Below are 190,958 nucleotides of genomic sequence, written 5' to 3'. Positions count from 1 at the left end.
TTATAGAAGTAAATTCCCGCTACTTGCAGCAAGGCTGGCTGAAGCGGAAGGCTTGTTCAGAAGTTATAACTACGAAGTGGCTTTAGAGCAAGCTGCTAGTGCATTAGAAGAAGTTGAACCTGGGGCATTGAAACGAATAGAGGAGAACCAACTGTTGGTTAAATAATTTTTGTCTATGGGGCTGATTTATGGAAAGGAAATTTCCTAAAGTCAGCCTTCGATTTTTGTTTTATGAGAGATAAAGGCAGCACTTCATTACTATAGGGGAGGATATTATGATTTATCTAGATAATAGTGCAACAACGAAACCACATCCAGAAGTATTAAAAAGCTTTCAACAAGTATCTTCTAGTTTTTTTGCTAATCCTTCTTCCATTCATCAACTTGGAGGGGAAACAGAAAAGCTTCTATATACATCGAAACAACAAGCTGCAACGCTATTAAATGTCCATGAGGATGAAATTATCTTTACCTCTGGTGGAACGGAAGGGAATAATATTGCAATAAAGGGTATTGCCTTACAACATCAGGCCAGAGGAAAGCACATTATTACAACAGAAATTGAACACCCTTCTGTATATGAGGCTTGTAAAAGTTTAGAGTCATTAGGATTTGATGTTACCTATTTGCCTGTCAGCCAAGATGGCGTCATTTCAGTATCTGATGTTGAGCAAGCAATTAGACCTGATACGATACTAATTAGTATTATGCATGTAAATAATGAAATTGGATCTATACAACCAATTGAAGAAATTGGTCAGATTGCCAAAAAGCATCCGAAACTTCTATTTCATGTTGACTATGTTCAAGGATTAGGAAAGGTGCCACTAGTTTTAGCGGATAGTGGAATTGACCTTTGTACCATGTCTGGTCATAAAATTCATGGATTAAAAGGGACTGGGATTTTATACCGACGTAGAGGTATAAAACTATTCCCGTTATTTCATGGTGGTGATCAAGAATATAAGATACGTTCTGGAACAGAGAATCTTGCAGGTGCAGTGGCATTTGTTAAAGCATTACGATTAATCAAAGAGCGTGAACGATTAGAAATAAGTACGCTTCAACAATTACATCAACAATTGCGACAAGAGTTACAAAAAATAGATGAGATATTAATTAACACACCCAAGGACTCTGCTCCTCATATAATGAACTTTTCAATACCGGGACTAAAACCAGAGGTAATGATTCATACTTTAGGAAAGCAAGGAATATTTATTTCAACGAAGTCCGCATGTTCATCTAAGGATTTGGATGAAAGTAGAATTATTAAAGCTTGTGGTTATTCCCAGGATAGATCAAAATCTGCCTTACGTGTCAGCCTATCCTACGATAATACACAAGAAGAAATTAACGCATTAGTCGTGCAACTAAAAGAAGCATTAACCCAATTAAAAGAAGTAATGGAGTAGATAAATATGCAATATGATCATATATTAATTCGTTATGGAGAATTAGCACTAAAAGGAAAAACCGTAAAAAGTTTGTGGAAAAACTTCAACAAAATATACGACATAAACTAACTGAGTTTCCGGAAGTAAAAGTTAAAAGAACACAAGGTAGAATGTTCGTATTATTAGAGGGTCATGACCCATACCCGATAATCGAAAAGGTAAAAAATATATTTGGAATTCACAGTTTAAGTCTAGCTATTAAGGTTGAAAATGACCTGGAAGCTATAAAAGAAGCAGCATTATATGCCTTAACCAATTCAGAAAATATTAAGACGTTTAAAGTATCCGTCAAACGTATTAATAAGCAGTTTGCCATTCGATCACAAGAATTAAATCAAATATTAGGTGGACATCTACTTAGTAATACGGATGCATACACTGTTGATGTGCATCAACCTGATATGGAAGTAAAGGTTGAAATTCGACAGGAAGCAACCTATATTACTTCAAGTATTATACGTGGGGCTGGTGGACTTCCAGTCGGTACTTCAGGTAAGACGTTATTACTTTTATCTGGGGGTATTGATAGCCCAGTTGCTGGTTATTTGGCAATGAAACGTGGTGTGGAAATTGAAGCTATTCACTTTGAATCACCACCTTTTACAAGTGAACGAGCAAAACAAAAAGTAATCGATCTTGCCGAAAAACTAACTCGCTTCGGTCCGAGTATAAAAATTCATATAGTTCCTTTTACAAAGCTTCAACAACGAATATTCCAAGAAACTCCGGATGGCTATGGAATGACTGTTATGAGACGGATGATGTTACGGATCAGTGAGAGAGTTTGCCAAAAGGAAGATATTCTTTCCTTAACGACAGGTGAAAACCTTGGACAAGTTGCTAGTCAAACGATGACAAGTATGAACACGATTAATGAGGTTACGAACTATCCGATTATTAGACCATTAATCACAATGGATAAAGATGAAATCATAGAAATATCAAAAGCAATTGATACATTTGATATATCTATTAGACCCTATGAAGATTGTTGCACTATATTTGTTCCAAAAGCACCTAAAACAAAGCCAAAACGTGACCGCGTAAATTATTACGAGTCAAAATTTGATTATGAAGAACTTATTCAGGAAGCAATAGATGGAATAGAAGTCATTAGAGTCTCTGATCAAAAGAAGGCAGAAGACGTATTTGAAGGTTTGTTTTAAAGTTCGTCTTCGTTAATTCCAACACTTTCCAATAAAAAATACGAATGAATCACCTCCAAATAACACAATATAAGCGTACCAAGGAGGTGAAATACCATGGCAAACAACAATAGCAACAATTCAAATCAATTACTAGTACCTGGTGCAGAACAAGCACTAGAACAAATGAAGTATGAAATTGCTCAAGAATTTGGTGTTCAACTTGGTGCGGATACAACTTCTCGTGCTAACGGTTCTGTTGGTGGAGAAATCACTAAGCGTTTAGTACAAATGGCTGAACAGCAGTTCGGCGGAATTAATGGTTAATAACAACTAAATAGCATAAATGGCTAAGGGCTATTCTTCTATCGAGAATAGCCCTTTTATCATGTGATTGAATCCTGAAAAATTCAATCACAGACTATATGCATAAGTTTGGAAAGAAGTGGCAAACTATCTTTATCTTATATTAACGGGGATTTTGTGAAAAATTCGGAACATCTTTTTGGGAAATAAATAGGTACATGACATGGAGATGGGAGTATGGCTTGGATTATTATCCTGATAACATTAGTTATCATTCTTTTTATTCTTTTATGGTTCCGACTAAAAATTAAGATTCACTATTGTTTCCAAAAGAATAATCACCATTTACTGATTTCTGTTTACTATACAAAGTTACGACTGCTTCATCGAAAGATTGATTTAAATGGTGATGATACAGAAGAGTTTTCATTTATATTGGAATTCCTACAGGAAGTAACTGAAGATAAACTAACTGGATTTAAAGATATGGTTAAAAATATACTGGGGCAACTAAAACTGGCTAAAAACATGGTTACGATAATGCTTAAAAAGATTACTTTCCAGGAATTAAATTGGAATACACATATTGGTACTGGTGATGCTAGTACTACGGGGTTAGTGACTGGTGGAGTTTGGATGATTAAGGGGGGGCTGCTAGGATTTGTCTCAGAGTTATCGAATGTTGATTGTAAACCGAACTTAGCTATTACCCCACATTTCCAGCAAAAAGGACTATTTTCACAAGTTGATTGCATTGTAACGATTCGATTAGGAAAAGCTATATTTACAACTATGCGTGTTATACGAATTGCCAATATTTTTCCTGCTTCTAAATGGCAAATCGATTCATGAAGAAGTAGAAGTTTGCCTAATTATTACATATGCGTTGTTCGCAAAGTTAAGGAGGATAAAGATGGAAGAACATCCTATTCAAGGTCTGATGACGACAGCAATGGAAAACTTAAAGGATATGATAGAAGTTAATACGATTATTGGGGATCCAGTAGAATCACCTGATGGAAGTGTTATTATTCCGGTATCGAAAGTTGGATTTGGTTTTGCTGCAGGTGGTAGTGAGTTTATGCCTAGTGGCGGTTCACAAGGGAGTAGTGAAGGGGGATCGAGTAGTGAGGCTGTTTTCCCATTTGGGGGTGGAAGCGGTGGAGGAGTTTCAATAACCCCTGTTGCGTTTCTCATTGTAAGTCCTAAAGGGATTAAAATGGTACATTTGGACGAGAACACCCATATCTATGAGAAAATTATTGATTTTGCTCCGAAAGCGGTTGAGAAGATACAGCAATTACTGAAAGAAAGTAATATGGGTAAAGACAAAAAGGGTCATAACTCCAAAGATAAAGAAAAAGAACAGGGAAAAGAAAAGGATAAAGAACCAGAAAAGAAGGACAAAGGTAACGAGAGTAATAAGGAAGGTAAAAAGGAAAAGGAAAGTAAAAATTCAGATGAAGAAAACTCGGATTCAGAGGACTCTCCTTCCATATACGATATATAATATAGCTTTTCTTGGTAATCTACATTCTAATTAATTATAATGTAACTATAGTAATGGTACAGGAGGGATATTATGGTAAATGTAACATTCAAACAAAAACCAGTTACGTTGATAGGTTCAGAATTGAAAGTCGGAGATCAGGCGCCAGATTTTAAAGCTTTAGATAACGACCTAGAGGAAAAGATGTTATCAGATTATAAAGGTAAAATTAAACTCATTAGTGTCGTACCATCCATAGATACTGGTGTATGCTCCATTCAAACCAACCGTTTTAATGAAGAAGCGAAAAAATTAGATAATGTTCAGGTACTAACGATTAGTATGGACTTACCATTCGCACAGAAGCGATGGAGAGAAGTTAATCAAGTGGAAGACTTAAATATGCTCTCCGATCATCGCGATGCTGACTTTGGTGAAAAGTATGGCGTATTAATTAAGGAGCTTCGATTATTAGCTCGTTCCATATTCGTAGTCGATTCTAATGATAAAATTACATATGTAGAATATGTGAGCGAGGTTTCAGACCATCCTGACTATGACAAGGCTTTAGAGGCAGCGAAGAATGCTCAATAAAAATAAGTCTCCCTATATTGGGAGGCTTTTTACTATGTCATATATCAACTGACCTTTGGATGAATAAAAAGTTAAGTTGAGATTTTATCGAAATTATAACTTTTCTGCAAATCTTCTGTCTAAATCAATTCTTTTGTATAGGATTATAAGTATCTGTTACAATATAACGGGTCTAGATGGAACGGAGGATTATGATGGAAAGAACAAAAGTTGAACTATTATTTGAATGGATTGATGAAACAACAGAAGTCATTGAACAACATTTGAACGAACCTTATTTGGATAGTTTGGTAATAGCGTTGGAAACATTATTTTACCAGGGTGCTGAAGAATCAATGGATGATATTTTATCTCATAAATTGAATTCGGCTTTAGATCGTGTGAATTTAGAGGAATATCAATCAGAAGATATCCGTAAAGCTATTCAATTTGCTGTACTTAAAGGAATGAAGGATAACACACAGCAACAACACTTAATAACTCCAGAAGCAATAGCGCTTATTGTAGGATATCTAGCTCAAAAATTAATGGGTAATCAGAAAAATATCCGTATTTTTGATCCTGCTTCTGGCACTGGTAATCTGTTGACTACCGTCATTTCACAATTAAATGAAGGAGTCGCTGCTTATGCTAGTGAGGTAGATCCTACATTAATTCAGCTAGCTCTAGTAAATGCTAACTTACAAAAGACAACGATAGAATTCTTCCATCAAGACAGTCTACGTCCATTTTTATTGGATCCAGTAGATTTAATTGTCTCAGACTTTCCAGTTGGATACTATCCTGACGACATACGTGCAGCAAATTTCGAATTGAAATCAGATGAAGGTCATTCTTTTGCTCATCATCTATTCTTAGAGCAAAGTATGAATTATACGAACTCTGGTGGGTATTTATTATTACTTGTGCCAAATTTTATATTTGATAGTGAAGGTTCGGACAAGCTACATACGTATATTCAAAAAAATGCTCACATCGTGGGAGTAGTACAATTACCAGAGAGTGCATTTAAATCAGAGAAAAATTCAAAATGTATTTTAATCCTACAGAAGAAGGGGAAAAATACAGAAGGACCAAAACAACCATTGTTAGTACAACTTCCATCTTTAAAGAATACAAGTGCTATGGAAGATATCTTAGGAAAGATGAACAATTGGTTTCAAGAATATCATATCAACAGGAGTGAACAACCATGAGTAACGTCTTAGCCATTAACGCTGGTAGCTCATCATTAAAATTTCAATTAATTAAAATGCCACAAGAAGAAGTATCAGCAAAGGGGCTTGTCGAAAGAATTGGATTACCAGAAGCAGTATTTACATTTGAAGTAAATGGAAACAAGGATAAAACTGTAACGGATATTCCAAACCATGAGGTAGCAGTAAAATTACTGTTGGAGAAGTTAACTACTTCTGGTGTAATAAAATCACTTGATGAGATTGATGCTGTAGGTCACCGTGTTGTACATGGTGGAGAGAAATTTAATGACTCAGTATTAGTAACAGAACAAGTTATTAAAGATATTGAAGAAATTTCTGAATTAGCACCATTGCATAATCCGGCTAACTTAACAGGAATTAGAGCATTCAAAGAAGTATTACCAAATGTTCCTATGGTTACAGTGTTTGATACTGCATTCCATCAAACAATGGCTCCAAGTGCATATCTGTATAGCTTACCATACGAGTATTATGAAAAGTACGGTATACGTAAATATGGTTTCCATGGAACCTCTCACAAATATGTATCACAACGTGCAGCAGAGTTAATGGATAAGCCTTTAGAGGACTTGCGTTTAATTTCTTGTCATCTAGGTAATGGGGCAAGTATTGCAGCTATTAAAGGTGGTAAATCTATTGATACTTCAATGGGATTCACTCCGCTTGCAGGTGTTACTATGGGTACTCGCTCAGGTAATATCGACCCAGCATTAATACCATATATTATGGATAAAACGGGTAAAACTGCAGAAGAAGTAGTAAATGTTCTAAATAAAGAGAGTGGAATGCTTGCACTTTCAGGTTTTTCAAGCGATCTTCGTGACATTCAGGAACAATCTGCTACAAATGAGCGTGCAGAGCTCGCTCTTGATGTATTTGCAGGGAGAATCCATAAATATATTGGATCTTATGCAGCAAGAATGTCTGGTGTGGATGCGGTAATATTTACTGCTGGTGTAGGGGAAAATAGTGACACGATTCGTGCTAAAGTGTTAAATGGATTAGAGTTTATGGGAATCTATTGGGACCAATCACTAAACCACGCAGCAAGAGGAGTAGAACAATTTATCAGTTATCCACATTCACCTGTAAAAGTTATCGTTATCCCTACCAATGAAGAAGTAATGATTGCAAGGGATACAGTACGATTAACCAAATAATGTAAAAGGTTTTGGTAGCTAATACCAAAACCTTTTTTATGTTAATGCACCCTCAGACTATCTAACAACTAAAACATCACATGTTGCATACCTCGTTATACTTTCAGAAACACTTCCGATTAAAAACCGCTCTATTGTGTTCATTCCGGTTGCACCACAAATAATTAGATCTGCTTGAAATTCCATTGCAATATCTCGGGCTATTTTAACTTTTGGTGAACCGTATTCCAGACAACGGGAGATGTTCTGAATTCCAGCTTCTTGCGCTTCGGCAACGTAAGTATCCAGAAGATATTCTGCATATTCTTCGGTTTGTTCAGAAATTGTGCTGTCAAAGGATTCCGCAAAAGCAAAGGCTCGAAAATTCACGACATGGGCAATGATAAGGTGTGCATAATTGCGTTTAACAATATCGATTGCCTTTTGAAATGCCTTTTTAGAAGCTTCAGAGCCATCAATAGCTACGACGATATTTCTGTATTCAAAACGCATGTTAATCTCCCCTTCCTGTCTTTATTATATCGTAAAAGCGCTTACAATTGGTAAATGTAAACATGCTTTTAATGTCAATTTTAGTACAAACTATAAATGGAGGTGAGATACATGGCCAAAAAGAAGCAACAGAATAAGTTGTTCGAAGATCCAAGTGGAGTCTCTGCTGTAAAGAACCAATTATTTGAAAGTTATCAGAGTGGTGTTGTTGAAGACCAGCTGCATAATAATAAAGGGATATGGACTTTTAACAACAGAAAGGCTTAAGAATAACATCTCCAGACAATCTACTCTAAAAAAGGGTAGATTGTTTCTATTTTTTTCTGTATGATGTAGATAGTATGTATTTTTAGTTTTCTTATACAATGTAAGTGCTTACATAATGATAGGGGATGGTGTTCATATGAAGATAGGGATTCCAAAAGAGATTAAAAATAATGAGAATAGGGTAGCCATTACACCGGGTGGTGTATTAACCCTAAAAAATGCAGGACACGACGTATTTGTCGAAACAAATGCAGGACTTGGTTCAGGGTTTACCGATGAACAATATGCAGAGGCAGGGGCTGTTATTGTAGAAACAGCAAAAGAAGCATGGAAACAGGAAATGGTAATGAAAGTAAAAGAACCGTTACCGGAAGAGTATGATTATTTTTATGAGGGACAAATCCTGTTCACGTATCTTCACCTAGCGGCAGAAGCCGAATTGACTCGTGCCATGTTAGAACGAAAAGTAGTTGGGATCGCTTATGAAACGGTTCAGCTACCAAATGGTTCCCTTCCACTATTAACTCCGATGAGTGAAGTGGCAGGCCGAATGGCAGCACAAATAGGTGCTCAATTCTTGGAAAAGTCTAAAGGCGGTAAAGGAATATTACTTGCCGGAATTCCAGGAGTTAAGCGGGCGAATGTTACCGTTATTGGTGGTGGAGTAGTCGGCGCAAATGCTGCTAAGATAGCTGTTGGACTTGGTGCAAATGTGAGTATTTTGGACTTGAATCCAGAAAGACTGCGTTATTTAGACGATATCTTTGGCACTTCTATTAATACGATGATGTCAAATCCAATGAATATTGCTGAATGTGTCGCACAGTCTGATTTAGTAATAGGGGCCGTATTAATACCAGGAGCAAAAGCTCCAAAGCTCGTTACAGAGGAAATGGTGAAACAAATGTCCGAGGGTTCTGTCATCGTTGATGTAGCAATTGATCAAGGTGGTATATTTGAGACGAGCGATCGAATAACAACTCATGATAATCCAACCTTTACCAAGCATGGAGTGCTTCATTATTCTGTAGCGAATATGCCTGGCGGTGTTCCAAGAACGTCCACTATAGGTTTAACAAATGTAACAGTACCATATGCACTACAGATTGCAAATAAAGGCTATCGTGAGGCGTGTTTAGGAAATGCAGCCCTATTAAAAGGATTGAATACAATGAATGGCTTTGTAACTTATGAAGCAGTTGCAGTTGCTCACGGATTAGAATATAAAAATGCTGAAAAGTCTTTAGGATAAAAAAAGAGGGTCACTTTAATAGTGGCCCTTCGTTTGCTTTTATATTTATTCTACGATTTGTAATTCCTTTGGAAATTTCGTTAATACCTCGGCGCCATTTTCAGTCATGAATATCATGTCCTCGATACGAACGCCAGTTACATTAGGTACATAGATTCCAGGTTCAATCGTATATGACATTCCTGTTTGTAATGGTAAGGTATTATTTCCATGTAAGGATGGATACTCATGTGTTTCTAAACCTAAACCATGGCCTATTCGATGATTGAAGTATTTCCCGTAACCATTAGCCTCAATATGTTCCCGTGCAGCCTTGTCGATATTCCCAACTGCATTGCCTAATTTGGATGCCTCTACTGCTTTTAATTGTGCTTCTAGTACAGTTTGATAAATCTTTGTTTGCTCTTCGTTTACAGTTTGAAATGCTACTGTTCTTGTGATATCAGAACAATATCCTTTATAGATGACTCCTAAATCAAATAAAACCATATCACCTTTTTTAAGTTTAGCTGTTCCTGGTGTTCCATGTGGTGAAGCGGTTTTTTGCCCGAACAAGGTCATAGTTGAAAATGACATGGACTGAACACCTTGTTTTTTCAGTTCATATTCGATTTTTGCGATTACTTCCATTTCAGTAATACCTTCTTTTAAGGCATTGATTCCGATCTGAACACCATAATCAGCAAGTTCTGCAGCTTTCTTCAGTAATTCATATTCTTCTTTGCTTTTAATAACCCGTAATGTAGCAAGGATTTCTTGAACATTTTTTACTTTTGTTTCTGGAAGAATGCGTTGAATACTATTGTATCTGCTTAAAGTAAGGCTCTCCTCTTCTACTCCAAGAGTAGAGGGGATTTTCCCTTCATTATTTAGGAAAGATAGAAATAATTCCCATGGATCTTCATGATCATGATAATCAATCATGGAAAAATTCCAACCAGCTGCTCGTGCATCCTCTGCCTCCATTGCTGGTAATATCATAATTGGATCCTGTTTTAAACTAATATACACTGCGACAACACGTTCGTGTGGATCAGTGTAATAATTACTTAAGTAGTACACATTTGCTGGAGAAGTCACTAGTATACTATCCAATTCATTGTTATGTAGTTTCTTTAGTAAAGCGTCTAATCTTGTAGACATTTATATCACCTCATTTATTACTAACCATTATAAACCTTATAAAAAATGAAATACAACTAAGACAATTTTTTGAAACCAATTTTCATTCTAATCGTAGTAATTAGTAGTCATTACAAAATTTAAATAATTAGGAGGCTAATCATGTTTAAATTTTTTAAGAGAATGAAAACAATTGTCAGTTCAGAGCTAAATTCCATGCTTGATAAAGCTGAGGACCCTGTGAAAATGCTCGACCAGTTTCTTCGTGACATGGGCGAAGATATCCGAGAGGCAGAAGCGGCAGTAGCAAAGCAAATCGCAAATGAAAAGATATTAATGCGAAAAGCTCAGGATGCTCAAGCAATGGTTGAGAAAAGACAGGCTCAGGCTGAAAAAGCTGTTCAGGCTGGGGAAGACGACTTAGCTAAGCGGGCATTGCAAGAAAAGAACGAATATGAAAATCAGGCTGCCTTACTTAACCAATCCTATGAGCAGGCGAAAAACGATTCACAAGTTTTAAAGAGTAAATTGGATGAAATGAAACGAGAATATCAAGAAATGGTACTAAAGAAAGATTCTCTTAAAGCACGTGCTGAATCGGCAAAAACACGTACAAAAATCAATCGAAGCATGTCCTCAATTGGTGGAGATGAATCAAGACAAGGCTTTGCTAGAATGGAAGAAAAAGTACTCCGATTTGAGGCAGAAGCTGAAACTAGTGAGGATTTATCTACCCAGAGCAGAACTTTAGATGATGAATTTAAAAAGCTGGATACAGCGGTAGAGGATGAACTAGCTGAATTGAAAAAGGCAATGGGAAAAGAATAATTCAAAAGAGGCGGCATTAAAAATGCTGTCTTTTATTTTTTTGTTGAAGGAATACTAACTTGTATGTCGAATCTATACTGTAGCAAAAGATTAGAAAGGATGATTTTGATGAAGCTTTCCTATCATGGACATTCTGTTGTCAAGATTGAAACAGGGAATCACATTATTTTAATTGACCCATTTATTACAGGTAATCCAGTATGTGATTTAGAGGTTGAACAAGTGAAGGCAGATTACATACTCCTAACTCATGGTCATAATGATCATGTCGGAGATACTGTAGAAATAGCTAAAAGGAACGATGCTCTAGTTATCGCGCCTAACGAACTTGCTGACTACCTTGGTACCAAAGGTGTTCGGGTACATAATATGCATATTGGGGGTTCACGACAATTTGAATTTGGTAAAGTGAAATTTACCCAAGCTTTTCATGGGTCTTCCTTTACAGAAGAGGATGGCACAATGATTTATACGGGAATGCCAGCAGGGATTTTAATCATGGCCAATGGAAAAACCATTTATCATTTAGGAGACACAGCATTGTTTAGCGACCTGAAAATGTATGGTGAGTTGAATGATATCGATATCGCATTTATTCCAATAGGTGATAATTTTACCATGGGGCCAGAAGATGCATTGATTGCAGCAGATTGGGTCAAGGCTAAAACGGTCGTACCGATTCATTATAATACCTTCCCGTTAATCGAACAAAATCCAGCAGAGTTTGCTCGAAATGTACAAACTGGAAAAGGATTAGTAATGGAAGTTGGGAGCGAAATAAACCTATAATAACGTAGTTTGGAAGCTAGACAGTAGAAAGTTATTACTTTAAAAAAGGCCGTTCAATAGCTGTTCGGTCTTTTTCGTTTGTGAGTTATAGGGCTAATGTATTGGTAATATATACTTATTTATCAGAAAGAAAATGCTATAATAGATATCAATCAAACTCTGTGAAAAAAATAAAAGTGGTGTAAATAAGATGAAAAAGTATCTATCCTCTAATCAAGGGTTTACTTTGGTTGAACTACTTGCTGTCCTTGCAATTGTGACGATCGTTTTTTCGTTAGCCTACAGTGTGTTATATACAGTGATTAATTTTAATGAAAAAAATAGTGCTGAGATTTTATTAGAGCAAGAAGCAAATGTCATTATCAATGATATCAAGAATCGTCATCATGGTGATGATATATACCAGCTATGCTATGATCAACTCCTGTTGAATCCTGATTTGACCATGCAATTAAAGGTGAATTCTACTATAGTGAACGCACAACAGCCATGCACTTCCGATTTAGATCCTGAAGAAGATCTTCAAGTTGAGCTTAATTTAGTTGATTCTGCTCACAATTCTCTAACTTTGGAGACAGCGGTAGAGGGGAGGACATCGGAGTTAATCGTACTACAACGTCAATCTGATAGTAGTTTTTATTCCTTTTTACGAGCGAATAATGTTTATATTTATACTTCTGAATTTATTTTTCAAGGTAATCAAGTGAACGGATCGAATGCCTCTATTGTCATTCTAGGAGACATGATAACGGAACATTTAAACGGTGGAGCTCTCAATCAAGTTTCTACTATCTATATTGATGGCGATGTCCGTTTAAGTGGTGGAAGTGCAGGGATAGGGTCTGCGTCAGCTCCCGGCGAAATAGTGGTTAATGGCGATTTATCGCTCTGGGAAGGAAGACGTGAGATTTTTGGAGATGTATATGTAAATGGTAATTTACGATTAAAGGATGCCGTAATTAATGGGAATATCTATGTCAATGGTGACGTAGAGCTAGGTTGGACTCCTACATTAAATGGCAATTCGAAGATATATTATACGGGTACTCTATCGCATCCAGACAACTACCGAGAAGGTATATTGAGGAATGTAGTCCAGCAGGAACAAGTTGCTGTACAATCGATTCCCAATAATAGAATCCCTAATCTTCGTGATGATAGTTGGTTTATGGAGAATGGTTATACCAATACCATTACTAGTGATCAAAATATGAAGATATTCGGAAACAACATTAATTTAGATAGTCATTATAATAGTACAGCCGATAAGTACGTCGATTCATTTACTAATTTCATTATCGTTAGCAAGGGGGACATTAGTATAGGAGGGAAAAGTTGGATAAACAAATTCTCTGGATTAGTGATTGCTCCGAATGGAAAGGTTACATTCAATGGCTCCTCTTTTGAGGGTATTGTTATTGCTAGGGATGGTTTTCATGTAAAGAGTGGAGGAACTAAAGTAAATTACCTCCATATTGATGAATATATTAAAGGTTTGAGTGAGTTTCCTCTTGTACAGTAGTGAAGGTATAGGAGGGGATTTATAATGGTCCCCATCCGAAAGAAGTACCCACTTATCAGCGTGATTCTCAATAGCGGGAGTGAGATTAGATGTTCCACAACAAAAACGGGTTTACACTAGTAGAATTGTTAGCTTCCATTGCTATATTAACGCTTGTTATCGGAGCTTTTATACCGATATTTATTAATATTGCTCAATGGAATAATAAATCAGAGGACAATCTGATTGGGGCTAATTTAATAGCAGAAGTTGCCTACAATTTAGAAAGTAATGCAGAAGGTTTTTCAAATATCGAGATTGCCAGCTGTAACGATACTTATTCTTTCGTTGATTATGGTGATTCATATGAGATGAACGGTAGAGAATATGATGTAAATCTACATGTATGTCAAGAGGAAAAAGTAAGTCTTTATCGAACAAAGATCCAAATTTATTCACAGGATAATACCCTTGTAGGTGAGTCGTATACATATATACGGAAATAGATGAAATGTTTCTTTGTGGAAAATGTGTAAAGTGATTCTTATATTTTTACAATTCTAAATTTCTGGAAGAATGGAGGGGTATTTATGAGAATTTGGAATAATGAAAAGGGCGCTGCTTTAGTAATGACTGTAATGGTTATCACTCTCATCCTTCTATTTGTCATGGCTTTATTTTTCCAAATTACTAATACGACTAAACAAATTCAGAAGGGAAAAAGTATCACGGTAGCTGAACAGATAGCAGCTATGGGGGTAGACTATTATCAGACTTATGTAAAAGAGAACTTACCTACTATTTATGAAGCAGAAGATGAGGTAAGGTTGCCCGATATAAGGGTGGGAGAGAAATTTAATCTTGATGATTCCGGCAACTATAAGTTTTGGTTTGCGGATCATTCCCTAAACAGAACCTCGGAGTCGGAGATGAATATTACGTTTACCAGTATTGGAGAAGCAAATGGTGAAGTAGAAGAAATAGAATCATCGATAATGATACAAATAGAAAGTGGTGAGTAATATGCCCGCACGGAAAAGGTTGGGAGATCTCTTACAAGAGGCTGGATTGGTCACAGAAGAGCAAGTAAATGAAACCATTGCAAATAAGAAACCAAATCAAAAATTGGGCGATGCATTATTAGAACGCGGTTATATTACAGAAAAGCAGTTAATTGAAGTTCTTGAGTTTCAATTGGGAATTCCACAAGTATCGCTTTATCAATACCCAATAGAAAAAGAAATACTAGGATATGTCTCAAAGGAAGTTGCGCAGCGTAATCTGATTATGCCACTTAAGATTCAAGGAAGCTCGCTTGTTATCGCAATGAAAGACCCGATGGATTATTATGTAATCGATGATCTAGAGCTATCTACGGGTTTCAAAATATCGCCAGTGATAGCTACAAAAGACGATATTTTACATGCAATCAACAGATACTATTTTAGGGATGAGAGTGGCATTTCAATTGGAATCGCTCATGATGGTGATGAAGCTCCAATAATAAAATTATTAGATCAATTACTGCAAGCTGCGATCCAATTGCGGGCGAGTGATATACATATCGATCCACATGAATCAGATGTTTATGTACGTTATCGTATTGATGGTCGGTTGCATACCGAAACGATTTTATCCAAACAGATTCAAAGTCCATTAGTGGCTAGAATTAAAATCCTTGCTAATTTGAACATTACGCAAACACGTTTACCACAAGATGGCCGAATAAAAATGACGGTTAATACAACTCCTGTTGATTTGCGCATTTCCTGTCTCCCGACAGTTTTTGGGGAGAAAGTAGTTATTCGTGTTCTTGATTTACAGAACGCTCTAATGGATCTAAGTGAATTGAATTTTTCTAAGGAAAATCATCAGAAATATCGAAAGTTAATTACTCAGCCATCAGGGCTAGTACTCTTAACTGGACCAACTGGTTCCGGGAAAACGTCAACTTTATATGCCTCCATAAACCTGTTGAATAAAGAGCATGTCAATATCATTACAGTTGAAGATCCAGTAGAGATTCAATTAAAGGGTATTAACCAGGTCCAAGTAAATAGTTCTATCGGACTCACATTTGCAGATGGATTACGCTCTATTTTAAGACAGGATCCAAATATTATTATGGTAGGAGAAATACGGGATCAAGAGACAGCTGAGATTGCGATAAGAGCATCTTTAACTGGTCATTTAGTATTTAGTACGTTGCATACCAATAGTGCGTTGGATACTGTACCACGGTTGATTGATATGGGTGTAGAGCCGTATCTAGTAGTTTCTTCATTAAATGGAGTCGTAGCACAACGGCTAGTCAGAAGGATTTGTCGAGATTGTAAAACGGAAAGACCAGTTACAGAAATGGAAAGGAATATTTTTACCAAAAACGGAATTCAGGCAGAACAAGTTTCATATGGAAGAGGCTGTGGGAGTTGCCATCAGCAAGGTTATCGTGGTCGAATTGCTGTTCATGAAGTTGTAATAATGGATGAGACCATCAAAGGTATGCTTTTGAATCACGCCTCCATAAAAGAGTTACGGGACTATTTAAGTAACCAAGGAGCATCCTTCTTAATTCAAGATGGCCTTATGAAGGTTAGGGAAGGGTTAACAACGATGGAAGAAATTATGCAGATTTCGATAGGGTATTAAGGGGGATTAACATGAAGGAACAATTTGAAAGCTGGTTAAGGGAAGCCTATGATATGAACGCTTCCGATGTTCATCTAACCATAGGAAAAGCCCCTATTTTTCGTGTGAATGGTAAATTGATAGAACAAAATAAAGAAAAAATAATGCCATCTATGACGAAGACAATCGTCCAAGAGATATTACCAGAGGAATTATGGAAGGAATTGGAGCTTAAGCGGGAAATCGATTTTTCTTATGGCATTAGCGGTGTTTCACGTTTCCGCATTAATACCTATTTTCAGCGTGGGGAATTGTCACTTGCTATTCGAATCATACCAACTAGAGTTCCTTCTATAGACGAGCTGAAACTACCACAAATAGCGAAGAAGCTTGTTACTTATCATCAGGGACTTATATTAGTTACCGGCCCGACCGGAAGTGGGAAGAGTACTACATTAGCAGCGATGGTAAATCACATGAATCAAACGATAGAAAAACATATTATTACCCTAGAAGATCCAATTGAGTACATGCATTCGCATAATCAATCCATCATAGATCAACGAGAGGTCGGTTTTGATACGAACAGTTTTGCGGGTGGACTACGTGCAAGTTTGAGACAGGATCCAGATGTGATTCTAGTAGGTGAAATGCGTGATTTAGAGACAATTTCTACAGCTATTACAGCGGCAGAGACAGGTCATTTAGTATTAGGGACACTCCATACAAAAGATGCTGTGTCTACGATTGAGAGGATAATTGATGTTTTTCCTCCCGAGCAACAAGAACAGATACGTATTCAACTATCCTCCATATTAAAAGCAGTAATCTCTCAGCGCTTATTAGTAACAAAGGATCAATCTGGTAGGTGTGTTGCAACGGAAGTGTTAATTAATAACTCAGCGGTTAAGAATTTAATTAGAAATGAAAAATTACATCAGGTTCAAAGTGTTCTTCAGACGTCTAAAGAGCAGGGAATGCATACATTAGAAATGGATTTGAGAAGGTTAATACAAGAAAATATCATCAGTTCAGAAACCGCAGCTCCTTTTTTAATTGATAGGAATATATAGGGGGTATTTTAAAGTTATATAGGATATTACGTTAATAGGAGAAAGGGGGGGAGCCATGAACTTTCAATATGTTGCCAAAAATAGTATAGGTGAACGAGTGAAGGGGAAAATTGAAGCAGATAACAAAGAGTCTGCGCTTCAAGAGTTAGAACGAGAAAAACTGTTTGTTATTGAGATAGAGGAAACATCTGTTTGGAATAAAGATATCGTATTTGCAAAACGTGTCCATAATAAAGAATTTGTATTATTTTTAAGACAATATGCCACACTTATACATGCGGGAATTCCGATCTCAGACTCAACCAAAACAATGGCAAAACAAACTGATAACCATACATTGAAGTTAGCACTAACCGATATAGATAAACAATTGGATAGAGGTGAACCTTTGTCCAGAGCAATATCGAAACATCCCAAGCTTTTTCCTTCCCTGCTGGTTAACATGATAAAAGCTGGTGAGGCAAGCGGTAAACTGGATGAAATATTGAATGAGATGGCTGATTACTTTGAAAAAGAATATCGGAATAGACAGCGCATTGTTTCAGCAATGATGTATCCCAGCATAGTGGGAATTATTACTTTGTTTTTAAGTATATTCTTACTAGTTTTCATTGTGCCTCAATTTGTAGGAATGTTTCATTCTTTTGGGGAGAATATTCCTCCATTTACTCAATTTATTTTAAATCTAAGTCAGATTGTCGGACGATACTGGTGGATGCTAGTACTTCTATTAGTAGGTTTAATACTTATATATAGGATTCTGCTGAAAAATGAATCGTTTGCCTATCGAATGGACAAGTTAAAAATGAAACTGCCATTCCTAGGTGTCCTTGTTCATAAAGGTGCTCTGGTCCGGTTCATGACAACCCTAAGTACTTTAGTAAATAGCTCTGTGCCGATTTTGCAATCTGTCGAAATTACCGAGGAGGTTGTGGAAAATAGAGTATTAAAAAATGTCTTAGTAAAGGTTCGAAAATCGCTTGAAGTCGGAGAATCTATGACAACTCCTATGAAATCACATTGGGCATTTCCTGCCTTAGTTATCCAAATGATTCAGATTGGAGAGAAAACGGGAACATTGGACCAGATGCTCATGAAGGCAGCTTCTTTTTATGAGGAAGAAGTAGAACAACTATCTACTAGGATTAAAACGTTAATAGAACCATTCATGATCATTATTTTGACAGTTATTGTGGGAAGTATAATTGCAGCAGTAGTTGTACCGATGTTCTCATTATTTGAAAATATCCGATAAAAATTATGATAGATTATATTGGAAACATCTATTATAATAATCATAGGACTTATGTAGGAGGCTAGGAATAATTACCTGTATTTGGGCACTTGGGTAGTTAGGAGCCAGTAGTGCAACCGACCAACTATGTTTATAAAATAATATAGTAAAGGTGGGAGTTGAATGCTTAAACGTATTCAAAAAAATCAAAAGGGTTTTACTCTAGTAGAATTACTAGCTGTAATTGTAATTCTAGGTATTATCTTGGCTATTGCAATACCAGCGATAGGGAATGTAATTGAGAAATCAGAAAACGATGCACATGATGCGAACGTTGAATTATTTGAAAATGCCGCAAGACTTGCACATGTAAGTGGCGTAGCAATAGATGCAAGTGTTCAAGGTTATACACTAAGCACATTAGAAAGTAATGGTTTCCTAGAGGAAATACCTGAAGATCCAAAAGCGGATGGTGCTAAATATAGTGGAAATTCATTTGTTAAAGTAAATGAAGGTGCAAATGGAAAAGTAACATTCACGTATTCAAGATAGTTCTATTTTGATATATAATTGATATATTAAACGCCCATGCATAACAATAATTTGCAGGGCGTTTTCTTAAAATTACATAGGGAGAAAGTAAATGGGGATTTTTATCGTGTTATTTTTTATATTAGGCTTGATTTTTGGCTCGTTTTTTAATGTAGTCGGTATACGTGTACCACAAAAGAAACCCTTTATCCATGATCGTTCAGAATGTCCGCACTGTCACCATAAATTGGCATGGTATGAACTCATCCCGGTATTCTCTTATATGATACAGCTAGGGAGATGTAGAAACTGTAAACAGAAAATATCTTTCATTTATCCAATGATGGAATTACTAACAGGAGTACTGTTTGCTTTAAGTTTTATCCATATTGGTTTAAAAATAGAATTATTAGTAGCATTACTTTTAATATCTCTATTAATTATTATTTTTGTTTCCGATCTGAAGTATATGCTTATACCAAATAAAGTCTTGGTATTCTTTTTGCCACTTTTTATCATCCTAAGAATAATCGAGCCATTAGAACCTTGGTGGTCTCCGATTGCTGGTGCTATTACTGGTTTTGTTATTATCGCTCTAATCATTCTCGTTAGTCGAGGGGGAATGGGGGCTGGGGATATGAAGCTATTTTTTGTATTAGGAATTGTATTAGGAATAAAAAACGTACTGATAGCTTTTTTCCTATCTTGTTTAATTGGGGCATTAATTGGTATGCTGTTACTTTTATTTAAGCGAATTGACCGAAAACAACCAGTACCCTTTGGTCCATATATTGTCATTGGAACGTTATTGACTTATTTCTACGGTGATGTACTGTTGAACTGGTACCTTTCGAATATAATCTAGGTAGGTGGTAGCATGGGACTACTAAAGAATGGCAGAGTTAATATAGTTATCACAAATCACGTGCTTAGGTATTCCTATCATAAGCATGCTACACTGGAAAGTTTGGTAGATAAGGGAGAAGTAGATTTACCTCCTGGTACGATAAAGGATGGCGTAATTGAAAATAAAGAACTGTTATCGAAAGTACTAACAAAATTAATCAAAAAGAAAAGATGGAAAAAGAAAGAGTTATTTTTCTGTTTACCAGATGATTCTGTTGTGATTCGGGAAATTACCATCCCGATGTCGCTTACACATGAAGAAGCTATAAGCTATCTACATCATCAACTAGGAACTAGCTTTCATCTTCCTTTTGCTAATCCAGCGATAACGATTGAGTTTTTAGAGGAGAATGAACAGGAACGAGAGATACTATTATATGCCTATCCAAAAGATAAAATTGTAGCGTTTGAAGAAGTATTTCGAGAAGTTGGTTTAAAACCACTAGTTGCTGATTTAACTTCTCTATCTGTTTATCGATATTATTATAAACGATATCGACAAGAGAATGACCACGTTTTACATATTCAGTGGAATTGGAACGCTTTGATTGTCACGGTGTTTCATCATCATAAGGCAATCTTTACAAGATACTTAAAGTTAAACTTAAATGGTTATCCATATGATTTGAGCAAGAAAGAAATAGAAGAAGCAATTGGTCAAAATACGATTGAAATCAATCGTTTAATTGATTTTTACCAATACTCCATTTCAAATGGACAGGCAAACATCAGTCTAGTATTATTATCTGGCGATTTTCCATACTTAGATGAAGTAAAGAAAAAATTGAAGGAAAGCCTTATTCCTGAGGTGTTTACTTTTTCAGATAGTGATGAAGAACTGAGGTATCTAGATGTTTTTGGCCTCGCATTGAAACAAGAAGCGTAAAAGGGGAGCAATAGATGAATGTAGAAATTAATTTTCTTGAGAAGAAGAAAAAAAGAAATGTTGCCCCATATTTAATTACCTTTTTAAGCATCCTATTTCTTTCTCTTGTTGTTGGAGCTACTTTCTTTCAAGGAAAATTAATAAGTAATGAGATTGCTGATAACACCAAAGAATTTACGCAGTTAGAAGCATCTGTTTCAGATTACCAGGGGAACTTAGCTGACCAACGAAACTTGGCACATTTACAAAAAACAGTTGATAAGCTTTTACAAAATTCTTTTCCTACTGTATCGATATACCAGGATGTCTTAAAGTTATTAGAAAATGAGGACCAACTACTATATTATCAACAAAATACTCAGCAACAATTCGTGTTAGAGACCAAATTTACCAATCTCGATTCGGTAACCGTATTTATTTCTGAATTACTAGAATTGACCTATGTTACAGATGTGCATTTAGATGGTGTTCATCTGGTAGAGAAAGGTTATGAAGCTAACCTAACCGTTACATTTGATGAAACAGCAGTGAAAAAGGAGCTTAGCTCAAATGAATAAGCAAAAGTATGCATGGATTTTAGTCGGGATAATTATTTTATCTGCTGGACTTTATGTTTTATTGTACTTCTCTACGATCCAACCGAAGATAGCGGAGAATAAACAACTGGAAAAGGAGATCTCCATGTATTCAGCAGCTATCGAACAATTAACGAATGAGAAAAGCAATGATCAACATACGGAAGAAATAACGAAGCTAATGTCTAGTATTCCAACGGAAAAAGAACCAAATATGGTATTACAAAGTATAAATAAGTTGGCAAGAAAAGCAAAGGTTACGGTAACTTCTCTTGCCTCTACTCAGTTAGGAGAGGAAAATCTTGCGGGTCCATTAAATGAAGCGATATACACGGTTGAAATTAATGGGTCTAATCTTAAACAAATCAATACTTTTCTGGGTTCTATTGCGGAGAGTGAACGGTTGATGACCGTGGATACACTTGAAATTAACCAACACGGTACAAGTGTTACAGCAATCATGAACATTACAACCTATTATTACAACCATTAGAAATCCAGTGTTTTTTACGACATCTCCTGTTATAAAATTTGTTAATGGGAGGTGTTTTTATATCGGAACAACAAGTTCTGTTTGTCCCTTCTTCGACATAAACTGGATACAAAAAGGAGGGAACTATTTTGAGGCATTATGCTTTTCTTCGATTATTGTTAGCAGGTTTCTTTTTGTATTTTGCCTGGCCATTAATTCCTCAAGCCAGTTCACGGCTAGAATTCATCTTCTGGGGGGCATGGCTAGCATTTTTAATTATCGTAATTGGAGCTAATTTAGCTACTTTGTTAAAGATGTCTGACCCGCCGATAATGGAACAGGAGCTTGATAAAATTAGACAAACAGATGGTTAAACATTGAGCCTTATGCGATTCATCTGTATAATATAGTTACAAAAGGTGACTAGTACAGTTGGAAAGTCGGTGATCCGAATGGCTACAAAACATGAACAAATTATACAACATATCATCTCATTGCCGGTAGGAAGTAAAATTTCAGTAAGGCAAATAGCCAAAGATTTAAATGTAAGTGAAGGAACAGCCTATCGTGCAATAAAAGAAGCGGAGAACATAGGTCTTGTAAGTACAATTGAACGAGTTGGCACAATAAGAATTGAACGTAAGAAGAAAGAGAACTTTGAAAGACTCACGTTTGCTGAAGTGATTAATATCGTGGATGGACAAGTACTCGGTGGACGTGAGGGATTACATAAGACATTAAATAAATTTGTTATTGGAGCAATGCAGTTAGATGCTATGATGCGTTATACAGAAGCAGGTTCCCTATTAATAGTTGGTAACCGTGTAAAAGCGCATGAATTAGCTCTTAGTGAAGGTGCTGCTGTATTAATTACAGGTGGATTCGATACAGATGATTATATTAAAAGACTTGCAGACGAATTACAGCTACCAATCATCTCTACAAGCTATGACACGTTTACTGTTGCGGCAATGATAAACCGAGCTATATATGATCAACTTATAAAAAAAGAGATCGTATTTGTAGGGGATATTTGTACCCCTTTTGAGCAAGCTCATTATTTGAAGTTAAGTAATAGGATAGCAGATTGGTATAAAGTAAATGAACAGTCTACGCATTCAAGGTTTCCTGTGTTAGATGATAAGAACCGTGTCATTGGGATGGTAACGTCAAAGGATATTATTGGAAAAGAAATGGACTTTCCAATAGACAAAGTAATGACAAAAAATCCTATTGTTGTGCAATCCAAAACCTCTCTTGCATCTGTTGCTCATATGATGGTGTGGGAAGGTATTGAGGTTGTTCCAGTCGTAAATGAATCTTCTGTTTTAAAAGGAATAGTATCTAGGCAGGATGTATTAAAGGCATTACAACAAATTCAACGTCAGCCACAAGTTGGTGAAACGATTGATGACATTATTAAAAATAATGTAGAAGCAGTTCAAGATGATAAATCTGCGTATCACGCTAAGGTTATTCCACAAATGACGAATCAGCTCGGGACTCTATCCCACGGAGTATTTACATCACTTGTTACCGAAGCAAGTAGTCGGTTACTCCTCCATTTGAAAAAAGGGGACTTGGTAGTAGAGAATATTACAGTGTTTTTCATCAAACCAGTTCCAATTGATGCTAATTTAATTATAAAGCCAAAAATCATTGAAACAGGCCGCATCTATGCCAAGATTGATGTAGAAGTATTTCATGATAAAAAGCTGGTTGGAAAAGCATTACTCATGGCTCAAATTATTGATCGATAGTGGATAATAAAAGCTGACTAGATAGAGACTAGTCAGCTGGATTTAATCGTTTCCATTCATTACGATAATGTTTAGTTTCTTTTAGGCCTCTAATAAGCTGTAGAAAACCAAGGCTGATTAGAACCAACCCAATGAAGAGAGAAATCTGTGTTTGATAGAACACGTATTGGTTAATGGAAAAGGCAACAACAAACAAGCCAAGACAGATTTTAGATTTTGCATTAAAATAACGTTGTGTTAAACCATCCTTTGTTTTTAAAATCGCTACTTTATAATATAGGTACAAAACAATGGATAGGACAATTACCATTGGAAAAATTATCATCATATGTATCTACTCCTAAGATTTTATTCCTACTATAATTCCAATACATATTGTAGCACTATTTTCTAGATTTTAGCTAGTTATTAAGAATTGAAATTACGATGAACAGTAAGGAGAACGATGATGTCTATTCAAGCAATCCAACAAACCATAGAAACATATAATACGATTATTATTCACCGACATGTTCGTCCCGACCCGGATGCACTAGGTTCTCAAGCGGGTTTAGGAGAAATGATTAAAGCATCCTACCCAGATAAGTTGGTTTATGTCGTAGGAGAAGACGATCCTTCTTTGACTTTTTTAGTAGAGATGGATAAGATTGAGGACTCTACATTTAAAGATGCCTTAATTATTATTTGTGATACCGCTAATACAGGACGTATTGACGATGAACGTTATAAGTTAGGTTCCAAAATTATTAAGATTGATCATCACCCAGATGTGGATCAATATGGCGATATTAGCTGGGTTGATACATCCGCTAGTTCAACGAGTGAGATGATATATGAGTTTTTTTTACAAGCAGATGGATTAGTAATGAATGATGAAGCGGCGAGATTATTATATGGAGGAATTGTTGGTGACACCGGAAGATTTCTATTTCCAAGTACAACAAAAAAGACCCTTCAGTACGCAGCAGAATTGGTCACATATAATTTTGACAGAACAGAACTATATGATGGTATATATAATGTTAAAGACAATATTGCTAGGATGCGCGGCTATATATTACAAAACTTTACATTAGATAAAAATGGTCTTAGTGTCATGAAGCTAACGAAAGATATCTTACAACAATTTAATGTAGGGGTATTGGAAACTGGTCAGTTAGTAGGAACACTAGGTGAAATTGAAGGAATTCTAGCCTGGGTTTTCTTCATTGAAGAAGATGATCAGATACGCGTACGCTTACGATCTAAAGGACCAATTATCAATGAAGTAGCCGCAAAGTATAATGGTGGTGGACATCCACTAGCCTCAGGTGCTTCTGTATATTCATGGCAAGAGGCAGAACAAGTCGTAAACGATTTGAAATTCGTACTTTCTGAGTACCGAAAATAATTGAACTGGTGGGTTCTTTCTATGTAATCCATCTACAAAAAAATAGTGCTGATTTCGTTCGAGAAATCAGCACTTATTAACTGCTTTTACTTTTGGTCACTGGAATAAACCAGCATCCAGATGAGGTTTCATCATAATATACGTCAAGTCCATATTTTTCGATATCACGTTTGATTAAGCGAATTAACTCTTTTGACTCTGCATAAGCAGTACGACCGCTTTGTAGCTGTTTAATTTTACGATCACGCACACGTCTTTCATTCATAATTAACATGAGAACCTTCTCCTTTCTCAAAATGAATGGAAATTCACCTATATCCTTAATATTACGCTAAATGCAAAAAATTCCTACCTATTTTTTACGGATTCGTAAATTGTTCACATATTGCTTTAAAAAAACTCACCCTTAACTATATGAAGATGAAAGGGTGAGGGTGAATGTCCTTGAATATTAATTTGAAATTTTGGCTATCACTACAATTCGTACTGTCGGTGCAACGAGAATTAATCGTTCAATATCAAAGCTATAGGTGAAATCATCCACCACATATGTTTTATTTTCAATAGAGGAAAAAATTAAGGAATCACTATCTGCAATAGATTTAATGTCTTTTCCAATAATATCCTTGATCTGCTCTTTTACTAATCCTTCTAATTGTGTTTGGAGTAAAGAATCGATATTTAAATCCTTAGCATTTAGAATTTGTAGTTGGATTCCTTCGATTGTAATCGGTTGTCTTGATTTTTCATCCAGACTTTCATTATCTTTCATCAACACCTCTATTCTGCTATTTGCATCCGTAAGATCATTTTGCAATTCACTGTTTTCTTTTATTAAACGTTCATACATCGTACCGTACATAAATAAAACAACCCAATAGGATATAAGACCACCGAAAAACACACCGACCAAAAAACGCTGCCAACCAGGTTTTTTATGATATCTAGGAACATGCATCAAGTAATCTCCTCCTGAATAAGCCAGCTAATGATAATCATTGCAGCTTTTGCTCCACCCATTGCAGATAGAATTAATAGTCCCTGTTTCAAGACTTCTACAGAGGGTCCATCTAGGAATCCCTTTTGAAGATTTTCGATAGCGTCAAATGTCCCTCCAATAGCGGCGACAATACCCCAAATACCAAGCTTTCTTGCGATTCGATTCATTGCAGTGAATGGTGCTTCTCCGGTTGCAAATGCCCCAATTCCACCAATTAGCGCGCCACCTAAAATTACTCCTAATGCTATAAAGAAGCATTGTATAAATTGTGCAAAAAAGCGTTCTTCCATAGTAGTAACCCCTTAATCATCGAAAGTTGTGAATTGAAATAGTTAAAGCCGGTTTACCCTTATCATATTTAGAGCGAAATCCCTTTGGGAAAGAAGTATTGCTTTGTTCATTGTATGATGGGAATGGACTAGTTATGTTTGTTGATATACAGAAGAGATTGAAATTGGCTATAATAGGTATAGAGAAAGTTGAGGCGGGATAGTATGTCATTTACACATTTACAAATTAAAACGGGCTATAGCTTTTTTAACAGTACGATTACAGTTGATAAATTAATAGAGCAGGCCCGAAAGCTAAAATTCGATGCTTTAAGTATCACAGACGAAAATGTGTTACATGGAGTTATACCGTTTTATAAGGCTTGTTTAGCTAACGGCATTAAACCAATTATAGGAATGACCATTAATATAATTTTAGAGGATAGTTCTATTGAGAAAATAATTGTACTGGCGAGGGATAATATCGGTTATAAAAATCTTATAAGATTGAGTACCGATATCGCACGTGGACAAAAAAATGGAATAGAGAAAGATATACTCTCCAATTATACAAACCATGTTATATTAATACTCCCAATTCATACACATAAATTGGAGCAGATTATTTTAAAATCCGCATACGAAGAATTGCACCTTTATTTATCAGAGTATCGATCTCTAGTTGGAAGTGATGATTTTTATCTTGGAGTAGCCAATTATGGAGCTGAGCATGATGGGTTTCTTATACGAGAGGTAAGGGCTTATCATGAAGTGTATCGGACTAAGGTTGTTGCACTTAATGAAGTCTGTTACATACAGGAAAAAGACGCGAATGCTTTTGAATGCTTGCAGGCAATGAAACTAGGACATGAATGGTCTGCAAAGAATCGAACGCCGATCCATAAGAATCGGCATCTACGAACGAGTATTGAAATGAAACAATTATTTGGGGAATGGCCTGAAGTTCTCCAAAACACGCAGGAGATTAAAGCAAAATGTAATGTGAGTTTTGATTTTAATAAACGTATGATTCCTGCATATCCTGTACCGGACGGGCTATCAGCACATGAGTATTTGGAGAAACTATGTTGGGACAAGATTACGGAACGCTATTCGGTGATGACAGAAAAAATTTCAACACGACTGCGTCGGGAACTCTCCATCATACAAGATATGAAATTCAGTGACTATTTTCTAATTGTTTGGGATTTCATTCACTTCGCCAAAGAACAAAATATTATGGTTGGACCAGGTCGTGGTTCCTCAGCTGGTTCTCTAGTTGCGTATTCACTAGGCATTACAGATGTCGATCCAATGAAATATGACTTGCTTTTTGAACGTTTTCTAAATCCAGAACGAGTCTCGATGCCGGATATTGATATTGATTTTTCTGATGTGAGAAGAGATGAAGTCATTTCATATGTTCGTGAAAAATATGGGGAAGGTCATGTTGCGCAAATTATAACCTTTGGAACGTTTGCTGCTCGTTCATTAATTCGTGAACTTGGTAAAACCATGAATATTAATCAACAGGATATTTACTTTATCTTGAAACAAATACCAAATCAATCAGGAACCTTACGAAGTATCTTTAACTCCTCAAGTGAATTAACAAATTATGTGCAACAATCCGAGAGCCTGATTGAACTATTTAGAGTGGCAAATATTCTAGAAGGTTTACCGAGACATACTTCCACCCATGCGGCAGGAGTTGTCATTAGCGAGGAACAACTTAAGGAACATGTTCCGTTAACAATCGGCACCTCGGAAACAGCTCTTACACAGTATCCGATGGCAGATTTAGAGTCTTTGGGACTCTTAAAGATAGATTTTCTGGGATTGCGGAACCTTACTCTAATAGAAAAAATCGTCCAATCCATTCGATATAATGAGCGAAAAGATTTTGATCTATCACAAATTCCTGAACAGGATACGGAGACATTTAATCTTTTGAAACAGGGAAACACAAACGGAGTTTTTCAATTAGAGTCTGACGGGATGAAACAAGTTTTAACGCGTTTGATGCCGAATAGTTTTGAGGACATAGTTGCCGTAAATGCATTATATCGACCAGGACCGATGGACTTTATTCCAACCTATATAGATAGAAAACATGGTAGAAAAAAAACAACCTATCCACACCCGGATTTAGAGCCAATTTTAAAAAATACCTATGGAGTTCTAATCTATCAAGAACAAATTATGCAAATCGCTCACCGAATTGCTGGCTTTTCACTCGGTCAAGCAGATGTTTTAAGAAGGGCTGTTAGTAAAAAGAAACAAGAGGTTTTGCAACAACAGCGTGAGGCATTTATAGCCGGATGCTTGAAAAACGGTTATGAAAGGGAAATAGGGGAAGAGATTTTTGCTTGGATAGTAAAATTCGCCAACTATGGATTTCCAAAGAGCCATGCTGTTGCATACAGTAAAATATCCTATCAACTAGCCTATTTAAAAGCTCATTTTCCAAAACAATTCTATGCTGAGTTGTTGACGTCAATTGGGGGACAACATGATAAGATTCAACTGTATATAAAAGAGATGAAAACGCTTGGTATTGAGATTGGCATACCTTCCATAAATAGGAGCTATGGAAGATTTACTGCAGAAAAGGATTGTATCCGGATTGGTTTGCAATCCATTAAAGGTGTTGGAAATCAAGCAGTCCAAGAAATTATTCGAGCAAGAAAGCAGTCTCCATTTAAAAATCTATATGATTTTTGTCTACGGGTAACACCAAAGTTGGTGAATAGAGCAACAACAGAATCATTAATTTTGGCAGGCGCATTTGATGAAATCAATACTAATCGAGCAAGCTTACTAGCATCCATAGATCAGGCAATGGAGTCTGGTGAACTTTTTAGGGAATTCACGGATCAATCGAATCTGTTTGGAGAACAACTAGAGCTTGAACCAACTTATGTTGAGATTGAGGATTTTAGCCAAATCAAGAAATTATCCGATGAAAAGGAATTATTGGGGATATATGTCTCTAGTCACCCTTTAATAGAATATAGAGAAAATTTACGTGGTAATGGTTTTGTTTCTCTTCAGCATTCTCAGCTGCTAGTCAATAAAAAGATTTTACGGAGTGCGGTCATCATCCAAGGGATAAGAACAATCCGTACCAAACGTGGTGAACCAATGGCATTTTTGATGGTAAGTGATGAAACGGATGATATGGAAGCTGTTGTGTTTCCCGAGCTATACCGAAACTCAAGTCGTTATATAAAAGAAGAGATGCTAGTGGATATTACTGGGAAAGTTGAGAGTCGAAATGGTAAAAAGCAGTGGATACTATCTTCTATCGAACCATTTAATCCAGAAAACATAAAAACATCGACAAATTCGAGGGTGTTTATTAAAACTACAGAGCAAACTAGTAAGGAAGCATTACCGATAATAAGGGAGATTGCGGTTCAAAATCCAGGTACGACACCAATTATTGTCTATCATGCAGTCCAGAAAAAGACCTATCAATTAGCTAAGGAATACTTCATTGAGGTTAACAAAGCTAGCTTAAAGGCATTAGGTGATTTTTTTGGAGAATCGAATGTCGTATTTGAAAAATCTCATTAAACCGAAACTTTACAGAGTACATCATTTTGTTATAATGGAATAGTTAAGTGGTCAGACCACTTTGACTGCTAACGGCAAAAAGGAGCGAAATAGAAGTGAATTTAAGAGACGAAGCATTGCATATGCATAAAGTGAATAAAGGGAAGCTAGAAACGGTGGCTAAGGTACCAGTTAGAAACGCTAGGGACCTGAGTTTAGCATACTCACCAGGTGTAGCAGAACCGTGTAAAGAAATTCATGACCGGAAGGAAACGGTTTATGATTATACCATGAAAGGTAATATGGTTGCGGTAGTCAGTGATGGATCTGCGGTTTTAGGTCTAGGGAATATAGGTCCCGAGGCAGCACTGCCTGTAATGGAAGGGAAAGCTGTTTTGTTTAAAACTTTTGCCGGAGTAGATTCTTTTCCTATTTGTTTAGATACTCATAATGTCGATGAAATCGTTCAAACGGTTAAACTTATGGAACCAACATTTGGTGGGGTGAATTTAGAGGATATCGCTGCCCCTAATTGTTTTATTATTGAAGAACGTTTGAAAAAAGAAACCAATATTCCAATATTCCATGATGATCAACATGGAACAGCAATTGTTACAGTTGCTGGGTTAATTAATGCATTAAAAATAGTTGGTAAATCTTTTTCAGAGATAAAAGTAGTAGCTAATGGTGCCGGTGCTGCTGGAATAGCAATTATTAAATTGCTCTATCATTTCGGAGTGCGGGATATGATTATGTGCGATTCTCGTGGCGCAATTTTTGAGGGGCGTTCATACGGCATGAATGATATCAAAGACACTGTTGCAAAATTTACTAATCTTGATAAAAAAGAAGGTACTTTGGAAGAAATGATTGAAGGGGCAGACGTCTTTATCGGTGTATCTGTAGGTGGAGCATTAACGGAAGATATGGTTATGAAGATGAATACTGATCCTATTATTTTTGCTATGGCAAACCCAGATCCTGAGATATTACCAGAAGCAGCAAAAAAAGCAGGAGCAAAAGTAATTGGTACAGGAAGATCTGATTTCCCTAATCAGGTAAATAATGTACTTGCTTTCCCTGGTATTTTCCGCGGTGCTTTAGATGTTCGTGCAACTCGTATTAATGAGAAAATGAAGGTTGCAGCGGCAGAGGCAATTGCTTCTTTAATTACGGAAGAAGAGTTAACAGATGATTACGTAATTCCCGCTCCTTTTGATCCAAGGGTAGCTCCGTTAGTAGCATCTGAAGTAGCGAAAGCGGCAATGGAATCCGGTGTTGCGCGTATTCAAGTCGATCCAGAAGAGGTTGCTGAAAAAACAAGGAAATTAGCGAAGATATAGCAATAGCAGTATACAATTTATTCATGGGTTAGATGACATGAAGAAGGAGTGAATCATGGCGTGTCCATGTCACCGAAGCAAAAAGTATACCAGGGTGTACTAGAGGAAATTAGGAACTATATTGAATCGGAAGATCTGAGACCAGGAGACAAACTCCCGTCGGAGAGGGAGTTATCGGACAAGCTACAGGCAGGAAGGTCCTCTGTTCGAGAAGCCCTTAGAGCTATGGAATTAATTGGGGTAGTTGAGACAAGACATGGGGGAGGAACTTTTTTAAGTAAATATAGACCATACCAAACAGTAAAATTACTTTCCACGTTTATATTAAATCAGTCTACTGAAAGTGAACTGGTAATGGTGAAGTATTTATTGGAAAAAGAAGTAGCAAAGCTCGTTTCCCATTCTATCGATGAGTCGAAGATAGAACAATTACAAGAAATAGTCAATCAACCGGAAATCAGTATGAAAGAAAAGCATTACCAATTCTTTAGTTTTTTATTTGAGCTAACTGATAATCAGCTTTTTAGTAGAATTTGGGGATTAATTGATGATTATTCCAAGCAATTTACCGTTCAATATTCAGAGGTTTTTTATCAAAAATTAATTCAATTGTTAAGCTTACAAGATAACAAATCCATAGAGGATTTATTTGAGAAAGAAATGTACTGATATTTTTATTTTATATTTTTTATATTTTTTATATTCCTTCGACGGTTAACGACACATTTTTTGATAGACTTGCTGTATAGTAATAAAATCAGGTCCTAGTTTAGCATGATATAGATGCAAAGAAACTAGTTTATAACGGGGAAAGTTAATGAAAGGGGGGCTATGCTTGTCAATTAAAGGTCTATTTAATAAAAAGAAGAAATATGCTTCTATTCCCAATGAAGAGTCAAAGGTAGACATTCCTGAAGGTTTAATGAAGAAATGTGATAATTGCTATAAAATTTTCTATCGTAAGGAAATGAACAAAAATCTAAATGTATGTCCAAACTGTGGGCATCATCATCAATTAAACTCTTGGGAAAGAATTACTAGCTTATTCGATGAGAACACCTTCATAGAATGGGACAAGAACATGACAACATCCAATCCTCTTGGATTTCCGGAATATGAGGATAAGCTTGAAAAAGACCGTACTAAAACTGGTTTAAATGAAGCTGTTGTTACTGGTAAAGGAATGATTGATGGGCAAGATACAGCATTTGCTGTAATGGATGCTAGATTCAGAATGGGAAGTATGGGTTCTGTAGTTGGTGAAAAGATTGCTAGAGCAATCGAAAATGCTAGAGAGGAATCTTTACCATTTATCATCTTTACGGCATCAGGTGGTGCCAGAATGCAAGAAGGGGTATTGAGTTTGATGCAAATGTCAAAAACCTCTGTGGCGATAAGTCGCTTCTCTAAAGATGGAGGATTGATGATTTCTGTCATGACTCATCCTACTACTGGTGGTGTATCTGCTAGTTTTGCTTCACTAGGTGACTATAACTTTGCTGAACCAGGAGCATTAATAGGGTTTGCAGGAAGAAGAATTATTGAGCAAACCATTCGTGAAAAATTACCAGAAGACTTTCAAACGGCAGAGTTTTTATTAAAACATGGTCAGCTTGATCAAGTTATACATCGTCATCAACTTAAAGATACATTAGGAAAACTGTTGAAGATGCATGCGAAGGAGGGTACTCCTAAATGAAGCAAATACTAGAGTTTGAAAAACCAATTGTCCATTTAAAGGAAAAAATCGCTGAGTTGAAAAAGCTTACGAGTGAGAGCGATATTGACCTATCCGAAGAAATAGCGACAATGGAGAGGCGTCTAGCAAAACTTGAAGACGATATCTATGGTAACTTGAAGCCCTGGCAGCGAGTGCAAATGGCCCGACACCAAGATCGACCAACAACATTAGATTATATAGCAGAATTGTTTACTGATTTTATTGAATTTCATGGAGATCGTTACTATGGGGATGATGAGGCCATAGTTACGGGTATCGCTTATTATAAAGAGCTACCCGTAACCGTTATAGGACATCAAAGAGGGAAAGACACGAAAGAAAATATACGTAGAAACTTTGGTATGCCTCATCCAGAAGGTTATCGAAAAGCGTTAAGACATATGAAACAAGCGGAAAAGTTCAACAGACCTATTATATGCTTCATTGATACAAAAGGAGCATACCCAGGCAAAGCAGCAGAAGAAAGAGGCCAAAGTGAAGCGATTGCTCGGAATCTCATGGAGATGGCTGGTCTCACTGTTCCAATCATCTGTGTAGTAATAGGTGAGGGTGGTAGTGGTGGTGCCCTCGCTCTAGGTGTAGGTGATCGTATTCATATGCTGGAAAACTCTACTTATTCGGTAATTTCTCCTGAGGGAGCCGCATCTATTTTATGGAAAGATGCCTCACTTGCCCAAAAAGCAGCTGAGTCCATGAAAATAACGTCCTATGATTTGCAGGAACTTGGCATAGTTGACGATATTATACCAGAGCCAAAAGGCGGCGCTCACCGGGATGTGAAACAACAGGCAATATTTATTGATCGTGTCATTCATAAATCGCTTGATGAACTTATAAATTTATCTGTTGATGTATTATTAGAGCGAAGATGGGAAAAATATAAACAAATTGGTGAATATCAGGAACATTAGAAAAGGCTGTCTCATAATGGGAGTTCCCCAATATGAGACGACCTTTTTTATTGTTGTCGAAGAGTATAACCTTTTTGCAGCTGTGTTCTACTTATTGGATCTAGTGGAAACAATAAGTAGAACACATTCAGTTAAACAGGTCTTTTTCAGTGTTTTTAATTGATATTTTGGGCTTTTAGGCTTATCTTTATTGAAGAGAATAACTCAACTTAAACAGCTTTTTCTTAAGTAACCACGCTTAAACGTAGTAAATGAAAATATCAAGTACATACTACTAATGAAAATGTAAATAGAGGTGGAGTAAAATGAAAAGACTTGGAGTTTTAACAAGTGGTGGAGATGCACCAGGAATGAATGCAGCAATTCGTGCAGTAGTTCGTAAGTGTATTTATCATGATGTTGAAATATATGGTATTAAAAATGGCTATCAAGGTCTAATCGAAGGAAATATTGAGAAGATGGATGTTGGTTCAGTAGGAGACATTATTCAACGTGGTGGAACTAAGCTTTATACTGCAAGAAGTGAGGAATTTAAGACAGAAGCTGGTAGACAAAAAGGGATTGAGCAGTTAAAAAGTTTGGTATTGAAGGTTTAATTGTAATTGGTGGTGACGGTAGTTTCCGTGGTGCCCAAAAGCTTACAGAAAAAGGATTTCCTTGTATTGGTGTCCCTGGTACGATTGATAATGATATAGCGGGTACAGACTTTACAATTGGCTTTGACACAGCTTTAAATACGATTATTGAAGCAATTGATAAAATCCGTGATACGGCTACATCACATGAACGTACGTATGTTGTAGAGGTTATGGGAAGAGACGCTGGTGACCTTGCGTTATGGGCTGGATTAGCTGATGGAGCAGAAAGTATTCTTATTCCTGAAAAAACGGACAGCATTGAGGATGTTATATCGAGATTACAACGCGGCGTTGAACGCGGCAAAAAACATAGTATTATTATCGTAGCAGAAGGTGTTGGAAGTGCAATGGAATTTAGCGAGAAAATCCAAAATGCTACGAATCTAGAAACACGTGTTACAGTACTAGGACATATCCAACGTGGTGGATCGCCAACTGCTAATGACCGTGTATTGGCTAGTCGCTTAGGTGCAAAAGCAGTGGAATTGCTTCTAGCAGGAAAAGCTGGTCGAATGGTTGGGATTCAAAATAACAAACTAGTGGACCATGATATTGCTGACATTTTAAATCAAAAACACGTTATTGATGAGGAAATGTATCAATTATCAAAAGAATTATCGATTTAATTTAGGAGGATATTTAACATGAGAAAAACAAAAATCGTTTGTACTATCGGCCCGGCTTCTGAAGCGGTTGAAACATTAGAAAAATTAATTGAGGCTGGAATGAATGTTGCTCGCTTAAACTTCTCACATGGAGATTTTGAGGAACATGGTGCACGCATTAAAAATATTCGAAAAGCATCTGAAAAAACTGGTAAGACAGTTGCTATTCTTTTAGATACAAAAGGACCAGAAATTCGTACTGGTATTTTTAAGGATGGTCAGGCTGAACTAGTTCAAGGAAATACCGTATATATTTCAATGAACGAAGTGGAAGGTACAAGTGAACGCTTCTCTATTACATACCCTGGTCTGATCGAAGATGTTCATGTTGGATCTCGAATTTTATTGGATGACGGTCTTATTGAATTAGAAGTAGTCGGTATCGATCAAGAAAAGAAAGAGTTAAAGACAGTTGCTTTAAACTCAGGACTTATAAAAAATAAAAAAGGTGTAAACGTTCCGAATGTCTCAGTAAACTTACCAGGTATCACAGAGAAGGATGCAAAGGATATCGAATTTGGTATTGAACAAGGAATTGATTTTATTGCTGCTTCCTTCGTACGCAGACCATCTGATATCTTAGAAATTAGAGAATTACTTGAGAAACATGATGCGGAACATATTCATATCATTCCTAAGATTGAAAACCAAGAAGGTGTTGACAATATTGATAGCATCTTAGAAATTAGTGATGGTTTGATGGTTGCACGTGGGGATTTAGGTGTTGAGATCCCTGCTGAAGATGTACCACTAGTTCAGAAAATGTTAATTCGAAAATGTAATACTGCAGGTAAGCCAGTTATTACAGCTACACAAATGTTGGATTCGATGCAAAGAAATCCTAGACCAACAAGAGCAGAAGCTTCTGACGTTGCTAATGCTATATTTGATGGTACAGATGCTATCATGCTTTCAGGAGAAACGGCTGCAGGGAACTACCCTGTAGAATCTGTGCAGACGATGAATAATATTGCAGTAAAAGCAGAAACAGCGTTGGATCATAAAGCAATTCTAAAAAATCGTAGCCAGTCCGTGGATATGACGATAACAGATGCAATTAGCCAATCTGTAACACATACAGCTACAAATCTTTCCGTTAGTGCTATCATTACACCAACAGAAAGTGGACATACGGCCCGTATGATTTCGAAGTATAGACCAATGGCACCGATTGTAGCCGTTACTTATAATGATCGAGTTAATCGTCAATTATCATTAGTCTGGGGAGTGCACGCTATAACAGGTCAAAAAGCAGGTTCTACGGATGAAATGTTAGATGTCGCTATTGAACTTGGCTTAGAATCAAAATTACTTAAGCGTGGTGACCGCGTAGTTATAACAGCTGGTGTACCAGTTGGAGAAACAGGTACTACAAATCTAATGAAAGTTCATATCATTGGTGATGTTATTGCTAAAGGTCAAGGCATTGGTAAGAAAAGCGCATATGGAAGAGCGGTAGTAGTGAAGAACGCAGAAGAAGCAATAAGTAAAGTTAAAGATGGTGACATCATTGTAACGTACGGAACTGATCGTGACATGATGACTGCAATTGAAAAGTCAGCAGGTATTGTAACTCGTGAGGGCGGGTTAACTTCGCACGCTGCTGTGGTTGGTTTAAGTTTAGGTATACCTGTAATTGTAGGCGTTGATAATGCTTTTGAATTAATCAAAGATGGCGAAGATATTACAATTGACGGTACGAAAGGTGATATTTACAAAGGTCATGCTGGAGTACTATAATTCGTAAAGAAGGGATTTTTTGTCCCTTCTTTTTTTGTAAGGATTTTTTGTGCCATAATAACTAATGCCATTCAAATGTTAGTTTTTCTTATAATGCTTTATATTATTGCTTCTAGGTTGATGTATTCAAATCAACAATCTAAATATACACGCAGAAAGGAAGATATGTATGAGAGGCTTATTCATTGCATTTTTAATACTTTCAGCTGCTGAAATTGGTGTAATAGTGTGGGCAGGGGGAATTATTGGTCCATGGTGGGTTGCGCTCTTAATTCTATTTACTGGATTTTTAGGCGTTGCGATTGCCAAAAAAGAAGGAGTTGAAACATGGCAACGTGCACAACGTTTATTACAAAGTGGCCAAGTTCCAACTCAAGAAATACTAGATGGAATCAGTATACTGATAGGTGGGATTTTGTTATTCTCACCAGGTTTTATAACAGACATCACTGGATTTTTTCTAGTGCTCCCATTTACTAGAAAGTTCCTAAGGTATTTTATCCTGATTGGGATAAAGAAATTAATAGACCATAATAAGATTATTTATAGAAGGTGGTAGAATTAACCTTTTATAAAATGGTACAATTTTTTGATTATTTCAGACTGGAAAAGTACATAAACTAGAATCAGAATACCAGGTGCAAATAAAACCCCTGCGATACCCCCAAATCTGAATGGTAACAATAAAATGATTAAACTGATCAATGGATTAATGCCAATGCTAGCTGATAAAATTTTCGGTTCGATTAATTGTCGTACAATAACGACGGACATATATAATATACTTAATCCGATTGTTAAGGAATAATTTCCAGTAATAAACGTATATAGTATCCATGGAAAGAAGATAAGACCTGTTCCAAAAACTGGTAAAAAATCTACGAGTGCAACTAGCGCTGAAATCGTAAGTGCATGTTCTATTCCTAATATTAATAGTCCAATAAAAATAATACCAGCTGATATGAATATCAAGATAAATTGAGCCTTAATATATCCTGAAAATGCCTTTTTGATACCTTTTTGAATCTCATGGATAAAACGTTGAACATTCTCAGGAAGGATGGCTTTAAATTTATCTGTAAGATTTGGCCAGTCGTTTACCATCATGAAAGTTGCTAGCACGATAAATATGACTATTGTTATCGAACCAGGAAACATTCCAACTACTTCGGGAAGTTGAATGATAGTGGATTGGATGAAGCTAGTTCCACTATTGGCCAAATTCTCAAGAAAGTTTTTTACGTTTTCCTGAATAGTTTCTTGATGTGAAGGATCTAGAGATTGGAAATAAGATGTAATGGATTGATAGAACGGAAGGATATGCTCATTAAAAATACCTTCCATTAGTCGTATGAATGAATAGTAATAGTGTGGGAGCTTGTCCATTAAAATACCAGTACCTCGAATGATCTCACTAATCAAAATAAAAAGGATACCGAAAAATACGAGAAATATAGCTATTATTACCATGAAAGTAGCGAATGTTCTCGGGACTTTCCATTTTTCCACAACGTACGTCACAGCAGGATTGAGAAGAGCAGCCAGAAGAAAAGCAATCAGAAATGGATAGATATATCCAATGGTATATTTAATAAGTAAAAATAAGATTACTGATAAAAACAGCAATAGAAGTACTCTAATAGTTGGATGAAGTAATTGCTTGTACATATGAATAACCCCATTTATTAAAAATCTCTCTATAAACTATATGTAATCCTAAGAAAGATTATTAATGTTCAGGATATATTAGTTGGCGAAATGGAGTTGATTCTAAAATAGTCCATTTAAATATAAAAATTATGGAAATTAAACGGTTTCATTTCACATTATCTTAAGAATACTTTATAATTAGTTTGGGGATGACAATATCCGATTAAATCACTTGGTAATTGTCGAAATTATTTTAACATTATTATATGCTTAATGTTAGAACATTATAGAAAAAGGAGAGGGTTTCACTATGACAGCAACGAAAGGTCTTGAAGGGGTAGTGGCTACACAGTCATCAATTAGTTCTATCATTGACGATCAACTAACATATGTTGGCTATCGAATTGATGATTTAGCAGAGAATTCAAGTTTCGAAGAAGTAGTATTTCTATTATGGAATCTAAGATTACCAAATAAATTAGAATTAGATGCCTTTAAGAAAGAGCTGGCAGAAAATATGGAAGTTCCTGAAGCGGTCATTGATCAATTACGTAGCTATGATCTGTCTAAGGTACATCCAATGGCGGCATTAAGAACCTCTATTTCTCTATTAGGACTATACGATGAAGAACAAGATATCATGGAGGAAGAAGCAAATAGACGGAAAGCTATTCGTCTTCAAGCTAAGATATCTACTATTGTTGCAGCATTCTCGCGTATTAGACAAGGGAAAGAACCTGTTAAACCTCTTAAAGATGTAAGTTATGCAGAAAACTTCTTATACATGTTAAACGGTAAAAAGCCAACTGAAATTGAAATTGAAGCTATTGACAAAGCATTAATATTACATGCGGACCATGAGCTAAACGCTTCTACTTTTACAGCTAGAGTTTGTGTGGCAACGTTATCAGATATCTATTCAGGTATTACTGCTGCAATAGGTGCACTAAAGGGGCCACTTCATGGTGGTGCAAATGAGCGTGTCATGAAGATGCTTAGTGAAATTGGTACAGAAGACAATGCACTTCCATATGTAAAGGAAAAATTAGCAAACAAAGAGAAAATTATGGGTATGGGGCATCGCGTGTATCGTAATGGGGACCCAAGAGCAAAACATCTGAAGAAAATGTCTCAAGAGTTAACGACTCTTACTGGTCAAGAAAAATGGTACAATATGTCCGTACAAATTGAAGATTATATTAAAAATGAAAAAGGTCTACCTGCAAACGTTGATTTCTATTCTGCTTCTGTTTATCATAGTTTAGGTATCGATCATGACTTATTTACCCCTATTTTTGCAATGAGTCGTGTTTCTGGATGGATTGCTCACATTCTTGAGCAATATGCAAATAATAGATTAATTCGTCCGCGTGCAGATTATGTAGGACCTAACACACAAGAATACGTAATGTTAGAGAATCGCTAAACGTAATTGTTTTACTAGATTAATAGCCGGACGACCGGCTATTAATCGATATTAGAAGGATGTAAGATTTTAGCTAAGAAGTAGAAATTTAAGAATTAGGGAAAGCCAAACTTTAGCAAACGCTTTGAATAAGCGAATGCGAGTTTAAATCATAAGCTACAAGAATCTAGGAGGAATTTTGTTATGACACAAGGTGAAAAAATCGTTGTTGAGAATGGTAAAATGAATGTTCCGAACAACCCAATCATTCCATTTATCGAAGGGGATGGAACAGGTCCAGATATTTGGGCAGCTGCTAGTCGTGTGTTAGAAGCAGCAGTTGAAAAAGCATATAATGGCACTAAAAAAATTGAATGGCTAGAAGTATATGCTGGTCAAAAAGCGTTTGATAAAACCGGTGAATGGTTACCACAAGATACACTAGACAAAATTGATGAATATAAAATCGCAATCAAAGGACCTCTTACAACTCCAATTGGTGGGGGAATTCGTTCTCTAAACGTAGCTTTACGTCAAGAACTTGATCTATTCACTTGTCTGCGTCCAGTTCGTTACTTTGAAGGAGTTCCTTCTCCAGTAAAACGTCCAGAAGATGTAGATATGGTTATTTTCCGTGAAAATACGGAGGATATTTATGCTGGTATTGAATGGCAAAAAGGTTCTGATGAAGTGAAAAAGGTGATTGAATTCCTTAAAAATGAAATGGGAGTACATAAGATTCGCTTCCCAGAAACTTCTGGTATTGGAATTAAGCCGGTATCTGAAGAGGGTACAAAACGACTTGTTCGCTCAGCTATCGAATATGCAATTAATGAAAACCGTAAGAGTGTTACACTAGTTCATAAAGGGAATATCATGAAATTTACAGAAGGTGCTTTCAAAGGTTGGGGATATGAAGTTGCTGAGGAAGAATTTGGTGATAAAGTATTCACTTGGGCACAATATGATCGTATTGCTGAGACAGACGGTAAGGATGCAGCAAATAAAGCTCAAGATGAAGCTATTTCATCTGGAAAAATCATCGTAAAAGATGCTATCGCTGATATTTTCTTACAACAAATTCTAACACGCCCTAATGAGTTCGATGTTGTTGCGACGATGAACTTAAATGGAGATTATATCTCTGATGCATTAGCTGCACAAGTTGGTGGAATTGGTATTGCGCCAGGTGCGAATATCAACTATAATACTGGGCATGCTATTTTTGAAGCTACACATGGTACAGCACCTAAATATGCTGGCTTAGATAAAGTTAATCCATCATCTGTCATTCTTTCTGGTGTATTAATGCTTGAGCACCTTGGATGGAGAGAAGCAGGAGATTTAATTACAAAAGCAATGGATAAAACAATTGCTTCTAAGGTTGTCACATATGACTTCGCACGTCTAATGGATGGCGCAACTGAAGTGAAGTGTTCTGAGTTTGCTGATGAGCTAATTAAGAATATGGATTAATTTTCAGGGGGGCATACAAATGGGAAACACTCGTAAAAAAATATCCGTTATTGGATCTGGGTTTACAGGAGCAACAACAGCTTTTATGATTGCTCAAAAAGAACTTGGAGATGTTGTGTTGGTGGATATTCCAAATATGGAAAACTCCACAAAAGGTAAGGCGTTAGATATGCTTGAGTCCAGCCCGGTACAAGGATTTGATGCAACTATTCTAGGTACAGCTAACTATGAAGATACGAAAGATTCGGACCTAGTTATTATTACTGCAGGTATCGCTAGAAAGCCTGGGATGAGTCGAGATGACCTTGTTAACACGAATGCCAAGATTATGAAGGCAGTTGCAAAAGAAGTTGTTACATATTCTCCTAATTCAATAATATTAGTTTTGACTAATCCTGTTGATGCCATGACATATACGGTATTTAAAGAATCTGGATTCCCGAAAGAACGTGTTATTGGTCAATCGGGGGTATTAGATACGGCGCGTTTCTGTACATTTGTAGCCCAAGAATTAAACTTATCTGTAAAGGATATCACTGGTTTTGTGTTAGGTGGCCATGGAGATGACATGGTTCCTCTCATCCGTTATTCCTATGCAGGTGGTATACCTTTAGAAAAGTTAATACCTAAGGAACGACTAGATGCTATTGTTCAACGAACACGCACAGGTGGAGGAGAAATCGTTAACTTATTAGGAAACGGTAGTGCATACTATGCACCTGCTGCATCATTAACTGTGATGGCAGAAGCTATTTTAAAAGACCAACGCCGTGTGATACCTGCCATATCGTATCTAGATGGTGAATATGGATACTATGATATTTACCTCGGCGTACCAACTATTTTAGGTGGTAAAGGTATTGAACAAATTATTGAACTTGATTTAACAGAAGAAGAAAAAGCAGCATTAGACAAGTCTGCAGAATCTGTAAAGAGTGTGTTAAAAGTACTAGAATAAACTTTAAGAGCTCCATCTACACGTGTAGTTGGAGCTTTTATCTTTGCTCGTTAAGTCCTAGCAAATTAAGTTAGTATAATACCTCTTGACTGCAATTGCTTCATAGGTTAACATAAATGTAACTAATATGTTAGGAGGGGTGTTAATCGTGAGACTTCGTTTCCCTACTTTAAACGAGTAATTGCATACGTTTAAAGTCTCTGTCTGTGAGACAGGATTATGGGAATAGTCTGTTCACTTTTAACAATCTACACTGCCTATATCGGATGTTGTAAAAGGAAGACGTGATTATTGGTGTCTTCTTTTTTTGTGTAGAGAAAACTATTTGCTATTCGAATCCATTCTGATCAAACTTTGGATAATTGATTATTCCCCAATCCACCCTTACAGACAGTAATTGAGTCTTAAGGGGAGGTTGCAATGATGATGCTACTATTTTATTGATACTGGCTGGAATTTCAAATCCAAGCTAGTATCGATCCTGGCTATCGATACGGAGATATAATTCGGGAGGTAGCAAATGGGAAAAGTAATAATGGAACTAAAAGAAATAAACATCGGTTTTGAAGGTAGAGATATCTTAAATATTGATTACTTAACGGTAACGCAATTCGATAGGATAGGGATTGTAGGCAAGAATGGTGTGGGAAAAAGTACGTTACTAAAGTTATTGTCGGGTATTATTCAGCCTGAACGCGGGACCTGTAAACAATATATCCAACCAGCATACTTTGAGCAATTAACTCCACCCTCTACCCATTTAGAAGCTGATGGTGAAATTTTATCTAGAATTGGTGTATCTTCACTAAAGAAAGAACAACACAAACTTAGTGGGGGCGAAGAAACAAAACTCAAACTTGTACAGATTTTTTCGCGATTTCATGAGGCTATATTGCTGGATGAACCAACGACGCATTTAGATCAAACTGGGAAGGATTTTTTAATAGAGCAACTTGACTATTTTTATGGGGCTCTCATCCTAGTCAGTCATGACAGAGACTTGTTAGATAGATTGGTTTCTGAGATTTGGGAAATTGCAGATGGGAAAGTAACGGTTTATAAAGGCAATTATTCAGATTACCAACAAGCTAAGCAACTGGAAATTCAACAACATATAGATGCATATGAGGCGTTTTCTAAGGAGCGTTCACGACTTGAAAGAGCAGCCCAGGTTAAAATGGAGAAAGCGGATCGGTTATTTCGAAATGGGGGTAAATTTAAACAAAAAGCAAAGGAAAAACCTAGCCGGTTAGGAAAGACAAAATCCAAGGCAACAAGTCAGAAGAGTTTACATCGTGCTTCAAAATCAATTGAGAACCGAATATCAAAGCTTTCAGAGGTGGAAATGTATAAGAAAGAACAGCCAATTGTCTTCCAACAATCTAAAGCAGTCGAACTTCATAATCGATATCCAATTATGGCTGACAGATTAACCATACGTTTACAGGATACAATACTCTTAGAGGATGTGAGCTTCCAAATTCCATTAGGAGCAAAAGTAGTAATCACAGGTCCGAATGGTTCTGGAAAGAGTACCTTACTACGATATTTATTATCACAACAGTCAGGTATTACGGTATCACCCAAAGCTAAAATAGGATACTTTGAACAATTGAGTTACCGCCTTATCACAGAAGAAAGTGTACTCTCCTTTCTGAAAAATAGAACAACACATGAGGAAGGATTTTTAAGGACGGTATTGTCTAAGATGCACTTTACAGGTTCCGACCTTCAAAAAAAGGTAAATGTATTAAGCGGTGGAGAAGTTATTCGATTACAACTATGTTATTTATTCTTAGGAGAATATAATATTCTCTTATTAGATGAACCAACGAATTTTCTTGATGTCCAAACGATGGAGGCATTAGAGGAATTTATCCTCGGATATAATGGAACAATACTGTTGGTAACGCATGATGCTACAATGGTCGATCGTATAGCAGATGTTCATTTTCAGCTTAATCCAATGTCTCGTTCCATATCAAAGTTGAAGTAATTCCATTTTCTTTTACTAAGCATTTTTGATGATATAAACTTGTAATTATTGTAAAGATTTATTTACAATGTCTTTCTATTATTTAATTTATGGGCAATTCATTGTAAGATTATGATAGGTAACCTAACTAGTAGAGTATACAGAAATGGGGAATGGATAGCATGAATGAGAAGGTTCTAATTGTAGATGACGAGACATCCATTGTAACATTATTAAAATTTAATTTAGAGAAGGCTGGATTTATCACAGACGTATCTTACGATGGATTAGATGCTAGTTCGTAAAGCGGTAAAGTAATAACTATGTATTTTATTATTCTTGATTTGATGCTACCAGAGATGGACGGAATAGAAGTTTGTAAGCATTTGAGGCGTAACCAAATAGATACCCCTGTTCTCATGCTTACAGCAAGAGATGAGGAATTTGATAAAGTCTTAGGGCTAGAGATCGGTGCAGATGACTATTTAACAAAGCCGTTTAGTCCGAAAGAAGTTATTGCAAGGATTAAAGCAATACTGAGAAGAACTCAACAAGCAGTACCATCTAATCAACTTAAACAAATTAAGGTTGGCGACTTAACCATTTATCCAGAGCGATATGAAGCTGAAAAAGATAGTCAAGTATTAACCTTTACTCGTAAAGAATTTGAATTATTATATTATCTAGCAACACATAAGGATAAAGTGTTATCTAGAGATCAGTTATTAAGTGCTGTATGGGACTACGACTTTGTGGGGGATACTAGAATTGTAGATGTGCACGTTAGCCATCTTCGAGAAAAAATAGAACCTAATACAAAGAAACCGATTTATATTAAGACAATTCGTGGACTCGGTTATAAGATGGAGGATCCAGTGTGAGGCTTGACTCATTCCAACCAATGATACGTTATGCATTAATTATTTTGGGTATCGTCATTCTGACAGGGATTGTTATTGCTCAGTTTATGAGTAATTATTTCGTATTGTTTTTAGTTCTATTAACTGAATATATTATTTTAATGATGATGTTGCATTATGTTTACGATAAATATGTAAAGCCAATTAAAAAAGCTACTAGTACGTTAGATGAATTAGTAAAAGGCAATTTTAGTGCTAGGATGCATCATCCTGTGACCGGGAGTATGGCAGACTTACTCATGAAAATAAATAAGCTTGCTCGTAGTCTTAGCGAGCTTTCCCTTAATGAAAAAATACAAGCTGAACAGCTAACCACTGTAATCGAAAATATACAAAGTGGCCTCGTATTGATTGATGAAAGAGGTTATATTCATCTAGTCAATAAGAACTTCTTATCCATTTTTGGTGGTACTGAACAAGATTACATTGGTTATCTGTACTATGACATCTTGGATAATGAAAAGATTCATAAAATGATTCAACAGACTTTTCTATATGAGGAAAATATTAAAGATTCTATCGTCATTGAAAACGATACAAGGCAATACTTTGAGATTATAGGAGCACCTATTTTTGATAACAGAAATTTGTTAAAAGGTGCAGTTCTAGTTCTTTATGATATAACAGAGATGAAGAAACTGGAAACGATGCGGAAGGACTTTGTAGCAAATGTTTCCCATGAATTAAAAACGCCAATAACATCTATTCGTGGATTCTCTGAGACATTATTAGATGATGATTTAAATGATAAGGAAACGGCTAAACACTTCTTAAGTATTATCAATGAAGAAAGTAAAAGGTTACAAGCATTGATAGCAGACTTATTAACTTTATCCAAGCTAGAAAAAGATGATTCACGTCTAGAATTATCAGAGATTCAGATGAAAAAAATTGTGGATGAAGTCATCCCGGTCCTAAAACAGAAGGCGATTCACCACGGTGTTAGGCTGACAATTGATATGGATCAGGATATTAGTTTCTATGCTGACCGAAATGGTATTAAGCAAATACTCATTAATCTACTAGGTAATTCTATTGATTATACACCAAGAGATGGTGAGGTAATTCTACTAGCAGAGCAACAAAATGATTCGATTCGCCTAATGGTACGGGACACAGGTATCGGAATACCGCAAGAGGCATTACCACGTATATTTGAGCGTTTTTATCGAGTAGATAAGGCTAGAAGTAGAAATACAGGTGGAACAGGTCTCGGGTTAGCTATCGTCAAACATATTGTGGAACTTCATAAAGGGAAGATTGAAATTCAAAGTACTGTCAATGTAGGTACTACGATAAACATTTATCTTCCATTAATAAAGAAAACACTCTCCAATCATTGAGAGTGTTTTCTTTTATACGCCATTTTTTACGGAAGGAGTTGGAAATGGTAAAATAGATATAAAGCATAGGACTCTAAGGAGGAAATAGAATCGTGGTAAATAAATTGGTTTTAATAGATGGAAATAGTATTACATATCGTGCATTTTTGCCCTTCATTATTGAATAATGATAAGGGAGTGTATACGAATGCTGTATATGGGTTTACAACAATGCTTCTTCGTATTCTCGAAGAACAGAAGCCAACTCATATACTTGTTGCGTTCGATGCAGGGAAAACAACGTTTAGACATCAAACATTTAAAGAATATAAGGGTGGTCGACAGAAGACACCATCCGAGTTATCCGAGCAATTTCCATTAGTGAAGGAATTGCTTAATGCCTTTAATATTCCCCATTATCAATTGGACCAATATGAAGCAGATGATATTATTGGAACTTTAGCCAAACAAGGGAAAGAAAAAGAATTTGAAGTAGCGGTTATTTCAGGTGACAAAGATATGCTTCAACTAGTATCTGAAAAAATAACTGTGAATGTAACGAAAAAGGGTATTAGCGAAGTGGAGGAATATACTCCTGAATACTTATTAGAAAAAATGGAGGTTAAACCAGAACAAATCATTGATTTAAAGGCATTGATGGGGGATAGCTCTGACAATATTCCAGGTGTACCAGGAGTGGGACAAAAAACAGCAACCAAACTGTTAAAGGAATACCAAACACTTGAAAATTTGTACGATAACCTTGATCACGTAAATGGAAAAAAACTATTGGAAAATTTAACTAACCATAAAGAAGATGCTTTTATGAGTAGGGAACTAGCAACGATTAACTGTGACTCTCCTATTGAAGTGAAATTAGAGGATTTATCCTATAAAGGCTATACTAGTCAAGATGTAGCGGCAATTTTCAAGGATTTGGGATTTCAGTCGTTACTAGAACGAGTTGGTGCTGACGAAGTGATAGAAGAGACGAAGCAGGAACTTGAAGATATAAGGTATACAATAGTAGATAGTGTTCATTCCGATATGTTTAATGGAGAAGTAGCGTTAGTTGTGGAGATGCTTACTGATAGTTATCATACAGCACCTATTGAGGGGATTGGTCTTGTCAATAAAGATAATGCCTATTTCATACCTACAGAGGTAGCGTTAGCCTCAGAGGAATTTAAAGCATGGGCAGAAGATCCAAAGGCAACCAAAGTAGTATTTGATGTGAAGCAATCCGTGGTATCACTTTTAAAAAAGGGTATTCATTTGAAGGGATTACGCTTTGATATTCTATTAGCCTCTTACTTACTAGACCCATCCGAAAATAATCATGATATACCAGCAATTGCTCACAGGTTTGGGTTCCATTCGGTCCTAAATGATGAAGAGGTATATGGGAAAGGTGCCAAAATGAAGGTGCCTGAAAAGGAAATTCTTGCAGAACATATCGTTCGTAAAGCATCCGTACTAAAAGATTTAGAGGATAAAATGGAGGCCGAACTTCGCCAACATGAACTGTATTCTCTTCTAGATGATTTAGAGATACCACTAGCATTAATCTTGGCGGAAATGGAACATACAGGAGTAGTTGTTGATGTCAAACGGTTAGAAGATATGGGAACAGAACTAAAAACACGTTTAGAGGAAGTGGAACAAGAAATTTATGAATTGGCAGGAGAAAAATTCAATATCAACTCACCGAAGCAGTTAGGTCCTATACTGTTCGAAAAGTTGGGCTTACGTGTTATTAAGAAAACCAAAACAGGTTATTCTACTGCAGCGGATGTTTTAGAACAGTTAGAAAATGATCACGAGATAATCCGTAAGATTCTTTTATATAGACAACTTGGAAAGCTGCAATCGACCTATATCGAAGGGCTGTTAAAGGTTGTAGATAAGGAAACAAGCAAAATCCATACTCGGTACAATCAAGCGTTGACGCAAACTGGCCGCCTAAGCTCGATTGATCCGAACCTGCAGAATATCCCGATACGGATTGAAGAAGGGCGTAAAATTAGACAAGCGTTTGTCCCGTCTGAAAAAGATTGGATTATGTTTGCTGCTGACTATTCACAAATAGAGTTACGGGTATTAGCTCATATTGCCGATGATGAAAAATTAATTTCTGCCTTTCAAAAGGGAGAGGATATTCATACGCAGACTGCAATGGATGTGTTTCATGTGGACAAAGAGCAAGTCACTTCCGATATGCGAAGACAAGCAAAAGCGGTTAACTTTGGAATCGTTTATGGTATTAGTGATTTTGGTTTATCACAAAACTTAGGAATTACTCGGAAGGAAGCCAAACAATTCATAGAGCGATATTTCGATAGTTATCCAGGTGTAAAAGCGTATATGGATGATATTGTCCAAGAAGCCAAACATAAAGGCTATGTAACAACATTAATGAATCGCCGCCGATATTTGCCGGAAATCACAAGTAGAAACTTTAATTTAAGAAGTTTTGCTGAAAGAACGGCTATGAATACACCGATTCAAGGTACCGCAGCAGATATCATTAAAAAAGCGATGATAGACTTACGGGAAAAACTAAAAGAAGAAAATATGCAAGCACGTATGCTATTACAAGTACATGATGAATTAATCCTAGAGGCACCAAAAGAAGAGCTAGAGAAACTAAAAGAATTAGTTCCAGCTATGATGGAAAATACAGTTGAATTAAAGGTTCCATTAAAGGCAGAGTATGCTTACGGTGATAGCTGGTATGATGCAAAATAAGGAGAATTAGAAATGCCTGAATTACCAGAAGTTGAAACGATACGTAAAACACTGAAACGATTCGTATTAAATCGGACCATTAACGATGTAAACGTATATTGGGGAAATATAATAAAAAAACCAGATGATACGGAGCATTTCAAGCAGCTTTTGATAGGTCAAACAATCCATGATATTAAACGAAAAGGAAAATTCCTTTTATTTGAATTAGATGATTACACACTCATCTCTCACTTAAGAATGGAAGGTAAATATAGTGTGCATTACAAAGATGAACCGGTGAAAAAACATACACATGTTATCTTCTCTTTTACTACTGATGAAGAGTTACGATATAACGATGTTCGTAAATTTGGAACCATGCACATTGTAAACAAGGGAGAGGAGCTGATTCAAAAGCCTTTGGATCAGCTCGGCCCGGATCCCTTTGATAAAGAGTTTACATTAGACTATTTTTATAAACGGCTTAAAACGACAAACAGATCCATTAAGGCTGTATTATTAGATCAAACGGTTGTTGCCGGTCTAGGTAATATATATGTAGATGAGACGTTATTTAAAGCACGTATCCATCCATTGAAAAAGTCTAATAAACTAACCAAAAAGGAAGTACAAGAGATTCGAAAGCAAGCAATATTGACTCTTGAGGAAGCGGTAGAACAAGGTGGGACAACGATAAGGTCCTATGTTAACAGCCAAGGAGAAATGGGGATGTTTCAACAAGAGTTAGCAGTTTATGGCCAGGAGAATGAGGCGTGTCCAAATTGTGGAAGTCCTATTACCAAAATGAAGGTTGGTGGCCGTGGTACTCATATCTGTTTAAATTGTCAAAGGTTCTAAAGGAGAATAATGATGACGTTGGTAATTGGATTAACAGGTAGTATTGCTAGTGGGAAAAGTACAGTTTCATCCATGTTCATCGATATGAACATTCCTGTTATTGATGCAGATAAGATCTCACGTGAGGTTGTAGAACCTGGTGAAGATGCGTACTTATCGATTGTTAAAGAGTTTGGAAAGGATATTCTATTTTCAGATGGAAATATTGATCGAAAAAAGCTAGGTGGGATCATTTTTTCGGATGAAGAAAAGCGTAAAGTGCTAAATGGAATTGTCCACCCAGCTGTTCGGAAGAGAATGATGGAACAAAAGGATCAGCATGTTCATAACGGAGAAAGGATAATCGTTATGGACATTCCACTATTATTCGAAAGTAAACTTACACATATGGTTGATAAAATTTTAGTGGTATATGTAGAAGAGACGGTTCAATTGAAGCGGTTAATGAACCGAGATCACTCCACAAAGGATGAGGCTCTACAGCGAATTCATTCACAAATACCGATAAAGGAAAAAGTTACCCTAGCTGATGCAGTTATTGATAATAATGGTACTCGTGAAAAGACATTCGAACAATTAAAAGAAATTCTTCATCAATGGAGCAAATAAATATTCATCAATCATAAAAAAGAACTTATAAGGATATATCTCCTTTTTAAGTTCTTTTTTATGATTAATGCTTTCATTTTGAGTTGAATGTGTTATACTATATATGAAAAATATATAATTAGTATATCATAATCAGGAGGACTTATCATGAGTAAAACTCGCGTTGCAATTAGTGGATTCGGGCGTATAGGGAGAATGGTTTTTAGGCAAGCAATAACCGATCCTAGCCTTGAGCTTGTAGCAATTAATGCTAGTTATCCAACAGAAACCTTAGCCCACCTAGTTAAATATGATAGTGTTCACGGCACTTTTAACCATGAAGTGAAAGCGCTTCAGGACGCATTAGAAATTGATGGTCAACGTATTGAATTAGTTAATTATCGAGAGCCAGATAAATTACCATGGTCAAGACTTGATATTGATATTGTTATTGATGCTACTGGTAAGTTCAAAACGAAAGAATCTGCAGGTTTACATTTGGTCGCTGGAGCAAAGAAAGTAGTTATTACAGCACCAGGCAAGCAAGTAGATAAAACAATTGTAATGGGCGTAAACCATGATATGTATGACCCAGAAAACGATGATGTTATTTCTAATGCATCTTGTACAACGAACTGTTTAGCTCCGGTTGTGAAAGTATTGGATGAAAATTTTAAGATTGTGAACGGTTTAATGACAACCGTTCATGCATTTACAAATGATCAAAAAAATTTAGATAATCCGCATAAGGATTTGCGTCGTGCTAGAGGGTGTACTCAGTCGATTATTCCGACGTCAACAGGAGCAGCTAAAGCTTTAGGTGAAGTAATGCCTCATTTGAAAGGTAGACTACACGGGATGGCATTACGTGTGCCTACTCCAAATGTCTCTTTAGTTGATTTAGTTGTGGATGTGGAAGAGTCCGTCACTGCAGATATTGTAAACAATACCTTTAAAGCAGTATCCAATGGCGAACTTTCTGGAATTATTCAGTATAGTGATGAGCCATTGGTTTCCGTTGATTACACAACTTCAGAGTACTCTGCTATTGTGGATGGATTATCCACAATGGTTATGAGTGACAATAAGATAAAAGTACTAGCCTGGTATGATAATGAGTGGGGCTATTCTGCTAGAGTGGTAGACTTAGTGAAGTATGTTGGAAGTTTTCTTGAAGTAAAGAAAGTAACCCATTCTTAGTGAGCATTTCTTGCAACATGTGAGTTGTTTAAAGTCCATTACAGATACTAATCTAAATAAAAAATAGTAGTCGTATAAAATGAAAGAGTTGAGTTTCTTCAAGGGCTCAACTCTTTTTGTGTCACAAATTTTTACTAGGGTAATTCTTTAAAACATGTTAAAATGAATAGAGTTATTGTAACGGACCAACCGAAACTGGGAGTGTAAACGAATGTCTTTTGGAAAAAAATTATCACGGTTCTTTTATAATCATGCTGAAACGGCTGAGAAGCACTGGGATCAAGAGCTGAATACACATTATTATAAAACAACTAAGGACAAGGGTCTTAGTAAGCTAGAAGAGATAATAAAAGGGTCTAAAAACTTTAGATTAAATTCTATCTCAGAGGAACGTGGTGAGATTAGTTTCCAAGTGATCAAGGGAAGAAAGGCCTTTGTAATCGCTACTGTAATTATGGTACGACCGTATCAGACTGCGATAGATTTTACAGTGACTAGTGAAGGAATACTTCCTTTCGATTTTGGATATAGTGCCAAATTAATTAAACAACTATACGAAAAAATAAATAAAGAATTAACGTTGATTGATAAAAATTAGAATGAATTGCTAGATGAATGGGGTTAATTAAATGAGATGCTCGAATTGCCAAAATAAAAACACGAAAGTCTTAGATTCAAGACCGATTGAAGAAGGTCGCTCTATCCGTAGAAGGCGTGAATGTGAAAAATGTGGCTATCGGTTTACTACCTTTGAACGAATTGAAGAGGTTCCATTAATTGTCGTGAAAAAAGGTGGAACGAGACAAGAATTCAGTCGTGAAAAGCTTGTACGTGGGTTAATTAAAGCATGTGAAAAAAGACCTGTATCTATTGAACAGATTGACTCTATTGCTTTTGATGTGGAAAAGGAATTACGCAATACAGGAGCAGCTGAGATTGATAGTAAAGAAGTAGGGGAAATGGTCATGGAAAGATTATCCAAGGTGGATGACGTGGCCTATGTCCGATTTGCCTCTGTTTATCGTCAATTCAAAGATATTAATGTTTTTCTCGATGAATTGAAAGAATTAATCCAGGTGGACAAAAAAACTAACATTGACAGTACAAGATTATTGAAAGAGGGGTTAAGATGAATTATATTGGAAAATTATTACCAATTGATGGTTATTCGATTGATTTGCAAGGTAATTTGCCTGTAGATTATTCAAAATCATTAACCCATCTTTATCAGCCATTATTAGGGATGAAGGCAGTAATGTTATACCAAACCTTACTGAACGAAATAGATTTACAGGGTACATCTGTTCAAACCCACCATACATTAATGAATTATTTAAATATATCGTTGGTTGAAATATATGAAGCAAGATTAAAGCTTGAGGGTATTGGTCTTTTAAAAACCTTTGAGGAGCGTAACAATGACCAGACCGTTTACCGTTATCTGTTACAATGCCCCTTTGCACCCAGTGACTTTTTTAAAGATGCTATGCTCTCTCAACTTTTATTCCATCACATAGGAAATGAAAAATTCACCCTTTTAAAAAACCATTATTATGGACTAGTAAAGCACCCAAGTGGCCAAAATATTACGGCTTCTTTCGGTGATGTTTTCGATACCATTCATCCTGATTTTGGTACTATGCAAAATATAAACCGTATTCCGGAAAATGGTGGGCCCCAGTTAGAATCAGTTGATTTTTCATGGGTTGAACAAATGCTTAAGTCTCGAATGATCCCATATAAGCGAGTTTTAACAACCGATAATAAACGAATTATTAATCAAATGATGCAATTATATGGACTTGCTGAATATGAAATAGAAAAGTGTATTCTTTGGGCATTAACAGATGAGAATAAATTAGATATTGAAGAGTTTAAAGAAGCATGTCATGATTTATTTAAAACCTCTCGCAGTGACTCAACCGTTCAACTAGTACCTAAAGTGGAACGTCTAGCGGAAAGAGAGACTGTGCAAAATGAGCTGGAAACACAACAACCTTTATCAAAAGAGGAAATGCTTATCCACGAATTAGAAACGATTTCACCAAAGCAACTATTAGAGGACTTGTCTAGTGGTAACCATGCTTCCGAACAAGATTTAAAGGTGATTCGTGAAATTATGACTACACAAGGGTTGCCTTCACCAGTAATGAATGTGTTAATCCATTATGTATTGTTACAAACAAATATGAAATTATCTAAAGCATATTTAGAGAAGATTGCAAGCCACTGGTCACGTGCTAACTTGAAAACGGCAAGAGAAGCTATGATGTTCGCAAAAAGAGAAAAAGAACAGTATCAGCTAGCTACTGCCAAAAAACAGCAGCAGCAACAAAACTATCGTCCGTATAAGAAGCAAGGAACAAGTACAGAAGTTGTGCCAGAATGGTTTAAAGAACGAAAGCTCAAGTCAAAGGAAACGAACAGAGAAAACACGAAAGATTTGGAACATGAAAAAGAGGAGATTGCTGCTATTTTAAGTAAATACAGCTCCAAAAAATAGTCATGTGCAAGGATGATTGATATGAAACCAGTACAATCCAGCTTACAAAAATGGATGCAGCAAAACGGAAACTTTCAAGAAAACTATCAAAAAATAAAAAAAGACGTATTGAGTGATCCAGAGATTAAGGAATTTTTATCCTTACATCCTGAATTAACTGACCGTGTAATTGAAAAAAATTTAATAAAACTGTATGAATATAAAACACAATCGAAGCAATGTGAGAATTGTTTAGGTTACGATTCATGTAAAAATATGTTACAGGGGTATTCGCCGATACTCAGAGTTGAAAATAATGAGATTCATTTATCCTACGAAAAATGCCATAGTAGACTAATATTTGAAAAGCAACAAGAACAACAAAAACTTATTGAAAGTCTGTATATGCCTAGAGAAATTCTTGAGGCGACAATGGAGGGAATCGATTTAGATCCTAATCGTAGTATGGCAATAAAAGAAATGGATCAATTTATGAGTGAGTTACAAAATGGTATTCCTCGTAAAGGAATTTACTTTTATGGTCCTTTTGGTGTTGGAAAGACCTATTTTCTAGGTGCTATTGCCAATGAATTAAAAAAATATAATATCTCTTCTATGCTCATCTATATGCCAGAATTTGTACGTGAGATTAAGTCTTCTATTAAGGATGATTCCATAAATGAGAAAATAGATTATTTTAAAAAGGCAGATGTTCTCATGTTAGATGATATTGGAGCTGAGACTCACTCAGCTTGGTTCCGCGATGAAGTGCTTGGAACTATTTTACAATATCGTATGATGGAAAGATTACCAGTTTTCTTTACATCAAATTACAGTATGGAACAATTGGAAGACCAATTAGCGAAATCAACACGTGGTGACATTGAAACAGTTAAAGCAGGTAGAATAATGGAAAGAATAAAACAAGTAAGCAAAGAAGTTCCTATCTTTGCTAAGAATAGAAGAGAAGAATAAAAAAGCCAGTAGTGGTTTTTTTAGCAGATAGGAAAGTAAAATAATCCTTCTCGCCTCCATAAGAAAAACTAGCACATTCGCAATGAACGAGCGAATGTGCTAGTTTTTTCTTATGTTACCCTTCTAATGTCCTTGATAGCCTTCCTTATCATTTACTAAAGTTACTAGTTTTAATGGTTTTATCATTTTTTTAAAAGTATGTCCATATAATGTAACAGTTTGGTTTTGGATAAGGGTGATGAGGCTAAATGGAGATTTATTTTTCTTCGAATAAAGAAGTAATCAGTTTTTGTGAGCAATTATTTCATTATAACAAAAAGATTGAGCTCCACTGGAAAACAAATGAAGAATGGGGGAATGAATTAAAAATTGAATATGTACAACAATCGGACAATGAATTAGTGGATTCAGTTGTTAAATCCATGGTGGATGTGTTTGTGACACATCGCTTATCAACAATGATAAAGGAAATAACGGAAGATTATTATTATTATTCTGATTTAGATGAGATTGAAAAGATCTCAGAATTAACACAATGGCTACTTGCTGGTGAAGATGAAGAAAGTGTACAAGTACGAAATCAAAAGGATGACCCAATGCAACTACTATACTCCCTGATGGTTACAAATGTAAAAAATACGTCGCCGATTCATTTTGATTCAATCATTAATTTTCGATTGAAAGTTTTTAAGGATTATTTGATTCAAATTGTAGGCTTAGCTATTGATGAGTATAAACGAGAGGAAGAACACCAGGAATTCGTTAATATGTTACGAGAATATATTGCAAAAAAAGAACCAAGCTATAATATTGTTCATATTCTTCAAGGAAGTAGTTTTAGTTTTTATAAGGCAAATGGTAAACCATTTTCTAGAATGGAATTACGGATGCTTATGCAGAGAGAACCATTATACATAGTAGGTCTAGATGAGGACGAATTAAATCTAGCGCCATTAGTAGCAATGTCTCCTAAACAGATTAAAATATATGGAGACCATCCATCAGAACCGAAGACATTAACTGTGATTAACGTGTTCCAGGAAAGGGTTGATTTTGAACCAGCTCATAAATTTCCTTTTCCCGTTTATTTAAAAAATCGATAACAGGACTTGATTATCCTTAAAACTAGCGCTATAATGTGATTTATATTTAATATTTACATCTGTAAGGATAAGGACAAGGTCATTTGTTAACCTGTTATGATTAGAGAGGGAAGCCATAGGCTGGAAGCTTCCTCATACAGCCAAATGATTACCACCTTTGAACTCTACTATCGAACTGTAAGTAAATAGTAGCGTATATCTGCGTTAAAGATTTAAAGCCGTATTTAATTACGGGAATTAGGGTGGAACCACGTGACCAACGCTCGTCCCTTTGCCATAGTGCAAGGGGAGGGGCGTTTTTTAATTTCAGAAAAATGGATAAGGAGTGTTAATCATGTCAGAAATCACTATTGTTTTCCCAGATGGAGCAAGTAAGGAGTTTCCTCAAGGCACAACTGGTGAAGATATCGCAGCATCTATTTCACCAGGCTTAAAGAAACAAGCTTTAGCAATAAAATTAGATGGTATACCTTATGATTTAAAGCGTGAACTAAATCAAGGTGGAAAAATCGAGATTATTACCTATAGAAATCAAGAAGGGGTAGAAATTGCTCGACATTCAACTGCACACTTAATGGCACAAGCAATCAAACGCTTATATAAAGATGTGAAGTTTGGAGTTGGTCCGGTCATTGAGGAAGGATTTTATTATGACTTTGATATGGAGGAAAAAATAACTCCAGAAGATTTACCTAAAATTGAAAAAGAAATGAAGCGAATTGTCGATGAAAATCTAGCAATAGAACGTGTGGAAGTGTCACGTGAGGAAGCTAAGAAAATGTTCACTGAAATTGGTGATGAATTAAAGCTTGAGTTAATTGATGCCATTCCGGAAGATGAGCAAGTGACGATTTATAAACAAGGTGAATTCTTTGATCTTTGCCGTGGAGTACACGTTCCATCAACTAGTAAATTAAAAGCATTTAAATTACTAAGCATATCTGGAGCATACTGGCGTGGTGATAGCAATAATAAACAGTTACAACGTATTTATGGTACAGCTTTTGAAAAGCCTGCACAGGTTGAGGAATATCTACAAATCTTGGAAGAACGTAAAGAACGTGACCATCGTAAATTAGGTAAGGAATTAGGGATATTTACCATTAATCAAAAGGTTGGTCAAGGTTTACCGCTATGGTTACCAAAAGGGGCAACAATTCGCCGCCAAATCGAACGTTATATTGTTGACTTAGAAGAGCGTCTAGGCTATGACCATGTATATACCCCGGTGCTAGCTAATGTTGATCTATACAAAACTAGTGGACACTGGGACCACTATCAGGAAGATATGTTCCCTACGATGCAAATGGATAACGAAGAATTGGTTCTACGTCCAATGAACTGTCCACACCATATGATGGTTTTCAAAAATCAATTATGGAGTTATCGTAATTTGCCGGTTCGTATTGCCGAGCTTGGAACGATGCACCGTTACGAAATGTCTGGCGCATTAGCTGGTTTACAACGTGTTCGTGCCATGACACTAAACGATGCACATATTTTTGCTCGTCCTGATCAGTTGAAGGAAGAGTTTATCCGTGTAGTAGAATTAATCCAACATGTATATAAAGACTTTGGTATCGATAATTACTATTTCCGTTTATCCTATCGTGATCCAGAGGATAAAGAGAAGTATATTGATAACGATGAGATGTGGGAAAAAACACAAGGTGTTCTAAAAGAAACAATGGAAGATATGAACTTAGAATATGTGGAAGCGGAAGGCGAAGCAGCATTCTATGGTCCAAAGTTAGATGTTCAGGTTAAGACAGCATTAGGTAAGGATGAAACATTGTCTACTGTTCAGATTGACGTCTTATTACCAGAGCGCTTTGAACTTTCTTACATTGGGGAGGATGGTAAAGAACATCGTCCAGTAGTATTACACCGTGGTGTTGTATCTACAATGGAACGTTTCGTAGCTTTCCTTCTAGAAGAATATAAAGGTGCTTTCCCTACTTGGTTAGCTCCAGTACAAGCGAAGATTATTCCTGTATCACCACAGGTTCATCTAGACTATGCGAAGAAGGTGGCAGAAAAGCTACGATACCAAGGTGTCCGTGTAGAGGTCGATGAGCGTGATGAAAAGATTGGTTATAAGATTCGTGAAGCACAAACAGAAAAGATTCCATTTGCATTAGTTGTTGGGGATAAGGAAATGGAAGAGGATGCTGTAAATGTAAGAAGATATGGAGAGCAAAACTCAGAAACTTTATCCTATGTTGCATTTGAGAGCCTTATTAAAGAAGAAATTGAAAAGAGAGTATTACGCAAAAAGAAATAAACTATTATTCCTGTAGACTTTCCTTATTAGGATAAGTAGTGTATACTAGATAAAGAAAGCAAGGGTTGACAATTTATTCAGGTTTATGATAATCTATAAAAGTTGAATTAAATTGAATGATCTGATGACAAGTAGAGGCACCCGCTTCTCACCTGTTCAACGCGAACTGCAGTTGACTGGTTAACATCTTTTTTAGAATGACTAAAAGACATGTGGGTGCATTGATGTGCCCACATTTTTTGTTTGACTTTAAAAAAACTTGTCAGGTAATGGATCAGGACCCTATAAAACTATGGAGGTGGCTGGCTATTAGCAAAGATATGAACGTTAATGAAAAGATTCGTGCGAAAGAAGTACGATTAATTGATTCAAACGGTGACCAACTTGGAGTGAAATCACGACAAGAAGCATTAGAGCTTGCTCAAAAGCAAAACTTAGATTTAGTTTTAGTGGCTCCAACTGCAAAACCACCAGTTGCAAGAATCATGAACTACGGTAAATTCCGTTATGAGCAACAAAAGAAGGAAAAAGAAGCTCGTAAAAATCAAAAAATTATTAACGTTAAAGAAGTGCGCTTTACTCCGGGAATTGGTGCTCATGACTTTGAAACAAAGTTAAAAAATGCACGTAAATTCTTAGAAAAAGGCGATAAAGTAAAAGCTGCAGTTCGTTTTCGCGGACGTGCTATTACCCATAAGGAGCTTGGTCAAGAGGTATTAGATCGTTTTGCAGAAGCTGTAAAAGATATTGCAACGATTGAGTCTAAGCCTAAGATGGAAGGCCGAAATATGTTCATGATGCTTGCTCCTATCAATGAGAATAAATAAACATTTAAGCATTCGAGGAGGAAATCAACATGCCAAAAATGAAAACCCACAAAGGGTCAGCTAAACGCTTTAAGAAAACTGGTTCTGGAAAAGTAAAAAGATCACATGCATTCACAAGCCACATGTTTGCACATAAATCTCAGAAACAAAAACGTAAATTACGTAAAGGTACACTAGTTTCTTCTGGTGACTACAAGCGTATCAAAGCAATGCTTCCTAAATAAGAAGTATCGCTTCTAGTAATAATATCTACTTTTTCAAAACAAAATTTTGACATACAATGTATCGTATTAGGAGGGAATTACTATGCCACGTGTTAAAGGTGGAACAGTTACGCGCGCTCGTCGTAAACGCGTACTTAAATTAGCTAAAGGTTATTATGGTTCGAAGAGAACGTTATTTAAAACAGCAAAACAACAAGTAATGAAGTCAGGTCAATATGCTTACCGTGACCGTAAAAACAGAAAGCGTGAATTCCGTAAGCTTTGGATCGCACGTATTAACGCTGCTGCACGTATTAACGATCTTTCATACAACAAATTAATGCACGGTCTAAAACTTGCTGGTATCGAAATTAACCGTAAAATGTTATCTGATCTTGCAATCAATGATGCGCAAGCATTTGCTCAATTAGCTGAAAAAGCTAAGACTGCATTAAACAACTAATAGAAGGCAATGAGGGAAAATCCCCTCTGCCTTTTTTTGTTTTATGCAAATAATTTATGGTTATAAAAATGCATGAGGAGAGAATAAATCCAATCAAGGAGTGGCACGGAAGTAATACTGCAGTCAGAGTTAAGCATACAATTGGAAATCGTCGTATTAGTACCAGAAATAACGTATAATCATACATATATGCTAAAGGAAATATAATAGACAGGAGAAAAAATTATGGAAGTAATCTATTACATAGCATTTGCAAATTTACTTGGTTTTGTATTGATGGGGATGGATAAGAAAAGAGCTAAAATTAAAGAGCGACGTATACCAGAGAGAACATTATGGGGGATAGCTGTCCTAGGTGGATCTGTTGGATCATTTATCGGAATGAGGTATTTCCGCCATAAAACAAAACACACTTCCTTTACTGTTGGTATGCCAGCACTTATTATACTTCATATCATCATATTAAGTTATTTTTCCATGTCATAATAGCTCGTCTCTTGTCATATACATGTACCAATAGTTCGTGCTTTACCTAAATCTTTCTTACATGCTAAAGAAGGAGGCAACTTATGGAGCTATTTGGGAATTATGTGATGGCTATTGTGCAAACGGGAGGACTATTTGCTCCTTTACTATTTATAACGGTACATTTACTTCGTCCTTTATTCTTTTTACCAGTAGTATTCCTCTGTGTATCAGGAGGAATTCTTTTTGGGGTGTTTTATGGAACGATTTACTCCTTAATAGGAATAACATTGTCTAGTATTATTTTTTATATTGTCATTCAATGGATGCCAAAAACCTCGTCTAGATTGATTCGTATGAAAAAGAAGTTAATTGGCAAACATACGGAATTAACCACAACTCAAATTACACTGTTACGTCTTATTCCTTTTATTCATTTCCATTTGTTATCGTTGTGTTTAATTGAGATAACATCAGGATTTAAAGACTATACCAAATCGTCACTTGTAACGAATATCCCACTCGCGCTTCTATACACGTCTGTAGGTGGGTGGTTATCAAGTTTATCTCCAATGCATATTCTCTTATCGTTAACTGCACTACTCCTTCTGATTTATGCATTAAGAAAAAAGGAAATTATTATCAAATGGGAAGATTTCTTTCAAACGAGTACACAACAATAGAAAGCATAAGGGACGTTCTCCCTTATGCTTTTATTTTGGAAGGTTATGCCATTGAACGAACTCTAAGCATAATAAAATGTATTTAATTGAGGGCTTTTGTCATATCCATCATACTTTGAAATCCAATTTTCTCGTAGGTACTTCTTGCTGTTGAACTAGACCACAATCTAGCTCGGCTGGCTCCTTTTTGTTTTAGCCATAAACAAATCTCATCCACTAGTATTGATGCTAACCTGTTTTGACGATGCTCCTTATTCGTATAAACAGATATAATCCAGCCAAAAAGACTTTGTTCCATAGCTAGTGGGTAAGGATACTCTGTTCTAATAAGACCTCCCGCACAAGCAACAATATTATTGCTACTATCTAGTGCGACTCTAAACATCAGATTTCCAAGTGTATGTTCTTTTATAAATAGGTTTTTTACTTCTTCTAACCTCTGATAATCTGGTTGAGGAACTCCATCCACTTCTCCCATTTCAGTAGCCATTTTGTACCAAAAATCTGCCATAATAATAATTTCTGCTTTGGTTATATATCGTGTTTTGTACATTCTTTAATTCTCCCAATTACCTTTGTTCATTCAAAAAGAGTGAATTCATACTGGTAAACTTAGTCTATAGCAACTAACCTTTTTAAAAAGTCGATTTTCTTCAAATCTTTATGATTGTTATTATTTGCTCGATAACTGTCCTTGGATGAAGCCTCGTAAACAGATAAATATTGTTTCGGGTTTAATAGAAAAAAGTTAGTGCTTTCTTTTTGGTGTAATTCTAATTCTTCTAGTGAGACCCCAGCGAATTCAGGTAATGTGTCTATAATTCCAAACTCAACTGATGCCCTTTCTTTAGAAAATTCATGTTCATGAAGATCAATTAAGGTATATCCCATAGAAGTCATAATGGTCATAATATCATCCCAGTGATAGATAGCTAGTTCAGCTGGTACATCCCAGCCTCGTTTATCTCCAGGGACGTGAATGTCTAAGTCTTTAGACTCCCAACTTTTTCCAGTTACTACTTCAAGACCGACTGAACCCATTAATAATGGAACAATTCCAATGTTATTCAAATTTTTTGCAATCTTAATAAACTCATCAAATTTGTTATGTTTCATTTCTATCTCCAATATTATTATACGTTTACTATAATGTTAATCCTTATGATTATTTCAGTACAAGCTTATAAGCTAAAACTTTCATGATTACATGATTGTTGTTAGTTGCTCAACAACAATTTATCAATTGGATGTTTCCAGCTTATCTTTGCATGTGGATAACGTATCAATAGTTCTTTTTCTAAAAAATATATATCATCTCTAGTTAGACCCTGCAGTTCCAGTGAGTCAACCACTGTCACGTGTATATCCACAATTTCAAAAGACTCTTCTGTAGTCCCAACGTATTTTTCACCTTCAAATTGACATCCTTTGTAAACAAAACGAATATTCTTTTTACTGTTATTCTGTTCATCTAAATAATAAAATCCTCTTGATTCTTTAGCATTCTCTAACAGTCTTTGTGGATTGCGAAAGTATTGTATAATAGAATAGATTAGTAATATAATTGCAGCCACTAACAAAAATCGAAACATATACACTATCATTACCATCGTCTCCCTGGTATTAGGTTATTATTAAGCTATACGTAATGGGAGTAAACAAGGTTTCATATTTTATGTTAAAAAGATGTGACAAACTAAAAAAGATAAAAATACTATCTTGGGAATAGAAAAGAGGGAATATAATGGAATGGGATACACTTTTTAAAATGCAAAAAGAATTAGATTCATACATTGAATCCAATCACAACTTAGCTAATCACGACTTATTTGATGACAAATACTTAGCGTTATTAGTGGAAATAGGGGAATTAGCAAATGAAACGAGATGCTTTAAGTTCTGGAGCAATAAAAAAGAAGTGAAAATGAAATTATTCTAGAGGAATATGTAGACGGTATTCATTTTATCTTATCACTAGGTATTGTAAAAGGACTAAAATATCATAATAAGTCTGTTATGAAATCCACTCAGTCGGAAACAGAGCTATTTAATTTAGTTTTTGAGAACTGTGTTCGGTTTAAAAATGAGCCATCTCAGCCAAACTATACTCTGTTATTTGAAAGCTACTTAACGCTTGGTTTAAAGCTTGGCTTCACCGAACAGGATGTTTTCAATGCTTATATGAAGAAAAATGAAGTGAACTATGAGCGTCAGAAAAGTGGGTATTAATATCCAAAATTTTCATTTCGCTGTATACTAAATTAATAATGTGATATTGGAGGAATACATAATGACAAAATTAGATGAAACATTGTCCATGCTAAAAGATTTAACGGAAGCAAAAGGTATTTCGGGTAATGAAAAAGAAGCTAGAGACGTCATGGAAAAGTACATTCGTCCGCATGCTGATGAGGTATTCACTGATAATATCGGGAGTTTAATTGCTAAGAAAGTTGGGGACGTAAACGGTCCAAAGATCATGGTTGCGGGCCATTTAGATGAAATTGGATTTATGGTAACTAGAATTGATAGTAAAGGTTTTGTCTATTTCCAAACGATTGGTGGCTGGTGGAGCCAAGTTATGCTCTCACAACGTGTAACGATTGTTACTAATAAGGGGGATGTAACCGGTGTTATTGGTTCTAAACCACCGCATATCTTATCTGCTGCTGAACGTAAAAAGCCAGTTGAAATTAAGGATATGTTCATTGATATTGGAGCAACTAGTAAAGAGGAAGCTGCGGAATTTGGAGTAAAGCCTGGTGATTCAGTCGTTCCATATTTTGAATTTACACCAATGAAAAATGAAAAATTACTTCTAGCAAAAGCTTGGGATAACCGTATTGGATGTGCGATAGCCATTGAAGTATTAAAGCAGCTGAAGGGTGAAAATCATCCAAATATCGTTTATGGTGTAGGTACTGTTCAAGAAGAAGTTGGATTACGTGGTGCGAAGACAGCTGCACATGCCATTCAACCTGATATCGGCTTTGGTGTCGATGTTGGTATTGCTGGTGATACACCTGGTATTAAAGAGCAAGATGCGGATAGTAAGATTGGTGACGGACCACAGCTAGTTCTTTATGATGCATCTATGATCTCTCACAAAGGTGTACGTGACCTAGTTATTCAAACGGCTGAAGAGAATAATATTCCATTCCAGTATGCTTCTATAGCTGGTGGTGGAACTGATTCTGGCTCTATTCATTTAACAGCTAATGGCGTACCTTCATTATCCATTACAATTGCTACACGCTATATTCATTCTCATGCAGCAATCTTGCATCGTGATGATTTTGAGAATGCTGTGAAGTTAATTGTGGCAGTCATTAAAAAGTTAGATCGAGAAACAGTTAACCAAATATTTTTAGCATAGGATAGGTATACGGACACAGTAAATTCAATGGAATTTACTGTGTTTTTTCTATGTTCTTCCTCAAGGAAGATATCCTTACTTACATAATTTATTATTTTAGTCTGAATATTGTGGTAAAATAATATCAACTATAGTAATGGTTTGTTGGGGGTGAAAAGTTGAGTAGAACAGATTTCATTGGAGCTGTTTTTCTGATATCAGGCGTTTTATTATTGGGCCTTGTACATGTAGCTATAGCCATCTATGTTCCAAGTATGGCTGGGTGGAGTGAGCCACCAGGAAAGTTTAATCAAGCAAGAGAAGACATTATGATAAACTTCCCTTACTTCTTAAGTATCGGATTAATCTTAGGCGGGATTATATTATTTTTTATGAATAAAGTAACCCAATTTTATCATTTTATGTTTAGGGATGAGGAATAGTTAACTTTAGGTGGAAGAATGAATTTTCGAGCGTTTAAATAATGACAGTAGTTAAATCATAATAGGAAATAGGGGATAGAAAATGCGTAAGTGGCTATTATCTGGCTTATTAATGGTTATAATATCTTCGATTTTGGTATGGTTAACCGGTCAATACGAGATACTTGTGTTTGTTAATTTAATAATGGGCATTATAAGCATGGCGATTGCATTTTATATACACATAGGATTAAGTTGGTATTATCGGCTAAATGAGATAAGAAAGAATCATGAACAAGCAGAGTATAACCGGAATAATATACTTAAATATAAATTTCTATTGTTTGGCTTACCTAACCTTGTGATCGGTGGTATAGTAAATAACGCTTTTGATATATGGACATAGTATTAGGAGAACTAATTCTCAAAAATCGAAATAGAAAAAGGAGCATAGATCGAATCTATACTCCTTTGCTTTATGCCAAGTAATTATTCATTACCTTTTTCACATAGTTCTGTGTTTCTGTAAAAGGTGGTATTCCTTGGTGTTTATCAACATTACCAGGTCCAGCGTTATAAGCAGCTAATGCAAGCTCAAGATTCCCATTGTAACGATTAAGCATTTCACGTAAATATTTCGTTCCACCTTCAACATTTTGCTGTGCGTCATAAGGATTCATAACCCCAAGTCCCCGAGCGGTACCAGGCATTAATTGCATTAAGCCTTGTGCACCTGCACTACTTTTAGCATATTGATTATAGTTTGATTCTGTTTTGATAACGGAATGAATCAATTTTTCATCAATATTATATTTTTTTGATGCCTCTGCAATAATGGAATTATAATCACTAGAAAATCCCTGTACACCACTAGTGGTTGGTTGGTACGAGTATGGTACTTGGTTTAATAGTGATGGTGTAATCGATTGTTGACGTGTTTGTACACTAGTATCTTCTAACTTACTATCTAGTATTTGTTTAAATGCAAGGTCGACAATAGGGGAGTAGCTTGATAGTGAGCTATTACCTGAACTTAAAATCGACATGGCTTGGTATTGCATGAGCATTTGTACTTGTCTAATATCCATTGTCATATCGCTCCTCTACCATATTATTTTACTATATTTCCAGATAAATGCTAGATAGAAATTATTTCCTTACCAGATTTTTGTAATAGTTCTTGATAAAATTTATCTTCTCCAATGTTTATCACGCGATCACAAAGCTCTTTAATTTCATCCATATCGTGGGAGGTATAGATAATCATTCTATTTTTCTCCTTGGCCTGACTTCTTAGATAAGAGCCGATTTCCTTTTTGGATTTTAAATCAATACCTACAGTAGGTTCATCAAGCAGTAGTACTTCTGGGTCATGGATAAGGGTAATAGCAATATTTAGCTTTCGTTTCATACCACCAGATAATGCCTTCACCGGCTCATCCCACTTATGGAGATTCATCTCTACACATAAGTTTCGAAGCTCGTTTAGGCTTTTTGATTTAAATGATAGCCTTTCGAAAAATTGCATATTTTCCTTAACGGTTAATTCCTCCCAAATGGCGATATCCTGTGGAACATATCCAATCGATTTACGTATCGTATTTCGGTCCTTATCAAACGATAGATGATGTAAGGTAATGGTACCACCACTAGGTTTATCAATGGTTGCTAATAGTCGTAGTAAAGTTGATTTTCCTGCCCCGTTCTCGCCAACGAGACCAATTATTTCCCCAGTCCTGACTGTAAAGGAAAGATCCTGGAGAACGCATTTTTTGTCATAGTTTTTTGTCACCGAATCAATTTTAAGCAATGTTGGTAGTCTCCTTTCGAACGAGGTATAGGATTACAAGAACAATACTAATAACATTCCATAAGATTGTTATTTCCCCATTTATAAATGCATGTATAGGATTTAATAAGGTAACGATTCCCTGTTCAGGAACTATCCCTTGAATAGGTATCACAGCACCACTAATGATCCCTAATATTAATGTGAGCATGAAGGTAAAACTATAATAAGAACCGACTTTTCGGAAGCACTGTGCAATACTAAAGGAGAGTAAGCAAAGCATTATTCGAAAGCTTACCAGTTCGAATAGGAATGAAATAGAAATAGTCTCATTCATAAAAATGACAAAGATTCCTATGCTTAATAAATCAAATAGAAGAAAAAGTACTAGATAAAGCAGTAGTAATTTCACGTATAAATTCATTTGAGAAAACTTAAAAAATGAATATCGTATTGCAACAGACATCTGTCGTTCCCGGATTACCCAGTCCGTTAAGAAAAGTGTACTGAGTAAGCTTAGGATAGCCCATATTTCCCATGTACTCCATGTAAATATAGAAGGCTCCTCAGAAACTAGCTCTATTTCTGAATAGGTAAAAGCAGTATTTAATAGATTCTCATCCACCTGAACTTCCTTGCTTTTTTTATTAATTTCGTCCCATGACCAGGTTGTTTCACTACCATATTTTGCTGCCATATTCTGAATGAAGTGTGCAGCTTTGGAACGTCCGCTTTCTTCCTGGACAAGAGAAACAATCATTTCTTTAACTGGTGAATAGGCTAATGATAGATCCGTTCGATAACTTGAAATAACGTCATTTCTTTTTCCGTCTAGAATAGCTTTCTCATAACCTTCGTGAATGACAAAAACACTATCCAACTCATGTTTTTCCAGTTCGCTTATTGCTATTTCTTCTGATAGTGTCATGGCATGCACGAGTGGTGAATTCTGAATGGACTTCAGCAATTGGTCAGCTAGGATGGAATCATCCTCTATTACGACTCCAATTGGTATTTTAGAATCATCTTGAATAGTGGACACAGTAGTAATAAATAAATAGGTTCCCACAGCAGGGAGGATAAGCCAAAACAACATACTATAGCGTTTTTTCTTCCATAATAGAAGGCGTGTAAATAATATGTCTTTCATGATTTCACACGCTCCTTTATCGACGTGATTCCTATGATTCCAAAGAGTGCTATACCTAAAGATAACAGCATAGGTACAAGGTCCACATACATTCGTTTATTTAGCAAGATTTCCTCTAGCCATGAAAAAGTATGGTTGGAAAATATTAATGGTAAATATTCCTGAACATAAATGGGTAAATACATATCAGGAATAAGAGATCCACTACTAAGTAATAGGATACCTGTTAGAATGACTTGAATAAGTAAACGAATTTTTGGGGATTGAAAAAGCGTCTCAATAATTGCTAAAACAAGTAAATATATCGATATATATAGTCCTATTAATAACATCAATCTCCCATAATTACCTTGTTGCATGTCTAGGTTCAAGATATGTATAAGTCCTATAAATAAAAGTAGACTTAGAATAAATATCGATAGACTCGTTACGATAATTCGTGCAAGTACTTGTTGGAGTTCTGTAACTCCGTAAAGCTTCATTCTAATTTGAATATCATTTGACTGCTCTTTAAATAGCAAAAGGTAAAGCATAAATCCCCATACCGTAAGAATAAAAAAGCTGGCAGCCAACGTAAAATATTCTTTTGGTGAGGTAGTAGCATTATTGGTTAATACGTTTTGGTCTAGGACATTATCCTTTCCGATTGCATATAAGAGAAACTCGTTAAATTGTTGTTGTACAATTTGGTTCCGTAGCTTTGTTTCCAGGTCTAACTGTTTTGCGTAATAATTGATTGTTAGGATATTCGCTTGAGAAGAGCTAATATGCCTTGCTGCACTATCGATTAGTTCTTTTACAAAGTAACTCTCCATTGGATGCTCTGGATGGCCAACAACGGTTACTACTACTGATTCACCATCATATAATTTATTCGTAAATTCATTTGGAAATAGAATATATGCCAACAAATCATCTTTTGCCATCTTGTCCCTTGCTTCTTCCTGGGATAATTGGGTCATATGTATAAAGTCACCTAACTGTGAAGATTCTTCTAGTAGGTTGATTACCATTTCAGTTTCCTTAGATTGGTCTAAATCAACTAGTCCAATTTGAAGGGGTTCTTCTTCTAAACTAGTAGTATAGGAGACCAAAATATAGGCAATTAGACCAATTAGAATAAAAGGAAAAAGTAAAAGAAGAGGAAGTGTGCGCCACTTCCTCCTAAGTTGCAAGAGATTATTTTTGGTGAATAGCGATACGAATTTAAAAGATTGCATTTCCTTCACCTTCACTTATATTGTCTAACAACTTAAATATTAATTAGTATCCAAACCCAACGATTCCCATTAACCATTCTTCAACTTGTGGTGCTACAGATTCGAAGTAAATCATCATCTCATCTAATGTCATGCTACCCAAGTCTTTAATCTCATCCTCTTTCGGTAATGTAACAGAATCTATTACTTTTGATTCTTTATTCACATTTAATATAACAGCGTCTTCTTCGATATCATCAGCTGATACTGTGAATTTATGTTCGGAGTTCATTTTGTCTTTATCGTATTTAGCATTTCCAGTCCATAGTAGGTTCAATGTATATCCTGTTTCATCTACAAATGAAATAGTACGATCAAAGTCTTTTTTATCATCTTTTGTAGTTTCAGTAGATTCATAGCTTAACTCTAAATCTTCCACAGTAAGTGTTATTTTGTCATTCACTTTTCCATCGTCATTGGATAGGTCTCCGCTAATCGTAACAAACGAATCAACATCTTGTTCAACTACCCCTAGATTATAATCGAAAGTGATATTTGTTTTATCATTGTTTAATTCTCCATCAAGATAAAACGTAACTAAGTCATCTTCTGATGGTCCCATTTCAATGGAAAAGTCGCGTTTTACAATAATATCATCTTCCACCCAAATAGTAGAAGTTAATCCATCAGGGATAACGACATCGTCTAAGCCCTCTATCATATCATCAATAGCTGTCTCAAATTCTTCCTTTAGATTAGGCATAATTGGGTTATCACCTAAAACTAGTGGACCAGTACCCTGAGTTTCAACATACTTGACAAGAATATCTTTAAACTTGTCATCTTTAGCCATTTTGTTCAACGTATCAGCTAATATATCTTTTATTTCTTTTTCAGTTAGCTTAAACGTGATTTTTTCAGTTTTTATATTGTCACTACCGATTTTAACAGTTTCGTCGGTAGACTTGAAAGCTTCTTCCGGAAGAGCATCGTAAATGAATTTTACGTATTCATCTTCAAGATATTTTTGGTCTTCTTTAGAAATGACATTACCTTCAAAAAGCATATTGAAATCGATTTTTTCTTCACCAGTAAATGACATTGGATCAAGCTGACTCATAATGCTTCCAAAGTCATCGCCTTTAACTTGTAGTACTTCGTTTAAGAATGGTAATCCAACCATCATTTCTTCTGAAGTAAGGTACAAGTTAATGTCTTCTACGCTAAAATTACCAAAGCTACCCTTAATATCAGCTGCAGCAATTTTTTCTTTGCGATCTAGGCTACTCGTAACAGTAATGGTTGAATTATTGATAATCTGTTCCGGTGTTATCGGACCTGTTTCCCCTGAGAACGGTATATTTACTTCAGCTGAGAACTCATATACATCTTCAATTGGTTTTTCTAAAGATTTTTCTGACCAATCTAATTCGGAACTGTAGCGGTCTTCAAATTGACCCTTAAGCATTTCTATAGTGCTTTTCTCAGAAAGAAAGTAACTTGCTTTTGGAGTATTATTATCAATCAGAACAAATGCAGCTACACTTCCACCGATTAGTAGGACTGCAGCTGCAATGATAATAGCCAGTACCTTGTTAAATCCTTTCTTTTTAAGCTTTACTTCTTGATTGTTTTCTTCCATTTGTATTCCCCTTTCAAAAAGAACAACTCTTGATAAAAATAATAACATCTTCATTGTATAACACCTGGGCATAAAAGAGTCAATAAATTTTCCAAATGATAAAAATTGTACAAAATGATACGAAATACCTAGGTAGGAAACTGGACTTTTTTACCAATAGTACTTTATGCTTAGTGTTATTTCTGATATGCTAGCAAAATTTACAATTAATTAATACATATGAAACGATTTAGGTATAATTACTTATTTTACAAAAAATAAAAAGAAGGCATCATCGAGATGCCTTCTTCCATAAACTATTTGGCTGCCTGCTTTACACCTTGCTCCAATGCTTCAATCATTTCTTGCTTTTCCTGTTCGTCAGATTGATTCCAAATCAATTCAAATAATACACCAAGCCCAGGAAGCATCTTCTCTTCACCAGACTGAATAGCATCTACTATCGTTGCTTCCAGCTGATTTTGATCATTTGTCGCAATATTGGATATGATTGCATTGCGTAAATTAAGATTCAATTACATCACCCCTTAATTGGATTAAACTATCGATAGTTTGACCAGATTAAGCTTAAATATGTATGATGGAATTAGAATATAAGATAGGAATGAACAAAATGTTGACATCTGTTAAAAACGATAAGGTTAAAGGCTGGAAAAAACTACATAATCGAAGAGATCGAATGAAATCAAACACCTTTTTAATTGAAGGGTTTCATCTAATAGAAGAAGCGATAGCTAGTAACTGGCAAATTGAAGAAATTATCATAAAAGAAAATGTTACTGTTCCAGAATGGGTGACCTCACTCCCAGTGGTTGAAGTATCGGAAAATGTTTTTCAACATATTTCACAAACGAAGACACCTCAGGGAATTGCTGCAGTTGTCCATTTCAAACAGTTTAATGATATTACAGGGGATTATGTCCTGTTATTAGACCGGATTCAAGATCCAGGAAACTTGGGCACCATTATCCGTACTGCCGATGCTGCTGGATTTGACGCTGTTATTCTTGGTGAAGGGACAGTTGACGTATATAATGATAAAGTTATTCGCTCTACACAAGGATCGATTTTTCATATACCTGTCATCCAAGATAATCTAATAGAACGAATAGATGATTTAAAAAATGATGGCTATCGGATATGGGCTAGTGCACTAACCAATTCTAAGGACTATCATAGTATAAAGGCAACCTCAAAAATAGCACTGATTATGGGAAATGAAGGTGCTGGAATACAAGAGCAATTATTAAACATGGCAGATGAGATGATTAAGATCCCGATATATGGTAAGGCGGAGTCCTTGAATGTAAGTATTGCTGCAGGTATACTGATGTACCATATTAAAGGTTAGTTCTTGCAATTAGGAGAGGAAATGTCTATAATTTATTCTATATGTAAATAGCAAAAAGCAATGAAAGAGCGATTAACGGGTAAAAGACATGGTAACCAGGGAAAAAATGCCTTGACTGGAAGCATTTTTACAATGGACTTGTTAATCTTTCACTCTGGAGCTGGCACTTGGACCTAATGATTTAGTAAAGGTGTTCCGGATCGTATCCGTTATTAGAACTTGAGTTGGGCATACATGTGCCAACAAGGGTGGTACCGCGAATTAAAGCCTCGTCCCTTTCTAAGGGATTTGAGGCTTTTTTTAATGGTAAAAATTATGTTTTATATAGGAGGTAATAGCCAATGAAAGAGGAATTACAAGCCATACAGCAAGAAGCACTGGCGAAAGTGGAAGAAGTAAATGATTTAAAAGAATTACAAGCTACTAAAGTAAACTACTTAGGGAAAAAGGGTTCACTAACACAAGTGTTACGTGGAATGGGTAAATTATCACCTGAGGAAAGGCCTGTTATAGGTGAAATTGCTAACCAAGTTCGTGAAACTATAACGAATGCAATTGAGGAAAAAAATACGATTCTTGAAAATGCTGCACTAGAAGAAAAACTTCAGGCAGAAGCAATCGATGTAACATTACCTGGTCGTCCTGTAAAAGTTGGTGGGCCACATTTACTTACAAAAGTAATTGAAGAAATCGAAGACTTATTTATCGGAATGGGTTATGAGGTAAGAGAAGGTCCTGAAGTAGAAACGGATTATTTCAACTTCGAAGCATTAAATTTACCAAAGGATCACCCTGCACGAGATATGCAGGATTCATTTTATCTTACCAATGAGCTTCTACTCCGTACTCATACGTCACCAGTGCAAGCTCGTACGATGCAAGAGTTTAAGGGTGAAAAAGGATTTAAAATGATTTGCCCAGGTAAGGTATATCGTCGTGATACGGATGATGCAACACATTCACATCAATTCACTCAAATTGAAGGACTGTATGTCGATAAAGATGTTAAAATGAGTGATTTAAAAGGTGTGCTGAATGTATTTGCTAAGAAAATGTTTGGTGAAGACCGTAGAATTCGTCTCCGTCCTAGTTTCTTCCCATTTACAGAACCATCTGTTGAAATGGATATTTCTTGTAAAGTGTGTGACGGTAAAGGATGTTCTGTATGTAAAGGTACAGGATGGATTGAAATTTTAGGAGCTGGAATGGTTCATCCGAACGTATTAGAAATGGGTGGATATGATCCGAAAGAATATTCAGGTTTCGCGTTTGGAATGGGACCAGAGCGTATCGCAATGTTGAAATATGGTGTAAACGATATTCGTCAATTTTATTTAAATGACAGTCGATTCCTAAAACAATTCCATCAGGCGTAAGGAGGTTTACTAATGTTAGTTTCATTAAATTGGTTAAAAGAATATGTAGATATAGATGGTATCAGCCCAGAGGAACTTGCTGAGAAAGTTACAAAGTCTGGTATTGAAGTAGATAATGTAGAATATATTGCGGAAGAAAGTTCCAATGTCGTTATTGGTCATGTGAAGTCTTGCGAAAAGCATCCCAATGCAGATAAGTTAAATCTTTGCCAAGTGGATGTTGGTGAGGAAACATTACAAATAATCTGTGGTGCACCGAATGTTCGGCAAGGACAAAAAGTTGCTGTTGCAAAACCAGGAGCAGTATTACCGGGGAACTTCAAAATTAAACGTGCAAAATTACGTGGTGTCGAATCAAATGGTATGATATGTTCTTTATCAGAGCTTGGATTTAGTGAGAAACATATACCTAAAGAGTTTGCAGAAGGTATTTTTGTGTTTCCAGAGGATGCTCCAGTAGGTGAAAATGTTCAGCCTATATTAAATGCAACAGATGCTATTTTAGAATTTGATTTAACTCCTAACCGTGCAGATTGCTTGAGTATGTTGGGAGTGGCATATGAAGTTGGGGCGCTTTTAGATAAACCGGTTAAACTACCTAGCGAAGAGATTAAAGCGAGTAATGAAAAGGCTGAAGATTATATCTCCGTAAAAGTAGAATCGGAAGAATTAAATCCTTATTATGGTGCATTTGTTATTAAGGATGTTGAAATCAAACCATCACCACTATGGATGCAGAACTATTTATTAGCGGCTGGAATCCGCCCGATTAATAACGTAGTGGATATAACAAATTATGTATTGCTAGAGTATGGTCAACCACTGCATGCCTTTGATTATGACCGTCTGAACTCGAAGGAAATTGTCGTTCGTACTGCTAAACAAGATGAAAAGATTGTTACATTAGATGATGTGGAACGGACACTAACAGCAGAAAATCTGGTCATTACCAATGGTCAAGTGCCAGTTGCACTTGCTGGTGTGATGGGTGGCGCGAATTCGGAAGTTACGAGTAAGACAAAGAATATCCTGTTAGAAGCTGCTTTCTTTAACTCTATTTCGGTACGTAAAACTGTTAAAGCTACAGGGCTACGTAGTGAATCCAGTACGCGTTTTGAAAAAGGGATTGATCCAAACCGTGTCAAACGGGCTGGTTTACGAGCATGTCACCTGTTAGAGCAGTATGCTGCTGGTACGGTATTAGACGGTGTCGTGGAATTTGATGTATTAGACCGTACGGAAAAGAAAGTGGAAATGGATACGAAAACAATTAATGCTCGTCTTGGAACTGAAATTGACTCAGACGAAATTGCAACAATTCTAGAGCGACTACAATTTGATTATGAACGTAACGATGAAAACTTCGTCGTATCTGCACCAACTCGTCGTGGAGACATTACTATATTTGAAGATATGCTTGAAGAGGTTGCTCGAATTTACGGTTATGATAATCTACCGTATACATTACCAACGGGAGCTGGTACTGCTGGTGGATTAACGAAGAATCAAACGTTAAGAAGAGCAGTTAAGAATTATTTAGAAGGCGTAGGGTTAATGGAAACAAGAACCTATTCACTGACTAGTGAAGCATACATCCAAAAGCTAGTGAGTCAGGAGATTAAGGATTTAAATCCACAACCAATTAGCCTAGCAATGCCAATGAGTGAGGATCATAAATATTTACGTTTAAGTATCCTACCAGAACTATTGAAAACCCTAAGCTATAACCTAGCTAGAAATCAAGCTAATTTAGCATATTATGAGATTGGTTCTATCTTCATTACCGATGAAAAGGAATTAACAAAGCAACCACATGAACAACTACGTCTTTCAGGCGCAGTGACTGGTAAGTGGTTAGAACATTTATGGCAGCAGGAAAACAAGAAGGTGGACTTCTATGTTGTAAAAGGAATTGTAGAAGGCTTATTCGAACACCTTGAATTACCATTAGCAGTGGAACAAGCGCAATTACCAGATATGCATCCAGGACGTACTGCATCCTTATTACTACACGATAAAGTAATTGGGTTCATTGGGCAATTACATCCTTTATTGGAAAAAGAAATGGACTTAAAAGAAACATATGTGTTCGACATTAATATGGAAGCAGTATTAGAAGCACATGAACATGTTCCTAGCTATACACAAATACCTAGATATCCTTCTGTAACAAGAGATATTGCATTTATTTTAGATGAGAAAGTAAATGCTGGTGATGTGAAGGCAACGATTGAAGAAATCGGTGCACCTCTTGTGAAACAGGTTCAAGTGTTTGACCTGTACAAGGGTGAGAACCTACCTGAGGGGAAAAAATCTGTAGCATATAGCCTGCTTTACCAAGATCCGGAAAAAACATTAGTGGATGAAGAAGTAGAAAAATCCTACCAATCCATCATCGAAGCAGTAAATGAAAAGCATCAGGCATATGTAAGATCTTAATACTTTATGTTAGACCACTTAGTCCACAAGTTGACTAAGTGGTCTATTTTTACTGTGGAAATAATCAAAATAAAAAATGAAAATTATGGTAAAATGGTAAGATGTGAAATATTCTAACTTTTAGTAGATGCTTGCGTTAATGAGTGTAAATTTTGATTGAGAAGGGTGTTTACCAGATGGAGAACCGTAACTTCCCTTATATTATCGCCATCGCAGCTGTGTCTGGCGGAGGGAAAACTACTATAGCAACGAAGCTAGCAGACAAATTGGACAAATCCAAAGTGCTATATTTTGATGATTATGAGTTTGATGGACCTAGCGATATTATGGATTGGGTGGATAATGGAACGAATTATGATGATTGGGATTTAACTCCGCTTGTTACCGATTTGAAGTTACTAATTACTGAAAAACTAAATTACATTGTGTTAGATTATCCGATGGCATATAAAAATTCGCATATTAGTAATTTTATTGATTTGGCAGTATTTATTGATACCCCATTAGATATTGCCCTAGCTCGAAGAATACATAGAGATTATCAACAGGAATCCAGTGAAAAAATTCTTGATGAATTAACTTTTTATCTAACTCATGGAAGAAGAGGTTATCTGGAGATGCTACGTACCATAAAATCTGCTAGTGATGAAGTAGTAGATGGGTCCAAGTCCATAGCAGAAATAACCGACAATATAGCTGAACTGATACTACAGAAAGTGGAGAATAACAATGTTAAACATAGAACTTACTAGATTTAGGGTACGTAAAGAGAAATCACAGATCGTGGATGAATGGATATCGTTTTTGAATAAACATATGAAAGACGTTCTCCTTACATTAGAGGATGAGAAAATGTATGTAGAAACGATTTTCCGCGAAACGCTTATTGGGGAAGAGTATCTATACTGGTATTCCATTCAAGGGGTTGGTGGACAGGAAGTGGAAGACTCAGAGAGTTGGATTGATAAAAAACACCTGGAATACTGGGATCAATGTATTGATCCGGAATTTAGACCTGTTGATCTAAAAACTGAGGTTGTAATGATACCTGAGAAAGTTAAGAATACAATGTTTTAATAGTAGTAAGGGGGAAAACGATAGAATGGGAAGTGAAAAAGAATTTCGTTTTACTAGCAGAATGCAAAGTATCATGCAGAATACTGAAAAATATGCTCGGATGAATGAGGATAAGGTTGTTGTTCCCTTGCACCTTTTGAAGGCTTGCTTGTGGGAAAGAGGTGGTGCAATGGGGGAGTTATCCCTAAAATGTCATCTCAATGTCAATAAGATAGAAGTTATTCAAGTAGTTCCCGAGAATGATAGATTACTTCCCAATAAGTACTTTTCGCTACCAATTACAGAAGAGGTTGAACTTGTATTTGATATAGCGATTCGAACTATGAAACGATATAATCAGCTATTTCTTAATGAGGGACATGTATTAAAGGCTTTAATTACTACAAAAGTATTAGATAATTATGTGTCAGAAAAATCCAAAGAGGCCATTTTAAAACTTGGAACAACTGCTAGGGATATGATTACTCATATAGGGAATTATGTATTTCCTAAAATTGATATTAATGGCATTCGTAAAGTTACGCTAAAGGATAAAGATGGGCTAATCCAATTTGTTCGAGAAAATTTTTCGCCTGATTGGGCAAAAACAATAAGTGCTGCCTTCCTTCTTCATGAACCATCTATATTTGTTGCGCTAGATGAGCGTGGTAACTACATTGGATTTGCAGCATATGACATTTATCAAAATAAAAGGGGATATTTTGGACCAATGGGTGTATTACCAGATAATCGTATTTCTGGTGTAGGTTATTCTCTTCTGCATCATTGTCTGTGTGAAATGAAGGAAATTGGATATGAATATGCCGTTATTGGTGGTGCTGGTCCAATTGAATTTTATGAAAAAGCATGTCATGCTGTAGTCATTCCAGCACCGTTATACAAAAGGGGAGATAATAATGATCAAAATTTCAATGATGAAACAAGATGAACTAGAAGTTGTTGCTAATTTTTTGGCCCGGATAAATAGTATCGCAGAGTCTCACATTGGTTTTTGCGGGACAGATAATAAGGAAATCGCGGAATACATCGTGGAAGAAATCCCATTTACGGAGTGTTTTTTTACTGCTTATGTTGATAGCGAATTAGTAGGTGTAATTGGATATGATCCAGATTATGATAGTGGTGATGCGGAGATCTGGGGACCTTTCATAGAGAGAGGGAATGAACATATTAAAAAAGAGTTATGGAATGCTATGACTGAACATATGCCAAAAGAGATTCATACCTTTCATTTATTTCCAAATAAGCAAAACAAGCTCGTGTGTGAATTAGCTGACAACCAGATGTTTGAAAGAAAAAATGATCAGGCTATACTAGTCTTCCATCGCGATAATAGTCAGTTAGTACAAAATGCTTCAATAGACGAACTATCACAAGTGTACTTTGCAGAAATGGAAGCACTACATGATTCTACTTTTCCCAATACGTATTATAGTGGAAAACAAATTTTAGAAAGATTAGATGAACATAATAAGGTTTTTATCATAACAGATGATAAAAAGCTTTGTGGATATATTTATGTTGAAGCTGAACCAGAACATGGAGAAGCAAGTATTGAGTTTTTTGGAGTAGCCGAGGGAATGAGAGGAAGGGGTATTGGTAGAGAATTATTGGCAAGTGCTTTAAAATGGTTATTTTTATTTGACACCATTGAGTCTATTAGCCTATGTGTAGACTCTAGTAATGCCCGCGCTATTCACCTCTATGAGAAAGTCGGATTTGTGCTTCAGCATGATATGCATTATTTTATGAAGAGAATCTAGCCAATTACTAGAAAAAGAGGTGTCTACTTTGTCACATAAGTTGGCAGCAGGAATCATTGTATTAGACGGAGATCAGATTTTATTAGTCAAGGACGACAAAGGTTGGGGCTTACCGAAAGGTGGTACGGAACAAGGGGAAACCTTTAAACAATCTGCTATGCGAGAAGGAGTAGAAGAAACCGGTTATGAAATCGAGGCGAAAGAAGTTGCCTTTGTAACGGAATTTACGTCTAAGAAACACGGAAGTTATTTACAAGTTTATTATACTGGCGATATTATTGGGCAAACTCATCAAGAATTAGATCAAGAAATAGTTGCGGTAGAATTCATTCCGATCCAAAGATTAAGAGAGTATATAACGTTCCATCCATGGATTCTTTCGCTTGAAAGATGGTTGGAAAAAAGGGAACTAGGCTATCACTTTTATGACTTAGATGAAATTGGATATAGGATATAAATAATATATGAAATCTATAAAAACACTAGTAAAAAAGCCAATTCTTTTGAAGAAATGGCTTTCTTTCACCTTCTAAGTGCTATCAGTAGAAATTACAAACTGTGAATTAGCTGAATCATAAATACTGTCTAGCTTTCTGAGTGTTAGCAAAGTGTACTTTAGCGCAGCTATTTAATATACCTTCCCCCTTCTCACGGATTATTCTTGCAATCGTCTGATCCACCTTTTTGGAAGCACCTTTTGGAATCTCAATTCCAAGTTGTTCAGAAAGTTTATCCATCTCTTTCACAAAGCTTGCTCTAGCTATAATTGAGCCTGTCGCAACAGCAATAGAATAGCTTTCAGCTTTTGTCATGAAATAAGTCTTATCCGGGAGTATCCCATTTTCTGAAGTGATGTGACGTTTGTAGACGCCGGGTTCACAAAATTGATCAATTAATATTCCTTCATAATTTAAGTCACCAATTTTTCTAAGTAACTTTTCAATTGCATGGTGATGAAGCATTGCTTTCATTTTTCCTTGGGACCAGCCTTTTTTTTGGAGAGCGTTATATTTTGGGTTATGTAAGACTAATAATGAATAAGGAATCTTCAGCTGTACTATTTCCTTTGCTAATTTAACGATAGTCGGGTCTGTTAGGTTCTTTGAGTCCTTTACGCCTAATTCTTTCAATAAGGCAATTTGGGATGAGTCAACATACGCACAAGCCACGGTAATTGGGCCGAAGTAATCACCTGTTCCAGCCTCATCGGAACCAATGTGAGAAGCTGCAAATAGGCTTGTAGGCGGTGTGTATAACGTAGGAGAGCTTACCTTATTAACTTTAGCGGCACTTTCTTGCTCATTGGCCTCACTAACCCACTTTACAATCTCAGCTTGTGGATTGCTCCCTTGAAATAACACTTTACCTGACTTATATGCAGTAATAACAGCATTCTCTGCTTTAGAACGGAAAATAGCGCCTTGTGGAGTTGCTGTTAATGAATTATGATAATATTGTTTCATTTTTTCAATTGTTTCCTTTGTAAATACATATACATTTTGTGACACACTACTCATCCTTTCCATATAAATAGAACTATAACAAAGTATCTAGAAGAAAGAAATGTTAAAAAAGTGGGTGGAACAGTTTCCCAATTGTCAGTCTTCATGTTAAGATAAAGAATAGAAAAATGCTAGAATCGTTTGATATTAATAGGAGGGTAACCCAGTGACCCATAAACAAGATAAAACCCGGGTAACCGTTGAAATTCGAAATAGATCATATAACATTGTTGGCGATGAGGATGCAAGCCATGTAAAACTTGTAGCAAGTTTAGTCGATCAAAAAATGAGAGAAATTCATGAAATGAACCCCTCGTTAGATACTGCAAGTTTAGCGGTTTTAACCGCAATAAATACCATGAATGATTACTTATTACTTAAAGAAGATTATGCTACGTTGATAGGTTCAATAAAAAAGAAAGAGGATAACTAACTAATGCTAGATTTTATACTTATTATATTATTACTATTTGGTTCCCTAATTGGTCTGAAAAGGGGACTTATATTACAAGCGGTACATTTAGTTGGATTTATCGTTGCTTTTATTGTTGCGGCTGTATTTTACGATAATCTTTCTGTAAAACTTGCTTTATGGATACCGTATCCTGAATTAGCAGATGATAGTTTATGGGCAGATTTTCTACAGGCTATGCCTTTGGAAAACGCATTTTATAATGCAATATCCTTTGCAATCATCTTTTTCGTTGTGAAATTTGGTCTTCAAATCATTGCCTCGATGATTGATGTCATCGCGTCATTACCAATCTTGAATTCTATTAATAAACTATTAGGTGCAGTATTAGGATTTTTGGAGATATATTTAATTCTTTTTGTTCTTTTATATATTGTTGCATTAACACCAATTGGTATGATTCAAGAATATGTTAATAATTCCAATGTTGCCTTGTTTATTGTTGAGAATACACCATATTTCTCCGAAAAGATTAAAGATCTGTGGTTTACACATGTCGTAACGATTATTAATTCATAATCAGTAGGCTAATTCATAATACTAGGATTATCATTGTATGGTCGGTACAATACAGATATATCCTAATATGAATTAGTCTATTTTTACGTAGGCAAAGTAATGCATCGTATTTGTACGTTTTATATCCTAAAAGATTACACAATACACCCAATAAAGGAAGAGAACTTTTATCTTATTAATATATAAGTAGGTGATAGAGATGAGCATAAATAAAAAAGATGTTATCAATTTATTAGAAACGATGGCAATATACTTGGAACTAAAAGGAGAGAACCCCTTTAAAATTTCTGCATTCCGTAAAGCAGCACAAGCACTGGAAAAAGATGAACGGTCACTTTCGGATATTGAAGATTTTACAGCAATTAAAGGTATTGGCAAGGGAACGAGCACTATTATTCTAGAGTATATTGAAAATGGAAAATCGGAGGTACTAGAACAGCTTCAGAAAGAGGTTCCTGAAGGATTAATACCACTTCTTCATGTACCTGGTCTAGGTGGTAAAAAACTGGCGAAATTATATCAAGAATTGAACGTTACCGATGCTAATAGCCTGAAGGAGGCTATTGAATCTGGTAAGGTAGAGAGCTTGGCTGGTTTTGGTAAAAAATCAGCAGAAAAGATATTACTAGCGCTAAATGAGGTGGGAAAACGTCCAGAACGTTTACCAATTGCCTTTATGCTACCGATAGCTGAAAAAATTGAGGAATATTTACAAGATATTAAAGTAATTCAGCGTTTTTCAAGAGCGGGTTCAATAAGAAGAATGAAAGAAACCATCAAGGACCTAGATTTTATTATAGCAACCGACCAACCTGCTGAAGTTCGCGAAGCATTGATTAGCATCCCCAATGTAAAAGAGGTAATCGCAAAAGGGGATACCAAAGTATCTGTAACACTTGATGATGTATATGACGTCAATGTTGATTTTCGTTTAGTTACCGATCAGGAATTTGTAACAACCCTCCACCATTTTACAGGCTCAAAAGACCATAATGTTGCCATGCGTCAGCTTGCTAAGTCCAGAGGGGAAAAAATTAATGAATATGGTATTGAAGTCGAGGCAACAGACGAGATTTTGACTTTTACATCGGAAGCAGACTTTTTTAATCATTTTGGCCTGCAATTCATCCCGCCTGAAGTCAGAGAAGACACTGGAGAGGTTAAAGCATTTAAAGAACGAATAGATCTGGTAGAGATTACTGATATTCGTGGCGACCTCCATATGCATACGACATGGAGTGATGGCGCCCAAACACTGGAGGAAATGGTTAATAAGGCGAGAGGATACGGCTATGATTATATAGCGATAACGGATCATTCCAAGTACCTCCGTGTTGCAAACGGATTAGATGAAGACCGACTACGCAAACAACGAGAAGAGATTCTGAAACTAAACGAGAAGTATCATGACATTCATATATTTGCAGGAGTAGAGATGGACATACTTCCAGATGGAAGTTTAGACTTCTCTGATGAATTTCTGAAAGAAATGGATTATGTAATAGCTGCAATTCATTCCAGCTTTAGTCAGACAGAAGATCAAATTATGAAGCGATTGTTTACAGCGCTAGAAAATCCCTATGTCTCACTTATTGCACACCCTACTGGCAGACTTATTGGGAAAAGAAATGGTTATAAGGTTAATATGGAAAAACTAATAGAACGAGCGAAAGAAACCAATACGGCATTGGAAATTAACGCGAATCCGAACAGATTAGATATATCTGCTGAGTGGGCAAGAGCAGCAAAAGATGCAGGGGTTAAAATAGCTGTAAATACAGACGCACATAGCTATCCTATGTTGGAACATATGAAATACGGTGTTAGTGTTGCAAGAAAAGGATGGCTTTCCAAAGAGTCTGTCTTAAACACTTGGCCAAAAGAGAAACTTATTGAATACTTTAATCGTAATAAATGATGGACTGACATCGTGTAAAGGAGCAAGTCAATGAACGAACGTATATTAAGGGTATTAGATTTTCAAAAGGTAATTGATCGATTAATCCAACATGCTGGGACGAGTTTAGGAAAAGATTTAGCATCGAAACTAAAACCTTCTACAAATTTGGAAGAAGTTAATCAATTGCAAGAAGAAACAGATGAAGCAGCACTCGTAATTAGACTCAACGTTCCTGTTCCGCTTGGTGGTATATTTGATATCCGAGAGAGTTTGAAACGGGCAGTAATCGGTGGTGTATTGAGTACTTCTGAGTGTTTAGATATTGCCAATACTATATACGGAGGTCGCCAGGTTAAGGACTTCGTTGAAGGATTGGATGAGGAATTACCTATTTTAAAGGGATTAGTGGAAAGTATTACACCATTAAGGGATTTAGAACTTGAGATTAAAAGTTGTATTGACGACCATGGCCATGTAATGGATAGTGCTACCGAGAAACTTCGAGGTATTCGCTCTTCCATTAGAACTCATGAAAGTAGAGTTCGCGAAAAGCTTGAAAGCTACACAAGAACGAAGAGTAACATGCTTTCTGATGCCATTATTACGATTAGAAATGATCGCTATGTTATTCCTGTAAAACATGAATATCGAGGGGCAATTGGTGGAATTGTTCATGATCAGTCGGCTTCCGGTCAAACATTGTTTATGGAACCTAAAGCTGTAGTGGACCTAAATAACCAATTGCAAGAACTTTATGCTAGAGAAAAACAAGAAATTGAGAGAATTCTGCGTGAACTAAGCCATCGCATTGCAGAGGATGAGGGATTTCTTTCCGAGAATATTCGTATTCTAGCTTCTATCGATTTTATTTTTGCAAGAGCAAACTTAGGTCGTGCCATGAAAGCAGCTAGGCCAGCGATGAATGACCAGGGAATTATTAAAATGCAACAAGCACGTCATCCACTAATTAACATAGAAGATGTAGTAGCAAACGATATAGAAATTGGTAGAGATTATACTACTATTGTTATTACTGGTCCAAATACTGGTGGTAAAACTGTTACATTAAAGATGGTTGGTTTGTGTACCTTAATGGCTCAATCTGGTTTGCAGGTGCCTGCGTTAGACGGCTGTGAAATGGCTGTATTTGAACATGTGTTTGCTGACATTGGTGATGAACAGTCTATTGAACAGAATTTAAGTACATTCTCGTCCCACATGACGAATATTGTAGATATTCTAAAGCATGTTGATGATCGGACATTAGTGTTATTTGATGAATTAGGTGCCGGTACAGATCCACAAGAAGGTGCCGCACTAGCAATGGCAATTTTAGATGAGGTTGTATCTAGAAGGGCTAGAGTAATTGCAACAACCCATTATCCCGAGCTAAAAGCATATGGTTATAACCGGGAAGATGTCATCAATGCGTCGATGGAATTTGATGTTCAGACATTGCAACCAACGTACCGATTATTAATTGGAGTTCCAGGTAGGAGTAATGCCTTCGATATATCCAAAAGACTTGGATTAGATGAATTTATTATTGATCGTGCAAAAAGTCACGTTGGAATCGATTCTAAAAATGTTGAGAATATGATTGCTGCACTTGAAAAGTCGAAAGTTCAAGCAGAAAAAGAATACGAAGAGGCGCACAAAATATTATTAGAAAGTGAAGAGCTTCGTAAAGAAATGGAAGAAGAATGGCAGCGATTCGAAGACAAACGGGAAGCGCTTTATAAAAAAGCAGAAGAAAAAGCTGAAAAAGCAATTAGTAAAGCAAGAGAAGAAGCCGAAATTATTGTTAGCGAAATTAGAAAGATGAAAACCGATGCAAAGATGAAGGAACATGAATGGATCGAAGCGAAGAAATTATTTGACGATGCACAGCCAAACCTTTCATCCAAGCCAAAAGAGTCTAAACGTAATACGACTTCAAAAGAAGAACTAAGTCCTGGTGATGAAATAAAATTACTTACGGTTAATCAAAACGGAACAGTAATTGAAAAGGTCAATGAAAAAGAATATCTTGTACAAGTAGGGATTATGAAGGTGAAAGTGAAGCGAAACGATCTTCAACTAATTGGAAAGCCAAAACAAACCTTCCAGAAACCTTTGGCAACTGTAAAAGGGTCAAATTATCATGTGCCACTTGAATTGGACCTAAGGGGAGAGCGGTTTGAGGATGCCCTTCTAAAATTAGAAAAATATGTGGATGACGCTGTATTAGCTGGTTATCCGAAGGTATTTATCATCCATGGCAAAGGTACAGGTGCCCTACGAAAAGGAGTCCAGGACTTTGTTAAGAAGCATCCAAGCATTGCATCTTCTAGACAGGGAGCTGCTGGTGAAGGTGGAAGTGGAGTTACTGTATTAGAGTTACGCTAGTAAAGAGGGGGGGAACCGGATGAATAGTTTTTGGGAAAATGTATTTGTAGATACAGCTGCTGTTTATAGTGTTGTTATCTTATGTACATTCGTGTTTTTAGCTGTATTTGAACTGGTGACAAAATATAAAAACTGGGAAGAAATTAAAAAAGGAAATTTAGCTGTAGCGATGGCAACAGGTGGGAAGATATTTGGGATAGCTAATATATTCAGATTTTCGATAGAGCATAATGATGCACTACTCACGAGCATAGCTTGGGGAACAGTAGGGTTTATTTTACTATTACTTGGATATTTTATTTTTGAATTTCTTACACCATCCATTCGGGTGGATGAGGAGATTGGCAAGGGAAATAAGGCAGTAGGTCTTATATCCATGATAATTTCTATTGGACTATCGTTCGTCATAGGTGCAAGCATTATTTAACTATTCGGTTAAGGGAGAATACTCATGGAAACATTAGCGAAAGTATGTATTGGTGTAGCAGTTGCATTCGTTTTAGTTGGGATATTATACCTTGTATTTGATCTCGATTTTAGCATCTTTTAAAAAAAATTCAGGAAATATAAAAATAAAATTTCAAAAAATACTAATAAGTCGGTATAATGGTAATAAGTAATAATAAAAGGAGGCAAGTTTATGAGGGAGGCAAGACGCTGGCATCAGCAATACCCAAAGGAAATACCGACTTCTCTTTCTTATGATGAAAAGCCCTTGCATGATTTTTTAGCAGATGCAGCTTTTCAATACAAAGAAAAGAAAGCGCTTTATTTTATGGGGAAAGAATTGTCGTATGCCGAGGTTTATGATCAGGCAAAGAAATTTGCAAATTATCTTCAGGGGTTAGGCATAGAAAAAGGTGACCGGGTAGCGATTATGCTCCCGAATACTCCTCAGTCAGTCATAGGTTATTATGGGGCATTAATGGCAGGTGCAATTGTAGTACAAACCAATCCTCTATATACAGAAAGGGAGTTGGAGTACCAATTAAATGACTCTGGTACAAAGGTTATTGTCTGTTTGGATATCTTAGTGCCAAGAGTTACAAATGTAAAAAACAGTACAACTGTCGAGCACATGATTGTTACAGGTATAAAAGATTACTTACCATTCCCAAAGAATTTAATCTATCCATTTATTCAAAAGAAGCAATATAACATGGTTGTTAAAGTAGAAGAATCATCCGATACTCATCTTTGGACTTCGATAATGAGTAAAGCTGAAGCGAACTATCAAGAAGTTGAAGTAGATCCAATAGAAGATATTGCATTGTTACAATATACCGGTGGAACAACTGGCTTTCCGAAAGGGGTAATGTTGTCCCATCGAAATCTAGTAGCAAATGCGAAGATGTGTGATGCATGGATTTATAAGATGAAAAAGGGTGAAGAAGTTATATTAGGAGTATTACCATTCTTTCATGTTTACGGCATGACTGCAGTGATGAATATTTCAGTCCTTAATGCTGCTAAAATGATTCTTTTACCTAAATTTGATGCAACAGATGTATTGAAAACCATTCATAAAATAAGACCTACAATTTTTCCAGGTGCCCCAACTATTTATATTGGCTTATTAAATCATCCAGATCTAAATAAATATGATTTATCATCTGTTGAAGCATGTATTAGTGGTTCAGCACCTTTACCTGTAGAAGTACAAGAGAAGTTTGAGGCAGTTACTGGCGGTAAACTTGTAGAAGGATATGGATTAACCGAGTCATCCCCAGTGACACATGCTAATTTAATTTATGGAAATCGAATAAGCGGAAGTATAGGTCTTCCATGGCCAGATACCGATGCCAAGATTTTAGATATGGAAACTTTTGAAGAAGTAGAAATAGGTGAGGTTGGAGAGCTAGCTGTGAAGGGTCCGCAAGTAATGAAAGGCTACTGGAATAAGCCAGAGGATACTGAAAACACCTTAAAAGACGGCTGGTTAATGACTGGTGATCTAGGCTATATGGATGAAAATGGTTACTTCTATATAGTAGACCGCAAAAAAGACATGATTATTGCAGGTGGTTATAATATTTATCCTCGTGAAGTAGAGGAAGTATTATACGAGCATGATGCTGTGCAAGAAGCAGTAGTCGCAGGAATACCAGATCCATACCGTGGAGAAACTGTAAAAGCTTATGTGGTATTAAAGGAAGGTTATAAGGTAACAGAGGATGAATTAAATAAATATTGCCGCGAAAACCTTGCAGCCTATAAAGTGCCAAGGATTTACGAATTCCGTGATGAATTACCGAAAACAGCTGTAGGTAAAATCCTTAGAAGAAAGTTAGTGGATGAGGAGAAAAGTAAGCAAAAAGAAGAAGTAACCACATCTGGAGTTTAATATCATTTTCTAGCAGTTAGGAAAGTTACGTATTTTCCAACACCGCATAGAAAAACTAGCACTTTCGCAAAAGGATGAGCGAATGCGAGTTTTTCTAGCCTGTAAAGTATACAAGCATTTGTTGACAGAATTGAATTTGACCTTTACAATAATTAATGAATGATGATTCATTCATTAATTATTGCCCGGTTAATTCTATATCTCTGGGAAATAGGTAAAGATTAGTATGAATGCGTATGTATGCTTGAAGGAGAAAAGTAATGAAGAATAACAATAAACCGAAATATAATTTAATTATCGAAGCGGCCGTTGATGTTATTGCAGAGAATGGTTACCATGCTTCACAAGTTTCTAAAATTGCAAAAAAAGCAGGTGTCGCTGACGGTACAATCTATCTTTATTTTAAAAATAAGGAAGATATACTAGTATCGGTTTTTGAAGAGAAGATGGGTCATTTCATTGAACATATTGCCACGGCAATTAAAGAAAAAGAAAATGCAAGCGAGAAGTTGCTTACGTTAATTGAAATGCATTTTGGACAGTTAGCAGCCAACCATCATTTGGCCATTGTAACACAGTTGGAGCTAAGGCAATCCAATCTCTCATTGCGCCAACAAATCAATCGGATATTAAAACCTTACTTAGCAGTTATAGACGAAACTGTGAAAGAGGGAATTCAACAAAATCTGTTCCGAAGTGATATTAATGTTCCATTAATGAGGCAAATGATCTTTGGGGCACTTGATGAGACAGTGACGAACTGGGTAATGAATGAGGAGAAATATGATCTAGTAGGCCTTGCTCCGGCTGTACATGAATTAATTACGAAAGGTATTAGGGCTTCATAATATACATATTTTAGTAAACCTTTATTACCATCTACTTTTAAAAAGGGGTGTTAAACTTTGGGAGATATTTTATATGAATTAAATGGGCAAGTAGCGACTCTTACGATACAGAGTCCTCCTGCCAATGCTTTGTCTAGTAATCTATTGATTGCGCTTTCTGAAAGACTAGATGTAATAGAGAAGGAAAACAAGGCAAAAGTAATCATCTTAAAAGGTGAGGGGAGATTCTTTTCAGCAGGTGCAGATATTAAAGAATTTACCTCCTTACAGGAAGCTTCTGATTACCAAGCATTATCTGAATATGGTCAAAAGTTATTTGATCGTATAGAGAGATTTTCAATTCCAGTAATTGCGGCGATCCATGGAGCAGCACTTGGCGGAGGAATGGAGCTGGCAATGGCATGCCACATTCGAATTGCTTCAGAGAATGCTAAGCTTGGACTTCCAGAAATTACGTTAGGTATTATCCCGGGATTCGCTGGAACACAAAGATTACCACAATATGTAGGGACTGCGAAGGCATATGAGATGATTCTATCTGGGGAACCTATTACAGCTAAAGAGGCATATTCATTCGGCTTGGTTAATCAAATCACAAACGAAGATGACGTCTTTGATGTTGCTTATTCTTTAGCCACTAAGATAGCCGCAAAGAGTAAAACAACTATCAATCGCATTATGCAGTTAATTCCTTATGCAAAAGTAGAGAGCTTTACAGCAGGAGTACAGGCAGAAGCAAAGTCATTTGGTGAGATTTTTGGCTCAGAGGATGCAAAAGAAGGCATTCAAGCTTTCATAGAAAAGCGTAAACCTAATTTTAAGTTGTAGTAAATGAAAATTCTTAGCATATAGTTTAAGTTGGAAAATTTTAAAAATAATAAGCAAGTATGGAATTCGACTAACCATTTCGATTTCCAAGTAAATAATAGATAAATAGCTTAATAGTTTACTAGAGGAGGAACACATTATGAACATTTATGTATTGTTAAAAAAGACATTTGATACAGAAGAAAAAATTGCTGTATCTAATGGACGTATTGAAGACGATGGTGCAGAATTCATCATTAATCCATATGATGAATATGCCGTTGAAGAAGCCATTAAACAACGAGATGAACATGGCGGAGAAGTCACAGTTATTACGATTGGTGATGAAGATTCTGAAAAACAATTACGAACTGCGCTAGCAATGGGTGCTGATAAAGCAGTCTTAATTAATACAGAAGATGATTTAGAGGATGGAGACCAATTTACAACAACGAAAATTTTGGAAGCGTTTTTCGAAGATAAAGACGTGGACTTAATTCTAGCTGGAAATGTTGCAATTGATGAGGCGAGTGGTCAAGTTGGTCCTAGACTTGCAGAACGCTTAGGAATTAATTATGTTACGACAATCACTAGACTAGAAATAGATGGAAATACTGCCAAGATTGATAAGGATGTTGAAGGTGATGTAGAAAAGATTGAAACAACATTACCATTACTAGTTACTTGTCAGCAAGGGTTAAATGAACCAAGATATCCTTCTCTGCCAGGCATTATGAAGGCAAAGAAAAAGCCACTGGAAGAGTTAGAGATTGACGATCTTGATTTAGATGAAGATGATTTGGAACCAAAAACGAAAACGGTTGATATATTCCTACCACCTCAAAAAGAAGCTGGAAGAGTGTTAGAAGGAGAAGTATCCGATCAAGTGAAAGAGTTAGTTTCACTACTAAGAAATGAAGCAAAAGTACTTTAATGGAATGACAGAAAGGAGAAATAATGATGAGTGAAAAAATACTAGTAATTGGTGAATCTAGAGATGGTGTCCTACGTAATGTAACTTTCGAAGCAATTGCTGCTGCAAAGAAGATTAGTTCTGATACTGAAGTTGTTGGCGTACTACTTGGATCAGAAAATTTAGCAGATCAAGCACAGGAAATGATTTATTATGGAGCAAATCGCGTTATTACGGTAATTCATGAAAAATTAGCTTCCTATACATCTGAAGGATATGGTCAAGCTGTGCTTTCCGTGATTGAGGATGAAAGTCCTTATGGAATCGTTATGGGCCATACTGCTATTGGTAAAGATTTAACACCTAAAATTGCAAGTAAATTAGAAATTGGATTAATATCGGATGCTATAGAAATTAATCTAGATGGAGATCAGGTTGTATTTACTCGACCTATCTATTCTGGTAAAGCATTTGAGAAAAAGGTTATTACAGATGGAATTGTTTTTGCTACGATTCGTCCAAATAATATTCCGTCATTAGATCGTGATGAGTCTCGTTCAGGGGAAATTCAAGAAAAGTCTGTTGACATTGCGGACTTGCGTACAGTCATAAAGGAAGTACTACGAAAAGCTACTGATGGTGTTGATTTGTCAGAAGCTAAAGTGGTTGTTGCAGGTGGTCGTGGTGTTAAAAGTGCAGATGGCTTTAAACCATTATATGAATTAGCGGAGGTTCTAGGTGGTGCAGTTGGGGCTTCACGTGGCGCATGTGATGCAGATTACTGTGATTATTCTCTACAAATTGGTCAAACCGGTAAAGTAGTTACACCAGACCTGTATATTGCTGTCGGTATCTCAGGTGCAATCCAACACCTAGCGGGAATGTCTAACTCAAAAGTAATTGTAGCAATTAATAAAGATCCAGAAGCAAATATTTTCAATGTAGCAGACTATGGAATTGTCGGAGACCTATTTGAAGTAATTCCTATGCTAATTGAAGAAGTGAAAGCGTTAAAAGCTTAATTTAATCAAATCTTGCTATTTATATAGTTTCTAGATAAGAAGCGGCTCGAATACACATAAAGCTCTTAGAAGGATTACGGTTGATGATATGATTGTATTCATAAAGATTCATCCACCTCCTTGGAAGCAGCGGTGATTCGGGCCGTGTACTGTTATCCTTAGACAAAAACAGATGTAATCTGGATAATAACGAAGAGATTAAGCAAACTGTTAGTAAGGATTAACCATTAGTGTTATACTCAGTTTGAAATATAGTATCAAGAGGAGGAAATAGGATGGCAATTAAAAACGTATCAGACCAAAGCTTTGCAGCAGAAACTGCAGAAGGTCTTGTTCTAGCTGATTTCTGGGCACCATGGTGTGGTCCATGTAAAATGATTGCTCCAGTTCTTGAAGAAGTAGATAGCGAAATGTCAGATAAAGTACAAATCGTTAAACTAGACGTAGACGAAAATCAAGAAACTGCAAGTAAATTTGGTGTGATGAGTATCCCTACATTATTATTATTTAAAGATGGCAATGTGGTGGATCAAGTAATCGGTTTCCAACCGAAAGAAGCACTAGTTGAATTAATCAATAAGCATGCTTAATTTGATATAATATCAAGAGCATACAGACAATCCCTTGTTGCAAGCTGTAACAGGGGATTGTTTGTAGTTGGACTTGACCATAGTAAGGAATGACGATTATGAATGAGAAGATTCAGGAAAAATTAGCTGTCTTACCTGCTAAGCCTGGTTGTTATTTGATGAAAGATAAGCACGGCACCATTATTTATGTTGGTAAATCAAAGCTCTTAAAAAATAGAGTTCGTTCTTATTTTACAGGTGCACATGATCATAAGACACAGCGACTCGTTCAAGAGATAGTTGATTTCGAATATATTATTACCTCCTCTGAAATCGAAGCGCTCATTTTAGAGATGAATCTAATAAAAAAGTACGACCCAAAAATATAATGTCATGCTAAAGGATGATAAATCCTATCCCTATTTAAAGATTACGTCAGAACGTCATCCTAGGTTGTTAATTACTAGGAAGGTAAAGCGAGATAAGGCCAAGTATTTTGGCCCCTATCCAAACGTAATTGCAGCTAGAGAAACCAAAAAGCTACTTGACCGGTTGTATCCATTAAGAAAATGTAACAATCCTCCGGGAAGACCATGTTTATACTACCATATGAATCAATGTTTAGCATGTAGTGAGAAAGCACCTTCTGAAGCATTTTATAGAGACATTGTTCAGAATATCACATCATTCCTACAAGGTGGCTATAAGGACATTAAGACTAGTCTTATAGAGAAGATGCAAGAGGCTAGTGAACAGTTGAATTTTGAACGGGCAAAAGAACTCCGTGACCAAATTCAACACATTGAATTAGTAATGGAACAACAGAAAATGACGTTGAATGATCGGGTTGACCGTGACGTTTTCGGCTATAGCTATGATAAAGGCTGGATGTGCGTCCAAGTTTTCTTCATTAGACAGGGAAAACTTATCGAAAGAGATATTTCGGTTTTTCCTTTTTTTGATGATGCAGAGGATACCTTTATCAGTTTTATTGGTAGATTTTATCTACATGAACATCATCCAAAGCCAAAGCAAATCTTTGTGCCAATTGGTATTGAAACAGAAATATTGCAACAACTTTTAGAAGTGGACGTCCATACTCCATATCGCGGACGGAAAAAAGAGTTAGTAGAGCTTGCCATGGAGAATGCAAAAGCACAACTATCAGAGAAATTCTCACTCATTGAGAGGGATGAAGAGAGAACCGTACTTGCAGTAGAAAAATTAGGTATTGCGATAAATATTGAAACTCCATATCGTATTGAAGCATTCGATAATTCCAATATTCAAGGTACTGATCCGGTTTCTGCAATGGTAGTTTTTGTTGATGGTAAACCTAGTAAGAAAGATTATCGCAAATATAAAATTCGAGATGTCGAAGGACCTGATGATTATGAGACAATGAGAGAGGTAATTAGGAGAAGGTATACACGAGTATTGAAGGAATCGTTACCACTACCTGACTTAATCATTGTTGATGGCGGGAAAGGACAAATGAGTGCAGCTCTAGATGTACTGGAAAATGAGTTAGGATTAGATATTCCGTTATGTGGCCTTGCGAAAGATGACAAGCATAGAACAAGTGAATTGTTATATGGATTTCCGCCAGAAGTTGTACCGCTATCAAGACAATCACAAGAGTTTTACCTGATTCAGCGAATTCAAGATGAGGTGCACCGTTTTGCAATTACATTTCATCGACAACTGCGTGGGAAAAATCTATTTCAATCGGAACTCGACAAGATACCCGGGGTCGGGGAGAAGAGAAGAAAATTATTACTAACACATTTTAAATCCATTCAAGATATTCGCCAAGCACAGGTTCCAGATATAACAAAATTAGGAATCCCACACAACACTGCCGAGGAAATTATTACCTATTTAAATACTGAACAAGAAAAAGAGGATAGTTCTGAATAGCCTTTATGATATAGGGGCTACCCGAACGTATCCTCTTTATAATTGAGTGGAAATAGAAATTAAAAAAGAGTTCATTATTCTACTAACACGATTGTAAATTCCACCTGATGTATCTTTGAACGAACTTCTTCTACGCACTCACAGTCAACTCCCTTAAGAATCGACATTGCTTCCGCAAGAAAACCAGCCTCTAGCCTAAACTCGGCTTCAATTGGCATAGCTAGGCGCTGTACGACTGAGTCTGCTAGCAGATGAAACTCTAGTTTCTTATTTTTTTCCTTGAATAATTCCAAGCGTCCCCAACCAACTTTTTCAAAGAAGTAAATAACATCTCCTATAGCCTGTATATTAAATTTACGGGCCATGCTTCTTCCCATGAAATATAATAAAGCCTCTGCTTCTGATCCAAATAGGTCTGGGAGACTAATGTACCTTAGTAAATCGTATCCAGCTCCAGTTGATTGAATTTTATCGAGTAATTCAATTGGAAGCTTTTCCTGTTTTTTTCCCATTATTCGATTCCTTCCTGTATGTAAAGTCACCTAGTAACATTATAAGTATATAGTTATTATCCATTCATTTTATTTTTTGTGCAAGGTCTTAATCGAAATGTAAGCGATTTAAATTCTTATCAAAAAGTGGGATACCTTTTCTTGACGCTATTAGGAGTTAGTCGTACAATAAACTTGTTGCTATTTCTACATTTTAGGCAAAAATCTATATACTTTTTTTGTGTAAAATGTCAGACTATTTACTTAATCATCAGAAGAACTAAGGGGGGTATCACATGGCGGAAAATAGGGAGTTTTTTTACAGGAGATTGCACTCTTTACTAGGTGTAGTTCCTATCGGGTTATTTTTGATTAACCACTTAGTAGTTAATCACTTTGCTGTATATGGGGAAGAAAGCTTTAATAAAGCAGCAAGCTTTATGCATAATCTCCCGTTCGTACTAGCACTTGAAATTTTTGTTATTTACTTACCACTTTTATTCCATGCAATCTTAGGGGTTTATATCGTGTTTACGGCAAAGAACAATGTTAAAAGATATAACTTCGTACGTAACTGGTTGTTCTTCCTACAGCGGTTTACAGGAATTGTTACATTAGTATTTATTGCATGGCATGTGTTTGAAACTCGTGTACAAGTAGCACTAGGTGCAGACCTAGATTACGGATTAATGGAAGGAATCTTAACTAGCCCAGTAATGTTCTGGTTCTATGTTATTGGTGTTCTTTCTGCAGTGTTCCATTTTGCTAACGGTTTATGGGGATTCTTAGTATCTTGGGGATTTGCACAATCACCGAGATCACAGAAAATCGTTACATATGCTACTTTACTAATTTTCCTAGTAGTTAGCTATATTGGAATAAGAACGTTAATTGCGTTCGCTTATGGAGTATAAGGAAAGAGAGAAGGAGTGAGTTTTTATGAGTAACCGTAAAATCGCTGTAGTTGGCGGAGGACTAGCTGGTTTGATGGCGACAATTAAAGCTGCTGAAGCTGGTGTAAGCGTTGACTTATTTTCAATAGTTCCAGTAAAACGTTCTCACTCTGTATGTGCCCAAGGTGGTATTAATGGTGCCGTGAACACAAAAGGGGAAGGGGACTCTCCTTGGCTTCACTTTGATGATACCGTTTATGGTGGAGACTTCTTGGCAAACCAACCACCAGTAAAAGCAATGTGTGAAGCAGCACCAGGAATTATCAATATGCTTGACCGTATGGGGGTTATGTTTAACCGTACACCAGAAGGTCTTCTTGATTTCCGTCGTTTTGGTGGTACACAACACCACCGTACTGCTTTTGCTGGGGCAACTACAGGTCAGCAATTATTATATGCATTAGATGAACAAGTTCGTCGTTATGAAGTAGAGGGTTTAGTAACAAAGTATGAAGGATGGGAATTCCTTGGCGCGGTTATCGATGATGAAGGTGTCGGTCGCGGGATTGTAGCCCAAAACATGAAGTCCCATGAAATTAAGTCATTCCCATCAGATGCAACGATTATGGCTACTGGTGGTCCTGGAATTATCTTCGGTAAATCTACTAACTCGATGATTAATACTGGATCTGCTGCAAGTATTTTATACCAACAAGGTGCAAAATATGCTAACGGAGAATTTATCCAAATTCACCCAACTGCAATTCCTGGAGACGATAAGCTTCGTCTTATGAGTGAGTCTGCACGTGGTGAAGGTGGACGTGTTTGGACTTATAAAGATGGGGAACCATGGTACTTCTTAGAGGAAAAATACCCTGCATATGGAAACCTAGTTCCACGTGATATCGCAACTCGTGAAATTTTTGATGTGTGTGTGAACCAAAAGCTTGGAATCAATGGGGAGAACATGGTTTATTTAGACCTATCACATAAAGACCCGAAAGAGCTAGATATTAAACTTGGTGGAATCATAGAAATCTATGAAAAATTCGTTGGGGAAGACCCACGAAAAGTACCAATGAAAATTTTCCCAGCTGTACACTACTCAATGGGTGGACTATGGGTTGATTATAATCAAATGACAAGCATCCCAGGTATTTTCGCCGCTGGTGAATGTGATTATTCACAGCACGGTGCGAATCGTCTAGGAGCAAACTCATTACTATCCGCTATTTACGGAGGTATGGTTGCTGGACCGAAGGCAATTGAGTATGTTGACGGCCTATCTAAACATGTCGAAGACCTCGATTCTAGTCTATTCGAGAATCGAGTAAAAGAAGAAGAAGAGAAATTCGAAGCGCTTATGAATATGAGCGGTGAAGAAAACGCATACCAAATTCACCAAGAATTAGGGGAATGGATGACGGATAATGTTACTGTAGTACGTGAAAATGCGAAACTACTAAAAACAGATGAAAAAATTCAAGAATTACTAGAACGCTTTGAAAACATTAATATAAACGATACTTCTCGTTGGAATAACCAAGGTGTTATGTTTACACGTCAGCTTAAGAATATGCTTCACTTAGCACGTGTTATTACAATTGGTGCTTATAACCGTAATGAAAGCCGTGGGGCACATTATAAGCCGGAATTCCCAGAACGTAATGACGAAGAATGGTTAAAAACAACAATTGCTGAATTTGATGCGAAAGAAAATGCACCTGTATTCTCATATGAAGAAGTAGATGTATCATTAATTCCGCCGCGTAAACGTGATTACACGAAAAAGCACTAAGACGGGAGACGAAATAGCGAAGGGAGTTAACGGAAATGGCTGAACAGAAGACTGTTACTTTTATTATCACGCGTCAAGATAGCCCAGATTCTACTCCATATGATGAGACATTTAATGTACCATATCGTAAAAACATGAATGTTATCTCTGGGTTAATGGAAATTCGTAAAAATCCCGTAAATGCAAAAGGGGAAAAATCAACACCAGTTGCATGGGATATGAACTGTTTAGAAGAAGTTTGTGGTGCTTGCTCGATGGTCATAAATGGTGTGCCAAGACAATCATGTGCAGCGCTAGTAGATGAATTGGAACAACCAATTCGCTTAGAACCAATGTCTACTTTCCCGGTTGTACGTGATTTAGTCATCGATCGTGAGCGTATGTTTGATGCGCTAAAACAAGTAAAAGCATGGATCCCAATCGATGGTTCTTATGATTTAGGGCCTGGTCCACGTATGCCAGAGAAAAAACGTCAATGGGCATACGAACTATCGAAGTGTATGACTTGTGGTGTTTGTCTGGAAGCTTGTCCTAATGTGAATGACAAATCTAACTTCATTGGACCTGCTCCAATCTCACAAGCTCGTTTATTCAACGCTCATCCTACAGGTGAAATGAATGCGAGTGAAAGATTAGAAGGATTAATGGAAGAAGGCGGACTTGTTGGTTGCGGTAATGCCCAAAACTGTGTTCAAGTTTGTCCGAAAGGTATTCCATTAACAACATCAATCGCTGCTATGAACCGTGCTGCTACCATTCAATCATTTAAGAACTTCTTTGGAAGTGACAACGCACATTAATATTTTGAATGACAACGAGACCCTTACGAAAATGTAGTAAGGGTCTTTTTGCATCTTAGACAAGGGGGGAGAAATCATGAGAAAAATCTCATATATCGAGGATTTTGAGAGCTGGAGAAAAGAATTTTCTTTTTCCATTCCAATCCGGATTCGTTTTTCGGAAACCGATATGTTCGGTCATGTGAACAATGTAAGCCCATTTATCTATTTTGAGGAAGCGCGAATTGAATATTTAAAATCAGTAGGAATTTTTAGTGATAAGATGCAGACAGAGGGGATTCCTATTGTTGCTGATTTACAATGTGATTATCTAAAACAATTGTTTTTCCAAGACAGTCTACGGATGTATGTCAAAGCAGTTCATGTTGGTAAGACATCGTTTGATATTCATTATATGGGTGTTAACCAGAACGATGAGGTTTGTATAACGGGTCGTGGTAGAATCGTCTATATTAATCCTCGTTCAGGGAAGCCACTAGCGCTAGGGGAGGCTATTACGGAGAAATTAATGAAGGTGTCACTGAATTAATCCTGTACATCAATCGTACTTGAATAGCAACCAAGAAAATTCATTTGTAGAGAACTAATTTGCTAAAATTTTAAACCGACTTCCGGTAAGGAAAGTCGGTTTTTTCTAGAGCTTTAATTCTCCCATGCGGATTAGCTCTACAACTGCCTGCGAACGCCCCTTGACTCCTAATTTTTGCATAGCATTTGAAATATGGTTACGGACAGTTTTTTCAGATATAAACAATTCCTGGGCAATTTCTTTAGTTGTTTTGTCCTGAACTAAGAGCTCGAATACTTCTTTTTCACGTTTGGTTAATAATTGCTTCGGTTTGTACTCGTTGTCCTTCAAATGTTAACCCCTCCTTGCTGTCATAGAGCTGCAGTTTGAAGGGTAAATTATTTAGTCACTAATAGCTTATGTGATGGATAATAAACGGTGCGCACATTTCATTGAAGTAAAAAATATAATTATAATACACTATTTTATCGTGGATTTTTACGTGTTTAAAAATAAAACATAAGTTTTTCGAGCTTTTATGATAAAATATGACTATATTCATAGGAAGTTCGGGAGGTAACGTATTGGAAAATAATATTTCAGTAGAAATGCTAGCACAATTAGAAAAAAAACTACCGTCATATATCTGGGGCAATTAAACAGAACGGACGAAAAATATTAAATAATTATCCCATCACAAATCCGCAATTTATCGCTCTTCAATGGTTAAGAGAAGAAGGGGATTTAACGATAGGTGAATTATCAGCTAAAAATGGATTAGCTTTTAGTACAACTACCGATTTAGTGGATCGAATGGAAAAGAATGATTTAGTTGAAAGAGTTAGGGATACAAATGACCGAAGAGTCGTACGTATCCATGTATTAGAAAAGGGACATAGAATTATTGAAGAGGTAATCCAAAAGAGACAACAATACCTTGGAGAGGTTCTGGAGAACTTCACAGGAGAGCAAACGGAAACACTAATTGATTTACTTAACTTATTACACGACCAAATGAAAATAGTAAATGAAAAATAACAACTTAGAAGAGGCTGATTTTCTTGAATAAACCAATTGGTGTCATCGACTCGGGTGTCGGTGGTTTAACAGTAGTACATGAACTAATGAGGCAGTTGCCTAGAGAAAAGTTAATTTATTTAGGTGATACCCTACGTTGTCCTTATGGACCAAGAACTCCAGAGGAAATAAGAAAATTCACCTGGGATATGGTAGACTTTCTCCTAACAAAGGATATTAAGATGCTTGTAATTGCATGTAATACAGCGACAGCGTATACACTTAGTGAATTACAAGATAAGCTATCTATTCCAGTAGTTGGGGTAATTCAACCAGGGGCAAGAGCTGCAATCAAGTCTACCTTGAATGATTATGTAGGAATCATAGGGACAGAGGGAACAGTTCGAAGTAATGCATATTGTGATGCACTTAATATGCTAAAACCGAATATGCATCTTACATCCTTAGCTTGTCCAGCATTTGTGCCAATGGTTGAGCAGGGAATTCTGTCAGGAGAATTTGCCCTTTCAACAGTAAAAAAAGAACTACAAGCCCTAAAGGACTTTGCCGAAATGGACACTTTAATTTTAGGGTGTACACATTACCCATTACTAAAAGACGTCATTCAGGAAGTTGTAGGCCCTGAGGTAACGCTTATTTCTTCAAGTGAAGAAACTGCAAGAGAAACTAGTACTATCCTAGAAGTAAATCAACTGTTGAATGATGGGCTTGAAATTTCGCGTCACCAATTCTATACTACTGGTGATGAAAAACAGTTTACATCTTTGACGCGAAAAATATTTAATAGTTCAATAGAAAACTTAAAAACTGTTTCGATTGAAAGAGTTGTTATATAAAAATTCAATTGTTATATTGCCAGTCATACTCGTCTTTAGGGATGTGTTATGACTGGTAGTTTTTTTCTGAAATAAAAATCAGAAGGTCTAAAGTGAAGGGGAGGCTCGTATACATAGTAGTACAAACCATCGTAGGAGGGAATGACATGAGAAAGCGAATATTGCTAGTGCTTTTCGCAACAATTAGTATGGTAGTACTGTTAACTGGATGCTTCCAAGGTGAACAATCTCTAAAGGATATGGATCCACCACAAAATGCAGAGGCTGTGGGTGGACAAGATAACCCAGAATCAAATTCGGAGAAAGAGTCAAGTGAGGGGGCTGAAGAGGAAGCTCAAAAAGTTGAGCGTCAATTATTCTTACTAGATGCTAATGGTATGGTTGCACCGCAATCGTTAGAACTTCCTGTACCAGAATCAATGGAAGTAGCGCAACAAATTTTAGAATACCTTGTCAAAGATGGCCCTGTAACATCTCTATTACCAAACGGATTCCAAGCAGTACTGCCAAGTGGAACGGAGGTTCTAGGTGTTAGTATTGAGGAGGGAACGATTACAGTAGACCTTTCCGAAGAATTTAACGAATATACTGCAGAAGAAGAAAAAGGAATCATTGAGGCTATGACCTTTACATTAACACAGTTTGATAGTGTTGACCGTGTTAAACTACGCGTAAATGGTAAGGACCTATCTGCGATGCCAGTGGACGGTACACCAATTGGAGAAGGTTATACGAGAGCGAATGGAATTAACATCATGGACTCAGATACAGTAGATTTAATCAATAGTAAAGCTGTAACGATGTATTACCCTACAGAACATGATGAAAATCAATACTTTGTTCCAGTGACACAGTATGTTGAAGTGGAAGATGGAAATGTTCACGAAGCTATCGTTAATGCATTAATTGACGGACCAGCATATGAAACTAATTTAATGCATGTTTTCAATGATAGTACGATGTTACTTGACGAACCGAAATTAAATAGTGGTGTACTAGATTTAGTTTTTAGTCAAGATGTATTAAAGGATAGGGAAAATGGTGTCATTGCTGATGAAGTGATGGAAACCTTGGTACGATCGTTAACAGAAAATGCCGAAATAGAAGCGGTCAATGTTCAAGTAGAAAATGTAGAACAAATTGCAAATGAAAGTGGAGAAGTATATTCAGAACCTGTAACGAGGGAAGCATTTATCCCATCAGAAAAGCTATAAAATTTGTGCAGAGGAGCTATAATTATGGCTTCTCTGTTTCTTTATGTATCAGTTCTTGACATAAAACATTGAATAACGTGAATCTATCCAGTAAAATATGATAAGCTAAATCAGAGGTAAGGAGGAAAAAATATGAGAAATGATCAACGTAACATAAATAACTTAAGACCTATTACTATTACTACCAATTTTATTAAACATCCAGAAGGCTCTGTCTTTATTGAAGTAGGAGATACAAAGGTGATATGTAACGCTACAATAGAAGATAGAGTTCCTCCTTTTATGCGTGGACAAGGCAAAGGTTGGATTACAGCTGAATATGCCATGTTACCACGTGCTACACAGGATCGAAACATCCGTGAATCTTCAAAAGGGAAGGTTTCAGGAAGAACGATGGAGATACAACGCTTAATTGGACGTGCTCTCAGATCCGTTGTTGATTTAGAAAATGTTGGTGAAAGAACAGTCTGGATTGATTGTGATGTCATTCAAGCAGATGGTGGAACTAGAACGGCTTCTATAACGGGAGCTTATATTGCTATGGTGCTTGCTTTTGGAAAATTAATAGAGAATAAAGCATTAAAGAAAATGCCAGTGACAGATTTCTTAGCAGCAACTTCTGTTGGGATTCTTCCAGACGGTACAGAAATTTTAGATTTAAACTATGAAGAAGATTCGAAAGCAAATGTGGATATGAATATTGTCATGACGGGTTCAGGTGAATTTGTAGAAATACAAGGTACTGGTGAAGAAGCAACATTTTCGATGAACCAATTACATACATTATTGAAGCTTGCAGAAGAGGGCCTAATGGAAATATTTGAAAAACAAAAGGATGCTATTGGAGACCTCGCAGCAAGAATTGGAGAAACCGTTATTAAAGGTGATCAAAAATGAAAGAAGTAATCATTGCAACAAAGAATGCCGGAAAAGCGAAGGAATTCAAAGAGCTTTTCCAGCGATATAATATAAATGCTGTTTCATTGTTAGAACTGGAACAAGACTTACCTGATATTGAAGAAACAGGTTCAACTTTCGAGGAGAATGCTGCTCTTAAATCTGAGGGGATTTCTACTATTCTCAATATCCCAGTTATAGCAGATGACTCTGGGTTGGTTATTGATGAGTTAGATGGTAGACCAGGTATCTTTTCTGCACGATATGCAGGTGAACCGAAGGATGATAAGCGAAATATACAAAAGGTATTAGAAGAGTTAAAAAATGTTTCACCAGAAAAACGTACAGCGCGTTTTGTTTGTGTGCTATCTGTATCTTTACCTGGTGCGCCTTCCATTTTTACAAAAGGCTATTGTGAAGGAACCGTTACGACAGAAGAGAGAGGTCGTAATGGATTTGGTTATGATCCTATATTTATTCCAAAAGGGTATAATAAAACATTAGCAGAGTTGGAACCTGAGGAAAAGAATAAGATTAGTCATCGTAAAAATGCAATGGACCAATTAGAAGATTGGATTAAGAAGCAAAGCTAGTGGAGTGAAATTCATGACAAAGGTAGTTATTATGAGCGATAGCCACGGTTTAACGAGAGAGATTGAAGCGATAAAGACTCGTGAACAAGCTGATTACGTATTTCACTGTGGTGATTCAGAACTCAATGAGAGTGCTAAAGAACTAGATGGAGTCCTAACTGTCGCAGGTAACTGTGACTTTTATGGAGATTTTCCTAACGAACAACGAAAAGAAATTGACGGGTTAACATTCTTTGTTGTTCATGGACATTTACATAATGTGAAAATGAATTTAATGAATCTTTCTTATCGAGCGGAAGAGATTGGAGCAGATATCGTTTGCTTCGGTCATTCTCATATTGCTGGTGCAGAAAAGATTAGTAATAGACTATTTTTGAATCCCGGTAGTATTAGGCTTCCAAGAATGAGAGCAGAGAAAACATATGCTGTTTTGAAATGGGAGACCCAAGAAGAAATAGAGGTTAATTATTACATGGTTACTGGAGAGTTAGTTAAAGAACTCTCTTTTAAAACCTCATTAGAATAGGACGTTGAAGGGTGATAAGATGCACCCTTCTCATCCTTTTAAATTTTTACAATATTACTAATTTAAAATTGGGTGTTGACTTTATTAGCTAAACTGCCTATAATAATTCTTGTGGCAAAAACGAGCCAATACTTAATGGATACAGTTATAATAAAGCATGAATATAGTTAATATCATCATGCGGGTGTAGTTTAATGGTAAAACTCCAGCCTTCCAAGCTGATGTCGAGGGTTCGATTCCCTTCACCCGCTCCATACATATGTCCCAGTAGCTCAGCAGGATAGAGCAACAGCCTTCTAAGCTGTGGGTCGGGAGTTCGAATCTCTCCTGGGACGTCTTCTGAACCCCTTGTAAACACTAAGTTTGTGAGGGTTTTTATTTTTTGGTGTCTTTCCTGATTGTTCTAGGACACCAATTCAACCCTTTTTATATAATTCATCAAAGAGTGAGTAGATGCGGTTTTCTCAGCTTCATGTATTACGTGATCATAAGCTGATTTTCGCTTTAAATAAACCCTAAGAAATAGGATGTGTATTCCTGCTTCTTAGGGTTTTTGTTAGAAACATCAGTGGGGATTTTTCCCCTCTCAAAGATTAAACGCCTTCGCCAATAATTCGATTCCCTTCATTCGATTAGCTGCACCCGGGAAATTTGGGATAACGGTTACCTCGTCCACTTGATAGTAAGCTTTTAATTTAATCAATTCCTCTTTCACATATTGGGCATCACCGATGATAGCCTTTTTTCTTGTACGATCAATTTTCTTCTTCTCGAATGAACTGTATTCTTGTTTTTTCGCTGTTTCCACGGATGGAAAAAATAGTGGGTTCTTTGCAGTTTCAAGTGATACCATCCAATTGTCAAAAGAAAGGGCAAATTCTTCCGCCTCTTCCTTCGTTTCAGCAATAATGGTGAAAACAGCAATGGCTGAATTTGGTCTTTTTTGAATTAAAGACGGTCGAAAATTCTTCTTATAGTCAGCAATTACTTCTACCCCGTTACCCAACGGCTTCACAAAATGTGCATAGGTTAAGGATAATCCATGTTCGGAAGCTATTTTGGTGCTTTGACCTCCTGCACCAAGCATCCAAATCTCTGGTTTCGTCAGTGTAATAGGCGTAGCGATCAGATTATGAAAACGATGTTCGCTAGTAGTATCATCTACTAAATACTTCAAGATATCTTTTACTAACTGTTCATAGGATAATCTTTCATTTTTTTCTTCATTTAAAACCTGATTGACTAGCCTACCACCAGGAGAATTGCCAATTCCTAGATCAATGCGATTAGGATGGATAGCTTCCAGCATACGAAAGTTCTCTGCTACTTTATATGGACTGTAGTGGGGGAGCATGACTCCGCCTGAACCAATGCGAATATGATTAGTGAGACTTGCTAAATACATCATGAGCATTTCTGGAGCACTACTGGCAATTGAAAAGGCATAATGTTGTTCTGGTACCCAGTATCGGTTATATCCCAATTGATCAGCAAGCTTTGCTAAATCAGCAGTTTGAAGCAATGCGTCTCGTGCGCTATTTCCTTCATCAATTAGTGAATAATCTAGTATATTTAATGGAATCATGATGTAACTCCTTTTTATTAAGGTTATATGTCATTTTCATATATTTTGGTTGTGAAGGCAAATGAATGACAACATCCATTCCACAACGTGTCTTTTTTTTTGAAGCACATTTTTTGCTCTAATCCTTTGTATTCTAATACAATATAGGTGAATATAATACTAACGGGAGGAATTTATGATGGCAAAAGTAGCTTTTCTTCTAGCGAATGGATTTGAAGATTCCGAAATGAAAAATCCTTATGAGGCGGTAAAAGAAGCTGGACATGAGGCAATTATTGTTGGATTAGAAAAAGGTGCGGAGTGTAAAGGGAAGAAAGGCACCGTTTCATACACAGCGGACCTTGGAGCATCTGAAGTAAAGGCTGCGGATTTTGATGCGGTTGTAATTCCTGGTGGAGGAGCACCGGAAGCATTACGTGTTAATGATGATGTTGTTCGTTTTGTAAAAGAAGTTAATGACGCAGGTAAATTAATTGCTGGAATTTGTCATGGTCCACAGGTGATGATTAGTGCGGACATTCTAAAAGGAAAAGAAGCTACAAGCTTTATTGGAATTCGCGATGATGTGAAGTTAGCAGGCGCTCATTACCACGACAAAGAAGTAGTGGTTAGTGAAAACATAGTGACATCACGTACACCTTTAGATGAACCAGCATTTATTCGTGAGATTCTAGCAAAATTAGCTTAAAATAGACTAATATAGAGGGACGGACACCTGGGTTTAACCAGTGTCCGTCCCTCTTTTATTGTTCACATTTATTACGCTTATATTGAAACTCAAACAAATTGATAATCAAAAGTTTTAACTTCTATCCTCCAATTTTATTTGCGGATAACAACGTCCGTACCAATTGGAACTCTATTTGCTAAATCCAGCACATCAGGATTAAACATACGTATGCATCCTAGTGAAACATTCTTTCCGATAGAAGAAGGGTCATTTGTACCGTGTATACCATAATGAGGTTTGGACAAGCCCATCCAAAATGCTCCATAAGGTCCACCTGGGTTGGCTTGTTTATTAATAATTTTATAAGATCCAAATGGTGTGGGGGTAACCATTTTTCCAACTGCAATAGGGTAAGTTTTGATAAGAATACTACCATCAAACAGCTTTAGTTCATGCCTGGTGGTGGAAACATTGATCCATAGAACCAAGTAATTCAACTCCATTTTTTACATAGTTTATGTGGTAATGGAGGCAAATGTTCATTTGGGGCTTGAACGTTAGCCTGTCGACTAATCCTGACGAAGGAACAGTCTACAGGTTTATTTTGATTGAGTTTGCTTGGGCTAATCATTGAATCGTTACGAATGAGGATAATTATACAAACGAATGCTGTACCGAATACATACTATGAAAATAGGAGGTGAAGGATAATGCCATTTAGGGACTATCAAATCACGAGCCCATATGGATATCGTACAGATCCATTTACAGGGCAACGGAGCTTTCACGATGGTATTGATTTAGTGAAAGGGCACCGCTCCCCGATAGAAGCCTTTGTTGGTGGCAAAGTACTATATGCAGGAACTGGAGTTTCCGGAACTGGAGTAGGTGGTTATGGAAACGTAGTTGTTATTCAGGATAAAAATCGACGAGCACATGTGTATGCTCATTTGGATAGTGTGTCTGTAAAGAAAGGACAGACAGTACAACGAGGAACTATAATTGGTAGACAAGGAGCTACCGGAACAAGAGTAACTGGTTCACATTTACACTATGAAGTACGTCGAAAATCTAGTCCATCTCTTGGTTGGGTAAATGATCCACAAGCACGAACCTTTAATCCGACAAAGTATGTAACTAATTATTTTCCAGTAGAACAAGTAGATGGGGGCAATGTTTATGTGGTTAAGGCGGGAGACACCCTAAGTAAGATAGCTTTGGCTCATAAGACAACTGTAGATGCGCTGGTAAAACTCAATAATATAAAAGATAAGAATAAAATCGTAGTTGGTCAACGAATTAAGTTATCAGGACAAACGCTCTATCTGCCGAAGACCGCATCTAGTTGGCGAGTATATCCAACTAATGTTGCCCCAGTTAAGGGTAATGAGAAAGGCTTTCTAAATCCAAAGAAGTTTGGTGGATTGCAATATACAGTTCTAGCTAAGCCGCAGGCAAATGTTGTAACGATCCAGACTTCGGATTTTGGTAAAGTAAATATATATGTACATCCATCTACTGGTGCTGTAATTAAATAGGGATGGTTTGGATGGCAATTGTTACTTGCGTAATTAAATACTGTGAGATAAAATGAGAAACAATGAATCACAGATTGATTCCTATTACGCTGGATTTAAAGAAACCTATTGGATTAGGTTTCTTTTTATACGCTCGGATTATTTGCGGATAATTTGAATTTGACTTTATCTCGTCGTAAAGACTAGTTTAATAAAGGAGGGAAGAAATGCAACGTGATGATGAAAATTTAGTGCTTTTTCCAAAATGGGAAATGGTGTTAAAAGAAGAAAGCTTACAAGCGATACAAGAAAAAAGGTATGAAGATGCATTGAATAAGATCGATGAGCTTCTTCGTTATAATGTCCTCGATCATGAGGTAATAGTGGGAAGACTTATGTGCTTAATGGAATTAGGTAGATATCAAGAAGCGGAGGATATGTGTGAAGAAGTTATCCGTGATAAGGAAGATGAGTATTACTTTCATTATGTGCATCTTTATATAACGATACTATTTCAGTCGAATAAATTTGATTTAGTCACAGAAAGAATTGAAGAGGAACTTGAATCTGACAAGCTTCCGACAGTATTAAGAGAACAATTTCTACAACTTCATGCTCTCAGTGATAAGATGGAATCGGATATTGTGGAAAAGAAAACCTCTATCTATATACAGGATTTATTAGAAGCGGTAGCCCGTACTCAACATCAAAAACAATGGCAACTTATCTCGACGCTCCGGACATTAAAGATTGTACCTGATGAGAACATCATTGGTTTATTAAAAAAGGAAGAAGTACATCCCGTTAATAAGACCGGGATTTTTATTTGGTTAAAGGAATTGGACTATAAAAATAAGGTTATAGTTCAGAAATTTGGTCAAAGCTTAGATGTAATACCAAAGGAGACTCCTGAAATGGAGTCAAGCCTTATTTATTTAAAAACAATGCAGTATATAAATGAAGTAGAACATCAAAATCCAACCCTCTACCAGTTCTTAACTCAACTGTTTACTCGTTATTTGTACGTTCAATACCCACTGTTGACATCGGATGAGGACGCTGAAGTAATCGCAAGAAGTTTAACGGTAATTGGTCAGCAAATGATGGGTGACTTTCAAGATGATTCTTTTCAACCAGATGCAACAATATTGGAATATATAGAACAAATCATAAACTGGGAACAACTATACTTATCTATCATAGAAGAGTAGGAGAAACTTTAGCTTATTTCTTGAAAGGGTAAGTAATTATGATATAATAAGATGGTTGCAAATTTTAAAAAGTAGTTATGAATACTTAGTAAATCTAATTAATGAATTTAAGTAGTTAATGGAAATAATAGATTTTGGAGGGAAACATATGTCAGTAAAATGGGAAAAAAAGAAGGTAACGAAGGTGTATTAACATTTGAAGTTACACCAGAAGAATTTGAAGTTGCTTTAGATAAAGCCTTCACGAAAGTGGTAAAAACGGTTCAAGTTCCAGGGTTCCGTAAAGGTAAAATGCCTCGCCCAATCTTTGAAAAACGATTTGGTGTAGAAGCATTGTACCAAGATGCAATCGATATTGTATTACCTGAAGCTTATGTAAAAGCTATCGATGAAGCTGGAATCGATCCTATCGATCAACCAAGCATTGACCTTGAAGATATCGAAAGAGGTAAACCAGTTGTATTCACTGCTGAAGTTACGGTTAAGCCAGAAGTTAAGCTTGGTGAGTACAAAGGTCTTGAAGTAGAGGAAATAGATGTTACGGTAACAGATGAGGATGTTGATGCTGAATTACAACAACTAAGAGAGCGTCATGCTGAGCTAGTTGTTAAAGAAGAAGGAACTGTTGAAGAAGGCGATACTGCTGTAATCGACTTCGAAGGTTTCCTTGGTGATGTTGCATTTGAAGGTGGAAAAGGTGAGAACCATTCTCTAGAAATCGGTTCTGGCCAATTTATTCCAGGTTTTGAAGAGCAATTAGTAGGTAAAGAAGTTGGGGTGGAAACAGAAATTAAGGTTACTTTCCCAGAGGATTATCATGCAGAAGACTTAGCAGGTAAAGAGGCAACATTTAAAGTTACAGTTCATGAAATCAAGTCTAAAGAACTTCCTGAACTTGATGATGAATTCGCTAAAGATGTGGATGATGAAGTAGAAACGCTTGAAGAATTAAAAACGAAAAAACGTGAAGAGCTTGAAGCAGAAAAGAAACAAAGTGCTGATAATGCAAAACGTGAAGATTTAATTAACAAAGCGTCTGACAATGCTGAGGTTGAAATTCCTGAGGTAATGGTTGATACGGAATTAGACCGTATGATGCGTGAATTTGAACAACGCTTACAAATGCAAGGCATGACACTTGATCTATACTATCAATTCTCTGGTCAAGACGAGACTGCGTTGAAAGATCAAATGCGCGAAGATGCTGGTAAGCGTGTAAAAACAAACCTTACTTTAGAAGCTATTATTAAAGCAGAAAATCTTGAAGTTACTGAGGAAGATGTTACTGCTGAACTAGATAATATGGCAGCTATGTACGGTGTAGATACTGAGCAATTAACTCAAATGCTTGGCGGTAATACGGACGCTATTAAAGAAGATTTATTATTCCGTAAAGCAATTGACTTTTTAGTAGATAACAGCAAAACTGCTGCGTAAAGAATACTGAATAAACAACTTAGAGCAAGGTGCGAATATTCGTACCTTGTTTTTTTACGAATAGTAGATATCCCACAACGAGAATAATATCCTACATTCTTATGCAAGATGAAGAACCACGAGCTGTATAAAAACCTATTTATCTATCAAAGACCTTTTCCTTCGTAATTTTATCTGTATTTTAGTATGATTAAGTAGCTATATTGATGAATCATTGTCAATTTTATTGGGCATAGTGACATATACTAAACTAAATTAATAATTTTTTAACGAAACAGATTGCTTAAGAATGGGATGCAAAATATATTATGCTCTCTAAATGGCTTATGCATGGGGGATAGAGTATATTATTTTGTTTTCAAAACAGCATCTGATATGATAACTATTATAACTTAGCGTTTTTCGTTATCTGATTGAAACTTTAGGGGTGAAAATTAAATGTTCAAATTTAATGATGAAAAAGGACAACTAAAATGTTCTTTTTGTGGAAAAAGTCAAGAACAAGTACGTAAACTAGTTGCTGGTCCTGGTGTATATATATGTGATGAATGTATTGAATTATGTACTGAAATTGTAGAAGAAGAACTTGGTACAGAAGAAGAAATGGAATTTAAAGAAGTTCCTAAGCCAAGAGAAATATGTGAAATCCTTGATGATTATGTCATTGGACAAGAGAAAGCGAAGAAGAACCTTTCTGTTGCAGTTTATAATCACTATAAGCGTATTAATTCACCAAAGAGCAGTGATGATGTAGAACTTTCAAAAAGCAATATTGCGATGATAGGGCCAACAGGAAGTGGTAAAACGTTATTAGCACAAACATTAGCCAGAATTCTAAATGTACCATTTGCAATGGCTGATGCGACATCTCTAACAGAAGCAGGTTATGTTGGGGAGGATGTTGAAAACATTCTTTTAAAATTAATCCAGGCTGCTGACTACGATATCGAAAAAGCAGAAAAAGGAATTATTTATATTGATGAAATAGACAAGGTTGCACGTAAATCAGAAAATCCATCCATTACAAGAGATGTATCTGGTGAAGGTGTACAGCAAGCTCTTTTAAAAATCCTTGAAGGTACAGTTGCTAGTGTTCCGCCACAAGGTGGTCGTAAGCACCCACATCAAGAGTTCATTCAGATTGATACAACGAATATATTGTTCATCTGTGGTGGTGCATTTGACGGGATTGAACAGGTAATTAAAAGAAGACTTGGTAAAAAAGTAATTGGTTTTGGTTCAAATGAAAAGCAAGAAGAGCTAGATAAAGGTCAATTACTTGCTAAAGTATTACCAGAGGACTTACATCGATATGGTTTAATTCCAGAATTTATTGGAAGACTTCCGGTTATTGGAAGCCTTGAACCATTAGATGAAGAGGCATTGGTAGAGATTTTGACGAAGCCAAAAAATGCACTTGTTAAACAATACCAAAAGCTATTCCAGATAGATAATGTCGAACTGGAATTTGAAGAAGATGCGCTAACGGAAATTGCGAAGAAGGCAATAGAACGAAATACTGGTGCTCGAGGCTTACGTTCTATTATCGAATCAATTATGCTTGATGTTATGTTTGAGCTTCCATCAAGAGAAGATATTGCAAGATGTGTTATCACGAAAGATACGGTTCTTAATGATAACGGTAGTCCAAAGTTGTATTTTAAAGATGGAACAGTAACAGAGGAAATCACCAAGTTACCAAAAGAAAGTGCCTAAAGAAAACTAAGTAAATGAGGCTGACTAGGCTTTCTCCAACCAGATATTTATCTGATGTGGATCTAAAGAACCTAGTTAGCCCTTTTCTATATATACTTGAAAAAGAATTAGTTTTCTTTATGCAGGGTAAACTACCAGTAATAATCCGGATTAAAATGCCTTTCTATTTTACAAAGCAATAACACTTCTATAAAATTTAAGGGTATATACATATTAGTTTGAAAAAGAATTACGGAGGTACATACATATGACAAATGATTCAAAACAAGTTCCCCTCCTCCCATTACGTGGTTTATTAATGTTTCCAACGATGGTACTCCATCTGGATGTAGGAAGAGATAAATCTGTTGCTGCATTGGAAAAAGCAATGGTTGACGATCAAATAATCTTCTTAGCAGCTCAGAAGAAGGAAAGTGTTGAAGAACCCAAGCCGGAAGAAATCTATCGAGTTGGTACATTAGCGAAAATTAAACAAATGTTGAAGCTTCCTAATGGAACATTTCGGGTTCTTGTAGAAGGGTTGCATCGAGCTGAGATTATTCGATTTGTTGATGAGGATAATGAATTTATTGTTGAGGTACAGGAATTACATGATATACCTGGTGACAGTCTTGAAGAAGAGGCTTTAATGCGCAGTATTCTTAAGCAATTTGAACAATATGTAAAAGTCTCTCGAAAAATCACAAAAGAAACGCTTATGTCGGTTACAGATATTGAGGAACCTGGAAGAATGGCGGATATTATTACTTCCCATCTTTCCCTTAAGATGCGAGAAAAACAAGAAATACTTGAAATATTGAATACACAAAAAAGGCTAAAGCATTTAATAAATTTAATTTCAAATGAAAAGAAAGTGTTAGACCTCGAGAGAAAAATTGGACAACGTGTAAAATCCTCTATGGAAAAGACACAAAAGGAATATTATTTACGTGAACAGCTAAAAGCGATACAAAAGGAGCTAGGCGATAAGGATGGGAAATCTGGAGAGGTAAGCGATCTACGAGAAAAGATTGAAAAATCCAATATGCCAGAACGTATTTTAGAGGTTGCACTAAAGGAATTAGGTCGATACGAAAAAGTACCGCAATCATCTGCGGAAAGCTCTGTCATACGAAATTACTTGGAATGGCTTATTACATTACCTTGGACAGAAATGTCACAGGATACAATCGAAATCAACCATGCCCAAGAGATTCTTGACAAAGACCATTATGGGCTTGGAAAAGTGAAGGAGCGTATTTTGGAGTACTTAGCAGTACAGAAACTAACAAACTCCATTAAAGGTCCGATTTTATGTTTAGTTGGCCCTCCAGGTGTCGGTAAAACCTCATTAGCGAGGTCTATAGCAAAATCAGTCAATCGACATTTTGTCCGGATATCATTAGGTGGTGTCCGTGATGAAGCTGAAATAAGAGGCCATCGCAGAACTTATATCGGGGCAATGCCTGGAAGAATTATTCAAGGTATGAAAAAAGCGAAGACCATCAATCCAGTTTTCTTGCTTGATGAGATTGATAAGATGTCCAACGATTTCCGTGGAGATCCGTCATCTGCAATGCTTGAGGTACTAGATCCAGAACAAAATAATAGCTTTAGTGACCATTTTATTGAAGAGCCTTACGACTTATCAAATGTCTTATTTATTGCAACAGCAAACTATGTAAATAACATTCCAGGACCGTTACTGGACCGTATGGAGTTAATTTCACTATCCGGCTATACAGAGATTGAAAAGCTCCATATAGCGAAGGAGCACCTTGTACAGAAACAATTAAAAGAAAATGGTTTAAAGAAAAGTAATTTACAAATTCGAGACGAAGCTTTACTAAAGTTAATTCGTCTCTATACAAGGGAAGCTGGCGTGCGTACGCTTGAGAGACAAATTGCGAAAATATGTAGAAAAGCTGCGAAATTAATTGTTTCTGATGAGAAAAAACGAGTTGTCGTAACAGAAAAGAGTTTAGAGGAGTTGCTAGGAAAACCAATCTTCCGTTATGGCCAAATGGAAAAAGAAGATCAGATTGGTGCAGCAACTGGTCTAGCTTATACGAGTGTTGGTGGGGATACACTGTCGATAGAAGTGTCTCATTATCCTGGTAAAGGTAAACTCACATTAACGGGTAAACTCGGTGATGTGATGCGTGAATCTGCCCAAGCAGCTTTTAGTTACATTCGCTCTAGAGCAGAGGAACTCGGTATTGAGCCAGATTTTCATGAAAAATATGATATTCATATCCATGTTCCTGAAGGTGCTACGCCAAAAGACGGACCATCAGCTGGGATCACAATGGCAACTGCACTTGTTTCCGCCTTATCGGAACGAGCAGTGAAAAAAGAAGTAGCAATGACAGGGGAAATAACATTACGCGGAAGAGTTCTACCAATTGGTGGATTAAAAGAGAAGTCCTTAAGTGCTCACCGTGCAGGTATTACGACGATTATTTTTCCTGAAGATAATAAAAAAGATTTAGATGATATACCTGAAAGTGTCCGCAATGAACTAACCTTTATACCAGTTAATCATCTGGACCAGGTATTGAAGCATGCCCTATTGGAGGAGAAACATGAAAGTAACAAACGCAGAAATAGTAATTAGTGCAGTAAGTCAAAAACAATATCCCAATGACCAATTACCTGAAATTGCCTTAGCAGGTCGTTCCAACGTGGGGAAATCATCTTTCATTAACAAATTAATTAATCGTAAAAATTTAGCTCGAACATCTTCAAAACCAGGTAAAACGCAAACATTAAATTTTTATCGAATTAATGATGCATTTTATTTTGTTGACGTCCCAGGTTATGGCTATGCAAAAGTATCGAAAACCGAACGAGAAAAATGGGGCAAAATGATGGAGGAATACTTTCAGACGAGACAAACATTGAAGGCTGTACTCCTTATTACTGATATTCGACATGAACCGACAAGGGATGACATTCAAATGTATGAATTTCTGAAGCATTTTGAACTACCTGTTGTCGTAATCGCAACAAAGTTAGATAAGATTCCTAAAGGAAAACGAGCACAGCATATCAAACGAACAATAAACACACTACAAATGGACAAAGGAGACCTAATCTTACCATTCTCATCTGAAACAGGAGAAGGTAAAGACGAAGCATGGGGCATTCTTAAAAAGTACTTGTAAGGGGCATAGTTCACAGGTCCCTTGTCCCACTGTCCAATTTAAATAAGCCATCATCGACTAGGATGGGTTATCGAAGCACTGAGGAGAGAAAATACTCCCAGTGCTTTTTTGATTCCCGGAGGACAAGCATTTTTGGGACAGGGGACCTGTCCACTTGTCCCATCGCCCAAATTATTGAGTATCTGTTAGGATCAGATAGTATTTATAAGGATTTTTTAGTTATTTTTACGATATAGCTTCATTTCCTTCTGTAGCTCGATTTATCAGACTATTCGTAATTAGTTGTCCTTTGGATTACTTGTTATACTTTTAAGGTAGAAGTGACTAGGGGACGCTCTATTCATTTCAAATAAATCATGAAAGGGTTTTATTATCTTATGAGAAAACTGAAAATTATACTTTTTTTCGCTTTATTTTCGTTAGTTCTTGCTGCTTGTGGAAGTGATTCAGATGAAGCTAACGAGACAACCTCAGATAGCAAACACAGTACAGATTCCGAATATAATCTGGTTGAGGACGGTAAACTTATTTTTGCGGCTTCTGGTGAATTCAAACCGTTTAGCTATATGGAAGGTAATAAGATGGTAGGATATGATATTGCCGTTGCAGAAGCAATTGCTGAGCATTTAGGGTTAGAACCCGTTCAACAAAAGGCAAAGTTTTCGGGTATTGTAACAGGAGTTAATGAAGGTCGTTATGATATTGCAGTGGCAAGCCATACAATAACGGAAGAACGATTAGAAAAGGTCAATTTCACTGCACCCTATTATTACTCTGGCCCTGTAATCTATACAAGGAAAGATAGTGATATATCGTCAGTAGAAGATCTTCAAGGAAAAGAAATTTCTGTATCTAGGGGATCTACATATGTTGAAATAGCAAAGGAATATACGGATAACATTCCTCAGGTCGATAGTGATGTAGTTGCTTTGCAATCACTTGCCTCTGGGCATCATGATGCCGTGATAACGGATGACATTACAGGTCAAACAGCCATTCAAAATGGACTTGAGATAGAAAATAAAGGACAACTTGGAATTAGTGAACAAGGAATAGCGGTCAATAAAGAAAATGAAAAACTATTAGAAGCAATTAATGAAGCACTTCAAGAGCTTAAAGAAAGTGGAGAATTGGCGAAGTTGTCTGAAGAGTGGATAGGTGTCGATGTTACACAAGAACCAGAGGAGCTAGAGTAGTTTGGGAATGAATTGCATAAGGAGTTGGAACACTTGCCGCAGTTTTTAGACAAGATAATAGATAGCGTGTCACATTTTTGGAGTGCGTTTACTAGTAGTTATGATTTATTTTTGGAAGGGCTATGGTTAACATTAAAGTTATCTGCTGCCTCATTATTAATCGCATTTGTCATTGGTTTGTTTTTTGCGATATTAAAAATATCAAAGTTTAAACCATTGGAATGGATAGCGGATGCGTACATTTGGATTATCCGTGGTACACCATTAATTGTACAAATTTTTGTATTATATTATGGTTTGGTTGAATTTATTATTATTCCCCCATTCTGGGCGGGAGTGATTGGTTTAGCCATTCATAGTGGCGCATACATTGCGGAAATAATTCGAGGTGCTATTCAGTCGATTGATAAGGGACAAATGGAAGCCGGTAGTTCCCTTGGCATGACGAAGTTTCAAACGATGAGAAGAATTATTCTACCACAGGCATTTCGTAGAGCTGTACCATCACTAGGAAATCAGTTTATTATTGGTATCAAAGACTCTTCTTTAGTTTCCTTTATAGGGGCCCAGGAGTTATTTGGCGTATCAAGCTCGCTTGGTTCTAACTCATTTGATTTTCTGACCTTCTATATAGTTGTCGCAGTATATTACCTCGTGATTGTATTGGTTTTAACCGCGGTCGTGAATGTTATTGAAAAAAGGATGGCCAAGAGTGATTAGGGAGGAGTTATGTTGACGAACAAAGAAATATTAAGAGTGGCGAAATTAAATAAATCATTTGGAGATTTGCATGTATTAAAGGATATTGATTTAGCTGTGGATGAAAGTGATGTAGTAGTATTAATTGGTGCTAGTGGATCAGGGAAAAGCACATTACTTCGTTGCTTGAATTTTTTGGAGTTTAAAGATAATGGTGCTATATATCTTGAAGATGAAAAAATTGAGAAAGAAACCCATAACTTAAATCAAGTAAGACAACGTATTGGTATGGTATTTCAGCATTTTAATCTATTCCCACATAAAACTGTTCTGGAAAATATCATCGAGGCACCTATTCATGTAAAAAAATACCTAAGAAACAAGCAATTAAAGAAGGGAAAGCCTTACTGGACAAAGTCGGACTTAGTGACAAATATGATGTATATCCATCGACATTGTCTGGAGGTCAAAAACAACGTGTAGCTATAGCGAGATCTTTAGCGATGAAACCTGATGTTATGTTGTTTGATGAGCCAACTTCAGCACTCGATCCGGAATTAGTTGGCGAAGTACTGGCAACCATGAAAGAATTGGCAGAAGAAGGGATGACAATGGTGGTTGTAACGCATGAAATGGGGTTTGCCAAAGAAGTAGCCGATTGGGTTGTGTATATGCATGATGGCAAAATTGTCGAGTACGGTCATCCAGAAGAGATTTTTGATCAGCCCAAGGAAAAACGAACCAAAGAGTTTTTAGGCTCTATCTTATAGAAAAGAGACTTTCTAGGGAATAATAACCCTAGAAAGTCTCTTTATTTTTTCTTTAATAAGAATATCCCTAATCCGATTAAAACAATCGGCCAGTATAGATTAATAAAATGAACTATATCATAAAACCAACCAAACCAGCTAGGCATATTGATGGAAAAGATCAGAACACATGAGAATATGATTAAAATTAGTCCAGGAATTAGACCTTGCTTTGTTTTTAAATACCGTACCAAAAAGGCGATTCCTACAATTAACGGATACATTGCCCAGTGATCAATCCAAAAGCTATAATGTCTCGTTCCATGAAAATGAAGACCTAATCCAAGAATAATTGTCCCATTAAATAAATGATTATAGTCCTTCGATTGAAATCCATAAACTAAGAGTGCTAAACCGATAATTATTAATATGGTTGGCCAGGAATAGAAGTCCGTAAAGATTGGTAGTTTTAGCTGTCTAAATAGAAAGTAGGCTCCAATTCCAATTAAAATATAGGCAGTTAATGTGTTTTTATTTTTCAGGTTAATCACCCCGTTAAAATATGTAAATACTCTCTGTTACTCTAAAAGTTGATTTCTTGCTTCTTATAGAACGGTGTGTTAGAGTACATCTGAGTTTATCTATCTTATCATAGCATATTGTTTCGAAATCTGTTCACAAAAGAGAAAAATTGGACGCATGAACTATGTTATAATAAGGAAAGTATTAGAGAATAATGTTCAATACATTTGAACCTCTAGATTGTTGGAGGAGAGATAAAGTGCATATATTAAAAGTTGGCTTAAATTACAAAACAGCCCCTGTTGAAATCAGAGAAAAGCTTACTTTCTCAGAAGACTCTCTTCGGGATGCTATGAACGAATTGAAAAGTCGTAAGAGCATACTAGAGAATGTTATCGTTTCAACTTGTAACCGTACGGAAATCTATGCAGTAGTAGACCAGGCTCATACTGGTCGATATTATATAAAGCAATTTCTTGCTGATTGGTTTGGAATCAATAAGGAAGAATTTTCATCTTATTTACGAATAATGGAAGATGACGGGGCTTTAGAACACTTGTTTAAAGTGTCGGCTGGACTGGATTCAATGGTCTTAGGGGAAACACAAATCCTTGGACAAGTGAAAGATGCATTCCTATCATCCCAAGAAATACAAGCAACTGGCACCATTTTTAACGAATTGTTTAAGCAGGCTATTACCTTTGCTAAACGTGCACAAGCTGTTACCGGAATTGGAGAAAATGCCGTCTCCGTTAGCTATGCTGCAGTAGAACTAGCAAAGAAAATATTTGGTTCATTAGAGAATAAGCATGTTGTGATTGTTGGCGCGGGAAAAATGGGAGAGCTTGCAGTGAAAAATCTGCAAGGATCTGGTGCATCAAACATTACGGTCGTTAACCGAACCTTTGAAAAGGCAGAGGCATTAGCGGCGAAGTTTGACGCGAAAGCAGATCAATTGGATCAGCTGGAGAACGTTTTATCTCATACTGATATTTTAATTAGTTCAACAGGGTCAGATTCTTTTGTTCTTACAAAGGAAATACTAGAACCCATTCAAAAGAAACGAAAAGGTAAAGCATTGTTCTTAGTTGATATTGCAGTTCCTAGAGATTTGGATCCAGAAATTGGTAAATTAGATAATGTGTTTTTATATGATATTGATGATCTACAACATATTGTCGATGAAAATCTTGAAGCACGAAAAAAAGCTGCTGAACAAATCGAAATTCTATTGGAGAAAGAGATTCTATCTTTCAAGGAATGGATGAGAACTTTAGGAGTAGTTCCAGTTATTTCAGCATTACGAAACAAAGCACTCGCTATTCAATCGGAAACGATGCAAAGTATCGAAAGAAAAATGCCAGATTTAACGGAACGTGAAAAAAAAGTACTGAATAAACATACGAAAAGTATAATAAACCAATTATTAAAAGAACCTATTACTCAGGCAAAAGAGTTGGCTGGTACCGATAAATCAGCCGAAGCTTTGCAATTATTTGTAGATATTTTTGGTATCGAAGAAGAGGTAAAAGCTGAATTTGCTAAACAAGCCCAAAAAAATGAAGTAATACTACAGTCTTTACAAAATGAAATACCAATCATTAAGAACTTAGCAACGAATTAATATCATAAAGGACTAATCATATGGTCGATGTACGTTGGGTCTATGAAGGAATATTATTTATATATGTATTAAGTCTAATTGGTTATTTTATTGATTTTGTACAGCACAACCGGAAGGCGAATAGGTTTGCCTTCTGGTTACTTTGTATGGTTTGGGTCTTACAAACCATTTTTTTGTTTCAACAATTGATAACGGAAAAACTATTCCCGATAGCTACATTAACGGATAGCCTTTTTTTCTATGCTTGGGTATTAGTAACCTTTGCTATGATAATGAATCTTTTGTTTAACATGTATTTTATTGTGTTTTTTATTAATCTCTTTGGATTTTTTATTTTATTAATGCATATATCCTTGGTTGCAAAAACACAAGTGATTCAGAGTGGGATTAGACTTGTTGATGAAATATTAATTGCCCATATTTCCTTGGCAATTATTTCATACGGTTTTTTTACTATTTCATTTCTTTTTTCTTTAATTTATATCGTTCAATATCATCTTTTAAAAGAAAAAAAAGCGTTAAAATGGATTTGGAGATTAGGCGATTTAGAAAGATTAGAGAATTATATTTTTCGAATGATTACCATTGGTATACCACTATTGTTTATTGGAATAATTTTAGGGTTCGTTTGGGCCTATACGGAGGTAGTAGAATTTTATTGGGTAGATTTAAAGACGATTGGTTCGATTCTTTTGCTCCTCGTCTATGTCGTTTATCTACTACTAAGAATTTCAGGACGATTTTTCGGTAAATCCTTAGCAGTTTATAATACCTTTGCATTTGTAGTTCTAATCTTTAATTTCTTTATCTTTACTAGATTGTCAAACTTTCATGTTTAATATAGGAGGATCACGAAATGCGTAAAATAATTGTTGGATCTAGACAAAGTAATTTAGCATTAACTCAAACCAATTGGGTTATTAATGAATTAAAAAAAGCTGGGGTACCAAACGAATTTGAAGTAAAGAAAATCGTAACAAAAGGGGATCGCATCTTAGATGTAACCTTATCTAAAGTAGGCGGAAAGGGATTGTTTGTTAAGGAAATTGAGCAAGCCCTATATGATAAAGAAATTGATTTTGCGGTACATAGTATGAAAGATATGCCCGCAGTACTACCTGAAGGGTTAATTATTTCATCTGTACCTGTTCGGGAGGATCACCGGGATGCGTTAATATCAAAGAATAATGTCTTATTAGCTGATTTACCTCAGAGTGCGATAGTTGGAACAAGTAGTTTACGACGTGCTTCACAGATTTTAGCAGCTAGACCTGACATTGAAATTAAATGGATTCGCGGAAATATTGAAACTCGTATTCGAAAGCTTCAGGAAGAAGACTATGATGCAATTATTCTTGCTGTGTCTGGTTTGAAGCGAGTTGGTTTAAGTGAGGACCTGATAACAGAATATTTAGATCCAGAAGTTTGTGTTCCAGCGGTAGGTCAAGGTGCACTTGCAATTGAAAGTCGTGAAGATGATGAAGAAGTGCGTGCCTTACTGCAAAACATTAATGATGCATATACGACAAAAACGGTTACAGCAGAGAGAACCTATCTTAACCTGCTAGAGGGAGGCTGCCAAATCCCAATCGGTGGGTATGCCCACCTTGAAGGGGAAGAAGTAGTCCTAACGGCTCTAGTTGGTACATCTGATGGAAAAACACTCTTAAAAGAGGTAGTTCGTGGTATAGATCCTGTCCAAGTTGGTAAGGAGGCCGCAACAAAGCTATTAGAACAAGGTGCAAAAGAAATTATCGAGCAAGTTAAAGAGGAGCTTGATAAGTAATGCATCTTCCATTGTCTGGAAAGAATGTTTTGGTTACAAGGGAAGCTAGCCAAGCGAAATATTTCTCAGATAAAATTCTAGAGTATGGTGGTCATGTATACGAGGTTCCTTTGTTAAAGATTACTTGTAGAAACGATACCAATAACCAAGCAATATTTAACAATTTAATACAGTTCGAATGGATATTTTTTACAAGTGTTAATGGGGTTCAATGTTTCTTTTCCCTTTTAGAACAAAATCACTTGGACGTGCCGAAAATTAAGTTTGCGGCTGTCGGTCATAAAACGGAGGATGCACTCCAGCAATACGGATATACTGCAGAATTGGTACCAGCTATCTATGATGGTGAAAATTTAGTAGATGAATTCTTGCGAAAATATAATGACATTGGACAAGTGTTATTGGTGCAAGGAAGCCGATCTAGAGATGTAATTGAACGTGGCCTTCATGAAAGAGGGATATCTTATCAATCTATTGTGGTTTACGAGACCCGATACAACGATGATATTGGTGCTGAGTTGAAAGAAGTATTATCTACTACAGAATTAGATTTTATAACCTTTACTAGCCCTTCCACTGTTGAAGCATTTAAAAGACTTTATGCAGAAGAAGTTTCCCAAGCTATAACCATTGTATGTATAGGGAATACAACAGAAAGACGAGCCATCGAGTTAGGATTTAAGAATACGATATCGCCAAAAGTTTATACCGTTGAGAGTATGGTAGAAATCATGTGTAATCAGTTAAAGGAGAGATAATAATCATGGAGTTTCATACAGAGTTTAAACGTCATCGTCGATTACGTAGTTCAAATGCAATGAGAGCAATGGTTAGAGAAAATCATCTAAGAGTGGAAGATTTTATCTATCCCATGTTTGTTCTAGAAGGAAATAATTCAAAAAATGAAGTTTCATCTATGCCAGGAGTATTCCAAGTAACACTTGATTTACTATTAGATGAGGTGAAAGAAGTAGTTGACTTGGGGATTAAATCTATCATCTTATTTGGTGTACCAAATGAAAAAGATGATGTAGGTAGTGGAGCTTACCATGACCATGGTATTGTCCAAGAGGCGACAAGATTAATCAAACAAAACTATCCAGAGATTTTAATTGTAGCAGACACTTGTTTATGTGAGTATACCGATCACGGTCATTGCGGTGTAATTCTTAATCAGGATGTTGACAATGATGAGTCTTTAAAATTACTAGCCCGTACGGCAGTTTCTCAAGCAGAGGCAGGAGCAGATATCATTGCACCATCTAATATGATGGATGGATTTGTAAAAGTCATTAGACAAGCTCTAGATGAAGCCGGTTTTACGAACATTCCTATTATGTCCTATGCTGTGAAGTATGCTTCCGCATTTTATGGTCCATTCCGTGATGCTGCAGATAGTACACCACAGTTTGGGGATCGTAAAACCTATCAAATGGACCCAGCTAACCGACTAGAAGCACTACGAGAAGCGGAGTCTGATGTGGCAGAAGGAGCAGATTTCTTAATTGTTAAACCTGCACTTTCTTATTTAGATATCGTTCGTGATGTGCGAAATAACTTTAATCTGCCTGTTGTAGCTTACAACGTAAGTGGTGAATATTCCATGGTTAAAGCGGCTGCATTAAATGGATGGATTGATGAAAAACAGCTTGTGCTGGAAAAACTAACATCGATGAAACGAGCAGGAGCGGATTTAATCATCTCCTATTTTGCTAAAGATGTGGCTAAATGGTTAAAAGAATCAAACTAATAAAATGAGGTGAAAAAGTTGAGTCGTTTTAAACAGTCAATTGATGCCTATAAAGAAGCGGTTGATTTAATGCCAGGGGGTGTTAACTCACCAGTTCGTGCCTTTAAATCGGTAGGTATGGATCCAATTTTTATGGAAAGTGGAAAAGGATCTAAGATAAAAGATATCGATGGTAATGAATATATCGATTATGTGTTAAGTTGGGGACCGCTAATTCTAGGACATTCTGATGAGAGAGTCGTTAGTAAGCTTCACGAAATCATTGAAAAGGGTACTAGTTTTGGTGCACCTACTCTGTTAGAAAATAAGCTAGCGAAATTAGTAATTGAACGTGTTCCGTCTATCGAAGTAGTAAGAATGGTTAATTCTGGCACGGAAGCTACAATGAGTGCTTTAAGGCTTGCTCGTGGATACACTGGAAGAGATTTAATTTTAAAATTTGAAGGTAGTTACCATGGCCATGGGGATTCATTGTTAATTAAGGCTGGTTCAGGTGTTGCTACGTTAGGATTACCTGATAGCCCTGGTGTCCCCAAATCAATTGCTCAGAACACCATTACAGTCGCGTATAATGATCAAGAAGGTGTCCGCACTGCATTTGAAAAATATGGTGACAACATTGCAGCTGTTATAGCGGAACCGGTTTGTGGAAATATGGGTGTAGTGCCACCAGTTGACAATTTCCTAACGTTTTTACGTGAGATAACAGAGAAACATGGCTCATTATTGATATTTGATGAGGTTATGACTGGTTTCCGAGTGGGATACAACTGTGCACAAGGATATTATGGTGTCACTCCTGACCTTACTTGTTTAGGAAAGGTAATTGGTGGTGGACTTCCTGTAGGAGCTTATGGTGGTAAGCGTGAGATTATGCAACAGGTTGCACCTGCTGGGCCAATCTATCAGGCTGGTACGCTTTCTGGTAACCCATTAGCAATGACAGCTGGATTCGAAACATTAAATGCATTAACGGAAGAATCATATAAAGAAATGAATAAGAAAGTAGATATGCTTGTTGAAGGATATAAGAAGGCAGCAGAGGATTATGATATACCGTTGCAAATCAATAGAGCTGGATCGATGGTTGGTGTGTTCTTTGCCGAAAAACCAGTGACTAGTTTTGCTGTAGCATCAACCTCTAATTTGGAGCACTTTAATCAGTACTACCGAGTGATGATAGAGGAAGGTGTATTTTTACCTCCATCACAATTCGAAGGGCTCTTCTTATCAACCGCTCATACGGAAGAAGATATTGAGCTTACAATTCAAGCTGCTAGAAAAGCATTCTCAACACTTAAATAAATGGAAGAAGACTACAGGAGTAAGCCTGCAGTCTTCTTTTTTTAGGCTATAAAATAATAGCATATCCAGAGGTCTTGACTCATATAGATAATTAAGAGATAAGAGCATATGTTATGTATGTTTGAAGGGAGGAAAAGCTACTTGGTTAACGAACAATCTGTTTTTCGCTTTGATTTAAATGAGTCACTTTATTTTGAAAAAGGTCAAGAAGTAGATGAAATCATGGGAATCTCCCTAGAACCAGAGATTTCAATACAGGAATTAAACGATTATATTTCCATTAGAGGAGTAGTAGAATTACAAGGATCGTACCAAAAGGCTGAACATACTGGTGAAGAGGAAGAGGATAGCTATTATGATGGGTATGATTCAAAACGGTATATGGAAAGGGTTTTTGATACAGAACATGGCGCAGCAGAATTTATGCACCGTTTCCCAGTTGAAATCACGGTTCCCTCTAATCGAGTAAATAATCTAGATGATGTTTCTGTCATGATTGCGGAATTTGATTATGAACTTCCGGAGTCAAATCATTTATATTTACGATCTACGATTGAAATCCATGGCATTAATAGCCATGTACAAGAGGCAACAAGTGAAGACAAATTGGAAGAAGAGAGCATCCATGAGAGTACAGAATTGATGGAAAGGGATATGGAGGAGTCCTTTGAATTTGAAGTGCAGCAAGAAGACGAATCTTCCAGTTACATAGAGGATTCGCCAGAACAACTTCCTACATTATCTGAACAAGAAAGCCAGGATGAATCCGAATCAGGGCGATGGAAATTTACGAAAGAAAAAACCCAGACCTTTGATGAATTCTTCCAAACGAAAGAAGAACCACAAGTAAGTTCAGAAGAAGTGGAAGAATCCTCGTCTTCTTTTATGGAGGAATATGTAGATATCAGCTTGGAGGAAAGTGACGATAGTCGGGAAGAAAAAGCAGACTTAACGTATCTAGCGGATATATTCCGCACAGAAGAAGAGGAATTTACGAAGGTAAAGGTACGAATTGTCCAGGAAAAAGATACGCTAGAAGCGCTTGCGGAAAAATATGAAACGTCAACTATGTTGATTCGTAATCAAAATAGATTGGAAGATGATGACCTCACTGAAGGACAGTTACTTTATATACCAACAAAAAAGTAAATGAACTATTCATTTAACCCCTTGTCATCCTGCAAGGGGTATAATAATGAAGTAAACAATAGGTGGTGATATCCTTGGAGAAAATTCGACGTATACTTGAAACATATCGTGTCTATCCGATTGACATAGATAAAATTACCGAACGATTATACCGAATCAAGGGGAATAACCAGTCTTATGCATTGAAAAAAAGTGGTCTAAAGGAAGAAAAAGTGCCATTTTGGTTAGATATTTATCGAACAGCAGAACAACAGAAAATTGTAAATATCTTACCACTATACTTAAATAAATCAGGTAACTTATTTACGAAAGATGGCAATGATATTTATTATTTATCACCTTGGATTGACTCTGGTCATCGAACACATGCCATTGAAAAAATATACCAAAATATCGGTTATATCCATGCGAAAACTAGAAAGGTTACGGAAATAACAGAGGAGATTCGCCAAACTTCAAGGGAAAACTTTTTAGTCTTTAAGCGACAGTCTTCCGAATTGAGGAAGAGGTTAATGAGCCATGTGGAACAATTTGAATCCCAACACTTTATGTCCCCGGTAGAATTATTAGTATGTACTCAATATCGTGATTTGGTGCACGTATTTTATGGATTAGATAAGCGCTTAAATCAATACATCGATTCCTTAGAAGAAATGAATGATTGGAAACTTGCACTTTGTCATGGAAGATTAAAAGATTCCCATGTTCTCCATGGGAACCAGTTATACGTTATTAATTGGGAGCAAGCGTCCTACCAACACCCGGTACTCGACTTAACTCGATTGTTGAAGAGTAGAACATTGCATTATGACTCCGATAAAAGACTCTTATTAGATAAGTTTAAGTTCTATTTGGAAGAAAACAAGTTAGATATTCCTGACCTAGCCTTGCTTTCTATTTATTTGCTTGACCCATCAGAATATTTGAGAACAATTGATGAGTATGTCGAACGTAATTCAGATCTCAGTATGATTGACCATGTCATCAAACTACAACGCTATCATAGACAATTATTGTTTGGTATACAGTTCTCAGAATATATGGAACAGGAATTTGAAATGGTTGCTTTCGATGAGAGTGGAAGTGAGACTTAAATCCACTTCAAATAGAAGGCAATAAAAATTCCAGCGAAGAGTAGAGTAAGTAGGACATCAAAGGTAGTAGGAATAAATATGGTCCGAAGTAACTGGAAGATAAGCAATGGTAATGTAACTTGTTCTGCGATATATAAACATTTTTTCGCCCACGGAGGTAAACGATATCGATAATACCTTGCCATTTAATCACCTCTTTAGTGTTTCGTTGTTACCAAGTCATGCCTTGTATAATACACTATATGTATAAACCAAGCTCATCCGTGCAATAATCCATATAATAGTTGCTTTTAGAAAAGAAATTCGCTAAAATAAGAAAATAATCATATAGTAAGCAATTGATAGGGAAGAGTACAGAATAGTTGCCTACAAGAGAGGAAAACATTTGGTGGGAGTTTTCTAGGTGAGCGTTTTGGAAGGTCGCCCTTGATGCAGCGACTCTGAAAGTTATAGTAGGAGTATGCCGGTTTATGACCGATATCAAGTAATGAGTGTACAGGTATATTAAAGTTTACCTGTAAACAAAGGTGGTACCACGGAAATAATACCCTTTTCGTCCTTTATCTAGGATGAAAAGGGTTTTTTATTTGTTTTGACTTTAGCTTGGTTGTCATCATAAATACAATCATTACGTAAAAAAGTCAGATTCTAAAAGGAGGCTAATTAAATGCAAGAAAACAACAACAATAATCTACCACCGAAATACGATCATCAAACAGTAGAACAAGACCGCTACAAATTTTGGCTAGATGGAAAGTACTTTGAAGCAACAGGTGACCCCGACAAGGAACCATTCTCCATCGTTATTCCACCTCCAAACGTAACTGGAAGATTACACCTAGGTCATGCTTGGGATACAACGATGCAGGATACCATTTCTCGTATGAAACGTATGCAAGGATACGATGTTTTATGGTTACCAGGTATGGACCATGCTGGTATCGCTACTCAAGCTAAGGTTGAAGCAAGACTAAAAGAAGAAGGCACAAACCGTTATGAGCTAGGCCGTGAAAAATTCTTAGAGAAAGCTTGGGATTGGAAGGAAGAATATGCATCCTTTATCCGTTCTCAATGGGAAAAACTTGGGCTTGGTTTAGATTATTCAAGGGAACGTTTTACACTGGATGAAGGATTATCCGACGCTGTAAAGGAGGTTTTTGTAAAATTATATGAAAAAGGTTTAATCTACCGCGGTAAATATATTATTAACTGGGATCCAATGACGAAAACAGCACTATCGGATATTGAGGTTATCTATAAAGAAGTAAATGGTAACTTCTATCATATGAAATATCCAATTAAAGATAGTGATGAAACAATCGAGATTGCCACTACTAGACCGGAAACCATGCTTGGTGATACGGCGGTTGCCGTACATCCAAAGGATGAACGCTATCAGCATTTAATTGGTAAAACAGTAGTACTTCCTATCGTAGGTCGTGAAATTCAGATTGTTGCTGATGACTATGTAGATATGGAGTTCGGATCTGGTGCTGTAAAAATAACACCGGCTCATGACCCGAATGATTTTGAAATTGGGAATCGTCATCATTTAGAACGTGTTCTTGTTATGAATGAAGATGGAACGATGAACGAAAATGCTGGTAAGTATGAAGGAATGGATCGTTTTGAATGTCGTAAACAAATTGTAAAAGACCTTCAAGAAATGGGAGTTCTGTTTAAGATTGAAGAGCATGTCCATCAAGTCGGTCATTCAGAGCGAAGTGGAGCAGTTGTTGAGCCTTATCTATCCACCCAATGGTTTGTTAAAATGCAGCCTCTAGCTGATGCAGTTCTAGAATTACAAGACACAGAAGATAGAGTAAACTTTGTACCAGAACGGTTTGAAAGAACGTATTTGAACTGGATGGAAAACATTCGTGACTGGTGTATTAGCCGTCAATTATGGTGGGGCCACCGTATTCCAGCTTGGTACCATAAAGAAACCGGGGAGGTATATGTTGGCAAAGATGCTCCCACAGACATCGACAATTGGGAACAGGACGAAGATGTTTTAGACACATGGTTCTCTAGTGCATTATGGCCATTCTCTACAATGGGTTGGCCAAATGAAGACGCGGAAGATTTTAAACGATATTTCCCAACTAGTGTATTAATCACAGGTTATGACATTATCTTCTTCTGGGTTGCTCGTATGGTGTTCCAATCAAAAGAATTTACTGGAAAAAGACCTTTTAAAGATGTACTACTTCATGGGCTTATCCGAGACTCTGAAGGTCGTAAGTTTAGTAAGTCTCTTGGAAACGGTGTTGATCCAATGGATGTTATTGAGAAGTATGGTGCGGATTCACTCCGTTACTTCTTATTAACTGGAACATCACCAGGCCAGGATATGCGTTTCTACTGGGAAAAGGTAGAATCTACTTGGAATTTTGCCAATAAAATATGGAATGCTTCAAGATTCTCATTAATGAACTTAGAAGGATTTACGTATGAGGATATTGATTTAACTGGGGAACTATCTCTAGCGGATAAGTGGATTCTAACTCGTTTAAATGAAACGATAGAGCAGGTAACAAGAAATACGGATAAGTATGAATTTGGTGAAGCGGGTCGTCATCTTCATAATTTTATCTGGGATGAATTATGTGATTGGTATATTGAAATGGCCAAACTTCCATTGTATGGGGAAGATGAAAAAGCCAAGAAAACGACCCAATCCGTGTTAGCTTATGTTTTAGACCAAACTATGCGTCTATTACATCCATTTATGCCGTTTATTACAGAAGAAATCTGGCAAAAGCTACCTCATCAAGGGGAATCGATAACTGTTGCTGATTGGCCAAAAGTAAGGGATGACTTCCATGATGAGAAAGCATCAGAAGAAATGAAACGTTTAGTGTCGATTATTAAGTCTGTACGTAATATTCGTGCAGAGGTCGATACTCCGATGTCTAAACAAATTAGTCTATTAATTCAAGCGAAGGAAGAGGCTATCGTTGCTGAACTTGAACATAATCGAGGGTATTTAGAACGTTTCTGTAACCCGAGCGAGTTAATCATTTCCACAAAAGTTAATGCACCGGAAAAAGCAATGACTGCTGTGATAACTGGAGCAGAAATATTCTTACCACTAGAGGGGTTAATTGATTTTGATAAAGAAATTGCCCGTCTAGAAAAAGAATTAGAGAAGTGGAATAAAGAAGTAGAACGCGTTCAGAAGAAGCTTTCAAACCAAGGGTTTATAGCAAAAGCACCTGAAGTAGTTGTCGAGGAAGAAAAGAAAAAACAGCAGGATTACTTGGAAAAACAAGCAGCAGTTAAAGCGAGACTAGATGAATTAAAGGCATAGTAAAAATAATGGATCAGGACTCTTATTTAAGTGTCCTGATCCATTTTTGTTTTGATGTGTGTGATATACTTTTCCAATATATTGACAGAACTAACGGCACTTAGCGTTCTCGAACCAACCACATCTTCTATTTCATTAAATAATAATTCTCCATTATGACCAATCAAAAAATCGATTCCAACCATTCCGAAATCAAAATGGTCGATAATTTTTTGGATTAGTGTTTCTTCAGAGCGGTTTAGTAAATATAAAGAAGCTGTTCCACCTAACTTGAAATTTGCTCGGAAATCGGAGTTGCTTTCTCTTAATACCGCACCAATAATTTCCTTTCCGACAACAAACACACGTAAATCCTTTCCCAGCTTTACATTTGTGTTTTGTAAGACAACTTGATAAATTTGATTTTCAAGTCGAAATGAATTCCATTGCTGCTCACTTTCGATGTAATATACTTGTGAGCCGCCTCTTCCCATTACATCTTTCAGGACGAATGGAAAGGGCAGTGGTGGATGTTCCATAAAATTAACGCCATTCATAAATAATGTATCCACCATCGGTATACCTAACTTCATTACTTCTATATATGTCTTTGCTTTATTGTTACAAATTTCCGAGATACGAGAAGAATTAAAAACTTGCATGCCAAGCTCTTCTAATTGTTTATTTAATAAGGGTTCAACCGTACGAACGATAGAAAAATTAGGTAATTTAACTGACTTTCCTTCTAGTAAAACACAAGGTTGATTACGAATGATCCCTACCGATAAACTTTCACGTAATATAAGTTCAAGTTGTAAGTGTTGTTTTGATGCCTCTTCAATAAACCATTCAATATAGGAGTTATTTTCAATTGCATCTTTCTTACTATAAATAAGCCATCCTGTTGTCATATTGTGCTCACCTTGTTTAAGACATACTCCATAATTGCATCTGCAGCATTTATTCCAGTGCAATTAAGTAGGTTTCGAATATGGGCGTTGGAATTAATCTCACAAATAACATATTGATCATTGTCTCCAAACAGTAAATCTACACCACTGAAATCTGCACCTAATGCCTGGGAAGCGGCAATAGCAATTTTTTTAGCATTTTCTGACGGTCTAAATGCTTCTGTTGTACCTCCTGCTGTAACGTTAGCTCGAAAGTCATTATTTGCAGTACGCTTCATGGCTGCAATAACCTTGTCTCCCACTACTTGTAGTCTAATGTCTTTTCCTTTACTTGTAGAAACAAATTCTTGGAACATAAACGGTTTCCCATAAAGCTCTTGTACTTTTGATTTTAGTTCCTCCATTGTGGATATTAGGTAAACTTGTTCACCAAATGAACCAAATGCTTCCTTGATAATTAAAGGTAATCCAAGATGTTGAACTATTTGATCAAAATCTGGTAAATATTTTTCCTCCCGATTATAAAAAACCTTTGGTGCGATAATGGTCTGGGGGATAGGGAGTTTATGGTTTGCCAATACTTGGTATGTTGCAATTTTGTCATCACTAGTTTCAATAACCTCTGCTCGATTAAATACAGGTATCCCTAGTAACTCTAGTTGTTTAGCTAAGTAGATGTCTTTGTCTGTAAAGACTACATAATCTGGTAGTGTTTGAGTATTAATAATACCTAATTGATGGTGACCTAATGAAACAAGTAGTTCATTATTTTTCATAATAATTGCTTCTGAATTAAATTTATTTGCAGATTGCTGAAGCATCTCCGCATAGTCTAAAAATTTACTTCCTGGTAAGTTTCCATTATAAATAATCCAACCAAGTTTATTCAATTTACAGCATTCCTTTCTCATATGCTATACTGATTTCGAATGATAGAAAAGATGGTGATAATATGTTCCAAAGCATGGATGAAGTGAATCATTTTTTTATGCAAAGAAGGAACTTAGGTATTAACCCTGGTCTTGACCGAATGAAACGATTGTTAGATTCACAAAATAATCCACATTTAATGATAAAGACGGTACATATAGCCGGGACGAACGGAAAAGGATCCACACTCACTTTTTTAAAAGACGCACTTATTCATCATGAGTACCGTGTTGGTGTATTTTCTTCTCCTAGTTTAACAGGATTGACAGGCCATATTAGGATAAATGATAATCCAATAAGTGACCAAGAATTCATGAAATTGCTCTATCAGCTTCTTCCTGTTATAAAGAAGCTTGATTCGGAAGAAATGGCACCTACAGAATTTGAAATCATAACGGCAATTTGCTTTATGTATTTTAAGGATCATGTTGACATCGCCATAATAGAAGCCGGTATGGGTGGTAGGGAGGATTCGACAAACTGCATCCAACCTATTCTGTCCATTATAACAAATATCGCTATGGATCATGCTAGTTTTTTAGGAGATACGTTGGGGGAAATTGCCTATCAAAAAGCTGGGATCATTAAAGAGAATACCCCTGTAATTGTTGGTGTTATGGATGAGGTTAGTCTAGCAATTGTAGAAAATGAGGCCCTGAAACACAATGCTCCACTGTATCAGTTACAGCATCATTTTACATATCGATTAACTGATCGGAATGACAACTTTCAGCGATTCAATTGGCAATTTGAAGAAAGTTCTTATCCGATTGAAATCAAAATGCAAGGTGAGCACCAGGTAGTAAATGTATCGAATGCAATAATGGCTCTGAAAGTTCTAGAATGGAAAGGGTTCAGGTTAAATTGGGATCAGGTTATGTTAGCTTTGAAAGAATCAAAGTTAAATGGGAGATTTGAAAAAATACATGATCAACCAATTATCGTATTAGATGGTGCACATAACCCGAATGGAATGGAAGCTTTTTTACGTACAGTAGAAAACCAATATAAGGATTTTCGAAAACATTTAATCTTTGCTGGCTTTCGTGATAAAGAGTTAGCTAGTATGATTGAAATGGCTTCACCATTATTTGATTCCGTTACAATCACTACTTTTGACCATCCAAGGGCGGAGGATCCTGAGAATCTACTTCATTCCCTACAGTCTTCCACTCTAAAAATGGCGGATTGGAAGAATATTATCACGACTATGTACAATCACGATACAACGGAGGACGAAGCATACTTCTTTGCGGGTTCTCTTCACTTTATTGGTTATGTACGTGATTATATATTTTCCCTAACGATGTAAGGTTATTGTAAATTATGTAGAAATAAATAGTTTTGGACTTGACAAGATTCATCTTACTTTTCAGATTAGGTGTGATAGATTTAGTTTAACTAATCTAGCAAAGTGGGGGAGCAAATCATGACAGCCAAAAGACAAGTAGTAGTGAGAATAGATGGAAATACATCCAACAGTAGTCTTAATAGAGATAAATTCACGAATAAAACAGATGCTCGAAGTCATAATGAAATGGCGGCTGCAGAAGAATCTGGTGAAAACGATATTCATACTTTCGCTAGAGAATATGACTCTACTTTAGCCATAACGAAATCTGGCAAAAAGAGTCAAACGAATTTTGATATATTTAAACCAATTATTATAGCAATTGTTTCAGCCGTGACAATCGGATCCATTATGGGGTTTGTCATGCTAAAAATTATCGTGAACTTTGACAATGATTTAAATGGAACACCCGCAGTTCTTGTTCCAACAGATGGTGAGAAGAAGAAGGATAATGGTGCAGCAACCGATAATGCAAATAAGGGGACGTACATACTCGAGTCCATGTCTGCCTTTGTACTGCAAGGTGGAGTATTTTCCTCATTAGAGAATGCAGAAGCGGAGTCTTCAAAGTTTATTGAAAACGGGTATAACCCAGTAATATGGGAGAAAGATAGTCAATTCTTCCTCCTTGTTCATCTTGGATTGACAAAGGAGGACTTACAGGACGACACTTCAACTTTAATGACCAACGGTATAGAAGCTTATGCGAAGGAATGGCAGATAGTTGAGAAGGAAGTAGAGGTATCGAAAGAAGAATATGAATGGCTTGCATCCTTCCAAGATAATTGGAATATTTCGCTAGGTGAAGGAAAAGTCGATAAAACAAAATGGAACAATCTTTTAGAACAAGCTCCATCGAATTCAACTATACTGACTAATCTTACAACGTCAGTGAAGGATCAACTAGATGCACTAGATACGAGAGATCATAACCAGATTTTATTAGCTTTGTGGCAATCATTCCATAATACTCTTAGCAATTAGAAAATAGTGGAATAGGTAAATATTAAGAATAAACAGTATCGAAAAACATATTTTCGAGTACTGTTTATTCTTTTTTCGTTTCATTTCCTCCTCTGAAATTAACGTGATTCTTATTTGTAAGAATCCCTCTTGTACGCTATTCTAGCGTAGATAACGAAAGGAGGAATTGGAAGTGAATACAACATCTTTGATGATAAAAGATGTACCGAAAGAAGATCGTCCTAGAGAGAGGCTCCTAAGCTTAGGAGCAAGTCATCTTTCCAATCAAGAATTAATTGCCATCTTATTAGGGAGTGGTACGAAGGATGAATCGGTGATGGCATTAGCGAATCGAGTGTTAATGCATTTCGAAGGATTAAAATTACTAAAGGATGCAACTATTGAGGAGTTAACTGCAATTAAAGGTGTCGGTGTTGCGAAAGGGGTCTTGATTCTATCTGCGCTAGAGATTGGAAAAAGGCTTAGTCAATATAAACCGGCGGAGCGCTACGTCATTCGCTCACCGGAGGACGGAGCTGACTATCTCATGGAAGAATTACGGAATTTAAATCAGGAACACTTCGTTGTTATTTTTCTCAATACAAAGAATCAAATCATCCATCGTCAAACCATTTTCATTGGGAGCCTCAATGCCTCCATAGTGCACCCAAGAGAAGTGTATCGCGAAGCTGTAAAACGTTCTGCCGCCTCGATAATCGTCGCGCATAATCACCCTTCCGGAGATCCCACTCCTTCTCAAGAAGATATCCATGTAACTAGAAGATTAGCCGAATCTGGTAAGATGATTGGTATAGAATTACTAGACCACCTCGTAATTGGCGATCGGAAGTTTGTATCTCTTAAGGAAAAAGGCTATTTATAGCACTATCAATTTTTATCATTTTTCGTATAATTGAATAGATGGGAATGAAGCGCCATTTTCTAGTTAATGAAATTGGCGCTTATTAGGATTGGAATCCAGTAACTAACATCTGTGTATATCTATTCTATAATTCAATTTTAATATTTGGATTATATTATGGAAACACCACATAAAATATTAGAGATACGTCAAGCTAGACATACATATATAAAGATATAATACTGGAGAGGGAGATTCTATTGGGTATTTTTGGCTTTTCACAAGATTTAGGGATTGATTTAGGAACGGCTAACACACTAGTTTTTATAAAAGGAAAAGGTGTCGTATTACGCGAACCATCAGTTGTTGCAAAAAATGTAGAAACTGGACAAATAGAAGCAGTTGGAAACTCTGCAAAAAATATGATTGGTAGAAGTCCAGGAAGTATTTCTGTAATAAGACCAATGAAGGACGGCGTTATTTCTGATTTTGAAACTACTGCTGTCATGATGCAATACTATATAAAACGTGCATTACGAAATCGATCAGCTTTTGCTAAGAAACCTAATGTGATGATTTGTGTACCGTCTGGAATTACGATGGTGGAAGAGAGAGCTGTTATCGATGCTTCAAAGCAAGCCGGAGCAAAAGAGGCCTTTCCTATAGCTGAACCGTTCGCAGCAGCAATTGGGGCTGGACTTCCTGTCTGGGAGCCTACCGGAAGTATGATAGTCGATATAGGTGGGGGAACTACAGAGGTTGCAGTTATTTCCCTAGGTGGTATTGTTACGAGTAGGTCTATCCGTAATGCAGGTGATAATATGGACGGGGCAATCATGAATCATATACGAAAAAATTATAACCTTATGATTGGTGAAAGAACCGCAGAACAAGTAAAATTAGAAATTGGATCGGCAAGTATAGAAAATATGGTAGAAAAAGAAATGGATATTCGTGGAAGAGATTTACTTACAGGACTACCGAAAACGATCACGATTGGTAGCAAGGAAATTTCAGAAGCGCTTCAGGATACTGTAGATGCTATAGTGGAAGCTGTAAAAACAACATTGGAAAATACGCCACCAGAATTAGCGGCAGACATTATGGATCGAGGAATTGTGCTATCTGGTGGAGGGTCATTATTACAAAATCTGGATAAAGTACTAAGTGAAGAAACCAAAATGCCAGCATTTGTTACCGATAATCCATTAGACAGTGTTGTAATAGGAACTGGAAAATCCTTAGAGTATATCCAGCATTTCAAAGCGCAACCCAATGTGTCTACTCGTCCTACAGTAGAATAAGTAGGTGTTTATATGTCAATGTTTCGAAAAAAGAGATTATTTACGATACTAATTGGAATTATCATTTTAGTTGCACTTATAGGGTTTTCCTTAAAAGATAGAGCAAATCTTTCTACAGGAGAGCAGTTTGTTAGTGACGTTATTGGAATGGCACAAAATGTGATTTCTATTCCGATAAAATATGTAACGAATATATTTAGTAATGTCGATGATATTCGTAACACATATGATGAAAATCAAGTTCTTAGAGAAAAACTAGCAGAATATAAAGGTTTGATTTACGAAGTACAGGAGATTAAAGAGGAAAATGAAGAGCTAAGATCTTTAGTGGATAAAGCAGATTCGCTTCGTGCTTATAATCCAATCCATGCCACGGTTACTGCTAGATCACCGGAAAGATGGATAGAGCAAGTAACCATTAATAAAGGGGAACTTGCGGGAGTGAAAGAAAACATGGCAGTTATAACTGCCGATGGTATGGTAGGGAAAATTCAAAGTGCCTCACAATTAACTTCCACAGTACAGCTTTTAACAGGCTTTGATGAATTTAATCGTATATCAGCAACAATCTCCAGGGATGAGGGCAATGATATTTTTGGGTTAATCGAAGAATATGATAAAGAAACTGATTCCCTGTTGTTTAAAATCATCGAAGAATCAGATAAAGAATTAAAAGAAGGAGAACTGGTTGTTTCATCTGGAATGGGTGGAATATTTCCTGCTGGTCTTCCTATCGGTACCGTGAAAGAAGTTATCCCTGATCAGTATGGATTGACGAGAACTGCGCTAGTAGAACCAGCGGCAAATATGTATGAAATCAACCATGTCGTTGTGGTGGAACGGTTAATAGATGGAGAAGAGGGGGAGGAGGAATGAGACATATATTCCTACCCCTTATTCTGCTATTGTTGGTTGTAATGGAAGGTGTTGCATTAGATATATTGCCAAGCGGTCTTATCGACAGCGACTTAATGATTACCCCGCATTGGGTGTTAATGTTTCTTGTGTTAGTTGCTATATTCTACGATCGTAGGAATTCGTATCATTCGATAATCTATGCCATGATTTTTGGACTATTGATTGATATCGCCTATACAGGAATATTGGGAGTATATATGTTTACGTATGGTGTTGTCATATACATCATCCATGAACTTCGAAATATGTTGCATAGTAATATTTATTCGGTGCTATTGTTTGGTATAATAAGCATAATCATTTCTGATTTAATCATTAATTTAATATACTATGTAGTAGGTATAATGGATGCTGCATGGATGGACTATGCAATGTATCGCTTGTTGCCGTCTATACTAGCGAATTCTATTTTCTTGCTTATCTTATATCCGTTGCTAGCAAAGCAACTAGAAAAATGGAAGAACAGTGGAATCAAATGAAGTATCAACCTATAACCCTATACGCATAAAATTGAAGCAATATTTGAGGTGAAGTCATTGCAAGACACAAAAACAAAAAATTATGTAACGATAAAGGGCACTAGAGATGGGCTTACACTATTCATTGATGACCGTTGTTCATTCGAAGATGCGTGTAGGGAGCTAGAAGAAAAGTTGTCCGTTAATCATCCTCATAAGGACGAACAAGTTGTAAACGTAACCGTCAACCTAGGGAACCGTTATTTATATAAAGATCAAGAGGAAAGCTTAGAACGAATTATCACCGAAGACAAACGATTTAAGGTGCAATCATTTGATTCAAATGTCATCCTTAGAAATGAAGCAATAGCGATGCTTGAAGATACAGATATTAAAGTAGTGAATCGTATTGTTCGTTCCGGACAGGTGTTGGAGATTAAAGGTGACTTATTATTAATCGGGGATGTGAATCCAGGTGGAAAGGTAGTTTCCACTGGTAATATTTATATAATGGGGAGTTTACATGGTATTGCTCATGCAGGGGTTAATGGAGATCAAAATGCAATTATTACTGCTTCCTATATGAATCCGAGTCAACTCCGAATAGCTGATTATATTAGTCGTGCTCCGGATTACGAATCAGATGGTGTGTATATGGAATGTGGTCTTATCGATTCAGAAAAAGATAAAATTATTATTGATAGATTACAAGTTTTAGCACATAAACGTAAAAGTTTAAGTGGATTCGAAAGGAGAATAAGCAATGGGTGAGGCAATCGTTATAACATCTGGTAAGGGTGGAGTGGGAAAAACTACTACCACAGCTAACCTTGGGACTGCATTAGCATTAATGGATAAAAAAGTATGTTTAATTGACACGGATATTGGTCTTCGGAATCTAGATGTTGTCATGGGGCTAGAAAACCGTATTGTATATGATATTGTTGATGTCATACAAGGTAGGTGTAAATTGAAACAAGCCTTGATTAAGGATAAGCGATTTGATTACCTTGCCTTATTACCTGCTGCGCAAACAAGTGATAAATCCGCTGTAACACCTGACGGTATGCGTGAAATTATCAGCGAGCTAAAAACGGAATATGATTATATTATTATCGACTGCCCTGCTGGAATTGAACAGGGATATCAAAATGCGGTTGCAGGAGCAGATAAGGCAATTGTGGTGACAACTCCAGAAAAGTCAAGTGTTCGTGACGCCGACCGAATCATCGGTTTATTGGAAAAAGAAGACATGGATCCCCCAAGTCTTATCATTAACCGGATTAGAAAGCATATGATGAAAAATGGCGATATGCTTGATATTGATGAGATCGTTCAAATTTTATCAATTGACCTTATTGGTATTGTGTTAGATGATGATGAGGTTATTAAAGCTTCTAATCATGGTGAACCAGTTGCTTTTCAGCCAAACACGAAAGCTTCCATTGCATATCGCAATATAGCAAGAAGAATTTTAGGTGAATCTGTGCCTTTGCAATCTTTAGAAGATGAAACTGGTATGTTTAAAAAGGTTAAGAAATTCTTTGGTATCCGTAGTTAATTTATGTCAATCCATAATATTAGTTCTATCAAGAGTTCTAAAGTCATCATTGATTTTAGAGCTCTTTTTTGCTTTCAACAATGATGGTGCCATTTCGGCTATACACGGAATCTAAATTTAGGAAAATAGGTGTTGGGTATGATAGTAACTCCATTGGGTCCAATTAAATTGTATGTAAATGAGAAAGAAATAAAGTATAGGGCGGTACATTATATTTTGGATGATAGATGCCGTGATTTGAATGGTAGATATTTAATACATTATGAATATAAAAAAGAATATAAGAAACAAAAGATTAAGTGCTGTCTACCTTCTTTTGTGACAGAGGGAGATATTGAATCTGACGAAAGATTAGAAGCCATTTCTTTTTATGATCATTTTACAAAAGTCACAATCGGAATTGAAGCTTCATTTGGTATGGATGAGGAGTACGGTTATGATTATAGTGGCAGCTATTTAAGCAATGGGATAGAGTATGAAACAAATTCCAAGACCAAAAGTCAGACACTGCTATTTGCTGTAAGTTGGATTAGACCTTATACAGAAGAAAATGACCATCAAACTACCACTGGGGCAGATCCATATAGTATGAATTCAAAAATAGTAAATAAATTCCGTCAAGTTGATGAAAGAGCTATGCTAATGTGGCATGATATTCTTCTTATACTCAATGTTGAATTGGAGGAGAGGTTTTCTAGTTTTAGAAGTATTGCTTTGAATTATTTTGAAAGTCCTGTGAAATTTATGATTTCAACTCTACCGGAAGAATCTCATAAACACGATGAAATACTAAAAGTAACCAACAGGATAATCGAAAATAATATGTTATCTGACATAGAGAATCGATTGATGACCTATAAAATAGTTTTAGAAGAATATAGGAGCCGTTAGTTAACTTCATTTTGGAAGTAGAATCATATCTTGTCCCATATGCTCATACACTTAATTAAAAGATGAATGAGGGAATGAGGACTAATGAAGAACGATATTAGGAATGTTCGAAAATCAATTAATGAACGAAAAAGACAACGGGGCGTACCCACTAAATCTAGCCAAAGGGTCAGTACCATTATGCCTTCCTTGCCGCAGGATGAAGAAAAACATGGTTTCTATCCTGATTTTATTGATAGTTCTGCTTCCAATCATACTCGCAGTAATGCGATCACAGGAATCATTCTAAAGGGGATACTATCTGTCATGTTGTTTTTTGGTGCGGCCATCATTTGGGACAATGATGCAGAGATATTTCATAAACCGAAACAATGGGCTAACACTGTTCTAACCGAAGAATTCCCTTTTGCAAGTGCTTATAAGTGGTATAAAGATGCTTTTGGAACACCATTAGCCTTGTCACCAAATTCGAAATCAGACGAGGTGGAGGAAGTTGCTTTAGCACTTCCGGTCACAGGTAATGTCATTGAGACTTTTCAAGCAAATGGAACAGGAATCATGATTGCTCCTAATGCTGATACACCAGTTTCAGCACTAAGGGATGGTGTTGTGATTTTTACAGGAAAGAAACCTGTTACGAATAAGACCGTTATTATCCAACATGATGATGGTACAACAACTACTTACGGGAATTTAAGTTCTATTGATGTCCATTTATATCAAATAATTGAGTCTCACCAACGAATCGGGGAATTTACTCCTTCTGAAGAGGATGAGACTGTGTACTTTGCAATTGAAAAGAATGATAAATACTTAGATCCTATCCAGGTGATTGAAGTTGATGAAAATCAATAACTTGATTCCCCCACTTAGAATTCATCCAATCTTACTAGTATTTATTATTATTTCCATTTTGACAGGTACATTTGTTGAAATGTTTATTATTCTTGCTATTGTGTTATTTCATGAATTAGGGCATTACACAGCTGCTATATATTTTAAATGGAGAATTAGACAGGTAATGTTGTGGGTGTTTGGAGGGGTAATGGATACAGATGAACAGGGGAGTAGACCCATTCGTGAGGAGTTTATCGTAACGATAGCAGGGCCTTTTCAACATGTAGTCATTTTTATATTGATGGCTTTGGCTTCTAGCCTATCATTATTATCGAACTCCTTAATAGAGATGATTCTATTCTATAATACAACGATACTTGTGTTTAATTTATTGCCTATTTGGCCTCTGGACGGTGGTAAGCTGTTATTTTTTTTGTTTACAAAACAATTCACGTTCCAGAAAGCTTATCATTCGATCCTAATTTGGTCAGTTCTATTATGTGTATTAGCTCTACTTGCTCAGGTATTATTATTTCCTTTTACATTAAGTGCTTTTTTACTCATGTTGTTTCTCCTTGTAGAAAACCATTCGGAGTGGAAAAAACGTCATTACGTTTTTATTCGTTTTCTCCTAGGTCGATTTACAGGTAAGCATAGAAATAAAGCAGTAAAACCCATCTTGGTACCTGCTCAATATAAATTGATGGATGTCTTTTCTTATTTTAGTAGGGATGTAAGACACTCAATTTGTATTCAATTGCCTAATGATAAGCAAGTAGTAATCGATGAAAGTGAATGTTTAAGAAGTTACTTCTATGATAAAAATTATGATAAAACCATTGGAGAAATAGTTACATATACACCAATTTAGAAAGAAGCTTGACAAATAGTTGCGTATCATGATAACATTTGTATGTTATTCATCGTAGCACCCGTGCTACAACCGCACAGAACAGGTTTCTGTAAAAACTTTAAAGAGTTTACCTGTATGGCGAGTCTGAGTTAATTAAGGAGGTGCAGTTATGTACGCAATTATCGAAACAGGTGGTAAGCAAGTCAAAGTTGAAGAAGGCCAAGTAGTTTACGTGGAAAAAGTTACAGCAGACGTTAACGAAACTGTTACATTTGACAAAGTTCTTTTCGTAGGTGGGGAAAACGTTAAAGTTGGTTCTCCTTATGTTGAAGGTGCTACTGTTACGGCTAAAGTTGAAAAACATGGTCGTCAAAAGAAAGTTACAGTTTTCAAGTTCAAAGCTAAGAAAAACTACCACAAAAAGCAAGGTCATCGTCAGCCTTACACAAAACTAGTTATTGAAAAAATCAATAATTAAGGAATTAATCCATGATAAATGTAACTGTATACCGAGATAATAATCAAATAAAGTCCTTTGAATTATCTGGACATGCAGAAAGTGGACCTTATGGATATGACTTAGTTTGTGCTGGAGTATCAGCCGTTTCGTTTGGTGCTGTAAATGCAGTATTGAAACTGACTGATATTGATCTAGCAATCGAACAAGGAAGTGAAGGTGGTTATCTTCGAGTTACCATTCCAGATTCTGTTAACCCAGAATTGATGGAAAGGGCACAGATCCTGTTCGAAGGAATGATTGTTTCTCTTGAAACTATTGAACGTGATTATAAAAAGTTTATTACGATACAAAGTAAATAGGAGGTGCTCTAATGCTACGTCTAGATTTACAGTTCTTCGCATCGAAAAAGGGTGTAGGTAGTACAAAGAACGGTCGTGACTCTGAGTCCAAACGTCTTGGTGCTAAACGTGCTGATGGTCAATTCGTAACTGGTGGATCTATTCTTTACCGTCAACGCGGTACAAAAATCTATCCAGGTGAAAACGTAGGCCGCGGTGGAGATGACACACTTTATGCAAAAATCGACGGTGTTGTAAAATTCGAACGCTATGGTCGTGACCGCAAAAAGGTTAGTGTTTACCCTGTTGCTCAAGAAGCATAATATTACTTATAAAACTCCAATCATGTAGGTGGTTGGAGTTTTTTTGTTAAAGAATTTAATCAAAAAATGAAGTCATCCTAGTTTTTTGCTATAATTCTACATAATGGGAGAGGGTATTGTGGAATCTAAGGATGTTATTCAATTATTACGATTACAAAGACATGATTTAATGAATGATTTACAAATCGTACATGGATATTTGAGTATGGGGAAAACAGAAAAAGTAACGAAAAAAGTTAATGAAATCATAGAAGCATTTAATCGTGAGAGGAAATTGATGAACAGCAATTGCCCTGAATTTACACTTTTTTTAATTCAAGCAAAATGGCTTTATAATAACATACAAATTACATACGATATACATACAGAAAAAAGTGAATTGCAGGCATTCGATGTAAGTCTGACAATCATTGGAAATGCTATCTTAGAAGCTATCTCTACTGAGGAGTTTGCGGTTGTAGAAGTAGAATTATTACTAAAAGATAATCATACGGCCGTCGAAGTAGAGTTTACTTTGGAAGAAACATATTTTCAAGAAAGCTTATTTAGGAAGAAGATGTCTAAAGAATTAAATGAAGTATTGATTAAGGTTCAGGAACTGGGTTCAAAGATTATATATACTTTAACAATTCCTGCCTGATAGAAGAGGTGAATTACTATGTTTGTCGATCAAGTCAGTGTCTATGTGAAAGCTGGAGATGGTGGAAATGGTCTAGTTGCTTATCGTAGAGAAAAATATGTGCCATTAGGTGGCCCGGCGGGTGGAGACGGTGGTAATGGTGGAGACGTTATCTTTAAAGTGGATGAGGGCTTAAATACTTTAATGGATTTTCGTTATAATCGTCATTTCAAAGCGAAGCGTGGCGAAAATGGTATGAGTAAGAACCAACATGGAAAAAATGCCGATCCACTAATTGTTTCTGTACCACCTGGTACGACTGTTATGGATGAGGATACAGATCAGGTTATCGCTGATTTAACGATACATGGTCAAGAAGCTGTTATTGTTAAAGGTGGAAGAGGAGGAAGAGGGAATTCACGATTTGCAACCCCTCGTAATCCAGCACCCGATTTTGCAGAGAATGGTGAACCGGGTGAGGAAAAGAATATTAAGGTAGAATTGAAATTAATTGCTGACGTTGGACTAGTTGGATTTCCAAGTGTAGGTAAATCTACCTTGTTATCGGTCGTAAGTGCAGCAAAACCCAAAATTGCTGATTATCATTTTACGACATTAGTACCGAATCTTGGTGTAGTAGATGTTGGGGATGGAAGAAGCTTTGTACTTGCTGATTTACCGGGTTTAATTGAAGGGGCTCATGAAGGTGTTGGTTTAGGACATCAATTTTTACGTCACGTAGAGCGTACAAGGGTTATTATCCATGTCATTGATATGGCTGGTACGGAAGGAAGAAACCCGTTCGATGATTATCAAAAGATCAACAATGAGCTGAGAGAGTATGACGAAAGATTAATGACGAGACCTCAAATTATTGCAGCTAATAAGATGGATATGCCTGATGCTGAGGAAAACTTAGAAAAATTTAAAGAGCAAATTGGGAATGGAGTTCCCATATATCCAATTTCTGCCTTAACAAAGGGAGGTTTAAGGGATATCCTCTATGCTGTTGCAGATCAGCTAGAAAAGATACCGAAATATTCGACTGAGGTTGAGGAAACAGAAGAGACAGTAGTTTACCGTTATCAAAAGGAAGAAAGTGGTTTCGAGATTAACAGAGATGATGACGGTGCATTTGTAGTTTCAGGTCCACGGATAGAAAAACTATTTAAAATGACAGACTTTAACCGTGAAGAAGCAATTCGACGTTTTGCGCGCCAAATGCGTTCTATGGGTGTCGATGAAGAGCTTCGTAATCGTGGAGCGAAAGACGGAGATACCATTCGTATCTCACAATTTGAATTTGAATTTGTAGATTAAGACCCAGTCGTTCTCCAAGTTGGAGAGCGACTTTTTAGTATGTTAGGAGAATCATCCAAACGGTTAGTTTTTCTAATCTTCCCCAATTATGTTCAACATTTATATTTCAATTGCATATCTTGATATAGAGTGATTAGCCCAGAATACAGAAGTGAAAGGAGTTCGATTTTAATTGAAGATTCATATAGTGCAAAAAGGGGATACATTATGGGAACTTTCCAAGAAATATGGAGTAGATTATGAGGAACTACTGGCAGCCAATTCACACTTTTCTAGTCCGGATATGGTGATGCCAGGTATGAAAATCCGCATTCCAACTACTGCTAAGGCAGTAAAAAAAGAAGCGCCAATCATGAATGTACAAAAAGAAGCACCTATCATGAATGCAAAAGAACAACCAAAGGTGGAACAACCATATAAAGATATCTCGCCAAAACCTCTACCAGTAATAAAAGAAGACGATAAAAAGCCAATCATGGAGGTTAAACCCGAAATGCCGTTACCACAAATGCCACAAATGCCACAGTTGCCGCAAATGACCTTACCTCAAATCACACAAGCACCAACACTTGATCAAGAGTTTACGACAAACATGATGATTAATATTCATGAGACAAATATTATGGAAGAATCATCAGAAGAAAGCTCCCACGAAAAGGAGAAGCCAACGATGCAAAAGCCAATTCAACAACAACCAGTGCATCAACCAATATTCCACCAGCCTATGTATCAACCACTTCATATGATACCATGTTATCCAGTACATTCCGTACATCCTTGCTGTGCTGGACACTTCCCGATGCCGATGCATCCTATTCCGGTGATGCCCCCACAAATGGTGCAACCGTCTCAAATGATGCCGATGCAAGAAAATGATTGTGGTTGTGGTGGTGGATCTAACTATGATGTACCACAAATGGGTGGAATGCAACCATTTAATAGTGGTCCAATGATGGGAATGCAAGGGGACCAGATGGGAATGTCACAGATGCAGCCAATGATGGGAATGCAAGGGGACCAGATGGGAATACCGCAAATGCAGCCAACGATGATGTTTCCTATGATGGAAGGGTTTCAAACTAATAATTTTCCTACTCCTCCTGGCTTCGGTGAATTAAGAAATGAAACAGAGGAAGAATCATCTGATTGAGAAATTATTTAGGTAGAGACGATCATCGATTTAATCGTCTCTCTTCTTTTTTGTACTGGGAGGGAAACTTAGAAGCCAAGAAAATCCATCAAATAAAAAGAAATGTTTACTATATAGAGACTGAATCCGGATCGAAATATATACTAAAAGGACATTCCAATGCACAAAATGTCAAGCAGCAATGGGAATTTTTTGATCGTGTTCACTCAAGTAAAATTATTTCTTTTGTACGATTTCCTAATGGTAAAAGGGAAATTACAACGGGAACAAATTATAGTTGGACGCTTTCACCATTTGTAATCGGCAGAAAATTAAACTATGAATCAGAAAATGATCGGAAGAAAGCTGTTGAAACAATTAAGTTCTTTCATGAACAGGCTAACCAGGTTTTTGTTAAAAATATGGTTAGAAAGCAATTGTTTTATCAGCGTTGGATGAATCGGATGGAGAGGTTTAAGGCAACCAAAGAGATTTTTGAAAAATACGGATATAGCTATATATACGATGAAGTAATGCTCATGATGAAAAAATATTTGGATGTTGTATCCGATTATCCATGGTATCATGATCAAATCGCTGCAGAACGGAATGGTAGTTGGGTTCATGGGGATATAGCTTCACACAACTTTATCCAAAATGAATCGACATATTTAATCGATTTTGATTTATTGCAATGTACTGTACAAATGTATGATTATATACAATTGGGTCAGCGATTTCTACCTTCCATTGAATGGGACTTAGATACGTTAGTTTCTTATAATATGGTCGAGGACCAAAATTTAGAACGGTATTTATATTCTGTTTTTGTACCGAGCGATTTATTAAGGGAATGGATGCATTTTTTAATGAAAAAGCGGACCATTAGTATCGAGGATTACTTACAGAAAATGGAGATTGAATGGAGCCAACGAAAGAAATTTCTTCATCAAGTAAGGAAAACAATAAAATGATTTTACTATTGGAAAAGGATAAATTATCCTGTTGTAAATAACCTCTCTTTTAACAAACTAGTTGTAAGGGAGGTTATTCTAATGCGTGGAAAGATACTAATGGGTGCATTTCTTCTGTTTCTCACTGCAGGCTGTGGTAACGAAAGAGAGGAAGGCCAAAGTGAAACGAATAATAATCAATATCAACCAATTAATTATGAAACACCAGAAGAACAAACCAATCGTACTAGAACTGAGGATAAAACAATAGGTGAACTAGGTGGTTATCCACAGAGTGATCAGGAGTTTGTAAATGAAGGTGATAAAAATCTCCATTCTAAAAATGAAGACCGCTATTCCAATGAAAGAACTATGCTGATTTCGGAATATTTAGCGGAGAGAAAAGAGATTGTTCAAGCTCAAGTAGCAGAGACAGATGAACGAATAATTGTAGCTGTAATTACACCTGATAATGAATATTATCCTAATTTAAATGAGGTAATTGAAGAAGAAGTCAAAAGAGTTGTACCGGACAAGCAAATCGTTGTTTACACCCAAGCAATATGGTGGGATAGAATGAGAAATTTAAATAGTAGTCCAAATGATATGGATGAAAAAATGCGTCGTAACATGGATGACTTTTTTGGTAATGAATAGAATTTTGTTCTTCAATGAAATCCGGGCTATGGTAAATGTTGGATAACTAGCTCGGATTTTTTGTTTGTAAATAACAAGTTAGAACGATGAAATTAGAGCATTCATTCGCTTATCTGTACCCCTTCTGTTAGTTTGTGATAGAATAGGAAAAGGATTCACAGTGGGGAGTAGATAAGATGATTTCATTTATTCGAGGCAAACTAGTTTCGATACAAGACGAATTTGTAATTGTCGATGTACATGGGGTTGGATATGAGGTAATTTGCCCAAACCCGTATGTTTTTCAAGATGAATTAAATAAGGAATTTTCCATACATACATATTTTCACGTTCGAGAAGATGCACAAATCTTATTTGGATTCAAAAACGAGGATCAAAAGTTTCTGTTTACAAGGCTTTTATCTGTTTCTGGGATTGGTCCAAAAGGGGCGCTTGCGATATTGGCAGGAGTGAACATACCTGATTTCGTTGCGGCTGTTGAAAGAGAAGACGATAAATTTCTTACTAGCTTTCCGGGAGTGGGGAAAAAGACCGCTCGCCAAATCATCCTAGATTTAAAAGGGAAACTTGTGGAGAACTTTACAATTGCTACTGTACCAAGTGAGGATAGAACACCAAGTGAAGCTTCCACAATACAGCTAAATGAAGCAATTGAGGCATTGAAAGCTTTAGGGTATGCTGACAAAGAAGTTAGAGGGATACTACCTCAGCTTCGGAAAGAAATTAGTGGAACGGCTAATACAGATGAGATTATACGTAAGGCATTAAGTTTATTAATGAAAAAATAATGAGGGGGCAATATTATGGATGAGCGAATGGTAACAGGAGAATTACACCCTGAAGAATCTTCAGTTGAGCTTAGTCTTCGCCCCACTACATTAAATCAGTACATTGGTCAGGACAAAGTAAAAGAAAATTTAACAATCTTTATTCAAGCAGCTAAAATGCGAAATGAAGCGTTAGATCACGTTCTATTGTATGGACCTCCTGGACTCGGTAAAACCACACTTGCTGCCATAATTGCAAATGAAATGGGAGTCCAGTTTAGGTCTACTTCAGGTCCGGCCATTGACAGGGCAGGAGACTTAGCAGCCATACTTACTTCTTTAGAAGTCGGGGATGTCCTCTTTATAGACGAAGTCCATCGTTTACCGCGTTCGGTAGAGGAAGTACTATATTCCGCTATGGAAGATTTCTTTATTGATATTGTCATTGGGACAGGACCTAGTGCTCGCTCGGTCCGGATTGACTTACCTCCCTTTACGCTTGTCGGTGCTACAACAAGGGCAGGATTGTTATCAGCACCATTACGAGATCGTTTTGGGGTACTAGCGAGGCTAGAATATTATGAAACGAAGGATTTATGTGCCATTGTAGAACGTACTGCTGAAATTTTTAATACGGAAATAGCCAAAGAAGCGGCAGTAGAGGTAGCAAGACGTTCAAGAGGGACACCACGTATAGCGAACCGTTTATTACGAAGAATTCGTGATATCTCACAAGTGAAAGGTGAGAAGACGATAAGTTTGGAAACCACTGAAAAAGCTTTAGAGATGTTACAAGTAGATGATGCTGGATTAGACCATATCGATCATAAATTAATAAAGGGAATCATATCTGGATTTCAAGGTGGTCCAGTAGGTTTGGATACCATTGCAGCAACCATTGGCGAAGAAGCTCAAACCATTGAGGATGTATATGAACCATATTTATTACAGATTGGTTTTATCCAGCGAACACCAAGAGGTAGGGTGGTAACGCAAAAAGCATATGAACATTTTGGCATAAAGGTGAATGATGAGACATGAATTTAGGTAAAATGTTTATTATTATTGGAGTTATTTTCCTTGTTATCGGCATAATTTGGACCTTTATTGGGCGTTTGCCAGGGGATTTATCGTTTAAGAAGGGGAATGTTACGTTTTATTTTCCAATCATGACATCCATTGTAATAAGCATTATTTTATCACTTGTTTTTTTCATCCTAGGGAAATTTCGTTAAATTAGTTAAAGGAGTTACTTCATGAATATAGAGGATTTTGATTTTTATTTACCAGAAACCTTAATTGCACAAACACCATTGAAAGAGCGTTCAGCTTCAAGGTTAATGGTGCTAAACAGAGATACGAAAGAAATAGAACATAAGCATTTTCCAAATATTAAAGACTACTTGAAGCCAGGTGATTGTTTAGTCTTGAATGACACGAGAGTACTTCCAGCTAGATTGTATGGTATGAAAGAAGATACGGGTGCAAATATCGAAGTTCTTCTCCTTAAGCAACTAGAAGGAGATTCTTGGGAAGTGCTAGCTAAGCCTGCGAAAAGAATTAAAGAGGGCAGTAAAATCACTTTTGGTGATGGTAAACTTACAGCAACTTGCACTGGTGCTTTAGAGCACGGTGGGCGCATTCTAAAATTTGATTATGATGGAATCTTTTATGAAGTATTAGAGGAATTAGGTGAGATGCCTTTACCTCCATATATAAAGGAACAATTACCTGAAAGGGAACGGTACCAAACCGTTTATGCAAAAGAAAAAGGCTCGGCTGCAGCACCAACAGCAGGATTACATTTTACAGAAGAGCTACTGGAAGAATTAAAGGCTATGGGTGTGACTATTGCCTTTATAACCCTACATGTAGGACTAGGAACGTTTCGACCTGTCAGTGTTGACAACATCGATGAACACAAAATGCACTCTGAATTTTACATGATGTCAAAGGAAACAGCTGACACCTTAACAAAGGTAAAGGAAGAAGGAGGAAGAATTATTTCGGTTGGGACTACTTCCACACGAACACTAGAAACTATTGCTCGTGACAACAATGGAAAATTAGTGGAAGCGAGTGGATGGACCGATATATTCATTTATCCTGGTTTTACATTTCAAGCAGTGGATGGATTAATTACGAATTTTCATCTACCAAAATCTACTTTAATTATGTTAGTTAGTGCATTTGCAGATCAAAAGTTCATATTAAAAGCTTATCATGAAGCAGTTGAAGAAAAATATCGTTTCTTTAGTTTTGGAGATGCGATGATAATTATTTAGAAGAGGAAAGATAACATGACATTACCTATACGCTATGAATTAATCAAGACAGATAAACAAACAGGAGCAAGACTCGGACGAGTTCATACTCCTCATGGTTCGTTTGATACACCAACATTTATGCCTGTTGGTACACTTGCAACGGTTAAAACAATGAGTCCTGAGGATTTACAATCCATGGATGCTAAAATAATACTATCCAATACTTACCATTTATGGTTGAGACCTGGTGAAGATATTATTAGAGAAGCAGGTGGATTGCATAAGTTTATGAACTGGGATGGTGCAATACTAACCGATTCCGGTGGTTTCCAAGTGTTTAGTTTAAGTGACATGCGGGAAATTACCGAGGAAGGGGTTCATTTTCGTAATCATCTAAACGGAGATAAGCTATTCCTATCTCCTGAAAAAGCAATGCAAATCCAAAATGCTTTGGGCTCTGATATTATGATGGCGTTTGATGAATGCCCTCCGTATCCTGCTACACATGAATATATGAAAAAATCTGTGGAAAGGACATCTAGATGGGCAGAAAGATGTTTACTAGCACATGAACGCCCAGATGTCCAAGGGTTATTTGGTATAATCCAAGGAGGCGAATATGAAGACTTACGAAAATTAAGTGCACAGGATTTAGTTTCACTGGATCTACCTGGCTATGCGGTAGGAGGGCTATCTGTTGGTGAGCCAAAAGACGTGATGAACCGTGTTCTCGAATTCACCACACCATTAATGCCTACCAATAAACCAAGATATTTAATGGGTGTAGGATCACCAGATTCACTAATTGATGGAGCCATCCGAGGGATTGATATGTTTGATTGTGTGTTACCAACTAGAATTGCACGAAATGGTACCTGTATGACATCCAACGGAAGACTTGTCGTTAGGAATGCCAAATATGCTCGTGATTTTGGTCCAATTGATGAGAATTGTGATTGTCATGTATGCCGTAATTATTCACGTGCATATATTAGACACTTAATAAGATGTAACGAAACATTCGGTTTCAGACTTACTACTTATCATAACCTCTATTTTCTGTTAAAATTAATGGAGCAAGTACGACAAGCTATTCGCGAAGATCGACTTGGAGACTTCAAAGAAGAATTCTTTGAGCAATATGGGTTGAATAAGCCCGATGCCAAGAATTTTTAAATTACGTCTAGGAAATCTTGATTTTCTAAACGATATACCGTGAAAGGGGGGACAATAATGGAACAGTTTGCCACATTATTACCGTTAATAGCAATGTTTGTTATTTTCTATTTCTTGCTAATTCGTCCACAGCAAAAACGTCAAAAACAAGTAAGACAAATGCAGTCTGAACTTAAAAAAGGTGATACAGTTGTGACGATTGGTGGATTTCATGGTGTCATTCATGCAATTGATGAAAGCACTGTTGTCATCCAAGCTGGAGATGGTTCAAAACTTACATATGATCGTTCAGCGATTCGTGAAGTGAAAACAGTTTAAAAAAAACGAGACTTACCGTTTCTGGTTAAGTCTCGTTTTTATTTATGATTCTTGGTTAGACGCAATATTTACTCCGACAACACCACCAAATAATGCAGCTAATATATAGAATAGATGATGTACGGACTGTTCCATTGAAAAACCTACTTGATATCCTAAGTATTGTACAAGAAAGGTAAATATAGTAAATCCTAAACCTGTAATCGCCCCCGTCATCCAACCCTTTTCTTTTCCTTTTGCACCTGCGACGGCACCACCAATAAATAATGATAATAATCCTATTACGAGTGTAACCCAATCTAAAGCTGGTTCATTAAAACTAGAAAAACGTAATAGTAAAGCCAATCCCATACTAGATACTAATATTAATCCAAGTACAACAATCCAGCCATAAAGCAAAGCAGTAAATTGTAGACTACGCATGAAAATCCTCCTCACCAATATCCTTTACTAGTAATCATATTCTTGTCCTATAAAAAGTAGACGAGTTTTTTAAAAATTGTCACCGAATCCATCTCTGTAAAAATGGAATCTGTTCCAACTCCTCTTTTGTTATGAATTTGAGCAGGAAAAGTAGAATGATATAAGCAACAGTTAACACGATAAATGATAAACCTAATAGAAGCAGGTTAGGGTCATATCGGATATAAAAATCATATAATAGCTTTCCTATCCCCCATGTTGCAAGGATTAACGTAATCATTTTCATGATGTCTTTGATTGGGATATAGAAATTGATTTCTTTTCGAAGTGCTGCTAGATGTAATAGCGTTATAAGAATGACTCCTACTGACATAGCGATTGCAACCCCCATAATCCCAAAGCTTTCATTGGATGCTAAAATAAATAGAACAACAAATTTAACAATTGCACCTATAAGACTATTCCACATAGCAGGCTTAGCGAGATCCAATGCTTGTAGTGCTGCTTGTAATGGGGATTGAATATAAAGTAAAATATAAAATGGCGCCATAAATATGAGAATATGACTTGCATTTGCCGTGCCATACATAAAGGACAAAATCGGAACAGCAAAAATTGTTAATACGATGGTAGCAATTGCTCCGGAAGCAAAAGAAATTCGAATTGCTTGATGTATTCGATAATGAATAAGCGTTTTATTAGACATTGCGTCTGCTTCTGAGATATTCGGAACTAATGCAATAGACAGGGATTGTGTGATAAATGTTGGTAAAAATAGTAATGGGAGTACAAATCCAGTTAGTTCTCCGTACTGTCTCGTAGCCGCAATATTAGATATTCCTGCTAATGCTAAGCTTTGTGCTACGATAATCGGTTCTAGAAAGTAAGAAAACGAACTAATCATTTTACTACCAGTACTAGGTAAAGCAATGGAAAACAACTCTTTTACGGTTTGTTTACTAGTTTTTAAATAAGAGAAAAAGCGGTGCCTTATGCGGATCGTTTTTTTACTCTTAAATTGATAAATCATATATAGTAATGATACAAATTCACCCAGAATAACGCTAAACATTGCCCCAGCAGCTGCATACTCGATTCCGTGTGGCAATAGTAAGTGGACAAATAAAGCTACACAACTGATTCGCACTAGCTGTTCTATTACTTGAGAATAGCTTTGCGGCTTCATGTTCTGTTTCCCTTGGAAATATCCTCTTAGTACGGAGGAGATAGCTACAATGGGAATGATAGGGCTAATCGCAAGTAATGGGAGGAGTGTTCTATCATCTTTTAATAAGGTCTCGGCAACAAATGGTGCTGTCAAAATCATAATAATTGTAAAGAAAATACTGGAAATCGATGTAATTATAATAGATACTACTAATATACGTTTTATTTTGGCATGATCGTTTTGGGCATCAGCTTCAGCAACTCGCTTGGAAATGGCAACTGGTAGGCCTAACTGTGTCAACGTCATGACAAGGAAAAAAGTCGGAAGTGCCATCATGTACAAACCGACACCTTCTTCACCCATTAGCCTTGCAACGACTAATCGGTTAATAAACCCTAAAAATCTTGTGATCATGCCTGCTAATATAAGTATTAATGTGCCTTGAAGAAAAGTTTGTTTAGACAACATCGACGACCTGCCTTCTCAAAAAATAAAATTTCATATACAATGATATATATGCAATTGGAGTGGCCAAGCATGACAACTTGTCTGATGAATTAATAACTTTCTTATAGAGGTGAAGGTTTTGGAGATTAGAAAAACGGTAGATTCATGGAAAAAAGAGTTGAAACCTGCTTTAGAGAGTAAAGTTAGTGAGTTTCAACTAATGGGTTATTCTCGTGCGACGGAAGAGGATATATGGAATTGCCTTATGAAGAAAGTATGGAAGGGTAATCCAGAAAAAAGGTTACATGAGGTTATCCAAGATGTACTTCACCTTAGTTCAAATATTTATATGAGCTATCTAACGGTCGATGCATATCAAGATGATGATTTAATGGCTTCCATTGCAGCGCTGACCGGGAAGAAATAATATCCCTAGATGATGTACATACTTGGATTGGATAGAGATTAAGGGAGGAACTATTTATTATGAAAAATAAAGGACGGATAACATCCTTTTTCCTAATTGTGATTATAATGGGACTAATAATTGGATTATTTACACCTAAGGTTGCGAAGGATATCAATCTTGGACTCGATTTGCAGGGCGGATTTGAGGTTCTGTATAAGGTTGAACCAATCGATAAAGATCAGGAGGTAAATAGAGAGTTATTAGAATTTACGGTTCGGATGTTAAATGATCGGGTTAACAAACTTGGTATTAGTGAATCAGTAATCAATATAGAGGGTGAGGACCGAATACGTGTTCAGTTAGCTGGGGTTGAGGATCAAAACCAAGCTCGCGAAATGCTAGCGACTTCAGCAAGACTCACCTTTAGAGATGTGAATGATACCGTTCTTTTAGATGGCACAGATGTAAAAGAAGGTAGTGCGAAACAAGATTTCCATCCAGAGAACAACACACCAATTGTCACCTTACAATTAAAGGACGGAAAGAAGTTTGGGCAAATTACAAGTGATTTAGCTCAAAAACCTGAAGGTGAAAATCGCTTAGTCATTTGGATGGATTTCCAAGAAGGGGATTCTTATCAGGCGGAAGTGGACAAAGAGGAACCGAAATTTGTTTCTGATCCTGGGGTTAGGAATGTAATTAATAGTACGGATGTTATGATAGAAGGAAGTTTTACTGTTGAGGAAGCGCAGTTTTTAGCTGATATTATTAATTCGGGTTCTTTACCAGTTAATATGGAAGAAATCTTCTCTACGTCAGTTGGAGCGCAATTTGGTGAACAAGCATTAAAAGAAACAGTGTTTGCTGGTGTGATTGGTATAGGAGCAATCTTCTTGTTCATGATTATTTTCTATCGATTCCCTGGAATTATCTCAGTCATCTCCTTATCTGTTTATATATTTGTCGTTCTGCTAATCTTTGAATTACTTAACGGTGTACTAACACTTCCAGGTATTGCAGCTTTAATACTTGGCGTCGGTATGGCAGTAGATGCGAATGTTATTACATTTGAACGTATTAAAGAAGAGTTAAGAGAAGGAAAATCGTTAAACGCAGCCTTTAAAACTGGTACGGGTAATTCCTTTAGAGCAATATTTGATGCAAACATAACAACTATCTTAGCTGCAGTAGTTCTATTTATATTTGGTACAAGCTCTGTTAAAGGTTTCGCTACATTATTAATCATTAGTATATTTGTGAGCTTTGTTACAGCAGTATATGGTACAAAATGGTTGCTTCAACTATGGATTAAAGCTAAATTCTTAAGAAACAACCCAAGTTGGTTTGGTGTGAAAAAATCAGAAGTTAAAGATATTAAGGATAACGCTGAACTACCTGCTAAATTCTTAGGTAGAGAATGGAATATCGTTGATCATAGTAAGAAGTTCTTTATGTTAACCTCTATATTATTAGTTATTGGCGTGATTTCCCTTGTCGCATTTAAGTTGAATCCTGGAATTGATTTTACTAGTGGATCAAGAGTTCAAATTGCAAGTGAAGATACGTTAAATACAGAGGAAATAAAAGAGGACCTAGAAAAGTTAGGTCTAGAAGCGAAATCTGTGGTTCTTTCCGGTGAAAATAATGAAATAGCAGTAATTCGATATGAAGAAATCATTGAAGAAGACCAGATAAATGAATTAAAAGCCTTCTACAAAGATGAGTATGGCATTGATCCGAGCGTAAGTGTTGTATCACCAATTGTTGGACAAGAACTTGTTAAAAATGCAATCTACGCACTCGCCATCGCTTCTATTGGTATGATTATTTATGTGGCCTTTCGATTTGAGTTTTACTTTGCGGTTATGGCTATTCTGACCTTGATACACGATGTGTTCATTATGTTAATGGTCTTTAGTATCTTTAGGATTGAGTTTGACGTCACCATCGTGGCGGCAATCTTAACAATCATTGGTTATGCGATAAACTCTACTATCGTAACATTTGACCGTATTCGTGAAAATGCGGAACAATCTAAACGGGCTATTAAGTCCATGAAGGAACTTTCCAGCATTGTGAATAAGAGTATTGTTCAGACTATGACTAGAACAATGAATACGAACATTACAACATTAATTGCTATACTGGCATTTCTATTCTTGGGTTCTGAATCCATTCGTGGCTTTGGTATTGCATTAATGGTCGGTATTTTAGCTGGTACTTATTCTTCCTTATTCCTAGCTACCCAATTATGGTTAGTCTGGCGTAGTAAGAATATTAAAGATAAACCAGTTGATTTCCGCAAGAAAAAACGGGTGGAAGGACCTCAAGTCTAAATCACTAAATCCCCATGTCATTAGACATGGGGATTATTTCATTGTAATGGTACAAAATAAACGTAACCATTTGTTAAAGGAGCGAGGTATCCCTTGAAGGCACAGACTTATGTAATAATTGCAATTATATTTATGATATTAGTTGCTGTTTTTGCCGTTACAAACGTAAACCCAGTTATGGTGACGTATTTCTTTTGGGAAATAGAATCGCCATTAATTCTAGTTATTCTCTTTTCAGTATTAATGGGGGGAGTTATAACGGCAGCCGTTGGAATGATAAGAATGTTTAAGATGCAGCGGGAAATCAAGCAATTACAAAAAGAAAATACGAAACTGAAAAAAGAGATGGATATAGTAGATTTACATGGTCCTGAAGATGAAAGCATTGAAGCGAGCTCTGATTTGGAAAATACATAAAACAAATTAAGTAATTGCTACCCCTGGTGTAATTTGTGTATAATAGATTAGTCAGGGGTGAAATTATGTTACAAAGTAAGTCTAATTGGAATTTTTTAAAACTACAGGAACATACAACGCTTATAGAAGATGAAGAAGTAAAATTATCCCCCGTGATAAAAGAACTTTTAATACAACGAGGCATCAAAACTAGTGAAGAGATACAAAAATTCCTATCCCCCTCGCTAGAAGATTTAATTAATCCTGAACAACTAGCATCTATGGATATAGCAAGAGATAGGGTTATACGAGCAATCCAAAATCGAGAAAAGATTCTGGTCTTTGGTGATTATGATGCTGATGGAGTAACTTCTACAACAATACTAATAAAGGCTTTACAAGAGCTAGGAGCCGAATGTGACTTTTATATCCCGAATCGTTTTACGGAGGGGTATGGTCCAAATGAAGCAGCTTTTCGCAGAGCATATGATGATGGATTTCAATTAATCATAACAGTAGATACAGGAATTGCTTCCGTACATGAGGCAAAGGTCGCAAAAGAGATCGGCCTAGATTTAATCATTACGGACCACCATGAACCTCAAGACGAACTACCAGAGGCTCTAGCAATCATACATCCGAAATGCTCTCCAGATTACTCCTTTAAAGAATTAGCAGGTGCTGGTGTAGCTTTCAAATTTGCTCAGGCGCTCTTAGGATATTTTCCAGAGCAATTTCTGGACTTAGTCGTAATCGGTACTATCGCTGACTTAGTTCCGTTGGTTGGTGAGAACCGAATTCTAGCATACTACGGTTTGCGAAAATTATCCGTTACTAGAAGAGAAGGGCTACTTGCTTTGAAGAAGCAATGTAAACTGGAAGGAAATGTTACAGAAGAGGATATTGGATTCCTAATTGGTCCTCGATTAAATGCTGTTGGGAGACTGCAAGACGCTGATCTTGCTGTACAACTCCTAATGTCAGATGATCGGGAAGAGGCGGAACAACTTGCCGAAATGGTCCAACAACTAAATGTTGAACGACAACAAATTGTAGCTTCTATTGTGAAAGAGGTAGAGGAACAAGTAGAAATTGATGAAAAAAAGGTGTTATAGTAGTTGCAAAGCAAGGCTGGAATGAGGGTGTTCTTGGGATTGTTGCTTCCAGGTTAGTTAGGAAGTACGATCGACCAGCAATTGTACTAGCAATCAATGAAGAGAACGGAACCGCAAAAGGCTCAGCTAGAAGTATACCGGCATTTGATTTATTTCAAAGCTGTATGAGCTTTAAAGAAGTATTCACCCATTTTGGTGGACATGCTCAAGCAGCAGGGATGACCTTACCACTTGAAAATGTGGAAATACTAGAAGATAAACTGGATCATATCATTGGTCAAGAACTTACGAAAGAAGATTTTAAACAGGAAATTCAAATAAGCAAATCATTAAAACTATCGGATATTAGTGAAGCCCTTATTGATGAAATTAGTCAATTGGCACCATTTGGAATGAAAAATCCGAAACCTAAATTTCATATTGCTTATCGACCTAATGATGTTCGCCAACTAGGGAATCAAAAAAAACATCTAAAGCTATTATTTAAAGATCAACAATACTCATTAGAAGGTATCGGATTTGGTATGGGAGAGTTGTACTCTTTTATCTCTCCTCAGGCTACAGTGGCCATAGTAGGTGAATTAAGTATTAATGAGTGGAATGGTATGAGAAAGCCTCAAATTGTTATCGAGGATTTGAAAATTGACCACTGGCAATTATTTGACCATCGTGGAAAAAAACATACGGACGTAACCAACTATCTTCATCAATTTAAGAAGCATATGATATTGTATGATGACAAGAATGGTGCCACCAATACATTCCCAGAACAGGTAAGAAAAGTAACATATCGAGAAGCGATGAACGTACAAGAAGAGATAGAAGTTATTTATCTATTTGATCTCCCTCCAGATATAGAAGAGTTTAAAATGGTGATTCAAAAGACTAAACCTGTCAGTATTCATGCTTGTTTCTATACGGAGAACAGTGCCTATATGTCTTCTCTACCAACAAGAGATGATTTTAAATTATTGTACTCGTTAATTTGGAAAAGAAAAGAATTAGACATTAGGAAAGAACTACATGCGATATTGAACGCAAGAGGGTGGACAGAAGACAAAGTACGCTTTATGTTAGAAGTGTTTTCTGAATTAGAATTTGTTACTATAAATGATAGCATCATTCATGTAAATAATACGCCCCAGAAAAAAGACTTGATGGAGGCTAGTATTTATCAACATAAGTTAAAGCAGATTGAAATTGAAAAGACACTCTACTATGCAACATATGATGAACTTGTAAAATGGTTTCAAGAGTGTATGGGATTGTTGGATAAACCTAAGGAGGAAGTTACCCATGGATTATAAAAAATATATAAAAATAGTACCAAATTGGCCAAAAGAAGGTATCGAATTTAAAGATATTACACCATTAATGGATAATGGAAAAGCCTTCAAATCAGCGGTAGATGAAATAGTTGAATTCGCAAAAGAAAAAAATATTGATCTTGTAGTCGGACCAGAAGCAAGAGGATTTATTGTTGGATGTCCAGTTTCCTATGCACTTGAAGTAGGATTTGCACCTGTAAGAAAAGAGGGTAAGCTACCACGTGAAGTGATTAAAGTGGATTATGGTCTTGAATACGGTGAGAATGTATTGACTATTCATAAGGATGCTATTAAACCAGGTCAACGTGTTCTTATTACAGATGATTTATTAGCAACAGGTGGTACAATCGAAGCTACTATAAAACTGGTAGAAGAGCTAGGCGGTATTGTAGTTGGTTGTGCCTTCTTAATTGAGTTAACATATTTAGACGGTCTTGAAAAGCTTAAAGGCTATGATGTACTTACATTAATGAAATATTAAGAGGATATTAGGTCTGATGGTGAAATTCCGCCTCAGACCTATTCTAATAAGGTAATGAATAATAAGTTAAGATATAGATCTAAAAATGAAGAATTTTCGTCATAATATGAGGAAATTCTTGGTTTTTAGAACTTTTCCTTTACATTTAGCTTATTTTTTCTGATACTAGTAAGAAAAGTATCTTCTACAATTAAAGGTGATATAATGGCGAAAAATGAAAATATAACAATCGATAATTTAATAGAAAAGGCTCGTAGCTATCTTTCAGAAGAGGATATCCATTTCATTATTCGAGCTTATCAATATGCTGAAAAGGCTCATGAAGGTCAATTCCGCAAATCTGGTGAAGCATATATTATTCATCCGATTCAAGTTGCAGGGATCCTAGTAGATCTGAAGATGGATCCTGAAACAATTGCGGGTGGTTTTTTACATGATGTTGTAGAGGATACCGATATAACACTTGAAATGATAGAGGAAGAATTTAATAAAGAGGTTGCCATGCTTGTTGATGGAGTGACAAAGCTAGGTAAAATTAAATATAAGTCAAAAGAAGCACAACAAGCAGAAAATCACCGTAAAATGTTTGTTGCAATGGCAAAGGATATCCGTGTCATTTTAATTAAATTGGCGGATAGACTGCATAATATGCGAACTTTAAAACATTTACCTCCAGAAAAGCAACGTATCAAAGCAAATGAAACACTGGAAATATTTGCACCTTTAGCTCATCGTCTAGGAATCTCAACTATCAAATGGGAACTCGAGGACACTGCTTTACGGTATTTAAATCCTCAACAATATTATCGTATTGTACAGCTAATGAAACAAAAACGTGATCAGCGTGTATCGTATATTGATGAGGTTATTCAAGAGGTTTCTGATCAATTAGAAGAGTTGAATATTGAAGCGGAAATATCTGGTAGACCTAAACATCTTTATAGTATTTACCAAAAGATGGTGAAGCAAAACAAGCAATTCAATGAGATATATGACTTACTAGCAGTGAGAGTGTTAGTAAATAGTATTAAAGACTGTTATGCGGTTCTTGGTATTATACACACCTGTTGGAAGCCAATGCCAGGTAGATTTAAAGATTATATCGCCATGCCTAAACAAAATCTATACCAGTCTCTTCATACTACCGTCATTGGACCAAAAGGGGATCCATTAGAGGTTCAAATCCGTACGAAGGAAATGCATGAGATTGCTGAATATGGTATCGCAGCTCATTGGGCTTACAAAGAAGGAAAACAGATTAATAACGATAAAAAGACCTTTGAGGAGAAATTATCCTGGTTTAGAGAAATATTAGAATGGCAAAACGAAACACATGATGCGGAAGAATTCGTAGAGTCTCTTAAAATTGACTTATTTTCTGATATGGTTTATGTATTTACACCAAAAGGAGATGTTATTGAACTTCCTTCTGGATCTATACCACTTGACTTTGCCTATCGTATCCATACAGAAATCGGAAACCAAACAATTGGTGCCAAGATTAATGGCAAGATGGAACCGTTAGATTATCAATTAAAAAATGGGGACATCATCGAGGTACTTACTTCAAAACATTCCTATGGTCCATCACAGGATTGGTTGAAGATAACGCAGACCTCTCAAGCAAAGAATAAAATAAGACAATTTTTTAAGAAACAGCGTCGTGATGAAAATATTATTAAAGGGAAAGACTTGGTTGAAAAAGAAATTCGAGCTCTTGGTATCGATCCAAAAGAAGCTTTGACAGAGGAAAACTTAAAGCGTGTTTATGAACGGTTTAATTTTACTTCTGATGAAGACTTATATGCTGCTGTTGGTTATCAAGGAATAACAGCAGCACTAGTAGCTACCAGATTAACCGATAAAATTCGATTGACTCGTCAAAAAGAACAAGACCTTGCCCAAACATTAGAGGGAGCTAAAAGCGAATTTAAAGAAACGAAAAAGTATAAGAAGGACTCTGGCGTTATTGTTGAAGGTGTAGAGAATTTACTTGTACGACTTTCAAAATGCTGTAACCCTGTCCCAGGGGATGAAATAATTGGGTACATCACAAAAGGCCGCGGTGTTTCCGTCCATCGCAGTGATTGTCCAAATGTGCAAACAGAAGAAGCAAAGGAACGGCATTTACATGTGGAATGGGAAGAAGATCAAACACAGAAACATTACCATGTAGATTTAGAGATATCAGGATACGATCGTAGGGGCTTATTGAATGAAGTCCTTCAAGCTGTCAATGAAACAAAAACCAATATTACACATGTTAATGGTAGGTCAGATCGTAATAAAATGGCCATTATACAGCTCACTATTCTGATTCATAATACAAACCATTTACGAAAAATAGTCGATCGTATTAAACAAATTAAAGACGTCTATGCAGTAACACGTACGATTCACTAGCCCCATTACATGATGGGGCTTTTTACATAAATTTCAGATAAAAGGAGATATAGCGATGAGAGCTGTTATTCAGCGTGCTAAGGACGCTAAAGTTACCGTTAAAGAAAAGCTAGTCGGAGAGATAGAAAACGGATTTGTGGTGCTTTTAGGTGTCACGCATGACGACACGATAGAGGACGCCAAGTATCTAGTGAATAAAATCAGCCATTTGCGAGTATTTGAAGATGATAATGACAAGATGAATTTATCGTTGAAGGATGTTAATGGTGCTATTCTGTCAATCTCACAATTCACATTATATGGAGATACTCGAAAAGGGAGAAGACCAAATTTCATGCAAGCTGCTAGACCAGAGCAAGCAAACACGCTTTATGAGCAATTTAATGCCTTGCTTCGTGAAGAAGGATTGAAGGTCGAATCAGGGGAATTTGGTGCCATGATGAATGTTAGCCTTACTAATGTAGGACCAGTGACGTTAATTATAGATAGCAAAGAAAAATAGGAGGGGAATTCCTCCTATTTTTTATTGGGCAAAATATCGCTGTATTCCATTCACAATACCAGAAACCATTTTCTTTTGATACGCATTTGTGGCTAAAAGTTGATCAATTTCAGGATTTGAAATAAAACCTAACTCAATTAAAACTCCTGGCATTAGATTTTGGCGAATAACTTGAAAGTCACCGAAACCTACCCCTCGATCACGATCCACTGTTTCTTTAATAACCTCTTGCTGAATATATCTTGCTAAAGGCTCATACTGTTCATGGTAATAATAAGTGTTAATTCCAGTGGCATTCGGAATGTTAGGTATACTATTATAGTGTAAGCTGATAAACGCATCAGCACTCATTGTATTGGACACAGTTGCTCTACTTGATAAGGAAACAAAGGTTTCTTGATCACGAGTCAAGATCACGTTAGCTCCTAATGTAGTTAATTCCTGTGCTAATATCTCTGCAGTTTTATAGGTAATATCCTTTTCTAATGCATCACTTGCACTTATAGCACCTGAATCATTACCACCATGACCAGGATCAATGACAATAGTTTTTCCTTTTAATCCTTCCGTATCTGACTTGGCTTTCTCTTTTAAGAGGTCTTTATAAATATACCCTTCTATATCATTTAATTTTATTTTGTACCAGTCATCTACTTCATCCATAACTTGTATTTCATCCCCTTCACTCGCGAAGTGGATGATATCGTTTTCCGTAGAGGGACCACTTCTAATATGTGTTTTATCTATCGGAACGGTAAGAATTAGAGATTGACTTGCTCCTGCTTCTGCTGAAACGTTATCCACTTCCATGCTTACAAATTCGCTGGATACCCAGCCAGATTCCCTATCAAGCTGGATCTCTACCCAACCATCTGCCTGATCACGGATAGCATAGGTTTCATCTTTATGAACTTGTCCCACTTTTTCATATGTAATACCAGGACCACTTCTAAGGTTTACATTGTTTTCTTTTATAATTGCTTCCTTGGTACTAGCAACAATGGTTGAGTTCATGGTTAAAAGTATTAAGCACAGGAAGACGGTTAATAATTTAGAATATCGCAAATGTATGCCTCCAATTTTCATTAAATCGTTAAGTACTTTTCTATTCTAATAAAAAATGTAGAAATAGGCAAAACTAGTCTTATGAAAATGAAGGAGGCTGGACAAGATGCGAATGAATGAGAAACAATGGGGGTCCCATAATAATCGAGATATTTTCGGTGTCAATTTACATCGGTTTATTGAGATGGAGGAATCTTCTGGTCACATGGAGATTGCACAAGAGTTAGGTATTTCTTTAGGAGAAGTGAAAGCTTTAAAGAAAAAGATTAATCGTACTTGACAATCTATCCTTAAAACATTATGATATTATTCATTCAAGTAATATGTCCGATAATGAAAACTCCGATGAAGGAAAAAGTAACTAGCAATGTTCATGAATAGAGACAAAATGCCCTAGGCTGAAAGCATTTTGACATGACTTCTAGTGAAAGACATTCCTAAGGATCTATATTGAACGATCAAACTAGTAAATATAGACGTTTTGCAGGCGTTAACTGTGTAAAGAGGATGCAGTATTGCATCAACTAGGGTGGCAACGCGGGTAACTCTCGTCCCTTTTTTAGGGGACGGGAGTTTTTTGTATGCGGAGGAAATTGTGCCCGCGATGATAAAACATAGTCCCAGTACATGGGAATATGTACCCGATTAACTAGAATATAGTCCTTGATAACCAGTGAAATTTACCTGTTCGTATACACACGAAACTAAGGAAGATTAAATCGGATATTTCTAATACATATGGGAAATTTTTAAGGAGGATAAACAATGAATATTAAAGCGCCTAGGGGTACAGTAGATATCCTGCCAAAGGATGCAAAAAAATGGCAATATGTTGAAAATAAAATTAAAGGAATTTGTGATAATTTTCATTATGACGAAATTAGAACACCTTTATTTGAACATACTGAAGTGTTTTCGCGAGGTGTAGGAGACTCAACGGATATCGTACAAAAAGAAATGTATACATTTGAAGATCGTGGAGGTAGAAGCTTGACCTTACGACCGGAGGGAACGGCTTCTGTTACCCGTGCTTTTGTTGAAAATAAATTATATGGTGAACCTAATCAGCCGGTAAAACTATTTTATTTTGCATCGATGTTTCGTTACGAACGCCCACAGCAGGGAAGAATGCGTCAACTAAATCAATTTGGAGTAGAGGTGCTTGGTAGTTCTGATCCTGCAGTAGATGCAGAGGTGATTGATTTAGCGATGACTGTATACAAAAATTGGGTTTAACATCCTTAAAACTAGTTATCAATTCATTAGGCGATACAGAAAGTAGAAAAGACCATCGAGAAGCGCTAATTAATCACTTCACACCACATAAAGACGAACTGTGTAAGGATTGTCAGTTACGTCTCGAACAAAATCCGATGAGGGTTCTTGATTGTAAAGTGGACAGAGATCATCCTTCTATGAACACGGCACCATCTATTTTAGATTATCTTAATGACGAATCAAAACAATACTTTGAAGATGTGAAGAGTTATCTAGATTTGATGGGCATCCAGTATGAAGTAGATCCTAGGCTTGTAAGAGGTCTAGATTATTATAATCATACTGCATTTGAAATTATGAGTGAGGCAGAAGGATTTGGCGCCATTACAACACTTGCTGGTGGTGGTAGGTATAATGGCCTTGTGGAACAACTAGGTGGTCCAGCAACTCCTGGTATTGGTTTCGGTATGGGGATAGAACGGTTATTAATGGCTCTAGACGCAGAGAATATAACCATCCCGGTAGAAGACGAGTTAGATTGTTTCCTAGTTTCCGTTGGGGAGGAAACAAAGAAGGAAGCAGTACGTTTGATTCATGAACTTCGCCAAAACGGAATCCAAGTTGATCAAGATTATCAAGGACGTAAAATAAAGGCTCAGTTTAAAGCAGCTGATCGTTACAAAGCGAAATATGTATTAATCTTAGGTGAAGATGAATTACAAAAACAGGTTATTAACGTGAAAGAGATGGCAACTGGTGAACAGTTAGAAATATCTCTTGAACAATTAGTAACAACATTGCAGGATAAGCTACTAGGAGGAAAATAGGATGAGTGAAAGAGTACTTGCAGGAACAATTTTAGAATCAGATGTTGATAAAGTTATAATGCTGAAAGGTTGGGTACAAAAACGAAGAGATTTAGGTGGTCTAATCTTTATTGATCTTCGTGATAAATCAGGGGTTGTTCAAGTTGTATTCAATCCTGACCATCAGGAAGCCCTTACTATCGCAGAATCAGTTCGTAGTGAATATGTTATCCAGGTGAAAGGCCAGGTTGTTTTACGTGATGAAAGTACGATTAATCCACTAATGTCCACTGGAACAATTGAAGTCATGGCTACCGAGGTACAAGTACTTAATAAATCTAAAACCCCTCCATTTTTAATCCAAGATGAAACGGACGTTGCGGAGGATCTTCGACTAAAATACCGTTATATAGATTTACGCCGAGGAGCACTACAAGAAACATTTAAAAAACGTCATCAAATTACACAGGTTGTTCGTAATTACTTGAATGATGAAGGATTTCTTGAAATGGAAACTCCAATCCTAACCAAAAGTACGCCAGAGGGAGCTCGTGATTACTTAGTCCCAAGTAGAGTTCATCCGGGTGAGTTTTATGCATTACCACAATCCCCTCAATTATTTAAACAGTTAATCATGATGAGTGGATTCGAAAGATATTATCAAATAGCTCGTTGTTTCCGTGATGAGGATTTACGTGCAGATCGTCAGCCAGAATTTACTCAAATTGATATTGAGACTTCATTTATGAGTAGCGATGATATTATGGCGATGACAGAGCACATGATGAAAAAGGTTATGAAAGAAGTAAATGATGTCGATATTGAACTACCATTACAGCGTATGCCATACCAAGAAGCAATGGATCGCTTTGGTTCTGATAAGCCAGATACTCGTTTTGAACTGGAATTAATTCATGTAGCTGATTTACTAGCTAATTCAGACTTTAAAGTATTCCAAGGAGCAATCGAGAGTGGTGGAAATGTTGCGCTTCTAAATGTAAAAGGAGAAGCAGCCAACTTCTCTCGTAAGGATATTGATAAACTTACAGAGTTTGTGAAAGTTTATGGTGCTAAGGGCTTAGCATGGCTAAAGGTAGAAGGCGAAGAATTGAAAGGACCTATTGCGAAGTTTATCTCTGATGACGAAAAGCAAGGTTTAATGGAGAAGGCAGAAGCTTCAGATGGTGATTTATTATTGTTTGTAGCGGACAAAAGTTCTGTAGTTTATGACAGCTTAGGTGCACTACGATTAAAGCTAGGGAAAGAACTAGGTCTTATCGATGAAAGTAAATTCAACTTCTTATGGGTGACGGATTGGCCATTACTAGAATATGACGAAGAACTAGGTCGTTATTTCGCAGCACACCATCCATTCACAATGCCTTTTGAAGAAGACTTTGAAAAGCTTAGAACAGATCCAAGTAGTGTACGTGCTAATGCTTATGATCTTGTCTTAAACGGCTATGAACTTGGTGGTGGGTCGATTCGTATCTATAAACGTGAAGTACAGAATGAAATGTTTAAAGTCCTCGGGTTTACCGAAGAAGAAGCAAAAGAACAATTTGGATTTTTATTAGAGGCACTTGAATATGGAGCACCGCCACACGGTGGTATTGCTCTAGGATTAGACCGAATCGTTATGTTATTAACTGGTAGAAGTAATTTACGTGATACGATTCTATTCCCTAAAACAGCTTCAGCTTCTGACTTACTTACAAACGCACCAAGTCCGGTAAGTGAATCACAGCTAACTGAATTATCTATTCAGTTACATGAAAAATTATGATGAGTAAATTCAACTGTTTATAAATCGTAATAATTGTAACGAATACTTCATATAAAGAGATGTTGAACGCAGGGGTATGCGTGTGTTAAGATAAATTTACAAACGTAATGCATTACGAATTAAATCAATCCTAATATGTTAGTCTATAAAATATGTTTTGACCGAACAGTATGAAAAAGGGAGCCTGTCTGTTTTTGTGTGGCATACACGCCTCTAGTAAGAGGACGTATAAAATGCAAAATAAGGCACCCACCTGTGTGACGCGGGGATCAAAACTTTGCTATAGACGGCATGATTGGGATTGATGTCATACATAGAAAATTAGTGGTTAGATTCTCGTGGAATCTAACCACTTTTTTATCAATAGGATGGAAACCCAAAATACTATCTGTCTTCATAAGTAAGCTATACTAATCTAGTTATCTTTCCTTGAAATAATTTCCAATATTTTCAGAATTGTTATATAATCCAAAGAAAAGAATGGAGAGATTTGGATGAGTGATTGTTTCATATGTAATAAACATACTGGCGAAGTGGTGACGTATTTGAGAGAAGGGAGATAGTTTTTTGAGCTTAAAAGATGAGAAACACATAAGGTTAGAGAAATCTGATAAAACTTACTTATCTAAAGGGGCTATGTTGCTGCTCTATCCTTGTTACCGTATGCAATATTAAAGTCGCTTTGGGCGTGGGGTGCAACGGTGGGACTTACAACTAAACAAGCTGCACAAGGTATAGCTGGGTTTGGTGATATCTTAAAGGAAGAATCTTCCTTTTTGTATGCATTACATAGCTTAGGAATAGATTTTACAGCTATCTTGGCTATACTGGCATCCTTATTTGCTTTAACTCTCATGACTTCGTGGGGGGAGAAATTACCCAAATGGTTTCTAATCATAACAGGATGGTCCGTAGGGTTGTTTTTATGGGGAGTAATTGTGTTTACGGCGACCTTGTCGTTCCAACATCGGATGAAAAATAAACAAACTCAATGATGATCATTTTATTAGCATTAATATACATAAGTTTCTAGCTTCTGGGGCGTCTTAACAATAAATCGTCATTTTAAAGTATTATTGGGTTACATTAATAAACGGTCAATAATCTAAGTTGTAATAAAATATAATATTTTATTTTTGAAGAAATAGAAAATAGCAATAAGTAGGGAGAGTTTTTATTGTCAAAGGGATTGCTTCACCATATTGAAATATATGTATCAGATATAAAAAGGACAGTAGATTTTTGGGGGTGGTTCCTTGAAGAATTAGGATACACTTCTTTTCAAGCATGGGAAAGTGGACAAAGTTGGAAAATAGATGACACCTACATAGTTTTTGTACAAGTAGAAGATAGATATTTAGATATTCCCTACCATAGATGTCGAGTAGGTCTTAATCATCTAGCGTTTCATGCAAGCTCACGTCAACATGTAGACAAAATGACGGATGAATTAATAGAAAAGGGAATAAACATTCTCTATCCAAAAATGCATCCTTACGCAGGTGGAGATAATCATTACGCTGTGTACTTTGAAGATCCAGATAGAATTAAAGTTGAACTAGTCGCTCCTGAGTAAAGATTAAAGTACCTGTAGGGTAGGGTGAGTCAGTTCCGAAAGGTGATCATTAAGATTGGTCACTTTTTTTGTTTCCTTTTAGTAAAAATTGAAGTTATTAAGGGAATTAGTCAGCATCATTCAGAACAAGTTTATTCCTAAATTAATTTTTCTACATCTCTAGGCTGACATTATTTACACCTTTAGTCTAATAGATTTCATGCTAAATGGGTGTTAGAATCGTCCGTAAATAGTAGTCCATAAGTTGTTAGAAGGAAGTTGAAAACGAATGAATAAATACCTTGATCGAATTTCGCTAGATTTGGTAGAAGTAAATCTAGAAAATTATTGGCCCAGCTTTAGATTGGTTGCATTCGCTTTATATGATAATCGCCATGTATATTTATATAATCATCCTAAATTCAAAAGTAATCAACAGAATACATATCAAATATTAAAAAGGAATCATCAATTTAATGGCTGTACATTAATATTGTATGAAGAATATCCAACAGCAATAGTGGACATGGAATTGTATGACAACTATGAATTATTATTTTCCATCGTAACACATGAATTGTTTCATGGGTTTCAGTATGTTAAAGGTGAAAGTAGATTTCCAGATGAAATGATGGGAATTACCTATCCTTTATCAGAAGAAAATGTGGAGTTACGGAATCGGGAAAGGGTTATTCTTTACGATGCTTTATTAGAAGGTGATTTATTTAAAAAGATACAATATCTTCGTACTTTTGTTACCTTAAGAGAAAGAAGAGCAGCCAATATTAATGACTATCTGACATATGAAAATTTAATTGAAACAATTGAAGGACCTGCTTGGTATGTTGAACTAAAGGCTTACTCCGAGAAAAGCACATTAGAATACGAGTCAATTGTAAAAAAATATGGAAAGGATCTAATAGATAAATTTGACTCTACTTTAGATTTACGGAAGAGTTGTTATAGTTCAGGTATGGTAATGTGTTTATTACTGGATGATTTTTTACCAGATTGGAAGGAAAGTTTTTGGGACAACAAAGAAACACTATATGATTTAATAAAACATGTCTCTGATAACTATGAAACAATACATAATGTGGAAATAACCGCTGAAACAGAGGATATAATTAATTTTGTTAGGCAACAAAGGAAATATTCATTTGAAAACTTTGAGCAGCAAAAAGGGATTAATCTATTTATTGAAGGTGAAATAGAGGCTGTATCATTTGACCCGATGAATATTGTTCCACTTGAGGATAGGCTGCTACACAAGAACTTTATTAAAGTAAGGATTAACAATATAGACTATCTTTTTCAACAACCTGTAATAGCCCATTGTATTGAGGGAGTTCGAAATATTACTAGATTACATTTAATTTTACAAGAAAATCCTATTGAAAATATTGATTCACTTACAGTTGATGGTATAGGAGAAATAAAAGGAAGGTATAAGAAGCAGGAAAACGGAATACGTTTATTTGTCAATTAGTGTAAGATAATAGTTAAACTATAAACTGCATCCCAACGATAGTAATATTCTAATAATTGGGATGCAGCATACACCCAGTTTTTCTTATGTGTTCAAACGTTTTTTCTGAAATATTATAGACTACTCAATTCGATTTGAACTGTTTTTTAATTTCAATATTAATTTTAATTAGAACCTTGTGCAATTTGCTCTAAATTACCATTCTTGTCCATTCGAAACGCTGGTGCCTTGAAAGAACCTTGATCCTCAAGAACGGTCATTTTTCTAGCACGCTCCATAATTTGTACAAACACCTGATAATCTTCTTGAATTGTAGCAAGTTGCTGCTCGGTTTCAGATAATTGTTTCTCAAGCTTCATTACCTGTTCTTTTAACATGGCATTTTCGCGCTGTGTTTGGTCAAGTGTAGCTTTTGATTGATTAGAAGCATAGTAATCTTTTTTTAATTGATTTAAAAACTGAATTACGGTTTCAAATGTAATAGTAGATTGTGTATTCATAGCCGGACTATGAGGTATGTTACTACTTTCACTATGAGTCTCTTCTACAGGCACGGATTCATAGTTTGGTTGAAACGTAATAACAGGTTGTCTATTAACTTTTTTCGCCTTTTCGATTGCACGTTTCTTTTCTTTTCGTTGTCTTTTAGCTAAATCAATTGCATTAATATATTTTTTGCGAATTTCGGCATTCCACCTAAATCCACACGCTGCTGAAGTGCGATTCAATTTATCGCCAACTTCCTCAAATGCATTTAATTGTGTACTTCCCTCACGGATATGTCGTAATACAGTTTCAGCTAATAATAAATCGTCTTCATGGGACCAAGCATCCTGTCTTACTTTCGTCATGAATGTTTCATCTCCTTTTTCGATACCTACTCTAATTCAATTAAGAACAATAGATTTTAACTAGTAATTTAGCTACTAAAAAGTAAGTTCGTTAGATAAAAAGTTTTGAACAGACTTTTTAGGTCTTGTTTTCTTTTCATTAGTTTAGACGGGAGATGATTTTTTTATACGTTTTAGCATGAAAAAACTAGGTATTCATCATAAATACCTAGTTTAGTATGGCTTTTATTTTATAGATAGGAAGCATTACATTCTTTCTGAGCCTGCATTAGAAACCCAAGAAAACAAGCGAATATCGTTTTTTAATGATTCTTTTTTTCTTTTAGTATTTTCTCATACACTTGCTTCATAGCTTGTTCGAATTTACCTGTATTTTTTGGATAATAATATTGCTTGTTTTTAAGACTATCTGGTAAATATTGCTGGTAAACCCATGCTCCCGGATAATCATGCGGGTATTTATAGTCTACCCCTCTTCCAAGACTCTTTGCCCCTTGATAATGGGCATCTTTTAAATGGTTTGGAATTTCACCACTCTTACCACTACGAATATCTGCAAGAGCTGCATCGAGTGCTTGATAGGCGGTATTAGACTTCGGTGAAAGGCACAATTCAACGATAGCAACTGCAAGAGGTATACGTGCTTCTGGGAAACCAATACGTTCTGCTGCTTGAACTGCTGCAATAGCTCGCGGTCCTGCTTGAGGATTCGCTAGTCCAATGTCTTCATAAGCTATCACAATCATTCGTCTCGCAATAGAATCTAAATCTCCTGCCTCAATTAATCTACCTAAATAATGTAAGGCAGCATCAACATCACTACCACGAATGGATTTTTGGAAGGCTGACAAAACATCATAATGTGCATCGCCATCTCGATCATGTGAGAAACTCTTCCGCTGCATACATTCTTCTGCAATGGATAAATCGATAATAATCTCGTCCTGGTCATTCATTGGTGTTGATGCGACTGCAAGTTCTAAACCATTTAGAGCAGAGCGCAAGTCTCCACCAGAACTACGTGAAAAATGCTCTAAAGCGTCCTCTGAAACCGTAATTGATTGGTTTCCATAACCGTTTTTTTCATCCGTAAGGGCACGCTTAATCGCAATTTTTACGTCACTAGGTGTTAACGCATGTAATTCAAACAAATGACATCGACTTCGAATTGCGGGATTAATGGCATGATAGGGATTGCTAGTCGTACATCCTATTAATGTAATCAGATTACTTTCTAAATGTGGTAAAAGGAAATCCTGTTTTGCTTTATCTAATCGATGTACTTCATCTAGGATTAGTACCATGGATCCAGACATTTTCGCTTCTTCTACAACAATCTCCATATCTTTCTTCTTATCTACGACAGCATTCAATAATCGTACTTGTAGATGAAGACTTTTAGCTAGAGCGTTGGCCATAGAGGTTTTCCCAGTACCTGGAGGACCATATAGAATCATGGATGCGAGTCGTTCTGCTTGTACCATTCGCTTTAAAATCTTTCCTTCTCCTACTAAATGTTCTTGCCCGATTATTTCATTAATATGATTTGGTCGCATTCGATAGGCAAGTGGTTTGTGATTCATTTTCATCGTCCTTTTATATGATAAATAATTGTTTTGGTATACTTAGACTAAGCTTGAATCGAAAAAAATGCAAGAAGTGTAAACTTCATGCTATAATATCAAGTATTTTAAAGTTTACATGGATAATGGTATAGTTAACTATAGAAAAAATGTTCGAATATAGAGGAGTATTAAATTTATGAAGGTTTCCACAAAAGGTCGTTATGGCTTAACCATTATGATTGAGTTAGCACGTAGTTTTGGGGAAGGACCAGTCCCCTTAAAAACAATAGCAAGAGAGAATGATTTATCAGAGCACTATTTAGAGCAGCTGGCTGCACCACTTCGTAATGCAGGTTTAATTAAGAGTGTTCGTGGTGCTTATGGGGGATATATGCTGCCGAAGGAACCCAGAGATATTAGTGCTGGTGACATTATTCGGGTTCTAGAAGGACCAATTGTTTTAGTTGAAGGTATTGAGGACGAAGAGCCTGCAAAACAAGCGCTTTGGAAGCGTGTTACAAAAGCGGTGAAGGAAGTACTAGATACGACAACCTTAGAAGACTTAGTGAACTATGAAAAAGAAGATCCATTAGAGGGGTATATGTTTTATATCTAATTGACCGAAGACTAAAGAAAGGAAGAAACGTAGAATGGAACATATTTATTTAGACCATGCAGCAACGACACCCATGCATCCAAAAGTGATTGAGACGATGGTTCCAATATATGAGAAGGTGTTTGGTAACCCATCAAGTGTGCATGCCTATGGAAGAAAGGCGCGTCAATTACTAGATGAATCTAGAAGAGTTATTGCCGGAAGTATACAAGCAAACGAAAAAGAAATTATATTCACGAGTGGTGGTACGGAAGCTGATAACCTTGCATTAATCGGTACAGCCCTTGCGAATAAACATAAAGGTAAGCATATTATTACATCTGTAGTAGAGCATCATGCTACACTACATGCTGCCGAATATCTTGAAAAAGAAGGTTTTGACGTTACCTATCTTCCAGTAAACCTGGAAGGTAAAGTTTCGATTGAAGACTTAAAAAAAGCATTAACGGATGAAACAATACTAGTTTCCGTTATGTATGCAAATAATGAAACTGGAATTATACAACCGGTCAAAGAAATTGGCGAGGTACTACGTGAGCATCAAGCATATTTTCATACCGACGCTGTTCAGGCGTTTGGTTCTATTGAAATCAACGTACGTGATCTGGGTGTAGATTTATTATCTGTTTCTGCACATAAGATTAACGGTCCAAAAGGAATAGGATTTTTATTTGCACGAGAAGGAATTAAAATGAATGCCCTACAATTTGGGGGAGAGCAGGAGCGGAAACGTCGTCCTGGAACAGAGAATGTAGTTGGAGTGGTTGGATTTAAAACTGCCGTAGAAATTATGCAAGAAGAAAGAGAAACTCGCAACAGACAGTATGAAGGATATAAACAAAGCTTTCTGGAAGTGTTGAGGGAACAACAGATTTCGTTTGAAGTCAATGGAGATATTCAAAGCACAATCCCGTCTGTTGTTAATATTAGCTTCCCAGGAACAAATGTGGAAAAACTATTAGCGAATTTCGATTTAGCTGGAGTAGCAGCTTCTAGTGGAAGTGCTTGTACCGCTGGTTCGGTTGAGCCATCACATGTATTATCAGCTATTTACGGTGAGAATAATCCATGTACAACAAACTCCATTCGTTTTAGCTTTGGTGCTGCAAATACAGAAGAAAATGTGGTAGAAGCAGCAAATCGTATCGCAAAAATAATAAAGCGTTTAGTAAAGTAAGGTGGATAAAATGAAGGAAAATAAAGATATACGTGTTGTAGTAGGAATGAGTGGAGGTGTTGACTCATCTGTCGCTGCACTTTTATTAAAAGAACAAGGGTATGATGTTGTCGGTATCTTCATGAAGAATTGGGATGATACGGATGAATTTGGTGTATGTACAGCAACGGAAGATTTTGATGATGTTGTCCGAGTGTGTAACCAATTAGATATACCATATTACTCTGTGAATTTTGAGAAACAATATTGGGATAAAGTGTTTACTTATTTCTTAGATGAATATAAAGCAGGAAGAACACCAAATCCAGATGTTATGTGTAATAAGGAAATAAAATTCAAAGCGTTCTTAGATTATGCAATGGATTTAGGAGCGGATTATCTTGCAACAGGACATTATGCACAAGTTCGCGAAAATAATGGTAAATATGAGATGCTTCGTGGTGTTGATTCCAATAAGGATCAAACCTATTTCTTGAATCAATTAACAAGTGACATATTAGAGAAAGTTATGTTCCCACTTGGCCATATGCCAAAATCTAAAGTGCGAGAAATTGCAAAAGAACATGGCCTTGCAACTGCTACGAAGAAGGACAGTACAGGTATTTGCTTTATTGGAGAACGCAATTTCAAAGAGTTCTTAAGTGAATATTTGCCAGCACAGCCAGGTGAAATGCAAACATTAAATGGTGAAGTAAAAGGGAAGCATGATGGATTAATGTATTATACAATTGGTCAGCGTCAAGGGCTTGGTATTGGTGGAGCTGGAGATCCTTGGTTTGTGGTAGGTAAGAATTTAAAAGAAAATATTCTTTATGTTGAACAAGGGTATAGTAATGAAACACTATATTCTGAAGAACTAATTGCAACTGATTTAAATTGGATTAATCCTCAGGATATAACGGAATCTTTCACATGTACAGCTAAATTCAGATATCGTCAAGATGATAGTGGTGTAACAGTCAAACTACAAGACGATGGTACGGTGAGAGTGATATTTGATGAAAGACAAAGAGCAATCACTCCTGGCCAAGCAGTTGTTTTTTATGATGGTGACGTGTGTCTAGGTGGTGGAACGATTGATAAAGTCTTGAAGCAAAACAACAAGTTAGATTACGTTGGATAGGGAAATGCCTGAAAGAAGGAGTAATAGGATGAATAAAATAGCGAATGCAGTGGAGTTAATGAAAGAGAATAAATATGAAGAAGCTGCTAATCTATTTAATGAATATATAGAGGAAAATCCTAATGATCCAATAGGATTTGTGAATTTTGGGAATTTATTATTACACCTTGGTGACGCGGAACATGCGATAAATTTCTTCCAGAAAGCTATCTCTCTAGATAGTAAAACGGCCACTGCATATTATGGCTTAGGGAATGTCTATTATGAGCAGGAAGATTATCCGAAAGCTCAACAAAATTTCCTAGAAGCTATTAAGAACGGATTGGAAGAAGCGGATGTATTCTTTATGTTGGGAATGTCCCATCAAAATCAGCAACAGTTTAAACTAGCACTTCCATATTTATTACGTGCAAAAGAATTAATGCCTGAGGATGAGGATGTTGTATTCCAATATGGACTTGCTTTAGCGCAAAATGAGCAATTGACAGATGCCAAGGAAATATTTGAGTTGGTGCTGACGTTAAACAAGGAACATAGTGATGCCCTATATAATCTAGGTGTTATTAGCCTGTTTGAAGAGAACGTGTCTCAGGCACTGGATTATTTCGTTCAAGCACTAGATTATAATCCGACTCATGTATTAGCAGCTAACGGGAAGAAAGTCGCGGAAGAAGCATTACAATAACTAGGTTTGTCGATAGAGAGGTAATGGTAATGGAGAATGTTATGAATATAGGAAATGAAGAATATGTAAAAGGTGAACTTCTCTATACTATTTTTCGTAATGATGTTGAGTATTTTTCCATTGCTAAAATAAAAGTTACGGATACGAATCTAGAAATTGAGGAAAAAGAACTTGTAGTAAAAGGTTATTTCTCTAATCTACAGGAAGGAACCGTTTATATCTTCTATGGACGACTTGAGAGACACCCAAAGTATGGACAACAGTATAATGTCTCCACTTATCAATCCTTTATCCCAGATACAAAGGATGGATTGATTGCCTACTTATCTAGTGATATGTTTTATGGAATTGGCAAGAAAACAGCAAAAAAAGTAGTGGATCATTTGGGTGACTCTCTAGTATCTAAAATCTTAAATAATCCTGACGTGTTAGATTCTGTACCTGGATTAAAGAAAGAATCTGCTGTTACGATAGCGAAAACATTACAAGAGAACCAAGGTTTTGAGCATGTTGTAGTTTATCTATCCAAATATAATATAGGCTTAAAGATGTCTCAAAAAGTTTATGAAAAATACAAGGATGAGTCGATCAATATTTTGGAGGAAGATCCCTATCAATTCGTATTCGATATTGATGGTTTTGGGTTCCAAACAGCGGATGAAATTGCGAGAAAGAACGGTATTTCCTTATCCAGCCCTAACCGAATTGGGGCTGGCTGTATTTTTATCCTGCAAAGAAGCGTTCAGGATGGCCACGTATTTTTACCAATAGAACAATGTCTCCATGAAGTTAGGACACTACTAAGAACAACGGATCTAGATTTATCGGAAGAACAAATAAAGAATACAATTCAAGATTTAAATACAGAAAAAAAGATAATCTTATACGAAGGAAATGTATACCTTCCTTCCTTATACTATGCTGAAGATGGGTTTGCTTCTAGCTTGAAACGAATCATCTCTAGTTCAATAGATGATGAAACTACGTTAGCCGACTTAATGAAAATTATTGGAGACATTGAAGAAGAGGAAGTATTGAGCTACGGGAAAGAACAATTTGCTGCCATAGAACAAGCTTTAAAATCTAAGGTAATGATTTTAACAGGTGGACCTGGTACAGGTAAAACAACCGTAATCAAAGGGATTATTAAGGCATATGCAGCAATCCATAAGGTATCTATTGATCCTTTATCTTATGAGCATAAGAAGGACTTTCCATTTGTCTTAACCGCTCCAACAGGGCGAGCTGCTAAACGTTTAACAGAATCAACTGGTTTACCAGCTTTAACCATCCATCGTTTGCTAGGATGGAATGGAAATGATGGATTTGATAAAGATGAGCATGAACCACTTACAGGAAAGTTTCTAATTGTCGATGAATTCTCTATGGTAGATATTTGGTTAGCTAATAATTTATTTAAAGCGATACCTACCGACATGCAAGTATTAATTGTTGGAGATGAAGATCAACTTCCATCTGTCGGTCCAGGGCAAGTATTGACCGATTTATTGGAACAGCATCATATTCCGAAAGTTAGTCTACATGAAGTTTATCGACAAAAGGAAGGCTCTAAAATTATTCAACTTGCACATGGTATAAAAAATGATAATTGCACGGCAGAATTATTAGAAAACGATCGTGATTTTAGTTTTATCAACTGCCGGGAATATCAAGTAGTAGAAGTGATAACACAGGTGTATCAGAAGGCAATCCAAAAAGGATTAGATGTTAGAGATATTCAGGTGCTAGCACCAATGTATAAGTCACAAGCCGGTATAACGATGATCAATAAAGCTCTTCAAGACTTAATCAATCCGAGATCAAAAGGCAAGAGAGAAGTTAAAATAAATGATATTGTCTTTCGTATTGGAGATAAAGTCATTCAACTCGTGAATCAGCCTGAGGATAATGTCTTTAACGGTGATATAGGAGAGGTTGTAGCTATCTTTAAGGAAAATGAGAATACAGATCATGTGGAACAGCTCGTGGTCACGTTTGATGATAGAGAAGTTGTTTATGAAAGAAAAGATTATATTAATCTCATGCATGCCTACTGTATTTCTATACATAAATCACAAGGTAGTGAGTTTCCTATTGTCATTTTGCCGGTCGTATCGGCTTACAATCGGATGCTAAGAAAGAACTTACTCTACACTGCCATTACCCGTGGAAAGCAATCCTTAATCATATGTGGTGAGAAACAAGCGTTTATGCGTGGTATTCAAACGCAAGATACGAATAAGCGATTTACTTCTCTAAAAGAGTTATTTGCTGAAAGATTTGAGGAATTGCCGATGACAACAGCTTCACCCGATTCAATTGAGGATGAAATTTCACCATATGATTTCATGTAGTTAGGTATATTTTGGGTATTTCGGGAAATCATAACATAATACTTACATTTATATTTCAGGAGAGATTGGTATTATGTTAATGCGATGCCCAAATTGCAGTAGTAAAGATATTGGAAAAATTGGCACTCAACAATTCTATTGTTGGAACTGTTTTGTAGAAATGTCTGTCACAGGAAACGAACTTACAGTACATCAGGTCGAAGCGGATGGTAGCTTGAGTTCATTAAATGATCTATTTACAGAGGAAGAACGGAAAGTGGAATGGTAATCCTTTAGTTGGTAAGATGTTTCACTCAAGATTTAGTTTGCGAACAATGGATAGGCTGACTTTATCCCAGATGTATTCTCTTAAACGGTAAACTCATACTAAGGGGTGTACCAGATGTTCTCACAAAAAAGCCGGTAAATTTTCTCTATTGGATTATCACAGGAATCTTTGTTTTCTTATTCATTTTTTTGTTGGTAAAGCTTTTTCCGTATTACAAGGCGTTTTTTTCGTTTTTATGGAATTTAGCCTTACCTTTTTTAGTTGCATGTCTCATTGCGTATTTGCTTTTTCCTATTGTCCAAAAGCTTCACCAATTTAATATTCCAAGAAGTGTTGCTATTTTAATGATTTATCTGCTCTTCTTCGGGGGAATAGGGTATATCGTATATCGTGTATATCCTGCGGTGGTTCATCAACTACGAGATCTTGATGAATATTTACCTCAGTTGGTTAGCAAATATCAGGATATAATTTATCGGGTTTATGAATCAACATCATTTCTACCCGAAGCAGTACACAATAAAATAGACGAAACAATTGCCTCGATGGAATCAACGGTGGATAGGATTATCGGTAATTTAATAGGTGGTGTCACCAAAATTTTCGATATGATTGTAATCTTAACGGTAATTCCCGTTCTAGTTTTTTATTTCCTTAAAGACTATGTACGAATTAAGGACTATGTAAAAGGATTTATCCCGAACAAATATCGAAAATTTTCTAGTAATCTGGTTCATGCTGTTGATGAAGGACTGGGTAGCTATATTCGGGGCCAACTATTAGTGTGTTTATTTGTAGCAATCACTAGTTACATTGTGTTTCAATTACTTGGATTGAAGTATGCTTTATTATTGGCGATTTTCATGGGGTTAACGAATATCATCCCCTACTTCGGACCCATAATAGGTGCAGTACCAGCTGTAATCATAGCTTTAACGATTTCCGGGAAGATGGTTATTTTTGTTTTAATAGGCGTATTTGTCATTCAATTAATCGAAAGTAATTTACTATCTCCTTACATTGTAGGAAGAAGTATTCGTATACACCCGGTGGCGATTATATTTGTCCTATTATTAGGTGGTAAGTTAGGGGGAGTAATTGGCATGATTTTAGCTGTCCCGATATTAACTATCTTAAATGTATTAACGAAGCACCTCGTGATTTTAGTCCGACAGAATTGACTTTTACAAAAAAGTTCACTATAATATCGCTTATCAATAGTAGTAATCACGTAGAAGGTTATCAGTACATGGCAATCGATTTCTAGAGAGAGGTTTCCTTAGGCTGGAAGAAATCTTAAATTAGAACCATGGAAAGCTAAACCGGAGTACGGCTAATCCCCGTCGGTTTCATACCGTTATCATGAGTGAAGTGATGGACAATGAATATTGTCTATAATTAGGGTGGTACCGCGACTAATCTCGTCCCTGCTATGTGCAGAGAGGGGATTTTTTTATTTTTATACATTGGGAAGTACAATTTTTAGTTGACGAAATTAAAATAGTTGAAATTTGTTACCCCAGTATAAGAATTGTTTACTCCCTATTTACCTGAGTTTGAGATGTATTGATCAACTACTATCATATCAAGGAGGATCTTAATTATGAAACAGCTAACTTCAGCACAAATTAGACAAATGTACCTTGACTTTTTCCAAGAAAAAGGCCATAAGGTCGAACCTAGTGCATCATTAGTACCACAAGATGATCCAACATTATTATGGATTAATAGTGGAGTGGCTACATTAAAAAAATATTTTGATGGCCGAGTAATTCCAGAAAATCCACGTATTGTAAATGCCCAAAAATCAATTCGCACAAATGATATTGAAAATGTAGGCTATACTGCAAGACACCATACATTCTTTGAGATGTTGGGAAACTTTTCCATTGGAGACTACTTTAAAAAAGAAGCTATCATTTGGGCTTGGGAATTTCTCACTAGCGAGAAATGGTTAGGGTTAGATCCAGAACGTTTATCTGTTACCGTACATCCTGAAGATGATGAAGCATATGACATGTGGTTAAATGATATTAAAATTCCTAAAGAGAGAATTATTCGATTGGAAGAGAATTTCTGGGATATTGGAGAAGGCCCTAGTGGTCCTAATACGGAGATTTTTTATGATCGTGGAGAGTCCTATGGTAATAATCCAGAAGATCCGGAGCTTTATCCAGGTGGAGAAAATGATCGTTATCTAGAGGTATGGAATCTTGTGTTCTCTCAGTTTAATCACAATCCAGATGATACCTATACACCACTTCCAAAGAAAAACATTGATACGGGAATGGGATTAGAGAGAATTGTATCCGTCATCCAAGATGTTCCGACTAATTTTGAAACAGATTTATTCATGCCAATTATTAAGAAGACGGAAGAACTTGCTAATGTGAAATATGGTACGAATAAAGCGAGTGACACTGCATACAAAGTAATCGCTGACCATATCAGAACGGTTAGCTTTGCTATAAGTGATGGTGCATTACCATCAAACGATGGAAGAGGATATGTATTAAGAAGATTAATCCGTCGGGCAGTTCGTTTTGCTAAGGAAATAGGAATAGAGAAGCCGTTCATGTTTGCGCTAGTTGAAACTGTTGGCAATATCATGAAAGATTTCTACCCGACTGTATTAGAGCAACACGACTTTATTCAAAATATTATCAAAGTTGAAGAAGAACGTTTCCATGAAACGTTAAATGATGGATTAGAAATATTAACAGATATTATCGAGAAAGAAAAAGCGAAAAACTCCACAGTATTTCCTGGTAAAGAAGTATTTCGCTTATATGATACGTATGGTTTCCCTAAGGAATTAACAGCGGAGTATGTGGAACAATTAGGATTTACAGTTGATGAAGCTGGTTATGAAGAAGAGATGGAAAAGCAGCGTGAACGTGCAAGAAACGCGCGTCAAAAAGTGGACTCTATGCATGTTCAAGATGAAGTACTTGGTAAACTTAACGTAGAAAGTGAATTTATCGGATATGAAACATTAGAAACGGAGACCAAGATCGTTGCTTTAATAAAAGATGGGGAACTCGTTGATATTGTAAAGCAAGGGGACGAAGTGTTAATATTCCTACGAGAAACTCCATTCTATGCGGAAAGCGGTGGGCAGATAGCGGACCATGGTACAATCAAGACCAATACAGCAAAAGCAACCGTAAAGAATGTCCAAAAGTCACCTAAATCTCAAAATATACACCGAACTGTAATAGATAGCGGTGAACTCCATGTTGGAGATGTCGTAACAGCAGTTGTAGATATGGATTCTCGTAATTTAATTGTGAAAAACCATACAGCAACTCATTTATTACATCAGGCCTTAAAAGATGTTCTAGGAACACATGTAAATCAAGCAGGATCATTAGTAGCTCCTGAACGCTTGCGATTCGATTTTTCTCATTTTCAATCTGTAACGAAAGGCGAATTAGAACAAATTGAGAGTATAGTAAATGAAAAAATTTGGGAGTCCATTTCATTAAATATTAGCCAAAAGTCCTTAGCAGAAGCAAAAGAGATGGGAGCTATGGCTTTATTCGGTGAAAAGTATGGTGAAGTAGTTCGAGTTGTCCAAATTGGGAACTATAGTTTAGAACTATGTGGTGGCTGCCATGTTCACAATACTTCAGAAATCGGGTTATTTAAAATTGTGTCAGAGAGTGGAATTGGTGCTGGTACACGACGAATTGAAGCTGTAACTAGTAAATTTGCCTTTGAATTTTTATCTGGTAAATTAGGCATATTACACGAGACTGCTCAGAAGTTAAAGAACACGGAAGAGAAGGTACCAGAACGTGTAGAAGCATTATTCCAAGAGATCAAATCGTTACAAAAGGAAAACGAATCATTGAATGCTAAACTATCTAACTTAGAGGCTTCCTCCATTGTAGAACAAGTAACGGAAGTCAATGGTGTAAAACTTTTAAGCCAAAAAGTGAATGTTAAAGACATGAATCAATTAAGAACAATGGTTGATGATTTGAAACAAAAACTTGGTTCTGTCATAATCTTATTAGCGACGGAAAACGACGATAAAGTACAACTAGCAGCAGGAGTATCAAAAGACCTGATTGAAAGAGGATTACATGCTGGAAATCTAATTAAGTCAGCAGCCCAAATTTGTGGTGGTGGCGGTGGTGGTCGCCCTGATATGGCCCAAGCTGGTGGTAAGGATGCTAGCAAGATTATGGAAGCATTGCAATATGCTACTGAGTATGTGGAGACTAATTTACGTTAAGGAATACTTTCTGTTGAATCCCTCTTTTCTAGCGATTAAAATATTATATTAAATCTTTTAAACATGTTAGAATGGAAATAGACCAAAGTGGAATGAGGTGTCGTGATGAGTTCAATCGATAAAACAATGAAATTCAACTTTTCAGAAGAGCCATTTGATCGTGATATAAAAGAAATCTTAATGACTGTCCATGAGGCACTTCAAGAAAAAGGGTATAATCCTATCAATCAAATTGTTGGGTATTTATTATCAGGTGATCCAGCATATATTCCGAGATATAAGGATGCAAGAAATTTAATTCGTCGCATAGAGCGTGATGAAGTGATAGAAGAACTTGTCAAATCCTATCTCGAGCAACAATATAAAGGTAATTAGATGAGAATCTTAGGTTTAGATGTTGGCTCAAAAACAATCGGTGTTGCAATAAGTGATGAATTAGGTTGGACAGCTCAAGGAATTACCACGATTAAATGGGATGAAACAGATATTAAGTCTGCAGATAGCGAATTAAAACAGATTATAGATGAGCATAATATTGAAAAAGTCATTATTGGATTACCGAAGAATATGAACGGTACGATAGGTGAACGAGGTGAAGCATCGAAGCGGTATGCAGAATATCTGGAAGAAGTGTTCCATGTGGAAACAGTTTTATGGGATGAACGCTTAACAACAATGGCTGCAGAACGTGTTTTACTCGAGGCTGATGTAAGTCGTAAAAAACGGAAAAAGGTAATCGATAAAATGGCTGCTATGATGATTTTACAAGGCTATCTTGATCAAAAATGAAAAGGAGAATATGAATATGGCTATTGAAGAAAAAGAACGCATTATCATTCCTGACGAAAATGGGGAAGAACATTTATTTGAAGTACTATTTACATTTGATGTAGACGAAACTGGTCATTCTTACATTGCTGTAGTACCAGCAGAACAAAAGGATGACGAAGAGGTTGAAGTATACGCTTTTCGTTACGAAGAAAAAGAGGACGAAGACCTTTCTTTATTTGCAATTGAATCGGATGAGGAATGGGATATTGTCGAAGAAATGTTAAATACGTTAGCAGAGGAAGAAGAGCTAAAAGGCTAAAGTCAACATAATAGGTTAAACGATATTATAGTAGGTGCCCATCTGGGCACCTGCTTTTTTCATTTGATTAATCCTAGCGTATATTGTCATTTTCTAGTATAATATACCGGATGAGAGGGGGATGATGAATGTCCAAGGGAAATGATAATGGGAATTTTCGTGATAATTTAATTGCTAGAGGAAAAGAAGCACGAACAGTTCGAAAGATTGTAGCAATCGTAATTATCTCTATACTATTAATTCTTGCAATCGCTGGAATATCTGGCTACCTATACATAAAGTCTGGGCTGGAACCAGTCGACCCAGGTAATGAGCAAGGGGTAGATATTGAAATTCCATTAGGATCATCTACGTCAGGTATAGCGAAAATCCTAGAGGAAAATGATATTATTAAGAACTCTATGATATTCCGATTTTATATAAAGTTTAAAAATGAATCTGGTTTTCAGGCGGGTAGTTATACCTTTACAAAGTCAATGACTTTTGATGAAATAATAGAGTCTTTAAAGAGCGGAAGGTTAGTCAAAGAACCAGTCGTCCGCGTTACCATACCGGAAGGATTAACAATCGATGAGATTGCTGCAATATATGCAGAGAAACTACCTTTTTCAGAGGAAGAATTTAAAGAAAAGCTGACTGATCAGGATTACATTAAGCAATTAATGGCTAAATATCCAATTTTGTCAGAAGATATTTTAAATCCGGAGTTACGCTATCCGCTAGAAGGATACCTATTTGCTGCAACATATGATTTTTATGTGGAGAATCCACCTGTAGAGACCGTTATTGAAAATATGTTAGATAAATCGCAGGCTGTAATTGGACAGTACTTAAATGAGATAACAGAGAGTGGTTTAAGTATTCATGAAGCGGTCACGATGGCTTCAATAGTAGAAAAAGAAGCAGTAACAGAAGATCAACGAAAGAAAATTTCGGGTATTTTCTATAATCGTTTGGAAGTAGGAATGCGACTTCAAACAGACCCTACCGTGCTATATGCAATTGGAGGTCATAAAGAAAAAGTACTTCTATCGGATACAGAAGTTGAATCGCCTTTTAATACTTACCATATTTTTGGTTTACCAATAGGACCGATTTCTAACTTCTCAGAGAGTGCATTTGAGTCCTCTATTAATCCTGAAGTGACAGATTATTATTATTTCCTACATGATGGAGAAGGAAATATTTACTATTCTGAGACTCTAGAACAACATAATGAATACAAGGCTCAATATATTAATTAACATGAAGGAAGTGTGAATTTTTATTCACATTTCCCGTTTTTTTGATTCGTCCTAATTCGTTAGGTTATTTAGATAATTTAGTATAATACTATAAAAATTAGGTATCCTAATAGGATAAATATAAATGAGGGTTAAGAATGGAAGAAAATGTACAAAATTATTTAAGTGATCATCTACCAAAAAGTGCAGACTGGGTAAGAGAAATCGAAGAACAAGCTAAAATAGACAGAGTCCCGATTATGGATCCTATCGGGATTAATTTTCTTATGCAATTAATCCGATTAAATAAGCCAAAACGGATTCTTGAAATTGGAACTGCTATTGGTTATTCTGCATTAAGAATGAATGAAGCATATCCAGAAGCATCAATTACAACCATTGAAAGAGATGATATAAGGTACAACCAAGCTGTGGAAAATATTAATAGGCTAAATAAAACAGAAAACATTACCATTATCCATGGGGATGCGTTAGATGTTTTAGCTGATTTAAATGGGACCTATGATTGTGTATTTATTGATGCAGCAAAAGGACAATATCAAAAATTCTTTGAACTTGTCATGCCTTTACTAGCAGATAATGGGTTAGTTATCACAGATAACGTATTATTTAGAGGATTTGTAATGGATGAAAATTTTGAGCATCCTCGTTATAAGAAGATGGTAGAAAAAATCCGTAAATATAATAAATGGCTGGTGGATCATCCTAGCTTTATTACAACGATATTACCTATTGGTGATGGGGTTGCTATTAGTTATAAAAAATAGAGAAAAGGGGTAGCAAAATGCAAGACAAACCAGTAGTAATTGGAGTTGCGGGTGGTAGTGGAAGTGGGAAAACATCCGTAACGAAATCAATATGCCAGCGATTTTCAGATAAAACAATACTTGTTATAGAACAAGATTATTATTATAAGGATCAAAGTGACTTACCGTTTGAAGAAAGATTAAAAACGAACTATGATCATCCTCTAGCTTTTGATAATGATTTGTTGATAGAGCACATTCATTCCTTATTAAATCATCAACCAGTGGACAAGCCTGTTTATGATTATAAGGCACACAATCGCTCAAAAGAAGTAATTCGAGTAGAACCTAAGGATGTAATTATTCTAGAAGGAATCCTTATTTTGGAGGATCCTCGTTTAGTTGATTTAATGGATATTAAAGTGTTTGTTGATACCGATGCTGATCTACGTATCATTAGAAGATTGCAACGAGATATTAAAGATCGCGGACGATCATTAGACTCTGTTATTGATCAATATTTAAATTCAGTTCGCCCAATGCATTTACAATTTGTTGAACCAACTAAGCGTTATGCGGATATTATTATCCCTGAGGGTGGCGAGAACCATGTTGCAATTGATATCATGGCGACAAAAATCGAGCATATTTTGTCAAAAAATAAAGACAATAGTTGAAACAAAAGTATTGAAAATTTAAATTAAATCTGCCATAGTTATGGTTAGTATACTTTTTACTTCGTTCAGATATTTCTTTACATATGGTTCAATAAAGACAGATGATATAGAATCTGTTATCTGAAAGATGAGGTATTATAGCATTCGCTATTAGCTTGTAGGATGTAAGTTTTTCTACGCAGATAGGAAAGGATTACAATCTTTCTCGCCTGCATAAGAAAAACTAACATATTCGCCCAAAAACAAGCGAATATGAGTTTTTCTACGCAGATAAGAAAGGATTACAATCTTTCTTGCCTGCATAAGAAAAACTAACATATTCACCCAAAAACAAGCGAATATGAGTTTTTCTAATAAGCAGTAGATAGACAAAGGAGTGTTTTTTATGGCTGTAGAAAAAAGTTATTATATGACACAAGAGGGAAAAGAGAAGTTGGAACAAGAACTTCTGTATTTAAAAACGGAGAGAAGACAAGAGGTAGTAGAACGAATCAAAGTTGCACGTGGTTTCGGTGACCTTTCCGAGAACTCAGAGTATGACGCAGCAAAAGATGAACAAGCATTCGTGGAATCGCGTATATCTCAAGTAGAGAAAATGATTCGTAATGCTGTCATAATTGAGAATGATAATGAAAATCCAAATATGGTATCCCTTGGTAAATCTGTTACGTTTATTGAATTACCGGACGGTGAAGAGGAAACTTATACAATCGTAGGAAGTGCGGAGGCAGATCCTTTCGAAGGTAAGATATCTAATGATTCGCCGATGGCTAAAAGTCTTCTTGGTCATGAAGTTGGAGAAGAACTTGCAGTAGTAACACCTGGTGGAGAGATCCAAGTGAAAATTATAAAGGTTCAATAGTGAAAGATAAAGCGGAGTCTACAGCTCCGCTTTTATTATTTATCTCCATCAGCTATACTAACCAATCTCCCATGTTATTGGCTTTTCATATAAATGAAATATTATAGTAAATAATTCAGATGATATCTTGCATATAAATTATGGTAATATAATAAGGTATACATAGGAGGGGAAGATAGAATGAGTGGTTATGATAGATTTTCACGGGTAAATAAATTTGAAAAAAGACGTAAAAATACAAAGTTAATGTCTATGTTAATTATTGCAGGAGGCTTCCTAATTATTCTATTAATCGGTCTATGGATTTTTGGACCTGATGATGACCCTACTAATTCTGATACCGTCACGAGCCCTGATATAGAGGAGAAGGATATTAAGGAAGAGGATAAAGAAGAACAGTCAGAAACAGAAGTTGAGTCTTCTGAAGATGACAATACGGATGATCAAGATCTTGATGAATCCGATAATAATGAAAATGCGAGTCAGAGTGAAATAGTAACTCAACCAGCCGATCCAATCGGAGGGGACGATAATGTAGTGGAAGCCTATACTGCAAACTGGCAGCCTATTGGAACAGCACAAGAGGGACCTCATACAACCAATTTTGATGATGGTTCTCAGGATAGAATCGAGATGACAAAGGCTCTAAGTCTTGCTTCCGGAATAGCAGAAGACAATATGATTACCTGGTGGGTAAAACGTGGTGGAGATCAAAAGGTGATTGGTACGGTTTCCGATAGAGCAGAGACGGTAACATATCGTGTTTATATTAGTTGGATAGATAATCAGGGATGGCAACCAACCTTGGTAGAAGTATTAAAAGAAAATGATGAAAAATGGAGATTTGAATAGTTATAGGAGGAAGACATAATGACAATTGGCATCATTGGAGCAATGGATGAAGAAGTAGAAATTCTTAAGAATAGTATGTCTGAAAAGGAAGAAACAACAATAGCAAACTGTTTGTTTATTAAAGGTAAACTGCAGGAGAAGGATATTGTTTTATTAAAATCTGGAATTGGTAAGGTAAATGCAGCGATGGCAACGACCATTTTAATGGAACGATTTTCGCCAGAGCTCATTATTAATACCGGTTCTGCCGGTGGTTTTTCCAAAAAACTAGAAGTAGGTGATGTCGTCATCTCCTCTGAGGTTGTTCATCATGATGTCGATGTGACAGCATTTAATTATGAATATGGACAGGTTCCAGGTATGCCTCCTACTTTTAAAGCGGATGAGAACTTGGTAGAGAAGGCAATGAAAGTAATCAATAGTATGGATATTCAAGGAGAGATTGGCTTGATAGCAACAGCCGATTCTTTTATGGAAGATCCAAAGCGTGTAGAGGAAACAAGAGAAAGATTTCCTAACATGATTGCTTCTGAAATGGAAGCAGCAGCAATAGCGCAAGTTTCCCATCAATTTGCATGCCCATTTGTTGTCATTCGTGCACTATCAGATATCGCAGGAAAAGAGTCTTCTGTATCATTTGATGAATTCCTAACAAAGGCTGCGAAAAATGCTTCAGAAATTATTATAGCTATGTTAAAAGACATATAGGTCAAGAAGGTCAGAAGAGGAACTCTTTCAGTGAATGAGTTCCTCTTTTTATGTCTACAACCTTCAATTATAGATACTTATCCTTTTCGTTCATTACGATAATACTCATGGAATACCTTCATCAAAGCCCGTTTTTCGATTCGAGATACATAACTCCTTGAGATATTTAGTTTTTTTGCAATCTCACGCTGTGTCATTTCTTGTTTATCATTCAATCCGTAGCGATAAATAATTACTTCCTTTTCGCGTTTATCTAGAATTGAAAAATAATCCTGCATTTTTTCAATTTCCATATTTAGTTGAATGTATTCAATCACATTTTCCGATTCAGCTTCTAAAATATCAATAAGACTGATTTCATTTCCCTCTTTATCCTGACCAATTGGATCATGTAATGAAACGTCCTTTTTTACCTTCTTTAGAGCTCGTAAATGCATCAAAATTTCAATACTTATGTCATTACTATAGCATTAACTTGTACCCACA

At 36.4% G+C, this 190,958-nt stretch carries 184 protein-coding genes, 2 tRNA genes, 1 other RNA gene, 12 pseudogenes, 1 riboswitch and 6 other annotated features; of the genes and pseudogenes, 168 read left to right on the top strand and 31 right to left on the bottom strand.

What is annotated here, in order from left to right; translation table 11 throughout:
• The 9 genes and pseudogenes from G5W_RS23470 to G5W_RS0119260 all read left to right on the top strand — a co-directional run.
• A partial coding sequence (locus G5W_RS23470; RefSeq protein WP_010099199.1) for a septation ring formation regulator EzrA occupies positions 1-166 on the top strand: 166 nt, incomplete at its 5' end.
• Between the two features lie 109 nt (positions 167-275).
• The gene (locus G5W_RS0119295) at positions 276-1,415 is read left to right on the top strand and encodes a cysteine desulfurase family protein (RefSeq protein ID WP_010099198.1); all 1,140 of its coding nucleotides are present in this window, start codon (positions 276-278) and stop codon (positions 1,413-1,415) included.
• Positions 1,416-1,421: 6 nt separating this feature from the next.
• A pseudogene (gene thiI, locus G5W_RS22585) lies at positions 1,422-2,623 on the top strand (tRNA uracil 4-sulfurtransferase ThiI).
• Between the two features lie 96 nt (positions 2,624-2,719).
• The gene (locus G5W_RS0119285) at positions 2,720-2,929 is read left to right on the top strand and encodes an alpha/beta-type small acid-soluble spore protein (RefSeq protein WP_010099196.1); all 210 of its coding nucleotides are present in this window, start codon (positions 2,720-2,722) and stop codon (positions 2,927-2,929) included.
• Positions 2,930-3,145: 216 nt separating this feature from the next.
• Entirely contained in the window at positions 3,146-3,760 is a 615-nt protein-coding gene (locus G5W_RS0119280) for a DUF2953 domain-containing protein (RefSeq protein WP_010099194.1), read from the top strand.
• A 61-nt stretch (positions 3,761-3,821) separates the two neighbouring features.
• Positions 3,822-4,418 carry a GerW family sporulation protein gene (gene ytfJ, locus G5W_RS21710; RefSeq protein ID WP_010099192.1) on the top strand — a complete coding sequence of 199 codons (597 nt, stop codon included), beginning with the start codon at positions 3,822-3,824 and terminating at the stop codon, positions 4,416-4,418.
• Positions 4,419-4,490: 72 nt separating this feature from the next.
• Positions 4,491-4,991 (top strand): thiol peroxidase, encoded by a 501-nt coding sequence (tpx, locus tag G5W_RS0119270; protein WP_010099190.1) that lies wholly within the window; start codon positions 4,491-4,493, stop codon positions 4,989-4,991.
• Between the two features lie 194 nt (positions 4,992-5,185).
• The gene (locus G5W_RS0119265; protein ID WP_010099189.1) at positions 5,186-6,187 is read left to right on the top strand and encodes a class I SAM-dependent methyltransferase; all 1,002 of its coding nucleotides are present in this window, start codon (positions 5,186-5,188) and stop codon (positions 6,185-6,187) included.
• Positions 6,184-7,371: an acetate kinase gene (locus G5W_RS0119260; protein WP_010099188.1), complete on the top strand. Its 1,188-nt coding sequence runs from the start codon at positions 6,184-6,186 to the stop codon at positions 7,369-7,371. Before G5W_RS0119265 ends, G5W_RS0119260 begins: the two co-directional genes overlap by 4 nt.
• 57 nt (positions 7,372-7,428) lie before the next feature.
• Here G5W_RS0119260 and G5W_RS0119255 read toward each other — a convergent pair whose 3' ends face one another.
• Positions 7,429-7,863, bottom strand: a complete 435-nt coding sequence (locus G5W_RS0119255) for a universal stress protein (protein WP_010099187.1) — start codon at positions 7,861-7,863, stop codon at positions 7,429-7,431.
• Between the two features lie 111 nt (positions 7,864-7,974).
• On the opposite strand from G5W_RS0119255, the gene G5W_RS24015 reads away from it, so the two are divergent.
• Together G5W_RS24015 and ald are read left to right on the top strand one after the other, a co-directional pair.
• A complete protein-coding gene (locus G5W_RS24015) occupies positions 7,975-8,130 on the top strand; it encodes a hypothetical protein (protein ID WP_010099186.1) in 156 nt (51 codons plus the stop codon).
• Between the two features lie 136 nt (positions 8,131-8,266).
• The gene (ald, locus tag G5W_RS0119245; RefSeq protein WP_010099185.1) at positions 8,267-9,382 is read left to right on the top strand and encodes an alanine dehydrogenase; all 1,116 of its coding nucleotides are present in this window, start codon (positions 8,267-8,269) and stop codon (positions 9,380-9,382) included.
• A gap of 45 nt (positions 9,383-9,427) precedes the next feature.
• Here ald and G5W_RS0119240 read toward each other — a convergent pair whose 3' ends face one another.
• Positions 9,428-10,525 carry a M24 family metallopeptidase gene (locus G5W_RS0119240; protein WP_010099184.1) on the bottom strand — a complete coding sequence of 366 codons (1,098 nt, stop codon included), beginning with the start codon at positions 10,523-10,525 and terminating at the stop codon, positions 9,428-9,430.
• A gap of 141 nt (positions 10,526-10,666) precedes the next feature.
• Between G5W_RS0119240 and G5W_RS0119235 the strand changes: the two genes are divergently transcribed.
• From G5W_RS0119235 to G5W_RS0119165, 15 genes are all read left to right on the top strand, one after another.
• On the top strand, positions 10,667-11,332 hold the full coding sequence (locus G5W_RS0119235) for a PspA/IM30 family protein (protein WP_010099183.1): 666 nt from the start codon (positions 10,667-10,669) through the stop codon (positions 11,330-11,332).
• Positions 11,333-11,440: 108 nt separating this feature from the next.
• The gene (locus G5W_RS0119230; RefSeq protein ID WP_010099182.1) at positions 11,441-12,121 is read left to right on the top strand and encodes a metal-dependent hydrolase; all 681 of its coding nucleotides are present in this window, start codon (positions 11,441-11,443) and stop codon (positions 12,119-12,121) included.
• Positions 12,122-12,311: 190 nt separating this feature from the next.
• Positions 12,312-13,643, top strand: coding sequence for a prepilin-type N-terminal cleavage/methylation domain-containing protein (locus tag G5W_RS0119225; RefSeq protein WP_010099180.1), 1,332 nt, complete (start codon positions 12,312-12,314; stop codon positions 13,641-13,643).
• 89 nt (positions 13,644-13,732) lie between these two features.
• A complete protein-coding gene (locus G5W_RS0119220; protein WP_010099178.1) occupies positions 13,733-14,128 on the top strand; it encodes a type II secretion system protein in 396 nt (131 codons plus the stop codon).
• 84 nt (positions 14,129-14,212) lie between these two features.
• Positions 14,213-14,644, top strand: coding sequence for a hypothetical protein (locus G5W_RS0119215; RefSeq protein WP_010099176.1), 432 nt, complete (start codon positions 14,213-14,215; stop codon positions 14,642-14,644).
• A gap of 1 nt (position 14,645) precedes the next feature.
• Positions 14,646-16,271, top strand: coding sequence for a GspE/PulE family protein (locus G5W_RS0119210; protein ID WP_010099174.1), 1,626 nt, complete (start codon positions 14,646-14,648; stop codon positions 16,269-16,271).
• Between the two features lie 11 nt (positions 16,272-16,282).
• Positions 16,283-17,323, top strand: a complete 1,041-nt coding sequence (locus G5W_RS0119205) for a type IV pilus twitching motility protein PilT (RefSeq protein WP_010099172.1) — start codon at positions 16,283-16,285, stop codon at positions 17,321-17,323.
• Between the two features lie 55 nt (positions 17,324-17,378).
• Entirely contained in the window at positions 17,379-18,578 is a 1,200-nt protein-coding gene (locus tag G5W_RS0119200; protein ID WP_010099170.1) for a type II secretion system F family protein, read from the top strand.
• Between the two features lie 47 nt (positions 18,579-18,625).
• Positions 18,626-18,709: riboswitch (cyclic di-GMP riboswitch) on the top strand.
• A 31-nt stretch (positions 18,710-18,740) separates the two neighbouring features.
• Entirely contained in the window at positions 18,741-19,109 is a 369-nt protein-coding gene (locus tag G5W_RS24595) for a prepilin-type N-terminal cleavage/methylation domain-containing protein (protein WP_010099168.1), read from the top strand.
• A gap of 91 nt (positions 19,110-19,200) precedes the next feature.
• Entirely contained in the window at positions 19,201-19,953 is a 753-nt protein-coding gene (locus G5W_RS0119190; RefSeq protein ID WP_010099166.1) for a prepilin peptidase, read from the top strand.
• Between the two features lie 12 nt (positions 19,954-19,965).
• Complete coding sequence (gene pilM, locus G5W_RS0119185; RefSeq protein ID WP_010099164.1) at positions 19,966-20,880, top strand: type IV pilus biogenesis protein PilM; 915 nt, start codon at positions 19,966-19,968, stop codon at positions 20,878-20,880.
• Between the two features lie 14 nt (positions 20,881-20,894).
• On the top strand, positions 20,895-21,437 hold the full coding sequence (locus G5W_RS0119180; protein WP_010099162.1) for a hypothetical protein: 543 nt from the start codon (positions 20,895-20,897) through the stop codon (positions 21,435-21,437).
• Positions 21,430-21,948 carry a type 4a pilus biogenesis protein PilO gene (pilO, locus tag G5W_RS0119175; protein WP_010099160.1) on the top strand — a complete coding sequence of 173 codons (519 nt, stop codon included), beginning with the start codon at positions 21,430-21,432 and terminating at the stop codon, positions 21,946-21,948. The genes G5W_RS0119180 and pilO overlap by 8 nt, the downstream gene beginning before the upstream one ends.
• 128 nt (positions 21,949-22,076) lie before the next feature.
• Positions 22,077-22,301, top strand: a complete 225-nt coding sequence (locus G5W_RS0119170) for a hypothetical protein (RefSeq protein ID WP_010099158.1) — start codon at positions 22,077-22,079, stop codon at positions 22,299-22,301.
• 78 nt (positions 22,302-22,379) lie between these two features.
• Entirely contained in the window at positions 22,380-23,687 is a 1,308-nt protein-coding gene (locus G5W_RS0119165) for a DRTGG domain-containing protein (RefSeq protein ID WP_010099156.1), read from the top strand.
• Between the two features lie 28 nt (positions 23,688-23,715).
• Here G5W_RS0119165 and G5W_RS0119160 read toward each other — a convergent pair whose 3' ends face one another.
• A complete protein-coding gene (locus tag G5W_RS0119160) occupies positions 23,716-24,012 on the bottom strand; it encodes a YtpI family protein (RefSeq protein ID WP_029191201.1) in 297 nt (98 codons plus the stop codon).
• 123 nt (positions 24,013-24,135) lie between these two features.
• Between G5W_RS0119160 and G5W_RS0119155 the strand changes: the two genes are divergently transcribed.
• Positions 24,136-25,077 (top strand): DHH family phosphoesterase, encoded by a 942-nt coding sequence (locus G5W_RS0119155; protein WP_010099151.1) that lies wholly within the window; start codon positions 24,136-24,138, stop codon positions 25,075-25,077.
• 76 nt (positions 25,078-25,153) lie between these two features.
• On the opposite strand, the gene G5W_RS0119150 is transcribed toward G5W_RS0119155, so the two are convergent.
• From G5W_RS0119150 to ytrH, 3 genes are all read right to left on the bottom strand, one after another.
• A complete protein-coding gene (locus G5W_RS0119150) occupies positions 25,154-25,351 on the bottom strand; it encodes a YtzJ family protein (RefSeq protein WP_010099149.1) in 198 nt (65 codons plus the stop codon).
• A gap of 177 nt (positions 25,352-25,528) precedes the next feature.
• Entirely contained in the window at positions 25,529-26,035 is a 507-nt protein-coding gene (ytrI, locus tag G5W_RS0119145) for a sporulation membrane protein YtrI (RefSeq protein WP_010099148.1), read from the bottom strand.
• Positions 26,035-26,367: a sporulation membrane protein YtrH gene (gene ytrH / locus G5W_RS0119140; protein ID WP_010099146.1), complete on the bottom strand. Its 333-nt coding sequence runs from the start codon at positions 26,365-26,367 to the stop codon at positions 26,035-26,037. Before ytrH ends, ytrI begins: the two co-directional genes overlap by 1 nt.
• Before the next feature lie 204 nt (positions 26,368-26,571).
• Between ytrH and dnaE the strand changes: the two genes are divergently transcribed.
• The 8 genes and pseudogenes from dnaE (at position 26,572) to G5W_RS0119100 (ending at position 37,501) form a co-directional block, all read left to right on the top strand.
• Positions 26,572-29,925 carry a DNA polymerase III subunit alpha gene (gene dnaE, locus G5W_RS0119135; RefSeq protein WP_010099145.1) on the top strand — a complete coding sequence of 1,118 codons (3,354 nt, stop codon included), beginning with the start codon at positions 26,572-26,574 and terminating at the stop codon, positions 29,923-29,925.
• Positions 29,926-30,047: 122 nt separating this feature from the next.
• On the top strand, positions 30,048-31,247 hold the full coding sequence (gene ystJ, locus G5W_RS0119130) for an NADP-dependent malic enzyme (RefSeq protein WP_081472504.1): 1,200 nt from the start codon (positions 30,048-30,050) through the stop codon (positions 31,245-31,247).
• 66 nt (positions 31,248-31,313) lie between these two features.
• Positions 31,314-31,916: a FadR/GntR family transcriptional regulator gene (locus tag G5W_RS0119125; RefSeq protein WP_033445786.1), complete on the top strand. Its 603-nt coding sequence runs from the start codon at positions 31,314-31,316 to the stop codon at positions 31,914-31,916.
• Between the two features lie 166 nt (positions 31,917-32,082).
• Positions 32,083-32,946, top strand: a complete 864-nt coding sequence (gene accD / locus G5W_RS0119120; RefSeq protein ID WP_010099140.1) for an acetyl-CoA carboxylase, carboxyltransferase subunit beta — start codon at positions 32,083-32,085, stop codon at positions 32,944-32,946.
• Positions 32,943-33,899 (top strand): acetyl-CoA carboxylase carboxyl transferase subunit alpha, encoded by a 957-nt coding sequence (gene accA / locus G5W_RS0119115; RefSeq protein WP_010099139.1) that lies wholly within the window; start codon positions 32,943-32,945, stop codon positions 33,897-33,899. Before accD ends, accA begins: the two co-directional genes overlap by 4 nt.
• Before the next feature lie 305 nt (positions 33,900-34,204).
• Positions 34,205-35,163, top strand: a pseudogene (gene pfkA, locus G5W_RS22580) (6-phosphofructokinase).
• 18 nt (positions 35,164-35,181) lie between these two features.
• Positions 35,182-36,942, top strand: coding sequence for a pyruvate kinase (pyk, locus tag G5W_RS0119105; protein ID WP_010099136.1), 1,761 nt, complete (start codon positions 35,182-35,184; stop codon positions 36,940-36,942).
• 169 nt (positions 36,943-37,111) lie between these two features.
• The gene (locus G5W_RS0119100) at positions 37,112-37,501 is read left to right on the top strand and encodes an FxsA family protein (protein WP_010099134.1); all 390 of its coding nucleotides are present in this window, start codon (positions 37,112-37,114) and stop codon (positions 37,499-37,501) included.
• 2 nt (positions 37,502-37,503) lie between these two features.
• Here G5W_RS0119100 and ytvI read toward each other — a convergent pair whose 3' ends face one another.
• Positions 37,504-38,610, bottom strand: a complete 1,107-nt coding sequence (ytvI, locus tag G5W_RS0119095; RefSeq protein ID WP_010099133.1) for a sporulation integral membrane protein YtvI — start codon at positions 38,608-38,610, stop codon at positions 37,504-37,506.
• Between the two features lie 292 nt (positions 38,611-38,902).
• On the opposite strand from ytvI, the gene citZ reads away from it, so the two are divergent.
• From citZ to G5W_RS0118990, 21 genes and pseudogenes are all read left to right on the top strand, one after another.
• Positions 38,903-40,018, top strand: a complete 1,116-nt coding sequence (citZ, locus tag G5W_RS0119090; RefSeq protein ID WP_010099132.1) for a citrate synthase — start codon at positions 38,903-38,905, stop codon at positions 40,016-40,018.
• A gap of 183 nt (positions 40,019-40,201) precedes the next feature.
• A complete protein-coding gene (gene icd, locus G5W_RS0119085) occupies positions 40,202-41,473 on the top strand; it encodes an NADP-dependent isocitrate dehydrogenase (RefSeq protein ID WP_010099131.1) in 1,272 nt (423 codons plus the stop codon).
• Positions 41,474-41,492: 19 nt separating this feature from the next.
• On the top strand, positions 41,493-42,431 hold the full coding sequence (mdh, locus tag G5W_RS0119080) for a malate dehydrogenase (protein ID WP_010099130.1): 939 nt from the start codon (positions 41,493-41,495) through the stop codon (positions 42,429-42,431).
• Positions 42,432-42,951: 520 nt separating this feature from the next.
• On the top strand, positions 42,952-44,427 hold the full coding sequence (gene abc-f, locus G5W_RS0119075) for a ribosomal protection-like ABC-F family protein (RefSeq protein ID WP_010099128.1): 1,476 nt from the start codon (positions 42,952-42,954) through the stop codon (positions 44,425-44,427).
• A gap of 161 nt (positions 44,428-44,588) precedes the next feature.
• Positions 44,589-45,287, top strand: a pseudogene (locus tag G5W_RS22575) (response regulator transcription factor).
• Positions 45,284-46,669, top strand: a complete 1,386-nt coding sequence (pnpS, locus tag G5W_RS0119065; protein ID WP_010099123.1) for a two-component system histidine kinase PnpS — start codon at positions 45,284-45,286, stop codon at positions 46,667-46,669. The pseudogene G5W_RS22575 and the gene pnpS overlap by 4 nt, the downstream one beginning before the upstream one ends.
• 92 nt (positions 46,670-46,761) lie before the next feature.
• Positions 46,762-49,396: pseudogene (polA, locus tag G5W_RS21690) on the top strand (DNA polymerase I).
• Positions 49,397-49,408: 12 nt separating this feature from the next.
• On the top strand, positions 49,409-50,236 hold the full coding sequence (mutM, locus tag G5W_RS0119055; protein WP_010099119.1) for a DNA-formamidopyrimidine glycosylase: 828 nt from the start codon (positions 49,409-49,411) through the stop codon (positions 50,234-50,236).
• A gap of 12 nt (positions 50,237-50,248) precedes the next feature.
• The gene (coaE, locus tag G5W_RS0119050; RefSeq protein ID WP_010099118.1) at positions 50,249-50,845 is read left to right on the top strand and encodes a dephospho-CoA kinase; all 597 of its coding nucleotides are present in this window, start codon (positions 50,249-50,251) and stop codon (positions 50,843-50,845) included.
• Between the two features lie 147 nt (positions 50,846-50,992).
• The gene (locus G5W_RS0119045; protein ID WP_010099117.1) at positions 50,993-52,024 is read left to right on the top strand and encodes a glyceraldehyde-3-phosphate dehydrogenase; all 1,032 of its coding nucleotides are present in this window, start codon (positions 50,993-50,995) and stop codon (positions 52,022-52,024) included.
• A gap of 211 nt (positions 52,025-52,235) precedes the next feature.
• On the top strand, positions 52,236-52,622 hold the full coding sequence (locus G5W_RS0119040; RefSeq protein WP_010099116.1) for a hypothetical protein: 387 nt from the start codon (positions 52,236-52,238) through the stop codon (positions 52,620-52,622).
• A 31-nt stretch (positions 52,623-52,653) separates the two neighbouring features.
• A complete protein-coding gene (gene nrdR / locus G5W_RS0119035; protein ID WP_010099115.1) occupies positions 52,654-53,157 on the top strand; it encodes a transcriptional regulator NrdR in 504 nt (167 codons plus the stop codon).
• Positions 53,154-54,527: a replication initiation and membrane attachment family protein gene (locus tag G5W_RS0119030; protein WP_010099114.1), complete on the top strand. Its 1,374-nt coding sequence runs from the start codon at positions 53,154-53,156 to the stop codon at positions 54,525-54,527. The genes nrdR and G5W_RS0119030 overlap by 4 nt, the downstream gene beginning before the upstream one ends.
• A gap of 21 nt (positions 54,528-54,548) precedes the next feature.
• On the top strand, positions 54,549-55,481 hold the full coding sequence (gene dnaI / locus G5W_RS0119025) for a primosomal protein DnaI (protein ID WP_010099112.1): 933 nt from the start codon (positions 54,549-54,551) through the stop codon (positions 55,479-55,481).
• A gap of 248 nt (positions 55,482-55,729) precedes the next feature.
• Positions 55,730-56,584 (top strand): putative sporulation protein YtxC, encoded by an 855-nt coding sequence (ytxC, locus tag G5W_RS0119020; RefSeq protein WP_010099111.1) that lies wholly within the window; start codon positions 55,730-55,732, stop codon positions 56,582-56,584.
• Positions 56,585-56,639: 55 nt separating this feature from the next.
• Positions 56,640-56,858, top strand: a binding site (T-box leader).
• Between the two features lie 60 nt (positions 56,859-56,918).
• The gene (thrS, locus tag G5W_RS0119015; RefSeq protein ID WP_010099110.1) at positions 56,919-58,868 is read left to right on the top strand and encodes a threonine--tRNA ligase; all 1,950 of its coding nucleotides are present in this window, start codon (positions 56,919-56,921) and stop codon (positions 58,866-58,868) included.
• Positions 58,869-58,991: 123 nt separating this feature from the next.
• Positions 58,992-59,116, top strand: a sequence feature (ribosomal protein L20 leader region).
• Between the two features lie 72 nt (positions 59,117-59,188).
• Positions 59,189-59,695, top strand: a complete 507-nt coding sequence (gene infC / locus G5W_RS0119010; protein ID WP_010099109.1) for a translation initiation factor IF-3 — start codon at positions 59,189-59,191, stop codon at positions 59,693-59,695.
• Between the two features lie 29 nt (positions 59,696-59,724).
• Positions 59,725-59,919, top strand: coding sequence for a 50S ribosomal protein L35 (gene rpmI, locus G5W_RS0119005; RefSeq protein WP_010099108.1), 195 nt, complete (start codon positions 59,725-59,727; stop codon positions 59,917-59,919).
• Positions 59,920-60,001: 82 nt separating this feature from the next.
• Positions 60,002-60,361 (top strand): 50S ribosomal protein L20, encoded by a 360-nt coding sequence (rplT, locus tag G5W_RS0119000; RefSeq protein WP_010099106.1) that lies wholly within the window; start codon positions 60,002-60,004, stop codon positions 60,359-60,361.
• Between the two features lie 225 nt (positions 60,362-60,586).
• Entirely contained in the window at positions 60,587-60,847 is a 261-nt protein-coding gene (locus G5W_RS0118995; protein ID WP_010099104.1) for a DUF1294 domain-containing protein, read from the top strand.
• An 83-nt stretch (positions 60,848-60,930) separates the two neighbouring features.
• Positions 60,931-61,509: a TVP38/TMEM64 family protein gene (locus G5W_RS0118990; protein WP_010099102.1), complete on the top strand. Its 579-nt coding sequence runs from the start codon at positions 60,931-60,933 to the stop codon at positions 61,507-61,509.
• Between the two features lie 82 nt (positions 61,510-61,591).
• On the opposite strand, the gene G5W_RS0118985 is transcribed toward G5W_RS0118990, so the two are convergent.
• The 3 genes from G5W_RS0118985 to G5W_RS0118975 form a co-directional block, all read right to left on the bottom strand.
• Positions 61,592-62,062, bottom strand: a complete 471-nt coding sequence (locus G5W_RS0118985; protein ID WP_010099100.1) for a GNAT family N-acetyltransferase — start codon at positions 62,060-62,062, stop codon at positions 61,592-61,594.
• A 59-nt stretch (positions 62,063-62,121) separates the two neighbouring features.
• Positions 62,122-62,625 carry a hypothetical protein gene (locus tag G5W_RS0118980; protein ID WP_010099098.1) on the bottom strand — a complete coding sequence of 168 codons (504 nt, stop codon included), beginning with the start codon at positions 62,623-62,625 and terminating at the stop codon, positions 62,122-62,124.
• A gap of 101 nt (positions 62,626-62,726) precedes the next feature.
• Positions 62,727-63,113 carry a hypothetical protein gene (locus tag G5W_RS0118975; RefSeq protein ID WP_010099096.1) on the bottom strand — a complete coding sequence of 129 codons (387 nt, stop codon included), beginning with the start codon at positions 63,111-63,113 and terminating at the stop codon, positions 62,727-62,729.
• Positions 63,114-63,253: 140 nt separating this feature from the next.
• Here G5W_RS0118975 and G5W_RS24955 point away from each other — a divergent pair.
• From G5W_RS24955 to G5W_RS0118955, 4 genes and pseudogenes are all read left to right on the top strand, one after another.
• Positions 63,254-63,738: pseudogene (locus tag G5W_RS24955) on the top strand (dUTP diphosphatase).
• A gap of 61 nt (positions 63,739-63,799) precedes the next feature.
• Positions 63,800-64,885, top strand: a complete 1,086-nt coding sequence (locus G5W_RS0118965) for a M42 family metallopeptidase (RefSeq protein ID WP_010099093.1) — start codon at positions 63,800-63,802, stop codon at positions 64,883-64,885.
• A gap of 158 nt (positions 64,886-65,043) precedes the next feature.
• On the top strand, positions 65,044-65,307 hold the full coding sequence (locus G5W_RS0118960) for a hypothetical protein (protein WP_010099092.1): 264 nt from the start codon (positions 65,044-65,046) through the stop codon (positions 65,305-65,307).
• 82 nt (positions 65,308-65,389) lie between these two features.
• Positions 65,390-65,692: a hypothetical protein gene (locus G5W_RS0118955; RefSeq protein ID WP_010099091.1), complete on the top strand. Its 303-nt coding sequence runs from the start codon at positions 65,390-65,392 to the stop codon at positions 65,690-65,692.
• Between the two features lie 70 nt (positions 65,693-65,762).
• On the opposite strand, the gene G5W_RS0118950 is transcribed toward G5W_RS0118955, so the two are convergent.
• From G5W_RS0118950 to sspI, 6 genes are all read right to left on the bottom strand, one after another.
• Complete coding sequence (locus G5W_RS0118950; RefSeq protein ID WP_010099089.1) at positions 65,763-66,374, bottom strand: lytic transglycosylase domain-containing protein; 612 nt, start codon at positions 66,372-66,374, stop codon at positions 65,763-65,765.
• Between the two features lie 50 nt (positions 66,375-66,424).
• Positions 66,425-67,096 (bottom strand): ABC transporter ATP-binding protein, encoded by a 672-nt coding sequence (locus tag G5W_RS0118945; RefSeq protein WP_010099088.1) that lies wholly within the window; start codon positions 67,094-67,096, stop codon positions 66,425-66,427.
• Positions 67,089-68,225 (bottom strand): ABC transporter permease, encoded by a 1,137-nt coding sequence (locus tag G5W_RS0118940; protein ID WP_010099087.1) that lies wholly within the window; start codon positions 68,223-68,225, stop codon positions 67,089-67,091. Before G5W_RS0118940 ends, G5W_RS0118945 begins: the two co-directional genes overlap by 8 nt.
• On the bottom strand, positions 68,222-69,445 hold the full coding sequence (locus G5W_RS0118935; RefSeq protein ID WP_010099086.1) for an ABC transporter permease: 1,224 nt from the start codon (positions 69,443-69,445) through the stop codon (positions 68,222-68,224). Before G5W_RS0118935 ends, G5W_RS0118940 begins: the two co-directional genes overlap by 4 nt.
• 43 nt (positions 69,446-69,488) lie before the next feature.
• Positions 69,489-71,120: a DUF6583 family protein gene (locus G5W_RS0118930; RefSeq protein WP_010099085.1), complete on the bottom strand. Its 1,632-nt coding sequence runs from the start codon at positions 71,118-71,120 to the stop codon at positions 69,489-69,491.
• A gap of 242 nt (positions 71,121-71,362) precedes the next feature.
• Positions 71,363-71,581 (bottom strand): small acid-soluble spore protein SspI, encoded by a 219-nt coding sequence (gene sspI, locus G5W_RS0118925; protein ID WP_010099084.1) that lies wholly within the window; start codon positions 71,579-71,581, stop codon positions 71,363-71,365.
• 98 nt (positions 71,582-71,679) lie between these two features.
• Between sspI and G5W_RS0118920 the strand changes: the two genes are divergently transcribed.
• From G5W_RS0118920 to G5W_RS21680, 8 genes are all read left to right on the top strand, one after another.
• Complete coding sequence (locus G5W_RS0118920; protein ID WP_010099082.1) at positions 71,680-72,417, top strand: TrmH family RNA methyltransferase; 738 nt, start codon at positions 71,680-71,682, stop codon at positions 72,415-72,417.
• A 341-nt stretch (positions 72,418-72,758) separates the two neighbouring features.
• Positions 72,759-73,793, top strand: coding sequence for a phenylalanine--tRNA ligase subunit alpha (gene pheS / locus G5W_RS0118915; protein ID WP_010099080.1), 1,035 nt, complete (start codon positions 72,759-72,761; stop codon positions 73,791-73,793).
• A 12-nt stretch (positions 73,794-73,805) separates the two neighbouring features.
• Positions 73,806-76,232 carry a phenylalanine--tRNA ligase subunit beta gene (pheT, locus tag G5W_RS0118910; protein ID WP_010099079.1) on the top strand — a complete coding sequence of 809 codons (2,427 nt, stop codon included), beginning with the start codon at positions 73,806-73,808 and terminating at the stop codon, positions 76,230-76,232.
• A 176-nt stretch (positions 76,233-76,408) separates the two neighbouring features.
• A complete protein-coding gene (locus G5W_RS0118905) occupies positions 76,409-76,984 on the top strand; it encodes a nucleoside/nucleotide kinase family protein (protein WP_010099077.1) in 576 nt (191 codons plus the stop codon).
• Positions 76,962-77,309, top strand: a complete 348-nt coding sequence (locus G5W_RS0118900) for a DUF6176 family protein (RefSeq protein ID WP_010099076.1) — start codon at positions 76,962-76,964, stop codon at positions 77,307-77,309. The genes G5W_RS0118905 and G5W_RS0118900 overlap by 23 nt, the downstream gene beginning before the upstream one ends.
• 25 nt (positions 77,310-77,334) lie before the next feature.
• Positions 77,335-78,237, top strand: a complete 903-nt coding sequence (locus tag G5W_RS0118895; RefSeq protein WP_010099075.1) for a GNAT family N-acetyltransferase — start codon at positions 77,335-77,337, stop codon at positions 78,235-78,237.
• Positions 78,206-79,072, top strand: a complete 867-nt coding sequence (locus G5W_RS0118890) for a GNAT family N-acetyltransferase (protein WP_010099074.1) — start codon at positions 78,206-78,208, stop codon at positions 79,070-79,072. The genes G5W_RS0118895 and G5W_RS0118890 overlap by 32 nt, the downstream gene beginning before the upstream one ends.
• 28 nt (positions 79,073-79,100) lie before the next feature.
• Entirely contained in the window at positions 79,101-79,529 is a 429-nt protein-coding gene (locus tag G5W_RS21680) for an NUDIX hydrolase (protein ID WP_010099073.1), read from the top strand.
• Positions 79,530-79,644: 115 nt separating this feature from the next.
• Here G5W_RS21680 and rnhC read toward each other — a convergent pair whose 3' ends face one another.
• Positions 79,645-80,580: a ribonuclease HIII gene (rnhC, locus tag G5W_RS0118880; RefSeq protein WP_010099072.1), complete on the bottom strand. Its 936-nt coding sequence runs from the start codon at positions 80,578-80,580 to the stop codon at positions 79,645-79,647.
• Positions 80,581-80,740: 160 nt separating this feature from the next.
• On the opposite strand from rnhC, the gene zapA reads away from it, so the two are divergent.
• The 12 genes and pseudogenes from zapA to uvrC all read left to right on the top strand — a co-directional run bounded on the left by zapA (position 80,741) and on the right by uvrC (position 94,276).
• Positions 80,741-81,007 (top strand): cell division protein ZapA, encoded by a 267-nt coding sequence (zapA, locus tag G5W_RS0118875; protein ID WP_010099071.1) that lies wholly within the window; start codon positions 80,741-80,743, stop codon positions 81,005-81,007.
• Positions 81,008-81,010: 3 nt separating this feature from the next.
• The gene (locus G5W_RS0118870) at positions 81,011-81,565 is read left to right on the top strand and encodes a CvpA family protein (RefSeq protein ID WP_010099069.1); all 555 of its coding nucleotides are present in this window, start codon (positions 81,011-81,013) and stop codon (positions 81,563-81,565) included.
• Between the two features lie 199 nt (positions 81,566-81,764).
• Complete coding sequence (polX, locus tag G5W_RS0118865) at positions 81,765-83,483, top strand: DNA polymerase/3'-5' exonuclease PolX (protein WP_010099067.1); 1,719 nt, start codon at positions 81,765-81,767, stop codon at positions 83,481-83,483.
• Between the two features lie 30 nt (positions 83,484-83,513).
• On the top strand, positions 83,514-85,853 hold the full coding sequence (locus tag G5W_RS0118860; protein ID WP_010099066.1) for an endonuclease MutS2: 2,340 nt from the start codon (positions 83,514-83,516) through the stop codon (positions 85,851-85,853).
• Positions 85,854-85,872: 19 nt separating this feature from the next.
• Positions 85,873-86,280, top strand: coding sequence for a DUF350 domain-containing protein (locus G5W_RS0118855; protein WP_010099065.1), 408 nt, complete (start codon positions 85,873-85,875; stop codon positions 86,278-86,280).
• Positions 86,281-86,493: 213 nt separating this feature from the next.
• The gene (locus G5W_RS0118845; RefSeq protein WP_010099063.1) at positions 86,494-88,197 is read left to right on the top strand and encodes a long-chain-fatty-acid--CoA ligase; all 1,704 of its coding nucleotides are present in this window, start codon (positions 86,494-86,496) and stop codon (positions 88,195-88,197) included.
• Positions 88,198-88,457: 260 nt separating this feature from the next.
• Entirely contained in the window at positions 88,458-89,045 is a 588-nt protein-coding gene (locus G5W_RS0118840) for a TetR/AcrR family transcriptional regulator (protein WP_010099062.1), read from the top strand.
• Positions 89,046-89,102: 57 nt separating this feature from the next.
• Positions 89,103-89,873 (top strand): enoyl-CoA hydratase, encoded by a 771-nt coding sequence (locus G5W_RS0118835; RefSeq protein WP_010099061.1) that lies wholly within the window; start codon positions 89,103-89,105, stop codon positions 89,871-89,873.
• Between the two features lie 139 nt (positions 89,874-90,012).
• Entirely contained in the window at positions 90,013-90,786 is a 774-nt protein-coding gene (locus tag G5W_RS0118830; RefSeq protein ID WP_010099059.1) for an electron transfer flavoprotein subunit beta/FixA family protein, read from the top strand.
• A gap of 26 nt (positions 90,787-90,812) precedes the next feature.
• Positions 90,813-91,787: an electron transfer flavoprotein subunit alpha/FixB family protein gene (locus tag G5W_RS0118825; protein ID WP_010099057.1), complete on the top strand. Its 975-nt coding sequence runs from the start codon at positions 90,813-90,815 to the stop codon at positions 91,785-91,787.
• A 275-nt stretch (positions 91,788-92,062) separates the two neighbouring features.
• Positions 92,063-92,377 carry a thioredoxin gene (gene trxA, locus G5W_RS0118820; RefSeq protein WP_010099056.1) on the top strand — a complete coding sequence of 105 codons (315 nt, stop codon included), beginning with the start codon at positions 92,063-92,065 and terminating at the stop codon, positions 92,375-92,377.
• Positions 92,378-92,475: 98 nt separating this feature from the next.
• Positions 92,476-94,276 (top strand): annotated as a pseudogene (uvrC, locus tag G5W_RS22565) (excinuclease ABC subunit UvrC).
• Between the two features lie 74 nt (positions 94,277-94,350).
• On the opposite strand, the gene G5W_RS0118810 reads toward uvrC, so the two are convergent.
• Positions 94,351-94,788 (bottom strand): YslB family protein, encoded by a 438-nt coding sequence (locus G5W_RS0118810; RefSeq protein WP_010099051.1) that lies wholly within the window; start codon positions 94,786-94,788, stop codon positions 94,351-94,353.
• A gap of 275 nt (positions 94,789-95,063) precedes the next feature.
• Here G5W_RS0118810 and G5W_RS0118805 point away from each other — a divergent pair, with 275 nt between their 5' ends.
• The 4 genes from G5W_RS0118805 (at position 95,064) to G5W_RS0118790 (ending at position 98,787) form a co-directional block, all read left to right on the top strand.
• A complete protein-coding gene (locus tag G5W_RS0118805; protein WP_010099049.1) occupies positions 95,064-95,681 on the top strand; it encodes a succinate dehydrogenase cytochrome b558 subunit in 618 nt (205 codons plus the stop codon).
• 25 nt (positions 95,682-95,706) lie between these two features.
• Positions 95,707-97,458 (top strand): succinate dehydrogenase flavoprotein subunit, encoded by a 1,752-nt coding sequence (gene sdhA / locus G5W_RS0118800; RefSeq protein WP_010099047.1) that lies wholly within the window; start codon positions 95,707-95,709, stop codon positions 97,456-97,458.
• Positions 97,459-97,493: 35 nt separating this feature from the next.
• The gene (gene sdhB / locus G5W_RS0118795) at positions 97,494-98,258 is read left to right on the top strand and encodes a succinate dehydrogenase iron-sulfur subunit (protein WP_010099045.1); all 765 of its coding nucleotides are present in this window, start codon (positions 97,494-97,496) and stop codon (positions 98,256-98,258) included.
• Positions 98,259-98,334: 76 nt separating this feature from the next.
• Positions 98,335-98,787, top strand: coding sequence for an acyl-CoA thioesterase (locus G5W_RS0118790; RefSeq protein ID WP_010099043.1), 453 nt, complete (start codon positions 98,335-98,337; stop codon positions 98,785-98,787).
• A 105-nt stretch (positions 98,788-98,892) separates the two neighbouring features.
• Here G5W_RS0118790 and G5W_RS0118785 read toward each other — a convergent pair whose 3' ends face one another.
• Positions 98,893-99,117, bottom strand: a complete 225-nt coding sequence (locus G5W_RS0118785; RefSeq protein ID WP_010099041.1) for a helix-turn-helix domain-containing protein — start codon at positions 99,115-99,117, stop codon at positions 98,893-98,895.
• A gap of 257 nt (positions 99,118-99,374) precedes the next feature.
• Between G5W_RS0118785 and G5W_RS22560 the strand changes: the two are divergent.
• The 8 genes and pseudogenes from G5W_RS22560 to G5W_RS0118745 all read left to right on the top strand — a co-directional run bounded on the left by G5W_RS22560 (position 99,375) and on the right by G5W_RS0118745 (position 104,205).
• A pseudogene (locus G5W_RS22560) lies at positions 99,375-99,804 on the top strand (MarR family winged helix-turn-helix transcriptional regulator).
• A gap of 23 nt (positions 99,805-99,827) precedes the next feature.
• Positions 99,828-100,640 (top strand): glutamate racemase, encoded by an 813-nt coding sequence (gene racE, locus G5W_RS0118775; protein ID WP_010099038.1) that lies wholly within the window; start codon positions 99,828-99,830, stop codon positions 100,638-100,640.
• Positions 100,641-100,786: 146 nt separating this feature from the next.
• Positions 100,787-101,854 (top strand): GerMN domain-containing protein, encoded by a 1,068-nt coding sequence (locus G5W_RS0118770; RefSeq protein WP_010099037.1) that lies wholly within the window; start codon positions 100,787-100,789, stop codon positions 101,852-101,854.
• Positions 101,855-101,986: 132 nt separating this feature from the next.
• Positions 101,987-102,751: a ribonuclease PH gene (gene rph, locus G5W_RS0118765; protein ID WP_010099036.1), complete on the top strand. Its 765-nt coding sequence runs from the start codon at positions 101,987-101,989 to the stop codon at positions 102,749-102,751.
• Complete coding sequence (locus G5W_RS0118760; protein WP_010099035.1) at positions 102,748-103,344, top strand: XTP/dITP diphosphatase; 597 nt, start codon at positions 102,748-102,750, stop codon at positions 103,342-103,344. The genes rph and G5W_RS0118760 overlap by 4 nt, the downstream gene beginning before the upstream one ends.
• Before the next feature lie 13 nt (positions 103,345-103,357).
• Positions 103,358-103,870, top strand: coding sequence for a metallophosphoesterase (locus tag G5W_RS0118755; protein WP_010099034.1), 513 nt, complete (start codon positions 103,358-103,360; stop codon positions 103,868-103,870).
• A gap of 180 nt (positions 103,871-104,050) precedes the next feature.
• Positions 104,051-104,124: transfer RNA gene (locus G5W_RS0118750), tRNA-Gly, on the top strand.
• A gap of 7 nt (positions 104,125-104,131) precedes the next feature.
• Positions 104,132-104,205 (top strand) — tRNA-Arg (locus tag G5W_RS0118745).
• A 251-nt stretch (positions 104,206-104,456) separates the two neighbouring features.
• On the opposite strand, the gene G5W_RS0118740 is transcribed toward G5W_RS0118745, so the two are convergent.
• Complete coding sequence (locus G5W_RS0118740; protein ID WP_010099033.1) at positions 104,457-105,455, bottom strand: LLM class flavin-dependent oxidoreductase; 999 nt, start codon at positions 105,453-105,455, stop codon at positions 104,457-104,459.
• 178 nt (positions 105,456-105,633) lie between these two features.
• On the opposite strand from G5W_RS0118740, the gene G5W_RS0118735 reads away from it, so the two are divergent.
• Positions 105,634-106,143, top strand: coding sequence for a type 1 glutamine amidotransferase domain-containing protein (locus tag G5W_RS0118735; RefSeq protein WP_010099032.1), 510 nt, complete (start codon positions 105,634-105,636; stop codon positions 106,141-106,143).
• Positions 106,144-106,277: 134 nt separating this feature from the next.
• On the opposite strand, the gene G5W_RS0118730 is transcribed toward G5W_RS0118735, so the two are convergent.
• A complete protein-coding gene (locus G5W_RS0118730) occupies positions 106,278-106,613 on the bottom strand; it encodes a L,D-transpeptidase (RefSeq protein WP_010099031.1) in 336 nt (111 codons plus the stop codon).
• Between the two features lie 222 nt (positions 106,614-106,835).
• Here G5W_RS0118730 and G5W_RS24590 point away from each other — a divergent pair, with 222 nt between their 5' ends.
• The 9 genes and pseudogenes from G5W_RS24590 to G5W_RS22555 all read left to right on the top strand — a co-directional run bounded on the left by G5W_RS24590 (position 106,836) and on the right by G5W_RS22555 (position 117,817).
• The gene (locus G5W_RS24590; protein WP_010099030.1) at positions 106,836-107,663 is read left to right on the top strand and encodes a peptidoglycan DD-metalloendopeptidase family protein; all 828 of its coding nucleotides are present in this window, start codon (positions 106,836-106,838) and stop codon (positions 107,661-107,663) included.
• A gap of 206 nt (positions 107,664-107,869) precedes the next feature.
• Positions 107,870-108,853, top strand: coding sequence for a tetratricopeptide repeat protein (locus G5W_RS0118715; protein ID WP_010099029.1), 984 nt, complete (start codon positions 107,870-107,872; stop codon positions 108,851-108,853).
• 148 nt (positions 108,854-109,001) lie between these two features.
• Positions 109,002-110,290, top strand: a pseudogene (tig, locus tag G5W_RS0118710) (trigger factor).
• A gap of 438 nt (positions 110,291-110,728) precedes the next feature.
• Positions 110,729-112,006: an ATP-dependent protease ATP-binding subunit ClpX gene (clpX, locus tag G5W_RS0118705; protein WP_010099027.1), complete on the top strand. Its 1,278-nt coding sequence runs from the start codon at positions 110,729-110,731 to the stop codon at positions 112,004-112,006.
• Between the two features lie 247 nt (positions 112,007-112,253).
• Positions 112,254-114,602 carry an endopeptidase La gene (gene lon, locus G5W_RS0118700; protein WP_010099026.1) on the top strand — a complete coding sequence of 783 codons (2,349 nt, stop codon included), beginning with the start codon at positions 112,254-112,256 and terminating at the stop codon, positions 114,600-114,602.
• Positions 114,571-115,152: a ribosome biogenesis GTP-binding protein YihA/YsxC gene (gene yihA, locus G5W_RS0118695; RefSeq protein ID WP_010099025.1), complete on the top strand. Its 582-nt coding sequence runs from the start codon at positions 114,571-114,573 to the stop codon at positions 115,150-115,152. The genes lon and yihA overlap by 32 nt, the downstream gene beginning before the upstream one ends.
• 377 nt (positions 115,153-115,529) lie before the next feature.
• Positions 115,530-116,348 carry a transporter substrate-binding domain-containing protein gene (locus tag G5W_RS0118690; RefSeq protein WP_010099024.1) on the top strand — a complete coding sequence of 273 codons (819 nt, stop codon included), beginning with the start codon at positions 115,530-115,532 and terminating at the stop codon, positions 116,346-116,348.
• 33 nt (positions 116,349-116,381) lie between these two features.
• The gene (locus G5W_RS0118685; RefSeq protein ID WP_010099023.1) at positions 116,382-117,068 is read left to right on the top strand and encodes an amino acid ABC transporter permease; all 687 of its coding nucleotides are present in this window, start codon (positions 116,382-116,384) and stop codon (positions 117,066-117,068) included.
• A gap of 9 nt (positions 117,069-117,077) precedes the next feature.
• A pseudogene (locus G5W_RS22555) lies at positions 117,078-117,817 on the top strand (amino acid ABC transporter ATP-binding protein).
• Positions 117,818-117,858: 41 nt separating this feature from the next.
• Here G5W_RS22555 and G5W_RS0118675 read toward each other — a convergent pair.
• The gene (locus G5W_RS0118675; RefSeq protein WP_010099022.1) at positions 117,859-118,347 is read right to left on the bottom strand and encodes a LiaI-LiaF-like domain-containing protein; all 489 of its coding nucleotides are present in this window, start codon (positions 118,345-118,347) and stop codon (positions 117,859-117,861) included.
• Between the two features lie 230 nt (positions 118,348-118,577).
• On the opposite strand from G5W_RS0118675, the gene hemA reads away from it, so the two are divergent.
• From hemA to G5W_RS0118635, 8 genes are all read left to right on the top strand, one after another.
• On the top strand, positions 118,578-119,942 hold the full coding sequence (gene hemA / locus G5W_RS0118670) for a glutamyl-tRNA reductase (protein WP_010099021.1): 1,365 nt from the start codon (positions 118,578-118,580) through the stop codon (positions 119,940-119,942).
• Between the two features lie 20 nt (positions 119,943-119,962).
• Positions 119,963-120,781 carry a cytochrome C assembly family protein gene (locus tag G5W_RS0118665; protein WP_010099020.1) on the top strand — a complete coding sequence of 273 codons (819 nt, stop codon included), beginning with the start codon at positions 119,963-119,965 and terminating at the stop codon, positions 120,779-120,781.
• A 17-nt stretch (positions 120,782-120,798) separates the two neighbouring features.
• Positions 120,799-121,728, top strand: a complete 930-nt coding sequence (gene hemC / locus G5W_RS0118660) for a hydroxymethylbilane synthase (RefSeq protein WP_010099019.1) — start codon at positions 120,799-120,801, stop codon at positions 121,726-121,728.
• Positions 121,728-122,486, top strand: a complete 759-nt coding sequence (locus tag G5W_RS0118655) for a uroporphyrinogen-III synthase (protein WP_010099018.1) — start codon at positions 121,728-121,730, stop codon at positions 122,484-122,486. Before hemC ends, G5W_RS0118655 begins: the two co-directional genes overlap by 1 nt.
• 5 nt (positions 122,487-122,491) lie before the next feature.
• Entirely contained in the window at positions 122,492-123,478 is a 987-nt protein-coding gene (gene hemB / locus G5W_RS0118650) for a porphobilinogen synthase (protein ID WP_010099017.1), read from the top strand.
• Positions 123,479-123,496: 18 nt separating this feature from the next.
• Entirely contained in the window at positions 123,497-124,783 is a 1,287-nt protein-coding gene (hemL, locus tag G5W_RS0118645; protein WP_010099016.1) for a glutamate-1-semialdehyde 2,1-aminomutase, read from the top strand.
• 141 nt (positions 124,784-124,924) lie between these two features.
• Positions 124,925-125,932, top strand: a complete 1,008-nt coding sequence (gene spoVID, locus G5W_RS0118640; protein WP_010099015.1) for a stage VI sporulation protein D — start codon at positions 124,925-124,927, stop codon at positions 125,930-125,932.
• Between the two features lie 74 nt (positions 125,933-126,006).
• Positions 126,007-127,026: a phosphotransferase gene (locus tag G5W_RS0118635; RefSeq protein ID WP_010099014.1), complete on the top strand. Its 1,020-nt coding sequence runs from the start codon at positions 126,007-126,009 to the stop codon at positions 127,024-127,026.
• Here the strand turns inward: G5W_RS0118635 and G5W_RS0118630 are convergent.
• Positions 127,023-127,211, bottom strand: a complete 189-nt coding sequence (locus G5W_RS0118630) for a hypothetical protein (RefSeq protein WP_010099013.1) — start codon at positions 127,209-127,211, stop codon at positions 127,023-127,025. The two genes, G5W_RS0118635 and G5W_RS0118630, sit on opposite strands and share 4 nt — an antisense overlap.
• A gap of 144 nt (positions 127,212-127,355) precedes the next feature.
• Positions 127,356-127,590 (top strand) — a binding site (T-box leader).
• 103 nt (positions 127,591-127,693) lie between these two features.
• Between G5W_RS0118630 and G5W_RS0118625 the strand changes: the two genes are divergently transcribed.
• The gene (locus G5W_RS0118625) at positions 127,694-130,339 is read left to right on the top strand and encodes a valine--tRNA ligase (protein ID WP_010099012.1); all 2,646 of its coding nucleotides are present in this window, start codon (positions 127,694-127,696) and stop codon (positions 130,337-130,339) included.
• A gap of 26 nt (positions 130,340-130,365) precedes the next feature.
• Here the strand turns inward: G5W_RS0118625 and G5W_RS0118620 are convergent, their stop codons facing one another.
• Entirely contained in the window at positions 130,366-131,229 is an 864-nt protein-coding gene (locus G5W_RS0118620; protein ID WP_010099011.1) for an ATP-grasp domain-containing protein, read from the bottom strand.
• Positions 131,226-132,119 (bottom strand): ATP-grasp domain-containing protein, encoded by an 894-nt coding sequence (locus G5W_RS0118615; protein ID WP_010099010.1) that lies wholly within the window; start codon positions 132,117-132,119, stop codon positions 131,226-131,228. The genes G5W_RS0118620 and G5W_RS0118615 overlap by 4 nt, the downstream gene beginning before the upstream one ends.
• Before the next feature lie 62 nt (positions 132,120-132,181).
• Between G5W_RS0118615 and G5W_RS0118610 the strand changes: the two genes are divergently transcribed.
• From G5W_RS0118610 to yajC, 25 genes are all read left to right on the top strand, one after another.
• Positions 132,182-133,471: a bifunctional folylpolyglutamate synthase/dihydrofolate synthase gene (locus G5W_RS0118610; RefSeq protein WP_010099009.1), complete on the top strand. Its 1,290-nt coding sequence runs from the start codon at positions 132,182-132,184 to the stop codon at positions 133,469-133,471.
• 117 nt (positions 133,472-133,588) lie between these two features.
• Positions 133,589-134,494 carry a hypothetical protein gene (locus G5W_RS0118605; RefSeq protein ID WP_010099008.1) on the top strand — a complete coding sequence of 302 codons (906 nt, stop codon included), beginning with the start codon at positions 133,589-133,591 and terminating at the stop codon, positions 134,492-134,494.
• Between the two features lie 190 nt (positions 134,495-134,684).
• Complete coding sequence (radC, locus tag G5W_RS0118600) at positions 134,685-135,356, top strand: RadC family protein (RefSeq protein ID WP_033445779.1); 672 nt, start codon at positions 134,685-134,687, stop codon at positions 135,354-135,356.
• Between the two features lie 239 nt (positions 135,357-135,595).
• Positions 135,596-136,639 carry a rod shape-determining protein gene (locus G5W_RS0118595; protein ID WP_010099005.1) on the top strand — a complete coding sequence of 348 codons (1,044 nt, stop codon included), beginning with the start codon at positions 135,596-135,598 and terminating at the stop codon, positions 136,637-136,639.
• Positions 136,640-136,651: 12 nt separating this feature from the next.
• Positions 136,652-137,515: a rod shape-determining protein MreC gene (gene mreC / locus G5W_RS0118590; RefSeq protein ID WP_029191196.1), complete on the top strand. Its 864-nt coding sequence runs from the start codon at positions 136,652-136,654 to the stop codon at positions 137,513-137,515.
• Positions 137,512-138,036 (top strand): rod shape-determining protein MreD, encoded by a 525-nt coding sequence (gene mreD / locus G5W_RS0118585; protein ID WP_010099002.1) that lies wholly within the window; start codon positions 137,512-137,514, stop codon positions 138,034-138,036. The genes mreC and mreD overlap by 4 nt, the downstream gene beginning before the upstream one ends.
• Before the next feature lie 57 nt (positions 138,037-138,093).
• Complete coding sequence (gene minC / locus G5W_RS0118580; protein WP_010099001.1) at positions 138,094-138,786, top strand: septum site-determining protein MinC; 693 nt, start codon at positions 138,094-138,096, stop codon at positions 138,784-138,786.
• Entirely contained in the window at positions 138,779-139,576 is a 798-nt protein-coding gene (gene minD / locus G5W_RS0118575; protein ID WP_010099000.1) for a septum site-determining protein MinD, read from the top strand. Before minC ends, minD begins: the two co-directional genes overlap by 8 nt.
• Positions 139,577-139,708: 132 nt before the next feature.
• Positions 139,709-140,467: a hypothetical protein gene (locus G5W_RS0118570; RefSeq protein ID WP_010098999.1), complete on the top strand. Its 759-nt coding sequence runs from the start codon at positions 139,709-139,711 to the stop codon at positions 140,465-140,467.
• A gap of 84 nt (positions 140,468-140,551) precedes the next feature.
• Positions 140,552-141,322: a M23 family metallopeptidase gene (locus G5W_RS0118565; RefSeq protein ID WP_010098998.1), complete on the top strand. Its 771-nt coding sequence runs from the start codon at positions 140,552-140,554 to the stop codon at positions 141,320-141,322.
• The gene (locus tag G5W_RS0118560; RefSeq protein WP_010098997.1) at positions 141,309-142,175 is read left to right on the top strand and encodes a site-2 protease family protein; all 867 of its coding nucleotides are present in this window, start codon (positions 141,309-141,311) and stop codon (positions 142,173-142,175) included. Before G5W_RS0118565 ends, G5W_RS0118560 begins: the two co-directional genes overlap by 14 nt.
• Before the next feature lie 60 nt (positions 142,176-142,235).
• Positions 142,236-142,313: a sequence feature (ribosomal protein L21 leader region), on the top strand.
• A 13-nt stretch (positions 142,314-142,326) separates the two neighbouring features.
• Positions 142,327-142,635, top strand: coding sequence for a 50S ribosomal protein L21 (gene rplU, locus G5W_RS0118555; protein WP_010098996.1), 309 nt, complete (start codon positions 142,327-142,329; stop codon positions 142,633-142,635).
• 11 nt (positions 142,636-142,646) lie between these two features.
• Entirely contained in the window at positions 142,647-142,976 is a 330-nt protein-coding gene (locus G5W_RS0118550) for a ribosomal-processing cysteine protease Prp (protein ID WP_010098995.1), read from the top strand.
• Between the two features lie 11 nt (positions 142,977-142,987).
• On the top strand, positions 142,988-143,278 hold the full coding sequence (rpmA, locus tag G5W_RS0118545; RefSeq protein WP_010098994.1) for a 50S ribosomal protein L27: 291 nt from the start codon (positions 142,988-142,990) through the stop codon (positions 143,276-143,278).
• Positions 143,279-143,396: 118 nt separating this feature from the next.
• Positions 143,397-143,918 carry a Spo0B domain-containing protein gene (locus G5W_RS23025; RefSeq protein WP_010098993.1) on the top strand — a complete coding sequence of 174 codons (522 nt, stop codon included), beginning with the start codon at positions 143,397-143,399 and terminating at the stop codon, positions 143,916-143,918.
• Positions 143,919-143,936: 18 nt separating this feature from the next.
• The gene (gene obgE / locus G5W_RS0118535) at positions 143,937-145,217 is read left to right on the top strand and encodes a GTPase ObgE (RefSeq protein WP_010098992.1); all 1,281 of its coding nucleotides are present in this window, start codon (positions 143,937-143,939) and stop codon (positions 145,215-145,217) included.
• A 172-nt stretch (positions 145,218-145,389) separates the two neighbouring features.
• The gene (gene safA / locus G5W_RS23020; RefSeq protein WP_010098991.1) at positions 145,390-146,367 is read left to right on the top strand and encodes a SafA/ExsA family spore coat assembly protein; all 978 of its coding nucleotides are present in this window, start codon (positions 145,390-145,392) and stop codon (positions 146,365-146,367) included.
• Complete coding sequence (locus G5W_RS0118525; RefSeq protein ID WP_010098990.1) at positions 146,364-147,320, top strand: phosphotransferase; 957 nt, start codon at positions 146,364-146,366, stop codon at positions 147,318-147,320. Before safA ends, G5W_RS0118525 begins: the two co-directional genes overlap by 4 nt.
• A gap of 81 nt (positions 147,321-147,401) precedes the next feature.
• A complete protein-coding gene (locus G5W_RS0118520; protein ID WP_010098989.1) occupies positions 147,402-147,956 on the top strand; it encodes a YhcN/YlaJ family sporulation lipoprotein in 555 nt (184 codons plus the stop codon).
• Between the two features lie 176 nt (positions 147,957-148,132).
• A complete protein-coding gene (gene ruvA / locus G5W_RS0118515) occupies positions 148,133-148,744 on the top strand; it encodes a Holliday junction branch migration protein RuvA (protein ID WP_010098988.1) in 612 nt (203 codons plus the stop codon).
• 15 nt (positions 148,745-148,759) lie between these two features.
• The gene (gene ruvB, locus G5W_RS0118510) at positions 148,760-149,764 is read left to right on the top strand and encodes a Holliday junction branch migration DNA helicase RuvB (protein WP_010098987.1); all 1,005 of its coding nucleotides are present in this window, start codon (positions 148,760-148,762) and stop codon (positions 149,762-149,764) included.
• Positions 149,761-149,958, top strand: a complete 198-nt coding sequence (locus G5W_RS0118505; RefSeq protein ID WP_010098986.1) for a DUF2905 domain-containing protein — start codon at positions 149,761-149,763, stop codon at positions 149,956-149,958. The genes ruvB and G5W_RS0118505 overlap by 4 nt, the downstream gene beginning before the upstream one ends.
• Positions 149,959-149,979: 21 nt before the next feature.
• Complete coding sequence (gene queA, locus G5W_RS0118500; protein WP_010098985.1) at positions 149,980-151,008, top strand: tRNA preQ1(34) S-adenosylmethionine ribosyltransferase-isomerase QueA; 1,029 nt, start codon at positions 149,980-149,982, stop codon at positions 151,006-151,008.
• Positions 151,009-151,023: 15 nt separating this feature from the next.
• A complete protein-coding gene (gene tgt, locus G5W_RS0118495) occupies positions 151,024-152,166 on the top strand; it encodes a tRNA guanosine(34) transglycosylase Tgt (RefSeq protein WP_010098984.1) in 1,143 nt (380 codons plus the stop codon).
• A gap of 57 nt (positions 152,167-152,223) precedes the next feature.
• The gene (yajC, locus tag G5W_RS0118490) at positions 152,224-152,484 is read left to right on the top strand and encodes a preprotein translocase subunit YajC (RefSeq protein WP_010098983.1); all 261 of its coding nucleotides are present in this window, start codon (positions 152,224-152,226) and stop codon (positions 152,482-152,484) included.
• A gap of 42 nt (positions 152,485-152,526) precedes the next feature.
• Here the strand turns inward: yajC and G5W_RS0118485 are convergent, their stop codons facing one another.
• Both G5W_RS0118485 and spoVB read right to left on the bottom strand, forming a co-directional pair.
• Positions 152,527-152,907 (bottom strand): TIGR04086 family membrane protein, encoded by a 381-nt coding sequence (locus tag G5W_RS0118485; RefSeq protein WP_010098982.1) that lies wholly within the window; start codon positions 152,905-152,907, stop codon positions 152,527-152,529.
• A gap of 79 nt (positions 152,908-152,986) precedes the next feature.
• The gene (spoVB, locus tag G5W_RS0118480) at positions 152,987-154,543 is read right to left on the bottom strand and encodes a stage V sporulation protein B (protein ID WP_010098981.1); all 1,557 of its coding nucleotides are present in this window, start codon (positions 154,541-154,543) and stop codon (positions 152,987-152,989) included.
• Between the two features lie 118 nt (positions 154,544-154,661).
• Between spoVB and G5W_RS0118475 the strand changes: the two genes are divergently transcribed.
• The 8 genes from G5W_RS0118475 to dtd all read left to right on the top strand — a co-directional run bounded on the left by G5W_RS0118475 (position 154,662) and on the right by dtd (position 163,492).
• Complete coding sequence (locus tag G5W_RS0118475; protein WP_010098980.1) at positions 154,662-154,949, top strand: post-transcriptional regulator; 288 nt, start codon at positions 154,662-154,664, stop codon at positions 154,947-154,949.
• A 59-nt stretch (positions 154,950-155,008) separates the two neighbouring features.
• The gene (secDF, locus tag G5W_RS0118470) at positions 155,009-157,267 is read left to right on the top strand and encodes a protein translocase subunit SecDF (RefSeq protein WP_010098979.1); all 2,259 of its coding nucleotides are present in this window, start codon (positions 155,009-155,011) and stop codon (positions 157,265-157,267) included.
• A 93-nt stretch (positions 157,268-157,360) separates the two neighbouring features.
• Positions 157,361-157,684 (top strand): LapA family protein, encoded by a 324-nt coding sequence (locus tag G5W_RS0118465; RefSeq protein WP_010098978.1) that lies wholly within the window; start codon positions 157,361-157,363, stop codon positions 157,682-157,684.
• A gap of 65 nt (positions 157,685-157,749) precedes the next feature.
• Positions 157,750-158,778 carry a single-stranded-DNA-specific exonuclease RecJ gene (locus G5W_RS24745; RefSeq protein ID WP_337445694.1) on the top strand — a complete coding sequence of 343 codons (1,029 nt, stop codon included), beginning with the start codon at positions 157,750-157,752 and terminating at the stop codon, positions 158,776-158,778.
• A complete protein-coding gene (locus G5W_RS24740; protein ID WP_337445698.1) occupies positions 158,775-160,085 on the top strand; it encodes a single-stranded-DNA-specific exonuclease C-terminal domain-containing protein in 1,311 nt (436 codons plus the stop codon). Before G5W_RS24745 ends, G5W_RS24740 begins: the two co-directional genes overlap by 4 nt.
• Positions 160,075-160,587: an adenine phosphoribosyltransferase gene (locus tag G5W_RS0118455; RefSeq protein WP_010098977.1), complete on the top strand. Its 513-nt coding sequence runs from the start codon at positions 160,075-160,077 to the stop codon at positions 160,585-160,587. Before G5W_RS24740 ends, G5W_RS0118455 begins: the two co-directional genes overlap by 11 nt.
• A gap of 204 nt (positions 160,588-160,791) precedes the next feature.
• Positions 160,792-162,990, top strand: coding sequence for a RelA/SpoT family protein (locus G5W_RS0118450; protein ID WP_010098976.1), 2,199 nt, complete (start codon positions 160,792-160,794; stop codon positions 162,988-162,990).
• 55 nt (positions 162,991-163,045) lie between these two features.
• A complete protein-coding gene (gene dtd, locus G5W_RS0118445) occupies positions 163,046-163,492 on the top strand; it encodes a D-aminoacyl-tRNA deacylase (protein ID WP_010098975.1) in 447 nt (148 codons plus the stop codon).
• A 21-nt stretch (positions 163,493-163,513) separates the two neighbouring features.
• On the opposite strand, the gene G5W_RS0118440 is transcribed toward dtd, so the two are convergent.
• On the bottom strand, positions 163,514-164,557 hold the full coding sequence (locus tag G5W_RS0118440) for an N-acetylmuramoyl-L-alanine amidase family protein (RefSeq protein WP_010098974.1): 1,044 nt from the start codon (positions 164,555-164,557) through the stop codon (positions 163,514-163,516).
• A 106-nt stretch (positions 164,558-164,663) separates the two neighbouring features.
• Between G5W_RS0118440 and G5W_RS24010 the strand changes: the two genes are divergently transcribed.
• The 7 genes and pseudogenes from G5W_RS24010 (at position 164,664) to G5W_RS0118410 (ending at position 171,411) form a co-directional block, all read left to right on the top strand.
• Entirely contained in the window at positions 164,664-164,837 is a 174-nt protein-coding gene (locus G5W_RS24010; RefSeq protein WP_010098973.1) for a hypothetical protein, read from the top strand.
• A gap of 56 nt (positions 164,838-164,893) precedes the next feature.
• Positions 164,894-165,116: a binding site (T-box leader), on the top strand.
• 206 nt (positions 165,117-165,322) lie between these two features.
• Positions 165,323-166,602 (top strand): annotated as a pseudogene (gene hisS / locus G5W_RS22545) (histidine--tRNA ligase).
• 1 nt (position 166,603) lies between these two features.
• Positions 166,604-168,367 (top strand): aspartate--tRNA ligase, encoded by a 1,764-nt coding sequence (gene aspS, locus G5W_RS0118425; RefSeq protein ID WP_010098972.1) that lies wholly within the window; start codon positions 166,604-166,606, stop codon positions 168,365-168,367.
• A 124-nt stretch (positions 168,368-168,491) separates the two neighbouring features.
• A non-coding RNA gene (gene ssrS, locus G5W_RS23465) (6S RNA) lies at positions 168,492-168,673 on the top strand.
• Positions 168,674-168,934: 261 nt separating this feature from the next.
• Positions 168,935-169,362 (top strand): annotated as a pseudogene (locus G5W_RS22540) (hypothetical protein).
• Between the two features lie 182 nt (positions 169,363-169,544).
• On the top strand, positions 169,545-169,943 hold the full coding sequence (locus G5W_RS0118415; protein WP_010098970.1) for a VOC family protein: 399 nt from the start codon (positions 169,545-169,547) through the stop codon (positions 169,941-169,943).
• A gap of 268 nt (positions 169,944-170,211) precedes the next feature.
• Positions 170,212-171,411 (top strand): hypothetical protein, encoded by a 1,200-nt coding sequence (locus G5W_RS0118410; protein ID WP_010098969.1) that lies wholly within the window; start codon positions 170,212-170,214, stop codon positions 171,409-171,411.
• 164 nt (positions 171,412-171,575) lie between these two features.
• On the opposite strand, the gene G5W_RS0118405 is transcribed toward G5W_RS0118410, so the two are convergent.
• Together G5W_RS0118405 and G5W_RS0118400 are read right to left on the bottom strand one after the other, a co-directional pair.
• Positions 171,576-172,262, bottom strand: a complete 687-nt coding sequence (locus tag G5W_RS0118405) for an RsfA family transcriptional regulator (protein ID WP_010098968.1) — start codon at positions 172,260-172,262, stop codon at positions 171,576-171,578.
• 302 nt (positions 172,263-172,564) lie between these two features.
• The gene (locus G5W_RS0118400) at positions 172,565-173,845 is read right to left on the bottom strand and encodes a replication-associated recombination protein A (protein ID WP_010098967.1); all 1,281 of its coding nucleotides are present in this window, start codon (positions 173,843-173,845) and stop codon (positions 172,565-172,567) included.
• 178 nt (positions 173,846-174,023) lie between these two features.
• Here G5W_RS0118400 and cymR point away from each other — a divergent pair, with 178 nt between their 5' ends.
• From cymR to mtnN, 17 genes are all read left to right on the top strand, one after another.
• Positions 174,024-174,443 (top strand): cysteine metabolism transcriptional regulator CymR, encoded by a 420-nt coding sequence (cymR, locus tag G5W_RS0118395; protein ID WP_010098966.1) that lies wholly within the window; start codon positions 174,024-174,026, stop codon positions 174,441-174,443.
• Positions 174,444-174,477: 34 nt separating this feature from the next.
• On the top strand, positions 174,478-175,620 hold the full coding sequence (locus G5W_RS0118390) for a cysteine desulfurase family protein (RefSeq protein WP_010098965.1): 1,143 nt from the start codon (positions 174,478-174,480) through the stop codon (positions 175,618-175,620).
• A 10-nt stretch (positions 175,621-175,630) separates the two neighbouring features.
• Positions 175,631-176,743 (top strand): tRNA 2-thiouridine(34) synthase MnmA, encoded by a 1,113-nt coding sequence (mnmA, locus tag G5W_RS0118385; protein WP_010098964.1) that lies wholly within the window; start codon positions 175,631-175,633, stop codon positions 176,741-176,743.
• A gap of 28 nt (positions 176,744-176,771) precedes the next feature.
• Positions 176,772-177,428, top strand: a complete 657-nt coding sequence (locus G5W_RS0118380; RefSeq protein WP_010098963.1) for a tetratricopeptide repeat protein — start codon at positions 176,772-176,774, stop codon at positions 177,426-177,428.
• A 29-nt stretch (positions 177,429-177,457) separates the two neighbouring features.
• On the top strand, positions 177,458-179,782 hold the full coding sequence (gene recD2, locus G5W_RS0118375; RefSeq protein ID WP_010098962.1) for an SF1B family DNA helicase RecD2: 2,325 nt from the start codon (positions 177,458-177,460) through the stop codon (positions 179,780-179,782).
• A 79-nt stretch (positions 179,783-179,861) separates the two neighbouring features.
• On the top strand, positions 179,862-180,050 hold the full coding sequence (locus tag G5W_RS0118370) for a hypothetical protein (protein ID WP_029191194.1): 189 nt from the start codon (positions 179,862-179,864) through the stop codon (positions 180,048-180,050).
• A gap of 74 nt (positions 180,051-180,124) precedes the next feature.
• A complete protein-coding gene (locus tag G5W_RS0118365) occupies positions 180,125-181,231 on the top strand; it encodes an AI-2E family transporter (RefSeq protein ID WP_337445697.1) in 1,107 nt (368 codons plus the stop codon).
• A 42-nt stretch (positions 181,232-181,273) separates the two neighbouring features.
• Positions 181,274-181,482: a binding site (T-box leader), on the top strand.
• Between the two features lie 171 nt (positions 181,483-181,653).
• The gene (gene alaS, locus G5W_RS0118360) at positions 181,654-184,293 is read left to right on the top strand and encodes an alanine--tRNA ligase (RefSeq protein WP_010098959.1); all 2,640 of its coding nucleotides are present in this window, start codon (positions 181,654-181,656) and stop codon (positions 184,291-184,293) included.
• Between the two features lie 105 nt (positions 184,294-184,398).
• Complete coding sequence (locus G5W_RS0118355) at positions 184,399-184,668, top strand: IreB family regulatory phosphoprotein (protein WP_010098958.1); 270 nt, start codon at positions 184,399-184,401, stop codon at positions 184,666-184,668.
• Positions 184,669-185,082 carry a Holliday junction resolvase RuvX gene (gene ruvX, locus G5W_RS0118350; protein ID WP_010098957.1) on the top strand — a complete coding sequence of 138 codons (414 nt, stop codon included), beginning with the start codon at positions 184,669-184,671 and terminating at the stop codon, positions 185,080-185,082.
• A gap of 16 nt (positions 185,083-185,098) precedes the next feature.
• Positions 185,099-185,383, top strand: a complete 285-nt coding sequence (locus G5W_RS0118345) for a DUF1292 domain-containing protein (RefSeq protein ID WP_010098955.1) — start codon at positions 185,099-185,101, stop codon at positions 185,381-185,383.
• 128 nt (positions 185,384-185,511) lie between these two features.
• Complete coding sequence (gene mltG / locus G5W_RS0118340) at positions 185,512-186,627, top strand: endolytic transglycosylase MltG (RefSeq protein WP_010098954.1); 1,116 nt, start codon at positions 185,512-185,514, stop codon at positions 186,625-186,627.
• Between the two features lie 137 nt (positions 186,628-186,764).
• Positions 186,765-187,394, top strand: a complete 630-nt coding sequence (locus G5W_RS0118335; protein WP_010098953.1) for an O-methyltransferase — start codon at positions 186,765-186,767, stop codon at positions 187,392-187,394.
• 17 nt (positions 187,395-187,411) lie between these two features.
• Positions 187,412-188,050 carry a uridine kinase gene (udk, locus tag G5W_RS0118330; RefSeq protein ID WP_010098952.1) on the top strand — a complete coding sequence of 213 codons (639 nt, stop codon included), beginning with the start codon at positions 187,412-187,414 and terminating at the stop codon, positions 188,048-188,050.
• Positions 188,051-188,435: 385 nt separating this feature from the next.
• A complete protein-coding gene (gene greA / locus G5W_RS0118325; protein ID WP_010098951.1) occupies positions 188,436-188,912 on the top strand; it encodes a transcription elongation factor GreA in 477 nt (158 codons plus the stop codon).
• A 180-nt stretch (positions 188,913-189,092) separates the two neighbouring features.
• On the top strand, positions 189,093-189,764 hold the full coding sequence (locus G5W_RS0118320; protein WP_010098950.1) for a YrrS family protein: 672 nt from the start codon (positions 189,093-189,095) through the stop codon (positions 189,762-189,764).
• 18 nt (positions 189,765-189,782) lie between these two features.
• Positions 189,783-190,472 (top strand): 5'-methylthioadenosine/S-adenosylhomocysteine nucleosidase, encoded by a 690-nt coding sequence (mtnN, locus tag G5W_RS0118315; RefSeq protein ID WP_010098948.1) that lies wholly within the window; start codon positions 189,783-189,785, stop codon positions 190,470-190,472.
• 77 nt (positions 190,473-190,549) lie between these two features.
• Here mtnN and G5W_RS21625 read toward each other — a convergent pair.
• Positions 190,550-190,927: pseudogene (locus G5W_RS21625) on the bottom strand (sigma-70 family RNA polymerase sigma factor); the annotation flags it as partial.
• Positions 190,928-190,958: the final 31 nt, after the last annotated feature.

It is taken from the genome of Ornithinibacillus scapharcae TW25 (assembly GCF_000190475.1).
GTDB classification, from domain to species: domain Bacteria; phylum Bacillota; class Bacilli; order Bacillales; family Amphibacillaceae; genus Ornithinibacillus; species Ornithinibacillus scapharcae.
The sequence above is the reverse complement of the archived record's forward strand: the minus strand, read 5'-3'. Positions and strand labels throughout refer to the sequence as shown.

Bases quoted from the DNA above. Each gene is read 5' to 3' on its own strand.
- ruvX (WP_010098957.1), top strand. From the start codon at position 184,669: ATGAGAATCTTAGGTTTAGATGTTGGCTCAAAAACAATCGGTGTTGCA.
- G5W_RS0118625 (WP_010099012.1), top strand. From the start codon at position 127,694: ATGCAAGAAAACAACAACAATAATCTACCACCGAAATACGATCATCAA.
- G5W_RS0118410 (WP_010098969.1), top strand. From the start codon at position 170,212: ATGAATAAATACCTTGATCGAATTTCGCTAGATTTGGTAGAAGTAAAT.
- infC (WP_010099109.1), top strand. From the start codon at position 59,189: ATGAACGTTAATGAAAAGATTCGTGCGAAAGAAGTACGATTAATTGAT.
- greA (WP_010098951.1), top strand. From the start codon at position 188,436: ATGGCTGTAGAAAAAAGTTATTATATGACACAAGAGGGAAAAGAGAAG.
- G5W_RS0118335 (WP_010098953.1), top strand. From the start codon at position 186,765: ATGGAAGAAAATGTACAAAATTATTTAAGTGATCATCTACCAAAAAGT.
- G5W_RS0119200 (WP_010099170.1), top strand. From the start codon at position 17,379: ATGAACTTTCAATATGTTGCCAAAAATAGTATAGGTGAACGAGTGAAG.
- secDF (WP_010098979.1), top strand. From the start codon at position 155,009: ATGAAAAATAAAGGACGGATAACATCCTTTTTCCTAATTGTGATTATA.
- G5W_RS0119100 (WP_010099134.1), top strand. From the start codon at position 37,112: ATGAGAGGCTTATTCATTGCATTTTTAATACTTTCAGCTGCTGAAATT.
- G5W_RS0118605 (WP_010099008.1), top strand. From the start codon at position 133,589: ATGACAGCCAAAAGACAAGTAGTAGTGAGAATAGATGGAAATACATCC.
- G5W_RS0118860 (WP_010099066.1), top strand. From the start codon at position 83,514: ATGAACGAACGTATATTAAGGGTATTAGATTTTCAAAAGGTAATTGAT.
- G5W_RS24590 (WP_010099030.1), top strand. From the start codon at position 106,836: ATGCCATTTAGGGACTATCAAATCACGAGCCCATATGGATATCGTACA.
- G5W_RS0119150 (WP_010099149.1), bottom strand. From the start codon at position 25,351: ATGTTAATTATGAATGAAAGACGTGTGCGTGATCGTAAAATTAAACAG.
- sdhB (WP_010099045.1), top strand. From the start codon at position 97,494: ATGGCTGAACAGAAGACTGTTACTTTTATTATCACGCGTCAAGATAGC.
- abc-f (WP_010099128.1), top strand. From the start codon at position 42,952: ATGGGAAAAGTAATAATGGAACTAAAAGAAATAAACATCGGTTTTGAA.
- G5W_RS0118870 (WP_010099069.1), top strand. From the start codon at position 81,011: ATGCTAGATTTTATACTTATTATATTATTACTATTTGGTTCCCTAATT.
- aspS (WP_010098972.1), top strand. From the start codon at position 166,604: ATGAGTGAAAGAGTACTTGCAGGAACAATTTTAGAATCAGATGTTGAT.
- G5W_RS0118735 (WP_010099032.1), top strand. From the start codon at position 105,634: ATGGCAAAAGTAGCTTTTCTTCTAGCGAATGGATTTGAAGATTCCGAA.
- G5W_RS0118520 (WP_010098989.1), top strand. From the start codon at position 147,402: ATGCGTGGAAAGATACTAATGGGTGCATTTCTTCTGTTTCTCACTGCA.
- dnaI (WP_010099112.1), top strand. From the start codon at position 54,549: ATGAAACCAGTACAATCCAGCTTACAAAAATGGATGCAGCAAAACGGA.
- ruvA (WP_010098988.1), top strand. From the start codon at position 148,133: ATGATTTCATTTATTCGAGGCAAACTAGTTTCGATACAAGACGAATTT.
- G5W_RS0118940 (WP_010099087.1), bottom strand. From the start codon at position 68,225: ATGAAAGACATATTATTTACACGCCTTCTATTATGGAAGAAAAAACGC.
- radC (WP_033445779.1), top strand. From the start codon at position 134,685: ATGATAAAAGATGTACCGAAAGAAGATCGTCCTAGAGAGAGGCTCCTA.
- G5W_RS0118760 (WP_010099035.1), top strand. From the start codon at position 102,748: ATGAAAGAAGTAATCATTGCAACAAAGAATGCCGGAAAAGCGAAGGAA.
- spoVB (WP_010098981.1), bottom strand. From the start codon at position 154,543: ATGTTGTCTAAACAAACTTTTCTTCAAGGCACATTAATACTTATATTA.
- sdhA (WP_010099047.1), top strand. From the start codon at position 95,707: ATGAGTAACCGTAAAATCGCTGTAGTTGGCGGAGGACTAGCTGGTTTG.
- G5W_RS0118975 (WP_010099096.1), bottom strand. From the start codon at position 63,113: ATGATAGTGTATATGTTTCGATTTTTGTTAGTGGCTGCAATTATATTA.
- G5W_RS0118965 (WP_010099093.1), top strand. From the start codon at position 63,800: ATGACAAAATTAGATGAAACATTGTCCATGCTAAAAGATTTAACGGAA.
- G5W_RS0118715 (WP_010099029.1), top strand. From the start codon at position 107,870: ATGCAACGTGATGATGAAAATTTAGTGCTTTTTCCAAAATGGGAAATG.
- dnaE (WP_010099145.1), top strand. From the start codon at position 26,572: ATGTCATTTACACATTTACAAATTAAAACGGGCTATAGCTTTTTTAAC.
- pyk (WP_010099136.1), top strand. From the start codon at position 35,182: ATGAGAAAAACAAAAATCGTTTGTACTATCGGCCCGGCTTCTGAAGCG.
- queA (WP_010098985.1), top strand. From the start codon at position 149,980: ATGAATATAGAGGATTTTGATTTTTATTTACCAGAAACCTTAATTGCA.
- G5W_RS0118990 (WP_010099102.1), top strand. From the start codon at position 60,931: ATGGAGCTATTTGGGAATTATGTGATGGCTATTGTGCAAACGGGAGGA.
- G5W_RS0118655 (WP_010099018.1), top strand. From the start codon at position 121,728: ATGCATCTTCCATTGTCTGGAAAGAATGTTTTGGTTACAAGGGAAGCT.
- accA (WP_010099139.1), top strand. From the start codon at position 32,943: ATGAAGCAAATACTAGAGTTTGAAAAACCAATTGTCCATTTAAAGGAA.
- obgE (WP_010098992.1), top strand. From the start codon at position 143,937: ATGTTTGTCGATCAAGTCAGTGTCTATGTGAAAGCTGGAGATGGTGGA.
- G5W_RS0119235 (WP_010099183.1), top strand. From the start codon at position 10,667: ATGTTTAAATTTTTTAAGAGAATGAAAACAATTGTCAGTTCAGAGCTA.
- pilO (WP_010099160.1), top strand. From the start codon at position 21,430: ATGAATAAGCAAAAGTATGCATGGATTTTAGTCGGGATAATTATTTTA.
- G5W_RS0119030 (WP_010099114.1), top strand. From the start codon at position 53,154: ATGAATTATATTGGAAAATTATTACCAATTGATGGTTATTCGATTGAT.
- pilM (WP_010099164.1), top strand. From the start codon at position 19,966: ATGGGACTACTAAAGAATGGCAGAGTTAATATAGTTATCACAAATCAC.
- ald (WP_010099185.1), top strand. From the start codon at position 8,267: ATGAAGATAGGGATTCCAAAAGAGATTAAAAATAATGAGAATAGGGTA.
- dtd (WP_010098975.1), top strand. From the start codon at position 163,046: ATGAGAGCTGTTATTCAGCGTGCTAAGGACGCTAAAGTTACCGTTAAA.
- G5W_RS0118995 (WP_010099104.1), top strand. From the start codon at position 60,587: ATGGAAGTAATCTATTACATAGCATTTGCAAATTTACTTGGTTTTGTA.
- mtnN (WP_010098948.1), top strand. From the start codon at position 189,783: ATGACAATTGGCATCATTGGAGCAATGGATGAAGAAGTAGAAATTCTT.
- G5W_RS0118810 (WP_010099051.1), bottom strand. From the start codon at position 94,788: ATGGGAAAAAAACAGGAAAAGCTTCCAATTGAATTACTCGATAAAATT.
- ytvI (WP_010099133.1), bottom strand. From the start codon at position 38,610: ATGTACAAGCAATTACTTCATCCAACTATTAGAGTACTTCTATTGCTG.
- rpmA (WP_010098994.1), top strand. From the start codon at position 142,988: ATGCTACGTCTAGATTTACAGTTCTTCGCATCGAAAAAGGGTGTAGGT.
- G5W_RS0118630 (WP_010099013.1), bottom strand. From the start codon at position 127,211: ATGGCAAGGTATTATCGATATCGTTTACCTCCGTGGGCGAAAAAATGT.
- G5W_RS0118405 (WP_010098968.1), bottom strand. From the start codon at position 172,262: ATGACGAAAGTAAGACAGGATGCTTGGTCCCATGAAGACGATTTATTA.
- G5W_RS0119165 (WP_010099156.1), top strand. From the start codon at position 22,380: ATGGCTACAAAACATGAACAAATTATACAACATATCATCTCATTGCCG.
- cymR (WP_010098966.1), top strand. From the start codon at position 174,024: ATGAAGGTTTCCACAAAAGGTCGTTATGGCTTAACCATTATGATTGAG.
- G5W_RS0118770 (WP_010099037.1), top strand. From the start codon at position 100,787: ATGAGAAAGCGAATATTGCTAGTGCTTTTCGCAACAATTAGTATGGTA.
- G5W_RS0118950 (WP_010099089.1), bottom strand. From the start codon at position 66,374: ATGGATATTAGACAAGTACAAATGCTCATGCAATACCAAGCCATGTCG.
- G5W_RS0118665 (WP_010099020.1), top strand. From the start codon at position 119,963: ATGGTCGATGTACGTTGGGTCTATGAAGGAATATTATTTATATATGTA.
- thrS (WP_010099110.1), top strand. From the start codon at position 56,919: ATGTCAGAAATCACTATTGTTTTCCCAGATGGAGCAAGTAAGGAGTTT.
- G5W_RS0119220 (WP_010099178.1), top strand. From the start codon at position 13,733: ATGTTCCACAACAAAAACGGGTTTACACTAGTAGAATTGTTAGCTTCC.
- G5W_RS0119295 (WP_010099198.1), top strand. From the start codon at position 276: ATGATTTATCTAGATAATAGTGCAACAACGAAACCACATCCAGAAGTA.
- G5W_RS0118805 (WP_010099049.1), top strand. From the start codon at position 95,064: ATGGCGGAAAATAGGGAGTTTTTTTACAGGAGATTGCACTCTTTACTA.
- polX (WP_010099067.1), top strand. From the start codon at position 81,765: ATGAGCATAAATAAAAAAGATGTTATCAATTTATTAGAAACGATGGCA.
- G5W_RS0119125 (WP_033445786.1), top strand. From the start codon at position 31,314: ATGTCACCGAAGCAAAAAGTATACCAGGGTGTACTAGAGGAAATTAGG.
- yajC (WP_010098983.1), top strand. From the start codon at position 152,224: ATGGAACAGTTTGCCACATTATTACCGTTAATAGCAATGTTTGTTATT.
- rplT (WP_010099106.1), top strand. From the start codon at position 60,002: ATGCCACGTGTTAAAGGTGGAACAGTTACGCGCGCTCGTCGTAAACGC.
- clpX (WP_010099027.1), top strand. From the start codon at position 110,729: ATGTTCAAATTTAATGATGAAAAAGGACAACTAAAATGTTCTTTTTGT.
- mnmA (WP_010098964.1), top strand. From the start codon at position 175,631: ATGAAGGAAAATAAAGATATACGTGTTGTAGTAGGAATGAGTGGAGGT.
- G5W_RS0119240 (WP_010099184.1), bottom strand. From the start codon at position 10,525: ATGTCTACAAGATTAGACGCTTTACTAAAGAAACTACATAACAATGAA.
- G5W_RS0118320 (WP_010098950.1), top strand. From the start codon at position 189,093: ATGAGTGGTTATGATAGATTTTCACGGGTAAATAAATTTGAAAAAAGA.
- coaE (WP_010099118.1), top strand. From the start codon at position 50,249: ATGACGTTGGTAATTGGATTAACAGGTAGTATTGCTAGTGGGAAAAGT.
- G5W_RS0119210 (WP_010099174.1), top strand. From the start codon at position 14,646: ATGCCCGCACGGAAAAGGTTGGGAGATCTCTTACAAGAGGCTGGATTG.
- tpx (WP_010099190.1), top strand. From the start codon at position 4,491: ATGGTAAATGTAACATTCAAACAAAAACCAGTTACGTTGATAGGTTCA.
- G5W_RS0118610 (WP_010099009.1), top strand. From the start codon at position 132,182: ATGTTCCAAAGCATGGATGAAGTGAATCATTTTTTTATGCAAAGAAGG.
- G5W_RS0119260 (WP_010099188.1), top strand. From the start codon at position 6,184: ATGAGTAACGTCTTAGCCATTAACGCTGGTAGCTCATCATTAAAATTT.
- G5W_RS24015 (WP_010099186.1), top strand. From the start codon at position 7,975: ATGGCCAAAAAGAAGCAACAGAATAAGTTGTTCGAAGATCCAAGTGGA.
- G5W_RS0118485 (WP_010098982.1), bottom strand. From the start codon at position 152,907: ATGCGTAGTCTACAATTTACTGCTTTGCTTTATGGCTGGATTGTTGTA.
- lon (WP_010099026.1), top strand. From the start codon at position 112,254: ATGACAAATGATTCAAAACAAGTTCCCCTCCTCCCATTACGTGGTTTA.
- G5W_RS0118505 (WP_010098986.1), top strand. From the start codon at position 149,761: ATGAATTTAGGTAAAATGTTTATTATTATTGGAGTTATTTTCCTTGTT.
- mutM (WP_010099119.1), top strand. From the start codon at position 49,409: ATGCCTGAATTACCAGAAGTTGAAACGATACGTAAAACACTGAAACGA.
- G5W_RS0118920 (WP_010099082.1), top strand. From the start codon at position 71,680: ATGTTGACATCTGTTAAAAACGATAAGGTTAAAGGCTGGAAAAAACTA.
- icd (WP_010099131.1), top strand. From the start codon at position 40,202: ATGACACAAGGTGAAAAAATCGTTGTTGAGAATGGTAAAATGAATGTT.
- yihA (WP_010099025.1), top strand. From the start codon at position 114,571: ATGAAAGTAACAAACGCAGAAATAGTAATTAGTGCAGTAAGTCAAAAA.
- rpmI (WP_010099108.1), top strand. From the start codon at position 59,725: ATGCCAAAAATGAAAACCCACAAAGGGTCAGCTAAACGCTTTAAGAAA.
- G5W_RS0119280 (WP_010099194.1), top strand. From the start codon at position 3,146: ATGGCTTGGATTATTATCCTGATAACATTAGTTATCATTCTTTTTATT.
- G5W_RS0118550 (WP_010098995.1), top strand. From the start codon at position 142,647: ATGATAAATGTAACTGTATACCGAGATAATAATCAAATAAAGTCCTTT.
- hemB (WP_010099017.1), top strand. From the start codon at position 122,492: ATGGAGTTTCATACAGAGTTTAAACGTCATCGTCGATTACGTAGTTCA.
- G5W_RS0118380 (WP_010098963.1), top strand. From the start codon at position 176,772: ATGAATAAAATAGCGAATGCAGTGGAGTTAATGAAAGAGAATAAATAT.
- G5W_RS0118900 (WP_010099076.1), top strand. From the start codon at position 76,962: ATGTTAAACATAGAACTTACTAGATTTAGGGTACGTAAAGAGAAATCA.
- mdh (WP_010099130.1), top strand. From the start codon at position 41,493: ATGGGAAACACTCGTAAAAAAATATCCGTTATTGGATCTGGGTTTACA.
- G5W_RS0118355 (WP_010098958.1), top strand. From the start codon at position 184,399: ATGAGTTCAATCGATAAAACAATGAAATTCAACTTTTCAGAAGAGCCA.
- hemC (WP_010099019.1), top strand. From the start codon at position 120,799: ATGCGTAAAATAATTGTTGGATCTAGACAAAGTAATTTAGCATTAACT.
- G5W_RS0119215 (WP_010099176.1), top strand. From the start codon at position 14,213: ATGAGAATTTGGAATAATGAAAAGGGCGCTGCTTTAGTAATGACTGTA.
- G5W_RS0118905 (WP_010099077.1), top strand. From the start codon at position 76,409: ATGGAGAACCGTAACTTCCCTTATATTATCGCCATCGCAGCTGTGTCT.
- G5W_RS0118740 (WP_010099033.1), bottom strand. From the start codon at position 105,455: ATGATTCCATTAAATATACTAGATTATTCACTAATTGATGAAGGAAAT.
- mltG (WP_010098954.1), top strand. From the start codon at position 185,512: ATGTCCAAGGGAAATGATAATGGGAATTTTCGTGATAATTTAATTGCT.
- G5W_RS0118370 (WP_029191194.1), top strand. From the start codon at position 179,862: ATGCGATGCCCAAATTGCAGTAGTAAAGATATTGGAAAAATTGGCACT.
- G5W_RS0118935 (WP_010099086.1), bottom strand. From the start codon at position 69,445: ATGCAATCTTTTAAATTCGTATCGCTATTCACCAAAAATAATCTCTTG.
- pheT (WP_010099079.1), top strand. From the start codon at position 73,806: ATGTTAGTTTCATTAAATTGGTTAAAAGAATATGTAGATATAGATGGT.
- ytrH (WP_010099146.1), bottom strand. From the start codon at position 26,367: ATGGAAGAACGCTTTTTTGCACAATTTATACAATGCTTCTTTATAGCA.
- rph (WP_010099036.1), top strand. From the start codon at position 101,987: ATGAGAAATGATCAACGTAACATAAATAACTTAAGACCTATTACTATT.
- G5W_RS0119045 (WP_010099117.1), top strand. From the start codon at position 50,993: ATGAGTAAAACTCGCGTTGCAATTAGTGGATTCGGGCGTATAGGGAGA.
- mreC (WP_029191196.1), top strand. From the start codon at position 136,652: ATGTCAATGTTTCGAAAAAAGAGATTATTTACGATACTAATTGGAATT.
- pheS (WP_010099080.1), top strand. From the start codon at position 72,759: ATGAAAGAGGAATTACAAGCCATACAGCAAGAAGCACTGGCGAAAGTG.
- G5W_RS24595 (WP_010099168.1), top strand. From the start codon at position 18,741: ATGCTTAAACGTATTCAAAAAAATCAAAAGGGTTTTACTCTAGTAGAA.
- G5W_RS0118895 (WP_010099075.1), top strand. From the start codon at position 77,335: ATGGGAAGTGAAAAAGAATTTCGTTTTACTAGCAGAATGCAAAGTATC.
- G5W_RS0119190 (WP_010099166.1), top strand. From the start codon at position 19,201: ATGGGGATTTTTATCGTGTTATTTTTTATATTAGGCTTGATTTTTGGC.
- ystJ (WP_081472504.1), top strand. From the start codon at position 30,048: ATGCATAAAGTGAATAAAGGGAAGCTAGAAACGGTGGCTAAGGTACCA.
- G5W_RS0118845 (WP_010099063.1), top strand. From the start codon at position 86,494: ATGAGGGAGGCAAGACGCTGGCATCAGCAATACCCAAAGGAAATACCG.
- ytrI (WP_010099148.1), bottom strand. From the start codon at position 26,035: ATGCATGTTCCTAGATATCATAAAAAACCTGGTTGGCAGCGTTTTTTG.
- G5W_RS0119205 (WP_010099172.1), top strand. From the start codon at position 16,283: ATGAAGGAACAATTTGAAAGCTGGTTAAGGGAAGCCTATGATATGAAC.
- G5W_RS0118840 (WP_010099062.1), top strand. From the start codon at position 88,458: ATGAAGAATAACAATAAACCGAAATATAATTTAATTATCGAAGCGGCC.
- G5W_RS0118790 (WP_010099043.1), top strand. From the start codon at position 98,335: ATGAGAAAAATCTCATATATCGAGGATTTTGAGAGCTGGAGAAAAGAA.
- G5W_RS0119285 (WP_010099196.1), top strand. From the start codon at position 2,720: ATGGCAAACAACAATAGCAACAATTCAAATCAATTACTAGTACCTGGT.
- G5W_RS0118390 (WP_010098965.1), top strand. From the start codon at position 174,478: ATGGAACATATTTATTTAGACCATGCAGCAACGACACCCATGCATCCA.
- G5W_RS0118455 (WP_010098977.1), top strand. From the start codon at position 160,075: ATGGATTATAAAAAATATATAAAAATAGTACCAAATTGGCCAAAAGAA.
- citZ (WP_010099132.1), top strand. From the start codon at position 38,903: ATGACAGCAACGAAAGGTCTTGAAGGGGTAGTGGCTACACAGTCATCA.
- G5W_RS0118450 (WP_010098976.1), top strand. From the start codon at position 160,792: ATGGCGAAAAATGAAAATATAACAATCGATAATTTAATAGAAAAGGCT.
- G5W_RS0119230 (WP_010099182.1), top strand. From the start codon at position 11,441: ATGAAGCTTTCCTATCATGGACATTCTGTTGTCAAGATTGAAACAGGG.
- trxA (WP_010099056.1), top strand. From the start codon at position 92,063: ATGGCAATTAAAAACGTATCAGACCAAAGCTTTGCAGCAGAAACTGCA.
- tgt (WP_010098984.1), top strand. From the start codon at position 151,024: ATGACATTACCTATACGCTATGAATTAATCAAGACAGATAAACAAACA.
- G5W_RS0119180 (WP_010099162.1), top strand. From the start codon at position 20,895: ATGAATGTAGAAATTAATTTTCTTGAGAAGAAGAAAAAAAGAAATGTT.
- ytxC (WP_010099111.1), top strand. From the start codon at position 55,730: ATGGAGATTTATTTTTCTTCGAATAAAGAAGTAATCAGTTTTTGTGAG.
- nrdR (WP_010099115.1), top strand. From the start codon at position 52,654: ATGAGATGCTCGAATTGCCAAAATAAAAACACGAAAGTCTTAGATTCA.
- ytfJ (WP_010099192.1), top strand. From the start codon at position 3,822: ATGGAAGAACATCCTATTCAAGGTCTGATGACGACAGCAATGGAAAAC.
- G5W_RS0118955 (WP_010099091.1), top strand. From the start codon at position 65,390: ATGCGTAAGTGGCTATTATCTGGCTTATTAATGGTTATAATATCTTCG.
- minD (WP_010099000.1), top strand. From the start codon at position 138,779: ATGGGTGAGGCAATCGTTATAACATCTGGTAAGGGTGGAGTGGGAAAA.
- G5W_RS0119225 (WP_010099180.1), top strand. From the start codon at position 12,312: ATGAAAAAGTATCTATCCTCTAATCAAGGGTTTACTTTGGTTGAACTA.
- G5W_RS0118985 (WP_010099100.1), bottom strand. From the start codon at position 62,062: ATGTACAAAACACGATATATAACCAAAGCAGAAATTATTATTATGGCA.
- recD2 (WP_010098962.1), top strand. From the start codon at position 177,458: ATGGAGAATGTTATGAATATAGGAAATGAAGAATATGTAAAAGGTGAA.
- G5W_RS0119160 (WP_029191201.1), bottom strand. From the start codon at position 24,012: ATGATAATTTTTCCAATGGTAATTGTCCTATCCATTGTTTTGTACCTA.
- G5W_RS0119265 (WP_010099189.1), top strand. From the start codon at position 5,186: ATGGAAAGAACAAAAGTTGAACTATTATTTGAATGGATTGATGAAACA.
- G5W_RS0119155 (WP_010099151.1), top strand. From the start codon at position 24,136: ATGTCTATTCAAGCAATCCAACAAACCATAGAAACATATAATACGATT.
- ruvB (WP_010098987.1), top strand. From the start codon at position 148,760: ATGGATGAGCGAATGGTAACAGGAGAATTACACCCTGAAGAATCTTCA.
- G5W_RS0119040 (WP_010099116.1), top strand. From the start codon at position 52,236: ATGTCTTTTGGAAAAAAATTATCACGGTTCTTTTATAATCATGCTGAA.
- G5W_RS0118345 (WP_010098955.1), top strand. From the start codon at position 185,099: ATGGCTATTGAAGAAAAAGAACGCATTATCATTCCTGACGAAAATGGG.
- G5W_RS0118755 (WP_010099034.1), top strand. From the start codon at position 103,358: ATGACAAAGGTAGTTATTATGAGCGATAGCCACGGTTTAACGAGAGAG.
- G5W_RS0118560 (WP_010098997.1), top strand. From the start codon at position 141,309: ATGAAAATCAATAACTTGATTCCCCCACTTAGAATTCATCCAATCTTA.
- G5W_RS0119255 (WP_010099187.1), bottom strand. From the start codon at position 7,863: ATGCGTTTTGAATACAGAAATATCGTCGTAGCTATTGATGGCTCTGAA.
- G5W_RS0118890 (WP_010099074.1), top strand. From the start codon at position 78,206: ATGATCAAAATTTCAATGATGAAACAAGATGAACTAGAAGTTGTTGCT.
- G5W_RS0118825 (WP_010099057.1), top strand. From the start codon at position 90,813: ATGAGTGAAAAAATACTAGTAATTGGTGAATCTAGAGATGGTGTCCTA.
- alaS (WP_010098959.1), top strand. From the start codon at position 181,654: ATGAAACAGCTAACTTCAGCACAAATTAGACAAATGTACCTTGACTTT.
- G5W_RS0118690 (WP_010099024.1), top strand. From the start codon at position 115,530: ATGAGAAAACTGAAAATTATACTTTTTTTCGCTTTATTTTCGTTAGTT.
- mreD (WP_010099002.1), top strand. From the start codon at position 137,512: ATGAGACATATATTCCTACCCCTTATTCTGCTATTGTTGGTTGTAATG.
- G5W_RS24010 (WP_010098973.1), top strand. From the start codon at position 164,664: ATGCGAATGAATGAGAAACAATGGGGGTCCCATAATAATCGAGATATT.
- G5W_RS0118830 (WP_010099059.1), top strand. From the start codon at position 90,013: ATGAACATTTATGTATTGTTAAAAAAGACATTTGATACAGAAGAAAAA.
- G5W_RS24745 (WP_337445694.1), top strand. From the start codon at position 157,750: ATGTTACAAAGTAAGTCTAATTGGAATTTTTTAAAACTACAGGAACAT.
- G5W_RS0118855 (WP_010099065.1), top strand. From the start codon at position 85,873: ATGAATAGTTTTTGGGAAAATGTATTTGTAGATACAGCTGCTGTTTAT.
- G5W_RS0118620 (WP_010099011.1), bottom strand. From the start codon at position 131,229: ATGACAACAGGATGGCTTATTTATAGTAAGAAAGATGCAATTGAAAAT.
- G5W_RS0118565 (WP_010098998.1), top strand. From the start codon at position 140,552: ATGAAGAACGATATTAGGAATGTTCGAAAATCAATTAATGAACGAAAA.
- udk (WP_010098952.1), top strand. From the start codon at position 187,412: ATGCAAGACAAACCAGTAGTAATTGGAGTTGCGGGTGGTAGTGGAAGT.
- G5W_RS0118930 (WP_010099085.1), bottom strand. From the start codon at position 71,120: ATGAAGATGTTATTATTTTTATCAAGAGTTGTTCTTTTTGAAAGGGGA.
- G5W_RS0118400 (WP_010098967.1), bottom strand. From the start codon at position 173,845: ATGAATCACAAACCACTTGCCTATCGAATGCGACCAAATCATATTAAT.
- rplU (WP_010098996.1), top strand. From the start codon at position 142,327: ATGTACGCAATTATCGAAACAGGTGGTAAGCAAGTCAAAGTTGAAGAA.
- G5W_RS0118980 (WP_010099098.1), bottom strand. From the start codon at position 62,625: ATGAAACATAACAAATTTGATGAGTTTATTAAGATTGCAAAAAATTTG.